Origin of the sequence: Streptomyces sp. NPDC001668 (assembly GCF_042893155.1) — a bacterium.
Taxonomy (GTDB): Bacteria; Actinomycetota; Actinomycetes; order Streptomycetales; family Streptomycetaceae; genus Streptomyces.
In genome coordinates, this window is sequence record NZ_JBIAUQ010000012.1 from 90,913 (window position 1) to 296,348 (window position 205,436).

The 205,436-nt window shown below is 71.2% G+C and carries 173 protein-coding genes, 1 tRNA gene, 1 pseudogene and 2 riboswitches; of the genes and pseudogenes, 68 read left to right on the top strand and 107 right to left on the bottom strand.

The genetic code is table 11. The annotated features are described in order from the left end of the window. Positions 1-223 precede the first annotated feature (223 nt). The gene (polA, locus tag ACFYZ8_RS30835) at positions 224-2,953 is read right to left on the bottom strand and encodes a DNA polymerase I (protein WP_388541785.1); all 2,730 of its coding nucleotides are present in this window, start codon (positions 2,951-2,953) and stop codon (positions 224-226) included. A gap of 167 nt (positions 2,954-3,120) precedes the next feature. On the opposite strand from polA, the gene ACFYZ8_RS30840 reads away from it, so the two are divergent. From ACFYZ8_RS30840 to ACFYZ8_RS30875, 8 genes are all read left to right on the top strand, one after another. After that, positions 3,121-5,400, top strand: coding sequence for an FdhF/YdeP family oxidoreductase (locus ACFYZ8_RS30840; protein WP_388541782.1), 2,280 nt, complete (start codon positions 3,121-3,123; stop codon positions 5,398-5,400). 54 nt (positions 5,401-5,454) lie between these two features. After that, positions 5,455-5,916 (top strand): hotdog fold thioesterase, encoded by a 462-nt coding sequence (locus tag ACFYZ8_RS30845; protein WP_359029542.1) that lies wholly within the window; start codon positions 5,455-5,457, stop codon positions 5,914-5,916. A gap of 219 nt (positions 5,917-6,135) precedes the next feature. Continuing rightward, entirely contained in the window at positions 6,136-6,942 is an 807-nt protein-coding gene (locus ACFYZ8_RS30850) for a hypothetical protein (protein ID WP_359029541.1), read from the top strand. Between the two features lie 106 nt (positions 6,943-7,048). Further along, positions 7,049-8,275, top strand: a complete 1,227-nt coding sequence (locus ACFYZ8_RS30855; protein ID WP_388541791.1) for a branched-chain amino acid ABC transporter substrate-binding protein — start codon at positions 7,049-7,051, stop codon at positions 8,273-8,275. Between the two features lie 131 nt (positions 8,276-8,406). Beyond that, the gene (locus tag ACFYZ8_RS30860; protein WP_359029540.1) at positions 8,407-9,336 is read left to right on the top strand and encodes a branched-chain amino acid ABC transporter permease; all 930 of its coding nucleotides are present in this window, start codon (positions 8,407-8,409) and stop codon (positions 9,334-9,336) included. A gap of 5 nt (positions 9,337-9,341) precedes the next feature. Beyond that, positions 9,342-11,111, top strand: coding sequence for a branched-chain amino acid ABC transporter permease (locus tag ACFYZ8_RS30865; RefSeq protein ID WP_359029539.1), 1,770 nt, complete (start codon positions 9,342-9,344; stop codon positions 11,109-11,111). 5 nt (positions 11,112-11,116) lie between these two features. After that, on the top strand, positions 11,117-11,938 hold the full coding sequence (locus ACFYZ8_RS30870; RefSeq protein ID WP_388541788.1) for an ABC transporter ATP-binding protein: 822 nt from the start codon (positions 11,117-11,119) through the stop codon (positions 11,936-11,938). Next, positions 11,935-12,651 (top strand): ABC transporter ATP-binding protein, encoded by a 717-nt coding sequence (locus ACFYZ8_RS30875; RefSeq protein ID WP_031041935.1) that lies wholly within the window; start codon positions 11,935-11,937, stop codon positions 12,649-12,651. The genes ACFYZ8_RS30870 and ACFYZ8_RS30875 overlap by 4 nt, the downstream gene beginning before the upstream one ends. Positions 12,652-12,734: 83 nt before the next feature. Here ACFYZ8_RS30875 and ACFYZ8_RS30880 read toward each other — a convergent pair whose 3' ends face one another. After that, positions 12,735-13,391, bottom strand: coding sequence for a response regulator (locus ACFYZ8_RS30880; RefSeq protein WP_359029538.1), 657 nt, complete (start codon positions 13,389-13,391; stop codon positions 12,735-12,737). A 100-nt stretch (positions 13,392-13,491) separates the two neighbouring features. On the opposite strand from ACFYZ8_RS30880, the gene ACFYZ8_RS30885 reads away from it, so the two are divergent. Together ACFYZ8_RS30885 and ACFYZ8_RS30890 are read left to right on the top strand one after the other, a co-directional pair. Continuing rightward, positions 13,492-13,566, top strand: a tRNA-Leu gene (locus tag ACFYZ8_RS30885). 105 nt (positions 13,567-13,671) lie between these two features. Next, positions 13,672-14,418 (top strand): helix-turn-helix domain-containing protein, encoded by a 747-nt coding sequence (locus ACFYZ8_RS30890; RefSeq protein ID WP_388541775.1) that lies wholly within the window; start codon positions 13,672-13,674, stop codon positions 14,416-14,418. A gap of 6 nt (positions 14,419-14,424) precedes the next feature. Here ACFYZ8_RS30890 and pyk read toward each other — a convergent pair whose 3' ends face one another. Both pyk and ACFYZ8_RS30900 read right to left on the bottom strand, forming a co-directional pair. After that, entirely contained in the window at positions 14,425-15,861 is a 1,437-nt protein-coding gene (gene pyk / locus ACFYZ8_RS30895) for a pyruvate kinase (protein WP_388541772.1), read from the bottom strand. Between the two features lie 146 nt (positions 15,862-16,007). Further along, complete coding sequence (locus ACFYZ8_RS30900; RefSeq protein WP_388541769.1) at positions 16,008-16,706, bottom strand: SIMPL domain-containing protein; 699 nt, start codon at positions 16,704-16,706, stop codon at positions 16,008-16,010. Positions 16,707-16,833: 127 nt separating this feature from the next. Between ACFYZ8_RS30900 and ACFYZ8_RS30905 the strand changes: the two genes are divergently transcribed. Further along, the gene (locus tag ACFYZ8_RS30905) at positions 16,834-18,633 is read left to right on the top strand and encodes a bifunctional metallophosphatase/5'-nucleotidase (protein ID WP_388541766.1); all 1,800 of its coding nucleotides are present in this window, start codon (positions 16,834-16,836) and stop codon (positions 18,631-18,633) included. A 7-nt stretch (positions 18,634-18,640) separates the two neighbouring features. Here the strand turns inward: ACFYZ8_RS30905 and ACFYZ8_RS30910 are convergent, their stop codons facing one another. The 7 genes from ACFYZ8_RS30910 to ACFYZ8_RS30940 form a co-directional block, all read right to left on the bottom strand. After that, the gene (locus ACFYZ8_RS30910; RefSeq protein ID WP_388541763.1) at positions 18,641-19,789 is read right to left on the bottom strand and encodes a GDSL-type esterase/lipase family protein; all 1,149 of its coding nucleotides are present in this window, start codon (positions 19,787-19,789) and stop codon (positions 18,641-18,643) included. A gap of 79 nt (positions 19,790-19,868) precedes the next feature. After that, positions 19,869-21,293: a lysine N(6)-hydroxylase/L-ornithine N(5)-oxygenase family protein gene (locus tag ACFYZ8_RS30915; RefSeq protein ID WP_388541760.1), complete on the bottom strand. Its 1,425-nt coding sequence runs from the start codon at positions 21,291-21,293 to the stop codon at positions 19,869-19,871. Then, on the bottom strand, positions 21,290-22,684 hold the full coding sequence (locus tag ACFYZ8_RS30920; protein ID WP_388541758.1) for a pyridoxal phosphate-dependent decarboxylase family protein: 1,395 nt from the start codon (positions 22,682-22,684) through the stop codon (positions 21,290-21,292). The genes ACFYZ8_RS30915 and ACFYZ8_RS30920 overlap by 4 nt, the downstream gene beginning before the upstream one ends. Positions 22,685-22,800: 116 nt before the next feature. Then, positions 22,801-25,287, bottom strand: coding sequence for an aminopeptidase N (gene pepN, locus ACFYZ8_RS30925; protein ID WP_388541756.1), 2,487 nt, complete (start codon positions 25,285-25,287; stop codon positions 22,801-22,803). Positions 25,288-25,343: 56 nt separating this feature from the next. Beyond that, a complete protein-coding gene (locus ACFYZ8_RS30930) occupies positions 25,344-25,967 on the bottom strand; it encodes a two-component system response regulator (RefSeq protein WP_388541753.1) in 624 nt (207 codons plus the stop codon). A 138-nt stretch (positions 25,968-26,105) separates the two neighbouring features. Continuing rightward, on the bottom strand, positions 26,106-26,456 hold the full coding sequence (locus tag ACFYZ8_RS30935; RefSeq protein WP_388541750.1) for a chorismate mutase: 351 nt from the start codon (positions 26,454-26,456) through the stop codon (positions 26,106-26,108). A 70-nt stretch (positions 26,457-26,526) separates the two neighbouring features. Further along, the gene (locus ACFYZ8_RS30940) at positions 26,527-27,399 is read right to left on the bottom strand and encodes a helix-turn-helix domain-containing protein (protein WP_388541746.1); all 873 of its coding nucleotides are present in this window, start codon (positions 27,397-27,399) and stop codon (positions 26,527-26,529) included. Between the two features lie 84 nt (positions 27,400-27,483). Between ACFYZ8_RS30940 and ACFYZ8_RS30945 the strand changes: the two genes are divergently transcribed. Beyond that, the gene (locus ACFYZ8_RS30945) at positions 27,484-29,262 is read left to right on the top strand and encodes a beta-galactosidase family protein (RefSeq protein ID WP_388541743.1); all 1,779 of its coding nucleotides are present in this window, start codon (positions 27,484-27,486) and stop codon (positions 29,260-29,262) included. 37 nt (positions 29,263-29,299) lie between these two features. After that, entirely contained in the window at positions 29,300-30,184 is an 885-nt protein-coding gene (locus ACFYZ8_RS30950) for a hypothetical protein (protein ID WP_359029525.1), read from the top strand. Positions 30,185-30,205: 21 nt separating this feature from the next. Here ACFYZ8_RS30950 and ACFYZ8_RS30955 read toward each other — a convergent pair whose 3' ends face one another. After that, entirely contained in the window at positions 30,206-31,129 is a 924-nt protein-coding gene (locus ACFYZ8_RS30955; protein WP_388541740.1) for an SDR family oxidoreductase, read from the bottom strand. Between the two features lies 1 nt (position 31,130). Continuing rightward, positions 31,131-31,880, bottom strand: a complete 750-nt coding sequence (locus tag ACFYZ8_RS30960) for an SDR family oxidoreductase (protein WP_388541737.1) — start codon at positions 31,878-31,880, stop codon at positions 31,131-31,133. A gap of 54 nt (positions 31,881-31,934) precedes the next feature. Between ACFYZ8_RS30960 and ACFYZ8_RS30965 the strand changes: the two genes are divergently transcribed. Genes ACFYZ8_RS30965 through ACFYZ8_RS30980 form a run of 4 tightly spaced genes read left to right on the top strand, consistent with a single transcriptional unit; the run spans position 31,935 to position 35,242 of the window. Beyond that, positions 31,935-32,678: an enoyl-CoA hydratase family protein gene (locus ACFYZ8_RS30965; RefSeq protein ID WP_388541735.1), complete on the top strand. Its 744-nt coding sequence runs from the start codon at positions 31,935-31,937 to the stop codon at positions 32,676-32,678. Then, entirely contained in the window at positions 32,675-33,496 is an 822-nt protein-coding gene (locus ACFYZ8_RS30970; protein ID WP_388541732.1) for a CoA transferase subunit A, read from the top strand. The genes ACFYZ8_RS30965 and ACFYZ8_RS30970 overlap by 4 nt, the downstream gene beginning before the upstream one ends. Next, positions 33,477-34,193, top strand: coding sequence for a CoA-transferase subunit beta (locus ACFYZ8_RS30975; RefSeq protein ID WP_388541729.1), 717 nt, complete (start codon positions 33,477-33,479; stop codon positions 34,191-34,193). Before ACFYZ8_RS30970 ends, ACFYZ8_RS30975 begins: the two co-directional genes overlap by 20 nt. Further along, positions 34,193-35,242 (top strand): NAD(P)H-dependent flavin oxidoreductase, encoded by a 1,050-nt coding sequence (locus ACFYZ8_RS30980; protein ID WP_388541726.1) that lies wholly within the window; start codon positions 34,193-34,195, stop codon positions 35,240-35,242. Before ACFYZ8_RS30975 ends, ACFYZ8_RS30980 begins: the two co-directional genes overlap by 1 nt. Here the strand turns inward: ACFYZ8_RS30980 and ACFYZ8_RS30985 are convergent. From ACFYZ8_RS30985 to ACFYZ8_RS30995, 3 genes are read right to left on the bottom strand one after another with little or no spacing between them, the layout of a single operon-like run. Continuing rightward, positions 35,226-36,383: an acetyl-CoA C-acetyltransferase gene (locus tag ACFYZ8_RS30985; protein WP_388541723.1), complete on the bottom strand. Its 1,158-nt coding sequence runs from the start codon at positions 36,381-36,383 to the stop codon at positions 35,226-35,228. The genes ACFYZ8_RS30980 and ACFYZ8_RS30985 overlap by 17 nt on opposite strands. A gap of 23 nt (positions 36,384-36,406) precedes the next feature. After that, a complete protein-coding gene (locus ACFYZ8_RS30990; protein WP_359029517.1) occupies positions 36,407-37,021 on the bottom strand; it encodes a TetR/AcrR family transcriptional regulator in 615 nt (204 codons plus the stop codon). Between the two features lie 15 nt (positions 37,022-37,036). Further along, positions 37,037-37,819 carry an SDR family oxidoreductase gene (locus ACFYZ8_RS30995; RefSeq protein WP_388541720.1) on the bottom strand — a complete coding sequence of 261 codons (783 nt, stop codon included), beginning with the start codon at positions 37,817-37,819 and terminating at the stop codon, positions 37,037-37,039. Between the two features lie 48 nt (positions 37,820-37,867). On the opposite strand from ACFYZ8_RS30995, the gene ACFYZ8_RS31000 reads away from it, so the two are divergent. Both ACFYZ8_RS31000 and ACFYZ8_RS31005 read left to right on the top strand, forming a co-directional pair. Further along, on the top strand, positions 37,868-38,998 hold the full coding sequence (locus ACFYZ8_RS31000; protein ID WP_388541716.1) for an acyl-CoA dehydrogenase family protein: 1,131 nt from the start codon (positions 37,868-37,870) through the stop codon (positions 38,996-38,998). After that, a complete protein-coding gene (locus ACFYZ8_RS31005; RefSeq protein WP_388541713.1) occupies positions 38,998-39,978 on the top strand; it encodes an acyl-CoA dehydrogenase family protein in 981 nt (326 codons plus the stop codon). The genes ACFYZ8_RS31000 and ACFYZ8_RS31005 overlap by 1 nt, the downstream gene beginning before the upstream one ends. Here the strand turns inward: ACFYZ8_RS31005 and ACFYZ8_RS31010 are convergent. Continuing rightward, positions 39,953-41,593, bottom strand: a complete 1,641-nt coding sequence (locus ACFYZ8_RS31010; protein WP_388541710.1) for a cytochrome bc complex cytochrome b subunit — start codon at positions 41,591-41,593, stop codon at positions 39,953-39,955. The genes ACFYZ8_RS31005 and ACFYZ8_RS31010 overlap by 26 nt on opposite strands. A 175-nt stretch (positions 41,594-41,768) precedes the next feature. Between ACFYZ8_RS31010 and ACFYZ8_RS31015 the strand changes: the two genes are divergently transcribed. Both ACFYZ8_RS31015 and ACFYZ8_RS31020 read left to right on the top strand, forming a co-directional pair. Next, positions 41,769-42,686, top strand: coding sequence for a rhomboid family intramembrane serine protease (locus ACFYZ8_RS31015; protein WP_359029512.1), 918 nt, complete (start codon positions 41,769-41,771; stop codon positions 42,684-42,686). Continuing rightward, complete coding sequence (locus ACFYZ8_RS31020) at positions 42,683-43,681, top strand: chitosanase (protein ID WP_388541707.1); 999 nt, start codon at positions 42,683-42,685, stop codon at positions 43,679-43,681. Before ACFYZ8_RS31015 ends, ACFYZ8_RS31020 begins: the two co-directional genes overlap by 4 nt. Here the strand turns inward: ACFYZ8_RS31020 and ACFYZ8_RS31025 are convergent. Together ACFYZ8_RS31025 and ACFYZ8_RS31030 are read right to left on the bottom strand one after the other, a co-directional pair. Next, positions 43,666-44,736 (bottom strand): glycoside hydrolase family 113, encoded by a 1,071-nt coding sequence (locus ACFYZ8_RS31025; protein ID WP_388541704.1) that lies wholly within the window; start codon positions 44,734-44,736, stop codon positions 43,666-43,668. The genes ACFYZ8_RS31020 and ACFYZ8_RS31025 overlap by 16 nt on opposite strands. 11 nt (positions 44,737-44,747) lie before the next feature. Then, positions 44,748-46,556, bottom strand: a complete 1,809-nt coding sequence (locus tag ACFYZ8_RS31030; protein ID WP_388541701.1) for a DUF2334 domain-containing protein — start codon at positions 46,554-46,556, stop codon at positions 44,748-44,750. 422 nt (positions 46,557-46,978) lie between these two features. On the opposite strand from ACFYZ8_RS31030, the gene ACFYZ8_RS31035 reads away from it, so the two are divergent. The 3 genes from ACFYZ8_RS31035 (at position 46,979) to ACFYZ8_RS31045 (ending at position 50,148) form a co-directional block, all read left to right on the top strand. Next, the gene (locus ACFYZ8_RS31035) at positions 46,979-48,223 is read left to right on the top strand and encodes a glycosyltransferase family 2 protein (RefSeq protein ID WP_359029508.1); all 1,245 of its coding nucleotides are present in this window, start codon (positions 46,979-46,981) and stop codon (positions 48,221-48,223) included. Positions 48,224-48,328: 105 nt separating this feature from the next. Continuing rightward, complete coding sequence (gene wecB, locus ACFYZ8_RS31040; RefSeq protein ID WP_388541698.1) at positions 48,329-49,492, top strand: non-hydrolyzing UDP-N-acetylglucosamine 2-epimerase; 1,164 nt, start codon at positions 48,329-48,331, stop codon at positions 49,490-49,492. Then, complete coding sequence (locus tag ACFYZ8_RS31045) at positions 49,489-50,148, top strand: calcium-binding protein (RefSeq protein ID WP_388541695.1); 660 nt, start codon at positions 49,489-49,491, stop codon at positions 50,146-50,148. Before wecB ends, ACFYZ8_RS31045 begins: the two co-directional genes overlap by 4 nt. A gap of 110 nt (positions 50,149-50,258) precedes the next feature. Here the strand turns inward: ACFYZ8_RS31045 and ACFYZ8_RS31050 are convergent, their stop codons facing one another. The 3 genes from ACFYZ8_RS31050 to ACFYZ8_RS31060 form a co-directional block, all read right to left on the bottom strand. Then, a complete protein-coding gene (locus ACFYZ8_RS31050) occupies positions 50,259-51,719 on the bottom strand; it encodes a glutamate synthase subunit beta (RefSeq protein WP_388541693.1) in 1,461 nt (486 codons plus the stop codon). After that, positions 51,712-56,310: a glutamate synthase large subunit gene (gltB, locus tag ACFYZ8_RS31055; RefSeq protein ID WP_359029504.1), complete on the bottom strand. Its 4,599-nt coding sequence runs from the start codon at positions 56,308-56,310 to the stop codon at positions 51,712-51,714. Before gltB ends, ACFYZ8_RS31050 begins: the two co-directional genes overlap by 8 nt. A gap of 376 nt (positions 56,311-56,686) precedes the next feature. Next, positions 56,687-57,418 (bottom strand): VIT1/CCC1 transporter family protein, encoded by a 732-nt coding sequence (locus tag ACFYZ8_RS31060; protein ID WP_388541690.1) that lies wholly within the window; start codon positions 57,416-57,418, stop codon positions 56,687-56,689. A gap of 275 nt (positions 57,419-57,693) precedes the next feature. Between ACFYZ8_RS31060 and ACFYZ8_RS31065 the strand changes: the two genes are divergently transcribed. The 7 genes from ACFYZ8_RS31065 to ACFYZ8_RS31095 are packed head-to-tail and all read left to right on the top strand — an operon-like array spanning position 57,694 to position 65,531. After that, on the top strand, positions 57,694-58,791 hold the full coding sequence (locus tag ACFYZ8_RS31065) for an ADP-ribosylglycohydrolase family protein (RefSeq protein ID WP_388541688.1): 1,098 nt from the start codon (positions 57,694-57,696) through the stop codon (positions 58,789-58,791). Further along, the gene (locus ACFYZ8_RS31070; protein WP_388541685.1) at positions 58,698-60,107 is read left to right on the top strand and encodes an ADP-ribosylglycohydrolase family protein; all 1,410 of its coding nucleotides are present in this window, start codon (positions 58,698-58,700) and stop codon (positions 60,105-60,107) included. Before ACFYZ8_RS31065 ends, ACFYZ8_RS31070 begins: the two co-directional genes overlap by 94 nt. A 7-nt stretch (positions 60,108-60,114) precedes the next feature. After that, a complete protein-coding gene (locus tag ACFYZ8_RS31075; RefSeq protein ID WP_388541682.1) occupies positions 60,115-61,281 on the top strand; it encodes an ADP-ribosylglycohydrolase family protein in 1,167 nt (388 codons plus the stop codon). After that, positions 61,269-62,627 (top strand): ADP-ribosylglycohydrolase family protein, encoded by a 1,359-nt coding sequence (locus tag ACFYZ8_RS31080; protein WP_388541680.1) that lies wholly within the window; start codon positions 61,269-61,271, stop codon positions 62,625-62,627. The genes ACFYZ8_RS31075 and ACFYZ8_RS31080 overlap by 13 nt, the downstream gene beginning before the upstream one ends. Further along, positions 62,624-63,517 (top strand): ribokinase, encoded by an 894-nt coding sequence (gene rbsK, locus ACFYZ8_RS31085; RefSeq protein WP_388541677.1) that lies wholly within the window; start codon positions 62,624-62,626, stop codon positions 63,515-63,517. The genes ACFYZ8_RS31080 and rbsK overlap by 4 nt, the downstream gene beginning before the upstream one ends. Continuing rightward, positions 63,514-64,704, top strand: coding sequence for a CaiB/BaiF CoA transferase family protein (locus tag ACFYZ8_RS31090; protein ID WP_388541674.1), 1,191 nt, complete (start codon positions 63,514-63,516; stop codon positions 64,702-64,704). Before rbsK ends, ACFYZ8_RS31090 begins: the two co-directional genes overlap by 4 nt. Continuing rightward, positions 64,701-65,531, top strand: a complete 831-nt coding sequence (locus ACFYZ8_RS31095) for an HpcH/HpaI aldolase/citrate lyase family protein (RefSeq protein ID WP_388541671.1) — start codon at positions 64,701-64,703, stop codon at positions 65,529-65,531. The genes ACFYZ8_RS31090 and ACFYZ8_RS31095 overlap by 4 nt, the downstream gene beginning before the upstream one ends. A gap of 57 nt (positions 65,532-65,588) precedes the next feature. Here the strand turns inward: ACFYZ8_RS31095 and lgt are convergent, their stop codons facing one another. The 11 genes from lgt to hisI all read right to left on the bottom strand — a co-directional run bounded on the left by lgt (position 65,589) and on the right by hisI (position 74,332). Beyond that, on the bottom strand, positions 65,589-66,539 hold the full coding sequence (gene lgt, locus ACFYZ8_RS31100) for a prolipoprotein diacylglyceryl transferase (protein WP_388541668.1): 951 nt from the start codon (positions 66,537-66,539) through the stop codon (positions 65,589-65,591). Positions 66,540-66,621: 82 nt separating this feature from the next. After that, entirely contained in the window at positions 66,622-67,395 is a 774-nt protein-coding gene (locus ACFYZ8_RS31105; RefSeq protein WP_388541665.1) for a DsbA family protein, read from the bottom strand. An 84-nt stretch (positions 67,396-67,479) separates the two neighbouring features. Continuing rightward, a complete protein-coding gene (gene trpA / locus ACFYZ8_RS31110; RefSeq protein WP_388541662.1) occupies positions 67,480-68,298 on the bottom strand; it encodes a tryptophan synthase subunit alpha in 819 nt (272 codons plus the stop codon). After that, the gene (trpB, locus tag ACFYZ8_RS31115; RefSeq protein ID WP_388541659.1) at positions 68,295-69,581 is read right to left on the bottom strand and encodes a tryptophan synthase subunit beta; all 1,287 of its coding nucleotides are present in this window, start codon (positions 69,579-69,581) and stop codon (positions 68,295-68,297) included. Before trpB ends, trpA begins: the two co-directional genes overlap by 4 nt. Before the next feature lie 59 nt (positions 69,582-69,640). Then, positions 69,641-69,856, bottom strand: coding sequence for a tryptophan biosynthesis modulator TrpM (gene trpM / locus ACFYZ8_RS31120; RefSeq protein ID WP_388541657.1), 216 nt, complete (start codon positions 69,854-69,856; stop codon positions 69,641-69,643). Positions 69,857-69,877: 21 nt separating this feature from the next. Continuing rightward, entirely contained in the window at positions 69,878-70,687 is an 810-nt protein-coding gene (gene trpC / locus ACFYZ8_RS31125) for an indole-3-glycerol phosphate synthase TrpC (protein ID WP_031048148.1), read from the bottom strand. A gap of 184 nt (positions 70,688-70,871) precedes the next feature. Then, complete coding sequence (locus tag ACFYZ8_RS31130) at positions 70,872-71,312, bottom strand: DUF2752 domain-containing protein (RefSeq protein WP_388541654.1); 441 nt, start codon at positions 71,310-71,312, stop codon at positions 70,872-70,874. Between the two features lie 83 nt (positions 71,313-71,395). Further along, entirely contained in the window at positions 71,396-71,647 is a 252-nt protein-coding gene (locus tag ACFYZ8_RS31135; RefSeq protein ID WP_359029490.1) for an HGxxPAAW family protein, read from the bottom strand. Between the two features lie 103 nt (positions 71,648-71,750). Further along, positions 71,751-72,392, bottom strand: coding sequence for a TIGR02234 family membrane protein (locus ACFYZ8_RS31140; protein WP_388541651.1), 642 nt, complete (start codon positions 72,390-72,392; stop codon positions 71,751-71,753). Between the two features lie 51 nt (positions 72,393-72,443). Continuing rightward, complete coding sequence (locus ACFYZ8_RS31145; RefSeq protein WP_359029488.1) at positions 72,444-73,922, bottom strand: anthranilate synthase component I; 1,479 nt, start codon at positions 73,920-73,922, stop codon at positions 72,444-72,446. 11 nt (positions 73,923-73,933) lie between these two features. Beyond that, positions 73,934-74,332, bottom strand: coding sequence for a phosphoribosyl-AMP cyclohydrolase (gene hisI / locus ACFYZ8_RS31150; protein WP_388541648.1), 399 nt, complete (start codon positions 74,330-74,332; stop codon positions 73,934-73,936). 83 nt (positions 74,333-74,415) lie between these two features. Here hisI and ACFYZ8_RS31155 point away from each other — a divergent pair, with 83 nt between their 5' ends. Next, positions 74,416-75,051: a TIGR03085 family metal-binding protein gene (locus ACFYZ8_RS31155; protein WP_359029486.1), complete on the top strand. Its 636-nt coding sequence runs from the start codon at positions 74,416-74,418 to the stop codon at positions 75,049-75,051. A 45-nt stretch (positions 75,052-75,096) separates the two neighbouring features. On the opposite strand, the gene hisF is transcribed toward ACFYZ8_RS31155, so the two are convergent. Genes hisF through hisD form a run of 8 tightly spaced genes read right to left on the bottom strand, consistent with a single transcriptional unit; the run spans position 75,097 to position 80,792 of the window. Continuing rightward, positions 75,097-75,852 (bottom strand): imidazole glycerol phosphate synthase subunit HisF, encoded by a 756-nt coding sequence (gene hisF / locus ACFYZ8_RS31160; RefSeq protein WP_359029485.1) that lies wholly within the window; start codon positions 75,850-75,852, stop codon positions 75,097-75,099. Next, positions 75,849-76,247, bottom strand: coding sequence for a RidA family protein (locus ACFYZ8_RS31165; RefSeq protein WP_359029484.1), 399 nt, complete (start codon positions 76,245-76,247; stop codon positions 75,849-75,851). Before ACFYZ8_RS31165 ends, hisF begins: the two co-directional genes overlap by 4 nt. Beyond that, a complete protein-coding gene (gene priA / locus ACFYZ8_RS31170) occupies positions 76,244-76,969 on the bottom strand; it encodes a bifunctional 1-(5-phosphoribosyl)-5-((5-phosphoribosylamino)methylideneamino)imidazole-4-carboxamide isomerase/phosphoribosylanthranilate isomerase PriA (protein WP_388541643.1) in 726 nt (241 codons plus the stop codon). The genes ACFYZ8_RS31165 and priA overlap by 4 nt, the downstream gene beginning before the upstream one ends. Further along, a complete protein-coding gene (gene hisH, locus ACFYZ8_RS31175; protein ID WP_359029482.1) occupies positions 76,966-77,607 on the bottom strand; it encodes an imidazole glycerol phosphate synthase subunit HisH in 642 nt (213 codons plus the stop codon). The genes priA and hisH overlap by 4 nt, the downstream gene beginning before the upstream one ends. Beyond that, positions 77,604-77,768, bottom strand: a complete 165-nt coding sequence (locus ACFYZ8_RS31180; RefSeq protein WP_007381382.1) for a hypothetical protein — start codon at positions 77,766-77,768, stop codon at positions 77,604-77,606. Before ACFYZ8_RS31180 ends, hisH begins: the two co-directional genes overlap by 4 nt. Then, complete coding sequence (hisB, locus tag ACFYZ8_RS31185) at positions 77,765-78,358, bottom strand: imidazoleglycerol-phosphate dehydratase HisB (RefSeq protein WP_030932889.1); 594 nt, start codon at positions 78,356-78,358, stop codon at positions 77,765-77,767. Before hisB ends, ACFYZ8_RS31180 begins: the two co-directional genes overlap by 4 nt. Continuing rightward, a complete protein-coding gene (locus ACFYZ8_RS31190; protein ID WP_388541638.1) occupies positions 78,355-79,470 on the bottom strand; it encodes a histidinol-phosphate transaminase in 1,116 nt (371 codons plus the stop codon). Before ACFYZ8_RS31190 ends, hisB begins: the two co-directional genes overlap by 4 nt. Further along, a complete protein-coding gene (gene hisD / locus ACFYZ8_RS31195; RefSeq protein ID WP_388541635.1) occupies positions 79,467-80,792 on the bottom strand; it encodes a histidinol dehydrogenase in 1,326 nt (441 codons plus the stop codon). Before hisD ends, ACFYZ8_RS31190 begins: the two co-directional genes overlap by 4 nt. Positions 80,793-80,949: 157 nt before the next feature. Between hisD and ACFYZ8_RS31200 the strand changes: the two genes are divergently transcribed. The 4 genes from ACFYZ8_RS31200 (at position 80,950) to ybaK (ending at position 84,979) form a co-directional block, all read left to right on the top strand. Further along, a complete protein-coding gene (locus tag ACFYZ8_RS31200) occupies positions 80,950-82,536 on the top strand; it encodes an oxidoreductase (protein ID WP_388541633.1) in 1,587 nt (528 codons plus the stop codon). 163 nt (positions 82,537-82,699) lie between these two features. Continuing rightward, complete coding sequence (locus ACFYZ8_RS31205; RefSeq protein ID WP_388541630.1) at positions 82,700-83,710, top strand: hypothetical protein; 1,011 nt, start codon at positions 82,700-82,702, stop codon at positions 83,708-83,710. 11 nt (positions 83,711-83,721) lie between these two features. Next, on the top strand, positions 83,722-84,462 hold the full coding sequence (locus ACFYZ8_RS31210) for an LON peptidase substrate-binding domain-containing protein (protein WP_388541628.1): 741 nt from the start codon (positions 83,722-83,724) through the stop codon (positions 84,460-84,462). A 16-nt stretch (positions 84,463-84,478) separates the two neighbouring features. Next, positions 84,479-84,979 carry a Cys-tRNA(Pro) deacylase gene (gene ybaK / locus ACFYZ8_RS31215; RefSeq protein ID WP_359029475.1) on the top strand — a complete coding sequence of 167 codons (501 nt, stop codon included), beginning with the start codon at positions 84,479-84,481 and terminating at the stop codon, positions 84,977-84,979. 181 nt (positions 84,980-85,160) lie between these two features. On the opposite strand, the gene ACFYZ8_RS31220 is transcribed toward ybaK, so the two are convergent. From ACFYZ8_RS31220 to ACFYZ8_RS31235, 4 genes are all read right to left on the bottom strand, one after another. Further along, positions 85,161-85,835, bottom strand: coding sequence for an AAA family ATPase (locus ACFYZ8_RS31220; RefSeq protein WP_359029474.1), 675 nt, complete (start codon positions 85,833-85,835; stop codon positions 85,161-85,163). A gap of 34 nt (positions 85,836-85,869) precedes the next feature. Further along, positions 85,870-86,694: an ABC transporter permease gene (locus tag ACFYZ8_RS31225; protein ID WP_359029473.1), complete on the bottom strand. Its 825-nt coding sequence runs from the start codon at positions 86,692-86,694 to the stop codon at positions 85,870-85,872. A gap of 73 nt (positions 86,695-86,767) precedes the next feature. Continuing rightward, positions 86,768-87,742 carry an ABC transporter ATP-binding protein gene (locus ACFYZ8_RS31230; protein ID WP_388541624.1) on the bottom strand — a complete coding sequence of 325 codons (975 nt, stop codon included), beginning with the start codon at positions 87,740-87,742 and terminating at the stop codon, positions 86,768-86,770. 106 nt (positions 87,743-87,848) lie between these two features. Beyond that, positions 87,849-89,066: an NYN domain-containing protein gene (locus tag ACFYZ8_RS31235; protein ID WP_359029471.1), complete on the bottom strand. Its 1,218-nt coding sequence runs from the start codon at positions 89,064-89,066 to the stop codon at positions 87,849-87,851. A 220-nt stretch (positions 89,067-89,286) separates the two neighbouring features. On the opposite strand from ACFYZ8_RS31235, the gene ACFYZ8_RS31240 reads away from it, so the two are divergent. Further along, the gene (locus ACFYZ8_RS31240; RefSeq protein WP_388541621.1) at positions 89,287-89,451 is read left to right on the top strand and encodes a hypothetical protein; all 165 of its coding nucleotides are present in this window, start codon (positions 89,287-89,289) and stop codon (positions 89,449-89,451) included. A 90-nt stretch (positions 89,452-89,541) separates the two neighbouring features. On the opposite strand, the gene dnaE is transcribed toward ACFYZ8_RS31240, so the two are convergent. Further along, on the bottom strand, positions 89,542-93,081 hold the full coding sequence (dnaE, locus tag ACFYZ8_RS31245) for a DNA polymerase III subunit alpha (protein WP_359029469.1): 3,540 nt from the start codon (positions 93,079-93,081) through the stop codon (positions 89,542-89,544). A 202-nt stretch (positions 93,082-93,283) separates the two neighbouring features. On the opposite strand from dnaE, the gene ACFYZ8_RS31250 reads away from it, so the two are divergent. The 4 genes from ACFYZ8_RS31250 (at position 93,284) to ACFYZ8_RS31265 (ending at position 98,035) form a co-directional block, all read left to right on the top strand. Then, positions 93,284-94,609 carry a DUF2252 domain-containing protein gene (locus tag ACFYZ8_RS31250; protein WP_388541618.1) on the top strand — a complete coding sequence of 442 codons (1,326 nt, stop codon included), beginning with the start codon at positions 93,284-93,286 and terminating at the stop codon, positions 94,607-94,609. Positions 94,610-94,700: 91 nt separating this feature from the next. Then, positions 94,701-95,393, top strand: coding sequence for a hypothetical protein (locus ACFYZ8_RS31255; RefSeq protein ID WP_359029467.1), 693 nt, complete (start codon positions 94,701-94,703; stop codon positions 95,391-95,393). Positions 95,394-95,479: 86 nt separating this feature from the next. Next, the gene (locus ACFYZ8_RS31260; RefSeq protein ID WP_359029466.1) at positions 95,480-96,295 is read left to right on the top strand and encodes a thioredoxin domain-containing protein; all 816 of its coding nucleotides are present in this window, start codon (positions 95,480-95,482) and stop codon (positions 96,293-96,295) included. Positions 96,296-96,379: 84 nt separating this feature from the next. Further along, positions 96,380-98,035 (top strand): alkaline phosphatase D family protein, encoded by a 1,656-nt coding sequence (locus ACFYZ8_RS31265; RefSeq protein WP_388541614.1) that lies wholly within the window; start codon positions 96,380-96,382, stop codon positions 98,033-98,035. A 7-nt stretch (positions 98,036-98,042) separates the two neighbouring features. Here the strand turns inward: ACFYZ8_RS31265 and ACFYZ8_RS31270 are convergent, their stop codons facing one another. Then, positions 98,043-98,612, bottom strand: coding sequence for a dienelactone hydrolase family protein (locus ACFYZ8_RS31270; RefSeq protein WP_359029464.1), 570 nt, complete (start codon positions 98,610-98,612; stop codon positions 98,043-98,045). A gap of 119 nt (positions 98,613-98,731) precedes the next feature. Between ACFYZ8_RS31270 and ACFYZ8_RS31275 the strand changes: the two genes are divergently transcribed. Continuing rightward, positions 98,732-99,850: a mechanosensitive ion channel domain-containing protein gene (locus tag ACFYZ8_RS31275; RefSeq protein ID WP_359029463.1), complete on the top strand. Its 1,119-nt coding sequence runs from the start codon at positions 98,732-98,734 to the stop codon at positions 99,848-99,850. Between the two features lie 94 nt (positions 99,851-99,944). Here the strand turns inward: ACFYZ8_RS31275 and ACFYZ8_RS31280 are convergent, their stop codons facing one another. The 6 genes from ACFYZ8_RS31280 to ACFYZ8_RS31305 all read right to left on the bottom strand — a co-directional run bounded on the left by ACFYZ8_RS31280 (position 99,945) and on the right by ACFYZ8_RS31305 (position 105,918). Beyond that, the gene (locus ACFYZ8_RS31280; RefSeq protein WP_359029462.1) at positions 99,945-100,685 is read right to left on the bottom strand and encodes an SDR family oxidoreductase; all 741 of its coding nucleotides are present in this window, start codon (positions 100,683-100,685) and stop codon (positions 99,945-99,947) included. A gap of 64 nt (positions 100,686-100,749) precedes the next feature. Continuing rightward, on the bottom strand, positions 100,750-102,324 hold the full coding sequence (locus tag ACFYZ8_RS31285) for a Na+/H+ antiporter (protein ID WP_388541609.1): 1,575 nt from the start codon (positions 102,322-102,324) through the stop codon (positions 100,750-100,752). Positions 102,325-102,416: 92 nt separating this feature from the next. Continuing rightward, positions 102,417-102,887: a GNAT family N-acetyltransferase gene (locus ACFYZ8_RS31290; protein ID WP_388541606.1), complete on the bottom strand. Its 471-nt coding sequence runs from the start codon at positions 102,885-102,887 to the stop codon at positions 102,417-102,419. Continuing rightward, complete coding sequence (locus tag ACFYZ8_RS31295) at positions 102,884-103,828, bottom strand: RluA family pseudouridine synthase (RefSeq protein WP_037719419.1); 945 nt, start codon at positions 103,826-103,828, stop codon at positions 102,884-102,886. Before ACFYZ8_RS31295 ends, ACFYZ8_RS31290 begins: the two co-directional genes overlap by 4 nt. A gap of 58 nt (positions 103,829-103,886) precedes the next feature. Next, on the bottom strand, positions 103,887-104,462 hold the full coding sequence (lspA, locus tag ACFYZ8_RS31300) for a signal peptidase II (protein ID WP_359029459.1): 576 nt from the start codon (positions 104,460-104,462) through the stop codon (positions 103,887-103,889). Positions 104,463-104,523: 61 nt separating this feature from the next. Continuing rightward, positions 104,524-105,918, bottom strand: a complete 1,395-nt coding sequence (locus ACFYZ8_RS31305) for a TraR/DksA family transcriptional regulator (protein ID WP_388541602.1) — start codon at positions 105,916-105,918, stop codon at positions 104,524-104,526. 590 nt (positions 105,919-106,508) lie between these two features. Here ACFYZ8_RS31305 and ileS point away from each other — a divergent pair. Then, a complete protein-coding gene (ileS, locus tag ACFYZ8_RS31310; protein ID WP_388541599.1) occupies positions 106,509-109,640 on the top strand; it encodes an isoleucine--tRNA ligase in 3,132 nt (1,043 codons plus the stop codon). 158 nt (positions 109,641-109,798) lie between these two features. Here ileS and ACFYZ8_RS31315 read toward each other — a convergent pair whose 3' ends face one another. From ACFYZ8_RS31315 to rsmH, 16 genes are all read right to left on the bottom strand, one after another. After that, entirely contained in the window at positions 109,799-110,992 is a 1,194-nt protein-coding gene (locus tag ACFYZ8_RS31315; RefSeq protein ID WP_359029456.1) for a DivIVA domain-containing protein, read from the bottom strand. Between the two features lie 52 nt (positions 110,993-111,044). Further along, complete coding sequence (locus ACFYZ8_RS31320; RefSeq protein ID WP_356586209.1) at positions 111,045-111,335, bottom strand: YggT family protein; 291 nt, start codon at positions 111,333-111,335, stop codon at positions 111,045-111,047. 50 nt (positions 111,336-111,385) lie between these two features. Then, positions 111,386-112,027, bottom strand: coding sequence for a cell division protein SepF (locus tag ACFYZ8_RS31325; protein ID WP_007381413.1), 642 nt, complete (start codon positions 112,025-112,027; stop codon positions 111,386-111,388). Between the two features lie 129 nt (positions 112,028-112,156). Next, positions 112,157-112,876, bottom strand: a complete 720-nt coding sequence (locus tag ACFYZ8_RS31330) for a YggS family pyridoxal phosphate-dependent enzyme (RefSeq protein WP_359029455.1) — start codon at positions 112,874-112,876, stop codon at positions 112,157-112,159. After that, positions 112,873-113,610, bottom strand: coding sequence for a peptidoglycan editing factor PgeF (gene pgeF, locus ACFYZ8_RS31335; RefSeq protein WP_388541594.1), 738 nt, complete (start codon positions 113,608-113,610; stop codon positions 112,873-112,875). Before pgeF ends, ACFYZ8_RS31330 begins: the two co-directional genes overlap by 4 nt. Then, positions 113,607-114,803: a cell division protein FtsZ gene (ftsZ, locus tag ACFYZ8_RS31340; RefSeq protein ID WP_359029453.1), complete on the bottom strand. Its 1,197-nt coding sequence runs from the start codon at positions 114,801-114,803 to the stop codon at positions 113,607-113,609. Before ftsZ ends, pgeF begins: the two co-directional genes overlap by 4 nt. A 287-nt stretch (positions 114,804-115,090) precedes the next feature. Then, positions 115,091-115,885 (bottom strand): cell division protein FtsQ, encoded by a 795-nt coding sequence (gene ftsQ, locus ACFYZ8_RS31345; RefSeq protein ID WP_388541591.1) that lies wholly within the window; start codon positions 115,883-115,885, stop codon positions 115,091-115,093. Positions 115,886-115,904: 19 nt separating this feature from the next. Next, positions 115,905-116,999, bottom strand: a complete 1,095-nt coding sequence (gene murG / locus ACFYZ8_RS31350) for an undecaprenyldiphospho-muramoylpentapeptide beta-N-acetylglucosaminyltransferase (protein ID WP_359029451.1) — start codon at positions 116,997-116,999, stop codon at positions 115,905-115,907. A gap of 6 nt (positions 117,000-117,005) precedes the next feature. Next, positions 117,006-118,367, bottom strand: coding sequence for a putative lipid II flippase FtsW (gene ftsW / locus ACFYZ8_RS31355; RefSeq protein ID WP_388541588.1), 1,362 nt, complete (start codon positions 118,365-118,367; stop codon positions 117,006-117,008). A 20-nt stretch (positions 118,368-118,387) separates the two neighbouring features. Continuing rightward, positions 118,388-119,821 carry a UDP-N-acetylmuramoyl-L-alanine--D-glutamate ligase gene (gene murD, locus ACFYZ8_RS31360; protein WP_359029449.1) on the bottom strand — a complete coding sequence of 478 codons (1,434 nt, stop codon included), beginning with the start codon at positions 119,819-119,821 and terminating at the stop codon, positions 118,388-118,390. Continuing rightward, the gene (gene mraY / locus ACFYZ8_RS31365; protein ID WP_359029448.1) at positions 119,803-120,876 is read right to left on the bottom strand and encodes a phospho-N-acetylmuramoyl-pentapeptide-transferase; all 1,074 of its coding nucleotides are present in this window, start codon (positions 120,874-120,876) and stop codon (positions 119,803-119,805) included. Before mraY ends, murD begins: the two co-directional genes overlap by 19 nt. Further along, a complete protein-coding gene (murF, locus tag ACFYZ8_RS31370; protein WP_359029447.1) occupies positions 120,873-122,273 on the bottom strand; it encodes a UDP-N-acetylmuramoyl-tripeptide--D-alanyl-D-alanine ligase in 1,401 nt (466 codons plus the stop codon). The genes mraY and murF overlap by 4 nt, the downstream gene beginning before the upstream one ends. 4 nt (positions 122,274-122,277) lie before the next feature. Beyond that, the gene (locus ACFYZ8_RS31375) at positions 122,278-123,798 is read right to left on the bottom strand and encodes a UDP-N-acetylmuramoyl-L-alanyl-D-glutamate--2,6-diaminopimelate ligase (protein ID WP_359029720.1); all 1,521 of its coding nucleotides are present in this window, start codon (positions 123,796-123,798) and stop codon (positions 122,278-122,280) included. 180 nt (positions 123,799-123,978) lie between these two features. Further along, positions 123,979-125,955, bottom strand: coding sequence for a peptidoglycan D,D-transpeptidase FtsI family protein (locus tag ACFYZ8_RS31380; protein WP_388541583.1), 1,977 nt, complete (start codon positions 125,953-125,955; stop codon positions 123,979-123,981). Positions 125,956-125,960: 5 nt separating this feature from the next. Beyond that, the gene (locus ACFYZ8_RS31385; RefSeq protein ID WP_388541580.1) at positions 125,961-126,521 is read right to left on the bottom strand and encodes a hypothetical protein; all 561 of its coding nucleotides are present in this window, start codon (positions 126,519-126,521) and stop codon (positions 125,961-125,963) included. 61 nt (positions 126,522-126,582) lie between these two features. Continuing rightward, positions 126,583-127,539: a 16S rRNA (cytosine(1402)-N(4))-methyltransferase RsmH gene (rsmH, locus tag ACFYZ8_RS31390; protein WP_359029443.1), complete on the bottom strand. Its 957-nt coding sequence runs from the start codon at positions 127,537-127,539 to the stop codon at positions 126,583-126,585. 376 nt (positions 127,540-127,915) lie between these two features. Between rsmH and ACFYZ8_RS31395 the strand changes: the two genes are divergently transcribed. From ACFYZ8_RS31395 to ACFYZ8_RS31410, 4 genes are all read left to right on the top strand, one after another. Continuing rightward, positions 127,916-128,521 (top strand): beta-class carbonic anhydrase, encoded by a 606-nt coding sequence (locus tag ACFYZ8_RS31395; RefSeq protein WP_388541576.1) that lies wholly within the window; start codon positions 127,916-127,918, stop codon positions 128,519-128,521. Between the two features lie 238 nt (positions 128,522-128,759). Continuing rightward, positions 128,760-129,794 (top strand): AAA family ATPase, encoded by a 1,035-nt coding sequence (locus tag ACFYZ8_RS31400; RefSeq protein ID WP_359029441.1) that lies wholly within the window; start codon positions 128,760-128,762, stop codon positions 129,792-129,794. Further along, on the top strand, positions 129,794-131,161 hold the full coding sequence (locus ACFYZ8_RS31405) for a DUF58 domain-containing protein (RefSeq protein WP_388541573.1): 1,368 nt from the start codon (positions 129,794-129,796) through the stop codon (positions 131,159-131,161). Before ACFYZ8_RS31400 ends, ACFYZ8_RS31405 begins: the two co-directional genes overlap by 1 nt. Then, positions 131,161-133,569, top strand: a complete 2,409-nt coding sequence (locus ACFYZ8_RS31410; protein ID WP_388541570.1) for a DUF3488 and DUF4129 domain-containing transglutaminase family protein — start codon at positions 131,161-131,163, stop codon at positions 133,567-133,569. The genes ACFYZ8_RS31405 and ACFYZ8_RS31410 overlap by 1 nt, the downstream gene beginning before the upstream one ends. Before the next feature lie 112 nt (positions 133,570-133,681). Here the strand turns inward: ACFYZ8_RS31410 and ACFYZ8_RS31415 are convergent, their stop codons facing one another. The 3 genes from ACFYZ8_RS31415 to ACFYZ8_RS31425 form a co-directional block, all read right to left on the bottom strand. After that, on the bottom strand, positions 133,682-134,077 hold the full coding sequence (locus ACFYZ8_RS31415; protein WP_053846972.1) for a DUF3040 domain-containing protein: 396 nt from the start codon (positions 134,075-134,077) through the stop codon (positions 133,682-133,684). Positions 134,078-134,354: 277 nt separating this feature from the next. Beyond that, complete coding sequence (locus ACFYZ8_RS31420) at positions 134,355-135,125, bottom strand: methyltransferase (RefSeq protein ID WP_388541567.1); 771 nt, start codon at positions 135,123-135,125, stop codon at positions 134,355-134,357. 154 nt (positions 135,126-135,279) lie between these two features. Further along, positions 135,280-135,849 (bottom strand): SAV_6107 family HEPN domain-containing protein, encoded by a 570-nt coding sequence (locus ACFYZ8_RS31425; protein ID WP_388541564.1) that lies wholly within the window; start codon positions 135,847-135,849, stop codon positions 135,280-135,282. Between the two features lie 181 nt (positions 135,850-136,030). Between ACFYZ8_RS31425 and ACFYZ8_RS31430 the strand changes: the two genes are divergently transcribed. From ACFYZ8_RS31430 to ACFYZ8_RS31450, 5 genes are all read left to right on the top strand, one after another. Then, positions 136,031-136,801 carry an ATP-binding cassette domain-containing protein gene (locus ACFYZ8_RS31430; protein ID WP_388541561.1) on the top strand — a complete coding sequence of 257 codons (771 nt, stop codon included), beginning with the start codon at positions 136,031-136,033 and terminating at the stop codon, positions 136,799-136,801. Beyond that, on the top strand, positions 136,773-138,857 hold the full coding sequence (locus tag ACFYZ8_RS31435; RefSeq protein WP_388541559.1) for a YhgE/Pip family protein: 2,085 nt from the start codon (positions 136,773-136,775) through the stop codon (positions 138,855-138,857). Before ACFYZ8_RS31430 ends, ACFYZ8_RS31435 begins: the two co-directional genes overlap by 29 nt. A 47-nt stretch (positions 138,858-138,904) precedes the next feature. Continuing rightward, positions 138,905-139,537, top strand: a complete 633-nt coding sequence (locus tag ACFYZ8_RS31440) for a TetR/AcrR family transcriptional regulator (RefSeq protein WP_359029434.1) — start codon at positions 138,905-138,907, stop codon at positions 139,535-139,537. 420 nt (positions 139,538-139,957) lie between these two features. Beyond that, on the top strand, positions 139,958-140,572 hold the full coding sequence (locus ACFYZ8_RS31445) for a DUF4126 domain-containing protein (RefSeq protein WP_388541556.1): 615 nt from the start codon (positions 139,958-139,960) through the stop codon (positions 140,570-140,572). 169 nt (positions 140,573-140,741) lie between these two features. Beyond that, positions 140,742-142,244, top strand: a complete 1,503-nt coding sequence (locus tag ACFYZ8_RS31450) for an NAD(P)/FAD-dependent oxidoreductase (protein WP_359029432.1) — start codon at positions 140,742-140,744, stop codon at positions 142,242-142,244. Between the two features lie 32 nt (positions 142,245-142,276). Here the strand turns inward: ACFYZ8_RS31450 and ACFYZ8_RS31455 are convergent, their stop codons facing one another. The 6 genes from ACFYZ8_RS31455 to ACFYZ8_RS31480 all read right to left on the bottom strand — a co-directional run bounded on the left by ACFYZ8_RS31455 (position 142,277) and on the right by ACFYZ8_RS31480 (position 147,609). Next, positions 142,277-143,263, bottom strand: coding sequence for a hypothetical protein (locus tag ACFYZ8_RS31455; protein WP_388541553.1), 987 nt, complete (start codon positions 143,261-143,263; stop codon positions 142,277-142,279). Between the two features lie 56 nt (positions 143,264-143,319). Continuing rightward, positions 143,320-144,243: a methylenetetrahydrofolate reductase [NAD(P)H] gene (gene metF, locus ACFYZ8_RS31460; RefSeq protein ID WP_359029430.1), complete on the bottom strand. Its 924-nt coding sequence runs from the start codon at positions 144,241-144,243 to the stop codon at positions 143,320-143,322. Between the two features lie 124 nt (positions 144,244-144,367). Beyond that, positions 144,368-145,018 carry a thiamine phosphate synthase gene (gene thiE, locus ACFYZ8_RS31465; protein WP_388541550.1) on the bottom strand — a complete coding sequence of 217 codons (651 nt, stop codon included), beginning with the start codon at positions 145,016-145,018 and terminating at the stop codon, positions 144,368-144,370. A gap of 94 nt (positions 145,019-145,112) precedes the next feature. Beyond that, entirely contained in the window at positions 145,113-145,484 is a 372-nt protein-coding gene (locus tag ACFYZ8_RS31470) for an Rv2175c family DNA-binding protein (protein ID WP_329340128.1), read from the bottom strand. A gap of 500 nt (positions 145,485-145,984) precedes the next feature. After that, entirely contained in the window at positions 145,985-147,205 is a 1,221-nt protein-coding gene (locus ACFYZ8_RS31475) for an NAD(P)/FAD-dependent oxidoreductase (RefSeq protein WP_388541547.1), read from the bottom strand. Between the two features lie 32 nt (positions 147,206-147,237). Next, positions 147,238-147,609 (bottom strand): hypothetical protein, encoded by a 372-nt coding sequence (locus ACFYZ8_RS31480; RefSeq protein ID WP_359029427.1) that lies wholly within the window; start codon positions 147,607-147,609, stop codon positions 147,238-147,240. A gap of 52 nt (positions 147,610-147,661) precedes the next feature. Continuing rightward, positions 147,662-147,774, top strand: a riboswitch (TPP riboswitch). Between ACFYZ8_RS31480 and thiO the strand changes: the two genes are divergently transcribed. From thiO to ACFYZ8_RS31510, 6 genes are all read left to right on the top strand, one after another. After that, on the top strand, positions 147,772-148,929 hold the full coding sequence (thiO, locus tag ACFYZ8_RS31485) for a glycine oxidase ThiO (protein WP_388541544.1): 1,158 nt from the start codon (positions 147,772-147,774) through the stop codon (positions 148,927-148,929). Its footprint overlaps the riboswitch before it by 3 nt. Next, on the top strand, positions 148,926-149,126 hold the full coding sequence (gene thiS / locus ACFYZ8_RS31490) for a sulfur carrier protein ThiS (protein ID WP_059197554.1): 201 nt from the start codon (positions 148,926-148,928) through the stop codon (positions 149,124-149,126). Before thiO ends, thiS begins: the two co-directional genes overlap by 4 nt. A gap of 4 nt (positions 149,127-149,130) precedes the next feature. After that, the gene (locus ACFYZ8_RS31495; RefSeq protein WP_359029425.1) at positions 149,131-149,925 is read left to right on the top strand and encodes a thiazole synthase; all 795 of its coding nucleotides are present in this window, start codon (positions 149,131-149,133) and stop codon (positions 149,923-149,925) included. Positions 149,926-150,043: 118 nt separating this feature from the next. Continuing rightward, on the top strand, positions 150,044-151,981 hold the full coding sequence (gene pknB / locus ACFYZ8_RS31500; protein WP_388541540.1) for a Stk1 family PASTA domain-containing Ser/Thr kinase: 1,938 nt from the start codon (positions 150,044-150,046) through the stop codon (positions 151,979-151,981). Positions 151,982-152,429: 448 nt separating this feature from the next. After that, positions 152,430-153,293 (top strand): deoxyribonuclease IV, encoded by an 864-nt coding sequence (locus tag ACFYZ8_RS31505; RefSeq protein ID WP_388542347.1) that lies wholly within the window; start codon positions 152,430-152,432, stop codon positions 153,291-153,293. 83 nt (positions 153,294-153,376) lie between these two features. Next, positions 153,377-153,847 carry a DUF4396 domain-containing protein gene (locus ACFYZ8_RS31510; protein ID WP_388542345.1) on the top strand — a complete coding sequence of 157 codons (471 nt, stop codon included), beginning with the start codon at positions 153,377-153,379 and terminating at the stop codon, positions 153,845-153,847. 3 nt (positions 153,848-153,850) lie between these two features. Here the strand turns inward: ACFYZ8_RS31510 and ACFYZ8_RS31515 are convergent, their stop codons facing one another. Continuing rightward, positions 153,851-154,483 (bottom strand): sulfite oxidase-like oxidoreductase, encoded by a 633-nt coding sequence (locus ACFYZ8_RS31515; RefSeq protein WP_388542343.1) that lies wholly within the window; start codon positions 154,481-154,483, stop codon positions 153,851-153,853. A gap of 177 nt (positions 154,484-154,660) precedes the next feature. Between ACFYZ8_RS31515 and bfr the strand changes: the two genes are divergently transcribed. Then, positions 154,661-155,140 (top strand): bacterioferritin, encoded by a 480-nt coding sequence (gene bfr / locus ACFYZ8_RS31520; RefSeq protein WP_007381448.1) that lies wholly within the window; start codon positions 154,661-154,663, stop codon positions 155,138-155,140. Here bfr and ACFYZ8_RS31525 read toward each other — a convergent pair. After that, a complete protein-coding gene (locus ACFYZ8_RS31525) occupies positions 155,137-155,343 on the bottom strand; it encodes a (2Fe-2S)-binding protein (RefSeq protein ID WP_359029420.1) in 207 nt (68 codons plus the stop codon). The genes bfr and ACFYZ8_RS31525 overlap by 4 nt on opposite strands. Positions 155,344-155,465: 122 nt before the next feature. Further along, complete coding sequence (locus ACFYZ8_RS31530) at positions 155,466-156,818, bottom strand: class II 3-deoxy-7-phosphoheptulonate synthase (RefSeq protein WP_388542341.1); 1,353 nt, start codon at positions 156,816-156,818, stop codon at positions 155,466-155,468. Between the two features lie 96 nt (positions 156,819-156,914). Between ACFYZ8_RS31530 and ACFYZ8_RS31535 the strand changes: the two genes are divergently transcribed. After that, a complete protein-coding gene (locus tag ACFYZ8_RS31535) occupies positions 156,915-156,971 on the top strand; it encodes a trp operon leader peptide (RefSeq protein ID WP_078912442.1) in 57 nt (18 codons plus the stop codon). A 125-nt stretch (positions 156,972-157,096) separates the two neighbouring features. Next, positions 157,097-158,998, top strand: a complete 1,902-nt coding sequence (locus ACFYZ8_RS31540; RefSeq protein WP_388542339.1) for an anthranilate synthase family protein — start codon at positions 157,097-157,099, stop codon at positions 158,996-158,998. On the opposite strand, the gene ACFYZ8_RS31545 is transcribed toward ACFYZ8_RS31540, so the two are convergent. The 5 genes and pseudogenes from ACFYZ8_RS31545 to ACFYZ8_RS31565 all read right to left on the bottom strand — a co-directional run bounded on the left by ACFYZ8_RS31545 (position 158,950) and on the right by ACFYZ8_RS31565 (position 163,813). After that, on the bottom strand, positions 158,950-159,945 hold the full coding sequence (locus tag ACFYZ8_RS31545; protein WP_388542337.1) for a 2-hydroxyacid dehydrogenase: 996 nt from the start codon (positions 159,943-159,945) through the stop codon (positions 158,950-158,952). The genes ACFYZ8_RS31540 and ACFYZ8_RS31545 overlap by 49 nt on opposite strands. A 64-nt stretch (positions 159,946-160,009) precedes the next feature. Beyond that, positions 160,010-161,038: a 6-phosphofructokinase gene (locus tag ACFYZ8_RS31550; protein WP_388542336.1), complete on the bottom strand. Its 1,029-nt coding sequence runs from the start codon at positions 161,036-161,038 to the stop codon at positions 160,010-160,012. 53 nt (positions 161,039-161,091) lie between these two features. Next, entirely contained in the window at positions 161,092-161,766 is a 675-nt protein-coding gene (locus tag ACFYZ8_RS31555; RefSeq protein ID WP_359029415.1) for a response regulator transcription factor, read from the bottom strand. Continuing rightward, the gene (gene macS / locus ACFYZ8_RS31560; RefSeq protein ID WP_388542334.1) at positions 161,763-162,989 is read right to left on the bottom strand and encodes a MacS family sensor histidine kinase; all 1,227 of its coding nucleotides are present in this window, start codon (positions 162,987-162,989) and stop codon (positions 161,763-161,765) included. Before macS ends, ACFYZ8_RS31555 begins: the two co-directional genes overlap by 4 nt. A gap of 44 nt (positions 162,990-163,033) precedes the next feature. Beyond that, positions 163,034-163,813 (bottom strand): annotated as a pseudogene (locus tag ACFYZ8_RS31565) (lysophospholipid acyltransferase family protein). Positions 163,814-163,957: 144 nt separating this feature from the next. Between ACFYZ8_RS31565 and ACFYZ8_RS31570 the strand changes: the two are divergent. After that, entirely contained in the window at positions 163,958-164,737 is a 780-nt protein-coding gene (locus tag ACFYZ8_RS31570; protein WP_388542333.1) for an alpha/beta hydrolase, read from the top strand. After that, on the top strand, positions 164,730-165,338 hold the full coding sequence (locus tag ACFYZ8_RS31575; protein ID WP_359029411.1) for a hypothetical protein: 609 nt from the start codon (positions 164,730-164,732) through the stop codon (positions 165,336-165,338). Before ACFYZ8_RS31570 ends, ACFYZ8_RS31575 begins: the two co-directional genes overlap by 8 nt. 6 nt (positions 165,339-165,344) lie before the next feature. Here the strand turns inward: ACFYZ8_RS31575 and ACFYZ8_RS31580 are convergent, their stop codons facing one another. From ACFYZ8_RS31580 to ACFYZ8_RS31605, 6 genes are all read right to left on the bottom strand, one after another. Continuing rightward, complete coding sequence (locus ACFYZ8_RS31580) at positions 165,345-166,052, bottom strand: endonuclease/exonuclease/phosphatase family protein (RefSeq protein ID WP_359029410.1); 708 nt, start codon at positions 166,050-166,052, stop codon at positions 165,345-165,347. A 67-nt stretch (positions 166,053-166,119) separates the two neighbouring features. Then, positions 166,120-167,073 carry an ROK family glucokinase gene (locus ACFYZ8_RS31585; RefSeq protein WP_007381458.1) on the bottom strand — a complete coding sequence of 318 codons (954 nt, stop codon included), beginning with the start codon at positions 167,071-167,073 and terminating at the stop codon, positions 166,120-166,122. A 67-nt stretch (positions 167,074-167,140) separates the two neighbouring features. Continuing rightward, positions 167,141-167,623 carry a DUF5304 family protein gene (locus ACFYZ8_RS31590; protein ID WP_359029409.1) on the bottom strand — a complete coding sequence of 161 codons (483 nt, stop codon included), beginning with the start codon at positions 167,621-167,623 and terminating at the stop codon, positions 167,141-167,143. A 57-nt stretch (positions 167,624-167,680) separates the two neighbouring features. Continuing rightward, a complete protein-coding gene (locus tag ACFYZ8_RS31595) occupies positions 167,681-168,838 on the bottom strand; it encodes an ArsA family ATPase (protein ID WP_388542330.1) in 1,158 nt (385 codons plus the stop codon). Positions 168,839-169,014: 176 nt separating this feature from the next. Next, on the bottom strand, positions 169,015-169,455 hold the full coding sequence (locus tag ACFYZ8_RS31600) for an SRPBCC family protein (RefSeq protein ID WP_062024808.1): 441 nt from the start codon (positions 169,453-169,455) through the stop codon (positions 169,015-169,017). Between the two features lie 82 nt (positions 169,456-169,537). Further along, positions 169,538-170,293: a metallophosphoesterase gene (locus tag ACFYZ8_RS31605; protein ID WP_359029719.1), complete on the bottom strand. Its 756-nt coding sequence runs from the start codon at positions 170,291-170,293 to the stop codon at positions 169,538-169,540. A 336-nt stretch (positions 170,294-170,629) separates the two neighbouring features. On the opposite strand from ACFYZ8_RS31605, the gene ACFYZ8_RS31610 reads away from it, so the two are divergent. Continuing rightward, entirely contained in the window at positions 170,630-172,426 is a 1,797-nt protein-coding gene (locus ACFYZ8_RS31610) for an AMP-dependent synthetase/ligase (protein ID WP_388542328.1), read from the top strand. Positions 172,427-172,445: 19 nt separating this feature from the next. Here the strand turns inward: ACFYZ8_RS31610 and ACFYZ8_RS31615 are convergent, their stop codons facing one another. Both ACFYZ8_RS31615 and ACFYZ8_RS31620 read right to left on the bottom strand, forming a co-directional pair. Beyond that, entirely contained in the window at positions 172,446-174,026 is a 1,581-nt protein-coding gene (locus tag ACFYZ8_RS31615; RefSeq protein ID WP_388542326.1) for a GMC oxidoreductase, read from the bottom strand. A gap of 83 nt (positions 174,027-174,109) precedes the next feature. Then, a complete protein-coding gene (locus tag ACFYZ8_RS31620; protein WP_359029406.1) occupies positions 174,110-175,252 on the bottom strand; it encodes a glycosyltransferase family 4 protein in 1,143 nt (380 codons plus the stop codon). Between the two features lie 120 nt (positions 175,253-175,372). Here ACFYZ8_RS31620 and ACFYZ8_RS31625 point away from each other — a divergent pair, with 120 nt between their 5' ends. Beyond that, on the top strand, positions 175,373-176,614 hold the full coding sequence (locus ACFYZ8_RS31625; RefSeq protein ID WP_359029405.1) for a glycosyltransferase family 87 protein: 1,242 nt from the start codon (positions 175,373-175,375) through the stop codon (positions 176,612-176,614). Here ACFYZ8_RS31625 and ACFYZ8_RS31630 read toward each other — a convergent pair. Beyond that, positions 176,572-177,885, bottom strand: a complete 1,314-nt coding sequence (locus ACFYZ8_RS31630) for an MATE family efflux transporter (RefSeq protein ID WP_388542324.1) — start codon at positions 177,883-177,885, stop codon at positions 176,572-176,574. The two genes, ACFYZ8_RS31625 and ACFYZ8_RS31630, sit on opposite strands and share 43 nt — an antisense overlap. A 104-nt stretch (positions 177,886-177,989) precedes the next feature. Here ACFYZ8_RS31630 and ACFYZ8_RS31635 point away from each other — a divergent pair, with 104 nt between their 5' ends. Continuing rightward, entirely contained in the window at positions 177,990-178,520 is a 531-nt protein-coding gene (locus ACFYZ8_RS31635; protein WP_359029403.1) for a PadR family transcriptional regulator, read from the top strand. Here ACFYZ8_RS31635 and ACFYZ8_RS31640 read toward each other — a convergent pair. From ACFYZ8_RS31640 to ACFYZ8_RS31660, 5 genes are all read right to left on the bottom strand, one after another. After that, the gene (locus ACFYZ8_RS31640; protein WP_388542322.1) at positions 178,508-179,701 is read right to left on the bottom strand and encodes a hypothetical protein; all 1,194 of its coding nucleotides are present in this window, start codon (positions 179,699-179,701) and stop codon (positions 178,508-178,510) included. The two genes, ACFYZ8_RS31635 and ACFYZ8_RS31640, sit on opposite strands and share 13 nt — an antisense overlap. A 33-nt stretch (positions 179,702-179,734) precedes the next feature. Beyond that, complete coding sequence (locus ACFYZ8_RS31645) at positions 179,735-180,751, bottom strand: NlpC/P60 family protein (protein ID WP_359029401.1); 1,017 nt, start codon at positions 180,749-180,751, stop codon at positions 179,735-179,737. 181 nt (positions 180,752-180,932) lie between these two features. Next, positions 180,933-181,967, bottom strand: a complete 1,035-nt coding sequence (locus tag ACFYZ8_RS31650; RefSeq protein WP_389050156.1) for an NlpC/P60 family protein — start codon at positions 181,965-181,967, stop codon at positions 180,933-180,935. Between the two features lie 209 nt (positions 181,968-182,176). Continuing rightward, positions 182,177-183,520 (bottom strand): NYN domain-containing protein, encoded by a 1,344-nt coding sequence (locus tag ACFYZ8_RS31655; RefSeq protein ID WP_359029399.1) that lies wholly within the window; start codon positions 183,518-183,520, stop codon positions 182,177-182,179. 35 nt (positions 183,521-183,555) lie between these two features. Continuing rightward, entirely contained in the window at positions 183,556-183,795 is a 240-nt protein-coding gene (locus ACFYZ8_RS31660; RefSeq protein ID WP_123988646.1) for a hypothetical protein, read from the bottom strand. Between the two features lie 160 nt (positions 183,796-183,955). Between ACFYZ8_RS31660 and ACFYZ8_RS31665 the strand changes: the two genes are divergently transcribed. After that, positions 183,956-184,696 (top strand): rhomboid family intramembrane serine protease, encoded by a 741-nt coding sequence (locus ACFYZ8_RS31665; protein ID WP_388542319.1) that lies wholly within the window; start codon positions 183,956-183,958, stop codon positions 184,694-184,696. After that, entirely contained in the window at positions 184,693-184,974 is a 282-nt protein-coding gene (locus ACFYZ8_RS31670) for an Lrp/AsnC family transcriptional regulator (protein ID WP_007381475.1), read from the top strand. Before ACFYZ8_RS31665 ends, ACFYZ8_RS31670 begins: the two co-directional genes overlap by 4 nt. 53 nt (positions 184,975-185,027) lie before the next feature. Here ACFYZ8_RS31670 and ACFYZ8_RS31675 read toward each other — a convergent pair whose 3' ends face one another. From ACFYZ8_RS31675 to ACFYZ8_RS31705, 7 genes are all read right to left on the bottom strand, one after another. Then, entirely contained in the window at positions 185,028-186,389 is a 1,362-nt protein-coding gene (locus ACFYZ8_RS31675) for an aminotransferase class V-fold PLP-dependent enzyme (RefSeq protein ID WP_388542317.1), read from the bottom strand. A gap of 127 nt (positions 186,390-186,516) precedes the next feature. Continuing rightward, a riboswitch (SAM riboswitch) is annotated at positions 186,517-186,633 on the bottom strand. A 91-nt stretch (positions 186,634-186,724) separates the two neighbouring features. Beyond that, positions 186,725-187,789, bottom strand: a complete 1,065-nt coding sequence (trpD, locus tag ACFYZ8_RS31680) for an anthranilate phosphoribosyltransferase (RefSeq protein WP_359029396.1) — start codon at positions 187,787-187,789, stop codon at positions 186,725-186,727. A 114-nt stretch (positions 187,790-187,903) separates the two neighbouring features. Next, positions 187,904-189,130 carry a cytochrome P450 gene (locus tag ACFYZ8_RS31685; protein WP_359029395.1) on the bottom strand — a complete coding sequence of 409 codons (1,227 nt, stop codon included), beginning with the start codon at positions 189,128-189,130 and terminating at the stop codon, positions 187,904-187,906. 1 nt (position 189,131) lies between these two features. Further along, positions 189,132-190,367 (bottom strand): cytochrome P450, encoded by a 1,236-nt coding sequence (locus tag ACFYZ8_RS31690; protein WP_388542315.1) that lies wholly within the window; start codon positions 190,365-190,367, stop codon positions 189,132-189,134. Further along, positions 190,364-191,554 (bottom strand): cytochrome P450, encoded by a 1,191-nt coding sequence (locus ACFYZ8_RS31695; protein WP_359029393.1) that lies wholly within the window; start codon positions 191,552-191,554, stop codon positions 190,364-190,366. Before ACFYZ8_RS31695 ends, ACFYZ8_RS31690 begins: the two co-directional genes overlap by 4 nt. Positions 191,555-191,601: 47 nt before the next feature. After that, positions 191,602-202,578 (bottom strand): alpha/beta fold hydrolase, encoded by a 10,977-nt coding sequence (locus tag ACFYZ8_RS31700; protein ID WP_389050158.1) that lies wholly within the window; start codon positions 202,576-202,578, stop codon positions 191,602-191,604. Positions 202,579-202,646: 68 nt separating this feature from the next. Further along, a partial coding sequence (locus tag ACFYZ8_RS31705; protein WP_389050160.1) for an SDR family NAD(P)-dependent oxidoreductase occupies positions 202,647-205,436 on the bottom strand: 2,790 nt, incomplete at its 5' end.

Below are 205,436 nucleotides of genomic sequence, written 5' to 3' on the forward strand. Positions count from 1 at the left end.
CGGGGGTCTTTTATCATTACCTCCACTGTGCCCCGCGCCGCGGCCCCGCGCCCGAACCCCCCCCCCCCCGGCCCCGACCCACCCACCGAACAGAACGCGCTACACACGCCCCCACCGAAGCCGAGCCAGGCCGCCGCAGGCATCCAGGGGCGCGGGGAACTGCGCAAAAACGCCCGCCCCCACCGAACCCGCACCCGAACAAGAACCGCCCAACCGCCGGAGGCTAGTGCGCTGCGGACTCCCAATCCGCCCCCACCCCCACCGACACACCCAACGGCACCCGAAGATCCACCGCGTCCGACATCTCCCGTCGGACGATCTCCTCCGCCGCCTCCCGCTCCCCCGGCGCGACCTCCAGCACGATTTCGTCGTGGACCTGGAGCAGCATCCGCGAGGTGAGGCCCGCGTCCCGCAGCGCGCCGTCCACCTTGAGCATCGCGATCTTGACGATGTCCGCCGCCGTGCCCTGGATCGGCGCGTTGAGAGCCATCCGCTCGGCCGCCTCACGCCGCTGACGGTTGTCGCTGTTGAGGTCGGGCAGATAGCGCCGACGCCCGAAGAGCGTCGCCGTGTACCCCGTGGCCCGCGCCTCGTCGACCGCCCGCCGCAGATAGTCCCGCACCCCGCCGAAGCGCTCGAAGTACGCGTCCATCAACGCACGGGCCTCCCCCGCGTCGATGTTCAGCTGCTGCGAGAGCCCGAACGCGGACAACCCGTACGCCAGCCCGTACGACATCGCCTTGATCTTCCGCCGCATCTCCGCGTCGACCGCCCCGGGCTCGACCGCGAACACCTGCGAGGCGGCGGTCGTGTGCAGGTCCTCGCCGGAGGTGAACGCCTCGATGAGCCCCGCGTCCTCGGACAGGTGGGCCATCACCCGCAGCTCGATCTGGCTGTAGTCCGCGGTCATGAGGGACTCGTAGCCCTCCCCCACCACGAAGCCGCGCCGGATCGCCCGCCCCTCGTCCGTGCGGACCGGGATGTTCTGGAGGTTGGGGTCCGTCGACGACAGACGGCCCGTCGCCGCGACCGTCTGGTTGAACGTCGTGTGGATACGCCCGTCCGCGGCGACCGTCTTGATCAGGCCCTCCACGGTCACCCGCAGCTTGGCCTGCTCACGGTGCCGGAGCATGATCACCGGCAGTTCGTTGTCCGTCTGGGTCGCCAGCCACGCGAGGGCGTCGGCGTCCGTCGTATAGCCGGTCTTCGTCTTCTTCGTCTTCGGCAGACCCAGCTCACCGAAGAGGACTTCCTGGAGCTGCTTGGGCGAGCCGAGGTTGAACTCGTGCCCGGCCGCCGCGTGCGCCTCCTTCACGGCCTGCTGGACCGCGCCGGCGAACATCTGCTCCATGGCCTCCAGGTGGGCCCGGTCGGCCGCGATGCCGTGCCGCTCCATGCGGGCCAGCAGGGCGGAGGTGGGCAGCTCCATGTCCCGCAGCAGGTCCGCGGCCCCGACCTCGGCCAGGCGGCCCTCGAAGGCCGAGCCCAGATCCAGCACGGCCCGCGCCTGGATCATCAGCGCCTCGGCCTCGGCGCCGTCGTCCGTGCCGAAGGCGAGCTGCCCGTCGGCCGCGGCGGCGGGCGCCAGCTCCCGGCCCAGGTACTCCAGGGACAGCGCGTCCAGGTCGAAGGACCGGCGCCCCGGCTTGACGAGGTACGCGGCGAGCGCGGTGTCCATGCCGACTCCGGCGACGGACCAGCCGTGCTCGGCGAAGACCCGCATGGCGCCCTTGGCGTTGTGCAGGATCTTGGGCCGGTCGGCGTCGGCGAGCCAGGTGGTCCAGGCCCGCTCGTCGGCCTCGTCCAGCTCGGACGGGTCGAACCAGGCGGCGGCCCCGCCGGGCGCGGCGAGCGCGACCTCGGCGACCGAGCCGGTGCCCAGAGCCCAGGTGTCGACGGTGGCCAGACCGAGGGCCTGCTGCGCGCCGTGCTCGGCGAGCCAGCCGGCCAGCTCGCCGGTGCCGAGCACCGTGCCGTCCACCGCCACGCCGGGCGCGGCGGCCGGGGCGCCCTCGGCCTCCTCCGCGCCCGGGTCGACGGCCAGCAGCCGCTCCCGCAGGGAGGGGTTCCTGATCTCCAGGGTGTCGAGGATCATCGCGAGCGTCTTGCGGTCGTACGGCAGGCGCTCCAGGTCGGTGACCGTCTTCGGCAGCTCCACCGTGCGCACCATCTCGGTGAGGCGGCGGTTGAGCTTGACGGACTCCAGGTGGTCGCGGAGGTTCTGCCCGGCCTTGCCCTTGACCTCCTCGACGCGCTCGACCAGCTCGGCGAACGAACCGAACTGGTTGATCCACTTCGCGGCGGTCTTCTCCCCGACACCGGGGATGCCGGGGAGGTTGTCGGACGGGTCGCCGCGCAGGGCCGCGAAGTCGGGGTACTGGGCGGGCGTCAGGCCGTACTTCTCGAAGACCTTCTCCGGGGTGAACCGGGTCAGCTCCGAGACGCCCTTGGTCGGGTAGAGCACGGTGGTGTGCTCGGAGACCAGCTGGAAGGAGTCGCGGTCACCGGTGACGATCAGCACTTCGAAGCCCTCGGCCTCGGCCTGTGTGGCGAGTGTGGCGATGACGTCGTCGGCCTCGAAGCCGTCCACCGCGAACCGCGAGACGTGCATCGCGTCGAGGAGCTCACCGATCAGCTCGACCTGGCCCTTGAACTCGTCCGGGGTCTTGGAACGGTTGGCCTTGTACTCCGTGAACTCCTCGGAGCGCCAGGTCTTGCGGGACACGTCGAAGGCCACCGCGAAGTGCGTGGGCGCCTCGTCGCGCAGGGTGTTGGCCAGCATCGACGCGAAGCCGTAGATCGCGTTCGTCGGCTGGCCGGTCGCGGTGGTGAAGTTCTCCGCGGGCAGCGCGAAGAACGCGCGATAGGCCAGCGAGTGCCCGTCCATGAGCATCAGGCGCGGGCGGCTGCCGCCGGGGCTGTTGTCGGTCTTCTTCGCTGCTGTCTCTGCCACGCCCCCGATCCTGCCACGCCCCACTGACAGTCAGACCCGCCCGCCACCGACGGCACGGAAGGGGCCGGCTCTGCCGGCGCTCACCGCAGCCCGGCAAACACCGTTGTCAGCGGCGCGTGCGAGGATCGGAGACGTACCTCACATGCGTGTGCGAAGGAGAGAGTCCGATGGCCACGAAGCCGCCCAAGGGTGATCCGGTTCAGGACGCTCCCCAGGTCACCGAGCCGAAGCACGCGGCGGCGGGACTGCCCGCCATCGGGCACACCCTGCGGATCGCGCAGCAGCAGATGGGCGTGAAGCGCACCGCCCTGACCCTGCTGCGCGTCAACCAGAAGGACGGCTTCGACTGCCCGGGCTGCGCCTGGCCGGAGCCCGAGCACCGGCATTCGGCGGAGTTCTGCGAGAACGGCGCGAAGGCGGTCGCCGAGGAAGCCACCCTGCGCCGCATCACGCCCGAGTTCTTCGCCGCGCACCCCGTCGCCGACCTGGCGAACAGAAGCGGCTACTGGCTGGGCCAGCAGGGGCGGCTCACCCACCCCATGTACGTCCCCGAGGGCGGCACCCACTACGAACCGGTGACCTGGGAGCGCGCCTTCGACATCATCGCCGAGGAGATCGCCGCCCTCGGCTCCCCCGACGAGGCCGTCTTCTACACCTCGGGCCGCACCAGCAACGAGGCCGCGTTCCTCTACCAGCTCTTCGCCCGCGAGCTCGGCACGAACAACCTGCCGGACTGCTCCAACATGTGCCACGAGTCGTCCGGTTCGGCGCTCAGCGAGACCATCGGCATCGGCAAGGGCAGCGTCCTGCTCGACGACCTCTACCAGGCCGACCTGATCATCGTCGCCGGCCAGAACCCGGGCACCAACCACCCCCGCATGCTCTCCGCCCTGGAGAAGGCCAAGGCGAACGGCGCGCGGATCATCAGCGTCAATCCGCTGCCCGAGGCCGGCCTGGAACGCTTCAAGAACCCGCAGACCCCCCAGGGCATGCTCAAGGGCGCCGCGCTCACCGACCTGTTCCTGCAGATCCGCATCGGCGGCGACCAGGCGCTCTTCCGCCTCCTCAACAAGCTGATCCTCCAGACCGAGGGCGCCGTCGACGAGGCCTTCGTCGCCGAACACACCCACGGCTACGAGGAGTTCGCCGAAGCCGCCCGCGCCGCCGACTGGGACGAGACGCTCGCCGCGACCGGTCTCACGCGCGCGGAGATCGAGGAAGCCCTCGCCATGGTGCTCGCCTCCGAGCGGACCATCGTCTGCTGGGCCATGGGCCTCACCCAGCACAAGCACTCCGTGCCGACCATCCGCGAGGTCGTCAACTTCCTCCTGCTGCGCGGCAACATCGGCCGCCCCGGCGCCGGCGTCTGCCCGGTCCGCGGCCACTCCAACGTCCAGGGCGACCGCACCATGGGCATCTTCGAGCGCCCCGCGCCCGCCTTCCTGGACGCCCTGGAGAAGGAGTTCGGCTTCGCCCCGCCGCGCGAGCACGGCTTCGACGTCGTACGCGCCATCCGCGCCCTGCGCGACGGCGAGGCCAAGGTCTTCTTCGCCATGGGCGGCAACTTCGTCTCCGCCTCCCCCGACACCGAGGTCACCGAGGCCGCCATGCGCCGGGCCCGGCTGACCGTGCACGTGTCGACCAAGCTCAACCGCTCGCACGCGGTCACGGGCGCGCGTGCCCTGATCCTGCCCACGCTGGGACGCACCGAGCGCGACCTCCAGGGGAGCGGTGAGCAGTTCGTGACCGTCGAGGACTCCATGGGCATGGTGCACGCCTCCCGGGGCCGTCTGGAGCCCGCGAGCGGACAGCTGCTGTCCGAGCCCGCCATCGTGTGCCGGCTGGCCCGCCGCGTCCTGGGCGAGAACAGCCGCACACCCTGGGAGGAGTTCGAGAAGGACTACGCCACCATCCGCGACCGCATCGCCCGCGTGATCCCCGGCTTCGAGGACTTCAACGCGCGCGTGGCGCGGCCCGGCGGCTTCACCCTGCCGCACGCCCCGCGCGACGAGCGGCGCTTCCCCACCGCCACCGGCAAGGCCAACTTCACGGCCGCGCCCGTCGAGTACCCCGAGCTGCCCGAGGGCCGGCTGCTGCTGCAGACGCTGCGCTCGCACGACCAGTACAACACCACGATCTACGGCCTCGACGACCGCTACCGGGGTATCAAGAACGGCCGCCGGGTCGTCCTGGTCAACCCCGAGGACGCCGACCGGCTCGGGCTCGCCGACGGGTCGTACGTCGACCTGGTCAGCGAGTGGAGGGACGGCGTGGAGCGGCGGGCCCCCGGGTTCCGGGTGGTGCACTACCCGACGGCCCGGGGCTGCGCGGCCGCGTACTACCCCGAGACCAACGTCCTGGTCCCGCTGGACTCCACCGCGGACACCAGCAACACCCCGGCCAGCAAGTCCGTCGTCGTACGTCTGGAACAATCGGCAACCGACTGAGCGTTTGCTCAGCACAGGCAGTCGTAGCGACCAGGACGAACGGAGCCCGGCCCCATGGGTGAGCAGCAGCACGTCACGTTCCCGCAGGAGGTCATCGACGAGTACGCGGCGCTCGGCGTCGACCTCGTCGCCATGTTCTCGGCCGGGTACCTGGGCACCCGCATGGGCGTGCAGATCGTCGAGGCCTCGGCGGAGCGCGTCGTCGGCACCATGCCCGTCGAGGGCAACACCCAGCCGTACGGTCTGCTGCACGGAGGCGCCTCGGCCGTACTCGCCGAGACCCTCGGCTCCGTCGGCTCCATGCTGCACGCCGGCAGCTCCAAGATCGCGGTGGGCGTGGACCTGAACTGCACCCACCACCGCGGGGCCCGCTCGGGCCTGGTCACCGGAGTGGCCACGCCGGTCCACCGGGGGCGGTCCACCGCGACGTACGAGATCGTGATCAGCGACGAGGAGGACCGCCGCGTCTGCACCGCCCGCCTGACCTGCCTCCTGCGAGACGCCCCCGTCCGCTAGGGCCTCCGGCGGACCGGGCCGGCATCGCGGGCACCGGTCCCCCACCCGCTGTGCCGCCGCTCGCCGGCCGACTCCCCCACAACGGTCCGGGACGGCGGCGGGATCGGTACGCGCGGGCGGAGGCGAGCGGGTCCAATCCCCCCGCCGATCCGGACCGCCGGACACCCCCGGGACGCCCCCGACTGGGCACGAACCCCCGGACCGCCCTACCGTTCTCCCATGACCGGTATCGGCCCCGTCGAGCCCGTCGACTCGCCGGAATCCGGGGAGAGTTACGACGTGATCGGCGCCGACGGACCCCGGCTGACGGACCGTTGGAGCGCGCGGTGGCGCGGCATGGCACCGCGCGCCCGCAGGGCCACCCAGGCAGCCGTCGCGACCGCCCTGCTCGCGGCCGGGATCCTCGTCCCGCGCACCCTCACCGAGGACCCTCACCCCGCGCCGGAACCGACCCCCGCACCCTGGCCCGCCAACGTCACCGCCTGGCGCTACCTCGGCTCCGCCGACCTCCCCGAGACCCCCGGCACCCACCCCACCACCGGCCGCTTCCGTTTCGCCGTCGACGTCCACAGCGGGCCCCCCGTCACCCTCCGGGTCACCGGCGCCGCCTTCACCGGCCTCACCGCCCACGCCCTCCCCGCCGCTTTTACCGTGCACGCCGGCACGACACGCCGGGTCACCGTGGAGATATCGGTTTCCGACTGTTCGGGTCTCCCCCTGAATGCCGACCTACCCTTTCTCGACGTAACGCTCCGTAACACGCGCGCAATACAGCATCACAGCTTCATCTTCGGCCGGGCGTACTCGAACGACCTTTTCCGGCTCCTTCGGGGCGCCTGCGCACCGACCAGGGCGCCACAGGCCGGACGGCCAACCGGAAGTGCAGGTTCTCAAAATGCGGACCGGGGGGAAATTCCGCCAAACCGGCTGAGAGCCCCCTTCACGGAAGCCTCCCATCCACCACGTCATAACAAGAAAGTCACAAGCCCGCGCACAGCGATGCCCCTGCCCGCAAACCGGGCTTAGAGTCACGGCCAGTCACCGCTCCATCGGGAGTTCGGTAAAGCGCGGGCACCAGCCGCACCCACGAGGGCGCGCGTGCCTGCGGAAAGGACTGATTGTGCGACGTTCCATGGTGATCCTGACCTCCGTCATGGCGGCGGGGGCTCTCACACTCACCGCCTGCGGCTCCCGAGACGACAAGGGCGGCGACAGTGACAGCGGGGGTGGCACCACCCTCACCATCGGCGTGGACGCCCCGCTCTCCGGCGAGAACTCCACCACCGGTCTCGGCATCCAGTACGGCGCCCAGATCGCCGTCGACGACGCCAACAAGGCCAAGCTCGTCCCCGGCGTGACCTTCAAACTGAAGGCCTACGACGACAAGGCGCAGCCGGCCACCGGCCAGTCCAACGCCACCACCATCACCGGCGACAAGACCGCCGTCGGCGCCGTCGGCCCGCTGAACTCCGGCGTCGCCCAGACGATGCAGCAGGTGTTCGCCTCGGCCAACATGGTCCAGATCTCCCCCTCGAACACCAACCCCGAGCTCACCCAGGGCAAGAACTGGCAGACGGACAAGAAGCGTCCCTACAAGACGTACTTCCGCACCGCCACCACCGACGAGCTCCAGGGCAGCTTCGCCGCCGACTACGCGTACAACGGCCTCAAGAAGAAGAAGGTCTTCGTCGTCGACGACAAGCAGACCTACGGCGCCGGCCTCGCGAAGATCTTCACCGAGCAGTTCAAGAAGCTCGGCGGCACCGTCGTCGGCACCGACCACGTCAACACCGGCGACAAGGACTACGGCTCCCTCGTCACCAAGATCAAGAACGCCAAGGCCGACCTGCTCTACTACGGCGGCCAGTACGACGAGTCCTCGCTGATCACCAAGCAGCTCAAGGGCGCCGGCGTCAAGATCCCGCTGTTCGGCGGCGACGGCATGTTCGCCTCCACCTACATCGAGACCGCGGGCGCGGCCTCCGAGGGCGACCTCGCCACGGCCGTCGGTGTCCCCGCCGACACCCTGCCCGCCGCCAAGACGTTCATCGAGACGTACAAGTCCAAGGGCTACAAGGGTGACTACGGCGCCTACGGCGCGTACTCCTACGACGCCACCACCGCCATCATCAAGGCCGTGAAGGCCGCCGTCGACGCCAACGGCGGCAAGGTCCCCAGCGACATCAACGCCCTGCGCTCCTCCGTCGTCGACGGCGTCCAGAAGTCGGACTTCGAAGGCATCTCCGGCAAGGTCGCCTTCGACCAGTACGGCGACACCACCAACAAGCAGCTCACCGTCTACCAGGTCACCAAGGGTGCCTGGAAGGCCGTGAAGACCGGCACCGCCGACCTCGGCTGATCCAGGCCCCGGCAGCACACAGCACCACCACGGGCCGCGCGGGAGGGGACCCCGACCGCGCGGCCCTTGCCACACCCCACCCCAGCACGCGATACGTGCACACGACCACCAGCGACAATGGAGGCCACGCGGTGAACACCCTGCCGCAGCAGCTGGCCAACGGGCTGCTACTAGGCTCGATGTACGGGCTCATCGCCATCGGCTACACGATGGTGTACGGCATCGTCCAGCTCATCAACTTCGCGCACGGCGAGATCTTCATGACCGGCGCCTTCGGCGCCTTCACGGTCTACTTCTACATCCTGCCCGACGGCACCTCGATGGCCCTCGCAGTGCCCCTGATGCTGATCGGCGGCGGCCTCGTCGCCATCCTCATCGCCGTCGGAGCGGAACGGTTCGCCTACCGGCCCCTGCGCGGAGCCCCACGGCTCGCACCGCTCATCACCGCGATCGGTCTCTCCCTGGCCCTCCAGGAAGTCGTCCGCAACTTCTACCCCCACGCCGACCGCGCCGTCGCCTTCCCCGGCCTCGACGCCACCCACGACATCGGGTCCGTCACCATCAAGGACTCCGACATCTTCCTCGTCGTGGCGGCCATCGTCTGCATGTCCGCGCTCGCCTTCTTCGTGCGCAAGTCCCGCACCGGCCGCGCCATGCAGGCCACCGCCCAGGACCCGGACACCGCACAGCTCATGGGCATCGACACCAACCGCATCATCGTGATCGCCTTCGCCATCGGCGGGTTCTTCGCCGCCGTCGCCGCCGTCGCCTACGGCATGAAATACGGCAGCATCGACTACCGCATGGGCTTCCTGATGGGCCTCAAGGCCTTCACCGCCGCCGTCCTCGGCGGCATCGGCAACATCTACGGCGCCATGCTCGGCGGCCTCGTCCTCGGCGTCGCCGAGACCCTCGCCTCCGCCTACATCGACGACATCCCCGGCATGCACCTCTTCGGCGGCGGCTCCTGGAAGGACGTCTGGGCCTTCTGCCTGCTCATCCTCGTCCTCCTCGTCAGACCACAAGGCCTGCTCGGCGAACGCGTAGCGGACAGGGCGTGATCACCATGACCGACACCACCACCCGCCGCCTGATCCCGCTGCCCCTCGCCGCAGCCCGCGCCCTCCTCCTCGCCGGAGGCATCGCCACCGCCGCCTCCGCCTTCCTCGCCTGGACCTGGACCAGCGAGTTCCCCGGCGACCTCACCATCAGCGGCTACCCCGGCGGCCTCCAGTGGCTGACCCTCATCGCCGGCCTCCTCACCACCCTGTTCGCCCTCGCGGCGTACGACATCCGGTTCCTGCGCGGCCTCATCCCCGCCCGCAACAACGCCCCCCTGGTGCTCACCGCCCTCGGCGGCTTCGGCGTCACCTGGTACACGGTCATCTCGATCGCCGCCGAACTCGGCGGACTCGCCAACCTCGAACCGGGCGGCTGGGTCGCGGCCATCGCCTCCCTCCTCCCGGTCATCGGCGCCCTCGCCCTGCCCGAGCGAAACGTCGCCAACACCGACGCGCTCCTCAAGGCGTACCTCGCCAAGCCCGACAACATCCCCGCCCCCGCGCCCATCAGCCCCTGGCTCGAGCGCGCGATCATCACCCTCGTCACCATCGTCGGCCTGGCCGTCTTCACCTACGGCATCGACACCGAGTACGGCGAACTCTTCGTCGGCTACCTCATCGTCGTCGTCTTCGCCGTCTGGGCCCTGCACACCGCCGGCCTCAACGACCGCTTCTCCCGGATCGTCGCCCGCAACCGCAGCTTCACGCTCGCCATGGGCTTCGCCGCCGCGATCGCGTTCCCCTTCACCCAGACCAACGACCACTACGCCAACATCGGCGTCAACATCCTGATCTTCGGGACCGTCGCCCTGGGCCTCAACATCGTCGTCGGCCTCGCGGGCCTCCTCGACCTCGGATACGTCGCCTTCCTCGGCGTCGGCGCCTACACCGCCGCCCTCGTCTCCGGCTCCGAGTTCTCCCGCTTCTCCGGCGTCCACTTCCCCTTCTGGGCCGCCGCCCTCACCGGCGCCGCCGCCTCGCTCGTCTTCGGTGTCCTCATCGGCGCCCCCACCCTGCGACTGCGCGGCGACTACCTCGCCATCGTCACCCTCGGCTTCGGAGAGATCTTCCGCATCGCCGTCAACAACATGGACGGCGACTCCGGCCCCGACCTCACCAACGGCCCCAACGGCATCCCGGCCATCCCCGACCTCAACCTCCTCGGGTTCAACCTCGGCGAAGCCCACGACATCGCCGGCTTCACCCTCGGCCGCTTCGCCAACTACTACCTGCTCATGGTGCTGATCATGGCCCTCGTGGTCCTGGTCTACACCCGCGCCGCCGACTCCCGCATCGGCCGCTCCTGGATCGCCATCCGCGAGGACGAGACCGCCGCCACCGCCATGGGCATCAACGGCTTCCGCGTCAAGCTCATCGCCTTCGCCCTCGGCGCCACCCTCGCCGGCCTCGCCGGCACCGTCAGCGCCCACGTCACCTACAGCGTCGTCCCGACGCCGTACCAGTTCGCGGGCTCCACACCCCCCAACTCGGCCTTCCTCCTGGCCGCGGTCGTCCTCGGCGGCATGGGCACGGTCGCAGGCCCCCTCCTCGGCGCCGCACTCCTCTACCTGCTGCCCGAGAAGCTGGTCTTCCTCCAGGACAAGTCGCTGCTGGCCTTCGGCATCGCCCTCATCCTGCTGATGCGCTTCCGCCCCGAAGGCATCATCGCCAACCGCCGCCGCCAACTCGAATTCCACGAGACCGGCCAACTCGACGTACCAGAGACCACGACGCTGTCCGGCGAACCGGCCGCCGTCACCAAGGCGGGGGCGTGAGCACCATGACGACACCTGTACTCGAAGCCCGCAACGTCACCATGCGCTTCGGCGGCCTCACCGCCGTCCGCTCGGTCGACTTCACCGTCAACGCAGGCGAGATCGTCGGCCTCATCGGCCCCAACGGCGCCGGCAAGACCACCTTCTTCAACTGCCTCACCGGCCTCTACGTCCCCACCGAAGGCACGGTCTCCTACCAGGGCACCGTCCTGCCCCCCAAGCCCCACCTGGTGACCAAGGCCGGCATCGCCCGCACCTTCCAGAACATCCGCCTCTTCGCCAACATGACGGTCCTCGAGAACGTCCTCGTAGGCCGCCACACCCGCACCAAGGAAGGCCTCTGGTCGGCCCTCCTGCGCGGCCCCGGCTTCAAGAAGGCGGAGAAGGCCAGCGAAGAGCGCGCCATGGAACTCCTGGAGTTCATCGGCCTGGAGGGCAAGCGCGACCACCTGGCCCGCAACCTCCCCTACGGCGAACAGCGCAAGCTGGAAATCGCGCGAGCCCTGGCCTCCGAGCCCGGCCTGCTCCTGCTCGACGAGCCCACCGCCGGCATGAACCCCCAGGAGACCCGGGCCACCGAGGAACTCGTCTTCGCCATCCGCGACAAGGGCATCGCCGTCCTCCTCATCGAGCACGACATGCGCTTCGTCTTCAACCTCTCCGACCGCGTCGCCGTCCTCGTCCAGGGCGAAAAACTCGTCGAAGGCACCTCCGACGTCGTCCAGGCCGACGAACGCGTCATCGCCGCCTACCTCGGCGAACCCTTCGAAGGCGACCCCGGCGCGGCCGAAGCGGGCACCACCAGCACCAAGGGAGAAGGCCAGTGACCGCACTCCTCGAAGTCGAGGACCTCCGGGTCTCCTACGGCAAGATCGAAGCCGTCAAAGGCATCTCCTTCAGCGTCGAAGCAGGCCAGGTCGTCACCCTCATCGGCACCAACGGCGCCGGCAAGACGACCACCCTCAGGACCCTCTCCGGTCTCCTGAAGCCCACGTCCGGCAAGATCCTCTTCGACGGGAAGCCCCTCAGCGGCGTACCCGCCCACAAGATCGTCTCCTTCGGGCTCGCCCACTCCCCCGAAGGCCGGCACATCTTCCCCCGCCTGACCATCTTCGAGAACCTCCAGCTCGGAGCGTTCCTGCGGAAGGACAAGGAAGGGATCGAGAAGGACATACAGCGCGCCTACGAGCTCTTCCCGATCCTGGGAGAACGCCGCAACCAGGCGGCGGGCACCCTGTCCGGCGGTGAGCAGCAGATGCTGGCCATGGGCCGCGCGCTCATGTCCCAGCCGAAGCTCCTGATGCTGGACGAGCCCTCCATGGGCCTGTCCCCCATCATGATGCAGAAGATCATGGCGACCATCGTCGAGCTGAAGTCCCAGGGCACGACGATCCTGCTGGTCGAGCAGAACGCCCAGGCGGCGCTCTCCCTCGCCGACCAGGGCCACGTCATGGAGGTCGGCAACATCGTCCTGTCCGGCACCGGCCAGGACCTGCTGCACGACGAGTCCGTCCGCAAGGCGTACCTCGGCGAGGACTGATCTCCAGCGATCTCCGGCTGTACGACGAGGCCCGCGCCCCCTGCTGGGGACGCGGGCCTCGTTTTTGCTGCCGCCAGGCCGGTTCAGCCCTTGTTGGCCTTCTTCTCGTCGGCGTCCTGAATGACCGCCTCAGCAACCTGCTGCATCGACATACGGCGGTCCATCGACGTCTTCTGGATCCACCGGAACGCGGCGGGCTCCGTCAGCCCGTACGACGTCTGCAGGATCGACTTCGCCCGGTCGACGAGCTTGCGCGTCTCCAGCCGCTGGGTGAGATCCGCGACCTCGTTCTCCAGCTCCTTCAGCTCGGTGAACCGGGACACGGCCATCTCGATCGCCGGCACGACATCGCTCTTGCTGAAGGGCTTGACGAGGTACGCCATGGCACCGGCGTCCCTGGCCCGCTCGACGAGGTCGCGCTGCGAGAAGGCGGTGAGCATGAGGACGGGGGCGATGCGCTCCTCGGCGATCTTCTCGGCCGCGGAGATGCCGTCCAGCTTGGGCATCTTCACGTCGAGGATGACGAGGTCGGGCTTGTGCTCACGGGCGAGTTCGACGGCCTGCTCACCGTCACCGGCCTCGCCTACGACGCTGTAGCCCTCTTCCTCCAGCATCTCTTTGAGGTCGAGCCGGATCAGGGCCTCGTCCTCGGCGATGACGACACGGGTCGTCAGCGGAGGCACGTGCGACTTGTCGTCGTCGGGCGCGTCTACGGGCTGGGGCGACTCGGGGGCGGTCACGGGGGCTCCTCGTTCAGGGCAGGGGTACTGCTGACAAGAGCGTACCTAGCTGCGGTAAGGTGGGTGCGCGCAGGGTCACAGGAAACCTTTGATTCAGCGGGCCCCGGTAGCCCAATTGGCAGCAGGCAACGGATTCAAAACCCGTACAGTGTCGGTTCGAGTCCGACCCGGGGCACTTTTCCTTCAATTCGAAGGTCGCCATTTAAAGCGGATGTCCACGTTCTCGTGAACATCCGCTTTTTGCTGCGTGTCTTCGCGATCACTCACACAGAGTGGTCACATGTACGACGTCAGCACACGCAAGCGAGCCCTCGCGCTGGTCGCACAGGGGCGCAGCCTCAACTCGGTCAGTCGGCAAACCGGGATCTCACGAGCCGCGATCCGCTCGTGGCTGCAACGCCTGGAGCCGTTACCGCGCATGACATCCCCCGACCCCGGACCGCCCGCCGACAACCAGGCCTACGCCTACCTCCTGGGCCTCTGCTTGGGCGACGGCTGCATCAGCGCGCACCCGCGTGGCGGCGGCTACTACCTCCGTATCGCGTGCGCCGACGCCTGGCCCGGCCTCATCCAGGAGTGCCGCGAAGCGATCACCAAAGTGCGCCCGGGCGTCGGCGTCCACGCCCTACAAAAAGAGGGCTACAAGATGGTGACCAGCTACTCCCGGCACTGGCCCAGCCTCTTCCCCCAGCACGGCCCCGGCAAGAAGCACGAGCGCACCATCGCCCTGGATCCCTGGCAGCAGGACATCGTCCACGCCCACCCTTGGGAGTTCATCCGGGGCCTCATCCACTCCGACGGTTGCCGCATCACCAACTGGACGACCCGCCTCGTAGCCGGTGAGCGGAAGCGCTACGAATACCCCCGCTACTTTTTCACCAACCTGTCGGGGGACATCATCCGGCTCTTCACGGACACCCTTGACTGCGTCGGCGTCGACTGGAGACAAGCGAACCGCCACAACATCTCGATCGCCCGCAAAGCCTCGGTAGCCCTGATGGACACCCACGTAGGCCCCAAGCACTGACCACCCCTACTTCGGGCTGTCGTCCTCGCCCACGTGATGCACCCGGACCAGGTTCGTCGAGCCGGAGACGCCGGGCGGGGAGCCGGCCGTGATCACGACCACGTCGCCCTTCTCGCAGCGGCCGTACCGCAGCAGCGCCTCGTCCACCTGGTCCACCATCGCGTCCGTGGAGTCGACCTGCGGGCCGAGGAAGGTCTCCACGCCCCAGGTCAGACTGAGCTGGGAGCGAGTCGCCGGTTCCGGGGTGAAGGCGAGCAGCGGGATGGGTGAGCGGTACCGCGACAGCCGGCGAACCGTGTCGCCCGACTGGGTGAAGGCCACCAGGAACTTCGCGCCGAGGAAGTCGCCCATCTCCGCCGCCGCCCGGGCGACCGCCCCTCCCTGGGTGCGCGGTTTGTTCCGTTCCGTCAGCGGGGGCAGCCCCTTCGCCAGGATGTCCTCCTCCGCCGCCTCCACGATCTTCGCCATCGTCCGGACGGTCTCGACGGCGTACTTGCCCACGCTCGTCTCGCCGGACAGCATCACCGCGTCCGTGCCGTCGATGACCGCGTTGGCGACGTCCGAGGCCTCGGCCCTCGTGGGCCGGGAGTTCTCGATCATGGAGTCCAGCATCTGCGTCGCGACGATCACCGGCTTGGCGTTCCGCTTGGCCAGTTTGATGGCGCGCTTCTGGACGATCGGCACCTGTTCGAGGGGCATCTCCACGCCCAGGTCACCGCGCGCGACCATGATCCCGTCGAAGGCGGCCACGATGTCGTCGATCGCGTCGACCGCCTGCGGTTTCTCCACCTTGGCGATGACGGGGAGCCGGCGGCCGGCCGAGTCCATGATCCGGTGGACGTCCTCGATGTCCCGCCCGCTGCGGACGAAGGACAGCGCGATCACGTCGAAGCCCATGCGCAGGGCCCAGCGGAGGTCCTCTTCGTCCTTCTCCGACAGTGCCGGCACCGATACCGCCACGCCCGGCAGGTTCAGTCCCTTGTGGTCCGACACCATGCCGCCTTCGACCACCCTGGTGTGGACGCGGGGGCCGTCGACCGACGTGACTTCGAGACAGACCTTGCCGTCGTCGACGAGGATGCGCTCACCCACGGTGACATCCTCGGCGAGGCCGTCGTACGTCGTCCCGCAGGACCGCTGGTCGCCTTCCGCGCCCTCTTCCACGGTGATCGTGAAGGTGTCGCCGCGTTCAAGGAGTACGGGGCCTTCGGTGAAGTGGCCGAGGCGGATCTTCGGGCCCTGAAGGTCGGCGAGGAGGCCGACGCTGCGGCCGGTCTCGTCGGAGGCCTTGCGGACGTGGTGGTACCGCTCCTCGTGCTCGGCGTAGCTGCCGTGGCTGAGGTTGAAGCGGGCTACGTCCATTCCGGCGTCGACCAGGGCTTTGATCTGGTCGTAGGAGTGGGTGGCGGGGCCCAGGGTGCAGACGATCTTTGCTCGGCGCATGTTTCCGACCCTAGACCTTACCGACGGGTAGGGAATTGGGTGGGCATGACGACTCAACAACCTTTGAGTGAAAGGCTGTTGACAAGGGTTGAAGTGTGCGCCACCCCGCTCCGATGAGCATTTCGGATGCAAATATCAGCGACGGTTCACAGCCTGGGTGGTGCCATCGTGAAGCGTGCGTTGACCTGGGCGTGGACGTGCTGGCGTTGGGGTTCGAGGTCGAGGGGGGCGGTCCCGGTGTCGGCGGCCTGGGCTTCGTAGGCCATGGAGCGGGCGCGGCTGGCCTTGCCGACGAAGCGGGGTTCGGGGTCCTCGGCGCCGATGTCCGCCAGTTCGACCAGAGAGGCGAGCGAGGTGCCCAGGGCCTCCGCGTACTCCTTCGCCCGCTGGACCGCTTCTCGTACGGCCTGCTGACGGGCTTCCCGGTGGGCGGGCGAGTCGCGGCGCAGGGCCCACCACGGTCCGTCGACCGTCGTCAGTTCCTGGTCGGCCAGTCGGGTCGTCAGTTCCCCCAGTGCCCTGAAGTCGGTCAGCTCCGCGGTGATGTGGACGCGGCCGTGGTAGGCGTGGACGCGTTCGCCGCGGCCGTGTTCCTTGAGTTCGGGTGTGACGGAGAAGGAGCCGGTTTCGAGGCGTTCGACGGCGTCTCCGTAGGACTTGAGCAGGTCCAGGACGCTTGTGTTGCGGCGGGTGAGGTCGTCGAGGGCGGTGCGGCGGTCCTTGCCGCGGGCGGCGACGGTGACGCCGATGCGGGCGATCTCGGGGTCGACTTCGAGGTGGGCTTCACCGCGGACGGCGATGCGGGGCGCGTCGGGGGTGCCGTAGGGAACGGAGTCGGTGGCCATAACGCCCCACTGTGTCAGTTTTCACGGGTGGGGTCACCAGATCGAAACCTGTGGGACCTGTTGCCGTTGGGCATGAGCGGGTCAGAATCTACGCGCGTCGTTGACCGTTCCCCGAGGAGATCAAGACATGGCCTTGAACCGCAGAAAGTTCCTGGAGAAGTCCGCCGTGACCGGTGCGGGTGTCGCTCTGGCAGGTGCCGTGGGTGCTCCGGCCGCCCAGGCCGCGGAGGCCGGGAAGGGGCGCGGCAAGCGGTACTCCCTGACGGTGATGGGCACGACCGACCTGCACGGTCATGTCTTCAACTGGGACTACTTCAAGGACGCGGAGTACAAGGACACCGCGGGCAACGCGCAGGGTCTGTCGCGGATCTCGACGCTGGTGAACCAGGTCCGTGCGGAGAAGGGCCGCTGCAACACGCTGCTGCTGGACGCGGGCGACACGATCCAGGGCACGCCGCTGACGTACTACTACGCGAAGGTGGACCCGATCACCGCGAAGGGTGGTCCGGTGCACCCGATGGCGGCGGCGATGAACGCGATCGGGTACGACGCGGTGGCGCTCGGGAACCACGAGTTCAACTACGGCATCGAGACGCTGCGGAAGTTCGAGGAGCAGTGCGACTTCCCGCTCCTCGGCGCGAACGCGCTGGACGCGAAGACGCTGAAGCCCGCCTTCCCGCCGTACTTCATCAAGAAGTTCCATGTGAAGGGCGCGCCCCCGGTGAAGGTGGCGGTGCTGGGTCTGACGAACCCGGGTATCGCGATCTGGGACAAGGCGTATGTGCAGGGCAGGTTGACGTTCCCGGGTCTTGAGGAGCAGGCGGCGAAGTGGGTGCCGAAGCTGCGGTCGATGGGCGCCGACGTGGTGGTCGTGTCGGCGCACTCGGGTTCGTCGGGGACGTCGTCGTACGGTGATCAGCTGCCGTACGTCGAGAACTCGGCGGCGCTGGTGGCGCAGCAGGTGCCGGGGATCGACGCGATCCTGGTCGGGCACGCGCATGTGGAGATTCCGGAGCTGAAGGTCACCAACGCGCAGACCGGGAAGACGGTCGTGCTGTCGGAGCCGTTGGCGTACGCGGAGCGGTTGTCGCTGTTCGACATCGAGCTGGTGCTGGAGAAGGGCCGCTGGTCGGTCGAGTCCGTGTCGTCCAAGGTGCTGAACTCGAATTCGGTCGCGGACGACCCGAAGATCACCAAGCTGCTGAAGGCCGACCATGACGTGGTCGTGAAGTACGTGAACCAGGTGGTCGGTACGGCGACGGAGACGTTGACGACGGTCGAGGCGCGCTACAAGGACGCGCCGATCATCGACCTGATCACGAAGGTCCAGGAGGACGTGGTCCGGGCGGCGCTGGCGTCGACCGAGTACGCCTCGCTGCCCGTCATCGCGCAGGCCTCCCCCTTCTCCCGTACGTCGGAGATCCCGGCGGGCGAGGTGACGATCCGGGATCTGTCGAGTCTGTACGTGTACGACAACACGCTGGTGGCGAAGCTGCTGACGGGTGCGCAGGTCAGGGCGTACCTGGAGTACTCGGCGGAGTACTTCGTGCGGACGGCGGCGGGCGCGGTCGTGGACGTGGAGAAGCTGACGAACGCCAACAACCGGCCGGACTACAACTACGACTACGTGTCGGGGCTGTCGTACGAGATCGACATCGCGCAGGCGGCCGGGTCGCGGATCAAGAACCTTACCTACAACGGTGCCGCGCTGGACGACGCGCAGAAGTTCGTGTTCGCGGTGAACAACTACCGGGCGAACGGCGGCGGTGCGTTCCCGCACGTGGCCTCCGCCACCGAGCTGTGGTCGGAGTCGACGGAGATCCGGACGCGGATCGCGGAGTGGGTGACCGCGAAGGGCGTACTGGACCCGAAGGACTTCGCGTCGGTGGACTGGAAGCTCACGCGCGAGGGAACGCCGGTGTTCTAGCGGTTCTTCAGAGGTCCAAGAGGGTTACGTCCACGGCGTCGGCGATGGCTTTGGCGCCGGCGTCGTTGACGTGGAGGCCGTCGCCGGCGTTGAAGTCGGGGTGGATCCGGTCGGGGTCGGCCGGGTCCGCGACGGCGGCGGCCACGTCCACGATGCCGTCGAAGGGGTGGGCGTCGCCGAGCAGCCAGGCGTTGACCTCCGCGCGCACGGCTTGGCCGCGCTCGGTGTCGTAGCCCTCGTGGACGGTGCCCCTGTAGGGGCCGATGGTGGAGCCGATGACGGTGAGTCCGGCGGCGTGGAGGCGGTCGGCGAGGGTGGTGAGGCCGGCCTTGAACTCGGCTGCGGTGGGGCCCTCGGCGGGTTCCGGGTGGGCGAAGTGGCCGGGCAGGCCGAGGTCGTTGAGCCCGATGTGGATGAGGACGTGGCTGACGCCGGGGACGGCGAGGACGTCGTGGTCGACGCGGGCGAGGAGGTGTTCTCCGATGGCGTCGGTGAGGAGCCGGTTGCCGGAGATGCCCGCGTTGACGATCCAGCCGTGTTCGAGGCGGCGGCTGAGCTGTCCGGGGAAGCTGTTGTCGGTGCCGGGGGTGGTGGCGGCGCCCTCGATCCAGGAGTCTCCGAAGGCGACGGCGACGCGGGTGCCGGCCGGGGCGAGGACGTCGGCGCCGGCGAGGAGGTGGCCGGTGCCGAACTCCTCGGGGTCTTCGAGGAGTTGCGCGGACAGTTGGTTGCCGGGGACGGCGTGTCCGGTGTCGTAGGGGATGACGGTGAAGGTGGTGGGGCCGGTGTCGCCGGGCAGGTAGAGGCTCACCGAGAGCTCTTCGCCCGCGTTCACCGGCAGGTCGACGGGATCGCTGACGGTCTCCTCGCCGGCGGGGATGGTGACGGTGGGGGCGCCGGAGAAGCGGAGTGGGGTGTCGCTGCCCGGGTCGATGCCGCTGCCCTTGGTGCGCAGGGCGAGGTGGGCGCCGCCGATCTCCAGGGGTTCCTGGCCGTAGCGGTTGGTGAGACGGATGCGGACGGCCTCGCCGCCGCCCGCCAGGCGCAGGCTCTGGCGGACGGTCTGGTCGGTGAACCCGCGGGACTCGAAGAGGGCGAGGCTCTCGTGGGGGCTGATGGCGGCGGCGCGGTGGGCGGCGGTCCAGGTGGTGGTCATGTGGGGGCCAACCGGGCCGGTTCCCCGGTTCTTCCGCCGCCGCCGGTTTTTTACCGTCTCTCGGCTGCCGTCCCCGGGTTCACCGTCCCTCGACGAGGGGGGTCAGGACGGGGGCGGTGCGGGCGGGCGGGATCTGTGGGACGCGGTCTTCGAGCCCGAAGGTGGTGAAGGCGGTGCGGGCGGGGAGGGGGTAGGCGTCCTTGCCGGTGAGGGTGTTGAGGATGGTGGCGCTGCGCCAGGCGGCGAGGCCGAGGTCGGGAGCGCCGACGCCGTGGGTGTGCCGTTCGGCGTTCTGGACATAGATGTGGCAGTCGGCGCCGGTGACGGACGGGTCGAGGACGAGGCGGAAGTGTTCGTCGACGCGGGGGCGTTCGCGGCTGTCGCGGCGCAGGTAGGGGTCGAGTCCGGCGAGGATGCGGCCGAGGGGGCGTTCGCGGTGGCCGGTGGCGAGGACGACGGCGTCGGTGGTGAGGCGGGAGCGGGTGCCCTGCTGGACGTGTTCGAGATGGAGTTCGATCTTCGTGGTGGCGATCCTTCCGGCGGTGCGGACGCGGACGCCGGGGGTGAGGACGGCGTCGGGCCAGCCGCCGTGCAGGGTGCGGCGGTAGAGCTCGTCGTGGATGGCGGCGATGGTGTCGGCGTCGATGCCGCGGTGGAGCTGCCACTGGGTGGTGCCGAGGCGGTCGCGGACGCTTTCGGACAGGGCGTGGAAGTAGCGGGTGTAGTCGGGGGTGAAGTGTTCGAGGCCGAGTTTGGAGTACTCCATGGGGGCGAAGGCCTCGGTGCGGCCGAGCCAGTGGAGTTTCTCGCGGCCGGTGGGGCGGTGGCGGAGGAGGTCGAGGAAGACCTCGGCGCCGGACTGCCCTGAGCCGACGACGGTGACGTGGTCGGCGGCGAGGAGGGTGTCGCGGTGGGCGAGGTAGTCGGTGGCGTGGATGACGGGCACGCCGGGGGCCTCGACGAGGGGCTTGAGGGGTTCGGGTACGTACGGTTCGGTGCCGATGCCGAGGACGATGTTCTTGGTGTAGGTGCGGCCCAGGGCTTCGGCTTCGCCGTCGGTGTCGAGCTGGGTGAAGTCGACCTCGAAGACGTCGCGCTCGGGGTTGAAGCGGACGGCGTCGACCTGGTGGCGGAAGTGGAGTCCGGGGAGGTTCTCGGCGACCCAGCGGCAGTAGGCGTCGTATTCGGCGCGCTGGATGTGGAAGCGCTCGGCGAAGTAGAAGGGGAAGAGGCGCTCGCGGGTCTTGAGGTAGTTGAGGAAGGTCCAGTGGCTGGCGGGGTCGGCGAGGGTCACCAGGTCGGCGAGGAACGGGACTTGGATGGTGGCGCCGTCGATGAGCAGGCCGGGGTGCCAGTCGAAGGTGGGGCGTTGTTCGTAGAAGACGGCGTCGAGGGCAGTGAGGGGCTGGGCGAGGGCGGCGAGGGAGAGGTTGAAGGGGCCGATGCCGATGCCGACGAGGTCGCGGGGGGCGTCGGGCTCGTGGTGTGGGGGGTGGGGGTTCATCGGGGGGTGGTTCCTTCCACGAGGTGCAGGAGTCCGGCGAGGTCGGCCGGCCGGGTGGTGGGGTTGAGGAGGGTGGCCTTGAGCCAGAGCCGGTTCGCCGCGCGGGCTCGGCCGAGGACGGCGCGGCCGTCGGTGAGGAGTTTTCGGCGTACGGCGGCTACGGCGTCGTCGGTGGCGCTCGCCGGCCGGAACAGGACCGTGCTGATGGTGGGGGGTTCGTGGAGTTCGAAGCCGGGGTGGTCGTGGACGAGCTGCGCGAACTCCCGTGCCCGGTCGCAGACTTGGTCGACGAGGGTGCCGAGTCCTTGGCGTCCCAGGGTCTTCAGCGTGACGGCGATCTTGAGGACGTCGGGGCGGCGGGTGGTGCGCAGGGAGCGGCCGAGGAGGTCGGGGAGGCCGGCTTCGGTGTCGTCGTCGGCGTTGAGGTAGTCGGCACGGTGGTCGAGGGCGGCGAGGTCGTCTCCGTCGCGGACGGCGAGGAGTCCCGCGGCGACTGGCTGCCAGCCGAGTTTGTGGAGGTCGAGGGTCACGCTGTCGGCGGCGCTCAGGCCGGTGAGCTTGGTTCTGTGCCGTGCGCTGAACAGGAGCCCTCCGCCGTAGGCCGCGTCGATGTGCAGGCGGGCGCCGCGTTGTGCGCACAGGGCAGCGATCTCGGGCAGTGGGTCGATCAGGCCGGCGTCGGTGGTGCCCGCGGTGGCGGCGATGAGCAGCGGACCGTGCGGAATCGTTTCGAGCGCGGCGGGGTCGAGGGTGCCGTGGGGGGTGGGGACGATGAGCGGTACGGGCAGGCCCAGGAGCCAGGCGGACCTGGGGAGGGAGTGATGGGCGTTCTGGCCGCAGACCAGGCGGACGTCCGGGCCCAGTGCCTCTCTGGCCAGGAGGAGGGCGAGTTGGTTTGATTCCGTGCCACCCGTGGTGATCAAAGCGTCGGGCCGGTGGGGGCCGGTCGCGCAGTTCCCCGCGCCCCCAGGTGTCCTGAGGTACACCTCTTCAGCAAGTCGCCGTGTCGCCAGTGACTCCAGCTCCGAGGCCGCCGGGGCCTGGTCCCAGGAGTCGAGGGAGGGATTCAGGACTGAAACGGATAGGTCGGCTGCTGCCGCCACCGCCAGCGGCGGACAGTGGAGGTGGGCCGCGCAGAAGGGGTCCGCCGGGTCCGCCGCGCCTTCCGCCAAGGCACGCACCAGGTGCCGTAGGGCCTCCGGATCGCCCTCCTCGGGGAGTACGTCCCCCACCGCGGCCCGCACCCGCTCCGCCACCTCCGACGGGCCACCGGCCGGAAGTGGCCCGCCCCTCAGGCGGGCCCCCTCCCCCAGTGCGTCGAGGACCGTGTCGAGCAGCGGGCGCAGGGCTTCACGGCCTTCGGGGCCCGAGGCCAGGGGCGGCGTGTTCATCGTCGACCTCCGGGGGCGCTGGTGACTTCCAGCTTGGACGCGGTTGCCTGGGCGCGCCCGGAGAGTTCAACGATTCTGACCCGAAAGGGGGTACTCCCGTACGGGGAAAATCCGCTCTACGGCTGCCTCACCCGCAACGCCCGTCCCAGGTCGTCGAGTTGGTCGATCAGCTTGCGGCGCAGGGCGGGGATGGGGTCGGCGTCGCGCAGGCAGGCCTGGCCGAGGGACTGGTTGTCCTCGTCGATGGCGTGGGCGGGGAACGCCCAGCGGCCGGCGGCGTCGGCGATCGCGGGGCCTCGGCGGGTGGCGAGGGCGACGGCGTCCTCGTAGTAGCGGGGCACGTACTGCCGTACGAGGTCGGTCTGTTCGGGTTGCCAGAAGCCCTGGGCGGTGGCGGTGAACAGGTAGTTGGAGAGGTCGTCGCGGGTGAACATCGCTTCCCAGGCCCGCTCCTTGGCCTCTTCGGTGGGCAGGGCGGCGCGGCAGCGGGCGGCGCCTTCCTGGCCGGTGGCGGAGGGGTCGCGTTCGAGTTCGGCGGCGATGGCGCTCTCGTCGGTGGCGCCGAGGACGGCGAGGCGGGTGAGGACGCGCCAGCGCAGTTCGGGGTCGAGTTCGGGGCCGCCGGGGACGGTGCCGTCGGCGAGCCAGGCGGCGATGGTGTCGGGGTGGGCGGCGGCGTCGATGCAGTGGCGGACGGCGATCAGGCGCAGGCCGGGGTTGTCGCCGTCCTCGGTGCGGCGGATGAGGTCGCGGCAGAGGGAGGCGAGGGTGGTGAGGGCGGCGGGGCGCTGGTCGGGGGTGACGTAGCGGTCGGCGACGTAGGTGGAGGCGAAGGCGAGGACGCCCTGGACGAGGGCGAGGTCGGTCTCGTGCGGGAGGTGGGCGCGGGCCGCGTCCAGGTAGGCGGTGGGGGCGAGTTCGCCGTCGCGCACGGCGTCGCGCAGGGCGTTCCAGACGACGGCGCGGGTCAGGGGCGTGGGCAGGCCGGAGAGGCTCTCGGTGACCGCTTTGAAGGACTCGTTGTCGAAGCGGACCTTGGTGTAGGTGAGGTCGCCGTCGTTGAGGAGCAGCAGGGCCGGACGCTTGCCGATGGGCAGCGGGGTGCTCTGCGGGATGTCGAGGTCGAGGCGGTCGCGCAGGACGAGGTGGCGGCCCTCGTCGGCGACGTCCTGGTCGTAGAGGCCGACGGCGATGCGGTGCGGGCGGCTGCCCTTGTGCTCGACCTGGAGGGTGTACGTGCCTTCGTCGCCGCGGGTGACGACGGGCCGCAGGGTGTCGACGCCGGTGGTGCGCAGCCAGGTGTCGGCCCAGGCGTGGACGTCGCGTTCGGTGGCGGAGGCGAGGGAGTCGATGAAGTCGGCGAGGGTGGCGTTGGCGAACCGGTGGCGGGTGAAGTGGGTGTTGATGCCGGCCAGGAAGTCCTTCTCGCCGAGCCAGTGGACCAGTTGGCGGAGCGCGGAGGCGCCCTTGGCGTAGGAGATGCCGTCGAAGTTGAGGAGGGCGGAGGCGGTGTCCTCGACGGCCTCGGGGGCGACGGGGTGGGTGGAGGGCCGCTGGTCCGCGTCGTAGCCCCAGCCCTTGCGCATGACGCCGAAGTCGACCCAGGTGTCGGTGAAGCGGGTGGCTTCGGTGAGGGTCTGGTAGCCCATGTACTCGGCGAAGGACTCGTTGAGCCAGATGTCGTCCCACCAGCGCAGGGTGACGAGGTCGCCGAACCACATGTGGGCCATCTCGTGGGCGATGACCATGGCGCGGGTCTGGCGTTCGGTGTCGGTGACGGCGGAGCGGTAGACGAAGTCGTCGCGGAAGGTGACGAGTCCGGGGTTCTCCATGGCGCCGGCGTTGAACTCGGGGACGAACGCCTGGTCGTAGGAGTCGAAGGGGTAGGGCTCCTCGAACTTCTCGTGGTAGCGGTCGTAGCACTGCTTGGTGATCTCGAAGATCTCGTCGGCGTCCGGGTCCAGGTAGGGCGCCAGCGAGCGGCGGCAGTGGATGCCGAAGGGCAGGCCGCGGTGTTCGGTGCGCACGGAGTGCCAGGGTCCTGCGGCGACGGCGACGAGGTAGGTGGCGATCAGGGGGGTGGGGGCGGCCTGCCAGGTGCCGTCGCCGAGGTCGGTGGTGATGCCGTTGGCGAGGACGGTCCAGTTCTCGGGGGCCTTGACGGTGAGGTCGAAGACGGCCTTGAGGTCGGGCTGGTCGAAGGCGGCGAAGACGCGCTGGACGTCGTCCATGAACAGCTGGGTGTAGACGTAGGTCTCGCCGTCGGTGGGGTCGGTGAAGCGGTGCATGCCCTCGCCGGTGCGGGAGTACCGCATGACGGCGTCGATGCGCAGTTCGTGCTCGCCGGCGGTCAGGCCCTTGAGGGGCAGCCGGTTGTCCTCGAGGGTCTCCGGGTCGAGGGGGCGGCCGTCGAGGGTGGCCTCCCGCAGTTCGGCCGGCTTGAGCTCGACGAAGGTGTCCGCGTCCGTGCGCGCGGTGAACCGGACGACGGTCCGGGACGCGAAGGTCTCGTCGCCGGTGGTGAGGTCCAGCGCGATGGTGTAGCGGTGGACGTCGAGGAGCTTGGCACGGGTCTGCGCTTCGTCGCGCGTCAGTACGGACATGCAGGACATGCTGCCTGATGGCACCGGCAACTCCCAGAGGCGGATCGGTACACGCCTTATGTCCGGTCCTGTTCGAGCTCCCCGGTGTGCGCCCCTTCGGCACGCTGCAACGGAACGCGGGCGTCCGGGTGGGACAGGGCGCGGCGGGCGGCGGCCTCCGCGTCGTCGCGGCCCTCGTCCTCGATGTGGTCCTTGTCCTCGATGTGCTCTTTGTTCTCGATGTGGCCCTCCTCGATGGGGTCCTTGTCCTTGACGAGGGCCCGCAGCTCCCGCACCTCGTGTGCGAGGGCGAGGTGGCGGCGGTGGGTGTCGTAGAGGTAGCGGACCTTGGTGCGCAGGGCCCAGGGGTCGATGGGTTTCATCACGAGGTCGGCGACGCCGAGGGCGAAGGCGGCGGAGGTCAGTTCGTGGTCCGGGCCGAAGCCGGTGAGCAGGATGACGGGGATGTGCTGGGTCTGCTCCAGGCGCCGCATGTAGCGGACCACGTCGATGCCGCTGACGCCGGGCATCCGTACGTCGAGGAGCAGGAGGCCGACCTGCCCCCGGAGCACCTGCTTGAGCGCCTCGTCACCGCTGGTGGCGCGGCCGAGCCGGTAGCCCAGCGGGGCCAGGGCGCTCTCCAGGGCGTAGAGCGTGTCCTCGTGGTCGTCGACGATGAGGATCTTGGCATCCGAAGGCATGGCCCGACGTCCCTCCCTCGCGGACAGCCAGCCTACGCCCGTGCACTGACACGGTGTGCTCGCGGGCTGACAAGGAGTGCACAGCGCAGCATGCCGGGTGCGGGCGGCCCTGTCACCTGTCCAGGGCGTCGGCCGAGGTCAATCGGCCAGTGGCGGGGCGCCGTTGACCGCGTCCTCGGCGATGCGCTCGTGGTGCCTGATCACCTCGGCGATGATGAAATTCAGGAACTTCTCAGCGAAGGCCGGGTCGAGTTTGGCGTTCTCGGCGAGGGTGCGCAGCCGCTCGATCTGGCGGGCCTCGCGGGCCGGGTCGGCGGGCGGCAGCTGGTGGCGGGCCTTGAGGTGGCCGACCTGCTGGGTGGCCTTGAAGCGCTCGGCGAGCATGTGGACGACGGCCGCGTCGATGTTGTCGATACTGTCCCGCAGCCGGGCGAGCTCTTCGCGGACGGCGGGATCGACGTCACCGGTTCCGGTGTTGCTGGTGGTCATGAGCGACCACCCTACGGGGCGCGGGGTCGGCGGACCGCAGGCGGATCGGCCCGATCGGGGGCACGGGCGATCAGATCCTCGGCGGATCGTCCGGATCGGGAACCTGGTTGCTCCAGCCGCCCGGCACGGTCCGGCTCTCCTGGGCGCGGAAGCGGACGGGGGCCATGCCGACGCGGCGGGTGAAGAGGCGGGAGAAGTAGGCGGGGTCGTCGTAGCCGACGCGGCGGGCGATGGAGGCGACGGGGAGTTCGGTGGCGGCGAGGAGTTCCTTGGCGCGGCCGAGGCGGATGCCGAGGAGGTAGTCCTTGGGGCTGCACCCGGCGCCGCGCCGGACGGCGGTGCGAAGTTCGGCGAGGGTCATGCCGTGCCGGGCGGCGTGGTCGGCGACCGACAGCGGCAGACAGGCGTCGCGGGCGAGCGCCTTGAGGACCACGTCGCCGTCGGGCGCGAGGTCGGCGCGGGCGCGGCGCAGGGCGACCAGCAGTTCGTGGACGGCGGCGCCGGTCTCCACCTCCAGGAGGGGGTTGTCGCGGCGGGCGGCCCGGGCGATGCGGGCGATCACCGCGCGCGGCCCGGTGGCGTCGGACAGGGGCACGACGGGGCGGTCGGGTTCGATGTAGCCGAGTTCGGTGTAGGTGGCGGTCGCGGGTCCGGTGAAGCCGACGAAACCCTCGTCCCAGCCGGTCTCCGGGTCGGGCGCGTAGTGGTGCGGGATGCCGGGGGTGAGCCAGAGCAGCGCGGGCGCGGTGACCGTCGTACGCCGGCCGTCGGGGCCCTCGTACCACCCGGAACCGGTGCTGATGACGACGGCGACGTGGCTGTCGAGGGTGCGGGGACCGACGGTGGGCAGCGGGCCGTACTGGAGTCCGACGCCGAGGCAGACCAGGCCGAGGCGGTGGTGGACGGGGCTGGGCGTGAGGAACCGCATCCAGGTGTGGTACATCGCGCTCCTTGCCTGCGCTTCGGTCCAAGCAGCGCCGATCTTTGTCCATGGACCTGATCGCCGCCAGTGGCGAGGGTGGAGCCTATGAGCGAGTTCACGGTGGGTGAAACCGATTTCCTGCTGGACGGCCGGCCGGTGCGGCTGCTGTCCGGCGCGCTGCACTACTTCCGGGTGCACGAGGCGCAGTGGGGGCACCGGCTGGCGATGCTGCGGGCGATGGGTCTCAACTGCGTGGAGACGTACGTGCCGTGGAACCTCCACGAGCCGCACCCGGGCGGGTTCCGGGACGTGGAGGCGCTGGGCCGGTTCCTGGACGCGGCCCGGGAGGCCGGGTTGTGGGCGGTCGTCCGCCCCGGGCCCTACATCTGCGCGGAGTGGGAGAACGGCGGTCTGCCGCACTGGCTCCCCGGGCATGCGCGCACCAGCGACGAGCGGTATCTGAGCCGGGTCGAGCGCTGGTTCGGGCGGTTGCTGCCGCAGGTCGTGGAGCGGCAGATCGACCGCGGTGGCCCGGTGGTCATGGTGCAGGTGGAGAACGAGTACGGGAGCTACGGTTCGGACGCCGCGTATCTGCTTCGGCTGACCGAGCTGCTGCGCGCGCAGGGCGTCACGGTCCCGCTGTTCACCTCGGACGGCCCCGAGGACCACATGCTCACCGGCGGTTCGGTCCCCGGTGTCCTCGCCACGGTCAACTTCGGCTCCGACGCCCGCACGGCCTTCGGGACGCTGCGCCGGTACCGGCCGGACGGCCCGTTGATGTGCATGGAGTTCTGGTGCGGCTGGTTCGAGCACTGGGGCGGCGAGCCCGTCGTACGGGACGCGCGGGACGCGGCCGCGACCCTGCGGGAGATCCTGGAGTGCGGGGCCTCGGTGAACCTGTACATGGCACACGGAGGCACGAACTTCGCGGGCTGGGCGGGCGCCAACCGGGGCGGGGGCGCGCTGCACGACGGTCCGCTGGAGCCGGACGTGACGTCGTACGACTACGACGCGCCGATCGACGAGTACGGGCGGCCGACGGAGAAGTTCTGGCGCTTCAGGGAGGTGCTGGCTGAGTACGGCCCGGTGGCGGACCTGCCGCCCGCGCCCGGGGTCCTCGCGGCAGGCGGTGACGTGCACCTGCCCGAGTGGGCGGCCCTGTCCGCCGTACTGGAGGAGCGCGGCGGACCGCTCGTCGAGGGGCCCGTCCCGCCGGCGTTCGAGGAGCTGGACGTCGACCGGGGTCTGGTGCGGTACGAGGTGACCGTGCCGGGGCCGCGGCAGCCGTACCCGCTGACCGTGCGGGGCCTGCGGGATCTCGCGGTGGTGTACGTCGACGGGGAGCGGGCCGGGGTGCTCACCGAGGACGACGTGCAGCTCAAGGAGCCGGTCGCCGGGCACGCGCGCGTGGAGCTGTGGGTGGAGTCGCTGGGGCGGGTCAACTACGGGCCCCGCAGCGGGGAGGCCAAGGGGATCACCGGGGGGCTGCTGCACGAGCGGCAGTTCCTGCACGGCGTGCGGGGGCGGGGGCTGCGCCTTGACGCGCTGGACTCGCCGGACGCGGTGGCGGGGATCGGCTTCGGGGCGGCCCCCGGGGACGGCTCGCCGGGGCTGTACCGGGGTGAGGTGAGTGTGCGGGGCGCCGGGGACGCGGTCCTCGAGCTGCCGGGGTGGACGCGGGGGTTCGTGTGGGTCAACGGCTTCAACCTCGGCCGGTACTGGTCGGTGGGCCCGCAGCGGACCCTGTACGTGCCCGGCCCTGTGCTGCGGGAGGGCGGCAACGAGGTGTGGGTGCTGGAGCTGGAGGAGTCACCGGCCCACGCACCCGTGCTCCGGCTCCGCGCCCCGGATCCGGCCCACGAGAATCCGCCCACGACCTCGTAGAGTGGAATCGGGTTCAGGGCGTCTTGGGGGTACGGGCGTGACGAACGACGGACCGGTCCAGCACGGCTACCCGCACCTGGAGACGGTGCGGGCGTCGATCACCGCGCTCTACAGGCGGCTCTCCTACGACACCGTCCAGACGTTCGCGACGAGCCTGGCCCCGGTGGACGTGGCGTTCTGCGACACCGACGACCTCTATCTCGGCGCGCAGCGGGTGGCGCGGGAGCTGGTGCGGCACTACCGGCTGCCGGACGCCCGGTTCGTGGTCTCCTTTCGGGAGATGACCCATGCGGCGAACGTCGAACTCACCGCGGGCCCCGAGTACTTCGTCGAGCTGAACGACCGTTTCCGCACGCACCGGCGGGACATCGGGGCGGCGCTGGCCCACGAGGTCATGCACGTGTACCTGCACCGGCTGGACCTCTCCTTCCCGGGGGTGCGGGAGAACGAGATCCTCACGGACACGGCGACGACGTATCTGGGGGCGGGGTGGCTGCTCCTTGACGCGTACCGGGAGGACGCGGCGTCGTCGCAGAAGCTGGGGTACCTCACGCCGGAGGAGTTCGGGTACGTGCTGGCGAAGCGGTCGCTGGTGTTCGGGGAGGATCCCTCGGTGTGGTTCACCAGCGCGCAGGCGTACACGGCGTACGTGAAGGGGATGGCCAGGGCCCGGGAGGACGAGCAGCAGCCTCCGCTCACCGCTGCCGGGTGGGCGGGGAGGCGCCGGTACGCCCGTGACCGGCGGCACGCGGGTCCGGGGCCGCAGCCCGGGGTGCCCTATGCGTTCACGCCGGACGGGGGCGGGCGGCTGCGGGTGTCGTTCCCCTGTCCTACCTGTCACCAGCGGATCCGGGTGCCGGTGCGGGGGCGGGTGCGGGCGCGGTGTGCGTTGTGCCGGACGGTGCTGGAGTGCGACACGTAGGGCTGTGGTGCCGTTCCCCGGTCACGCCCCGTACACCGGCCGGGGTGCCTCGGCCTCCCCCACCAGCTTCCGTGCCGCCTCCCCTGCCTCCGCCGGGGTCCACCTCGCGGCCCGGTCGGCGGTCGGGCCCTGCCGCCAGCCCTCCATCACCGTGATCCGGCCGCCCTCCGCCTCGAAGACCCTGCCCGTCACTCCCGCGCTCGCCTCCGAGCCCAGCCAGACCACCAGCGGGGACACGTTCTCCGGGGCCATCGCGTCGAAGCCGTCGGGCGGGGCCGCCATCGTGTCGGCGAAGGTGCGTTCCGTCATCCTCGTCCGTGCCGCCGGGGCGATCGCGTTGACCTGGACGCCGTAGCGGGCGAGTTCGGCGGCGGCGACGAGGGTCAGGGCCACGATGCCCGCTTTCGCCGCGCTGTAGTTGCCCTGTCCTACCGAGCCCGACAGACCGGCCCCGCTGGATGTGTTGACGATCCTGGCCACAGGGGTACGTCCCGCCTTCGCCTCCCCCCGCCAGTGCGCCGCCGCGTGCTTCAGCGGCAGGAAGTGGCCCTTCAGATGGACCCGCATCACCGCGTCCCAGTCGTCCTCCTCGAGATTCACCAGCATCCGGTCGCGCAGGAAACCGGCGTTGTTGACGAGGGTGTCGAGGCGGCCGAAGGTATCCAGGGCCGTCCGGACGAGGGAGGCGGCACCGTCGGGTGTCGCGATGTCGCCGCCGTGGGCGACCGCCTCGCCGCCCGCCGCGCGGATCTCCGCGGCGACGAGGGAGGCGGGGCTCTCGGGGCCCGGGGTGCCGTCGAGGCCGACACCGAGGTCGTTGACGACGAGCCGTGCCCCCTCGGCGGCGAAGGCGAGCGCGTGGGCGCGGCCGAGACCGCGGCCCGCGCCGGTGACGGCGACGACCCGGCCGCCGCAGATTCCGGTCGACTCACTTCTCCTTGCCAACTCACTTCTCCTTGCCGACGGTTGCCGCGTTGGAGGCGTCGAGGAAGGCCGGCCGCTCCCCGCCGCCGTGCACCGGCAGCGAGGCCCCACTGATGTACGCGGCGGCGTCGGAGGCGAGGAACACGGCGGCCGCGCCCACGTCCGAGGGCTCGGCCAGGCGGCCGAGCGGGACGGTGCGGGAGACAGCGGCGAGGCCCTCCTCGTCGCCGTAGTGCAGATGCGACCGCTCGGTGCGGACCATGCCGACGACCAGCGTGTTCACGCGGACGTCCGGCGCCCACTCCACGGCCATCGAGCGGGCCAGGTTCTCCAGACCCGCCTTGGCCGCCCCGTACGCGGCCGTGCCGGGTGAGGGCCGGCCGCCGCTGACGCTGCCGATCATGACGATCGATCCCCGGGCCCGCTTCAGGTGCTCGTACGCGGCCAGGGACACCGTCAGCGGGGCGAGCAGGTTCAACTCCAGTACCCGTGCGTGCCGTTCGGGGCTTGCGTCGGCGAGCAGCCGGCAGGGCGCTCCGCCCGCGTTGTTGACCAGCACGTCCAGGCGCGGCAGTCCGGCGAGGAAGTGCCGTACGGCGTCGCCGTCCCGGACATCCAGGGAGGCGAACCGCGTGTCCGGCACCGGGACTTCGGGCGGCCTGCGCGCGCAGACGACGACCTCGGCGCCCGTCTCCGCGAAGGAGCGGGCGATCCCGGCGCCGACTCCCCGCGTCCCGCCGGTGACGACCACGACCCTCCCGCTCGGCTCCATTCACCGCTACCCTTCACCTAACAAACGTTTGGTGGAAAGGTAGCTGATGCGGCCATGGGTGTCTCCACCTCGTCCCCGGAAAAGGGGATCGTCCTGGTCGGGGTCGACTTCCCGCCGGTGAACGCCCTTCCGGTGGACGGCTGGTTCGCCCTGGCCGACGCCGTGCGCGCGGCGGGCCGCGATCCGCAGGTCAGATGTGTGGTCCTGGCGGCCGAGGGGCGCGGCTTCAACGCGGGCGTGGACATCAAGGAGATCCAGAGGCGCGGCCCGGCCGCCCTCGTCGGCGCCAACCGCGGTTGTTTCGAGGCCTTTTCGGCTGTGTACGACTGCGAGGTGCCCGTGGTGGCGGCGGTGCAGGGGTTCTGCCTGGGCGGCGGCGTCGGCCTGGTGGGCAACGCGGACGTGGTCGTGGCGAGCGAGGACGCCACCTTCGGTCTGCCCGAGCTGGACCGCGGGGCCCTCGGCGCGGCCACCCACCTGTCCCGTCTGGTGCCCCAGCACCTCATGCGCGCCCTGTACTTCACCTCCCGCACGGTCACCGCCGCCGAACTGCACCGGCACGGATCGGTGTGGAAGGTCGTCCCGAGGGAGGAACTCGCCGCCGCGGCCCTGGAGTCGGCCCGCGAGATCGCCGCGAAGGACGGTGAGCTGCTGCGCCTCGCCAAGGCCGCCATCAACGGCATCGACCCGGTCGACGTCCGCCGCGGCTACCGCTACGAGCAGGGCTTCACCTACGAGGCGAGCGTCAGCGGGGTCGCCGACCGGGTCCGTGACAGGTTCGGCAGGGAGGCCGAGTGAGCGACAAGACCATGACGGCCGACGAGGTCGTCTCCCGGCTGCGCAGCGGCATGACCCTCGGCATCGGCGGCTGGGGTTCGCGCCGCAAGCCGATGGCACTGGTGCGCGCGCTGCTGCGCTCCGACGTCACCGACCTGACGATCGTCTCGTACGGCGGCCCGGACGTCGGCATGCTCGCCGCCGCCGGACGCATCCGCAAACTGGTCGCCGCCTTCGTCACCCTCGACTCGATCCCCCTGGAACCGCACTACCGGGCGGCCCGCGAGGCCGGTGCCTTCGAACTGATGGAGATCGACGAGGCGATGTTCATGTGGGGCCTGCGCGCGGCCGCGCACCGGCTGCCGTTCCTGCCGGTCCGCGCCGGGCTCGGCTCGGACGTCATGCGGGTCAACCCGGGCCTGCGGGCGGTGACTTCGCCGTACGACGACCAGGAGACGTTCGTGGCGATGCCCGCGCTCACCTTGGATGCCGCCCTCGTGCACCTGAACCGCGCCGACCGGCTCGGCAACGGCCAGTACCTCGGCCCCGACCCGTACTTCGACGACCTGTTCTGCGAGGCGGCCGAAGCCGCTTACGTCTCCTGCGAACGGATCGTGGACACCGCGGAGTTGACCAAGGAGGCGCCACCGCAGTCGCTGCTGGTCAAGCGGCACACGGTGACCGGTGTGGTCGAGGCTCCGGGCGGCGCGCACTTCACCTCCTGCGCCCCCGACTACGGCCGGGACGAGACCGCGCAGCGGGAGTACGCGAGCACGCCCTGGCCGGAGTTCGCCGCACGGTATCTCGGGGGAGGACCTCATGACCGCGACCCGGAGTGAGTACTGCGTGATCGCCTGCGCCGAGGCGTGGCGGGACGCCGGCGAGATCCTGGCGAGCCCGATGGGCCTGATCCCCTCGATCGGGGCCCGGCTCGCCCGTCTCACCTTCTCCCCCGACCTGCTGCTGACCGACGGAGAGGCCCTGCTGGTCCGCCCGGACGGCACGCCCGAGGGCTGGCTGCCCTACCGCCGGCACCTCGACCTCGTCACCAGCGGGCGGCGGCACGTGATGATGGGCGCGAGCCAGATCGACCGCCACGGCAACCAGAACATCTCGTGCATCGGCGACTGGGCGAGGCCGAGACGGCAGCTGCTCGGGGTGCGCGGCGCGCCGGTCAACACCCTGAACAACCCGACCAGTTACTGGGTCCCGAAACACTCCCGCCGGGTCTTCGTCGAGAAGGTCGACATGGTCTGCGGGGTGGGGTACGACCACGCGGACGGCGTGCGGTATCACCGTGTCCCGCGGGTCGTCTCCGACCTGGGCGTCTTCGACTTCGACACCCCGGACCACTCGATGCGGCTGGCCTCGCTGCATCCGGGGGTCACCGTGGAGCAGGTCGAGGAGGCCACCGGCTTCGATCTCGTGGTCCCGGACGAGGTGCCGTACAGCCGCGAACCGACCGCCCACGAACTGGAGTTGATCCGCGAGGTGCTCGACCCGGCCTGCACGCGCGCACGGGAGGTCGGTGCCTGATGGAGACCGCGTTCACCCGGCTGGTCGGGGTCAGGCATCCGATCGTGCAGACCGGGATGGGGTGGGTGGCGGGGCCCCGGCTGGTCTCCGCCACGGCCGACGCGGGCGCGCTCGGCATCCTGGCCTCGGCGACCATGACGATCGACCAGCTCCGGGAGGCCGTACGGGAGGTCAGGTCCCGTACGGCCGCCCCCTTCGGGGTCAATCTCCGGGCCGACGCGGCGGACGCCGGTGACCGGGTGCGCGTGATCATCGACGAGGGTGTGCGGGTGGCGTCCTTCGCCCTCGCGCCCTCCGCCGAGCTGATCGCCGGGCTGAAGGAGGCGGGGGTGGTCGTCGTCCCGTCCGTCGGGGCCCGGCGGCATGCCGAGAAGGTCGCGGCCTGGGGCGCGGACGCGGTGATCGTGCAGGGCGGGGAGGGCGGCGGGCACACCGGGGAGGTGGCGACGACGGTCCTGCTGCCGCAGGTGGTGGACGCGGTGGACATCCCGGTCGTGGCGGCCGGGGGCTTCTTCGACGGGCGGGGTCTGGTCGCGGCGCTGGCGTACGGGGCGGCGGGCGTCGCCATGGGCACCCGCTTCCTGCTGACCTCCGACTCCACGGTGCCGGACGCGGTGAAGGCGCGCTATCTCGCGGCGACGGTCAGGGACGTGACGGTCACCCGGGCGGTGGACGGTCTTCCGCACCGCATGCTCCGCACCGGCCTGGTGGACTCCCTGGAGAGCGCGGGCCGTACGCGCACCCTGCTGCGGGCCGCCCGGCACGCGGCCGGCTTCCGCAGACTGTCAGGCCTGACCTGGCGACGGCTCCTGCGCGACGGCCTCGCCCTGCGCCGCGGCAAGGACCTCACCTGGAGCCAGGTCCTCCTCGCCGCCAACACCCCCATGCTGCTCAAGTCGGCGATGGTGGACGGCCGTACGGACCTCGGGGTCATGGCATCGGGGCAGGTCGCCGGGGTGATCGACGACCTGCCGTCGTGCGCGGAGCTGGTGGAGCGGATCATGAAGGAGGCTGAGGGGGTCCTTCAGGGCCTCAAAGGCGTTCGATGACCGTCACGTTCGCCTGCCCCCCGCCCTCACACATGGTCTGAAGGCCGAACCGGCCGCCCGTGCGCTCCAGTTCGTGCAGCAGGGTCGTCATCAACTTCACGCCCGTCGCACCCAGCGGATGCCCGAGGGCGATCGCGCCGCCGTTGACGTTGACCTTGTCGGGGTCCGCGCCAGTCTCCTTCAGCCAGGCCAGCACGACCGGGGCGAAGGCCTCGTTGATCTCGACGAGGTCGATGTCGTCGATGGTCAGGCCGGTCTTCTTCAGGGCGTGCGCGGTGGCCGGGATGGGGGCGGTGAGCATACGGATGGGGTCCTCGCCGCGGACGGAGAGGTGGTGCACGCGGGCGCGCGGGGTGAGACCGTGTTCGCGCACCGCCCGCTCCGAGGCCAGCAGCATGGCCGCCGCGCCGTCGGAGACCTGCGAGGAGCAGGCGGCGGTGACGGTGCCGCCCTCGATCACCGGCTTCAGGCCGGCCATCTTCTCCAGGGAGGTGTCCCGGCGCGGGCCCTCGTCGACCGAGACCGGGCCGTAGGCCACCGTCTCGCGCTCGAAGCGGCCCTCGTCGATGGCCCGCAGCGCCCGCCGGTGGGACCGGAGTGCGAACTCCTCCTGGTCCTCGCGGCTGATGCCCCACTTCCCGGCGATCATCTCGGCGCCGACGAACTGGTTCACCGCCCGGTCCCCGTACCGCGCCCGCCACCCCTCACTGCCCGCGAACGGCCCCTGGGTCAGCCCGAGCGGCTCGGCGGCCTGCCGGGTCGCGAAGGCGATCGGGATCATCGACATGTTCTGCACCCCGCCGGCGACCACCAGGTCCTGCGTCCCGGACAGCACGCCCTGCGCGGCGAAGTGCACGGCCTGCTGCGAGGACCCGCACTGCCGGTCCACGGTCACCCCGGGCACCTCCTCGGGCAGCCCGGCCGCCAGCCACGCGGTCCGCGCGATGTCCCCGGCCTGCGGCCCGACCGCGTCCAGGCAGCCGAAGACGACATCCTCGACGGCCGCCGGATCGACCCCGGCCCGCTCGACCAGCGCGCGCAGCACATGCGCGCCCAGATCGGCCGGGTGGACCCCGCTCAGTCCTCCCCCGCGCCGCCCGACGGGCGTACGGACCGCTTCGACGATGTAGGCCTCGGCCATGGCAACTCCCTCGCGTAAAAGGGCTATTCGCGTACGGCGATCCCGTCCAGCACCATCGACAGGTACTGCCGGGCGATCTCCTCCGGGCTGTGCTGTCCGCCGGGCCGGTACCAGGACGCGGCGACCCACACGGTGTCGCGCACGAACCGGTAGGTCAGCCGGACGTCGAGGTCGGCCCGGAACACCTCGGCCGCGACCCCGCGCTCCAGCGTGGACAGCCAGGCCTTCTCGAACCTGCGCTGCGACTCGGCGAGGAACGCGAACCGCTCCTGCGCCACCAGCTGCTTGCTCTCCTTCTGGTAGATCGCGACGGCGGCGCGGTGCCGGTCGATCTCCCGGAACGACTCGGTGACCAGGGCCTCCAGCGTCTCGCGCGGGCCGAGCTCGGCGCCCAGGACGGCGTCGTAGCCGTCCCAGAGCTCGTCGAGGAAGGTCCGCAGGATCTCCTCCAGCATCGATTCCTTGGAGTCGAAGTGGTAGTAGAGGCTGCCCGCGAGCATGCCCGCGTGGTCCGCGATCTTGCGTACGGTCGTGGCGTTGTAGCCCTGCTCGGCGAAGACCTCGGCCGCGGTGTCGAGGAGTTCACGGCGGCGCGCGGGCGCGGCGGCGCTCACCTGGGGCTTCTTCTTGGTCGGCACACGGTCATTGTCGTCCTATGCGTGCTGGCTGCTGACGGCGACGACCTCGCCTGTCATGTACGAGGAGTAGCCGGACGCCAGGAACACGATCACGTTGGCCACCTCCCAGGGCTCGGCGTACCGCCCGAAGGCCTCGCGCGCGGTCAGTTCCTCCAGCACCTCGACCGAGGTCACCTTCACCAGGTGCGGGTGCATGGCGAGGCTCGGCGACACGGCGTTGACGCGGACGCCGTACTCGGCCGCCTCCAGGGCCGCGCACCGGGTCAGCGCCATCACACCCGCCTTCGCGGCGGCGTAGTGCGCCTGCCCGGACTGGGCGCGCCAGCCGACGACGGAGGCGTTGTTGACGATGACACCGCCTGTCGCGCGCATACGGCGCAGGGCCGCCCGGGTGCACCGGAACGTGCCGTTCAAGGTGACGTCCAGGACGCGGGTCCACTGCTCGTCGGTCATCTCGACGAGCTCCGAAGTCCCGCCCAGGCCCGCGTTGTTGACGACTATGTCCAGTCGCCCGTGCTCCCGTACGGCCGCGTCGAACAGTGCTCCGACCTGTGCCTCGTCGGTGACGTCGCACGGCACGGACGTCACCGCGCCCCGGAACTCCCGGGCCAGAGCCGTCTCGCACTCCTTCAGCCGCCGTGCGTGCGCGTCGCTGATCAGTACGCGCGCGCCCTCCTCCAGGAAGCGGCGCGCGGTCGCCCCGCCGATGCCCGCGCCGGCCGCGGCGGTGATGACGGCGGTGCGTCCCTTCAGCAGCCCGTGCCCCGGCTCGTACACCGGGCTCTCGACGCCTGTCATGGCGTCACGCTAACCTACCAAACACTTGTTAGGGAAGGACGGGTGTCCATGGATCTGGCGTTCACGCGGGAGGAAGAGGCCTTCCGCGCCGAGGCCCGCGCGTGGCTGCGCGCGCATGTGCCCGCCTCCCCGCTGCCCTCCCTGGAGACCGGGGAGGGCTTCGCGGCCCATCGCGCGTGGGAGGCGGAACTCGCCGCGGACCGCTGGTCGGTGGTCAACTGGCCGTCCGAGTACGGCGGCCGGGACGCGGGGATCGTGAACTGGCTGGTCTTCGAGGAGGAGTACTACGCGGCCGGGGCGCCGGGACGTGTCGGCCAGAACGGCGTCAGCCTCCTCGCCCCGACCCTGTTCGACCACGGCACACCGGCGCAACGCGCGCGCGTGCTGCCGTCGATGGCCACCGGTGAGGTGATCTGGGCACAGGCCTGGTCGGAGCCGGAGGCGGGCTCGGACCTTGCCTCCCTGAGGTCCAAGGGGGTACGCACACAGGGGGGTTGGCTGCTCAGCGGTCAGAAGACCTGGTCCTCCCGGGCCGCCTTCGCGGACCGCGCCTTCGGGCTCTTCCGCACCGACCCGGACACCCCGGGACCCCACCAGGGCCTGACCTACCTGATGTTCGACCTGCGGGCCCCCGGTGTCACCGTCCGCCCGATCCGCCGCCTCGACGGGAAGCCGGCCTTCGCCGAACTGTTCCTGGACGAGGTGTTCGTGCCGGACGAGGACGTCATCGGCGAGCCCGGGCAGGGCTGGCGGATCGCGATGTCGACGGCGGGCAACGAACGGGGCCTGATGCTGCGCTCGCCGGGCCGCTTCCTGGCCGCCGCCGACCGCCTGTACGCCCTCTGGCAGGCCCAGGGCAGTCCCGCGCCCGCCCGCACCCGTGTGGCCGACGCCCTGATCGGCGCCCGCGCGTACCAGCTCTTCACCTTCGCCGCCGCCTCCCGCTTCCTGAGCGGGGAGTCGATCGGCCCGGAGTCCAGCCTCAACAAGGTCTTCTGGTCCGAGTACGACATCGCGCTCACCGAGACGGCCCTGGATCTCCTCGGCGAGGAGGAGGACCCGGACTGGTCCGAGCGCTATGTCTTCGCCCTCGCCGGACCGATCTACGCCGGCACGAACGAGATCCAGCGCGACATCATCGCCGAACGCCTGCTGGGCCTGCCGAAAGGGCGCCGCTGATGCGCTTCCTCCTCGACGCCGGGCAGCGCGACTTCGCCGCCTCCCTGCACGCGATGCTGACGTCCGCGGACACCCCGTCGGCCGTACGGGACTGGAGCCGCGGCGACCACGCCAGGGGCCGCGCGCTGTGGCGCCGTATCGCCGAGGCGGGGGTGTTCGCGCTGGCAGTACCGGAGGCCTACGAGGGCCTGGGCCCACGCCCACTCGAACTCGCGGTGGCCTTCGTGGAGTTGGGACGCCACGCGGTACCGGGGCCCTTGGTGGAGACGGTGACGGCGGCGACACTGCTCGCGTCGCTGGACGACACCGGCCCGGCGAAACGCCTGCTGCCGTCGCTGGCCTCGGGTGAGTCGACGGCGACGCTGTCGATGGGGACGTATGCGCTGGACGCCGACATGGCAGACCTACGGCTGGCATCCCGCCGGGTGCGCACCCGCACCGAGCTCCGCCTCGCACCCCCACCCACCACCGCCCCCCGCCCCTGCCTGGACCCCGCCCGCCGCCTCTTCGAAACCCCCCACGGCGGCGAGCTCCTCGCCACCGACCCACCCCTGGCCCCGGCCCTCCTCATGGCCCGCCTCACCACAGCCGCCCAAGCCCTCGGCACCGGCCTGGCCCTCCTGGACAAGACCGTCTCCTACGTCAAGCAGCGCACCCAGTTCGGCACCCCCATAGGCGCCTTCCAAGCGGTCAAACACCAACTCGCCGACGTGAAGATCGCGCTGGAGTTCGCCCGCCCCCTCCTCCTCGGCGCCGCCCTGACGATGACCGAGGCAGACATCGCCGCCGCCAAGGTCACGGCCTGCGAGGCGGCGTACCGGAGCGCCCGTACCGCGCTCCAGCTGCACGGCGCGATCGGGTACACCGCGGAGTACGACTTGTCCCTGTGGCTCACCAAGGCCCGCGCCCTGCGCACCGCCTGGGGCAGCCCCGACGACTGCCGCGACACCGTCCTCAATGGTGGTGGTCGCCGCTGGTGACCTCCCGGTACTCCTCCACCGTCGGCTTCTCGATCCGCGTCCCGGGCCCGAACATCGCCCGCGCGAGCCCCGCCCGCATCCGCTGAGAGCGCCTGACCGGCCGCCGCACCCCATTGGCGTCGACCAGCGGCCCGATCTCGTACGGCGGATCCTGCTCATGCTGCGTGAGAGCGTGCAGCTGCGCCTGCCCGAGCGGCTCGTGGACCTCGACGAACTCGCCGTGCGCGAGGCGTTTGACGGTGCCGGTCTCCCGGCCGTGCAGCACCTTGTCCCGGTCCCTGCGCTGCAGCCCGAGACAGACCCGCTTGGTCACGACGAAGGCCAGCACCGGCACCACGAACACGGAGACCCGCACGAACCAGGTGATCGCGTTGATCGACAGGTGCAGATGCGTGGCCACGATGTCGTTGCCGCCGCCGATCAGCAGGACCACGTACAGGCTCAGCCAGGCGACGCCGAGACCGGTGCGGACGGGCACGTTGCGCGGCCGGTCCAGGATGTGGTGCTCGCGTTTGTCGCCGGTGATCCACGCCTCGACGAACGGATAGACGCCGAGCGCGAGCAGGATCAGCGGGAACAGCGAGAAGGGGATGAAGACGCCCAGCTGGAGGGTGTGGCCCCAGGCGTTGATCTCCCATCCCGGCATCACCCGGATCAGGCCCTCGGAGAAGCCGAGATACCAGTCGGGCTGGGCGCCGGTGGTCACCAGGTCCGGCCGGTAGGGGCCGAACGCCCACACGGGGTTGATCTGGGCGAGCCCGCCCATGAGCGCCAGCACGCCGAAGGTCAGGAAGAAGAAGCCGCCCGCCTTGGCCATGTAGACCGGCAGGAACGGCATGCCGACCACGGACCTGTTGTCGCGGCCTGCTCCCGGGAACTGGGTGTGCTTGTGGTAGAAGACCAGGATCAGATGGGCGACCACCAGGCCGAGCATGATCCCGGGCAGCAGCAGCACATGGACCGGGAAGAGCCTCGAGATGATGTCGTGGCCCGGGAACTCCCCGCCGAACAGGAAGAACGACAGATACGTCCCGACGATCGGCACGGACAGGATCGCGCCCTGCGCGAAGCGGATGCCGGTGCCGGACAGCAGGTCGTCGGGGAGGGAGTAACCGGTCAGGCCGGTGATGATGCCGAGGAACAACAGGGTCCAGCCGAACACCCAGTTGAGCTCGCGCGGCTTGCGGAAGGCGCCGGTGAAGAACACCCGCATCATGTGCACGAGCATGCCGGTGACGAAGACCAGCGCCGCCCAGTGGTGGATCTGCCGGATCAGCAGCCCGCCGCGCACGTCGAAGCTGATGTCGAGCGTGGACTCGTAGGCCCGGGTCATCACCACGCCGTTGAGGGGCTCGTAGGAGCCGTGGTAGACGACCTCGACCCCGCTGGGCTCGAAGAACAGCGTGAGATAGACGCCCGTGATGATCAGGATGAGGAAGCTGTAGAGACAGACCTCGCCCAGCATGAACGACCAGTGGTCCGGAAAGACCTTGCGCATGTTGGCCTTGGCCAGCGCGTACAGGCCGAGCCGCCCGTCCGCCCAGTCGGCGAGCCGCTCGCCCTTGCCGGCCTCTCCCCGGCCGGCCGTCCGCTTCACCGATCGTGCGCCGTCCATACGTCGTCGCCTCCCCGTCGGATCACTTTCAGGGTGGCACGGCCGTACGGCGAAGCCAACGGGACGGACAGCCGACCCGGCCCTGCGCGCTCTCCCCGCACCTGGGTTCGCTATTTTGTTCGCCGCCGTCCCCACCGGCTCAAGATCAGCCCTGTCACTCCGAGGAGAGCCGGCCGTGGAACCCGAATCCGCCGTCACCACCTGCTACCGCCACCCCAGGGTGGAGTCCCACGTCCGCTGCACCCGCTGCGAGCGGTACATCTGCCCGGACTGCATGCGGGAGGCGGCCGTCGGCCACCAGTGCCCGGAGTGCGTGCGCGAGGGGGCGCGGTCGGTGCGGCAGGCCCGGACCGCCTTCGGCGGGCGGATCACGGCCGTCCCCCTGGTGACGTACGTCCTCATCGGGCTCAATGTGCTCGCCTACCTCGGTGAGCTGGTGCGCCCGGCGATCGTGGACCGCTTCGAGATGCTGGGTCTCGGCCTGGTGGGCCCGGACGGCGGCCACTACGAGTGGCAGGCCCATTACCCCGCCGGCTTCCATGCCGAGGGGGTGGCCGACGGCGAGTGGTACCGCATGCTGACCGGCGCGTTCCTCCATCTGCCGCCCACCGGGGGCACGTTCGGGATCCTGCACATCGTGATGAACATGGTGTCGCTGTGGAACATCGGCCGTGTGGTCGAGACCCAGCTCGGCCGGGTCCGCTACCTCGCCCTGTATCTGCTGTCGGCGTTCGGCGGCTCGGTCCTGGTCCTGCTGATCGCGCCCACCACACCCACCCTCGGCGCGTCCGGCGCGATCTTCGGCCTCGGCGCCGCCTACTACGTGATGGCCCGCCGGGTCGGCGCCGACATGGCCCAGGTCAACCGGTTCATGGCGGGGCTGCTGCTGTGGCTGCTGATCTCCGCGGGGCTGACGTCCTGGCAGGGCCACCTCGGCGGGCTGCTCACCGGAGCCGTCGTCACCCTCGCCTACGCCTACGCGCCCCGGGACGGCCGTCGCACCCTGGTGCAGGCGGGGGTGTGCGCGGTCCTGCTGGTGGTATTGCTGGTGTCTGCCTGGGCCAAGGTCACCGAACTGACGGGAACCGCATGAGACGCGCCCGCCTGCTGCTCCTCGCGGCCGTCCCGGCGCTGGTCACGGCGTCGGTCTACTTCCTGGCGCCCGAGGACCCCGGCGCGGGCGGGGCGGGCCCCGACCTCTCCTCCGCGTACCGGTCGCAGGCGGCCCAGGACGCCAAGGGCGCCGAGGGTGCCAAGGCCTGGGCCGAGCGATCCGCGGGCGCGGAGGGCACGGAGGGCGAGGGCACGGAGGGCGCGAAGGGCACGGAGGGCGAGCGCACGGAGGGCACGGGGGCCGACGACGTCCTCGCCGGCCTGCCGCCGGGCCTTGCCGCCCCCGCCGAGAAGGAGCTGGCCCAGCAGCTCGTGGCGAGCGCCGAGAACTCCACCCTCGACTGGCGCAGCGCCTACGCCTACATCGAGGACATCGGCGACGGACAGGGCTACACGGCCGGCATCATCGGCTTCTGCACCGGCACCAACGACCTGCTCACCCTCGTCGAGGACTACACCGAGGCCCACCCCGGCAACGGCCTCGCGACGTACCTCCCCGCCCTGCGCGCGGTCGACGGCACGGACTCCCACGAGGGCCTGGATCCGGGCTTCACGGCCGCCTGGAAGGCGGAGGCCCGGGTCCCGGCCTTCCAGCGGGCCCAGGACTCGGCGCGCGACCGCGTCTACTTCGACCCCGCGGTCCGCCTCGCCAAGCTCGACGGGCTGGGCCCCCTCGGCCAGTTCGTCTACTACGACGCCATGGTCTTCCACGGCCCCGGCACCGACCCGACCGGCTTCTACGGCCTGCGCGAACGCGCCCTGCGGAAGTCCGACAGCCCGACCGAGGGCGGCTCGGAGAAGGCCTACCTGGACACCTTCCTCGACATCCGCAGGGCGGCCATGAAGACCCGCGACGCGGACATCGACACCACCCGCGTCGACACCGCGCAACGACGCTTCCTGGACGAGGGCAACCTGGACCTGAGGAGGCCACTGGAGTGGCGAGTGTACGGGGAGACCTACCGGGTGCCCTGAGCGGCGCCCCACTTCTCCCTCAGCACCTGTTCCGCGGGCTTGCCGTGCGGGGTGTAGGCGAGCCGGGCCGGTGTCTCACCGCTGTCGGGCCAGTCGTCCCACATCCACCAGCACACCCCGGCCCACCAGTCACGGCCCGTGAAGGAGTCCAGCAACGCCCGGTAGGCGGCGGCCTGTTCACCGGGGGCGGACCGGCCGCTGACGGTCCAGGAGTACGGGGCGGTCGTGGCCCCGTACTGACTCACGTACCCGGCCTCGGTGAACAGGATGCGGCGGCCCTGTTCGCGGGCGAAGGCGGCGAGTTCGGCACGGATCGGCCGCCACGAACGACGCAGCCGGCCGGTGTCCCGGGTGGGCGCCCCGGACAGCGGCCAGTAGGCGTCGACGCCGATGACGTCGAGGTCCTTCCAGAAGCGGACCTTTTGGTACTCGTCGTAGTTGGCCGCGTAGGTGAGGGGCCCGTCGTAGTGGTCGCGGACCGCCGCGACGACCTCCTGCCAGGCGGCCAGGTCGCCGGACACCCCGGCCAGTTCGGTGCCCACGGCGAGCTGCTCGGTTCCGGTGCCGGCGGCGAGGTCGGCGTAGTGGGTGATGAAGCGCCGGTACGCGGCGAACCACGCCTCGCGGTCCCGCGGTCTGATCTCGGCGCGGTCCTGGTCGCCGGGCAGGTCGACGTGCGGCTTGATCATCACCTTGAGGCCGAGGGCGTGGGCCCGGTGCACGATCCGGCGCACGCTCCCGTCGCTCGCCGTCTCCTCGGTGGTGTGCATGCCGGGGTCGGTGACGCGGTTCTGGTACCAGGTCGGGGTGAGCGTGATCCAGCGGGCGCCGGTGGCCCGGATGCCGCGCAGATAGCGGTCGGCGGCCGGGCTGTCGTAGTCGGTGCGGTTCCAGGAGGGGAGGGTGATGCCCCGCAGGGCCGCCCCGCTGTCCCTGCCGGAGGTCGCCGGTCCGTCCTTGCCCGTGTCCGGGGTGCCGCCGCCGGTGGTGGTCGTGCAGCCGGAGACGACGGCGAGGAGGACCGCCACCGCTGCGGTGACGGTCCTCCCCCTCACAAGCCGTGCCCTCACAGGCTCGTGGGGCTGACGAAGGTGTAGCCGAGGGCCTTGATGCCGTCGACCGTGTCCTTGAGCGGCTGGGTCGGGTAGTAGGGGTGGTAGAAGAAGCTGGCGAAGCCGTCCCGGACGGCGAGGTTGGCCCTGGCCGAGGCGATGAGGTCCGCGGGCAGACGTGCCGGGTGGTTGTTGTAGGCCTCCGGCTCGTAATTGCCGATGTTCTCGGGCAGCACCTTGGTGCCGTACACGTCCTTCACGACGTACGGGAAGAACTGCCCGATGAAGGAGTTGGGCCCGGCGGAGTTGCCGCTGAGCGTGCCGGAGAAGTACAGCGAACGCTCCAGGCGGGCCGAGAAGTTGGAGCTGATCGCCTTGTAGTCGGCGGCCGAGGCCGCGTAGTGCGGGGTGGTCCACAGCGCCGGCTTCGGCAGCCCGGCGAGGGTGAACTGGGTCAGCGCACTGGTCACCCGGCCCTGCGCCCAGAGGGCGGAGTCCTCGGCGACCGGGCCGTCGTAGACCACGCTGTCCGCGGAGTCGACGTGGGCGCGGTAGAACTCGAAGTCGTCGCCGGTGACGCCGTTGTAGGGGTTGGCGACGTTGCCGTACTGGTGGGTGTAGCCGTGGTCCATGAGGACGGCGCCCCGGGCCAGCATGTACTTGAGGGCGCTGACGACCTGCGGGCGCTGCACCAGCGTGATCGTCTGCGCGGTGCCGTTGTTGTAGGTGCCCTTGGGGTCCTTGTAGACCGGGATGACGTTGATGCCGTAGGGGATGTTCTGCGCGTACAGGTAGTCGGCCATGGCCCGCAGTTCGGCGGGGTCGGAGGCGGGGCTGATGTCCTCCAGGCGCAGCAGCGCGCGGTGGCGTTCGGCGGTGGCCGGGGCGAGGGCGTCGAAGAGGAGGTCCTCGGCGGCGATGACCCGGTCGCTCTCGGAGACGTAGGCGAAGGGGATCTCGCCGACGTAGGTGAGGTTGGCCGAGCGGACCGCCCAGCCGAAGGTGTGCCCGTTGGAGGAGTCCAGGCCCTCGGCGAGCCGGGTGACCTCGGGATGGCCGGCGCCGGTGAGGACGTTGGGGCGCAGCACTCCGCCGTCCTGGCCTGCCGGGATCCTCCGGGTGAGGGTCTGGTTCCGGTAGGTCACCTGGGTGACGGTGCCGACGGAGCCGCCGTCCTCGTAGTACGAGGTCGTCGGGTCCCAGCCGTACCGCTGGGTGAACTGGGCGGTGCCCACCGAGTTGGCCATGTTCCAGATGTTGGCACCCATCCAGATGACCGGCTTGGTGCTGGTGGAGACGTCCTGGTAGAAGGCGGCCGGGATGGCGTCCGGGACGTCGCAGCAGTAGTAGGTCGAGCCGATGTAGATCACGGCGGTGTAGGAGCCGATCATTCCGGCGGTGTACTGCTGGACCGGTTTGGCGGTCACCGTGCCGAAGTGGCCCGCGAGGTTGGCGGCGGCCATGGCGTACAGCTCGCCGAGCTTTCCGTAGGGGCCGGCGGTGTCGTAGAGCACGAGCGTGGTGGGGTCGGCCGCGGCGGCCGCCCGGACGAAGCCGGCCTGGCGGACCGCGGGGACGGCAGCGGGCTTGGCCGGCGTGGGTGAGACCGCCGTCCTGGCCCGCGGCTGTGCGCGCCGTTCCTTGTCCGAGGCGATCTGTTCCTTCGCCCACCCCGTGAGGTCGACGCTGCCCAGCCCTGACCGCCCGCCGACGGCCTCATGTCCGTGCCGCTGGCCGCGCGGTCCCGCGCCACCGCTCCCGGCCTGTGCGCTCCAGGCGAGGAACGTCCCCCCGAGCACGGCGGCGACCAGCAGCAGGATCACGGGGAACTTCGCTGTTCCCCGTCTCCTGTGTGAAATCAGTGGTCCCACATTCATCCCCCCGCCCTGCCGATATTGGCAAGGTCTTTACCGATACGAAGGCACTGATTTTCATGACGAGCATGAAGCGTGTCAAATGCGGGACCGAGGGGACCGGAAACCTGCTACGTTCCACTTCGCGCGTTGGGGACGCGCATCAGAACGTGGGGGGAAAATGTACGGACGACCTGCCCTGGGGTCTTTGCTGCCTCTAGCTGGGGCGATGACCGTCCCAGAGGCAATACCGGGGCTACCTCTGGCCAGAGCATTGCAGGAAACCGCGGGAATAGGATTTCTGTTCTACTGCCTGACGGCCTGCGTCATATTGCTGGCCCGGGCACGGCTGCGAAGCCAGGCACAAAGGGCGCGCGCCGCCGGGAGCGCCAATGATCACTGAAGTTTTCCTGTGGTCGAGCATCTCCCTGATCGTGCTGGCCGCCTGCTACAACACGACACTTTTCGTGCTGTCCAGGAGAAGAATTCGGCGCTCCCGGACCGACCGGAGAGAGCGCTTCTACATATTCCTCCTCGCCTGTCTCAACGAGGAGAAAGTGCTCTCCGAAAGCCTGGAGCGCATCACCTCGCTCCCGACCGCCAACTACATGGCACTGGTCATCGACGACGGCTCCGACGACCGCACCTCCGAGATCGCCCTGGCCGCCGACCCGGCCGTGGTCCAGCTGCACCGGCGCAACCCGCCGAACGCGCGCAAGGGCAAGGGCGCCGCCCTCAACGACGGGGTGCGCCACCTCAGGGAGTCCGGTCTGCTGCTCGGCCGCGACCCCGAGGACGTGATCGTGTGCGTGCTCGACGCGGACGGCCGGCTCGACCCGCACGTCCTGCAGTCCGTCGACCCGTTCTTCGACGACCCGGGCACGGGCGCGGTGCAGGTCTGCGTCCGGATGTACAACCGGCACCTCGGACTGCTGGCCCGCATGCAGGACATGGAGTTCGTCGTCTACGGCGACGTCTTCCAGAGCGCCCGCCGCTTCATCGGCAGTGTCGGCATGGGCGGCAACGGCCAGTTCATGCGGCTCGCCGCGCTCAACACCCTGGACGGGGACGGTCCGTGGAGCGACAGCCTCACCGAGGACCTCGACCTCGGGGTGCGGCTGATCGCCAAGGGCTGGACCAACATGCACTGCACCACCGCCGCCGTCTCCCAGCAGGCCGTGCTCAGCCTGCGGCGCCTGATCCGCCAGCGCTCGCGCTGGTTCCAGGGCCACCTCCAGTCGGCCGGACTGGTCCCGCTGATCCTGCGGGACGTGCCGACCCGGCCCGCGCTCGACCTGCTGTACCACCTCTCCAGCCCGGTGCTCATCCTGCTCACCTCGCTGCTGCCGCTGTCCTTCCTCGTCGCCGTGTGCGCCACCACCGTGGCCTCCGTGCAGGTCGGACACCCGCTCGTGTCGCCCATGTGGCTGCTCGGCCCGTACCTGCTCTCGTTCACCACGTCCTACGCGTACGGCTTCGTGTACGCCAGACGGGAGCGCGAGCTCGGGCTGGTGCGCTCGGTGCTTCTCGCCCATGTCTTCGTCTTCTACGGCTACATCTGGTTCGCGGCCGGCTGGTGGGGGTTCTGGCGGATGCTCACCGGTCAGCGGACCTGGCTGAAGACCGCGCGCACCTGAGGACGTTCAGGCCGCGCCCCCACCCGGGCCGCGGGTCCTCACTTCTTCTCTCTCATCACCTTTCACGCGGTCGCCGTGTCGACCGCGCACGCCCGAGGGGGGCTCATGTCCACACCCACGTCCGTCGTGCCCGTACGCGCCATGCTGGTGCTCGGCACGAGACCGGAAGCGATCAAACTGGCGCCCGTGGCACGGGCGATGGCGACCGGCGCGCAGTTCGAGCCGATCGTCGTCACCACCGGCCAGCACCGCGAGATGCTCCACCAGATGCTCGGCCTGCTGTACGTCGACGTGCGGATCGCCCTCGACGTGATGCGCCGCCGGCAGCAGCTGTCCGACCTCACCGCCCGCCTGGTGCGCGAACTCGGCGCCGTCATGCGCGAGCAGCGGCCCGACCTGGTCGTGGTGCAGGGGGACACCACGACCGCGCTGGCCGGCGCGCTGGCCGCCTTCTACGAGAAGATCCCGGTCGCCCACGTGGAGGCGGGACTGCGCACCGGTGTCATCGACAACCCGTTCCCGGAGGAGCTCAACCGCAGCCTGATCGGACGCATCGCCCGCTGGCACTTCGCGCCGACCCCCGCCGCCGCCCGCCATCTGACCGGCGAGGGCGTCGCCGGGGAGCAGGTGTTCGTCACCGGCAACACGGTCATCGACAACCTGATGTGGGTGCTGGCCGAGGGCACCGGCACCTCCGCCTTCCGCACCGGGTCCAAACGGCTCCTGGTCACGCTGCACCGGCGGGAGAACCAGGGCGAGCGGATGCGTGGCATGGGCCGGGCGCTGACCCGGCTGGCCGAGCGCGGTGACGTGGAGATCGTGCTGCCGCTGCACAAGAGTCCGGCCGTACGGGACGTGCTGCTGCCCGAACTCGAGGGCCAGACGGGCATCTCTCTGGTCGAGCCGCTCGACTACCTCGACTTCGCGGCCACGCTGGCCGAGTGCGACCTGGTCCTGACCGACTCCGGCGGCATCCAGGAGGAGGCGCCCAGCCTGAGCAAGCCGGCGCTCGTCCTGCGTACCACCACCGAACGGCCCGAGGCGGTCGAGGCGGGCGCGGCCCGGCTGATCGGCACCGATCCGGAGTCCATCGTGACCTGGGCGAACAGACTGCTCGACGACCCGGCGGAGTACAAGCGGATGGCAAGCGCGGGCAATCCGTTCGGCGACGGGCTGGCGAGTGAGCGCATCCTGTCCCAGCTGGCCGAGGACTTCGCCGCCGATGTCCCGGCCGGGCTCACGGCGTCCGGGCCGTACTCGGCGGCATGACGCTCCGGGGTCGTACCGTCTCCAGGCTGGCACTGGCGTTCACGCTGGCCGCGCTCCTCGCGCTCGCCGTGAGCCGGTGCCAGGCCGACGGCCCGCCGCCGAAGCCGTGGATCGACGGTACGACCCACGGCCGCTGGCTGTCGGTGTTCAACGGCATGGGCACCAACCACGGTGACGACAGGTCGCTGCGGCTCTCCCCGATGGCCGCCGAGGACCCCGGCACCACCCACGCCGGGCTGGTGGTGAGCACCGCCTCCTACACCGATGTGCGGTACCAGGCGCGGATGCGGACCCTGAAGCAGCTGCGCTCCCCCAGGCCGAACCCGTGGGAGGTGCCGTGGCTGGTCTGGGCGTACACCGACCCGGAGCACTTCTACTACGTCACCCTCAAGCCGAACGGCTGGGAGCTGGGCAAACGCGACCCCGCCTATCCGGGGGGCCAGCGTTTCCTGGCGACGGGCCGGACACCGTACCCCGTCGGCGAGTGGTACGAGGTGACGGTCGTCCAGCGGGGCGCGGTGCTGTCCGTCGCGGTGGGCGGGAAGCCGCTGGTGACGTTCACCGACGCCGAACTCCCCTACACGCGGGGCCGGGTGGGGGCGTACAGCGAGGACGCGACCGTGGAGTTCGAGGACCTGGAGGCCGCTTCGGGGTGAGCCCTCCGCCGCAAAGGCGACGGTGCCCGCTCCCAGTCCGGTCGGGGACTTCGGGGGCGGACACCGTCAGCGTTCCGTACGCCTTTGTACGGGACGTTCTTGAGGGACCGTCAGACCATCAGGGAACGGTCCGTCGGCCGGATCGGCGCGGGCAGTTCGCTCGCGCCGGTCAGGAAGCGGTCGCAGCCGCGGGCGGCCGAGCGGCCCTCCGCGATCGCCCACACGATGAGCGACTGGCCGCGGCCGGCGTCACCGGCGACGAAGATGCCGGGCACATTGGTCTGGAAGTCGGCGTCGCGGGCGATGTTGCCGCGCTCGTCGAGCTCCAGGCCGAACTGCTCGACCAGGCCGTTCTCGCGGTCGGTGCCGGTGAAGCCCATCGCGAGGGTGACCAGCTGGGCGGGGATCTTGCGCTCCGTGCCCGGCTTCGGGGTCAGCTTGCCGTCGATGAACTCGACCTCGCTGAGGTGCAGCCACTGGACGTTGCCGTCCTCGTCGCCCTCGAAGTGGGTGGTGGAGACGGAGTAGACCCGCTCGCCGCCCTCCTCGTGCGCGGAGGTGACCTTGTACAGCATCGGGAAGGTCGGCCACGGCTGGTGCGGGGCCCGGTCCTCGCCCGGACGGGGCATGATCTCCAGCTGCGTCACCGAGGCCGCGCCCTGGCGGTGGGCGGTGCCCACGCAGTCGGCGCCGGTGTCGCCACCGCCGATGACCACGACGTGCTTGCCCTCGGCCGAGATCGGGGAGGTGACGTAGTCGCCCTCCTGGACCTTGTTGGCCAGCGGCAGGTACTCCATCGCCTGGTGGATGCCCTTCAACTCCCGCCCGGGGACGGGGAGATCACGGGCGGTCGTGGCACCGGCGGCGATCACGACGGCGTCGTACCGCTTCTTCAGGTCGGTCGCCTTGAGGTCGCGGCCGATCTCGATACCGGTACGGAAGCGGGTGCCCTCCGCGCGCATCTGCTCGATACGGCGGTTGATGTGCCGCTTCTCCATCTTGAACTCGGGGATGCCGTACCGGAGGAGGCCTCCGACGCGGTCCGCGCGCTCGTAGACGGCGACGGTGTGACCGGCCCGCGTGAGCTGCTGCGCGGCGGCGAGACCGGCGGGCCCGGACCCGATGACCGCGACGGTCTTGCCGGACAGGCGCTCCGGGGCCTGGGGAGCGACATCGCCGCTGTCCCACGCCTTGTCGATGATCGAGACCTCGACGTTCTTGATGGTGACCGGCGGCTGGTTGATGCCGAGCACACACGCCGACTCGCAGGGAGCCGGGCACAGACGACCGGTGAACTCCGGGAAGTTGTTGGTCGCGTGCAGCCGCTCGGAGGCGGCTGACCAGTCCTCGCGGTAGGCGAAGTCGTTCCACTCGGGGATGAGGTTCCCGAGCGGACAGCCGTTGTGACAGAACGGGATGCCGCAGTCCATGCAGCGGCTGGCCTGCTTGCTGATGATCGGCAGCAGGGAGCCGGGGACGTAGACCTCGTTCCAGTCCTTCAGGCGTACGTCGACGGGGCGGGACTTGGCGACCTCGCGCCCGTGGTTCAGGAAGCCCTTCGGGTCAGCCATTGATCGCCGCCTCCATCATCTTCTCGGTGATCTCGGACTCGGAGAGTCCCGCCTGCTCGGCGGCGTCCTTGGCGGCGAGCACTGCCTTGTACGTGCTGGGGATGATCTTGCTGAAGCGCTCGACGGCGGTGTCCCACTCGGCGAGCAGCTTCTCGGCGACCGTGGATCCGGTCTCCTCCTGGTGGCGGCGCACCACGTCGTGCAGCCACTGCTTGTCGGTGTCGTCCAGCGCCTCCACGGCGTTCACGTTGCCGACGTTGACGTTGTCCCGGTTCAGGTCGATCACGTAGGCGATACCGCCGGACATGCCGGCCGCGAAGTTGCGGCCCGTCTCGCCGAGGACCACCGCGTGACCGCCGGTCATGTACTCGCAGCCGTGGTCGCCCACGCCCTCCGAGACGACCGTCGCGCCGGAGTTGCGGACACAGAACCGCTCACCGGTACGACCGCGCAGGAACAGCTCGCCGCCGGTCGCGCCGTAGGCGATGGTGTTGCCGGCGATCGTCGAGAACTCGGCGAGGTGGTCTGCGCCCCGGTCCGGGCGGACGATCACGCGGCCGCCGGAGAGGCCCTTGCCGACGTAGTCGTTGGCGTCGCCCTCCAGGCGCAGCGTGACACCGCGCGGCAGGAAGGCGCCGAAGGACTGGCCGGCGGAGCCGGTGAAGGTGATGTCGATGGTGTCGTCGGGCAGGCCCGCGCCACCGAACTTCTTCGTCACCTCGTGGCCGAGCATGGTGCCGACCGTGCGGTTGATGTTGCGGATCGCGACCTGGGCGCGCACCGGCTGGGCCTCGGTCGCCGAGTCGGCGGCCAGGGCGTCGGCGGCGAGCTTGATGAGCTCGTTGTCGAGCGCCTTCTCCAGACCGTGGTCCTGCTCGATGACCTGGTGCAGCGGGGTGCCCTCGGGCAGCTCGGGCACGTAGAAGAGCGGGGACAGGTCCAGGCCCTGCGCCTTCCAGTGGTTGACGGCCCGCTCGACGTCGAGCGTCTCGGCGTGGCCGACGGCCTCCTCGATGGAGCGGAAGCCCAGCTCGGCGAGGATCTCGCGGACCTCCTCGGCGATGAACTTGAAGAAGTTCACGACGTACTCGGCCTTGCCGGTGAACCGGTCGCGGAGCACCGGGTTCTGGGTGGCGATGCCGACCGGGCAGGTGTCCAGGTGGCAGACGCGCATCATGACGCAGCCGGAGACGACGAGCGGCGCGGTCGCGAAACCGAACTCCTCGGCGCCGAGCAGCGCGGCGATGACGACGTCACGGCCGGTCTTGAGCTGACCGTCGGTCTGGACGACGATCCGGTCGCGCAGGCCGTTGAGCAGCAGGGTCTGCTGGGTCTCGGCGAGACCGAGCTCCCAGGGACCGCCCGCGTGCTTGAGGGAGGTCAGCGGGGAGGCACCGGTGCCACCGTCGTGACCGGAGATCAGGACGACGTCCGCGTGCGCCTTGGACACACCCGCCGCGACCGTGCCGACGCCGACCTCGGAGACCAGCTTCACGTGAATCCGCGCCTGCGGGTTCGCGTTCTTCAGGTCGTGGATCAGCTGGGCCAGGTCCTCGATGGAGTAGATGTCGTGGTGCGGCGGCGGGGAGATCAGACCGACACCCGGGGTCGAGTGCCGGGTCTTGGCGACCCACGGGTACACCTTGTGGCCGGGCAGCTGGCCGCCCTCGCCGGGCTTGGCGCCCTGGGCCATCTTGATCTGGATGTCGTCCGCGTTGACCAGGTACTCGGAGGTCACGCCGAAGCGGCCGGAGGCGACCTGCTTGATCGACGAACGCCGCGCCGGGTCGTACAGCCGGTCCGCGTCCTCGCCGCCCTCACCGGTGTTGGACTTGCCGCCCAGCTGGTTCATGGCGATGGCGAGGGTCTCGTGCGCCTCCTTGGAGATGGAGCCGTACGACATGGCGCCGGTGGAGAAGCGCTTGACGATCTCGGAGACGGGCTCGACCTCGTCGATCGGGATCGGCTGGCGGTCCGACTTGAAGCCGAACAGGCCGCGCAGCGTCATCAGGCGCTCGGACTGCTCGTTCACGCGGTCCGTGTACTTCTTGAAGATGTCGTAGCGGCCCGCGCGCGTCGAGTGCTGGAGGCGGAAGACCGTCTCCGGGTCGAACAGGTGCGGCTCGCCCTCGCGGCGCCACTGGTACTCGCCGCCTATCTCGAGCGCGCGGTGCGCGGGCGCGATGCCGGAGGCGGGGTAGGCCTTGGCGTGCCGGGCGGCGACCTCCTTGGCGATGACGTCGATGCCGACGCCGCCGATCTTGGAGGCGGTACCGCTGAAGTACTTCTGGACGAAGCCCTCTTCGAGACCGACGGCCTCGAAGACCTGGGCACCGCGGTAGGAGGCGACGGTCGAGATGCCCATCTTCGACATGACCTTGAGCACGCCCTTGCCGAGGGCGTAGATCAGGTTCCGGATGGCCTGCTCGGGCTCCAGGCCGTTGAGGAAGGTGCCCGCGCGCAGGAGGTCCTCGACGGACTCCATGGCGAGGTACGGGTTCACGGCCGCGGCGCCGAAGCCGATCAGCAGGGCGACGTGGTGGACCTCGCGGACGTCACCGGCCTCGACCAGCAGGCCCACCTGGGTGCGCTGCTTGGTGCGGATGAGGTGGTGGTGGACGGCCGCGGTGAGCAGCAGCGACGGGATCGGCGCGTGCTCGGCGTCGGAGTGCCGGTCGGAGAGGACGATCAGCCGGGCGCCGTTGTCGATGGCGGCGTCGGCCTCGGCGCAGATCTCCTCGAGGCGGGCGGCGAGGGCGTCGCCGCCGCCGGAGACCCGGTACAGGCCGGAGAGGGTCGCGGCCTTGAAGCCGGGCATGTCGCCGTCGGCGTTGATGTGGATGAGCTTGGCCAGCTCGTCGTTGTCGATCACCGGGAAGGGCAGCACGACGGAGCGGCAGGAGGCGGCGCTCGGGTCGAGCAGGTTGCCCTGCGGGCCCAGCGAGGAGCGCAGCGAGGTCACGAGCTCCTCGCGGATCGCGTCCAGCGGCGGGTTGGTGACCTGGGCGAACAGCTGGGTGAAGTAGTCGAAGAGCAGCCGCGGACGCTCGCTCAGTGCGGCGATCGGCGAGTCGGTGCCCATCGAACCGATCGGCTCGGCACCGGCCTTGGCCATCGGCGCGAGCAGGACGCGCAGCTCCTCCTCGGTGTAGCCGAAGGTCTGCTGGCGGCGGGTGACCGAGGCGTGGGTGTGCACGATGTGCTCGCGCTCGGGCAGGTCGCCGAGCTCGATCTCGCCGGCCTCCAGCCACTCCGCGTACGGCTGCTCGGAGGCGAGGCCGGCCTTGATCTCGTCGTCCTCGATGATGCGGTGCTCGACGGTGTCGACGAGGAACATCCGGCCGGGCTGGAGGCGGCCCTTGCGGACGACCTTGGCGGGGTCGATGTCGAGGACACCGACCTCGGAGCCGAGGACGACGAGGCCGTCGTCGGTGACCCAGTAGCGGCCGGGGCGAAGGCCGTTGCGGTCGAGGACCGCGCCGACCTGCTTGCCGTCGGTGAAGGTGACACAGGCCGGGCCGTCCCAGGGCTCCATCAGGTTGGAGTGGAACTGGTAGAAGGCGCGGCGGGCCGGCTCCATGGAGTCGTGGTTCTCCCACGCCTCCGGGATCATCATCAGCACGGAGTGCGGCAGCGAACGGCCGCCCAGGTGCAGGAGTTCGAGCACCTCGTCGAAGGACGCCGAGTCGGAGGCCTCCGGCGTACAGATCGGGAAGACGCGTTCGATGGCCTTGTCGTCGTTGCCGAACAGGTCGGAGACCAGCTGCGACTCGCGGGCCGCCATCCAGTTGCGGTTGCCCTTGACGGTGTTGATCTCACCGTTGTGCGCGACGAAGCGGTACGGGTGCGCGAGCGGCCACGACGGGAAGGTGTTCGTGGAGAACCGGGAGTGCACGAGCGCGATCGCGGAGGCGAAGCGGCGGTCGGACAGGTCCGGGAAGAAGGGCTCCAGCTGGCCGGTGGTCAGCATGCCCTTGTAGACGATGGTCCGCGCGGACAGCGAGGGGAAGTAGACGTCGACCTCGCGCTCGGCGCGCTTGCGCAGCACGAAGGCCTTGCGGTCGAGGGCGATGCCCTCCGACGAGCCGTCGGTCACGAAGATCTGGCGGAACGCGGGCATCGTGGACCGGGCGGTGGCGCCGAGCAGCTCGGGGGCGACGGGAACCTCACGCCAGCCCAGGACCGTCAGGCCCTCGTCCGCGGCGATCGTCTCGATCTTCGAGACGGCGTCCTCGATACCGTCCTCCGGCAGGAAGGCGATACCGACGGCGTACGCACCGGCCGCGGGCAGCTCGAAGCCGGCCACCTCGCGGAAGAAGGCGTCCGGAACCTGGGACAGGATGCCGGCGCCGTCACCCGAGTCGGGCTCGGAGCCGGTGGCACCGCGGTGCTCCAGGTTGCGCAGAACCGTGAGCGCCTGCTCGACCAGCGCATGGCTCGCCTCGCCGGTGAGGGTGGCCACGAAGCCGACGCCACAGGCGTCGCGCTCGTTGCGGGGGTCGTACATACCCTGCGCAGCAGGGCGAGCATCCATGAACGACCACTTCTGGCCACTCGTGGAGTGCTGGGACGGCTGGCGCGGCGTACGCATCGGCTCTCCCGTCGTCGTCATTGGCATATTCAGATTGCCGAGGGACGACGTTGGCCCTCTGCGTTGTGCAAAATTTCGTGCAGGTTACATGATGGAGCGGATCTCGGGAACCGGATACTCCGTTCCAGCATGCGGACGCCACGCGGTGCGAGAAGGATGTCGCACACGTGGCTGGAAGTATGTGGGGGCCGAGCCGGACTGATCGGTCAGATCAGTGTCCGTCGGCCCAGGGGCGGCGAAGGCGTCGTCGCCGACCCCGCGAGTGCGCCGCAAGCGTCATTGCCCGCGGCGCTTACGACTCATGCCCAGTGGTTAAGCATTCGAAACCAGCGAGTAACGGCTACTTATGCGGCCCAACGCATAAGTAGCGGTCGACCTATCCTACGGCCATTCCGAACAAACTGCCCAGGGCGTACGTCACACCGGCCGCCGCGCCTCCCAGGACGAGCTGCCGCAGCCCGCTGTACCACCAGGTCCGCGCGGTCACCCTGGCCACGACGGCACCGCACGCGAACAGCCCGAGCAGGGCGAGCAGCAGGGCGGGCCACAGCGCGGTCGCGCCGAGCAGATACGGCAGTACGGGCAGCAGGGCGCCCAGCGCGAAGGACCCGAAGCTGGAGACGGCGGCGACGAGCGGCGAGGGCAGGTCACCCGGGTCGATCCCCAGCTCCTCGCGGGCGTGGATCTCCAGGGCCTGCTCGGGATCCTTCGACAACTGCCGTGCGACCTCGCGGGCCAGCTCGGGCTCGACACCGCGCCCCTCGTACAGGGCGGCGAGCTCGGCCTCCTCGTCCTGCGGGTGCTTGCGCAACTCCCGGCGCTCCACGTCCAGCTCCGCCTCGACGAGCTCGCGCTGGGAGGCGACGGAGGTGTACTCGCCGGCGGCCATGGAGAAGGCACCGGCGGCGAGCCCGGCGAGTCCGGTCAGCACGATGGTGTGCTGACCGACGGCCCCACCGGCGACCCCGGTCATCAGCGCGAGGTTGGAGACCAGCCCGTCCATGGCACCGAACACGGCGGGCCTGAGCCAGCCGCCGTTCACGTCCCGGTGCGTGTGGTTGTCCCGGTGCGCCTCGTGCAGCGGTGCCTCGACGTCGATGATGGCCATCCGGTGGTCCCCCAGGGAAGCTAAGCCAAAGCTAAGTTTGGACACGTTCTAATTCTTAACAACGCTCACAGTACGACGGGTCATTCCCGCCCGCCAGCAAGGAAAGGCTGGGCTAACCAGCACCTTTACCTTCGAATGCACAGACGATCGGGCTTCCGCTCAGCTGTCGACCGGGTGACGTTGCCGGTGGGGACGCTCAGGTCAACCGCCGATGGTGGGACACATACGCAAAGGGTTCCGCGCCCCTGGAGGAACCCCCTCTGGAGAGGCCGCGTATGCCATCGATCGCCTGCATCCCCTCGGTCCCGGCACCCCAGGACGCCGCCGCACTGCGCGAGCGGGCCCGCGGCGCCCTGCTGGGCCTGGCGGTCGGGGACGCCCTCGGAGCCCCCGCCGAGAACATGAAGCCGTCGCAGATCCGCGCCCGCTGGGGCCGTATCGAGGGGTACGTGGTGGACGAGCCGGCCGGCACGGACGACACGGAGTACGCGATCCTCTCGGGCCTGCTCCTCGCCCGCCACGGCTCGGCGCTCACCCCCGCCCACGTGGAGGCGGCCTGGCACGAGTGGATCGCGGACCGCGACGAGGGCCCGTTCCGGGGCGCCGGCTTCAGCGAGCGGGGCACGCTGGAGAACCTGCGCCGCGGCCTCGCGGCCCCCATCTCGGCCCAGCACCGCCACGCCTGGAGCGACGGCCTGGCCATGCGCGCGGCCCCCTTCGGCGTCTTCGCGGCGGGCCGCCCCGCGGAGGCGGCCCGCCTGGTGGCCGTCGACGGCTCGGTGAGTCACGACGGCGAGGGCATCTACGGCGGCCAGGCGGTCGCGGCGGGAGTGGCCGCGGCGATGACCGGCGCCCCGACGATCGCCGTCGTCGCGTCCGCCCTGGCGGTGATCCCGGACGACAGCTGGACGGCGAGGTCCCTGCGGAGGGCGGTCGCGGTGGCCCACCGCGGCGAACGAGCGGTCCGCTCCTGCGTCGTCATCGGCGGCTACCCGTGGACCGACCTGGCCCCGGAGGCGGTGGCCCTCGCCTTCGGCGCGTACGCGGTGGCCGACGGCGACTTCCGCGAGGCCGTACTGACGGCGGTGAACATGGGGAGGGACGCGGACACGACGGCGGCGGTGGCGGGGGCCCTGGCGGGCGCGACGAGGGGAGCGTCGGCGATCCCGGCGGCGTGGGCCGCGGCGATCGGCCCCGCGCGCGGCAGCTGCCTGCCCTCCATGGCGGGCCATCACGTGCTGGACGTGGCGGAGTTGCTGGTCGCGGGCGAGGACGGGAAATGGGGGACGACCGGCCTCACGCAGGAGTGGCCCCCACCCGACCCGGACGCCTTCACCCTGGCGGCAGGCACCGAGCCGGGGACGGACCGGTGAGGCCGCCGAGCCCGTGGGACGGGGTTCCAACGAACGATCCGGGCCCTGCTGATCCCGCCTCCACGGCGAACCCGAGTGCTCCCGCAGCCGCCGACGGCGAGTCCGCCCCACAGGGGCCACCCGCACCCGACGACGAAAGCGAGACGGGTGGTGCGGCTGGGAACGAACAGGCCGAAGGCGAAGCCGAGGCCGAGGCCGAGGCCGCGAGACGTACCGAAGGTCTCCTGCTCGGCCTCGCCGCAGGCGACGCCGCCGGCTGGCCCGCCGCCCGCCACCGAGCCGCCCGCATGCCCACCTGGACCCGCCGCCTCACCCGCGAACTGGACACCTTCGCCGAAGAGAACGCCACCACCACCCTCCCCGTCCCCATCGCCCTCAACCAACCCCCCGAACCCCTCCGCCTGGGCCCCTCCGACGACGCCGAATGGGCCGCCTTCACCGCGGAGGCCCTCCTCAGGGCAGGCGACGACACCGCCCTCGGCGACCTTCCGAGGGAACGCCGTACGAGAGCCGCCATCGACCTCGCCTGGAACACCCTCGCCGCCGAAGTGGCCGCCGCGGCGAACCGCGCCCCCGAGATCGAGTCCGCCGTCCTCCCCCTCCGCGCCCGCATCTCCGTGCGCGCGGGACTCGGCAACCTCGCCACCGGCCTGCGCCCACCCGCCACCGGCCACGACAACCCCCACTACTTCGACGACGCGGCCTGCGTCAGGGCCTGCGTCCTCGCGGTCGCCCACCCCGGCGCCCCCCGACCGGCGGCGGAACTGGCCGAGTTCGACGCCCGCTACACCCAGGACGGCGACGGGGTACACGGAGCGCGAGCGATGGCCGCGGCCGTCTCCCTGGCCCTGACCGGCACCCCCGTAGAAGCCTGCGTGGCCGCCGCTCTCGCCGAACTCCCCGAGGAGACGGAGATCGGCCGCAACACCCGCCACGCCCTGCGCCTCGCCCGGACCGCGGGCAGCGCCTTCGCCCTGGTCCCCGCCCTGGAACACGAGATCGTCGACCACGTCTACAGCTACGGCGTCGCGGCCGCCGAAACCGTCCCCGTGGCCCTGGCGCTGGCCACCGCGGCCCAGGGCCGTATCGCCGAGGCGGTCCCCGCGGCCGCCTGTCTCTCCCGGGTTGCCGACTCGGCCCCGGCCCTGGTGGGCGCCCTGACCGGCGCACTCGGCGGCGCCACCGCGATCCCCGCCACGTGGCGGGACTCCTGCCGCACCCTCTCCGGCTGCGCCCTCCCCCGCCTCACCGGCACGGACCTCGTGGAACTCGCCGGACTCCTGGAAGCCGCACAACCGCCCCTCCCAGGAGGATGATTCGGGCATGACGCCCAAAAACCAAGAAAGCAGCCTCGAAGACCGCATCACCGGAGCCCTCGTCGGCGCGGCGGTGGGCGACGCCCTCGGCGGCCCCGTCGAGGGCTACTCCCCCGACCAGATCCTCGAACGCCACGCCTGCCGCGTCCACGGCATCGTCGGCCCCTGGAACGGCGACGCCTGGCGCACCGCCCGCCCCATCGCGCCGTACCACAAGGGCGACGGCCACGTCACCGACGACACCTTGATGACCCACGCGTTGATCAGGGTCTACGACCGGGTCCGAGACCACCTCGACGCCTACGCGATCGCCGACCACCTGGTCCCCGACCTGATGACGAACCCGCGCTGGATCCCGGAACTGGAGTCGGAGGCCCTCCCCCTGCACCGCGTCTTCCTCGCGGAGAAGTGGCTGGTCACGCGCCTCCACTACGGCCATGTCGACCCCCGGGAAGCGGGCGTCGGCAATATCGTCAACTGCGGTGCGGCGATGTACATGGCCCCGGTCGGCCTGGTCAACGCGGCCGATCCGCGGGCCGCCTACGCCGAGGCGCTGGACATCGCGGGCGCCCACCAGTCGTCGTACGGCCGCGAGGCGGCAGGAGTCCTCGCGGCGGCGGTGGCGGCGGCCTGCGAGCCGGACGCGACCCCGGACTCGGTCGTGACGGCCTGTCTGCGGCTGGCGAAGGACGGCACCAGGACGGCGATCGAGAAGGTCTGCGAAGTGGCCGCCCGCCACACGGACTTCGAATCGGCCCTACGACCCCTGCGGGACGCCGTGGCGCCCTACGACACCGTCGGCCCGGACTACCGCGCCCCGTCCCTCGGCGCCCGCCGCCCCTCCCGCCTCCACACGATCGAGGAACTCCCCATCGCCCTGGCCATGTTGCTCGTGGCCGGGGGCGACTACCGCCAGGCGGTCCTCGGCGCGGTGAACTACGGCAGGGACTGCGACTCGATCGCCACGATGGCCGGCGCCCTGGCGGGTGCCCTGGGCTCCCCGGTCCCGGACGACTGGTCGAAGGCGGTCTCGGAGGCGAGCCGTCTGGACCTGTGGGAACCGGCGGCGACGCTGACCACCGTCACCCGGGAGATCTTCGCGCGGGACGTGGCCCGGCGCCGCGCCCACGAGGCGGCCGTCAGGGAGCTCGGGGGTTCGAGATGCTCCGACTGACCTGGGTCCAGCCGGAGGACCTCATCGGCCACGAACTCCGCCAGGCCGCCCAGGACGGCAGGGAGCCGTCGGCGATCGCGGCGAGGTGGCGGGCGGCGGGAGGCAGACAGGCGCCGACCCGGGCGGGCGCCTCGGCAGAGCCCGCGTCCCGGTATCTGCGGCAGCTCGCGGAAGACCTGCTGGACGAACTGGCGGATCTGCCCAGCACGTTGGAGGACGACGAACCCACCGACCTCGCGAGAATCAAGGCCTGCTGCCGGAGGTGGCCGCCACCCGCCTCCGCGGCACCCCCCACCCGAACCGCCCTGGAAGCGGCCTGGCTGGGCAGGGCAGTCGGCTGCCTCCTGGGCAAACCCGTGGAGAAGCTCCCCCTCGAAGCCATCCGCGAACTCGCCGCGGCTACCGGCAATTGGCCCCTGCACACCTACTTCACAGCGAAGGGCGTCCCCGCCGAACTCCTCGCCGCCCATCCCTGGAACCGCCGCTCCGCAACGACCTCCCTCGCCGAGAACATCGACGGCATGCCCGAGGACGACGACCTCAACTACCCCCTGCTGAACCTTCTGTTGCTGCAACGCCGCGGCAGGCACTTCACCACCGCGGACGTGGCGGAGCTCTGGCTCGCCGAACTTCCCGCAGGCCGCACCTTCACCGCCGAACGGATCGCCTACCGCAACCTCCTCCAGGGCCTTGAGCCCCCCAGGACCGCCCGCCACCGCAACCCCTTCCGCGAATGGATCGGCGCCCTGATCCGCGCGGACGTCCACGGCTGGACCAACCCCGGCGACCCGGCGGCCGCGGCCGAACAGGCCCACCGGGACGCCACCCTCACCCACACGGCGAACGGCGTCTACGCGGCGATGTTCACTGCGGCCGTGATCGCCCAGGCCGCGACGACCCCCGACATCCACACCTGCCTGCGCACCGGCCTCACCGTGATCCCCCCGCGCTCCCGCCTGGCGGCGGCCATCACACACGCGATCCAACTGGCCCAGCGGCACGCCGACTTCGACGAGGTCGTGGACGAACTCCACGCCACCTACGCCGCGACCCACCACTGGGTCCACGCGATCCCCAACACCGCCCTCATCGCCGCCGCCCTCACCCACGCCGACGGCGACTTCACCGGCTCCATCTGCAAGGCGGTCGGCGGAGGCTGGGACACCGACTCCAACGGCGCCACCGCGGGAAGCATCGCCGGCCTTCTCGCCGGCAGCCCCGACAAGCTCCCCGACCGCTGGACCGCCCCGCTCAAGAACCGCCTCGCCACCTCCGTCGCCGATCTCAACGGCACCGGCTTCGACACCCTGGCCCACCTCACCCACCGGGAGGCTGCCCGCCCATGACCCACATCGCCGTGCTCGGCAGCACGAACATGGACCTGGTCACCTACGTCGAGAGGGCGCCCCGGCGCGGAGAGACCGTCACCGGCAGGGAGTTCCGTACGATCCCCGGCGGCAAGGGCGCCAACCAGGCGATCGCCGCGGCCCGCGCCGGTGCCACCGTCTCGATGATCGGCGCGGTCGGCAACGACGCCTTCGGCACCCGGCTGCGCTCCACCCTGGAGCACTCGGGTGTGACCACCGACCATCTGCGCACCATCGAGGGCCCCTCGGGCACCGCGCACATCGTCGTGGACGACGAGGGCGGCAACGCGATCGTCGTCGTCCCCGGCGCGAACGGCACCGTCGACCATCTCGCCCCCGGCGACGAGGGCCTGATCGCCTCGGCCGACGCCCTGCTCCTCCAGTTGGAGATCCCCCTGGCGGCGGTCCTCGCGGGTGCGCGGACGGCCCGCGCGCACGGCGTCCGGACGATCCTCACCCCCGCCCCGGTGCAACCCCTTCCGCCCGAACTCCTCGCCACCATCGACCTGTTGGTCCCCAACGAGCACGAGGCGGCCACCCTCACCGGCCGCGCCGACCCCTTCGGCGCCGGCGCCGTCCTCCTCGACCGGGTCCCGCGCGTGGTGATCACCTTGGGCGAGGCGGGCAGCCTGTATCTGACCCGGGACGCCGAACCCCTCGTGGTCCCCGCCCCGCAGGTCACCGCGGTGGACTCCACCGGCGCGGGCGACACCTACGTGGGCGCGCTCGCCGTCGCCCTCGGCGAGGAACGGCCCATCCGGGAGGCGATGTCCTGGGCCGCCGCGGCGGCCGCACTCTCCGTCCAGCGGGAAGGCGCCTCGGCGTCGATGCCGTACCGCTCCGAGATCGAGGCCGGGTACACCTCATGACCCCTGCACCCCTCACCGGCCTGCGCGTCCTCGACCTGGCCACCCTGTTCGCGGGCCCGATGGCGGCCACCCTGCTCGGCGACTTCGGCGCCGAGGTCGTCAAGATCGAGCACCCCAGGAAGCCGGACCCCTCCCGCGGCCACGGCCCCTCGAAGGACGGCATCGGCCTGTGGTGGAAGGTCCTGGGCCGCAACAAGCGCACGATCACACTGGACCTCTCGACACCGGGCGGCCGTACCACCTTCCTCCGGCTCGCCGGGACGGCGGACGTGGTCATCGAGAACTTCCGCCCCGGCACCCTGGAGAAGTGGGACCTGGGCTGGCCCGAGCTCTCCGAGGCCAACCCCCGCCTGGTCCTCACCCGCGTCACCGGCTTCGGCCAGTTCGGCCCCTACTCCCGCCGCCCCGGCTTCGGCACCCTCGCCGAGGCGATGAGCGGCTTCGCGGCGATCACCGGCGAACCGGACGCGCCCCCGGTCCTGCCGCCCTTCGGCCTGGCCGACTCCATCGCGGGCCTGGCCACGGCGTACGCGGTGATGACGGCCCTCGCGGCCCGCGACCACACCGGCGAGGGGCAGGTCGTCGACATGGCCCTGATCGAGCCGATCCTGAGCGTCCTCGGCCCCCAGCCGACCTGGTACGACCAACTCGGTCACGTCCAGGAACGCACCGGCAACCGCTCCGCCAACAACGCCCCGCGCAACACCTACCGCACGGCCGACGGCACCTGGGTCGCCGTCTCCACCTCGGCCCAGTCGATCGCGGAACGTGTGATGTGCCTGGTCGGCCGCCCGGAGCTGATCGACGAGCCGTGGTTCGCGACCGGCGCCCAGCGGGCCGCGCACGCCGACGTCCTCGACGCGGCGGTCGGCTCCTGGATCGCCGCACGCACCCGCACCGACGTCCTCGCGGCCTTCGAGAAGGCGGAGGCCGCGATCGCCCCCATCCAGGACATCCGGGACGTGATGGCCGACCCGCAGTACCAGGCGCTCGACACCGTCACCACGGTCGACGACCCCGACCTGGGCCCCCTGCGCATGCAGAACGTGCTCTTCCGGCTCTCCGCGACCCCCGGCGCGATCCGCTGGGCGGGCCGCCCGCACGGCGCGGACACGGACGAGGTCCTGACCGAACTGGGCTTGACGGAGGCCGAGTTGACGGCCCTGCGCACGGAGGGCGCGCTATGAGACCGTACCCTCTGACCTGGCTCTACGTGCCGGGCGACCGCCCGGCGACCGTCACCAAGGCCCTCGCCGCCGGCGCCGACGTCGTGGTCGTCGACCTGGAGGACGCGGTCGCCCCCGACCGCAAGCGGTACGCCCGCGAGGCGACCGCCGAACGCCTCGCCGACCCCCAGCCGATCCCGGTCCACGTCCGGGTCAACGCCCTGGACGGCCCCCTGGCGGCAGCGGACCTGGCGGCGATCGCCCCTCTCCGGGGCGTCTCGGGCCTGCGCCTGCCCAAGGTCACCGCGCCCGCACAGATCACCCGCGTCGCGCGGACGACGGCCGGCGACGCAGGAGGCGCCCCACCCCTGTACGCCCTCCTGGAGTCGGCTCTCGGCATCGAGCGTGCTTACGCCATCGCCACCGCCCATCCGCACCTGCGGGGCATCGCCCTCGGCGAGGCGGACCTGCGAGCCGACCTGGGTGTACGACACGACCGGGGCCTGGACTGGTCCCGCTCCCGGGTGATCGTGGCGGCGCGGGCGGCGGCCCTGCCTCCCCCGGCCCAGTCGGTGCACCCCGACATCCGGGACCTGGAGGGGCTGAGAGCCTCCTGCGCCCACGGCCGCGCGCTGGGCTTCCTGGGCCGGGCAGCCGTCCACCCCCGCCAACTCCCGGTGATCGAGCGGGCCTACCTCCCCACGGAGGAGGAGATCGAGCACGCCGAGGCCATCCTCAAGGCGGCGGAGGCCCACCAGGGGGCCCAGGCGCTCCCGAACGGCACCTTCATCGACGCGGCGGTGGTGACCCAGGCCCACCGGACCCTCTCCCTGGCCCACCGACGCTGACACACGACGAGGGCGCCCCGGCGATCCGGGACGCCCTCGTCGACGTACAACCGGCCGTCAGGTCTTCTTCGCCGACTCGGCCTCGGGCTCGGTCTCGTCCGCCGGCTCGGCGGAGTCGGCCCCGGCCTTGTCCTCGCGGTCGGCCTTCTCGCCCTCCGCGGCGCCTTCTTCGGCCTCACCGTCGGCGCCGTCCGCACCCGGCTCGACGACTTCCTCGCGTCCGGGCCGCTTCCACGCCGAGAGCACGAAGTACGTCACCGCGAGCAGGAAGACGATGATCGCGGTCCAGACGTTGAGCCGGACGCCGAGGATGTGGTGGGCGTCGTCGATGCGCATGTACTCGATCCAGCCGCGACCCGTGCAGTACGCGGCGACGTACAGCGCGAACGCCCGTCCGTGCCCCAGCTTGAAGCGGCGGTCGGCCCAGATGACGAGGAGCGCGACACCGACGCACCACAGCGACTCGTACAGGAACGTCGGGTGGTAGTAGCCCGGCACCCGGCCGTCGGTGGAGGACGTGATGTGCAGGGCCCACGGCAGGTCGGTCGGCTTGCCGTACAGCTCCTGGTTGAACCAGTTGCCCCAGCGGCCGATGGCCTGCGCGAGGGCGATGCCGGGCGCGATGGCGTCGGCGTAGGCGGGCAGCGGGATGCCGCGCCGGCGGCAGCCGATCCACGCGCCGACGGCGCCGAGCGCGATCGCGCCCCAGATGCCGAGACCGCCCTCCCAGATCTTGAAGGAGTCCACCCAGTCGCGGCCCTCGCTGAAGTACAGCTCGTAGTCCGTGATCACGTGGTAGAGGCGGCCGCCGAGCAGTCCGAACGGCACGGCCCAGACCGCGATGTCGGCCACCGTGCCGGCCCGCCCGCCACGGGCGATCCAGCGCTTGTTGCCGAGCCAGACGGCAACGAAGACGCCGATGATGATGCAGAACGCGTAGCCACGCAGCGGGATGGGACCGAGGTGGATGACCCCGCGCGACGGGCTGGGAATGTAGGCAAGTTCCATGGCAGGGTCGACGCTACCCTGCCGGGCCGGGCCCACGGCAGGCGGCCCGGCAACGGGTCCATAACAGGCAGGCCTGAAATCCTTACCCCTTGGCCGCTTCCCGCACCTGCTGCTTCAGCTTCGCCGGGGTCATCGTCTGGTCCTGGTAGATGTTCTTGCCGTCGAGCAGGACGGTCGGCGTACCGGAGAACCCGCCGTTGCGGAAGGCGGCCGCGGACTTGTCCACCCAGCTGTTGTGCGTGCCCTTCTCGGCACACGCACGGAACGCGGGGGTGTCGAGACCGTCGACCTTCTTCGCCAGTTCGAGGAGCTTCTCGGTCTTCGCGTAGTCGTCGCTGGTCTCCACCGGCTGGTTCTCGTAGAGCACGTCGTGGTACCCCGGGAATTTCCCGGCGTCCTGGGCGCAGGCCGCGGCGTTGGCCGCGTTGCGGGAGCCGGTGCCGCCCATGTTGCCGTCGATGATCGTCGCCAGGTGGTACTCGACCCTGAGCGCGCCGGACCCGGTGAGCTCGTGGATCACCGGGCGGTACGCGGTCTCGAAGGCCTTGCAGGCCGGGCAGCGGAAGTCCTCCCAGACGACGAGCGTGGACTTGGCGCCCTCCTTGCCGACCGGGATGGCGAGGCCGTCCTGGCCCTTGGCCCCCGAGGGCGCCACGACCGGGCCCGCGGAGCTGTCCTTGTCCTTGCCGGAGTTGGCCGCGACGACGCCGATCACCGCCGCGAGCCCGAGGACGCAGACGACACTCGCGCCCACGATCAGCACCCGGCGCCGCTTCTCCGCGGACTTCTGCTTCGCGCGCTCCTCCGCCAGCCGCTCCCGGGCGGTGCGCTTTCCCTCACGGTTCTTCTCGCTCACACCCGCAGAACGAACCGGGGAGGCGCACCGCGCCTCCCCGGCCCCAGGTCCACCCGTTCGAGTGAGCGAACTCGACCCGCGGTCCTACGCCTGTCGGCGCACGCCCTTCGCCAGTTCGGCGGCGAGCGCGCGGACGCCCTCGACGCCGGCCTTGTCGTCCGGCGCGTCCAGCATCCGCTTGACGAACGCCGAGCCGACGATCACGCCGTCGGCGAAGCCGGCCACCTCGGCGGCCTGCGTCGCGTTGGAGACCCCGAGTCCGACACAGACGGGCAGGCCGGTGCCGGTGGCCCGGGTCCGCTCGACCAGGTCCTGGGCCTGCGCCCCGACCGACTCACGGGTGCCCGTGACGCCCATCAGCGAGGCGGCGTAGACGAACCCGCTGCCGGCCGCGGTGATCTCGGCGAGCCGCGCGTCCTTGCTGCTGGGGGCGACGACGAAGACCGTGGCGAGCCCGTGCTTCTCGGCGTGCTCCCTCCACAGCGCCGACTCCTGCACCGGCAGGTCGGGCAGGATGCAGCCCGCGCCGCCCGCCTCGGCGAGCTCGGCGGTGAAGCGCTCGACGCCGTAGCGGTCGATGGGGTTCCAGTACGTCATCACGAGCACCGGCTTCCCGCTGGCCTCGTAGGTCTCCTTGACCGTCCGCATGACGTCGGCGATCTTGACGCCGCCGCGCAGGGCGATGTCGTCGGCGGTCTGGATGACCGGGCCGTCGAGGACGGGGTCGCTGTGCGGCAGACCCACCTCGACGACGTCGGCGCCACCGTCGAAGGCGGCCTTGATCGCCTCGATGCCGCCGTCCACGGTCGGGAACCCGGCCGGGAGGTAGGCGATGAGCGCGGACCGGCCCTCGGCCTTGGCGGCGGCGAGGGTGTCCGACAGAAGCTGAATGTTCCCGCTCACTTGGCGTCCCCCTCGATCTCCGCGCCGGTACCGGCCTCGTCCGCGGCGACGGCCGCGTCGGTGTCGTACAGGCCGAAGTAGCGTGCGGCCGTGTCCATGTCCTTGTCGCCGCGGCCGGACAGGTTGACGACGATCAGCCCGTCCTTGCCGAGCTCCCTGCCGACCTCCAGGGCGCCGGCCAGCGCGTGGGCGCTCTCGATGGCCGGGATGATGCCCTCGGTGCGGGACAGCAGACGCAGCGCCTGCATGGCCGCGTCGTCGGTGACCGCGCGGTACTCGCCGCGGCCGGAGTCCTTGAGGTAGGAGTGCTCGGGGCCGATGCCCGGGTAGTCCAGACCGGCCGAGATCGAGTACGGCTCGGTGATCTGGCCCTCCTCGTCCTGGAGGACGTAGGAGCGGGAGCCGTGCAGGATCCCGGGCTCGCCCGCGGTGAGGGTCGCCGCGTGCTCGCCGGTCTCCACACCGTGCCCGGCGGGCTCGCAGCCGATGAGGCGTACGTCGGCGTCCGGGATGAAGGCGTGGAACAGGCCGATGGCGTTCGAGCCGCCGCCGACGCAGGCGACGGCCGCGTCGGGAAGACGGCCCGCGCGCTCCAGGAGCTGGCGGCGGGCCTCGACGCCGATGACCCGGTGGAAGTCGCGGACCATGGCCGGGAAGGGGTGCGGTCCCGCGACCGTGCCGAAGAGGTAGTGGGTGCGGTCGACGTTGGCGACCCAGTCGCGGAATGCCTCGTTGATGGCGTCCTTCAGCGTGCGGCTGCCGGACTTCACGGCGATGACCTCGGCGCCGAGCATGCGCATCCGGGCCACGTTGAGGGCCTGGCGCTGGGTGTCGATCTCGCCCATGTAGATCGTGCACTCGAGGCCGAAGAGCGCGCAGGCGGTGGCCGTGGCCACGCCGTGCTGGCCGGCGCCGGTCTCCGCGATCACCCTGGTCTTGCCCATGCGCTTGGTGAGCAGGGCCTGGCCGAGCACGTTGTTGATCTTGTGGGAGCCGGTGTGGTTGAGGTCCTCCCGCTTGAGGAAGACCGTCGCGCCGCCGGCGTGCTCGGCGAACCTCGGCACCTCGGTGAGCGCCGAGGGACGGCCCGTGTAGTTCACGAGCAGGTCGTCGAGCTCGCGGGCGAACTCGGGGTCGTGCTTGGCCTTGTCGTACTCGACGGCGACCTCGTCCACGGCGGCGACGAGGGCCTCCGGGATGAACTTGCCGCCGAAGGTGCCGAAGTAGCCTTCGGGGCTGGGGATTTGACCGTCGGGGTCGGGGATGAAGAACTCGCTGGGCATGGCAATACCTCACGGTGAGTGCAATGAAAAGACACTAATCGCCGTGGGGGCGGAGACAGTCAGACGGCTGCGGGACCGTTGTGGCTGGTCGCGCAGTTCCCCGCGCCCCTGAAGGGGCGCTGCCATCGACGGCCGTTCACCTGGCCGGGTTCGTCACCGATCACATACCGGACCCGACGACCGTGCACCCTGCGTGCGGGCGCGCGGCAACCACGGGGGCGGCAGCCGCGCGCGAGGCGGGCGTACCTGTCCGTGGTTGTCGTCGTGAGGTTCATCGGGGCCAGCCTAGCGAAAGATCAGCCGCGCCCGTGACGCAGAGCCGGATGCTCGCCCGCCGCCACCAGGTCGGAGACCGCCGTCTTCGGGTCCTTGCCCGTCACCAGGGACTCGCCGACCAGGACCGCGTCGGCGCCGGCGTTGGCGTAGGCGATCAGGTCGTGCGGACCGCGGACGCCGGACTCGGCGACCTTGACCAGGTGGGCGGGGATCTCGGGGGCGATGCGCTCGAACGTGCCGCGGTCGACCTCGAGGGTCTTGAGGTTACGCGCGTTGACGCCGATGATCTTCGCTCCGGCGTCCACCGCGCGCTCGACCTCGTCCTCGTCGTGGACCTCGACGAGCGGGGTGAGCCCGATGGACTCGGCGCGCTCGATCAGGGACTCCAGGGCGGGCTGCTCCAGGGCCGCGACGATGAGCAGCGCGAGGTCGGCGCCGTAGGCCCGGGCCTCCCAGAGCTGGTACGACGTGACGATGAAGTCCTTGCGCAGGACCGGGATGTCCACGCGCGCGCGGACGGCCTCCAGGTCGGCCAGCGAGCCGCCGAAGCGGCGCTGTTCGGTGAGGACGGAGATGACGGCCGCGCCGCCCGCCTCGTAGTCGGCCGCGAGGCCCGCCGGGTCGGCGATGGCGGCCAGCGCGCCCTTGGAGGGGCTGGAGCGCTTGACCTCGCAGATGACCTTGACGCCGTCGCCGCGCAGTGCGGCCACACCGTCCTTGGCCGCGGGAGCCTTCGCCGCGCGCTCCTTGAGCTCGTCGAGGCTGACGCGCGCCTGCCGTTCCGCGAGGTCGGCACGGACTCCGTCGATGATCTCGTCGAGCACACTCACGCGAGCGGCCCCCTTCCAGACGGTCGGCAGTTCCAGCGACTGATGGAAACAAGTGGTCACTGCGATGGTATCCGCAGGAGGGCGTAGGCCTCGCATCCGGTTGACGCCGGTCCCTCCCCCGCCCTCGAACAAGCTTCGCATGCTCGGGCGGGAGGTGCCCCCATACTGGACGTTCGCCGGTTGATCAAGGGTGAAGCCAGCCACCGAACGGCAGGTTCCGGACAACCGTGAAGACCAGCAGCAATGCCCCCGCCGTCCACAGCTGCACCGGCCCGAGACCGAGGTCCAGCGGCCGGCCGCGAGCCGCGCGGACCACCCAGACGGTCCACAGCACGGCGAAGCCCAGATAGCCCACGACAGCCATCGCGTTGTCCTGGAGGGCGCCCAGGAAGTCGCCGTGAATGAACGCGTGCGCGCTGCGCAGTCCGCCGCAGCCGGGGCAGTACAGGCCGGTGATCCGGTAGAGCGGACAGACGGGGTAGTGGCCGGGCTGGTTGGGGTCCACGGTCCCCACGTACGCGAAGGCCCCGGCGACGGTGGCGAGGATCCCGGCCGGGACGGCCAGGCGTCCGGCCAGGCCGGTCCTTGGCAGGACGCGCTGAGTGTCTGCGTTCACGTTTGGCATTGTCCCCCGCCCTTGTGCCGAACGCGTGAGGGGCGGCCCCGGCTCTTTCGCCGGGCCGCCCCTTCACGAGGGTCGGGTGCGTGTCAGCTCTTGGCTTCGGCCGCCTCGCGCTGCTGCGTGGTGACGAGCGCCTTGTGGGCGTCCTTGGGCTGGCCCATCCCCATCGCGCTCATGATCCAGCCGATGATGCCGCCGATGGCCACGATCGCCAGACCGGCCCAGAAGCCCGCCGGCTGGGCCATCACCATGAAGGCGCCCGAGACGCAGAAACCGATGAAGGCGATAGTGACACCGGTCCAGGCGGCCGGGGTGTGACCGTGGCTGCTGCCCGCCATTGCTTGCTCCTAGGTGCTGAAGTACGTGTCTGAGCCGGACGCTCGCGGCCCATTGTTCCGTACGCGGGGCAACGACGTGTTCGGGGGTCCGGCAGGAGGGCCGTCACGCGCCCGTCGGGTCTTCCCCGCGGTCGAGCGCCTTCCAGATGTCCTCGGGCCGGTCGGGATCCACGACAGGGGCCTTGCGGCGCACCTTGGGCGCCCCGTCCCGCTCGTAGCGCCCGGACATCGCGGGCCACAGCCTCCCGTACCGAAGGGCGAGAAGCCCGGCCAGAAGGATCAGGGCACCTCCCACGACGGCGACGTAGGGCCAGGCGGTGTGGGAGAGGGAGGCGACCGTCGCCGAGGTGTCGCCGGAGGCCTTGGCCGCCTGCTCGTCCAGCGCGGACGAGTCGCTCGCGCCGATCAGCGCCGCGGTGACGATTCCCGCGCCGGAGAGCGCGAGCAGCGCGGCGACCAGGAGGCGTCCCGCCTTGCGGACGGCGAAGACGGCGACGAGCGCGGCGAGGCCGACTATCGCCAGGGCGGCGGGGACGCCCGTGACGTCACTGCCCTTGGCGGTCAGGGGGAAGGCGCCGCCGGCCACGGTCGCGGTGCCCTCGGCCCACTGCTGGCGGGTGGCCAGCAGCGCCACGGCGGCGCCGAGCGCGCCGCACAGCAGGGCGACGGCGAGACTCAGACGTCCGGCCCTGGTGGGTCCGGCGGCTTCGGAACGGGGGTGGGGTACGGCAGTCACGTACCCCACTATCACCCGAACCCCGGGCGAACGGTGACCCGGGGCTCCGTGAGAATCGCCCTATTCGCCCAAGCGGTTCGCCGTGTGGACCGCCCGCAGGACGGCCGCCGCCTTGTTCCGGCACTCCGTGTCCTCGGCGACCGGGTCGGAGTCGGCGACGATGCCGGCGCCGGCCTGGACGTAGGCGGTGCCGTCCCTCAGCAGCGCGGTACGGATGGCGATCGCGGTGTCGGAGTCGCCCGCGAAGTCGAGGTAGCCGACGCAGCCGCCGTACAACCCGCGCCGGGACGGCTCGAGTTCGTCGATGATCTGCATCGCCCGGGGCTTCGGCGCCCCGGAGAGCGTGCCGGCCGGAAAACAGGCCGTCAGCACGTCGAAGGCGGTACGGCCCTGCGCGACCTTGCCGGTGACGGTCGACACGATGTGCATCACGTGGGAGTACCGCTCGACGGACATGAAGTCGACGACCTCCACGGAACCCGGCTCGCAGACGCGCCCCAGGTCGTTGCGCCCGAGGTCCACCAGCATCAGGTGCTCGGCGCGCTCCTTCGGGTCGGCGAGCAGCTCGTCGGCGAGGGCCTGGTCCTCCTGCGGGGTGGCCCCGCGCCAGCGGGTGCCGGCGATGGGGTGCACCATGGCGTGTCCGTCCTCGACCTTGACCAGGGCCTCGGGGGACGAGCCCACGACGTCGAAGCCGTCGAAGCGGAACAGGTACATGTACGGGGAGGGGTTCGTGGCCCTGAGGACCCGGTAGACGTCCAGCGCGCTCGCCGTGCACGGCGTCTCGAAGCGCTGCGAGGGGACGACCTGGAAGGCCTCGCCGGCCCGGATGCGCTCCTTGATGTCCTCGACGGCCTCCTGGAAGTCGGGGCCGCCCCAGAGCGCGGTGTACTCGGGCAGCTCGGAGGGCGGGAGGACCGCCGGGGGCTGGGCCACCGCGCGGGACAGGTCCGCCTCCATGGCGTCCAGGCGGGCCACCGCGTCCGCGTGGGCCTCGTCGACGCCGGTGTCCAGGTCGTTGTGGTTGATCGCGTTGGCGATCAGCAGGACCGAGCCCTCCCAGTGGTCCATGACGGCGAGGTCGCTGGTGAGCAGCATGGTCAGCTCGGGCAGCTTGAGGTCGTCCCGCTCCCCCGGGCCGATCTTCTCCAGGCGGCGGACGATGTCGTAGCCGAGGTAGCCGACCATGCCGCCGGTGAAGGGCGGCAGGCCCTCCTGGTGCGGGGTGTGCAGGGCCTCGATGGTGGCGCGCAGGGCGGCCAGCGGGTCGCCGTCGACGGGGACGCCGACCGGTGGGGTGCCGAGCCAGTGCGCCTGGCCGTCGCGGGCGGTCAGGGTCGCGGCGGAGCGCACGCCCACGAAGGAGTAGCGGGACCACGAGCGGCCGTTCTCCGCGGACTCCAGCAGGAAGGTGCCGGGGCGCTCGGCGGCGAGCTTGCGGTAGAGGGCGACCGGGGTGTCGCCGTCGGCCAGGAGCTTGCGCGTGACGGGGATGACACGGCGGTCGGTGGCCAGCTTGCGGAAGGTCTCGAGGTCCATGGCGGCTGACCTTACTGATCCGAGGCGGTGGCACCGGAATCGGCGCCGTCCTTGAGGAGCACGTCCTCGTCGAAGCAGGTCCGCGCGCCGGTGTGGCAGGCGGCACCGACCTGGTCCACCTTGACCAGCACGGTGTCGGCGTCGCAGTCCAGGGCGACGGACTTGACCCACTGGAAGTGGCCGGAGGTGTCGCCCTTGACCCAGTACTCCCGGCGGCTGCGCGACCAGTAGGTGCAGCGGCCGGTGGTCAGGGTGCGGTGCAGCGCCTCGTCGTCCATCCAGCCGAGCATGAGCACCTCACCGGTGTCGTACTGCTGGGCGATGGCGGGGACGAGCCCGTCGGCGCTGCGCTTGAGGCGCGCGGCGATCTCCGGGTCGAGGCTGCTGCTGGGCGGGGGCGTGCTGGTCATGCATGCCATTGTGCCGCGCGCCACTGACAGTGACGGTGGGGTGTCCACTGTGCGGACCCGACAGGCGGTCGTAGGCTGACTGCATGTCGACTTTCGCCAAGCGTGAACGACTTCTCCTCGCCGACCTGTTGGAGGCCGAGGGCCCGGAGGCCCCGACCCTCTGCGAGGGCTGGCTCACCCGTGATCTCGCGGCGCACGTGGTGGTGCGCGAGCGCCGTCCCGACGCCGCCGGCGGTCTGCTGATCAAGCAGCTCGCGTCCCGCCTGGACCGGGTGATGACCGAGTTCTCCGAGAAGCCCTACGAAGAACTGATCCAGCTCATCCGCACGGGCCCACCGCGCTTCTCGCCGTTCCAGCTCAAGCAGGTCGAGGAGCTGTCGAACACGGTGGAGTTCTACGTCCACACCGAGGACGTCCGCCGGGCCCGCCCCGACTGGACGCCGCGCGAGCTGGACTCCGTCTTCCAGGACGCCCTGTGGTCCCGTCTGGAGCGCACCGCCCGGCTGATGGGGCGCGGTGTCCCCACCGGTCTGGTGCTGCGCCGCCCGGACGGCCAGACGGCGGTCGCCCACCGCGGCACACCGGTCGTGACCGTGACCGGTGAGCCCTCGGAGCTGCTGCTGTTCCTCTACGGCCGGCAGAGCGCGGCCAAGGTGGAGCTGGACGGCGACAAGGAGGCGATCGCCAAGCTGCACGAGGCGAAGGAACTCGGGATCTGAGAAACCCCGGTCACCGGTGCCGGTGACCGGGGCTCGGGAGCCGCACTACCGCACGGGGTGGCCCGCCGCCCGCAGCGTCTCCTTCACCTCGCCGATCCGCAGATCGCCGAAGTGGAACACCGAGGCGGCGAGGACCGCGTCCGCGCCCGCGCCGATGGCCGGCGGGAAGTGGTCCAGCCTGCCCGCGCCGCCGGAGGCGATCAGCGGGACGCTCACGTGCTTGCGGACGGCCTCGATCATCTCCAGGTCGTAGCCGTCCTTGGTGCCGTCCGCGTCCATCGAGTTGAGCAGGATCTCACCGGCGCCCAGCTCGGCGGCCCGGTGCGCCCACTCGACGGCGTCGATGCCGGTGCCCTTGCGGCCGCCGTGCGTGGTCACCTCGAAGGAGCCTTCAGGAGTGCGGCGCGCGTCCACCGACAGCACCAGCACCTGCCGGCCGAACCGCTCGGCGATCTCGCGGATCAGGTCGGGGCGGGCGATGGCCGCGGTGTTCACACCCACCTTGTCCGCACCGGCCCGCAGCAGCTTGTCGACGTCCTCGGCGGTGCGGACCCCGCCGCCGACCGTCAGCGGGATGAAGACCTGCTCGGCGGTGCGGCGCACCACGTCGTAGGTCGTCTCGCGGTTGCCGGAGGAGGCGGTGATGTCCAGGAACGTCAGCTCGTCGGCGCCCTCGGCGTCGTAGACCTTGGCCATTTCGACGGGGTCGCCCGCGTCGCGCAGGTTCTGGAAGTTGACGCCCTTGACGACCCGGCCGTTGTCCACGTCCAGGCAGGGGATGACTCGTACGGCGAGGGTCATGCTGCGGACACTCCTCGGAACGCCTCCACCTCGACCTCGACGACCAGGCTGGGGTCCACGAAGCCGGAGACGATGATCATGGACGCGGCGGGCCGGACGGCGTCGAACAGCTCCTTGTGGGCGCGGCCAACATCGTCCACATCGCGGGCATGAGTGATGTACATACGGGTGCGCACCACATCCTCCCGGCCGAGCCCCAGCTCCTTCAGCGCGGCGAAGGCGACGTTGAAGGAGTTGACGGTCTGCTCGTACGGGTCGCCCGCGACGATCTCGCCGTCCACCACAGAGGTGCAGCCGGAGACCAGCACCAGGCCGTTGGGGAGTTCCACCGCGCGGGAGTACCCGAAGGTCTCCTCCCAGGGCGCACCGGTCGTGACGCGTCGTACGTCGCTCACTGAGCCACCGCCTCCAGGGCCTCTTCCAGGGTGAACGCCTTCGCGTACAGCGCCTTCCCGACGATGGAACCCTCGACACCGAGCGGCACCAGCTCGGCGATGGCCCGCAGGTCGTCCAGCGAGGACACCCCGCCGGAGGCCACCACCGGGCGGTCGGTCGCCGCGCAGACGTTCCTCAGCAGCTCCAGGTTCGGGCCCTGGAGCGTGCCGTCCTTGGCGATGTCGGTGACGACGTACCGCGCGCAGCCCTCCTTGTCGAGCCGTGCCAGCGCCTCGTAGAGGTCGCCGCCCTCGCTGGTCCAGCCGCGGCCCTTGAGGGTCGTACCGCGGACGTCGAGACCGACCGCGATCTTGTCGCCGTGCTCGGCGATGACCTTGGCGACCCACTCGGGGCTCTCCAGGGCGGCGGTGCCGAGGTTCACCCGGGTGCAGCCGGTGGCGAGGGCGGCGGCCAGGGAGGCGTCGTCGCGGATGCCGCCGGACAGCTCGACCTTGATGTCCATCGCCTCGGTGACCTGCCGGACCAGCTCGCGGTTGTCGCCGGTGCCGAACGCCGCGTCCAGGTCGACCAGGTGCAGCCACTCGGCGCCCGACCGCTGCCAGGACAGGGCGGCCTCCAGCGGGGAGCCGTACGAGGTCTCGGTGCCGGACTCGCCGTGCACGAGGCGGACGGCCTGGCCGTCGCGGACGTCGACGGCGGGAAGGAGTTCGAGCTTGCTCACAGTGTTCCGATCCAGTTGGTGAGGAGCTGCGCACCGGCGTCGCCGGACTTCTCGGGGTGGAACTGCGTGGCCCACAGGGCGCCGTTCTCCACGGCGGCCACGAAGGGCTTGCCGTGGGTCGACCAGGTCACGCGCGGTGCCTGCATCGACGGGTTGTGCGTCTCCAGGGACCAGTCGTGGACGGCGTAGGAGTGCACGAAGTAGAAGCGGGCGTCGGCGTCCAGGCCGGCGAACAGCTGGGAGTCGTCGGGCGCGTCGACGGTGTTCCAGCCCATGTGGGGCACGATCTCGGCCTTCAGCGGCTCGACCGAGCCGGGCCACTCGTCTAGGCCGTCGGTCTCCACGCCGTGCTCGATGCCGCGCGCGAAGAGGATCTGCATGCCGACGCAGATGCCCATCACCGGACGGCCGCCGGACAGCCTGCGGTCGATGATCCAGTCACCGCGGGCCTCGTGCAGGCCCTTCATGCAGGCGGCGAAGGCGCCGACGCCCGGCACCAGCAGGCCGTCGGCGTTCATGGCCTTGTCGTAGTCGCGCGTTATCTCGACCTCGGCTCCCGCGCGCGCGAGGGCGCGCTCGGCGGAGCGCACGTTGCCGAAGCCGTAGTCGAAGACGACCACTCGCTTGGACGGGCTCAATTCCACACCTCCAGCCTCATGACACCGGCGACGAGACACATCCCGGCGGCGATGGAGAGCAGCACGATGAGGCCCTTGGGCATCTGCTGCTTGACGAAGGAGTAGATGCCGCCGGCCAGGAAGAGGCCGACGACGATCAGGAGGGTCGACAGGCCGGTCACAGCGCGCCCTTCGTGGAGGGGAGGATGCCGGCCGCGCGCGGGTCGCGCTCGGAGGCGTAGCGCAGGGCCCGGGCGAGCGCCTTGAACTGGCACTCCACGATGTGGTGGGCGTTGCGCCCGTACGGCACGTGCACGTGCAGGGCGATCTGCGCCTGGGCCACGAAGGACTCCAGGATGTGCCGGGTCATCGTGGTGTCGTACTCGCCGATCATCGGCGCCATGTTCTCGGGCTCGGTGTGCACGAGGTAGGGGCGGCCGGACAGGTCCACGGTCACCTGGGCGAGTGACTCGTCCAGGGGGACCGTGCAGTTGCCGAAGCGGTAGATGCCCACCTTGTCGCCGAGCGCCTGCTTGAAGGCGGCACCGAGGGCGAGGGCGGTGTCCTCGATGGTGTGGTGGGAGTCGATGTGCAGGTCGCCCTCGGTCTTCACGGTGAGGTCGAACAGACCGTGCCGGCCGAGCTGGTCGAGCATGTGGTCGTAGAAGCCGACGCCTGTCGACACGTCGACCTTTCCGCTGCCGTCGAGATCGATCTCGACGAGCACCGAGGTCTCCTTGGTGACTCGCTCCACGCGTCCTACGCGGCTCATGCGTTCAGCTCCTTCTTCAACTCACGGACCGCGTCGAGGAACGCGTCGTTCTCTTCGGGGGTTCCGGCGGACACCCGCAGCCACCCCGGAATGCCGTTGTCCCGGACCAGGACACCCCGGTCGAGGATCTTCTGCCAGGCCGCGTGCGAGCCGCCGGGGCCGTCGAACCGCCCGAACTGCACGAAGTTCGCGTCCGACTCCACGACCTCGAAGCCGATCGCCCGCAGCTCGCTCACCAGCCGGTCCCGCTCGGCCTTCAGCTGCTCGACGTACTTGAGCAGCGTGTCGGTGTGCTCCAGGGCCGCGAGGGCGGTCGCCTGGGTGACGGCCGACAGGTGGTAAGGGAGTCGTACGAGCTGTACGGCGTCCACGACCGCCGGGTGCGCGGCGAGGTAGCCGAGGCGCAGGCCCGCCGCGCCGAACGCCTTCGACATCGTCCGGGAGATGACGAGATTCGGCCGGCCCTCGATGAGGGGCAGCAGCGAGTGCCCGTGGCTGAACTCGATGTACGCCTCGTCGACCACGACCATGGACGGCTTCGCCGCCTGCGCGGCCTCGTACAGGGCGAGGACCGTCTCGGGCGGGACCGCGTTGCCGGTGGGGTTGTTGGGGGTGGTGATGAAGACGACGTCCGGCTGGTGCGAGGCGATCGCCTGCACCGCCGCCTCGACGTCGACGGTGAAGTCCGCGTTCCGGGGACCGGAGATCCAGCCGGTGCCGGTGCCGCGCGCGATGAGCGCGTGCATCGAGTACGACGGCTCGAAGCCGATCGCCGTACGGCCGGGTCCGCCGAAGGTCTGGAGCAGCTGCTGGATGACCTCGTTGGAGCCGTTGGCCGCCCAGACGTTGGCGAGGCCCACCTCGTGGCCCGAGGTGTCCGTCAGGTACTCGGCGAGCCGGGTGCGCAGCTCGACCGCGTCCCGGTCCGGGTAGCGGTTGAGGTCGCGGGCGGCCTCGCGGACGCGCTCGGTGATGCGCTCGACCAGCGGCTCGGGCAGCCGGTAGGGGTTCTCGTTGGTGTTCAGCCGTACGGGGACGTCCAACTGGGGCGCGCCGTAGGGGGACTTGCCGCGCAGCTCGTCCCGTACGGGAAGATCGTCGATGCCGGTCACTTGCTCTCGGGAACCTTCCAGTCGAACCGTGCCTTGATCGCCGCCCCGTGGGCCGGCAAGTCCTCCGCCTCCGCCAGCGTCACCACGTGGTGCGCCACGTCCGCGAGCGCGTCCTTCGTGTAGTCGACGATGTGGATGCCCCGGAGGAAGGACTGCACGGACAGACCGGAGGAGTGGCAGGCGCAACCGCCGGTCGGGAGCACGTGGTTGGAGCCGGCGGCGTAGTCGCCCAGCGACACGGGCGCCCACGGGCCGACGAAGATCGCCCCGGCGTTGCGCACCCGGTCGGCCACCGCGGCGGCGTCGGCCGTCTGGATCTCCAGGTGCTCGGCGCCGTACGCGTCGACGACCCGGAGTCCTTCGTCGATGCCGTCGACGAGGACGATCGCGGACTGCCTGCCCCCCAGGGCGGGCACGATCCGGTCCTCGATGTGCTTGGTGGCCGCGACCTGCGGTTCCAGCTCCTTCTCGACCGCGTCCGCCAGCTCGACGGAGTCGGTGACCAGGACGGCCGCGGCCAGCGGGTCGTGCTCGGCCTGGCTGATCAGGTCGGAGGCCACGTGCACCGGGTCGGCGGAGGAGTCCGCGAGGACCGCGATCTCGGTCGGGCCGGCCTCGGCGTCGATGCCGATCCTGCCGGTGAAGTAGCGCTTGGCGGCGGCGACCCAGATGTTGCCGGGCCCGGTGACCATGTTCGCGGGCGGGCAGGACTCGGTGCCGTACGCGAACATCGCGACGGCGGTCGCGCCACCGGCGGCGTAGACCTCGTCGACGCCGAGCAGCGCGCAGGCGGCGAGGATCGTCGGGTGCGGGAGTCCGCCGAACTCGGCCTGGGCGGGGGACGCGAGGGCGATCGACTCGACGCCGGCCTCCTGCGCGGGCACCACGTTCATGATCACGGAGGAGGGGTAGACGGACCGGCCGCCCGGCGCGTACAGCCCGACCCGGTCGACCGGCACCCATTTCTCGGTCACGCTGCCGCCGGGCACGACCTGGGTCGTGTGGGTGCTGCGGCGCTGTTCGCGGTGGACGAGGCGGGCCCGGCGGATGGACTCCTCCAGGGCCGCACGCACGGCGGGGTCGAGCTCTTCGAGCGCCTTTTCGAGCGCCGCCGCGGGCACCCGCACCCGCTCCAGCTTCACCCCGTCGAACTTCTCCGCGAAGTCGATCAGCGCCGCGTCGCCCCGATGATGCACGGCCTCGCAGATCGGACGCACCTTCTCCAGGGCGGCCGAGACGTCGAAGTCGGCTCGGGGCAGCAGGTCGCGCAGGGCGGGGCCCTCGGGGAGGGCGTCGCCGCGCAGATCGATTCGGGAGATCACTCGTCAATTCTCTCAGACCCGCATCAGGGCCCGTCCGCGCATTCCAATGGCTGATACGCAACCCGGAAGATCCCCTTCACGTCTAGCGTTCGGGGGGTTACTCAGCGGGCATGAACGGTTTTACGAATCCCACGAGCCGCAAGGAGCTGGAAGAACCGTGACCGAGGGGGCCGGCATCCGGGACATCCACGACGGAGACCTGCCGGACGATCTGACCGCCGCCGAGGCCGGCATGTGGCAGGCCTTCCGCAACGGCAGCGTGTACGACCTGAGCAGCGGCGACACCGTCGTCGACGATCCGCACGGCGGGCATCCGTGGGGGCCCGAGCGGACGGTACGCGCGCGGATCGTGTGCTGGCTGCTCCTGGACGGTCCGCCCGCGCTCGCCGGCCGGGTGTCGTCCCTGAAGCTCACCGGCGTGCAGATCAGCGGCACTCTGGACCTCGCGGGCGGCACGGTGGTGCCGTACGTCGAGATGAAGGGCTGCCGGTTCGAGCGGGAGATCCTGCTGCCGGAGGCCCGCTTCACCACCGCGCGGTTCGTGAACTGCTCGGTGCCGCGTCTGGAGGCCGCCCGGGTGCACACCGAGGGCGATCTGCATCTGCCGCGCTGCCGCTTCCACAACGGCGTACGGCTGACCGACGCGCACATCGGCACGGACCTGCTGATGAACCAGGCGATCGTCTACCGCGACCGCAGCGGCCGCTCCCTCGCCGCTGACGGCATGACGGTGGGCCAGGACCTCCAGGCCGAGCTGCTGGAGTCGCACGGCGAGCTGAGCCTGCGCAGCGCCACCATCGGGGTCTCGCTGAGCCTGCGCGGCGCCCGGCTGAACAACCCGTACACGCGGCTCGCGCTGAACGCCCCCCAGCTGACCGTCGAGCGCACGCTGTACATGACCCCGGCGGGCGTCGGCGCGTCCATGCTGAGCGGGGCGACCCCCGCGCGCGGGACGCGGATCCAGCGCTTCGAGTGCCAGGGCGGGGTACGGCTGGACGACGGACGGTTCGGGGACGCCGTGGACCTGGAGCGGGCCCGGTTCACCTTCACCGACGAGCAGGAGCTGTCGCTGCGCCGCATCCAGGCGCCCGAACTGCGCTTTCTCGGCGAGAAGCCGCAACGCGGCAAGGTGGTCCTGTCGGGCGCCCGGGTCGGCAACCTCGTGGACCGGGCGACCGCGTGGCCGGGGCCCGGCAATCTGCACATGGGCGGCTTCGCCTACGAGAACCTCGTGCCGCACGGCCCGTTCCCGCTGGCCGAGCGGCTGGAGTGGGTGGCGGCCGCGACCGCCGAGTACAACCCGGAGCCGTACGAGCGGCTCGCCGCCGTGCTGCGGGCCGGCGGCGAGGACGAGGACGCGCGCGAGGTGCTGCTCGCCAAGCAGCGCCGGCGCCGCGAGAGCCTGCCGCCGGCCGCCAAGCTGTGGGGATACGTGCAGGACTGGACGGTCGCCTACGGGTACCGGCCCGGGCGGGCCGCCGTATGGATGGCGGTGCTGTGGGCGGCGGGCTCCGTGGCGTTCGCACACGCGAGCCATCCACCGCTCAAGAGCGGCGACCATCCGGCCTGGAATCCCGCCCTCTTCGCTCTCGACCTGCTGCTTCCGGTGATCGACCTGGGGCAGGTCGGCTTCTGGCAGCTGCGCGGCGGCTGGCAGTGGCTGGCGGCGGCGATGGTCCTCCTCGGCTGGGTCCTGGCGACCACGGTGGCGGCGGGGGCCACGAGGCTGCTGCGGCGGAGCTGACGCGATCTGTGAAGAAATCGGCAGGACACCGGGAGGGACTGGTGAGACCGCTGGTCAGAGAGTTGTTGAACGGTCACCTTTTTAACTCCCCTTGACTCGGCGGCGTACAACTTTCCACGAATTGCACGTGCGCACTGGCGCTGTCCCGAACTGCCGACTTTCAATGGTCGACACCATGGCTCTGCTGCCCCCCTTCATCCGCGCGTCACGGATGCCCCCGTACCTCGCCGGCGGACTGCCCGCCGATGACGAGGTGCTGCTCGACGCGCCCGACGACCGGCTCGGACCCGCGCTGGTCGCCGCCGGGCAGGGCACGTACGGCCCCGCGGCCGAGCTGCTCGCCGTGACCCGCGAGAGCGCCGCCTGGGAGCTGCGCGACCGGTACGTCCGGCGCCTCTCCGCCTTCGCCCGCTCGCGCCCCGAGTGGTACGACGCCTGGCGCGCCGAAGCCCCGTACGACCCGGACCAGCTGCTGCTCGGCGCCCAGCTCGCGGTGGACCGCGTCTGGGAGTCACCGGCCCGGGCGGAGCTGCTGCGTGAGGTGAGCCCGCTGATCACGGCCGCGGCGCGCGGCGAGGACCGCGACCCGGTGCCGTGGCGGATCGCGCTGGACCACGCGCGCGGCTCGCAGGCCGGGCACACCTACTTCGGGGAGCTGTGGGAGGCGGCCCTCAGGCGGGCCCCGCTCCACTACGGCTGCCATGTCGCCGCCCTGCGCTATCTGGCCACCTCCTGGCGCGGCTCGTACCGCGAGTGCTTCGACTTCGCCGACCGGGCCGCGCAGGACGCCCCGCCCGGCTCCCTCATCCAGGCGCTGCCCGCGCGGGCGGCCCTCGCCTGTCTGACCGAGGCCGGCGGCGACGCGGTGCCGCGCGAGCGGCTGGACGCGGCGGCCGACCGGGCCATCGAGCTGTCCGCCGCGTTCACGGCCGCCGACCCCTGGCCGGCCGAGATCCGCAACAAGCTGGTCTTCGTCCTGGTGCGCCTCGGCCGCTGGACGGACGCCCTGGAGCAGCTGCGGATGCTCGGCCCGTACGCGACCTCGTTCCCCTGGGGCCGGGAGTCGGAGGACCCGCTGGGACGCTTCCTGGAGGTCCGCGAGGAGGTCCGGCAGCGCGCCCTGATCCATCCAGGGAGTGGGCACGGGGGGCGTGTCCGCTCCTGGGGCCATTAGGCTTTGGCGCCGTGACCACCGTGCGGCTCCCGCTCTTCCCCCTGAACACCGTGCTGTTCCCGGGGCTCGTGCTTCCTCTCAACGTCTTCGAGGAGCGCTATCGCGCCATGATGCGCGAACTGCTGAAGACCCCCGAGGAGGAACCGCGCCGGTTCGCCGTCGTGGCGATCCGCGACGGCCACGAGGTGGCGCCCAGCGCCACCGGCCTGCCGGACCGGACGGCCGTGCCGGACAGCGGCCCCGCGGCCGGCTTCGGCGACGACCCGGTCAAGGCGTTCCACGCGGTCGGCTGCGTGGCGGACGCGGCGACGGTACGGGAGCGTCCCGACGGCACCTTCGAGGTCCTGGCCACGGGGACGACCCGGGTCCGTCTCCTGTCCGTCGACGCCTCGGGCCCCTATCTGACGGCCGAGCTGGAGGAGCTGCCGGAGGAGGCGGGCGACGAGTCGGGGGCTCTCGCGGAGGGAGTCCTGCGGGCCTTCCGCCAGTACCAGAAGCGCCTGGCGGGAGCGAGGGAACGCTCGCTGTCGTCCGACACGGACCTGCCGGACGAACCGTCGGTGGTCTCGTACCTGGTGGCGGCCGCGATGATGCTGGACACCTCCACGAAGCAGCGCCTGCTCCAGGCCCCCGACACCGCCTCCCGCCTCCGCGACGAACTGAAACTCCTGCGCGCGGAGACCGCGATCATCCGTAATCTGCCGTCGTTGCCGGCGTCGGAACTGACGCTGGGCCCGACGAGTCTGAACTGAGGCCGGAACCCGTCAGATGGCGAAGAAGTCGAAGAAACAGCAGTCCGGGGGCACCCCCGCGACGGTGGCGCTGACCACGGCGGGCGTGCCCTTCACGGTGCACGCCTACGACCACGACCCCTCCCACCCCTCCTACGGCGAGGAGGCCGCCGAGGCGATGGGCGTCTCCCCCGACCGCGTCTTCAAGACCCTGGTGGCGGACGTGGACGGCGCCCTCACGGTGGCCGTGGTCCCGGTGGCAGGCTCACTGGACCTGAAGGCCCTGGCGACGGCGGTGGGCGGGAAGCGGGCGGCGATGGCCGACCCGGCCCTCGCGGAACGCACCACGGGCTATGTCCGGGGCGGCATCTCCCCGCTGGGCCAGCGCAAGCGGCTCCCCACGGTCCTCGACGCCTCGGCCTCCGCCCACGACACCATCTGCGTCTCGGCCGGCCGCCGGGGCCTGGAGGTGGAACTCGCGCCGAAGGACCTGGCCGGCCTCACGAACGCGGTCCTGGCGCCCATCGGCCGCGCGTGACCCCTCGACGAGTGCCCCTTCCTGGACTAAGCAGAAGGGGCATGTCGAAGAGAACACGCAAGCGCAGGTGGCGCACGAAGAAGGGCCGCTCGAACCACGGCAGCCGCCCGGCGTAGGGCGCATTCCCGGCGGGGGTCCGGGGTCCGTCCGGGGGCGGCAGCCCCCCGTGCGGGGGCTGAAACTACTGCACAGGCGCCCCGTACCCGTCCCCCGGAACCCCCGCCCCGTACACCGGCTCAGGATCCCGGGGCCCGAACAACGCCGTCAGCCCCAGATGCACGACGAGTCCGGCCAGCGACCAGGCCAGCAACGCCCCCTTCGCCCCCAGCTTCAGCGGCGCGGAGAACGTCACCCCCTTGCCCACGGCCTTCGCGTGGGCGATCACATCGGACGTCGGCCCGAGCCACATCCCCACCCGCCACGCGAGCAGCGACGCCAGCACTCCCCCGACGGCGAGGCCCACCACCAGCGGCACCCCGCCCCGCCGCCGCCACAGGAACACGGCGAGCGCGCTCACGAACCCGAAGGCCAGGGCCAGCAGAGTGAGCGTCCCGTCCACTCCCACCGCCTGCTCCCCCTCGGTGTCCTTGAGGTAGACGACCCAGTTCCCCTGCTCGTCCACATCCCCGACGAGCGGCACATGCGGCGCCAGCCACCACCACAGCACCCCGAGCAGCACCCCGCCGAGCGCCACGGCGACCGTGATCACCGCGCCCTCGATCAGTTCGGTCTTCATCCCGGGCCCGCCCTGCCCGTACCGGGCTTCGGCAGGGGCCGCGTACCCGGCGGGAGCCTGCCACGCATCGTGCGGGGACGGTTCGTGCGGCGGCGGAGGAGGTGTCAACGGAGCGGTCACCCTGACATCGTGCCAGGCCCGCCTGTGCGGCGCGTCACCGGACGGCCGCCCGACGGTAGGCCCAGGTGGCGACGGCCAGCGAGACCACGCCCACGCACCCGCACACGGCGAGGTCACCGAGCACGAAGGCCCAGTCGGGGTGCGGCCCGAAGGTCCGGGCGAAGGCTTCGACGCCGTAGGTCGACGGCAGCAGGTCCCGGGCGAACCGCACCGCCTCGGGCATCCGGTCGGCGGGCAGCACCCCGAGCAGCAGCGCGGCGGACATGCCGAGCTGCCCCAGCAGGGTGGCCAGTTCCGGCCGGGGCGCGAGCAGTCCGAGCGCCGCGCCGAGGCCCGCCAGGGCGGCACCGGCCAGCGGAATCACCGCCGCCAGCACCCACAGATGCGCCAGCGGCAGCCCGAACAGCACACACCCGAAGACCGCGGTCACCACGGTCCCGGGCACGGTGAAGGAGGCGTACGCGCCCGCGGCGCCGAGCACCACGGCGGCGGGCGGCACCGGCAGGGTGGCGTAGTGGTCGAGGCCGCCGCTCGCCCGCAGCTGCCCGAAGTACTGCGCGAGCAGGTTGAGCGCGACGAAGGCGACGACCAGCACGGACGCCCCGGCGACCACGGACTGCGCCTCGCCCCCGCCGTCCACGACACCGCGCATCAGGATCATGATCCCGATCGACTGGAAGGTCGCCACGAACAGCAGCGGGATGCGCGCGACCCGCGCGCGGGACAACTGCGCCCGGTACACGGCCGCCAGCGACGGCCACAGCCGCGCGCGCGGCCCGAGCTCGGCGGCCGCGTCCCGGCCCGTCTCCGCGACGGCCGGCGCGCCGCCCGGCAGAGCCTCGGCGGGTACGACACTCACGTGGCTCTGCTCCTCTTCGCTCCGGCGGTCGCCCCGTGACGTACGGATACGGCCGTCCCCGTGCTCAACCGGCTCACGCCTTCACCAGCCCCTGCTGCGCGGCCCCGCCCAGCGCGAGGTACACGTCCTCCAGGCTGGGGGTGGCGAGCGTGAAGTCGTCCAGGGCGGCGAACGCGGCCCCGCCGGTGACGGTGGCCACGACCGCGCGGGCCTCCTCGGGGGCGAGCCGCAGCGTCCAGCGGCGCCCGGCGGCCACGGCCCGGTCCTGGAGGGCGGCGACCTCGGGGACGTGCAGCGGGGCCGCGTCGCGCCACACCAGGTCCACGCGGACCTCTCCGGCGACCTGTTCCTTGAGCCCGGAAGGCGTGTCGCAGGCGATCACACGGCCCTGGTCGAGGACGGCGACCCGGTCCAGGACCGTCTCCGCCTCGATGACGTTGTGGGTGACGAGAAGGACGGTGGTCCCCCGCTCGGCCCGCCGCCGGTCCACGGCGGACCACACCGCGCGCCGTGCCACCGGGTCCATCGCGGTGGTCGGCTCGTCGAGCACGAGCAGCGGCCGCTCCCCGACCAGCGCCGACGCGAAGCACGCGAGCCGCCGCTGCCCGCCGGACAGCTTCTTCAGCGGCCGTCCGGCGATCGGTGTGAGCCCCAGTTCGTCGAGTACGGCGTCCCGCTCGGCCCGCGCCCGCCTGGCCTCCAGGCCGCGCAGCCGGCCGGTGGTCTCGGCGGCGAGGGAGACGGTGAGCTCGTCGAGGGCGCTGGACTCCTGCCCGAGGTAGGCGAGGATCCGCGAGGCCCGGTCCGGGTGGCGCACGATGTCGTGCCCGAGGATCTCGACGCTGCCGCTGTCGGGCCGCATCAGCCCGGTGAGCTGCCGTACCAGCGTGGTCTTCCCGGCGCCGTTCGGCCCGAGCAGCCCGAAGATCTCACCGCGCCGGATGTCCAGCCGTACGTCGTCGGTGGCCCGCACCTCGGGCGTCGCCGGCGTCCCGCGCCGCCCGCGCACCGCGGGATAGGTCTTGGTCAGCCCGCGCACCGCACACACGACATCCCCACTGTGTCGAAGTGCCGGTGCAGCGCGCGTACTCACAAGGGACGAGACTACGGGGTCGGGCCGCTTTACTCGCCCTTGGGGCGGTGTATGTGCCGTTTCACTCCCCGGCGGGAGCGTGCTCCGCCGCGGTCCGCACATCGATCTCCCGCCAGAACCCGGCGCGGATCGCGTAACGGTCGTGCTCGTCGATCTGGTCGTCCTTGTGCGCGAGCAGCCCGAACCGGGCCGCGTACCTGAGCAGTTCCCCGTCGATCCGGTGCGGCACCCGCGGGTACATCCCGGACAGCCGCTGCAGGTGCGTCTGGTCCCCGAGCCGCTCCATCCACCGCCGCGCGAAGACCTGCCCCACCTCGAACGGGTCGCCGCCGACCGTGGTGATGTCCTCCTCCCGGTCGGCCCACCGCTGCTCGGCCGTGGTGAGCTGCGCGAGGGTCGGCATGGAGGCGACCTCGGGCGGCTCGGCGGCACCGCTGGGCCGGTCCACCCAGCCCTTGTCGGAGGACCAGCGCAGGGTCGCGCTCGCGGGGTGCTGGGCGGGCTGGGCACCGGGCGCCCGCAGCGCGGCGAGGTCCTTGGGCGTCGGTACGCCCTTGGGGGCGGGCACCCTTTCCTGTGTGCCGTTCTCCGAGGTGGCCGCCGGGGCGTGCTCACTGTCCTCGGCGGTCCGCTCGGGCGCCTGCGAGAGCGCGGACTCGGGCAGCGGCGCCGAGAGGATCGCGGCGATCTCGGGACGCGGCACGGGCGGCGGCGCGCAGACCCCGCCGAGATCCTTCGCGCGGACGGCCTTGGTGATCCACGCCCGGTCCAGCACCCGCCGCTCGTCCGCCTCGGCGACCAGGTCCTCCGACTGGTTGTAGTCCCCGTCGGCGGCCTGCACGGCCCACAGGTGTACGGCGACCCCGTGCTCCTTGGCGGCCATCATGCCCGGCAGCAGATCCCCGTCGCCGGTGACGAGGACGACGTCGGAGCAGGCGCGGTTGCGGGCCAGCTCGGTGAGCTCGGCGTGCATGGCGGCGTCCACGCCCTTCTGGGCCCAGCGTCCGTCGCTGCGGGTCAGGGCGCCGAGCCGGACGGTCACCCGGGGCATCACGCGCAGTCTGCGGTGCTCGGGCTGCGGGACGCGGTCGGGGGCGCCGTCGAACCAGTAGATGCGCAGCAGGGGCCGTTCCGTGTCGGACTCGGCCCGGTCGCGCAGCCCTTGGACCAGGGCGGCGTGGTCGACGGTGATGCGGGAACGGGAGGGCTCCCCGGCGAGGAGACTGGCGGCGGCCCCCAGCAGATACCCGGCGTCCACCAGGACGATGCAGCGGTCCACGGGTCCACCCTCTTTCCGGGAGGTTTGCTTCGGGCTTCCTTCGAGTCTGCCCGACCGCGCGGGGGTTAACGGCCGGAACTCGATCTTCGGCGTGGCGTTTCGGGGCATCGGCCGGCGACTTTCCCTGTCACGCACGGTAATTATCCGAAATGCACCTCTTGCCAGCCTATGTGAATCTGGTTCCGGCCCTGGCCCCTAGAACCCCACAGGAGGCACCACCATGGCCAAGAACAAGAAGCAGAACCGTAAGCCGTCGCAGACCGAGCGCGCCGGGCAGGAGCCCCAGCACTCCTCGATGGACTCGCAGACCGAGCAGCATGCCCCGCAGGTGACCCCCGGCGACGTGGCCCGCAAGGGGCGGCAGAAAAGCTTCGGCCACAACTGACATCTGCATAAAGGGTTGTTGAGACCCAGTACACAGAAGGGCGCACCCCGTCAGGAGTGCGCCCCTCTGCGTGTCCGGAGCCCAGGTGGGTCAGCCCGCCAGGCAGGACGGTCCGAGCAGCACCTTCAGGTCGCCGAAGAGCGCCGGGTCGGGTTTCACCCGGTGCCGGTCAAGGCGCAGGACCGTGGTCTTGCTGGGCCCCTGGAGCCGGATGCGGACCTCGCTCTCGCCCTTGTGGTGGCTGAGGATCTCACCGAGGCGGCTGACCATCGGCGGGGTGACCTTGAGCGCCGGGATGGTGAGGATCACCGGCGCGTTGGTGCCCGCGTTGGACAGGTCGGGGACCTGGAGCTCCATCGCGACCAGGCGGGGCACGTCCTCGCGCTTGTCGAGGCGGCCCTTGACGAAGACCACGGCGTCCTCGACGAGTTGGGTCGAGACCAGCTGGTAGGTGGCCGGGAAGAACATGCACTCGATGGATCCGGCGAGGTCCTCGACGGTGGCGATCGCCCAGGCGTTGCCCTGCTTGGTCATCTTGCGCTGGAGGCCGGAGATGATGCCGCCGATGGTGACGACCGCGCCGTCCGCGTGCTCACCGCCGGTGAGCTGGGCGATGCCCGCGTCGGCCTTGTCGGACAGCACGTGCTCCAGGCCGAAGAGCGGGTGGTCGGAGACGTAGAGACCGAGCATCTCCCGCTCCTGGGCGAGCAGATAGGTCTTGTCCCACTCCTCGGTGGTGAACTCCACGTCCAGCCCGAAGCCGGGCTCGCTGGTGTCCTCCTCACCCATCCCGCCGAAGAGGTCGAACTGGCCCTCGGCCTCCTTGCGCTTGACCGCGACCACGTTGTCGATCATCGGTTCGTACTGCGCGGTGAGGCCCTTGCGGGTGTGTCCGAGGGTGTCGAAGGCGCCCGCCTTGATCAGCGACTCCGTGGTGCGCTTGTTGCAGGCGACCGCCTCGACCTTGTCGAGGTAGTCGGGGAAGGAGGCGTACTTCCCCTTGGCCTTGCGGCTCTTGATGATCGACTCGACCACGTTGGTGCCGACGTTGCGCACGGCCTCCAGGCCGAAGAGGATCACGTCGTCGCCCTGCGCGGCGAAGTTGTGCACCGACTCGTTGACGTTGGGCGGGAGCACCTTGATGCCCATGCGGCGGCACTCGTTGAGGTAGACCGCCGACTTGTCCTTGTCGTCCTTGACCGAGGTCAGCAGGGCGGCCATGTACTCGGCCGGGTAGTTGGCCTTCAGGTAGGCGGTCCAGTACGACACCAGTCCGTACGCGGCGGAGTGCGCCTTGTTGAAGGCGTATCCGGCGAAGGGGACCAGCACGTCCCACAGGGCCTTGATGGCCTCTTCGCTGTAGCCGTTCTTCTGGGCACCGGCCTGGAAGATGGTGAAGTTCTTCGCCAGTTCGTCGGGCTTCTTCTTGCCCATCACGCGGCGCAGGATGTCGGCCTCGCCGAGCGAGTAACCGGCGATGATCTGGGCGGCCTTCTGCACCTGCTCCTGGTACACGATCAGGCCGTAGGTGACGTCCAGGACCTCCCTGAGGGGCTCTTCGAGCTCCGGGTGGATGGGGGTGATCTCCTGGAGCTTGTTCTTGCGCAGCGCGTAGTTGGTGTGCGAGTCCATGCCCATCGGGCCGGGACGGTAGAGCGCGGAGACGGCGGAGATGTCCTCGAAGTTGTCGGGCTTCATCAGGCGCAGCAGCGAGCGCATGGGGCCGCCGTCGAACTGGAAGACGCCGAGGGTCTCACCGCGCTGGAGCAGTTCGAAGGTCGTCGGGTCGTCCAGCGGGAGGCTCAGCAGCTCCAGGTCGATGCCCTTGTTGGACTTCACCATCTTGACGGCGTCGTCCATGATCGTCAGGTTGCGCAGGCCGAGGAAGTCCATCTTCAGCAGGCCGAGCGACTCGCAGCTCGGGTAGTCCCACTGCGTGATGGTCACGCCGTCGGTGTGCCGGACCCAGACGGGCACGTGCTCGGTGATGGTCTCGCTGGACATGATCACGCCGGCGGCGTGCACGCCCATCTGCCGGACCAGGCCCTCGACGCCCTTGGCGGTGTCGATGACCTTCTTCACGTCCGGTTCGTTCTCGTACATCCCGCGGACCTCGCCCGCCTCCGAGTAACGGGGGTGCGAGGGGTCGGTGATGCCGTTGAGGTCGATGCCCTTGCCGAGGACGTCGGCGGGCATGGCCTTGGTGATGCGGTCGCCCATCGCGTACGGGTAGCCCAGCACGCGCGCGGAGTCCTTGATCGCGTTCTTGGCCTTGATCTTGCCGTAGGTGCCGATCATGGCGACCTTGTCGGCGCCGTACTTCTCGGTCACGTACCGGATCACCTCGACGCGCCGACGCTCGTCGAAGTCGATGTCGACATCGGGCATGGAGACGCGCTCGGGGTTGAGGAACCGCTCGAAGATCAGGCCGTGCGGGATCGGGTCGAGGTCGGTGATGCCCATGGCGTAGGCGACGATCGAACCGGCCGCGGAGCCTCGGCCGGGGCCGACCGCGATGCCGTTGTTCTTGGCCCACATGATGAAGTCGGCGACCACGAGGAAGTAGCCCGGGAACCCCATCTGGATGATGACGTCCATCTCGTACTCGACCTGCCGCTGGCGGTCCTCGGGGATGCCGCCCGGGAAGCGGCGCTCCATGCCGCGGCGGACCTCCTCCTTGAACCAGGTGACCTCGGTGTAGCCGTCCGGGATGTCGAACTTCGGCATGAGGTTCTTGGCCTCGAACATGCCGGTGGTGTCGACCATCTCGGCGATCAGGAGGGTGTTGGCGCAGCCCTCCTGCCAGGCGTCCGAGGAGTCGATGGCGTACATCTCCTCCGTGGACTTCAGGTAGTAGCCGGTGCCGTCGAACTTGAAGCGGTCCGGGTCGGAGAGGTTCTTGCCGGTCTGGATGCACAGCAGGGCGTCGTGGGCGGTCGCCTCGTGCGCGTACGTGTAGTGCGAGTCGTTGGTGACCAGCGGGGGGATGCCGAGCTTCTTGCCGATCTCCAGCAGGCCGTCGCGGACCCGGTGCTCGATCTCGATGCCGTGGTCCATCAGCTCCAGGAAGTAGCGGTCCTTGCCGAAGATGTCCTGGTAGTCGGCGGCCGCCTTCAGTGCCTCGTCGTACTGGCCGAGGCGCAGCCGGGTCTGGAGCTCGCCGGAGGGGCAGCCGGTGGAGGCGACGATCCCCTCGGACCACTGGGAGATCGTCTCCTTGTCCATCCGGGGCCACTTCTGCAGCCAGCCCTCGGCGTAGGCGTCGGAGGAGAGCCGGAAGAGGTTGTGCAGGCCGGTCGAGTTCACGGCCCACATCGTCTTGTGGGTGTAACCACCCGAACCGGAGACGTCGTCCCGCTTCTGGTGCGGCTGGCCCCACTGGATCTTGCGCTTGTTGCGCCGGGACTCGGGCGCGACATACGCCTCGATCCCGATGATCGGGGTGACCCCGGCCTTCTTCGCCGAGTGGAAGAAGTCGTACGCCCCGTGGAGGTTGCCGTGGTCGGACATGGCGATATGGGTCATGCCCATCTCGTTGCACGCGTTGAACATGTCCTTGAGCCGCGCGGCACCGTCCAGCAGGGAGTACTGGGTGTGGACGTGCAGGTGCGTGAACGGCGGCTTTGACACGGCATGGCCTCCATGGAAAACACTCGACGACAGACGGGCGGACAGTGGGGGGACAGCGACGAAGTCTATGCCTCGGCACTGACACTCAGGGGGCCGCCCCGCGTACCTTCACAACGAGGGTCGCGGGCACTTTCACCCGGGCCCGCCCGTTGGAGAGACGACAGAAACGCTGTCGTACAGATGTACCAGGAGGCACCCCGCGATGTCGGTTCCGCAGCTCAACGACGAGCACCGCGGCGAGGAGATCCTCGCTGTCTTCGACACCGCCTTCGGCGAGCTCCTGGCCGCCGATCCGGCAGCGTTCCGCGTGAAGTTCCGGAAGATGGCGGCCTCGGCGTTCGCGTTCTACCGCGGGACGGCGTGCCTCTTCTACCACGACCTGGACGCTGAGACGAGGGGCGGCCCGTACCTGGACGAGCGCACCTCGCGCGTATGGATCCACGGCGATCTGCACGCGGAGAACTTCGGCACGTACCTGGACGCCAACGGCCGGCTGATCTTCAACGTCAACGACTTCGACGAGGCCTACGTCGGCCCCTTCACCTGGGACCTCAAGCGCTTCGGCGCCTCCGTCGCGCTGATCGGGTACGCCAAGGCGCTCAGTGACGAGCAGATCACCGAGCTGGTGGAGGTGTACGCGGGCGCGTACCGCGAGCGGATCCACGCCCTGGCCACCGGCGCCAAGAGCGACGAGGTGCCGCCCTTCACCCTGGACACCGCCCAGGGCCCCCTCCTGGACGCGCTGCGCGACGCCCGCTCGCTGACCCGCTTCGGCCTCCTGGAGTCGATGACGGAGATCCGCGACTTCGAGCGCCGCTTCGCGCCGGGCGGCGGCTCCATCGAGCTGGACGCGGCCACCCGCTACAAGGTGCTCGCGGCCTTCGACGGCTATCTGGAGACCCTCCCGGAGGCCTCCCTGGCCCGCCCGGACTCCTACCGCGTCAAGGACGTCGTCGGCCGCCGCGGGATCGGCATCGGTTCGGCGGGGCTGCCGTCGTACAACATCCTTCTCGAGGGGCACACCGACGCCCTGGAGAACGACGTGGTGATCTACATCAAGCAGGCCCAGACCCCGGCCGTCTCCCGGCACATCACCGACCCGGCGATCCGCGACTACTTCCAGCACGAGGGCCACCGCACGGTGATCTCCCAGCGCGCTCTCCAGCAGCACGCCGACCCGTGGCTGGGCTGGACCGAACTGGGCGGCGCGGGCCAGCTGGTCGCGGAGATCTCGCCGTACGCGGTGGACCTGGACTGGGGCGACATCGACGACCCGGAGGAGATCGCGGGGGTCGTCGCCGACCTCGGCCGGGCCACGGCCACCATGCACGCGGCGGCCGACGACACCTCGGGCGAGTCCCTGGTGCCCTTCTCGACGGAGCGGGCCATCGACGCGGCGATCGCGGCCGACGAGGACGGCTTCGCGGGCCTCCTGGTCGACTTCGCGCACAGCTACGGCGCACGCGCGCGTGCCGACCACCAGACCTTCGTCGACCTGTTCCGCAACGGCCGTATCCCCGGCCTGTGACAGGCCCCATACCACTGTCGATAACGATAGGGCCGCTCACAGGGACTCTTTAGGGGTCCCTTACAGGCCCGCGTGTCACACTCTCCACGCTATGGACATATCCGGGACCCAGCTACGAGCGCTCCGCGCGGCGCTGTTCACGGCACTCGTCGTGACGCTCAGCACCGCGTCGCACGTGCTGCTGTCCCGGGCTCCCCTGCCGCTCAACACGGTGGCGGTGGTCGCCGTCGCCGTGTTCGCGCTCTCCTACGCGCTGGCCGGCCGGGAGCGCGGCTACGGGCGGATCGCCGCCGTGCTGATCCCGCTGGAGCTCGCCGCCGACACCGTCTTCACCACCGGCCAGCACGTCTGTTACGGCGCCGCGGGCGGCCCGGTGGCCGGCCCGCTGCGCTCGGTCGGCTGGGACGTGTTCTGCGGTGACGGCACCAGCGTCGGCTCACCGCTGGCCCGGATGACCGGGACCGACCCCGGCCGGCTCGGCGGCCTGCTCGCCCACGCCGACCCGCGGACCGCGTGGCTGCTGCTGGCCGCCCACGTCTGCGTCGGCATGATCGCGGCCGCCTGGCTGCGCCGCGGCGAGCGGGCCCTGGCCCAGCTGCTGCGGGCCGTCGCCGCCACGACCTTCCGGCCGCTGCTCCTCGCGGCCGCCGCGCTGACCGTGCGGTCGGCGCCGGAACCGGCCCGCCCGGCGCGCCCCGGCCGCCGTACGGCCGTCGCTCTCGACGAGATCCTCGTGCACTCCCTGGGACGGCGTGGACCGCCGTGCTCGCCCGCTGCCGCCTGAACCCGCCGCAGCGTCCGAGCACTCCAGTCCCCACCCACGTATCCCCGCACACCACGTGTGCGCGTCCCCCGATGGAGATCACCGAAATGAGCAAGCGGAACAGCCAGGCCTCGAAGACCGCCGCCCGTGAGCGGTTGCGGCAGGAGCGTGAGCGCCAGGCCAAGCGCGACAAGGTCAAGCGCCAGGTCATCGTCGCCTGCTCCGCCGTCGGCGTCCTGGCGATAGCCGGCGGCATCGGCTACGCGGTCGTCCAGAGCAACAAGCCCAGTTACTGGGAAGAGGCCAAGAACGACAAGCTCGTCAAGCCGGCCAACAGCACGGGCGCCAACGGCACGACCGTCGTCATCGGCAAGAGCACCGCCAAGAAGACCCTGGTCATGTACGAGGACCCGCGCTGCCCCGTGTGCGCCCAGTTCGAGCAGACGGTCGGCTCGACCGTCGACAAGGACGTCGCGGACGGCAAGTTCAAGCTCCAGTACGTCGGCGCCACCTTCCTCGACGGCAACCTCGGCGGCGAGGGCTCCAAGAACGGCCTCAGCGCCCTCGGCGCGGCACTGAACGTCAGCCCCGAGGCGTTCCTGAAGTACAAGACCGCGATGTACTCCACGAAGTGGCATCCCGACGAGAGCGGCCCGGACAAGTTCAAGGACGACTCCTACCTCATCAAGATCGCGCAGACCGTCCCGGAGCTGAAGGACAACAAGACCTTCCAGAACGCCGTGAAGAACGGCACCTACGACAAGTGGGCCCTGGACATGTCCGAGAAGTTCAACAAGGACGGCGCGACCGGCACCCCGACCCTGAGGATGGACGGCAAGAACCTGACCGGCCCCGACGGCAAGAGCGCGCCGATGACGGTCGCCGACTTCAACACGGCGCTCCAGGCGGCCCTGAAGGGCTGATCCCCGCACCCTTCAGGCAAAGAGCGGGCGAACTTTCACGAGTTCGCCCGCTCCCGTTAATACCGATCAGTAACCTGATCGGCCGTGACTAGTAGACAGAGAACAGCCGACAGCAACTCCCTGTCCCCGCGCCGCCGTACGGTCGTCAAGGCCGCGGCGGCCACCGCTGTCCTGGCCGCCCCGCTGGCCGCCGCCTGGCCGGCCGGTGCCGTTGAAGCCCCCGTCTTCCTGCACGGCGTGGCCTCCGGCGACCCGCTCCCGGACGGCATCCTGCTGTGGACCCGGGTGACCCCGACGCCCGAGGCCGTGCCCGGTTCCGGACTCGGTCCGGACACCGAGGTCGGCTGGGTCGTCGCCAGGGACAAGGCCTTCACGAACGTCGTCGCCAAGGGTTCCGTCACCGCGACCGCCGCCTCCGACCACACCGTCAAGGCGGACGTACGCGGCCTCGCGCCCGCGACCGACTACTGGTTCCGTTTCTCGGCGGGCGGCACCGACTCCCCGGCGGCGCGCACCCGCACCGCGCCGGCGGCGGACGCGGCCGTCGCGAACCTCCGCTTCGGCGTGGTCTCCTGCGCCAACTGGGAGGCCGGCTACTTCTCCTCGTACCGCCACCTCGCGGCCCGCGGCGACCTGGACGCCTGGCTGCACCTGGGCGACTACATCTACGAGTACGGCACCGGCGAGTACGGCACCCGCGACACCGTCGTACGGCAGCACGCGCCGACGCACGAGATCCTGACCCTCGCCGACTACCGGACCCGGCACGGCAAGTACAAGACCGACCCGGACCTCCAGGCCCTGCACGCGGTCGCCCCGGTCGTCGCGATCTGGGACGACCACGAGTTCGCCAACGACGCCTGGTCGGGCGGTGCCGAGAACCACACCGAGGGCGCGGAGGGTGCCTGGTCGGCCCGTCAGGCCGCCGCCAAGCAGGCCTACTTCGAGTGGATGCCGGTCCGTCCGGCCCTCGCGGGCACCACCTACCGCCGACTGCGTTTCGGCAAGCTCGCCGACCTCTCGCTGCTCGACCTGCGGTCCTTCCGCTCCCAGCAGGCCGCCGTGGGCAACGGCTCGGTCGACGACCCGGACCGCACGATCACCGGCCGCGCCCAGCTGGACTGGCTCAAGGCGGGGCTGAAGTCCTCCGACACGACCTGGCGGCTGGTCGGCAACTCCGTGATGATCTCGCCGTTCGCGATCGGCTCGCTCTCCGCCGATCTGCTCAGGCCCCTCGCCGAGCTGCTGGGGCTGCCGAAGGAGGGCCTCGCCCTCAACCCCGACCAGTGGGACGGCTACACGGACGACCGCCGTGAACTCCTCGCCCACCTGCGCTCCAACGCCATCCGCAACACCGTCTTCCTGACCGGGGACATCCACATGGCGTGGGCCAACGACGTGCCGGTGGACGCCGGAACCTACCCGCTGTCGGCCTCGGCCGCCACGGAGTTCGTCGTCACCTCGGTGACCTCCGACAACCTCGACGACCTCCTGAAGGTCCCCGAGGGCACGGTCACCGCGCTCGCCGCGCCGGTCATCCAGGTCGCCAACCGGCACGTCCACTGGGTCGACACCGACCGCCACGGCTACGGCGTCCTGGACATCACCGCCGAGCGGGCGCAGATGGACTACTACGTGCTCTCCGACAAGACCAAGGCCGACGCGACCTCGTCCTGGGCGCGTTCGTACCGCACCCGGACCGGCACGCAGAAGGTCGAGCGGACGTACACCCCGGTCTAGGCCGGCGCTAGAGCGTCTCCAGGAAGCCGAGGGCCACCCGCCAGGTGGCCTCGGCTGCCTCCTCGTCGTAGTCCGGCAGGTCTGGGTCGGTGTAGAGGTGACCGGCCCCGGCGTATCTGTAGACCTCCACGTCGGCGCCGGTGCGGCCCATCTGGAGATACCAGGCGCTCAGCCAGTCGTCGGTCTCGAAGGGGTCCGGCTCGGCAACGTGCAACTGGACCGGCAGCTCGTCCGCGGTCGCGTTCGGCGCGATGTCGGAGGTGCCGTGCAGGAGCAGCAGTCCGCGGGCCTTGTCGTCGCCGAGGGCGAGGGTCTGCGCGATCGAGGCACCGAGCGAGAACCCGGCGTAGACGAGGCCGCGCTCGGAGTAGGGCGCGGCGGCCAGGACGGCCCGCTTGAGCAGTTCGTCCTTGCCGATCTCCTCGTTGAAGGCCATGCCCTCCTCGACCGTCTCGAACGTGCGCCCCTCGAAGAGGTCCGGCGTCCACACCTCGTGCCCGGCCTCCCGCAGCCGGTCGGCGGCCTGACGGACGGCGGGCCTGAGGCCGTAGGTCGAGTGAAAGAGCATGATGTTCATGAGGCCATGGTGCCAGCCCGCACCGACAGTGCCGTTCCGCGGGCGCGACGCCCGCCGTACCCACTTCGCGGCGGAAGTCACATGTTCATGACTCGGCCGGGCCGGTTAGGTTCGGGGTCATGGAGAACGTACTCCGCCCACTGATCGTGGTCGGCGGCTCGGTGCTGCTCACGCTGGTGATCGGCTGGGCCACCGACCTTCTGCTGCGCAAGGCCGACGAACGCCACAGCGAGACCCCGATGTGGGGTCTGCTGCGCCGTGGCCGCATCCCCTACATGCTCGTGCTGTGCGCGGCGATGCTGAGAGGAGCGTATGACGAGGCGCGGCTGGCGCAGCGGCACAGCGCCGGTATCGGGCAGACCCTGACGCTGATCCTCATCGGGGCGACCGCCTGGCTGGTGATCCGGATCGCCGCGGCCATAGTGGAGACGACGTACACCCGTTACGCGCGTGCCCACCACGACGCCGCCCGGGTCAGGCGGGTGCGCACCCAGGTCACGCTGATCATGCGGGTGGTCGCCGCGACCGTCGGCGTGGTGGCGGTGGCCGCGATGCTGCTGACCTTCCCGGCGATGCGCGCGGCCGGTGCCTCACTGCTGGCCTCGGCCGGAATCCTCGGCATCGTCGCCGGTGTGGCCGCCCAGTCGACGCTCAGCAACATGTTCGCCGGGCTGCAGATCGCCTTCGGCGACATGGTCCGCATCGGCGACACCGTCGTGGTGGACGGCGAGTGGGGCACCGTCGAGGAGATCACGCTGACCTTCCTGACCGTACGGACCTGGGACGAACGCCGGATCACCATGCCGGTGTCGTACTTCACCTCGAAGCCGTTCGAGAACTGGTCGCGCGGCACCCCGCAGATGACCGGCATCGTCTACTGGCACGTCGATCACACCGCCCCGGTGGAGCTGATGCGCGAGCGCCTGCGGGACATCCTGCGCGAGTGCCCGGCCTGGGACGGCCGTGACTACGGCCTCGCCGTCACCGACACCACCCCGAACACCATGCAGGTGCGCGCCCTGGTGACGGCCAAGGACGCCGACGACATCTGGACGGTGCGGGTCACGGTCCGCGAGCAGATGATCCGCTGGCTGACCGACAACCACCCGTACGCCCTGCCGCGCGTGAACACGGCGGACGCGACGTTGGCGCCGGGGTTCCGGCGGCTGAACGGCAACGGCAGGGACGGCGAGGCACCGCGCCGAGCCCACGAGTCCCCGCGAACGGGCCGAGGCTGACGGTCCATGGTCGCGCAGGCCACCCGAGCCCAACCAGCGGCGCGGGGAACTGCGCGACCAGCCACGACGGACCCGCACCTGCCCACCGACGCCCTCAATGCCCCCGCTCAGCCCCGCCATTGACCTGCACCACCTGCGACGTCACATGCCCGGCCCCAGGCGACGCCAGCCAATGAAGCGTCGCCGCGACATCCCCCGGCGTCCCCGCCCGCCCGTTCAACGTGTCACCGACAAGCCGCTCCCGCCGCGCGGGATCGATGGCCGCACCGAAGAACTCGGTGTCCTCGATGTAGCCCGGCGCGACCACGTTCGCCGTGATCCCCCGCGGCCCCAACTCCCTGGCCAGATCATGGGCGTACGGATGCAGCCCCGCCTTCGCCGCCCCGTACGCCCCGCTCCCGGACCCCCGGTACGCGGCGATGGAGCTGACGAACAGCACCCGCCCGCCCGGTGCGGCGAGCCGGTCCTTCAGCCCCTCGGTGAGCAGGGCCGCGGTCAGCAGATTGAGCCGGAAGTTCACGGTCCAGTTGTGGGCGACGGCGTCCAGCGGATCGGTGCTCCCGGCGGGCGGTTCGAGCTGTCCGGTGCCCCCGGCGCTGTGGATCAGCACGTCCACGGTCCCGAGCTCACGCGCCACGAACCCGACGACCCCGCGCACCTGGTCGACGTCACCGAGATCGGCGGCGTACGTGAGCGCGCCGGGTACCCCGGCCTTCTCCAGCACCTCGGCGCGCCGCCCGAGCAGCAGCACCCGGTCCCCTTCCGCGGCGAACACCTGCGCCGCCGCGAGCCCGATTCCCGTACCGCCACCGCTGATCACCACGTTGCGAGCCATACCTGGACCCTACGAGCACACCGCCGGTCGGCTCACCCCGGTTTACGTGACCTTCGCACACCGGTCACCGCAGACTGCGGACGTCCAGGTGCCGCAGCACCCGGTCCACGACCTCGGGATCGGCCCCCGGTTCGCTCCGCGCCGCCAGCACCTCGTGCCGCGCCGCGCTCAGCATCTCGCCGTGGATGCGCCGCACCCGCTTGAGCCGCCGCCGGGCCTCGCGGCGCTCCTCGTCCCCCGTCTCGGGATGGATCCGCACACCGATCTCGAACGCCCGCCGCTGCATCTGCTCGGACAGCTCCTCCGGCAGCTCCTCCACGGCCTCGATCTCCCGCAGCCGCCGTTTGGCCGCCTTGGCCGCCCGGACGGCGAGGGCCTTCTCGAACTCCTTCTCCCGCTCGGTGTCGGCCTGTACCCCCAGCCGCCTCACCAGCCACGGCAGGGTCAGCCCCTGGAGCACCAGTGTGGCCATGATCACACCGAACGCGATGAAGACGATCTCGTCCCGGTCGGGAAAACCCGCCCCCGAGTCGGTCTCCAGCGGAATGGCCAACGCCAGCGCCACCGACGCCACACCCCGCATCCCGGACCACCACATGATGACGGTCTCCCGCCAACTGGTCGGGATCTCCTCGCTGTAGTCCCGTTTCGCGTGCATCCGCTTGGTGAGCCAGGTGGCCGGCATCAGCCAGGCCAGCCGGACGAGGACGACCACGGCCACGATCGCCGCGGCCCAGCCGAGCATCTCGCCCCAGCGTCCGGACGCGGTCCGGATCGCGTTGTGCAGTTCGAGCCCGATGAGACCGAAGGCCACGCCGGTGACGAGGGTGTCGACGATGTCCCAGAAGGTGTGGCCGGCCAGCCGCGTCATCACGTCGTCGGCGTCGGTGCCGTACTCGGCGAGGAACAGGGCGGTGGTCAGCACCGCGAGCACTCCGGAGCCGTGCAGCTCCTCGGCGAGCACGTAGGAGGCGTACGGCACGAGGACCGTCAGTCCGATCTGGAGGGTGGCGTCGCCCAGCAGATCCATCAGCTTGTTGGCGCCCCAGCCCAGCACGAGCCCCACGGCGACGGCGACGACAGCGGAGAGCACCAGCTCGAAGACCGCCTTGCCGGGCGTGAACGAGCCGCTGACAGCCGCGGCGACGGCCACGTGGTACAGCACGATCGCCGTCACGTCGTTGAAGAGGCCCTCGCCCTCCAGGATGGACACCAGCCTGCGGGGCAGCCCGAGTTGGCCGGCCACGGCGGTCGCGGCGACCGGGTCGGGCGGGGCGACCAGCGCGCCGAGCGCGACGGCGGCGGCGATCGGCAGCCCCGGCACGATCGCGTGGGCGACGGCGGCGACGCACAGGGTCGTCACGAACACGAGCGCGACGGCCAGCAGGAAGATCGGCCGCTTGTTGGCCGCGAACTGGCGCCAGGAAGTGCGCCGCACCGCCGCGTAGAGCAGGGGCGGCAACAGAATGGGCAGGATCAGCTCGGGCGGGATGTCGACATTCGGCACGAAGTCCAGCACCGCCAGCACTATGCCGAGCAGTGTCATCAGCACCGGCGCCGGCAGCCCGAACCGGTCTCCCGCCGGGACACTGATCAGAGCCCCCAGCAACAACACGAACAACAGGGCCAACTGATCCACGGTCAGAACTCCGGGCAGATCGACAAATCATCGGTCACTTCAGTCTGCCCGCAAAACGCCCGAACCCTCCCGACCGCCGCTCCCGCCGACCGTCAGAGAACGCGCCGCATGGCCCGGTGCGGTATCCCCGCGTCCAGGAACTCCGGCCCGTACGCCACGTACCCCAGCCACTCGTAGAACCCCAGCGCGTGCGTCTGGGCGTGCAGATCCACGGCCGCCAGCCCACGCGCGCGTGCCGCCTCCTCGACGGCCCGTACGAGCGCGGCCCCCACGCCGAGCCCGCGCGCCTCCCGGGTCACCGCGAGCCGCCCCAGCGACCCCACCGACGCGTCACCGCCGGTCTTCCCGGCCGCCGCCTCGCCGAACAGCAGCCGCCCGGTCCCGAGCGGCACCCCGTCCTCCCGCACGGCCAGCACATGCACCGCCACGGCGTCGTAGGCGTCGTACTCGATGTCCTCGGGCACACCCTGCTCGCCGACGAAGACCTCCTTGCGCACCGTGAAGCAGGCCTCACGGTCGGCGGGATCCTCGGCGACCCGCACCTCGTACGCGCGGGTGCTCACCCGTAGGTCTCCTCACGCACCAGGTCCAGAGCCTGCTGAAGGTCCTCCGGGTAGTCGCTGGCGAACTCCACCCACTCCCCGTCCCCGGGGTGCTCGAAGCCGAGCCGTACCGCGTGCAGCCACTGCCGGGTCAGCCGCAGCCGCTTGGCGAGCGTCGGGTCGGCGCCGTAGGTCAGGTCGCCGACGCAGGGGTGGCGGTGGGCGGCCATGTGGACGCGGATCTGGTGGGTGCGCCCGGTCTCCAGCTTCACGTCGAGCAGGGAGGCCGCGCGGAACGCCTCGATGAGATCGTAGTGCGTGACGGAGGGCTTGCCCTCGGCGGTGACCGCCCACTTGTAGTCGTGGTTGGGGTGCCGGCCGATGGGCGCGTCGATGGTGCCGCTGGTCGGGTCCGGGTGGCCCTGGACGAGCGTGTGGTACCGCTTGTCGACCGTGCGCTCCTTGAACTGCCGCTTGAGCGAGGTGTACGCCCGCTCCGACTTGGCCACGACCATCAGCCCCGAGGTGCCCACGTCGAGCCGGTGCACGATGCCCTGGCGCTCGGCGGCACCGGAGGTGGAGATGCGGTACCCGGCGGCGGCGAGCCCGCCGATCACGGTGGTGCCGGTCCAGCCGGGGCTGGGATGCGCGGCGACCCCGACCGGCTTGACGATCACGACCACGTCGTCGTCGTCATGGACGATCTCCATGCCCTCGACCGGCTCGGCGACGATCTGCACCGGCGCGGGCGCCTGCGGCATCTCGACCTCCAGCCAGGCCCCGCCGTGCACCCGCTCGGACTTCCCGACCACCGACCCGTCGACCGTGACCTTCCCCGAGGCGGCGAGCTCGGCCGCCTTGGTGCGGGAGAAGCCGAACATGCGGGAGATGGCGGCGTCGACGCGCTCGCCCTCCAGGCCGTCGGGCACGGGCAGGGTGCGGATCTCGGGAATGGTGCTCACCCGTCGAGTATGCCGGACCTCCGCGACCGGCCCGAACGGGCCTGTGGAAAACCGGCCCTCAGTCCTTGTGGACCGTGCCGTCCGGGTCGAGCCCCTTGAACGACAGCAGCACGATCAGGATCCCGCCGCACACGATCGCCGAGTCGGCGAGGTTGAAGACGGCGAAGTGCTTGGGCGCGATGAAGTCGACGACCGCCCCCTCGAACACGCCCGGCGAGCGGAAGAGCCGGTCGGTGAGGTTGCCGAGCGCGCCGCCGAGCAGCAGCCCGAGGGCGATCGCCCAGGGCAGGCTGTAGAGCTTGCGGGCGAGCCGGGCGATCACCACGATCACGGCGGCCGCGATCACCGTGAAGATCACGGTGAAGGCCTCGCCGAAGCCGAAGGCCGCGCCCGCGTTGCGGATCGCCTCGAACTTCAGCCAGTCCCCGATGATCTCGATCGGCTCGTGGTGCTCCAGCTTCGCGACCACGATCATCTTGCTGACCAGGTCGAGGGCGTACGCGAAGGCGGCCACCGTGAACAGCACGGCGATGCGGCGCCGGCCCCTGGGCCGCGCCGCCTGGTCCTGCTCCGGCTCGGCCCCCGCCGCCTCTGGGGTATCCGGCGTACCGATGATGCGCTCCGCCTCTGCCACGTGAGTCCCTCGACCTAGGTACCTGACTGAGGACGAGGGTACGACACGCCTCCATGGACCTTCAGTACCGGCGTTCCTGCTTCTGCTTGCACTCCACGCACAGGGTCGCCCGCGGGAAGGCCTGCATGCGTGCCTTGCCGATGGGGTTGCCGCAGTTCTCGCACAGGCCGTAGGTGCCGGCGTCGAGGCGTCCGAGGGCGCGCTCGGTCTGGGTGAGCATCTCGCGCGCGTTGGCCGCGAGGGCCATCTCGCTCTCGCGCGTGATGTTCTTGGTCCCGGTGTCGGCCTGATCGTCGCCGGCGCCGTCCCCGGAGTCCCGCATGAGCCCGACCAGGGACTCCTCGGACGTGGAGATCTCGGTGCGCAGCCGCAGCACCTCGGCCGTCAGCTCCGAGCGGGCCTCCTCCACCTCCTCGGGGGTCCACGGGTCCTCACCGGGGCGCACCGCGAGCTCGCCGGGCTCCACCGCCGCGACACGCGCGTTGGGTAGGGCGGTCTTCGCCGCCGTGGCCGTGCCAGGGGTCTTCTTCGCAACCACCGTCGTGGCTCCCGTCTTCTTCGCGGCCTCGGCCGCGCCCGCTTTCTTGGCCGTGCTCTTTCTCGTCGCCGTCTTCGTGGGGGTGTTCTTCCCGGAGGTGCCCTGCCCGGCGTCCCCCTGTGGGACACCGGCCTCCGCGGCGACCGTCTCCTCGACCGCGGTGTCCTTCACGGCCGTCTTCCTCCCCGCGGCCTTCGTCGCGGTCCTGCTCCGTGCGGTGGCCTTCTTGGTGACCGCCTTCTTCTTCGTGGCCGAGGCCTTCTCCGAGACCACGGCCTCCTCGGCGCCCGCCTCTCGCGGGACCGGGGATTTCTCACCGACCGCCTTTTCGGGGACCGCGGGCTCCTTGCTCACCGCGCTGTCGGCAACCCCGGGTTTCTTCGTGCCCGCAGCCCTCTTCGTGCCCGCGGCCTTCTTGGCGACCGCCTTCTTGGTACCCGCGGCCTTCTTGGCGACCGCCTTCTCGGCGACCGCCTTCTTGGCACCCGCAGCCGTCTTGGCGACCGCGGACTTCTTGGTGACCGACGCCTTCCCGACGCCCTTGGTGGCCTCCCCCGCCCCACCGACGGTCTCGTCCTCCGGTCTCCCGGCCGAGGCCTCCGCCTCCGCCTCCGCGGCCGGCTGCCCGCCGCGGGCGGCCGTGGTCTTCTCGGCGCCGCTCGCCCTCCGGGGCGCCGCCTTCTTCGCCGCGGCCTTCCCGGCACCCGCGCGCGTGCTCTTGACGGCGGCCTTCTTCGCGACGCTCTTCGCCGCCGCCCCGACCGCCTTCACGGCCTTGACAGCACCCTTGGCGGACGACGCGGGCGCACCCTGCACGCTCTTCTTCCCGCCCGCGTCCTTGGCCTCGCCGCCGGAGGCACGGGCATGGGTGGACCGGCCCGACGCCGACTGCTGTACGGCGGTCTTCTTCGCCACCATGCCGCGGCCCCTTCACATATTGTGATCTTGCTCGCGAATCGTGCTGGGACGATAAATCGACTTGAGTCCCGCGGCAACGGGGCACGCCGCCCGATCCGCCCGCCCCACGCGCGCGGGGCGGGAAGCATGCATGCGTTGTGCCCAGCTCCCCGCCGGGTAATCCGCCGGACCGTCCGTCCTGGAATCCGAACAGCCGTGCCGCTCCATTCGGGTCACTCCGCGCCCTGCGGCGGCCTCCGCACCCCGCCCCGGAAAACCGGTCGGCCGCTGTCCCCGGAGCGCCGTACACTGGGCGGAGCGAAAGGCGTGGATGGGGACGAGTAGCGGCGTACGCAGCCCAGAGCGACCCGGGGACGGTGGAAGCCCGGGGGCGAGCGCGACGCGAAGATCACCCCGGAGCCGCCGGAAGAACCCCCGGCAGGGGGCGTAGACCCGGCATCGCGACCCCAATGAGGGGGCTCACCGACGCACACCAGGCGTCGGCGGGCCAAGGAGGGTGGTACCGCGGGAGCGCGCCGAAACCGGCGTACGGAAAGACACGGCTCTCGTCCCTCCGGACGGAAGGCAGCACATCCGCCGGAGGAAGACTGATGACGCAGTACCGCCAGGTGCCCGCCCAGGTCGACCTGCCCGCGCTCGAGCACGCGGTGCTCGACTTCTGGCGCGAGCAGAAGATCTTCGCCAAGACCCTGGAGCAGTCCGAGGGCCGCCCCGAGTGGGTGTTCTACGAGGGCCCGCCCACCGCCAACGGCATGCCGGGCGCCCACCACATCGAGGCCCGCGTCTTCAAGGACGTCTTCCCCCGCTTCCGCACCATGCGCGGCTACCACGTGGCCCGCAAGGCCGGCTGGGACTGCCACGGCCTCCCGGTGGAGCTGGCGGTCGAGAAGGAGCTCGGCTTCAGCGGCAAGAAGGACATCGAGGCGTACGGCATCGCCGAGTTCAACGCCAAGTGCCGCGAGTCCGTGACTCGCCACACCGACGCCTTCGAGGCGCTCACGACGCGCATGGGCTACTGGACCGACCTCCAGGACCCGTACCGCACGATGGACCCGGAGTACATCGAGTCCGTCTGGTGGTCGCTGAAGGAGATCTTCAACAAGGGCCTGCTGGTCCAGGACCACCGCGTCGCCCCCTGGTGTCCGCGCTGCGGCACCGGCCTGTCCGACCACGAGCTGGCGCAGGGCTACGAGACGGTCGTGGACCCGTCCGTGTACGTCCGTTTCCCGCTCACCTCCGGTCCGCTCGCCGGCCAGGCAGCGCTCCTGGTGTGGACGACGACCCCCTGGACCCTGGTGTCCAACACGGCGGTCGCCGCGCACCCGGAGGTCACCTACGTCGTCGCGACCGACGGCGAGGAGAAGCTCGTCGTCGCCGAGCCGCTGCTCGCCAAGGCCCTCGGCGAGGGCTGGGAGACCACCGGCCAGTCCTTCACCGGCGCCGAGATGGAGCGCTGGACCTATCAACGTCCGTTCGAGCTCGTGGAGTTCCCGGCGCCGGCCCATTACGTGGTCAACGCCGAGTACGTCACGACCGAGGACGGTACGGGCCTGGTCCACCAGTCCCCCGCCTTCGGTGAGGACGACCTCAAGGTCTGCCGCGCCTACGGCCTGCCCGTGGTGAACCCCGTCCGCCCCGACGGCACCTTCGAGGAGGACGTCCCCCTCGTCGGCGGCGTCTTCTTCAAGAAGGCGGACGAACAGCTCACCGAGGACCTCCAGCAGCGCGGCCTCCTCTTCAAGCACATCCCGTACGAGCACAGCTACCCGCACTGCTGGCGCTGCCACACCGCGCTCCTCTACTACGCGCAGCCGTCCTGGTACATCCGCACCACGGCCATCAAGGACCGCCTCCTCCAGGAGAACGAGAACACCAACTGGTTCCCGGAGACGGTCAAGCACGGCCGGTACGGCGACTGGCTGCACAACAACATCGACTGGGCGCTGTCCCGCAACCGCTACTGGGGCACCCCGCTGCCGATCTGGCGCTGTGAGGACGACCACCTCACCGTCGTCGGCTCGCGCGCGGAGCTCACCGAGCTGACCGGCACGGACCACTCCGAACTGGACCCGCACCGCCCGTTCATCGACGGCGTCACCTTCGCGTGCCCCCAGTGCCAGAAGACGGCCACGCGCGTGCCGGAGGTCATCGACGCCTGGTACGACTCGGGTTCGATGCCGTTCGCGCAGTGGGGCTACCCGTACAAGAACAAGGAACTCTTCGAGTCCCGCTACCCGGCCCAGTTCATCAGCGAGGCCATCGACCAGACCCGCGGCTGGTTCTACACGATGATGGCCGTCGGCACCCTGGTCTTCGACAAGTCCTCGTACGAGAACGTCGTGTGCCTCGGCCACATCCTCGCCGAGGACGGCCGCAAGATGTCCAAGCACCTGGGCAACACCCTGGAGCCGATTCCGCTGATGGACCGGCACGGCGCGGACGCGGTGCGCTGGTTCATGGCGGCCGGCGGATCCCCGTGGGCGGCACGCCGCGTGGGCCACGGCACCATCCAGGAGGTGGTGCGGAAGACCCTCCTCACCTACTGGAACACGGTCGCCTTCCAGGCCCTGTACGCCCGTACGTCGAACTGGGCGCCCAGCGAGGCGGACCCGGCCCCGGCCGACCGCCCGGTCCTGGACCGCTGGCTGCTGTCCGAACTGCACGCGCTGACCGACCAGGTGACCCAGTCCCTGGAGTCCTACGACACCCAGCGCGCCGGCAAGCTCCTGTCGGCGTTCGTCGACGACCTGTCCAACTGGTACGTCCGCCGCTCGCGGCGCCGCTTCTGGCAGGGCGACAAGGCCGCGCTGCGCACCCTGCACGAGGTCGTCGAGACGGTCACCAAGCTGATGGCCCCGCTGACCCCGTTCATCGCCGAGCGGGTCTGGCAGGACCTGGTGGTGCCGGTCACCCCGGGCGCCCCGGAGTCGGTGCACCTGGCCTCCTGGCCGGAGGCGGACCTGAAGGCCATCGACCCGGAGCTGTCGAAGCAGATGGTCCTGGTGCGCCGGCTCGTCGAGCTGGGCCGGGCCACGCGTGCGGAGTCGGGCGTGAAGACCCGCCAGCCGCTGTCCCGGGCACTCATCGCCGCGACCGGCTTCGACGCGCTGGACCGTGAGCTGCACGCGCAGATCACGGACGAGCTGAACGTGAGCGCGCTCGCCTCCCTCAGCGAGGTCGGCGGCAGCCTGGTCGACACCACGGCGAAGGCGAACTTCCGCGCGCTCGGCAAGCGGTTCGGCAAGCGCGTCCAGGACGTGGCCAAGGCGGTCGCGAACGCCGACGCGGCCGCGCTCTCCCTCGCCCTGCGCGAGGGCACGGCGTCGGTGGAGGTCGACGGCGAGACGATCACGCTCGCCCCCGACGAGGTGATCATCACGGAGACCCCGCGCGAGGGCTGGTCGGTGGCGTCCGACTCCGGTGCCACGGTGGCCCTCGACCTGGAGATCACCGAGGAGCTCCGCCGGGCGGGCCTGGCTCGTGACGCGATCCGTCTGATCCAGGAGGCCCGCAAGAACAGCGGCCTCGATGTGGCCGACCGCATCGCGCTGCGCTGGACCTCCACGGATCCGGCCGTGCTCGCGGCCCTGTCCGAGCACGCCGCCCTGATCGCCGACGAGGTCCTCGCGACCGACTTCGCGCAGGGCGAGGCGGACGACAGCTACGGCACCCCGTTCACCGACGAGGGCCTGTCGCTGACGTTCCGACTGCGCAAGGCGTAAGCCCGGGAAGAAGGGCCCGGCCCCCCGTCGCGGGGCCGGGCCCTTCTTCGTGCCTGCGGGCGGCACCGTGATCAACACGCGTAAAAGGGCGGGGCCCCGGATCGAAATCCGGGGCCCCGCCCTGAACGCTGCCGACGCCTAAGGCGTACTAGAGGCCGTCAGTTGTCGTCCTCGTCGATGAGGAAGCCACGCATGGGCGAGGGAGCCTGTCCCATCGGACCGGGACCCTGCGGCCGCACCGGCGCCATCGGCTGGGTCATGGCCGGCGACATCTGCTGCTGGCCGCCGTAGGACGGAGCGGCCGGCGAAGGACCGCCGCCCATACCGCCCGGGTTGCCGCCGTACGACGGGGCACTGGCACCGGCCGGAGCCATCGAAGGCGCCGGGGACGGCGGCAGCGACGCGGTCGCCGGAGTGCGCGGCGGAGCCAGCGAGTCGTCGGCCTGGGTCTCCAGCTGGCGCAGCTGCGACTCGAGGTACGACTTCAGACGCGTGCGGTACTCGCGCTCGAAGCCGCGCAGGTCCTCGACCTTGCGCTCCAGCGTGGCGCGGGCGGACTCCAGGGAGCCCATCGCGACGCGGTGCTTCTCCTGCGCGTCCCGCTCCAGGGCGTCGGCCTTGGCACGGGCGTCACGCTCGAGACCCTCGGCACGCGAACGCGCCTCGCCGACGATCTTGTTGGCCTCGGAACGGGCCTCGGCGATCGCCTGGTCGGCGGTCTGCTGGGCCAGCGAGAGGACACGGGCGGCGCTGTCGCCACCGGGGCCCTGACCGGGGCCGCCCATCGGACCACCCATGGGGCCACCCATCGGGCCGCCCATCTGCTGCTGCATGGGCGGCTGACCGCCCATGGTGCCCTGGCCCATCTGACCCTGGCCCATCTGGCCCTGGCCCATCGGACCCTGGCCCATGGGGCCCTGGCCCATCGGACCGGGACCCTGCGGACCGCCCTGGCCGCCGGGACCGGCGGGCAGCTGCGGCGCACCGCTCGGCAGCTGGGGCGGGCCACCCATGGGGCCGCCCATCTGCTGCGGCGGACCGGATATGCCGGCCGGGACGGGGGCGCCGGGACCGGGCCCACGCATACCCTGCTGCGGCATCCCCTGTCCGGGCATGCCACCCTGCTGCTGGTCCTGCTGCTCGGGAGGCTTGCGCATGTTCTGCTGGTTCTGGGCAGCAGCACGCGTCGCCGCGGCCAGCTTGGCGCGCAGGTCCTCGTTCTCGCGCAGCAGGCGCGTCAGTTCGGCTTCGACCTCGTCGAGGAAGGCATCGACCTCGTCCTCGTCATAGCCTTCTCGGAGGCGGACGGTCGTGAACTGCTTGTTCCGCACGTCCTCGGGGGTCAACGGCATCTCTTCACCTCAACGTAGTCATCGGCAGTCGGCAAGACCGTATCGTCCACAGTCACCTCGCCAGGTTTCCCGTGACGGTGATGAGGATGTAGACGATGATCATCAGCACGAAGAAGGACAGGTCGAGCGCCACGCCCCCGAGACGCAGCGGCGGGATGAACCGCCGCAGAAGCTTCAACGGTGGATCGGTGACAGTGTAGGTGGCCTCCAGAACGACCACCATCGCCTTGCCGGGTTGCCACGAGCGGGCGAACTGGAAGACGTAGTCCATGACCAACCGGAAGATGAGCACGATGAGGAACACCATCAGCGCGATGTAGAGCACCTGTGCGAACACGCTCATGGACTGTCTTTCCCTCTCCCCTGTTCGTACTTCGTTCCGGTTGTTGCTTCTCAGCTCTGGTTGAAGAACCCGCCCTCTGCGATGCGGGCCTTGTCCTCCGCCGTGACATCGACGTTAGCAGGCGACAACAGGAACACCTTCTGCGTCACCCGCTCGATGCTGCCGTGAAGACCAAACACCAAACCGGCCGCAAAGTCGACAAGTCGCTTGGCGTCTGTGTCATCCATCTCAGTCAGATTCATGATCACCGGAGTGCCCTCACGGAAGTGTTCCCCGATGGTACGGGCCTCGTTGTAGGTCCGGGGGTGAAGTGTGGTGATCCGGTAAGGCTCTCGTTCCGACACGACCTTGGGCATGATCACCGGTGCGTTCTTCTCCAGGCTGGCGCGCTCTTGTGTGATGGATGCCACGGGCGCGATGCGCGCGGGACGCACCGATTCCGCGGCGAGCGAAGAGGATCGAGGCACCGGGTCGCGCGGTACCGAGGACTGCACAACTCTGACCGATTCGTCCCTTTCAGGCTGAAGTGCCTGATGTGACTGGTGAGACGGCTCGTGCCGTCGGCGGTCCCGCTCGGGCTCCGGGTCGAGTTCCGGTTCGAAGTCGTCGTCGGGGTCGAAACCGCGGCCGTCGTACCCATCGTCCTCCACGAGGCCGAGGTAGACCGCCATCTTGCGCATCGCGCCGGCCATTCTCTGAGTCCTCCGCTCTGTGGTGGATCGGCTGACGACTGCCAAGTGCCCGCGATCCACGAGGTCGTTATGACCGCCTTTCGGCGGTAATGACCATATTTTCTGCTGTGGTCCGACTTCCTGGCGACGTTACCCGAGCCTGGGGCGGACTCCGAGTACCGCGGTGCCGACGCGTACATGTGTCGCTCCGGCGGCCACGGCCTGTTCGAGGTCCGCACTCATCCCTGCCGAGACCATGTTCGCAGCCGGATGGGCTCTGCGCAGGTCGGTCGACAAATCCATCAACCGCTCGAACGCCGCCTGTTCGCGTCCCGCGTACTCCCCGGTGAGCGGAGCGACGGTCATCAGCCCGTCGAGCCGCAGACCCGGAGCCCCGGACACGAGACCGGCCAACTCCCCGATCCCGCCCGGCGCCACGCCACCCCGCTCCCCTCGCTCGCTCGAACCGGCGTCGAGGGCGACCTGGATCAGGCAGCCCACCTCACGCCCGGCCTTCACGGCCTCCTTGGAGAGAGCCGTCACCAGCTTCGAACGATCGACGGACTGCACGAGATCCGCGTAACCCACAACAGATCGCACCTTGTTGGTCTGCAACTGACCAACAAAGTGCCAAGTAAGGGGCAGATCCGAGCATTCGGCGGCCTTGGGTGCCGCGTCCTGGTCCTTGTTCTCGGCGACATGGCGCACCCCGAGCTCGGAGAGGATCCGCACATCGCTCGCGGGATAGGTCTTGGTGACCACGATGAGGGTCACCTCTTCCCGTCCGCGCCCGGCGGCCGCGCACGCGGCGGCGATGCGCTCCTCCACCTTCGCCAGATTCGCGGCGAGTTCGTCCTTACGGTCCGTCATGCCCCATCGCCCAGCCAGACATATCCCGCGAGTCGCCCCGTGGTGCGATCGCGGCGGTACGAGAAATGGTCGCCCGACTCGCGCGTGCACACCGGCGACTGCTGCCGGTCGCGCACCCCGAGCCGGTCGAGCTGCGCGTGCACTCCGGCGGTCACGTCGACCGCGGGAGTGCCCCAGCTCGTCTCGGCGTGCGCCGCGGGTTCGACGGCGGCGACGTCGGCGCGCATCTCCTCGGGCACTTCGTAGCACCGTCCGCAGACGGCGGGCCCGGTGCGGGCGACGATCCGGGCGGGATCGGCGCCGAGTCCGGTCATCGCGCGTAGCGCGGCCGGGACGACACCGGCGACCATGCCGGGACGGCCCGCGTGGGCCGCCGCGACAATCCCGGCGACCGGGTCGGCGAGCAGCACCGGAGTGCAGTCGGCGGTGAGGACGGCGAGCGCGAGACCGCGTTCGGCGGTGACGACCGCGTCGACCCGGGGCACCGGCTTCTCGCCCCACGGCTCCGAGACCACCGCGACGTCCGCCCCGTGCACCTGGTTCATCCAGACCACCCGGGCCGGGTCGAGGCCGAGCGACTTGGCGGCCAGTTCGCGATTGGTCCGTACTGCCTCGGGGTCGTCTCCGACCGCGCCGCCGAGGTTGAGCTCCTCATACGGAGCGGCGCTCACCCCGCCCCACCGGTCGGTGAAGGCGAAGTGCGCGCCGCTCCCGCTCTCGCGCTGCCCTATCACTTCAGGAAGTCCGGCACGTCCAGTTCCTCGGCCGCGCTGTCGGAGTAGGTCCGCGACGGCGGGACCGGCGGGGCGACGGGGAGGTCGGCGGCCGGCTCGGGAGCCGGCTCCGGGTCCTCCTTCGGCGTGACGCTGCCGAGCGAACCGAAGGACGGGCGGCTCTCGGCCTGCCGTACCGGAGTCGGCTCCTCGCGGCGGGCGGTGGTCGAGGAGGATCCCATGACCGTCTCGCGGCGGGCGGGCGGCTGGCCCCCGTCGAAGCCGGCGGCGATCACGGTGACGCGGACCTCGTCGCCGAGGGCGTCGTCGATGACGGCGCCGAAGATGATGTTGGCCTCGGGGTGGGCGGCCTCGCTGACCAGCTGGGCCGCTTCGTTGATCTCGAACAGGCCGAGGTCGGAACCGCCGGAGATGGAGAGCAGTACGCCCCGGGCGCCGTCGATGGACGCCTCCAGGAGCGGCGAGGAGATCGCCATCTCGGCGGCGGCCACCGCGCGGTCGTCGCCGCGGGCCGAGCCGATGCCCATGAGCGCCGAACCGGCCTCGGACATGACCGACTTGACGTCGGCGAAGTCGAGGTTGATCAGACCGGGCGTGGTGATGAGGTCGGTGATGCCCTGGACACCGGAGAGCAGGACCTGGTCGGCCGACTTGAAGGCGTCGAGGACCGAGACCTGGCGGTCCGAGATGGACAGCAGCCGGTCGTTGGGGATGACGATGAGGGTGTCGACCTCTTCGCGGAGTTCCGCGATGCCGTCCTCGGCCTGGTTGGCGCGGCGCCGTCCCTCGAAGGTGAACGGGCGGGTGACCACGCCGATGGTGAGGGCGCCGAGCGAGCGGGCGATGTTGGCCACGACGGGCGCGCCGCCGGTGCCGGTGCCGCCGCCCTCACCGGCCGTCACGAAGACCATGTCGGCCCCCTTGAGGACCTCCTCGATCTCCTCGCGGTGGTCCTCGGCGGCCTTGCGGCCGACGGCCGGGTTGGCGCCGGCGCCGAGTCCGCGGGTGAGTTCGCGGCCGACGTCGAGCTTGACGTCGGCGTCGCTCATCAACAGCGCCTGCGCGTCGGTGTTGATGGCGATGAACTCGACGCCCTTGAGACCGACCTCGATCATCCGGTTGATGGCATTGACACCACCGCCGCCGACACCGATGACTTTGATGACTGCGAGGTAGTTCTGCGGTGCTGCCACGTCGAAGGCCTCTCGCCTCGAGTTACGTGTCGTCGGACCGGCGAAGCACTGCTGCCTCGCGATCCTCCGACTGATGCCGAATGGGACGGTCCGTAGCGCCGACCCGAACCCTAACGCTGAAGTTTAGGGTTACCAGTGTGTCTGTTCCCTGGAGTCTTCTGAACAGGACACTAAGTCGACAAGTGGCGCACGTTCAACGAACACGCCGAACCTCCCGTTTTTCTTTTCACCCTATGTGATCAGCCGTAGCAGTGCCCAACCAGGGTGCTGGCCTGCGCTGATGTGCGTCAACTCCCCGATGACGCGGGGGCGGTGGGAACGCTGACGTCGAAGTGCCGCGCATCGGGGGCGGCTTTCATGAGAGCGGTGAGCGTACGGGCCTTCTCGGCGCCGTTCTCGCCGCTCCCCCAGGCGACGGTGCGGCCGCCCCTCAACTCCAGCGAGATGTCGTCGTACGAACTCACCTTGACGGAACGGGTCGCGCGCGCGACGGCGGCCTGAATGTCACCCGCCACCCGCACCGCCTCGCGCACGAGCCGGGCCTCGCCGAAACGGCGCAGGCTCGCGGCGCGGGAGTCCGGCCGGGAGAGTGCCAATTCCAGTGCGGGGACGCCTTTCGGGGCCTCGGAAACCGTGGCGAACCGGACACCTTCCTCGTCCACTTCGACAAAGTTTCGGCCCTTTTGGACAAGCAGAACCGGAGTACGCTCGGTCACTTTCAGCCCGATTCCGTGAGGCCAGGATCGAGCGACATCAACCGAGTCAATTCGGGGCAATTTCCGGCGCAGTCGTGCCTCGATCGCATCGGTGTCGACGGAAATCAACGGCGATCCGACGGGCACGTCCGCGGCCTCGCGCACCTGCCCAGGCGTCAGCACGTCGGTCCCCGAGACCGACACCCGTTCGACGCGGAGCCACTGGGAGCCGTACAACAGCCAGACGGTGCCCGCGGAGAGAAGAACCAGCGCCACGGCGAGGATGATGATCGTACGAAGCCGACGCACCCTCAACCGCCGGGCGGGAGGCGGGCCGGACGACTCCTGCTGGCGTTCACCGCGCTCGGCGGTCGTCGATCCGGCCACGCGCACTCCCTTTTCCTGGCTACTGGCGTCGGTGCGAGGCGATCGCCTCGTACACCATGGCGACGAGCAGGTCGTCGGCGTCCCGGCGGCCGAACTCGGCGGCGGCGCGGGACATCTCGTACAGCCGGTGCGGATCGGCGAGCACGGGCAGGACGTTGGCACGAACCCAGTCCGGCGTCAGTTCCGCGTCGTCGACCAGCAGTCCGCCGCCGGCCTTGACCACCGGCTGGGCGTTGAGCCGCTGTTCGCCGTTGCCGATGGGCAGCGGGACGTAGGCGGCCGGGAGCCCGACGGCGGAGAGTTCGGCGACGGTCATCGCGCCCGCGCGGCAGAGCATCATGTCGGCCGCGGCGTACGCGAGGTCCATCCGGTCCAGGTAACTTACCGGGATGTACGGGGGCATTCCCGGCATCTGCTGCACATGCGGCAGTTCGTTCTTCGGGCCGACCGCGTGCAGGATCTGGATCCCGGCCTGCTGGAGCCAGGGCGCGACCTGCTGGACGACCTCGTTGAGGCGCCGGGCACCCTGCGAACCGCCGGAGACCAGCAGCGTGGGCAGATTCGGGTCGAGGCCGAACATGTGCCGGGCCTCGGGACGGGCGGCAGCCCGGTCCAGGGTGGCGATGGTGTGGCGCAGCGGGATGCCGATGTACCGGGAGTTGCGCAGCTTGCTGTCCGGCGTGGCGACGGCCACCTGGGCGGCGTACCGGGAGCCGATCTTGTTGGCGAGGCCGGGGCGGGCGTTGGCCTCGTGGATCACGATCGGCACGCCGAGCCGCTTGGCGGCGAGGTAGGCGGGCAGCGCCACATAGCCGCCGAAGCCGACGACGGCGTCGGCCTTGGTGCGCTCCAGGATCTGCTCGGTGGCCTTGATCGTGCCCCGCAGCCGGCCCGGCACGGTGATCAGCTCGGGCGTGGGCTTACGGGGCAGCGGCACGGCCGGGATGAGCGCGAGCTCGTAGCCGCGCTGCGGGACGAGCTTGGTCTCCAGGCCCCGTTCCGTGCCCAGGGCTGTGATCCCCACGGTCGGGTCCTGCCTGCGCAGGGCGTCCGCGAGGGCGAGCGCGGGCTCGATGTGGCCGGCGGTCCCCCCACCGGCGAGTACGACATGCACCGAAATTCACCGCTCTCCGGACGAACGCGCCGAGGGGGCGCGCCGTCGCATCGTGTTCCATCTCCGAGGCGCCCGTGCCGGCACGGCGCCTCCCGCCCGCTTTCTACCAAAGCGGGGTTGCCGCATCGAAAGCGCCATCCGCGCGGCGGGATCGTCACGCGCGAACGCGATCAGCAGCCCGATGGCGAACATGGTCGGCAGCAGGGCGGACCCTCCGTAGGAGAACAGCGGGAGCGGGACGCCGGCGATCGGCAGCAGACCGAGCACCGCACCGATGTTGATCACTGCCTGAGCGGTGATCCAGGTGGTCACGCCTCCCGCGGCATACCTCACGAAGGGGTCCTCCGTGCGTCCGGCCACGCGGATACCCGCATAGCCTAGAGCCGCGAAGAGGGCGAGTACCGACAGCGTCCCCGCGAGGCCCAGTTCCTCACCGGTGACGGCGAAGATGAAGTCGGTGTGGGCTTCGGGGAGTTGGCCCCATTTCTCCACACTCGCACCGAGCCCGGAGCCGAAGATTCCGCCGGAGGCGAGGGCGTAGATCCCGTGCACGGCCTGCCAGCAGTCGGCGCCCCCCGACTTGGGCTCGGTGGCGCCGATGCAGGCGAGCCGGGCCATTCGGTTGGGGCTGGTCTTGATGAGGATCATCCCGATCAGCCCGGCGATCGACAGCACCCCGACGAACAGCCGGGTCGGGGCCCCCGCGAGCCACAGCAGGCCGAACAGGATGGCGGTCAGGATGATCGCCGTACCCATGTCACCGCCGAGCATGATCAGCCCGAGCAGCAGGAAGGCGACCGGGACGAGCGGCACCAGCATGTGCTTCCACTGGGTCAGCAGCTTCTTGTCCTGCTTGCGGGCGAGCAGGTCGGCCGCCCACAGCACGAGCGCGAGCTTGCCGAACTCGCTGGGCTGGATCTGGAAGGAGCCGCCGAGCGAGATCCAGTTCTGGTTGCCGTTGACCGCCATCCCTATCCCCGGCACCTGCACCAGGGCCATCAGGAAGACCGCGCCCGCCAGGATCGGGTAGGCCAGCGCCCGGTGCAGCTTGACCGGCATCCGGGAGGCGACCAGCAGCAGTACGGCGCCGATGACGGCGGCCAGGAACTGCTTGCGGAAGAAGAAGGATCCCGGCAACGACATCTGCAGGGCCGTGATCTGGGAGGCCGAGTAGACCATCACCAGACCGAGCACGGTGATCAGCAGGCTGCCGCCGAGGATCAGGTAGTAGGCGGTCAGCGGCCGGTCCCAGGCCTTTCGCGCGCGCGTGTAGAGCCGTTGTACGGGGTTCTCGCGCGCGGGCCGGGAAACGGCGGGACGCCGGGACGCCCGCTGCACGGGCGGCCTGCCGGTACGGCTGGTGGGCATCATCGCCTCCGCTACGTCGGTCAGGAGCCGAGTTCGCGAACCGCCTCCGCGAACGCGTCACCGCGCTTGTTGTAGTTGGCGAACATGTCCATCGAGGCGCAGGCCGGAGCCAGCAGCACCGTGTCACCTGCGACGGCGAGGCGGGAGGCCTCCTGGACAGCCGCGAGCATCGCCCCAGTGTCGGTCCGGTCGAGGTCCACCACGGGTACTTCCGGGGCGTGTCGCGCAAGGGCTTCACGGATCAGGGCCCGGTCCTGGCCGATGAGCACGACCCCGCGAAGTCGCTGTGCCGACTTGGCGACCAGCTCGTCGAAGGTCGCGCCCTTGGCGAGCCCGCCCGCGATCCACACGATCGACTCGTAGGCCGCCAACGAGGCCTCTGCCGCATGGGTGTTGGTGGCCTTGGAGTCGTCGACGTACGCGACCGAGTCCACATCGGCCACGTGGGCGATGCGGTGGGCGTCCGGGGTGAAGTCCCGCAGCCCGTCCCGTACGGCCCTGGCGGGCACCCCGAAGGCGCGTGCGAGGGCCGCCGCCGCGAGGGCGTTGGCGATGTTGTGCGGGGCCGGCGGGTTGACGTCGGAGATCTCGGCGAGTTCCTGGGCGTTCTTGTGCCGGTCCTCGACGAAGGCCCGGTCGACCAGGATGCCCTCGACGACGCCGAGTTGGGACGGGCCGGGGGTGCCGAGGGTGAAGCCGACGGCCCGGCAGCCCTCCTCGACGTCCGCCTCGCGCACCAGGTCCTCGGTGGCCTTGTCGGCGACGTTGTAGACGCAGGCGACCCGATTGCCCTCGTAGATACGGCCCTTGTCGGCGGCGTACGCCTCCATGGAGCCGTGCCAGTCGAGATGGTCGGGAGCGAGGTTCAGCACGGCGGCGGAGTGGGCGCGCACGGAGGGCGCCCAGTGGAGCTGATAGCTCGACAACTCCACGGCGAGCACGTCGTACTGCTCCTCGCCGAGCACCGCGTCGAGCACGGAGATGCCGATGTTGCCGACGGCCGCGGTGCGCAGGCCCGCGGCCTTCAGGATCGACGCCAGCATCTGGGTGGTGGTCGTCTTGCCGTTGGTGCCGGTGATCGCGAGCCAGGGGGCCGCGTCGGGGCCGCGGAGCCGCCAGGCGAGCTCCACGTCCCCCCAGATCTCCAGACCGGCCGCACGGGCCGCGGTGAAGAGCGGCTTGTCCGGCTTCCAGCCGGGCGCGGTGACGACGAGTTCGCTGCCCTCGGGCAGGGTCGCGCCGTCGCCGAGGCGCACGGTGATCCCGAGCGCCTCCAACTGCGCGGCCTGCTCACGCGCGCGTGCGTCGTCGCCGTCGTTGACGACCGTGACGTGTGCCCCGCGCGCGTGCAGCGCCTTGGCCGCCGGGATGCCGGAGACACCGAGCCCGGCGACGGTGACGTGCTTCCCCTGCCAGTCGATGTGCTCCGAGGAGGTCACTTTTCTGCTGCCCATCCCGCGTAGAAGAGACCCAGGCCGACGATCACGCAGATGCCCTGGATGATCCAGAAACGGACCACCACGAGGACCTCGGACCAGCCCTTGAGTTCGAAGTGGTGCTGGAGCGGCGCCATGCGGAAGACTCGTTTCCCGGTGAGCTTGAAGGAGCCGACCTGGATGACCACCGACATGGTGATGAGGACGAAGAGGCCGCCCATGATGGCGACGAGCAGCTCGGTGCGGGAGAGGATCGCCAGACCGGTGAGGACACCCCCGAGGGCCAGCGAACCGGTGTCCCCCATGAAGATCTTGGCCGGCGAGGTGTTCCACCACAGGAAGCCCAGGCAGGCACCCATCAGCGCCGAGGCGATGACCGCCAGGTCCAGCGGATCGCGGACCTCGTAACAGGCGTTCGGGTTGGTCAGGGTCGTCGCGTTGGCGCAGGACTCCTGGAACTGCCAGACGCCGATGAAGGTGTAGGCGCCGAAGACGAGGACGGAGGCGCCGGTGGCGAGGCCGTCCAGACCGTCGGTCAGGTTCACGCCGTTCGACATGGCGAGGATCATGAACAGCGCCCAGACCACGAACAGGATCGGGCCGATCTTCCAGCCGAAGTCCGTGATGAACGACAGCTTCGTGGAGGCCGGGGTGTTGCCGCGGACGTCCGGGAACATCAGCGCGAGCACCGCGAAGCTGATGCCGACGATCAGCTGGCCCGCCATCTTCGCCTTGGCCCGAAGACCCAGCGAACGCCTCTTGACGATCTTGATGTAGTCGTCGAGGAAGCCGACCAGGCCCATGCCGCACATCAGGCCGAGCACCAACAGGCCCGAGTAGGTGGGCGGGTAGCCGGTGATGACCTTGGACAGGAAGTAGGCGACGACGGTCGCCAGGATGAAGGCGATTCCACCCATGGTCGGCGTACCGCGCTTGCTGGCGTGCTCGCGCGGGCCGTCGTCGCGGATGTACTGGCCGTAACCCTTGCGCGCGAGCAGCTTGATCAGCAGCGGGGTGCCGACCAGGGTCAGGAACAGGCCGATGACTCCTGAGAACAGGATCTGCTTCATCATCGGGCGGCAACCTCGCCCTCGGCGTCGAGCAGCGCCTGGGCGACGCTCTCCAGACCGACCGAACGGGACGCCTTCACGAGGACGACGTCTCCCGGGCGCAACTCACTGCGCAGCAGGTCGACCGCCGCCTGTGCGTCGGACACGTGCACCGACTCCTCACCCCACGAACCCTCGTTATATGCGCCCAGTTGCAGCCAGGACGCTTCCCTGCCCCCGACCGCGACGAGCTTGCCGACATTGAGCCGGACGGCGAGCCGTCCGACCGCGTCGTGCTCGGCGAGCGCCTCGTCCCCGAGCTCGGCCATCTTGCCGAGCACCGCCCAGGTCCGGCGTCCCTTGCCCATGGCGGCCAGCGCACGCAGGGCGGCCTTCATGGACTCGGGGTTCGCGTTGTAGGCGTCGTTGACGATGGTCACGCCGTCCGGGCGCTCGGTGACCTCCATACGCCAGCGGGAGAGGGAGCCCGCCTCGGAGAGCGCGGTGGCGATCTCGGTTGCGGACATGCCCAGCTCATGGGCGACGGCGGCCGCGGCGAGCGCGTTCGACACGTGGTGCTCACCGTACAGGCGCATGGTCACTTCGCTTGCACCGGAGGGTGTGTGGAGCATGAAGGCGGGCTGTCCGCTGTCCATGAGTCGCACGTTCTCGGCGCGTACGTCCGCTTCGCCGGACTCTCCGAAAAGGATCACCTTCGCCTTCGTACGGGACGCCATGGCCCGTACGAGAGGATCGTCGGCGTTGAGGATCGCGGCGCCGTCCTCCGGAAGGGCCTCCACGAGTTCGCCCTTGGCCTGTGCGATCTGCTCACGGCCGCCGAACTCGCCGATGTGGGCGGAGCCGACGTTCAGGACGAGACCGATCTTCGGGGGCGTCAGATCCGTGAGGTAGGCGATGTGGCCGATGCCGCGGGCGCCCATCTCCAGGACGAGGAACCGGGTCTCCTCGGTGGCGGTGAGGGCGGTGAGCGGCAGCCCGATCTCGTTGTTGAGGGAGCCCGGCGTGAACACCGTCGGCGCCTTGCTCCGCAGCACCTGTGCGATCAGGTCCTTGGTGCTGGTCTTGCCGGCCGAGCCGGTGAGGCCGACGAGGGTCGCGCCGAGCCGTCGTACGACATGACGCGCGAGGGCGCCGAGGGCCGTCTGGACGTCCGCTACGACGATCGCGGGGACGCCGACCGGGCGCTGGGCCAGCACGGCCACCGCGCCCGCCCGGACGGCCTGGTCGGCGTAGTCGTGGCCGTCGACGCGCTCCCCCACGAAGGCGGCGAACAGTGCGCCGTCCTTCACCTGCCGGGAGTCGATGACGACGGGCCCGCGCACCTGCACCGACGGATCCGGTATGTCAGACGTCTGCCCGCCGACGACTGAGGCGATCTCGGCGAGAGAGAGGGCGATCACAAGTTCATCCCTGGGTCTTCTGGATGGCTTCTCGAAGCACCTGGCGGTCGTCGAAGGGACGGACCACCCCGGCGATGTCCTGGCCCTGCTCGTGGCCCTTCCCGGCGACCAGCACGGTGTCGCCCGGCCGCGCGCGGGCGACGGCTGCGGTGATCGCGGCGGCCCGGTCCTCGAAGACCTGGACCTCGCCGCGTTCGTGTGCAGGTACGGACGCCGCGCCTTCGAGCATGGTTGCAAGAATCGCGAGCGGGTCCTCGGAGCGGGGGTTGTCGGAGGTGAGTACGGCGGTGTCGGCGAGGCGGGCCGCGGCCGCGCCCATGGGCCCGCGCTTGGTCCTGTCGCGGTCGCCCCCGCAGCCGAGCACGATGTGGAGCCTGCCCTCGGTGACCTTGCGGAGCGCCTTGAGCACCGACTCGACGGCGTCCGTCTTGTGGGCGTAGTCCACCACCGCGAGGTAGGGCTGTCCGGCGTCCACGCGCTCCAGCCGGCCCGGCACTCCCGGTACGGCGGCAACGCCGTCGGCGGCGGTCTGCGGGTCGAGGCCGGCCGCGGCCAGGGCGACGATCGCGGCGAGGGTGTTCGCCACGTTGAAGGGGCCCGCGAGCGGCGACCTGGCGGCGATCCGCTCGCCCTTGGGGCCGATCACGGTGAACGTCGAGTCCATGGGGCCGACTTCGACGTCCTCGGCACGCCAGTCGGCGTCGGGGTGGCCCTCGGCGGAGAAGGTGACGACCGGGACCGTGGCTTCCTTGACGAGCCTGCGGCCGTACTCGTCGTCGAGGTTCACGACGCCGAGACGGCTGCGTTTCGGCGTGAAGAGCTGCGCCTTCGCCTGGAAGTAGTCCTCCATGTCGGAGTGGAACTCCATGTGCTCCGGGCTCAGGTTGGTGAAGACCCCGATGTCGAAGACACAGCCGTCGACCCGGCCGAGGACCAGCGCGTGACTGGAGACCTCCATGGCGACCGCCTCGACCCCGCGCTCGCGCATGACCGCGAACAGGGCCTGGAGGTCGGTGGCCTCGGGCGTGGTGCGCTCGGACTTGATGCGCTCGTCGCCGATGCGCATCTCGACGGTGCCGATCAGGCCGGTGGACCTGACCCCCTTGAGACCGCCCTCGACGAGGTAGGCGGTGGTGGTCTTGCCGGAGGTCCCGGTGATCCCGATCTGGAGCAGGTCTTGGCCGGGGTCGCCGTAGATCGTGGTGGCCAGTTCGCCCATCCGCGCGCGCGGGTCCTCGACGACCAGCACCGGAAGCCCGGTCGCGGTGGCCCGCTCGGCGCCCGTCGGGTCGGTCAGCACCGCGACCGCGCCGAGGCCGAGGGCCTGGGTGACGAAGTCGGCGCCGTGCAGACGGGCTCCGGGGAGGGCGGCGTAGAGGTCGCCGGGGCGGACGGCACGCGAGTCATGGGTGATACCCGTGATCTCGGCACCGCTCTTCGGTGCGTCGGCACCCAGCTGATCGGCGAGCTCCGCGAGGGGTGTGGCGGAGACCCGGACCGGCCGGGGCGGTCCCGGATAGGTCACGGGTGCGCCCTTCTGGGTGGTTTGGGACTGATCAGCGTGTGGCACGGCGGTGAGCGTACCGGGCGTACCCGCCTCGGAGCGAAGTGAGGGGCGGGGCGTGCCCTGGTTGCCGGAATCGGAGGTGATCGTCGTCACGAGGTGGTTCCTGGTGGCCTTTCCGAGGTGCTGATGCCCTGTATGTCAGGGCGTGTAGGTGACGGGCAGCTTCGCGGCCTTCGCGCCCGTGGGCGGGACCTGCAGGGTCTTCAGGGCGAACTCCATGACCTGCTTGTAGACGGGCCCGCAGATCTGGCCGCCGAAGTAGCTGCCGCTGGTGGCGTTCTGGATGGCGCAGTAGACGGTGATCCGGGGCTGGTCGGCGGGCGCGAAGCCGGCGAACGACGAGGTGTAGCCCTTGTACTTGCCGGTGGCCGGATCCACGCGGTTGGCGGTGCCCGTCTTGCCCGCGACCCGGTAGCCGGGGATGCGCGCCTTGGTGCCGGTGCCCTCCTCGTCGTCCACCACCGACTCCAGCATCTGGGCCAGCGTCTTGGCCGTCCTGGCGCTGACGACCCTTGTCTCCTTGGGCTTCGCGGCGGGCGTGAAGCGTCCGTCGGGTCCCTTGGTGCCGCGTACGAGCGTGGGTTCGACGCGGACGCCGCCGTTGGCGATCGTCGAGTAGACGGACGCGGCCTGCATCGCGTTGAGGGAGACACCCTGGCCGAAAGGAATCGTGTACTGCTGCGAGGTCGACCAGTCGGCGGGCTTGGCGAGGATGCCCGGGGTCTCGCCGGGGAAGTCGAGCCCGGAGTAGCGGCCGAGGCCGAACTTGCGCAGGTAGGAGTAGAGGACCTGGTTGGCCTGCGCCTGGGTCTTGCCGAGCTGGCCGGTCGCCAGGATGGTGCCGATGTTGCTGGACTTGGCGAGCACGCCGTTGAGCGTGAGGTACCAGGTCTCGTGGTCGATGTCGTCCTTGAAGAGGCGGTCGCCGCGGTGCAGCCGGTTGGGCACGATCACATGGGTGAGCGGGGTGGCGACGCCCTGCTCCAGCACGGCGGCCATCGACATGACCTTGGCGGTGGAACCGGGCTCGTAGGCGTCCTGGAGGGCCGCGTTGCCCATGTTGACCGAGCTCGCCCTGGACAGGTCGTTCGGGTCGAAGCCGGGCGAGTTGGCCATGGCGAGGACCTGGCCGGTCCGGGTGTCCTGCACTATCACGTACCCGCGGTCCGCCTTGGACTTGCGCACCTGGTCGGTGATGGCCTGCTGGGCGGCCCACTGGATGTCGCGGTCGATGGTGAGCTCGACGTCACTGCCGGGCACGGCCGGGGTCTCGGTGGAGCCCACGGTGGGCACCTGGCGGCCGCCGGACTGGGCGTAGCGGATCTTGCCGTCCTTGCCGGCCAGCAGGGAGTTCAGCTGCTGCTCGACACCGCCGCCGCCCTTGCCGTCGGCGTTGACCCAGCCCAGTATCCCGGCGGCGAGATCGCCGTTCGGGTACACGCGCTTGGTGGTCGGCACCGACAGGACGCCCGCGAGCACGTTGGCCGTGCCCGGGTCGGTCTCGCTCTTGGTGGCGAGCGCGGTCCTCAGGTCCTTGATCTGCTTCCAGACCTGCGGGGTCTGCCGGTTGGCGAGCAGGACGTAGCGGAGCTTCTTGTCCTTGGGCCGCAGCTTGCTGACGATCGTCTCCTGCTCCTGCCCGAGGATCGGGGCGAGCAGGGCGGCGGCCTGCTCGGGACCGTCGTCGATCTTCAGCTGCTTGCGGGTGAACAGCGTGGGGTCGGCCGTGATGTCGTACGCGTCCTCGCTGGTCGCGAGGGACACGCCGTCCCGGTCGGTGATCCCGCCGCGCTCGGCGGCCAGCGTGTAGCCGACGTACCGGTTCTGCTCGGCCTTGGCGGCGTACGTGCTCGCGTCGACGGCCTGCACCTGGAGCAGCCGTACGACGAAGGCGGCGAGCACCAGTGTCAGCGCGAGGCCGACCAGGCGCAGCCGGGGGCGGGGACTGCCCAGGCGGATGGTCTTGGGTGCCGTGGCGCGGGGCGGCGCGGGGCGGCGGGCCGGGCGGGCGCCCGGACCCGGGCGTGGCCGGCCGGAGGGGCGGGCGGAGCGCTCGGGGCGGGCGGGTCCCGGCACGCGGCGGCGCGGCGGTTGCCTGCCGAAGTCGTCGGACACTTCCGTCACCTGCCGGGGGTCGGGGTCGTGGGGGGCGTGATGTCCGTAGGGACGGCCTCGGGGGTCTGGACGACGGTCTCCGCGGGAAGGGGGCTTGCCGTCGGGGTGGGGCTGGCGGTCGGCGTCGGCACGGCGGGGTTCTCGAACGCCTCGGGTGCGAGGACGAGCGGCATCCGCAGGGCGGCCTGTTCGGCGCCGGAGGCGGGGGACGGGACGCCCTTGACGGTGCCGTCGGGGTCGAGGAAGGCCGGGTCCCCGCCGGGCACCATGCCGAGCTCATGGGCCCGGCGCACCAGGGCGTCGGGTGCGGAGTAGGCGTCGATGTCCCGCTGCAGGGCCTGCTGCTCGTCGGTGAGGCTCTTGGTGTCCTTCTGGAGGTCGGTCAGCTTGAACGACCCTTCGCTGAGCGCGGAGTTCAGCACCAGCAGCCCGATGAGGCCGCCGCCGAGGAGGAGGACCACGAGGAGCACGAAGGGGGTGCGGGCCGCCTGTCCGGGGCTCGCCGTGCCGGGGAGGAGCCGCGCGAGACGAGCCGCCCTCCCCCTGAGTTCGGGTTTCCTGCTCACACACCCTCCAGTGAGTTCGGTTTCCCAACCCACCCACGAGGCTCACGCGCCTCACGCCACTTCACTCGATGTCCTCCCTGATGCGCTCGGCGCCCCTGCAACGCGCCGGTGCGGCCCGCCGGTTCTCGGCGATCTCTTCCTCGGTGGGAAGTTCGGCACCGCGCGTGAGCAGCTTGAGCCGGGGCTGGTAGCGCTCGGGGACGACGGGCAGCCCGGGTGGGGCGGTGTTGGCGGCGCCGGCCGCGAAGACCTGCTTGACCAGCCGGTCCTCCAGCGAGTGGTACGACAGCACGGCGATCCGGCCGCCCACCGCGAGCGCCTTCACCGCGGCCGGGATCGCCCGCTCCAGGACGGCGAGTTCACCGTTGACCTCGATGCGCAGGGCCTGGAAGGTGCGCTTGGCCGGGTTGCCACCGGTGCGCTTGGCGGCCTGCGGCAGAGAGTCCCGGATCAGCTCGACGAGCCGCGCGCTGTTGGTGAACGGCTCCTTGTCGCGCTCGCGCACGATCGCGGACACGATCCGCTTGGCCTGCTTCTCCTCGCCGTACGCCCTGAGGATCCGGACGAGTTCGCCCGGCGGGTAGGTGTTGAGGACCTCGGCGGCACTCATACCGGTCGTCTGGTCCATGCGCATGTCGAGCGGGGCGTCCTGGGCGTAGGCGAAGCCGCGGTCGGCCTCGTCGAGCTGCATGGAGGAGACCCCGAGGTCGAAGAGGACGCCCTGCACGCGCGCGATGCCGAGCCGGTCGAGGACGTCGGGGAGTTCGTCGTAGACGGCGTGCACGAGGGTGGCGCGCTCACCGAAGGGCGCGAGCCGCTCGCCGGACAGGCGCAGGGCCTCCTTGTCGCGGTCCAGGGCGACCAGCCGGGCCTCGGGGAACCGCTGGAGCAGGGCCTCGCTGTGGCCGCCGAGACCGAGCGTGCAGTCGACGACCACCGACCCGGGCCGCTCGAGAGCGGGGGCCAACAGGTCCAGGCACCGCTGGAGCATCACCGGGACGTGTCGACTCTGGCTCAAGGGGCCCTCTCAGGTCCGGCGCGGGCCGTACGCACCGCCGGGTCCCCGCGCCCTCCCCCAGCTTCACTGGAGGCCCCGGTGACGGGGAGGCCTGCCGGCGCCGGAAGCGTCAGCCGACCGGGAGCGGGAGGAGGCCGAGCCGTACGTACGCGCCGCGCACGTGGGAAGATCTCCGGAAAATCGCCGGGGTCTCCGGGGAAAGTCCAGCAGGGAGGCCTGGCCTCCCGCTTCGCGTCACTTTAGTCCACGGTGTCTCGCGGTCAATCAACCGGCCTGCGCGTCGCGCACCGGCGCGGACCCGATGCCACGAAAGACCGGAAAACACCCGTTCGGGTGCACCCGATCCTCTTGTGGGGTACCTCACACAGAAGGCGTGATGACGCTCTTTTTCCCTTCTCACCGCAGGACCGCGAGGACGGTGACCAGTAACGTCATGGTTATGACGACTTCCGCATCCGTACCCACCGAAGGCGCCATATCCCGCGACGGCGCCGTGACCGACCGCCTGGTCGACGCCAACCAGCGGTACGCCGCCGCGTTCACCGACCCCGGGATGGACGCCCGCCCGGTCCTGCACGTCGCCGTCGTGGCGTGCATGGACGCCCGCCTCGACCTGCACGCCGCGCTCGGCCTGGAGCTCGGCGACTGCCACACCATCCGCAACGCGGGCGGTGTGGTCACCGACGACGTGATCCGCTCGCTGACCATCAGCCAGCGCAAGCTCGGCACCCGCAGCATCGTGCTCATCCACCACACCGGCTGCGGCCTGGAGGCGATCACCGAGGACTTCCGCTCCGAACTGGAGATGGAGGTGGGCCAGCGTCCCGCGTGGGCCGTGGAGGCCTTCCGGGACGTCGACCAGGACGTACGGCAGTCCATGCAGCGGGTGCGCACCTCGCCGTTCCTGCTGCACACCGACGACGTGCGCGGGTTCGTGTTCGACGTGAAGACGGGTCTGCTGCGCGAGATCGACCCCGCGTAACCGGCTGCCGCAGCTGTCGTTTCGCTGTTGATTTCGGCCCCGAGGGTACTCGGAACACCGTAAACCCGACATAGTGCAGCCAGTTGTCCACAGTCGAGTGACACGAATCGGTAACGGCAGCAAGAATGCGGGTGGGGCGTCGCGCGGAACCTTTCCCGCGTGGTGTCCGTGATTCGGGGTGGGCCGGTTACGCATCACAGAGCGTCGGCCCGGAAAGTTTCGGGCCGAGGAGGGCCGGGTGACCACCTATGACGATCGATCGAGCCTCACTGATCTGACCGCCGTCGTCGAGCGGGTTCGCAGTTCGGTGGAGGGCGTGATCGAGGGGAAGCCCGAGGTCGTACGGCTTTCACTGACCGTGCTGCTCGCCGAGGGACATCTTCTGATCGAGGATGTCCCCGGCGTCGGCAAGACCATGCTGGCCAAGGCGCTCGCGCGGTCCATCGACTGCTCGGTGCGCCGCATCCAGTTCACCCCCGACCTGCTGCCCTCGGACATCACGGGCGTGTCCATCTGGGACCAGCAGCGCCGGGACTTCGAGTTCAAGCCGGGTGCGATCTTCGCCCAGATCGTGATCGGCGACGAGATCAACCGTGCCTCGCCCAAGACCCAGTCCGCGCTCCTGGAGTCGATGGAGGAGCGCCAGGTCACCATCGACGGGCAGACCTACGAACTGCCCAGCCCCTTCATGGTGGTCGCCACGCAGAACCCGGTCGAGATGGAGGGCACCTACCCGCTGCCCGAGGCCCAGCGCGACCGTTTCATGGCCCGGGTCTCGGTCGGCTACCCGAGCGTGGAGGCCGAGCTGCAGATGCTCGACATCCACGGCGGTGTGAGCCCCCTGGAGGACCTCCAGCCGGTGGCGCACGCCCACGACATCGTGAAGCTCATCGAGGCCGTCCGCGGTGTGCACGTCGCCGAAACGGTCCGGCGGTACGCCGTCGACCTGGTCTCCGCCACGCGCACCCACCCCGATCTCAGACTCGGCGCCTCCCCGCGCGCGACGCTGCACCTGCTGCGCGCCGCCAAGGCCGCCGCCGCCCTCAGCGGCCGGGAGTTCGCGCTGCCGGACGACGTGCAGGCGCTCGCCGTGGCCGTCCTCGCCCACCGTCTGCTGCCCACCGCCCAGGCCCAGCTGAACCGGCGCACCGCGGAGCAGGTCGTGCAGGAGATCCTCCAGCGCACCCCGGTCCCCGCCGCGCCCCAGCAGGGCGGCCTCGGGATCGGTCGCCCGGCGCCCGCGTATCCGCAGCAGCCGCCGCGGAGCCTGTGATGTCCACCGGGGTGCCCTCGGCCGGCGGCCCCGAGGCCGACCGGGGCGACAAGGGCGGGGTCCGCACGGCACTGGCCGGTCTGACCACCCGGGGCCGCTCCTTCTTCGCCGCCGGAATAGCCGCGGCCATCTGCGCGTACGTCCTCGGCCAGAGCGACCTGCTGCGGGTCGGCCTGCTCCTTGCCGTACTGCCCCTGGTGTGCGCCGGCGTGCTCTACCGCACCCGCTACCGGGTCGCGGGCAGCCGCAGGCTCTCCCCCGCGCGCGTGCCGGCCGGCAGCGAGGCCCGCGTCCATCTGCGGATGGACAACGTCTCACGGCTGCCCACCGGCCTGCTGATGCTCCAGGACCGGGTCCCCTACGTCCTCGGCCCGCGCCCCCGCTTCGTGCTCGACCGCGTCGAGCCGGGCGGCCGCCGCGAGGTCTCCTACCGCGTCCGCTCCGACCTGCGCGGCCGCTATCCGCTGGGCCCGCTCCAGCTGCGCCTGACCGACCCGTTCGGGATGTGCGAACTGACCCGCTCCTTCTCGACGTACGACACCCTGACCGTCATCCCGCGCGTGGAGGCGCTGCCGCCGGTGCGGCTGAGCGGCGAGGCCAAGGGGTACGGCGACGGACGGCAGCGCTCGCTCGCGCTGGCCGGCGAGGACGACGTGATCCCGCGCGGTTACCGCTACGGCGACGACCTGCGCCGGGTGCACTGGCGCTCCACCGCCCGCTACGGCGAGCTGATGGTCCGCCGCGAGGAGCAGCCCCAGCGCGCCCGCTGCACGGTGCTCCTGGACACCCGGGGTCTCGCCTTCGCGGGCGCGGGCCCGGACTCGGCCTTCGAGTGGGCCGTCTCGGGCGCCGCCTCCGTCCTGGTCCACATGCTCGAACGGGGCTTCTCGGTAAGGCTGTTGACGGACACCGGCAACGCGGTGCCCGGTGAGGGCGCCGACGGATTCGCTGGCGCGAGCCAGGGGACCGCGGACGCGGCCGGGCTGATGATGGACACGCTCGCGGTGATCGACCACTCCGACGGCACGGGCCTGTCGCGCGCGTACGACGTGCTGCGCAGCGGGAACGAGGGGCTGCTGGTGGCGTTCTTCGGCGACCTCGACGAGCAGCAGGCCGCGGTGGTCGCCAAGATGCGCCGGCGCAGCGGGGGCGCGCTCGCGTTCGTGCTCGACAGCGAGAGCTGGGTGCGGGAGCCGACCGATGTGCCCGGACCGTCGCAGGAGCCCGAGGAGCGGCTGCGGATGCTGCGCGAGGCGGGCTGGACGGCTCTGGGGGTGCCCCGGGGCGCCTCGCTGGAGGAGCTGTGGCGGCTCGCGGACCGTGAGCGCATGGGCGTCGGTGCGGCCGGCGCCGGGGAGGCGTCGTGATGAGCGGGCGGGCGCGACTGGCGCTGTGCGCGTGGGCGGCCACGCTGATGGCCGCGTGTGCCCTGCTGCCGCTGGTCGAGCCGGTCACCTGGATCGTGCAGGCCGCCTTCCTGCTCGGGGTGCAGACGGTCGTGGGCGCGGTGGCGCGGCGCATCCCGCTGGCCCGTCCGCTGACGGTCGCGGCCCAGGCGCTCGTCACGCTGGTCATGCTCACCCTGATCTTCGCCCGTGACCACGCCTTCCTGGGGCTGATCCCCGGGCCGGGCGCCTTCGTGCACTTCGGGGACCTGCTCCGGCAGGGCGGTGACGACATCGCGCGGTACGCGATCCCGGCGCCGCTGGAGTCCGACGGCATCAAGCTGATGGTCCTCGGCGGTGTCCTGATCGTCGGGCTCGTGGTGGACACCCTCGCGGTGACCTTCCGCAGCGCGGCCCCGGCGGGTCTGCCGCTGCTCGCGCTGTACTCCGTCGCCGCGGGGCTGTCCAACGGCCACAGCGACTGGCTCTGGTTCCTGGTCGCGGCGATCGGCTACCTCATGCTCCTGCTGGCCGAGGGACGCGAGCGGCTCTCGCAGTGGGGCCGCGTCTTCGGCGGGGCGCCACGCTCCCCGGGCATCGACTCCGGGCCGGTGGCACCGGTGCGCACCGGCCGGCGGATCGGCGTGGCGAGCCTCGGCATCGCCCTCGTGGTGTCGGCCACCCTGCCCTCGATGAACGGCGGCCTCCTGGACGCCGCCGGGGCGGGCGTGGGCGCCGGGAACGGCAATGGGGGCACGATCTCCGCGGTGAACCCGCTGCTCTCGCTGCGCGACAGCCTGAACGTGGACGAGGACCGCCAGGTCCTGTCCGTGCGGACCCAGAGCAACGACACCTCCGACCTGTACCTGCGGATCGTCTCCCTGGACGACTTCGACGGCCGGACCTGGAAGCCGTCCAAGCGGTCCATCGGCGCCGTCCCCAAGGACTTCCCCACCCCGATCGGCCTCGGCTCCGACGTCAAGCGCACGGAGGTCGAGACGACCATCTCGGCGGCGAGATGGTACGAGCAGAGCTATCTGCCGATGCCCTACCCGCCCAGCGGTGTGAAGGTCGGCGGCAACTGGCGCTACGAGCCCGAGGGCATGGCGCTCGTCGGCGACCACGGGCAGAACACGCGCGGGCTGACGTACGACGTGAAGAGCCTGGACGTGGAGCCGACGGCCGAGCAGCTCGCCGCGGCGCCGGCCCCGCCTCCGGCCATCGAGCGCGAGTACACCGACCTGCCCGACTCGGTGCCGGCGGTGGTGGCCAAGACCGCGCGCGAGGTCACCGCGGGCTCGAAGAACCACTACGAGCAGGCGGTCGCGCTCCAGGACTACTTCGCGGTCACCGGGGGGTTCGAGTACGACACCCAGGTGGAGGTCGGCGACGGGCCCAACGCGATCGCCAACTTCCTGCGGGACAAGCAGGGCTTCTGCGTCCACTTCTCCTTCGCCATGGCGGCGATGGCCCGCTCCCTGGGCATCCCGGCCCGGGTCGCGGTGGGATTCGCGCCCGGCACCCCGCAGGCGGACGGCTCGGTGTCGGTGGGTCTCAAGGACGCCCATGCCTGGCCCGAGCTGTACTTCGAGGGCGTGGGCTGGACCCGCTTCGAGCCGACCCCGACCCGGGGCACGGTGCCCTCGTACACCGTCCCGGACGCCACCGGCAGCGTGGACCCCGGTGTGGCGCGGCCGTCCGCGGGGTCGTCCACGGCACCGTCGGCCTCGGCCTCCGCGAGCGAGAACTGCTCGCCCCAGCTGCGGAAGCTGGAGGCCTGCGACAGCGCGTCCCCGGCGGCCGCGGCGGCCAAGGGCGGTGGCGGCCCCTGGTGGGCGGTACAGGGCCAGTGGTGGTACCTGAAGCTGCTGTTCTGGGTGTTCGTCGGGCTGGTCGTGCTGTTGATCCCCCTGGCGCCGATGCTGTGGCGGCTGCGCACCCGCTCGGTGCGTCTGGGCGGGCACGGCCGCAGTGACGCGGGTGCCGCCGCGCACACCCTGGCGGCCTGGCAGGAGCTGACCGACACGGCGTGGGACTTCGGGATCCCGCCGGACGACTCGCAGACGCCGCGCAAGGCGGCGGCGCGGATCGTACGGCTCGGGCATCTCGATCCGACGGCGGCGGCCTCGGTGCACCGGGTGGCGGACGCCGTGGAGCAGGTGCTCTACGCCCCGCACCCGCGGCCGACGGCCGGCCTCGCCCGGGACGTGTACCGGGTGATCGGCGGGCTGCGCGGCTCGGTCAGCCGGGGCACGCAGGCGCGTGCGCTGCTCGCCCCGCGTTCCGTCGCGAGGGCGGCGTGGGCGGTCTCGCAGTGGTGGGCCGGGACGAGGGCGCGCGTGGTGGCGGCCCGGCCGACCCTGCGCAAACCGTCCGGTCAGGAAGGCTGAAAGAAGCCCCACCGGGGTGAGGACATGGATGAGGGGGTGAGCACCCGGCTGGGTGCTCACCCCCTCAGAACATCTGCGAGAGCTGCTGGTGACGACCGCGGTGCCGGGCCTGCTACTGGCCGCCCTGCTCGTCACGGCGCTTCTGCCAGCGCTGCTCGATCCGGTCCATCATCGAGCGCTTCTGGCGTCCCTGGCGACGGGCGTGCGGTGCGCCCGCGGCGGGCTGCTCGCCCGGCTTGGGGGCCTTGCGCCAGCCGGTCACGGCGAGAACCGCGCACCCCAGCATGACGAGGAAGCCCACCACGCTGAGCCACACCTGCTTGGCGACCATACCGGCCATGAGGAGCGCGATACCCACGAGGAAGCCGGCGACCGCCTGGTAGACCCGCCGCCGGGTGTACGTACGCAGCCCGCTTCCCTCGAGCGCCGACGCGAACTTGGGATCTTCGGCGTACAGCGCTCGCTCCATCTGCTCGAGCATGCGCTGCTCGTGCTCCGAGAGCGGCACGGAGTCCTCCTCATCGTGCAGTCGCCGGGGCGACTCGGGGGGTCCCTTCAGGATAGGCAGGGAATCGCCCCCGTGAAACCCGCCCCTCTGCGCCAATTGGCCAACCGGATTCCGCCATGAACGCTCCGGCTGCTGAATCTTGTCATTCCCCAGCGGCCGTCCCGTCATGCCGGGCGGTCTCCCTCGATCATACGGCGCTGAGGACGCGATCGGGGGGCCTGTGGCGCACTCCATGTGCCGGCAAGTACCTGATCAGCACTACGGCGCATGAGGCGGCTCAGGCCCCGGTGGCCTCTCGCGTCTCACCGAGCACGTGAAGCTGTGTGGCCACGGAGTGGAAGGCGGACAGCTCGGCCGCCGCCTCCTCCAGCTTCAGCAGGGCTTCCAGGGCACCGGGCTCGGTGTCCACGAGCGCGCCGGGGACGAGGTCGGCGAAGACCCTCACACCGTGCACGGCGCCCACGGCGAGGCCCGCGCCCTCGACGAGCGCGGTGAGCTGGTCGGCGGTGAAGCGACGCGGCACGGGGTCGCCGTCGCCCCAGCGGCCGTTCGGGTCGTCGAGCGCCTGCCGGGCCTCCTTGAAGTGGCCGGCCAGGGCCCGCGCGAGCACGGCGCCGCCGAGTCCGGCCGCGAGCAGGCTGAGGACGCCCTCGGGGCGCAGGGCGGCCACCACGTTGCGCACGCCCTCGGCCGGGTCGTCCACGTACTCCAGGACGCCGTGGCACAGGACCACGTCGTAACCGCCGCGCTCGACCACGTCGAAGAGGCCGTGGGCGTCGCCCTGGACCCCCCGCACCCGGTCGGCGACGCCCGCCTCGGCGGCGCGGCGCTCCAGGGCGAACAGCGCGTTGGGGCTGGGGTCGACGACGGTGACCTGATGGCCGAGGCGGGCCACGGGCACCGCGAAGTTGCCGCTGCCGCCTCCGGTGTCGAGGACGTCCAGCGCCTGGCGTCCCATGGCCTTGACCCGGCGGTCGAGGGTGTCCTGGAGGACCTCCCAGACCACGGCGGTACGGAGAGCGGCGCGGGGTCGCAGCGGGTCCGACACGGCAGTTGACTCCTCGGCGCGGATGGGAAGGCTTCAGGCGCCCTCCACCCTATTGCCTCCGGTACCCCACCTGGTCACTCCGGTGCCGTGGCCGGCCGCTCGTCTCGTACGGCGGACCTCAAGGCTCCCGGCGGTCCGGAGCGCGGCACGCCGGTCACCCGGCGTCCGGAAAGTCGCGGTCGGTGCCGTGGCCGCTCTCCGCCGGCCCCTCCGCGTCCTGGCGGGGCTGGGGGAGGACCGGCTGGAGCACCAGCATCCGCTCGACAAGACGCAGGAACATCGCCACGTCACGTATGAGGTCGTCGGCGTCCCTGCGGCTGGCCGCGCCCTGGATGCCGGCCTCGGCCCGGGCGCGGCGCCGGGCCCCGGAGGCGAACAGCGCGCTCCACTCGGTGAGCTCCGGCGCTATCTCGGGGAGCACTTCCCAGGCGCTCCGGATCTTGGCGCGGCGTCGGGGGGTGGGCTCCGGACGCCCCCGGGCGGCGAGCACGGCGGCCGCGGTGCGCAGGGCGGCGAGGTGGGCCGTGGCATAGCGCTCGTTCGGCGTCCCCAGCGCCGAGGCCTCGTCGAGGCCCGCGCGGGCCTGGGCGAGCAGGTCGAGGGCGGCGGGCGGGGCCGTCGCCCGGCGCAGCACGGGGTGTACGTCGCTCGCCGGGCCGGTCAGTGAGGGGGCAGGGCCGGTGGCGCGGCGCCGACGGGCGGCGGCTGCGTGGTAGCTGGCCATGACGAACCTCCTGTCGTCTGGTTGACGGCATCTCCCGCTACGGAGTGCCGTATGTGCCCATCGTGAGGTATGCCACTGACAATCCGTTCTGACCTGGGCTTTTGCTTCGATCGAAGGTTCGGGTTAGTTTTTGCACTGACCAGTCAGTTCAAATAAGTTCGCGATTCAAGAGGATCAGGGGGTGGCCGTGGACGGAGTCGCTGTCTCGGCCGAGGGATTCGGTCTGAAGGGGCCACGCGGCTGGGCGTTCCGCGGGATCGGCCTCGCCGCGGAGCCCGGCCAGCTCATCGCCGTGGAGGGGCCCTCGGGGTCCGGCCGTACCAGCCTGCTACTCGCGCTCACCGGGCGGATGAAGGCCACCGAGGGGACGGCGACGGTGGGCGGGGCACGGCTGCCGAAGCAGCTCGCGGCGGTGCGCCGGTTCAGCGCCCCGGCGAACGTGGCCGGGGTCACCGACCTCGACCCGGCCCTGACCGTCGGGGAGCACCTGCGCGAACGGGCGCTGCTGCAGCGCCGGTTCGGCGACTCGGTGCGCGCCCTGCTGCGGCCGCGCGAGGAGCGCAGGGCCGAGGCGAAGCTGCGGATCGACACCGTGCTGACGGCCGCCGGCCTCGACCTGGAGTCGCTGCCCAAGGGCGCCCGGACCGCCGTACGCGATCTGGAGCGTCTGGAGGCCCTGCGGCTGTCGATCGCGCTGGCCCTGATCGGCCGGCCGCGGCTGCTCGCCGTCGACGACCTGGACCTGAAGCTGTCGGACACCGAACGCGCCGAGGCCTGGGCGCTGCTGAGGTCCCTCGCCGCAGCCGGGACGACGGTCCTGGCGGCGTGCAGCGAGGCCCCGGAGGACGCCGTGACGGTGTCCACGCGACCGGAGCCCGAGGACACCCGGCCCGAGAACCGGAAGGACCGGAAGGAGGAGACCGATGCGCTCACCGAGACTGGCCGCGCTTGAGCTGCGCCGCTTCGGCAGGGGGAAGCTGCCGCGCGCCGCCCTGGTGGCCCTCCTGGTGCTGCCCCTGCTGTACGGCGCCTTGTACCTGTGGTCCTTCTGGGACCCCTACGGCCGCCTGGACCGTATCCCCGTCGCCCTCGTGAACGACGACAAGGGCGCCACCGCCGACGGGAAGAAGCTGACCGCGGGCGACGACCTCACCAAGGGGCTGCGCGAGAGCGACACCTTCGACTGGCACGAGGTCGACGCCGCCGAGGCCCGCAGGGGCGTCGAGAACGGCACCTATTACCTGTCGCTCACCATGCCGGCCGACCTCAGCCGGCGGATCGCCTCCAGTGCGGGGGACTCCCCCGAGACGGGCGCTCTCCAGGTCCGTACGAACGACTCGAACAACTACATCGTCGGGCAGATCTCGCGGACGGTCTTCGCCGAGGTGCGCCAGGCCGCGTCCACCAAGGCCTCGCGGTCCTTCCTGGACCGGATCTTCATCTCCTTCTCCGACATCCACGGCGCCACGGTGAAGGCCGCGAACGGGGCCGACGACCTGGAAGGCGGCATCGGCAAGGCGGAGAAGGGATCCCAGGATCTCGCCGCAGGGCTTCAGCAGGCCGAGGCGGGCAGCGGGAAGCTCTCCGACGGGCTCGCGAAGCTCGACACGGGCTCGGGGGATCTCGCGGACGGCGCGCAACAGGTCGCCGACGGCACCCAGAGCCTCGCCGACAAGGTCAACGGGATCGCGGACAAGGCGGGCCCCTTCCTCAAGGACAACGAGAAGACCATCGGCGACACCGCGCGGCTCGTCGCCGACTCGGCCTCCGCCGTACGCCACAACCTTGACACCCTGGTGCGGACCACCCCCGCGGCCGCCCAGGGAGCACACAAGGCCGCCGACACACTGAACGCCGTCTACAAGGCGCGCTGCACGGACCCGCTCCTGCCGGACGCGGCCTGCGCCGATCTCAAGAAGGCACGGCAGGCCGCCGCCGACGTGGCCAAGGTCGCCGACGACGTCAACGCGCTCGTCGCCGACCAGCACGGCGACCTGAAGAAGCTCGACGGCCAACTCGCCACCCTCCAGCAGCAGGCCCGGGCCCTCGCCGACCGGGCGCCCCACCTGTCCGAGGACCTCGACGACGCCGTAGCGAAGATCAACAAGCTGAACCAGGGCGCGGGCAAGGTCGCAGCAGGAGCCAGGACGCTCCACTCCGGCCTCGGCACCGCGCGGAGCGGCGCCCAGGACCTGGACGAGGGCATCGGCAGGCTCAGGACCGGCGCCGACACCCTGAGCGGCGGCATGTACAAGCTCGCCGACGGCTCCGGGAAACTCTCCGACGGACTGCACGACGGTGCCTCGCAGATCCCCGACTACGACAAGAAGGACCGCGACCGGCGCACCGACGTGATGTCCGACCCGGTCCAGCTCGTCTCCAAGGACCTGCACAAGGCGCCGAACTACGGCACCGGATTCGCCCCGTACTTCATCCCGCTGTCCCTGTGGGTGGGCGCGATGGTGGCGTACATGCTGATCGCGCCGATGAACCGGCGTGCGCTCGCCGCCGGTGCCGCGGCCTGGCGGATCGCGCTGGCGGGGTGGCTGCCCGTGGTGGCGATCGGGGTGCTGCAGGTCGTGGCCCTGATGTCGGTGCTGCACTGGGCGATCGGTCTCCAGATGGCCCGGGCGGCCGGGACGGTGGGCTTCCTGTTCCTGGTGACGGCCTGCTTCGCGGCGATCGTCCAGTGGCTGAACGCACGCTTCGGAGCGGCGGGCCGGATCCTCGTCCTGGCTCTGCTCATGCTCCAGCTGACCTCCGCGGGCGGCACCTACCCCGTGCAGACCAGCCCGGGCTTCTTCAACGCGATCCACCCCTTCCTGCCGATGAGCTACGTCGTCGAGGCCCTCAGGAGGCTCATCACGGGCGGCGGTCTCACTCCGGTGTGGCACGCGTGCGTGGTGCTCCTCGCCTTCACCGCGGGCGCCCTGGCACTGACCGCCGTCTCCGCCCGCCGCCGGCAGGTGTGGACGCTGGACAGACTGCACCCGGAGCTGACCCTGTGAGCCCTTCAGCCCCCTCGAGGGAGGCCTCACCTGGGAGAATCAGGACCATGGAAAGCAGCAGCACGACGGCGGGCGTCAGCACACGCCGCGAGGCCACCCGGCAGAAGCTCTACGAGGCGGCCGTCACGCTCATCGCCGAGCAGGGCTTCTCCGCCACCACGGTCGACGAGATCGCCGAGCGGGCCGGAGTCGCGAAGGGCACGGTCTACTACAACTTCGCGAGCAAGTCCGGCCTCTTCGAGGAGCTGCTGCGGCACGGCGTCGGTCTGCTCACCGCCTCCTTGCGGGAGGCGGCCGAAGCCACGGCCCGCGCGGGCGGCGGCAAGGTGGACGCCCTGGACGCGATGATCCGCGCGGGCCTCGTCTTCATCGACCGCTACCCGGCCTTCACCCAGCTGTACGTGGCCGAGCTGTGGCGCACCAACAGGGCCTGGCAGTCCACGCTCATGGTGGTCCGCCAGCAGGCCGTGGCGGTCGTGGAGGGCGTGCTGCGCGAGGGTGTGGAGAACGGCGAGTTCAGCGACGAGATCGACGTGTCGCTGACCGCCTCCGCCCTGGTCGGCATGGTCCTGGTGGCCGCCCTGGACTGGCAGTCCTTCCAGCCCGAGCGCTCGTTGGACGACGTGCACGCGGCGCTGTCGCGGCTGCTGCAGGGGCGGGTGAGCGGGCGCAGGGGGTGACGCGGGGCCGGTACGGGCCGTCGCCGGCCGGCAGGTGAAAGCGCCGGTCCGGTGTGGCCGCGTCCCCCGCGGGCCACCTCGAACCGGCGCCTTACTTGCTCCCCCGGTTTCCCCGTTTCCCCCCGTTTCCCCCGTCCCCCCGTTGGGCCCCCGTTGGGTCGTTCCCCCGCTTTCCGGGTTCCCCCGTGCCTCGCTCCCGCCGACCTCGGCCGGCGGAAGGAGCGGGTCCGGGGCGGCTCCGTTCCGGCGCCCCGTGTCGCCGGTGCCGGAGCCGTTCCCCTTCGCCGTGGCTCCACTCTCTCGTTCACCCAGGTCGGGGCCCATCCGCGCGCGTACTCATCTCAGCCCCTAGGTACGGATACTCAGTTCTGCGCGCTCATCCCCAGGACGGCCTGTGGCCGACTGGTTACGATCGCGTCCGTGTCCGTACTCCCCTTGGTGTTCACCAGCGGCTGGGCCAGCGGCGTCAACGCGTACGCGGTGGTGCTGCTGCTCGGCGTGTTCGGCGCGACGGGGCTGAGCGACGACGTCCCCGAGACCCTTCAGCGCCCCGAGGTCCTCGTGGCGGCGGGCGTGCTGTTCCTGTGCGAGGCGGTGGCCGACAAGATCCCGTACGTCGACTCGGCGTGGGACTCCGTCCACACGGTGGTCCGTCCCGTCGCCGGTGCCTGGGTCGGTGCGCTGCTCGCCGGTCAGAGCGGGTCGCTCTCCGATGTCGCGGCGGGCCTGATCGGCGGTTCCACGGCCCTGGCCAGCCACACGGTCAAGGCGGGCACCCGCATGGCGGTGAACGCCTCCCCCGAGCCCTTCAGCAACATCGTCCTGAGCCTGGCGGAGGATCTCGGGGTCGCCGGCATCGTCACCTTCGCGATGTTCCATCCGCAGGCGGCCGCGATCATCGCGGGCGTCCTGCTGCTGGCCGGCCTGCTGACGCTCTTCTTCCTGATCTCCCGTATCCGCAGATTCCGCCGCCGCAGGGCTCAGCGCCGGGAGGAGAAACGCCTCGCTGCGCCATTGCACCGACCCCCGGGCTGACGCCTGCGACGGAGGGACCGGCTCGGGGCGTCGTCTTGCGATCCGCGGACGGAACCGGCCCGAGCGCCGTCGGCAGACCACCTGCGGGCCACAGGCGGCACCCCCTGGCCCACCCCGCCGGGGGCGGCCCGCGGACGGAGTGTCAGTCGTGGCCGATAAAGTCGCAGGCATGGCACGGATTGCGGTGATCGGCGCTGGGATGGGCGCGATGGCGGCCGCTGCCCGGCTGGCCGTCGCGGGCCACCGGGTGGCGGTGTACGAGCGGGGGGAGACGTACGGCGGGGCGGTGCGCCGGTTCGAGCGGGACGGGTTCGGGTTCGACACCGGTCCGGGACTGCTCACGCTCCCCGCGGTCTACCGCGATCTGTTCGTCAAGACCGGCAAGGAGCCGCTGGAGTCGGTCGTCGAGCTGGTCCAGGTCGACCCGTCGTCGCGGCATGTGTTCACGGACGGCACCGAGGTGTCCCTGCCGAACGCGTCCCGCGCGGGCGTGGTCGCCGCACTGGACGCGGCGCTCGGTGAGGGCGCGGGCGCACGCTGGGGCGACTTCCTCATCCGGGCCCGCGAGGCCTGGGACCGCACCCGCAGGCCGCTCCTGGAGGAGCCGCTGTGGCCCAACTGGTCGGTGCTGACGCGCGAGCCCTACCCCGCTGTGCCGCACAAGCGGCGGCTGCGCACCCGGCGGGCCTGCACCCTGCACGAGATCGGCGCTTGGGAGCTGCGCGACCCCCGTCTCGCGGCCCTGCTGGACGGCCACGCGCTCGCGTACGGCGTCGACCCCGGCACCGCTCCGGCGAGCGCCGCGATCCTCCCATACATGGAGCACGCCTTCGGGACCTGGTATGTCCGGGGCGGTGTACGGGAGTTGGCGCGGGCGGTGTACGAGCGGTGCGTCCAGCGCAAGGTCGAGTTCCACTTCGGCGCCGAGGTGACGGGCGTCCTGGAGAAGGACGGTCGCGCGGCGGGGGTGGAGTTCGCCGACGGGACCGTCGTCGAGGCGGACACCGTCGTCGGCACCGGGCCCTGGCGGCTGCGCGGACTCGTACCGGGTCGTGCGCTCTACGGCGCGCAGGACGTCCCTCCCGACGCCGAGGACCTGCACCCGGGCCGGGTGGTGGTGTGCCTCGCCCTGCGCGGCGCGCGGCAGCCGGACGCCGTGCACCGCACGGTGGTGTACGGCCCCGCTCCGGGGGACGAGCTGGCCCTGTTCTGGCAGGGGAAGACGCCGGAGCCCACCGTGCGGGTGGACCGGCCGGACGACCCCGCCCTGCGCCCCGACGCGGACCACGAGTCCGTGGTGCTGACGGCGACCGTGCCCTCCGGCCTCGGGCACGACTGGGTCGCACCGGGTGCCGCCGACGCCTTCGCGGACAAGATGGTCGCCGCCGCCGAGCGCGCGATGCCGGGGCTGCGCGAGCGGGTGCTGTGGCGCGAGGTGCGCACGCCCGTGCACACCGAGCGGGAGACAGGGGCGCAGGGCGGTGCCGTTCCCCCGCCGTCACTGGCGGGCGGCGAAGGCACCCTGCACCCGTCCAACAGCACGGCGATACCGGGCCTGTTCACGGCCGGTGGCTGGTCGCACCCCGGCGGCGGCCTCGCCCACGCGGGGATGTCGGGCGCGCTGGTGGCGGGACTGATCGTGGAGGGACCGGAGTTCCGCGGCTCCCAGTGACGGAGCCGCCCGGCGCCGAAAGCGGTACTGCGTCAGAAGCGGTACTGCTCGTCGTACCCCTGGCCGTGGCCCTGGTTCTGCTGCTGCGCCTGGCCGCCGTTGTCCTGGTAGTACTGCTGCTCCTGCGGGAGTTCGCCGCCGTAGGTCTCGTCGGTGCGCTGCTGGGGCACCCACACCCCGCCGGCCGGGGTCTCGCCGCCGTACGTCCCGCCGTACTGGTCGTAGCCCTGCTGGACGAACTGCTGCTGGCCGCCGTAGGAGCCGTCGTACGAGCCCGCGCCGTAGGTCTGGGTGCCGATGTACGGGTCGGAATAGGCGGCGTACTGCTGCTGTCCGGCCTGGTCGTAGCCGTACTGCTGCTGGTCGTAGCCGGTGTAGCCGTCGTAGCCGTAGCTCTGGTCGGCGGCGGCCGTCGCGTACTGGTCCTGGGTCTGGTCCGCGGCCGCGTAGGACTGGTCGCCGGCGTAGGCGGAGTCGTTGTACACGCCGTAGGAGCCGGTGTCGTCGGGCAGCGGCTGGGGCTCGTAGACCGAGGTGGTCTCGGCGGCTGTGGGAGCGGCGGAGCGCGCGGGCGTGAAGACGTCGTCGCGGTCGTAGTCGTCGTCGTGGCCGTAGCCGGCGGTGTCCGGCCGGGCCTGGTCGTACCCGGTCTCGTCGCCGTAGGCCGCCTCACCCGTCTCCCGGTCGGAGACATCGAGGGCGGGTTCGTCACGGCCGCGCTCCCGGCGGCTCTTCTTGCCGCCGGTCAGACCGCCGAGCGCGGCCGGCGGATTGACCGCCCAGCCCTGTTCGAAGCCGCGGCGGAAGGACAGGGTGACGTAGGTCTGGCCGACCGCGAAGGCGATCGCGCCCAGGCCGATGACGATCACCGACGGGATCAGCACGCCGAAAACCACGCCGAGGAAGCCGACGAAGGCGAGCAGCCGCCAGCGCAGTCGCGCCTTGTACTGCAGCAGCACCTCGCCGAGCAGCCACAGCGCGACGAATCCGAACGCGATGTAGAGGACCGTCCAGCCCATGTACGCCCCTCTCCCAGTGACCGCTACGCAGTGTGTCGTATGTCCGTGCGGCCGGTCTAGGCCTGCGGTGGATGGTGCAGACCCAGGTTCTCGTAGATTTCCAGCGATGCCGTGGAGTTGTTGAGCGTGATGAAGTGCAGTCCGGGCACTCCCTCGGACAGCAGCCGTGCGCAGAACTCCGTGGCGAACTCGATCCCGATCGAGCGTACAGCGGCCGGATCGTCCTTTGCTGTGAGGATCCGCTCTTCCAGGGCGGAGGGGATGATCGCGTTGCTGAGCTGCGGAAGCCGCTCCAGCATCCGCACGCTGGTCACGGGCATGATCTCCGGGATCACGGGAGTCGCGCAGCCCGCGGCGTCGACTCGGTCACGCAGCCGCAGATAGGACTCCGGCTGGAAGAACATCTGGGTGATGGCGTAGTCGGCGCCGGCGCGGCACTTGTCGACGAAGTGGGCGACGTCGGTGTCCCAGTCGGCGGAGCGCGGGTGCATCTCCGGGAACGCCGCGACACCTACACAGAAGTCGCCCGACTCCTTGATGAGCCGGACGAGTTCGGCGGCGTAGGTCAGTCCCTGCGGGTGGGCGAGCCAGTCGCCCATGGGGTCGCCGGGCGGGTCGCCGCGCACGGCGAGCATGTTGCGGATCCCGGCGTCGGCGTACTGGCCGATGATGTTGCGCAGTTCCGCGATGGAGTGGTTGACCGCGGTGAGGTGGGCGACCGGGGTGAGGGTGGTGTCCGCGACGATCTGCTGGGTCTCCTTGACGGTGCCCGCGCGGGTGGAGCCGCCGGCGCCGTAGGTGACGGAGACGAAGTCCGGGGCGACCGCCTCGACTCTCCGGAGCGCGCTCCACAGGTTCCGCTCACCCTTGGGGGTCTTCGGCGCCGAGAACTCGAAGGAGTACGTCGTCTTGCCGGCGGCGAGCATGTCGCGCACCGTGCGTGCGCGGTCAGTCCTGGTGGATGCGGTTCCTAGGGCCATACCGGCAGGTTAGCCAGGGGGCAGCGGTCACCCAACCAGATCACGGAAATTTGCCCGCTTTGTCGACTTGTTGTCCACCCCTCGGACACCGGGCCGATCATGCGACCGGCCATCGACGGGCCCCTCACTCTGTGTCACGCAGCCGCTTCGCGAACTCCGCGGCGGCGGCGCCCGGGTCGTCCGCGTCGGTGATCGCCCGGACGACCACGACCCGGCGGGCCCCGGCTTCCAGGACCTCGTCGAGGTTGCCGAGGCCGATGCCGCCGATGGCGAACCAGGGGCGGTCGGTGCCGAGGGCGGCGGTGTACCGGACCAGGTCGAGGCCGGGGGCGTGCCGGCCGGGCTTGGTGGGGGTCGGCCAGCAGGGGCCGGTGCAGAAGTAGTCCACGCCGTCCTGCACCGCGGCCGCGGCGGCCTCCGCCTCGGCGTGGGTGGAGCGGCCGACGAGGATGTCGTCGCCGAGGATCGAGCGGGCGGCCGGGACGGGCAGATCGCCCTGGCCGAGGTGCAGTACGTCGGCACCGGCCGCGTGGGCGACGTCGGCCCGGTCGTTGACCGCGAGGAGTCTGCCGTGCCGCGCGCAGGCCTCGGCGAGGACCTGGAGGTGCTCCAGCTCCTCGGCCGCCTCCATGCCCTTGTCCCGCAGTTGCACGATGTCGACGCCGCCTGCCAGGACCGCGTCCAGGAACTCGGCGAGGTCGCCCTGGCGCCTGCGGGCGTCCGTGCAGAGGTAGAGACGGGCGTCGGCGAGCTGGGTGCGGGCGGTGTCGGGCATGCGTGTGTCTCCCCCGGGTTCGGTGGCGTACGGGCCGCACTGGTCCGTGGCCGTGGCCCCGGCGGTCACGGCCCGTACGCCGATGCTGTTCGGTTCAGACGGCGAGCGCCTGGGCCCGGCGCTTCACCTCCGTGCCGCGATTCTCGCTCAGGGCCTGCGCGGGGGTGCCGGGCAGGCTGTCATCGGGGGTGAAGAGCCACTCCAGCATCTCTTCGTCGGAGAAACCGTCGTCCCTCAGGAGCGTCAAGGTCCCGGTCAGGCCCTTGACGACCTTCTGCTCGGCTCCGTCGATGAAGGCGGCGGGGACGTGCAGCGCGCGGTTCTCACCACGGCGTACGGCGATGAGCTGGCCCTCCTTGACCAGCTGCCGCACACGCGTCACCTCGACATCGAGCATCTCTGCGATGTCGGGGAGGGTGAGCCAGGCGGGGACGAGAGCATCGATCTTTGCGTCAATCTCGGTCACGGGATTAAGCGTGCCATCCCGCACTGACAGTCGGAAGCCGGGGCGCCTCCGGCGGGGGAACGGGGGGTGTGATCGCCGGGTACGGGCTGCTGCTGGTTCAGGTGAATCAGACGGTTTCGGGGTCTCGGGCCCCGGCGGATTCGGCCCCCGCCGGTGGGTGGTGCTCCGGGACTCGGCGGGCTCTTGTAGGCGGCGGGGGCGGGTGGCTCGGGCTGCCCTCGCCCACGCGAAACCGGCTCCGGGGGCCTCGCCGAGTCCCGGCCACCGAGCACCGACAGACACCGCCCGCCAGGTCGCAGCAGGCAACTCAAGCCCAGCCGCCGCCTGCGTCACAGCCACCTGCAGAAGCCCCACCCAACCCCGGCCACCGAGCACCGAGCACCGAGCACCGACGGACACCGCCCCGAACGCCGCAGTCGGCAGTCGGCAGTGGGCAGCCCGAGCCGCCCACCACCCGTCCCCGCCACCTGTCCCCGCCGAGTCCGGGCCGTCACCCGCCCTTATGCCGTCGCCGCCTTCAGAGGCCTCGCCGGGTCCACCAGCAGCTCCGGGGCCATCGTCGTGCCCGCCTCGATGAGCCGTCGTCCCTGGGCCAGGTCGCGGGGGCGGCCCACCGCGAGGAGGGCCACCAGGCGGTGTTCGCGCAGCCAGCACACCGTCCAGGCGGGTCCCGACGGCTCACCGCGCCACAGGGTCGTGTCGGCGGACGCGTGGTGGCCGGCGTACTGGACGAAGCGGCCGAACTGCTCGGACCAGAAGTACGGGACCGGGTCGTAGACCGTGGGGGTCTCGCCCAGGATGTCGGCGGCCACCGTGCGGGGGCCCTGGAGGGCGTTGTCCCAGTGGTGGACCAGCAGGCGCTCGCCGTACCTGCCCGAGGGGAAGGAGGCGCAGTCGCCGACCGCGTAGACGTCCGGCACGGAGGTGCGCAGCCGCTCGTCGGCGACGACCTCGCGGTGGGCGCCGAGTTCGATGCCGGAGCCGGCGAGCCAGGCCGTGGCGGGCCGGGCGCCGATGCCGACCACGACCGCGCCCGCGGGCACCCGGGAGCCGTCGTCCAGGACGACCGCGCCGGGCTCGACGCGCTGCACGCGCGCGTGTGTGCGCAGCACGGCGCCCGCGTCGGCGTACCAGGAGGTCATCGGCGCGGCCACCTCGGCGGGCAGCGCGCCCGCCAGCGGCCGGTCGGCGGCCTCCACGACCGTCACCGCGCAGCCCGCCTCGCGCGCGGCGGTGGCGAACTCGGCGCCGATCCAGCCCGCGCCGACGACCACGACGTCGTGCTGCCGGGCGAGCACGGGGCGCAGCCGCTCGGCGTCGTCCAGGGTGCGCAGCAGATGCACCCCGGGCACGCCCTCGGTGCCGGGCAGCCGGATCGGTTCGGCGCCGGTGGCGAGGACCAGGATGTCGTACGGGACGGGCCCGGCCTCGGTGTCCAGTTGGTGCGCTTCGGGGCGCACGCCCAGCACCTCGCGGCCGAGCAGCAGTTCGATGCCGAGGGCGTCGAAGTCCACGTCGAAGGCGGAGCCCTCGGCCTTGCCGAGCAGTACGGCCTTGGAGAGCGGCGGACGGTCGTACGGCTGGTGGGGCTCCGCGCCGATGAGCGTGACGGTTCCGGAGAAGCCCTGTTCGCGCAGGGCGACCGCGGTCTGCACCCCGGCCATGCCCGCCCCGACCACGACCACCCGCCGCTGCGCCCGCGCCTGCGTCTGCTCGCTCATTTGATCACCATAGTCAACTGACAATCAGTCAGTCAGGAGTCGTGCGCCGTGACCTGCTGCACAGCCTCGCCGACCTGTTCCACCACGCTCGTCCCGCTGCCTGTCTGCGACTCCCACTCCCACGTCTCCTCCAGCCGCACCCGGCCGTCGGCGAGCTCCACGACGGTCGAGACGCAGTGCCCGGAGGAGGTCGTCCCGTCGTGCTTGAGCTGGACGTACCGGAAGTCGAGGCGGTCCCCCGCGCGCGTGCCGACGAGGTGCCCGCGCACGACGTCACCGCCCGCGTACTCGGCCCAGATCTGCCCGTCCTTCTCGTGGTAGGTGAACCGGGTCCGTGTACCCACCTGACCGGGGGACTGATCGGCCACCGGGGCGAGGACGAGGCCGTCGAGCGAGCGGGGCATGGGGCGAGGCTCCCTTACAGAGGCGTGGAACGAACGGCTAGGGTGGCCAACGTAGAGCACTCGCGGGAGCCCGGACGCACCGGGCTGAGAGGGAGGCTGGGCGGCCTCCGACCGTACGAACCTGATCCGGGTCATGCCGGCGAAGGGAGGGGCTGGACGCCCATGTCCTCACGTACGTCTGACGTCCTCGTCATCGGGGGCGGCATCATCGGCCTGGTCACGGCCTGGCGGGCCGCGCAGCGCGGTCTCACCGCGACCGTCGTGGACCCCGAACCGGGCGGCGGGGCCGCCCAGGTGGCCGCCGGGATGCTGGCCGCGGTCACCGAACTGCACTACGGCGAGCAGACCCTGCTGGGCCTGAACCTCGCCTCGGCCCACCGCTATCCCGACTTCGCGGCCGAACTCACCGAGCTGACCGGGCACGACCTCGGCTACCGCCGGTGCGGCACGCTCGCCGTCGCCCTGGACGCCGACGACCGCGCCCATCTGCGTGAACTGCACGCGCTCCAGCGGCAGTCGGGGCTGGAGTCGGAGTGGCTGTCCGGCCGGGAGTGCCGGCGCCTGGAACCGATGCTGGCACCCGGGGTACGAGGCGGACTGCGGGTGGACGGGGACCACCAGATCGATCCGCGCCGGCTCACGCGCGCGTTGCTGGCCGCCTGTGAGCGGGCGGGCGTGGTGTTCCACCGCGCATGGGCCCAGCGTCTGCTCGTCGTACGGGAGCGGGCCGCCGGGGTCGCCACCACGGACGGCGAGGAACTGGGGGCGGACCAGGTGGTGCTCGCCGCCGGAAGCCTCAGCGGCCGCCTGGAAGGGGTCCCACAGGCCCTCCTGCCTCCCGTACGGCCCGTGAAGGGCCAGGTGCTGCGCCTGACCGTGCCGCCGCGCCACGCGCCCTTCCTGAGCCGTACCGTGCGGGCCGTCGTGCGCGGCAGCCAGGTCTACCTGGTCCCGCGCGAGAGCGGCGAGCTGGTGATCGGCGCGACCAGCGAGGAGCTGGGCTGGGACACGACGGTGACCGCGGGCGGGGTGTACGAACTGCTGCGGGACGCGCACGAACTGGTCCCCGGCATCACCGAGCTGCCGCTGACGGAGACCCGCGCGGGACTGCGCCCGGGCTCCCCGGACAACGCCCCGCTGCTCGGCCCCACCGACCTTCCCGGTCTGCTGCTGGCCACCGGCCACTACCGCAACGGCGTGCTGCTGACGCCGGTCACCGGGGACGCGTTGGCGCACGCGCTGACGACCGGTGAACTGCCGGAGGTGGCCCGCCCGTTCACCCCGAGGCGGTTCCTGGAGTCCGTGGAGCAGCCGGCATGAACATCTCCGTCAACGGGGAGCCGCGCCAGTTCGCGCCCGGCACGGCTCTCGACACCGTCGTACGGGCCCTGACGCCGGCGCCCTCCGGAGTGGCCGCCGCACTCAACGAGACCGTCGTCCCGCGCGCGCAGTGGCCTTCGACGCCCCTGGCCGAGGGAGACCGCGTGGAAGTCCTCACCGCCGTCCAAGGAGGCTGACCCCATGGCCGACGATCCCTTTGTCATCGCCGGTACGTCCTTCTCGTCCCGGCTGATCATGGGCACGGGCGGGGCGCCCAGCCTGGAGGTGCTGGAGCGGGCGCTGGTCGCCTCCGGCACCGAGCTGACGACGGTCGCGATGCGGCGCGTGAACCCCTCGGTGCACGGCTCGGTGCTGTCCGTGCTGGAGAAGCTCGGCATCCGGGTCCTCCCTAACACTGCGGGCTGCTACACGGCGGGAGAGGCCGTCCTGACGGCCCGCCTCGCGCGCGAGGCGCTCGGCACCGACCTGGTCAAGCTGGAGGTCATCGCCGACGAGCGCACCCTGCTGCCGGACCCGGTCGAGCTGCTGGACGCGGCGGAGACCCTGGTGGACGACGGCTTCACGGTGCTGCCGTACACCAACGACGACCCCGTGCTGGCCCGCAGGCTGGAGGACGTGGGCTGCGCGGCGATCATGCCGCTGGGCTCCCCGATCGGATCCGGGCTCGGCATCCGCAACCCGCACAACTTCCAGCTGATCGTCGAGCACGCGCGCGTACCGGTGATCCTGGACGCGGGGGCGGGCACGGCGTCCGACGCGGCGCTGGCGATGGAGCTGGGGTGCGCGGGTGTGATGCTCGCCTCGGCGGTGACGCGGGCCCAGGAACCGGAACTGATGGCGCACGCGATGCGGCACGCGGTGGAGGCGGGGCGGCTGGCGTACCGGGCGGGGCGCATCCCCCGGCGGCATTTCGCCGAGGCGTCGTCCCCCGTGGAGGGCAGGGCCGTACTGGATCCGGAACGCCCGGCATTCTGAACACGCGTTCGACTTTGGACACGGGCAGGTGCGACCTCCGTCACAGGTCAGCTGCAGTACAGCCGCCAAATCCGCCGAACCGGAGGGACTGTCGGCGGCGGCTCGTACACTCGCCTGCGTGGATACGACCCTTCAGGACCCGCTGGTCGGGCAGGTGCTCGACGGCCGCTATCGCGTGGACGCGCGCATCGCGGTCGGCGGGATGGCCACGGTCTACCGGGCCCTGGACACCCGTCTGGACCGCGTGCTCGCGCTCAAGGTGATGCACCCCGCGCTGGCGGCGGACGGGACCTTCGTCGAGCGGTTCATCCGGGAGGCCAAGTCCGTCGCCCGGCTCGCCCACCCCAACGTCGTGCAGGTCTTCGACCAGGGCACCGACGGGTCGTACGTCTACCTCGCCATGGAGTACGTCGCCGGCTGCACCCTGCGCGACGTGCTGCGCGAGCGCGGGGCGCTGCAGCCGCGCGCCGCCCTGGACATCCTGGAGCCGGTCCTCGCCGCGCTCGGCGCCGCGCACCGCGCCGGTTTCGTGCACCGGGACATGAAGCCGGAGAACGTCCTGATAGGGGACGACGGCCGGGTCAAGGTCGCCGACTTCGGGCTCGTGCGGTCCGTGAACAACGTGACCAGCACCACCGGAGCCGTCCTCGGCACGGTCTCCTACCTCTCGCCCGAGCAGATGGACCAGCCCGGCGCCGCGGACGCCCGCGTCGACGTGTACGCGTGCGGTGTCGTCCTGTACGAGATGCTGACCGGCAGCCAGCCGCACGAGGGCGACTCCCCCGCGATCGTCCTCTACAAGCACCTCCACGAGGACGTCCCGCCACCGTCGGCCGTGGTCCCGGGGCTGGCGTACGCACTGGACGAGCTGGTCGCCTCGGCCACCGCCCGGACCCCGGACCTGCGTCCGTACGACGCCGTGGCGCTGCTCGCGCAGACCCGCGAGGCGCGTGCCGGGCTGACCGCCGACCAACTCGACGCGGTGCCGCCGCAGGCGCTCCCCGCGGAGTACGCGGGCGCCGAGAACCGTACGAGCGTGATCCCGCGCACCCTGACGGTGCCGCGCCCGCTGCCGGTCAACGAGGACGAGCCCGAGCGGGGATACCACCACACCAGCGTCCTGGAGAGCCCTCCGCCCCCACCGCCCCGGCGTGGCCGCTCCTCCGGCGACCCCCGGCGCGGCCCGCTCCTGATCGTCGCCGCGGTCCTGCTGGCCCTCGGGCTCGGGGCGGGCGTCTGGTACATCAACTCCGGCCAGTTCACCCAGGTCCCGGCCCTCCTGGCGAAGACCGAGACACAGGCGCGAGACCGGCTGGACGAGGCCGGTCTGGAGACCGGCAAGGTCACGTACGCCTACAGCGACACCGTGAAGCGCGGCACCGTCATCAGCACGGACCCGGAGGTCGGCGCCCGCATACGGAACCACGACTCGGTGTCGATCACCCTGTCCAAGGGCCCCCAGACGGTGAAGGTGCCCGACGTGGACGGGTGGTCGCTGGCCAAGGCGAGAGCGCGGCTGAAGACGGACGGGCTGGAGCCGGGCATGGTGACCCGGGAGTTCAGCGACGACGTCCCCAAGGGGTTCGTGATCAGCACCGATCCCGAGAGCGGCGCCACCCTGCACACCGGCTCGGCCGTCGCGCTCACCGTCAGCAAGGGCGCCCCGGTCGACGTCCCGGACGTCACCGGAGAGGACCTGGCCGACGCCAGGGCCGATCTGGCCGAGGCCGGCCTGAAGGTCAAGGTCGCCGTCACCCGGGTCAACTCCGAGTACGACGCGGGCCAGGTCGCCAAGCAGACCCCGGCCCCCGACACCCAGGCGGCCGACGGCGACATCGTCACGCTGACGATCTCCAAGGGCCCCGAGATGATCGAGGTCCCGGACGTCACGGGCGACAGCGTCGACGACGCCAAGTCCGAACTGGAGGGCGCGGGCTTCCAGGTCGAGGAGGACCGGGGCCTGCTCGGCCTGTTCGGCGACACGGTCAAGAAGCAGTCGGTGGAGGGCGGGGACACGGCCCCCAAGGGCTCGACGATCACCATCACGATCCGCTAATGCGCGTGGCGGGGGGCCGGTTCCGGTTGTCGGGCGAGTGCGGGTGCGTGGGGGCTGGTCGCGCAGTTCCCCGCGCCCCTGAGGAGTTGCGGTCACCCTGCGTCGGAATGGACCGCGGGCCGTTGGCCGCGTACGGCGGGAAGGGGACGGGGTGGGGGGTGTCCGCCCGCAGCGGCCGGCGTCCGTTATCCAGTACTGCTCAAGAGACCGAGCCGCCGGACCGAGGACGGATACCCCCCACCCCGGCCCCGACCCACAACCCACCGCACGCGCTACACAAGCCCCCGCCGAACCGCAGCAGGCCGCCGCAGGTATCTCAGGGGCGCGGGACTGTGTCCATATGCGGCTCCGCCGCGTGGGCGCAAAACGCCCGCCCCCACCCACCCGCACCCGCACCCGCACCCGCACCCGCACCCGCACACAACCGCCCAACCGCCGGAGGTGACCCGTGACAACACAGCGCAACCCCATCGGCGGCCACATCCCCGTAGCCGGTGGTCTCCACTCCGTGGGGCTCTCCTACGCCCGTGACCTGAACGCCGAGACCGTGCAGGTCTTCGTCGCCAACCCGCGCGGCTGGGCCACCCCCGTCGGCAACCCCCGGCAGGACGAGGCGTTCCTGGAGGCCTGCGCCGAGGACGCGATCCCGGCGTATGTGCACGCCCCGTACCTGATCAACTTCGGCTCGCACACCGAGGCGACCGTGGAGAGGTCCGTCGACTCGCTCCGGCACTCCCTCAGGCGCGGGCGGGAGATCGGCGCGCGCGGTGTCGTCGTGCACACCGGCAGCGCGACCGGCGGCCGGGACCGTTCCATGGCCCTGAAGCAGGTGCGGGAGTACATGCTGCCGCTCCTCGACGAGCTCACCCACGACGACGACCCGTACCTGCTCCTGGAGTCGACGGCCGGCCAGGGCTCCTCGCTCTGCTCGCGCACCTGGGACTTCGGCCCGTACTTCGAGGCCCTGGACGCCCACCCGAAGCTGGGCGTCTGCCTGGACACCTGCCACATCTTCGCGGCCGGCCACGACCTGACCGGGCCGAGCGGCATGCACCAGACGCTCGACCTGCTGGTGGACACGGTCGGTGAGGGCCGCCTGAAGCTGATCCACGCCAACGACTCCAAGGACGTGGTCGGCGCCCACAAGGACCGCCACGAGAACATCGGCTCCGGCCACATCGGCGAGGATCCGTTCCGCGCCCTGATGACCCACCCGGCCACCGAGGGCGTCCCCCTGATCATCGAGACCCCCGGCGGCAAGGAGGGGCACGCGGCGGACGTGGAGCGGCTGAAGAAACTCCGGGACGGTTGACCCGGCAGGAGTGAGGGAATACCCCCAGGGGGTATACGGTTCGTGTTGAGCACAGGAACCGTCACCTGACATTGGGGGCACTCATGCAGCACCAGCCGAACGGATGGTCCACCGCAGTCCAGGCCACCCTCCACTGCCTCACCGGCTGCGCCATCGGTGAAGTGCTCGGCATGGTCATCGGTACCGCGCTGGGCTGGGGCAATCTGCCGACCACCGTGCTGGCGATCGTCCTGGCGTTCTTCTTCGGCTACTCGCTCACCCTGCGCGGCGCCCTGAAGGCAGGTCTGGACTTCCGGGCCGCGCTCCGGGTGGCGCTGGCCGCCGACACCCTGTCCATCGCCGTGATGGAGCTGATCGACAACGGCGTGATCACCCTGTGGCCGGACGCCATGGACGCGGAACTCGCCGATCTGCTCTTCTGGGCCTCACTGGCGATCTCGCTGGCCATCGCGTTCGTCGTCACCGTGCCGGTCAACAAGTGGATGATCGGCCGCGGCAAGGGACACGCCGTGGTCCACCAGCACCACCAGCACCACCAGGACCACGCGCACTGAGCGTCACAGCTCGGGGCCGTCCCCCGGCTCCTCCTGGTAGGAGTAGCGCTGCTCCTTCCAGGGGTCGCCGACGTTGTGGTAGCCGCGCTCCTCCCAGAACCCGCGCCGGTCGGCGGTCATGTACTCCACACCACGGACCCACTTGGGACCCTTCCAGGCGTAGAGATGGGGGATGACCAGCCGGAGCGGGAACCCGTGCTCCGCGGTCAGCAGCTCCCCGTCCTTGTGGGTGGCGAAGATCGTGCGCTCGGAGGCGAAGTCCGCGAGGCGCAGGTTGGCGCTGAAGCCGTACTCGGCCCAGACCATCACATGAGTGACTGCCGGGGCGGGCGGGGCGATCTCCAGGATGGCGCGGGCGGGAATGCCGCCCCACTCGGCGCCGAGCATGCTGAACTTGGTCACGCAGTGCAGGTCGCCCACGACGGTGGCGTACGGCAGGGCCGTGAACTGCTCGTGGTTCCAGCAGTGCTTCTCGCCGTCCGCGGTGGCCCCGAAGACCCGGAACTCCCAGCGCTCGGGCCGGAACCTGGGCACCGGCCCGTAGTGCGTGACGGGCCAGCCGCGCTGCAGCCGCTGGCCCGGCGGAAGCTCGGAGTGCGCCGCTTCTCCACTCTCACGCTCCACCGGCTGCCCCATGCCTTCCATCCTGACAGACCCGAGTGGATGCACCTGACCAGGCTCCACCCAATACCTGCCAAATTGGACTAAGCATGCCCTTACTTACTAAGTGAAGACTTACTGGACGATCTTCTTCCCCGGTGCGAGGATGCGGCGCAACCTGCCAGTTCCCCACGGTTGGAAGGAGCCTCTGCGATGCAGGGCGACCCCGAGGTCATCGAATTCCTCAACGAGCAGCTCACGGGCGAGCTCACCGCGATCAACCAGTACTTCCTGCACGCGAAGATGCAGGAGAACTTCGGCTGGACGAAGCTCGCGAAGTACACGCGGCACGAGTCGTTCGACGAGATGAAGCACGCCGAGGTGCTGACCGACCGCATTCTCTTCCTGGAGGGGCTGCCGAACTACCAGCGGCTGTTCCATGTGCGCGTGGGCCAGACCGTCAAGGAGATGTTCGAGGCCGACCGGCAGGTCGAGGTGGAAGCGATCGACCGCCTCAAGCGGGGTATCGAGGTGATGCGCGCCAAGGGCGACATCACGTCGGCGAACATCTTCGAGTCGATCCTCGCGGACGAGGAGCACCACATCGACTACCTCGACACACAGCTGGAGCTTCTGGAGAAGCTCGGCGAGGCGCTCTACATCGCACAGCTGATCGAGCAGCCGGAGAGCTAGGCCGCCTCGTCCAGTTCGACTTCGACGACCGCGGGACGCGGGCACGCCCCCCGGCCCAGGATGGCCTGGATGCGCCGTACACAGGAACCGCAGTCGGTGCCCGCCTTGCAGGCGGAGGCTATCTGGCGCGGGGTGCAGGCGCCGTTATCCGCGTGTTGCTTGACCTGCGTCTCGGTCACACCGAAGCAGCTGCAGACGTACACGCGGATTCACCTCCCGCCGAGATCGATAAGGCTAACCTAACCTTACCCGGCGCCGGGTGAGCGCAAAAGTGGCGTGGGGCGCGGATCGTATGTGATCCGCGCCCCACATCCGTCTCACGGACTCACTGGTCCCGGTACATCTCCGCGACGAGGAACGCCAGGTCGAGGGACTGGCTGCGGTTGAGCCGCGGGTCGCAGGCCGTCTCGTAGCGCTGGTGCAGGTCGTCGACGAAGATCTCGTCGCCGCCGCCCACGCACTCGGTGACATCGTCACCGGTGAGCTCGACGTGGATGCCGCCCGGGTGGGTGCCGAGGCCCTTGTGGACCTCGAAGAAGCCCTTGACCTCGTCGAGCACGTCGTCGAAGCGGCGGGTCTTGTGGCCGGAGGCCGCCTCGTAGGTGTTGCCGTGCATCGGGTCGGTGATCCAGGCGACGGTCGCGCCGGAGGCGGTGACCTTCTCGACCAGCTCGGGCAGCTTGTCGCGGACCTTGTCTGCGCCCATGCGCACGATGAAGGTCAGCCGGCCGGGCTCGCGGTCCGGGTCCAGGCGCTCGATGTACTGCAGCGCCTCCTCGGCCGTGGTCGTCGGGCCGAGCTTGACGCCGATCGGGTTGCGGATCTGCGAGGCGAACTCGATGTGCGCGTGGTCCAGCTGCCGGGTGCGCTCACCGATCCACACCATGTGCGCGGAGACGTCGTACAGCCGCCCGGTGCGCGAGTCCACGCGGGTGAGCGCCGACTCGTAGTCCAGCAGCAGCGCCTCGTGCGAGGAGTAGAACTCGACGGTCTTGAACTCCTCCGGGTCGGTCCCGCAGGCCCGCATGAAGTTCAGCGCCTGGTCGATCTCCCGGGCGAGCTGCTCGTAGCGCTGGCCGGAGGGGGACGACTTCACGAAGTCCTGGTTCCAGGCGTGCACCTGGCGCAGGTCGGCGTAGCCGCCGGTGGTGAAGGCGCGCACCAGGTTGAGCGTGGAGGCGGACGCGTTGTACATCCGCTTCAGGCGCTCGGGGTCCGGGATCCGGGCGGCCTCGGTGAAGTCGAAGCCGTTGACGGAGTCGCCGCGGTAGGTCGGCAGCGTCACGCCGTCGCGGGTCTCGGTCGGCTTGGAGCGCGGCTTGGAGTACTGGCCGGCGATGCGGCCGACCTTCACGACCGGCACCGAGGCGGCGTACGTCAGCACGGCGCCCATCTGGAGCAGGGTCTTGAGCTTGTTGCGGATGTGGTCCGCGGACACGGCGTCGAAGGCCTCGGCGCAGTCGCCGCCCTGGAGGAGGAACGCCTCTCCCTTGGCGACGGCCGCCATCCGGGCGCGCAGCTGGTCGCACTCGCCCGCGAAGACGAGCGGCGGATACGACTCGAGGTCCGCGATCACTGCGCGCAGAGCCTCGGTGTCGGGGTACTCGGGCTGCTGCGCCGCGGGCAGGTCTCGCCAGGTGTTGCCAGCGCTCGCGCTGGTCTTAGCGTTCACGGTCACGACGTCAACATTACGGGGTCGTGTCATGGCTCCAGCGTCGTGCCCAGCAAATGAGACACACGGGACGCGGGCCGGACGTGGGGTAGGGTGCGTCGCATGTTCGCGCTTTCGACCCAGAACTGGTGGTGGACCGCTCATCCGGCGGCCCACTGACTGCGCGTACGCAAGACTTCGCGAAGGCCGCCCGAGGGGCGGCCTTCGGCGTTTCCGGGGTCGTTCCTCACCGACATCGAGTCATCGACAGCTACATCGACAGCTATATCGACAGCTGAGGAACCATGGACCTGACACAGCTCGTGCACGACGACCGTCCGTTCGCCCTGCTGCGCCGCCGCACCCCCGGGCACGACGAGAACACCGTGGAGGTGCTGCTCGGCCCGGTCAGCACCTACGACCGTCTCGCCGATCTCCCCGACGAGGGCCTGGCGCTCGTCCCCTTCCGCCAGATCCGCGAGCGCGGTTTCGACGTGCGGGACGACGGGACGCCGCTCGCCGTGCTGACGCCCGAGGAGACCCACACGCTCTCCCTCTCCGACGCCCTCGCGCAGCTTCCCGCCCACGACGTCCGCGTCCAGAACGGCGGCTTCGACGTGCCCGACGAGGAGTACGCCGGGATCGTCGGGCGGGTCCTGCGCGAGGAGATCGGGCGCGGCGAGGGCGCCAACTTCGTGATCCGGCGGACCTACGAGGGCGAGATCCCGGGGTTCTCCCGCGCGGACGCCCTCGCGCTGTTCCGGCGGCTCCTGGTGGGCGAGCGGGGCGCGTACTGGACCTTCGTCGTGCACACCGGTGAGCGCACCCTGGTCGGCGCGAGCCCCGAGGTGCACGTCCGGATGAGCGGCGGGACCGTCGTCATGAACCCGATCAGCGGGACGTACCGCTATCCCGCCGAGGGCCCCACCCCCGAGCACCTGCTGGACTTCCTCGCCGACGGCAAGGAGATCGAGGAGCTGTCGATGGTCGTCGACGAGGAGCTCAAGATGATGTGCACGGTCGGTGACATGGGCGGGGTGGTGATCGGGCCCCGGCTGAAGGAGATGGCCCATCTCGCGCACACCGAGTACGAACTGCGCGGCAAGTCCTCGCTGGACGTGCGGGAGGTCCTGAAGGAGACCATGTTCGCGGCCACCGTCACCGGCTCGCCCGTGCAGAACGCCTGCCGGGTCATCGAGCGGCACGAGGCCGGCGGGCGCGGCTACTACGCGGGCGCGCTGGCGCTGCTCGGCCGGTACGCGGGTGGCGGGCGGGAAGGATCTGGCGGGGCGCAGACCCTGGACTCCCCCATCCTCATCCGCACGGCGGACATCTCCGCCGAGGGGCGGCTGAAGGTCCCGGTCGGCGCGACCCTCGTGCGCGGTTCGGACCCGGTGAGCGAGGTCGCGGAGACCCACGCGAAGGCGGCGGGAGTGCTGGCGGCTCTCGGCGTACGGCCGTCCCGGCCCCGTGCGGAGCACGCGCGTGTGAGTCTCGCCGAGGACCCACGCGTGCGTGCCGCGCTCGACGGGCGCCGCGCGCACCTCGCCCCGTTCTGGCTGCGGATGCAGGAGCCCCTGAAGGAGCTGACCGGGCACGCCCTGGTCGTCGACGGGGAGGACACCTTCACGGCGATGCTCGCGCACGTGCTGCGGTCGGGCGGCCTGGAGGTGACCGTGCGCCGCTATGACGAGCCCGGTCTCAGGGAGGCGGTGCTCGCGCACGAGGGCCCGGTCGTCCTGGGCCCCGGCCCGGGGGACCCCTCCGACGAGACCGACCCGAAGATGCGGTTCCTGCGGGCCCTGACCGCCGAGGTGATCGGGAACCACCGGCACGGCGTGCTCGGCGTCTGCCTCGGGCACGAGCTGATCGCGGCCGAGCTGGGGCTGGAGATCGTCCGCAAGGAGGTGCCGTACCAGGGGGCGCAGACGACCCTCGACCTGTTCGGGCGGGCGGAGACGGTCGGCTTCTACAACAGCTTCGTGGCGCGCTGCGACGACGAGGCCGCCCGGGAGCTTGCCGCGCAGGACGTCGAGGTGAGCCGGAGCGGCACGCACGAGGTCCATGCCCTGCGCGGGCCGGGCTTCGCCGGCGTGCAGTTCCACCCCGAGTCGGTCCTGACGCTGAACGGCGCCGCCGTCGTACGGGAGCTGATGGCTCAGCTGCGGGGCACCAGCACGTTCTCGGAGCGGCGGCCCGCCTTGTAGTCGAGGACGTTGTTCACCGTGGCGTCGATGATCTGGCCGACGGCGTCCTCGGTGTAGTACGCCTGGTGGGAGGTGACCAGGACGTTGGGGAAGGTGACCAGGCGGGCCAGGGTGTCGTCCTCGATGGCCTCCAGGGACCGGTCGACGTAGAACAGGCCCGCCTCCGCCTCGTACACGTCCAGGCCGACGCCGGCGAAGCGGCCCTCGCGCAGTTCGGCGACGAGGGCCGCGGTGTCGATGAGGCCGCCGCGGCTGGAGTTGACCAGGATCGCGTCGTCCTTCATCGCCTTGAGGGCGGCGGCGTCGAGGAGGTGGGTGGTCTCCGGCATCAGCGGGACGTGCAGGGTGATCAGGTCGGACTCGGCGAGGAGCTGTTCCTTGGGGACGTACTCCATGCCGAGTTCCCGGCAGACGGGGTTCTCGGCGACGTCCCAGCCGAGCAGGCGCATGCCGAAGCCGTGGGCGATCCGGGTGAAGGCCTCGCCGATCTTGCCGGTGCCGAGGACGCCCGCGGTGCGGCCGTGCATGTCGCGGCCCATCAGCCCGTCGAGCCGGAAGTCGAAGTCACGCGTGCGCGTGGAGGCGCGCACGACATGGCGGTTGACGGCCATGGCGAGGGTCCAGGCGAACTCGGCGACCGAGTACGGCGAGTAGTACGAGACCCGGGCGACCGTCAGGCCGAGGCGCTCGGCCGCCGTGAGGTCGATGTTGTTGTAGCCGGTGGAGCGCTGGGCGATCATCCGGGTGCCGCCCGCCGCGAGGACCTCCAGGACGCGGGCGCCGAGCTCGGCGTTGACGCTGGTGGAGACGGTCTCGTAGCCGGTCGCGATGGGGGCGGTGTCCTCGTTGAGGAAGACGTCCAGGCAGCGGACCTCGTGGTGACCTTTGAACGCCCGTTCGATCAAGGGCTTCTCGTCCGCCTGGACCCCGAAGGCAAGAATCTCCACGAACCGGCTCCCGTTCTGGTGGGTTATGGGCCGAATATACGGCCCACAACCCCGGGTTGCCGGTTCAGCCGAAGAACACCCCGACCTCGTCGTACAGCTTCGGATCCACCGTCTTCAGCCGTGCCGTGGCCTCCGCGATCGGCACCCGCACGATGTCGGTGCCGCGCAGGGCGACCATCGTGCCGAAGTCGCCGTCGCGCACGGCGTCGATGGCGTGCAGCCCGAAGCGGGTGGCGAGCCAGCGGTCGAAGGCGCTGGGGGTGCCGCCGCGCTGGATGTGGCCGAGAACGGTCGTGCGGGCCTCCTTGCCGGTGCGCTTCTCTATCTGCTTGGCCAGCCACTCGCCGACCCCGGACAGCCGCACATGCCCGAAGGAGTCGAGTGACTCGTCCTTGAGGACCACGTCGCCGTCCTTCGGCATGGCGCCCTCGGCGACGACCACGATCGGGGCGTACGACGCCCTGAAGCGGGAGGTGATCCAGGCGCACACCTGCTCGATGTCGAAGCGCTGCTCGGGGATGAGGATGACGTTGGCGCCGCCCGCCAGGCCGGAGTGCAGGGCGATCCAGCCGGCGTGACGGCCCATCACCTCGCAGACCAGGACCCGCATATGGGACTCGGCGGTGGTGTGCAGGCGGTCGATGGCCTCCGTGGCGATGCCGACCGCGGTGTCGAAGCCGAAGGTGTAGTCGGTGGCGGAGAGGTCGTTGTCGATGGTCTTCGGTACGCCGACGCAGGGCACACCGTGCCGTTCGGAAAGCTCCGCGGCGACACCGAGCGTGTCCTCGCCGCCGATCACGATGAGCGCCTCGACCTCCCGCGCGGCCAGGTTCTCCTGGATCCGCCGGATGCCGTCCTCCCGCTTCAGCGGGTTGGTGCGGGAGGAGCCGAGGATGGTGCCGCCGCGGGGCAGGATGCCGCGCACGGCCGGGATGTCGAGGGGGACGGCGGCGTCCTCCAGCGGCCCCCGCCAGCCGTCCCGGAAGCCGGTGAAGTCATAGCCGTACTCCTGAACGCCCTTGCGGACGATGGCCCGGATGACGGCGTTGAGGCCGGGGCAGTCGCCGCCTCCGGTCAGTACTCCGACGCGCATGGACAGTTCCCTTCGCCGCAGGTGCCTGACGAAGGGTCAGTGTGACGCCCGTCTCACTCGTCGTCGAGGCCTCGTTCTATGGCGTACCGAACCAGTTCCACCCTGTTGTGGAGTTGCAGCTTTCCGAGGGTGTTCTGGACGTGGTTCTGGACCGTGCGGTGGGAGATGACCAGGCGTTCGGCGATCTGCTTGTAGCTCAGGCCCTTGGCGACCAGGCGCAGCACCTCGGTCTCGCGCTCGGTGAGCTGCGGGGCCTTCGGCTGGTCGGGGTCGGTGGTGGGCGCGGGGTCGGAGGCGAGGCGGCGGTACTCGCCGAGGACCAGTCCGGCGAGGCCGGGGGTGAAGACGGGGTCACCGACGGCCGTGCGGCGGACCGCGTCCAGGAGTTCCGCGGTCGACGCCGACTTCAGCAGATAGCCGGTGGCGCCCGACTTCACGGCTTCCAGGACGTCGGCGTGCTCCCCGCTCGCCGACAGCACGAGGACGCGCAACGCCGGGTTGTGGCCGACGAGTTCCTTGCAGACCTGGACGCCCGGCTTCACCGGCAGGTTCAGGTCGAGGACCAGTACGTCGGGCCCGGCGGCCTTGGCCCGGCGTACGGCCTGGTCGCCGTCGCCCGCGGTGGCGACCACGTCGAGCCCGGCCTCCGCCAGGTCCCGGGCCACCGCGTCACGCCACATCGGGTGGTCGTCGACCACCATGACCTTGATCGGGTCCTTGTCACTCATCGCTGTCCTGCCTTCCCCCGTGAGACCTTCGGTACCTTCAGTTCGACCTCCGTGCCCTGCCCCGGAGGCGAGATCAGCTCGGCGCTGCCGCCGAGGTCGCGCAGCCGGCCCCGGATCGACTGGGCCACTCCGAGCCGCCCCTCGCCCTCGGCCTGCACGAGCCGCCCCTCCGGGATGCCGGGTCCGTCGTCCCGTACGGTCACGATCACCTCGTCGGGTTCGTCCTCGACGAGGATCCACGCGCGCGCCTGCTCACCGGCGTGCCGGTGCACGTTGTCCAGGGCGGCCCCCACGGCCGCGGCCAGCTCTCGGGCGGCGGGCGGCGGCAGCGGGACGGGGGCGCCGGGCTCGACGAGCGAGACCTTCGCCGAGGCGTACGGGGTGAGCAGCGCCCGCAGGTCGAGCGGCCCGTCGACCGACCCGCCGTCCGGCTCGTCGTCGACGACGTGGACGACGGCTCCCTGGGTCACGTCGTCGGACACCCGGGACACCGATGTCAGGCCGCCGGAGACCAGGGTGCGCAGCGCGACCTCCTGCTCGCCGGCCATGCGGCCCAGCTCGGCCGCCTCGCCGCCCAGGACCGCGCCCCGGCGCTGCACCATGGCGAGCACCTGGAGGACGCTGTCGTGGATGTCCCGGGCCAGCCGCTCCCGCTCCCGGGTCGCCGCCTCGATCTCCAGGGCGCGGGCGAGGGTGCGCTCGGAGGCGCGGGCGACCTCGACGACGTAGCCGATGGCGATGGAGGCGACCCAGACCAGGATCACGTTGTGGACCGTGTCGCGGGCCGGGTGGCCGCGCTCGATCAGGTTGGCGACGGCGACCGGCGTGGAGGCGAGCGCGGCCCAGCGCCAGCCGCCCTTGATGGCGAACGCCAGGACGGAACCGGCGGTCCATATCGACGGCAGGGTGGAGCCGCCGCTGTCGATGTGGTGGTCGGTGACGACCAGCGGGGTCAGCACGATCCCGGTGACCGCGATGGCGAGGTCCACGGCGAGGAAGCGCTTGGTGCACGCGGCCGCGTTCTGGACGCGGGGCAGCGTGGCGAGCGTCCACACGCACAGGACGACGTAGTAGGCGATGGCGATGCCGGGCCGGTCGTACTCGTCGTAGGCGGTGGCGAAGAGCCCGACCGCGTAGAGCATGGTGAGCACGCGGTACCCGGTCAGGGCACGCCACAGCGGCTGCTCGACCGACATGCGCATGACGCGTACCTGCTTGGCCATGGCCCTCTCCCCCACCCCGCCCCGGACTGCCGTGTCCCAGGATCCTAGGACGCGGAGCCGCCGGGCTTGTCCTCCTCGGCCTTCGCGACAGCGGCGTCGGCCTTCGCGGCAGCCGCCCTGGCCGCCTTCTCGGCCTTGGCCGCCTCCGAGATCCGCCGCTTGGCCGCGGTCGCGTAGATGTCGACGTACTCCTGGCCGGAGAGCTTCATGATCTCGTACATGACCTCGTCGGTCACCGCGCGCAGCACGAAGCGGTCGTGCTCCATGCCCTGGTAGCGGCTGAAGTCCAGGGGCTCGCCGATGCGGATGCCCGGGCGCATCAGCTTGGGCATCACCTTGCCGGGCGGCTGGATCTTCTCGGTGTCGATCATGGCGACCGGGATCACCGGGGCGCCGCTGGCGAGCGCCACGCGCGCGAGACCGCCGGGCTTGCCGCGGTAGAGGCGGCCGTCGGGCGAGCGGGTGCCCTCGGGGTAGATGCCGAACAGCTCACCGCGCTCCAGGACGTCGAGGCCGCTCTTGATGGCCGCCTCGCCCGCGCCGCGCGCCCCGGAGCGGTCCACCGGGAGCTGGCCGACGCCCTTGAAGAAGGCGGCCGTGAGGCGGCCCTTCACGCCGGGCGTGGTGAAGTACTCGGCCTTCGCGATGAAGGTGACCTTGCGGTCGAGGACCGCGGGCAGGAAGAAGGAGTCGGAGAACGACAGGTGGTTGCTCGCCAGGATGGCGGGGCCCTAGGCGGGAATGTTCTCGAGGCCTTCCACCCAGGGCCTGAAGGCGACCTTCAGCGGCCCGCCGATGGCGACCTTCATCGTGCCGTACAACAACCGAGTGCCTCCTGAGTCCGTGGATCAGACCTTAACCCGGAGCCCTGTCAAACAGTCCGACGGCCCTGGTCGGTGTCAGTGCGGTCGCGTACGGTGAACCTCACCTGGACTTGCTCACGCTTCTTTCATGAACAGGAGACCTAGGTGCCGGTCCTCCCCGGAGCCGAGCCGTTCCGCCATGAGGGCGGGGAGGCCGGTGTCCTTCTCTGCCACGGCTTCACCGGTTCCCCCCAGTCGCTGCGTCCCTGGGCCCAGTACCTCGCCGAGCACGGCCTGACGGTCTCCCTGCCGCTGCTGCCCGGGCACGGGACCCGCTGGCAGGACATGGCCCTGACGGGCTGGCAGGACTGGTACGCCGAGGTGGACCGCGAGCTGCGCGCCCTCAGCGAGCGCTGCACCTCCGTGTTCGTGGCCGGCCTCTCCATGGGCGGCACCCTGGCCCTGCGCCTGGCCGCCAAGCACGGGGACGCGGTGAGCGGTGTCGTCGTCGTCAACCCGGCGAACCGCATGCACGGCCTCGCGCCGTACGCCCTTCCGGTGGCCCGCCACTTCGTCCGTACGGCGCCCGGGATCGCCAGTGACATCAAGAAGGAGGGCAGCGTCGAGCTCGGGTACGACAGGGTGCCGCTGCACGCGGCGCACTCCCTGCGGACCTTCTTCCGGCAGGTCGACGGCGAGCTGCCGCAGGTCACCCAGCCGCTCCTCGTGCTGCGCAGCACGCAGGACCATGTGGTGCCGGCGGCCGACTCCGCGCGCGTGCTGAGCCGGGTGTCCTCCACGGACGTAACTGAGATCGTGCTGGAACAGAGCTACCACGTGGCGACGTTGGACCATGACGCGGAGCGGATTTTCGACGAGAGCCTCGCGTTCATCGGCCGGCACACCACCGGCATCGGCAGTGAAGGGACGGCCGCCCGTGGCTGAGCACGACTCCGACCGTGAGGGCCGCGAGGGCCACGAGGGTCACGAGCCGGACGAACAGGGCGTCCCGTTCGACGAGGAGGCCGCGTGGGCGGCCATCGTCGCCGGGTACGGCGAGGAGCCGCCGGACCCGCCGGGCACCAAGCCGTTCAAGTCCGTCGAGGATCTCGCGCTGCTGGAGACCGAGACGAACGACGAGCCGGCGGTCACCGAGACCCAGCCCAAGAAGGACGCGCCGAAGAAGGACGAGAAGCCCGCGAAGCCGCTGGGCGGCTCCGTCGCCTTCGCGCCCGGCGTCGGGCCGCGTGACTACAGCTCCCCCGAGCCCTCCGAGGACGACTTCGAGGAGGACGACGAGGGGCACTTCGTGCCGCCGGAGCCGCCGCCGCTGCCCGCCGCCGACACCACCGCGAAGTTCGCCTGGCTGGGGGTGCTGGGCGGTCCGCTCCTGCTGCTGCTCTCGGTGCTGCTGGGCTGGGAGATGACGTGGTGGCTGGCCACGGTGGGGATCGGCGGGTTCCTCGGCGGCTTCGTCACCCTGGTGACGCGGATGCGGACGGACGACGAGGACACCGACGACCCCGGCCGGGGTGCCGTGGTCTAGTCCGGCTCAGTTCGCTGGGACTCCGAGGGTGGCCAGGACCGGGAGATGGTCGGAGGCCGCCCTCAGGTCTGCCTCGGTGATGCCGGGAAGGCCGAGGGGGACTCCGCAGCCGACCACCTCGATGCCCTTGCCGGCGAAGATCGCGTCGATGCGCCGGTGGGGTTCGGTGCGGGTCCAGGTGAGTTCGCCGCCGGTGGGACTGGTCGCCCAGCAGTCCTGAAGGCTGTCCGCGATGCGCGAGAAGGCGGGGCCCGTGGGGCGTTCGTTGAGGTCGCCGCCCGCGACGACGTGGTCCACACCCATCCCGGCGAGGCGGTCGAGGAGCAGGCCCGCCTGGTCGTACCGCTCGTCCTTCCGCAAGGACAGGTGACAGCTCAGGACACCGAGCCTGGCGCCGCCGAACCGTACGACGGCGGTGGCGAAGCCCCGGCGGTGCTCGCCTGGGGTGAGGGGGAGCAGGACGTCCTCGGTGCGCTCCACGGTGGCGCGGAGGTCGCAGAGGATCGCGGGGCCCGCCGCGGTGCCGCCGCCGGTGAGGATGACCAGTCCGGAGGCCGACGCCAGCCTCGCCAGCTTCTTGCGCCAGCGGAAGAAGCGGGGGGCCTCCTGGATCAGTACGAGGTCGGGTGCGCAGGCGCTGATGACCCGGGCGAGAGCGTCGGTGTCGTCGCGCATGGAGCGGATGTTGTAGCTCAGGACCTTGACCGGAACCATGTGGATCAATGTACGCCCAAGACGGAGGGGCGCGGTTCCCCGCGCCCCTCCGAAGGAAAAGTGACCGTCACATGATCGGGTCGGGCTCTCTCGCCAGGTCCGCCGCGCCCACCAGGCCCGCCTTGTTGCCCAGCTGGGCCGCGATGACGTCGGCGACCGGGCGCCAGTTGCCGCCGACCAGCCAGCGCTTGTACGACTTGCGGATCGGGTCCAGGACCAGTTCGCCCTCGTCGGACAGGCCGCCTCCGACGATGAAGGCGGAGGGGTCGAAGAGGGAGGCCAGGTCGGCCAGGCCCGCGCCGGCCCAGCGGGCGAGTTCGCGGTAGGAGTCGACGGCGACCGGGTCGCCCTGCCGGGCGGCCATGGAGATGTGCTTGCCCTCGATGCCGTCGGGGCTGCCGTCGCCGAGGCCGAGAAGGATCTCGGCGTTCTCCGGGGTGGCGTTGGCGCGCTGCTTGGCGTACCTCACCAGGGCGCGCCCGGAGGCGTACTGCTCCCAGCAGCCCTGCGAGCCGCAGCCGCACAGGAGGCCGTCCGGGACCATCCGGATGTGGCCGAACTCGGCCGCCACGCCGAAGTGTCCGCGGCGCAGCTTGTTGCCGATGATGATGCCGCCGCCGAGGCCGGTGCCGAGCGTGATGCAGATGACGTTGCGGTGGCCCTTGCCCGCGCCGAACTTGTACTCGCCCCACGCGGCCGCGTTGGCGTCGTTCTCCACGACGACCGGAAGGCCGACACGGGTCTCGACCTTCTCCTTCAGCGGCTCGTTGCGCCAGTGGATGTTGGGGGCGAAGTAGACCTCCGAGCGCTGGCGGTTGACGTATCCGGCCGCACCGATACCCACGCCCACGATGTCGTGCCCGGCGCGCGCGCCCTCCACCGCCGAGGCGATCGCGTCCACGATGCCTTCGGCCGTGCCCGGGGTCGGCACCTTGTGGGTCGAGAGGATGTTGCCTTCCTCATCGACCACGCCGGCCGCGATCTTCGTGCCGCCGATGTCGACGCCGATGGTGAGTCCCATGAATCCCTCAGTTTCGGTCGAGCCCCGCTACGGCCAACCGTACCCGAGGCCCTGCCGTCAGGGGGTTTCAGTCCAAGTCGATGCGTTCGGGACCGGGGTCCTCGCCCTTGTCGCGCAGGGTGTCGTCCCGCCGGCTCCAGCGCTGTTCCTGCGCCTGGACCGCGGAGCGGTACGCGGCGAGGAGTTCGCCACCGGCGGCGGCGAGGTGGTCGAAGACGTCCGGGTTGCGCTCGATGACCGGCTCGACCGCTGCCTTGGCCTGCTGGACGACCTGCTTGACCACCTGCTGGGCGGCTGGTCCGGCGATGCCCCCGAGCAGCGGGGACTGGAGACCGGACAGTTTCTCGGCGACGTTGTCGACGAGCTTGCGCAGTTCCTCGGCGGCCGAGCCCGGGGGCGGGCCGTACTGGGTGCGGCGGCGGGCCTTCTCCGCCGCGAGGTCCTCCGCGACCGCCGTCGCCCACGCGTCGGCGTCGGTCGCCCGTACCTCGTCCACGGCGTCCACGGGCTCGCGGTCCGCGGCGTCGGACGGGGGGAGCTCTTCGCTCATGACGACCTCCTGACTACGGTTCGTCTCTACGACGTTACCCGAATGGGCGTACGCGGTTCACGGGGTCCGGGGCCACAGATCCGGGTCCGGCGCGAACCGGATCCGCAGCTCGCCCTCGCGCAGTGCCGCGCCGGCGACGGCACAGCGGCGCAGGGCGGAGGGCAGCGGGACGATCCGGCGGAACTGCCCCGCGCTGACGAGGAGTTCGTCGCCGCGCCGGATCAGGTCCAGTTCGTCGCGCAGGGCACCGGGCAGCGGGATGTGCCACACGAGGACGCCGTCCTCGGCGAGGCGGTCCGCGATCGGCCACTCGACGGTGGAGGTGGTGTCGTTGACGTCGGGGACGGCGAGCGCGGTGAGATCGTCGGTGCCGCGCGGGTCGCGGCCGAGATGCGGGACGGCATGGACGGCGTACGACTCCTGCCACTCCTCCAGGGCCTTGCGCTGCTGGGCGACGAGTCCCGCGGGCCAGTCCTCCGGTACGACGCGGTTGGCGACCAGGATGTCGGGGCGCAGGCCGCGCAGGGCGAGGGCGAGGCTCGCGGCCTGTACGGCGTCGGTGCCGGCGGGGCCGGGTTCGGCGACCAGTCGCAGCACGGCCTGCCGGTCGGCGAGGACGGCCTGGACCGCGCCGAGTTCGGTGTCCCAGCGGGCGGCGGTCTCGTACAGCCACTCCGAGGGCATGGGGATGCCGGCGAGCCGTCCGAGGACGGGGCGCAGGCCGGCGGCCGCCTGGCGCTCGGCGGGCAGGAGCCGGCGCAGGTAGCGGCGCAGTTCCTCGGGGAGGGAGAGGAGGGCGAGGGCCTGCGGGGTGGGCGGCAGATCCACGACCAGCAGCTCATGGCGCTCGGAGAGGGCCGCGTCGCGCAGGGCGCGCAGGAGGGTGAGTTCCTCGGCGCCGGGGAGAGGGGTGACCTCCTCGGGGTCGAGGCGGGAGGCGCCGAGCAGGTCGAGCACGTGGGAGGCACGGTCCTGGAAGGCGGCGAGGTCGTCCCGGAATCCGGCGGTGGCGTCGGGGCGCCAGGCGGTGAGGTTCTCGGAGACCTCGACGGGGTTCGCGCCCGTCGGTGCGCCGAGGATCACGCCGAGGGTGTCGGTGCGGTCGGCGCTGAGGAGGAGGGTGCGGGTTCCCTCGCGGGCGGCGGCGAGCGCGGTGGCGGCGGCGATGGTGGTACGGCCACTGCCGCCAGGGCCCGTGATCAGGATGGTGCGCATAGGGGTGAACCGTAACGGACTCGGCTGCGGGTGCGTCGTGGCTGGTCGCGCAGTTCCCCGCGCCCCTGGGTGGGTGCGGTTGCCGCTTGCCTGGCCGGCACCCACCTTCTTGGGGGCGCGGGGAACTGTGCGATCAGCCCCCACCGGCCCGCCGCCGACAGCGAACCGGTGAACCCCTACTGCCCCGACTCCACCCGCTTCTTGAGCCCCGCCAGCGCCCGGTCGATGATGACCTTCTCCGCCTTGCGCTTGATCATGCCGAGCATCGGGATCTTGACGTCGACCGTCAGCAGGTACGTGACCTCCGTCGAACCGGCACCGGCCGGCTTCAGCACGTACGACCCGTCGAGCTGACGCAGCATCTGGGACTTGACCAGCGTCCAGGAGACCTCGTTGTCGCCGGTCCACGTGTAGCCGAGGACCTGGTCGTCCTTGATCGCGCCCGCGTCCATGACCAGCCGGACCTGCTCGGCGCGGCCGGACGCGTCCGTCGAGAGGACCTCCGCCTGCTTCACCTCACCCGTCCAGTCCGGGTAGCGGGCGAAGTCGGCGATCACGGCCATGACGTCGGCCGGCGCAGCTTCGATCGTGATGCTCGAACTGGTGTGTTCCGCCATCGCCGTGGCTCCTCCAGATAATCCGGTGAGGAAGGGGTGGTACGCACGTCTGTGCAGCGTGAAGGCTACCGCGCGGACGGACTCACCATTCCAGCGCCCACGGCTTCCCGCTCCCGGCGAAGTGCCCCACGTTCACGCACTCCGTCGAACCGATCCGCATCCGCCGGGCCAGCGGCTGGTGGACATGACCGAACAGGGAGTACCGCGGCCGGGTGCGCCGGATCGCGGCCAGCAGCGCCCGGCTGCCCCGCTCGAACCGCCGGGCGACGGTGTCGTAGACGAGCTCCGGCACCTCCGGCGGGATGTGGGTGCACAGCACGTCCACCTCGCCGACCGCCTCGATCTTCGCCGCGTACTCCTCGTCGCTGATCTCGTACGGCGTCCGCATGGGCGTCCTGAGGCCGCCGCCGACGAAGCCGAACGTCCAGCCGCCGATCTCCACCCGCTCACCGTCGAGCACGGTCGTACCGGGTCCGGCGTACTCCGGCCACAGAAGCGGCATGTCGACATTGCCGTAGGTCGCGTACGTCGGTGTCGGGAACGCGGCGAACATCTCGGCGTACTGCTTGCGTACGGCCTTCTCGATCACGGAGCCCCGGTCGGCGCCGATCCCGCCCCACAGCCGGGCGCCGAGCTCCCGCGCCTCCTCGAAACGCCGGGCGGTGCGCAGTTCCACGATGCGGTCCGCGTTCTCCACTCCGAACAGGTCGGGGAAGATCCCGCGCGAGTGGTCGGCGTAGTCCAGGAACAGCACCAGGTCACCGAGGCAGATCAGGGCGTCGGCACCCTCGCCGGCCCTGGCCAGGTCACGGGCGTTGCCGTGCACATCGCTGACCACATGTACGCGTGTCTTCCGGTTTCCGGCCGGTGTGGGTGCCATGACGATCAAGAGTAAGCCTGTGCGGCATACGTGAACAGTGCCGCCCGGGCCTGCGGTTACTGGCCAGTCAGTCAGCAGGTGGACTACTGTGCGCGAAGAACCCCAAATTTCGTGTGACGCAGCGAACATCTCGCCGGGACCCCCTGTCGAAGAAGCCATACCGGCGGGTAACGTCCGGGCAGTCCAGTCGTGCTCAGCGTTCAACCACTGAAAACCTGAGCACTGCCCGAGCCTTGGACCGACCGTCGCATCACACAACGTCGTGGCGCCGGCGCCCTATGAGGAGCAGCAGTCTTGCGCGAGTTCAGCCTTCCGGCTTTGTACGAGGTCCCTGCGGACGGCAATCTCACCGACATCGTCCGTAGAAACGCCGCGCAGCATCCCGACGTCGCCGTCATCGCCCGCAAGGTGGGCGGTCAGTGGCAGGACGTGACGGCCACGGCCTTCCTGGCCGAGGTGCACGCCGCCGCCAAGGGGCTCATCGCCTCCGGCGTCCAGCCGGGCGACCGGGTCGGCCTGATGTCCCGTACCCGCTACGAGTGGACGCTGCTCGACTTCGCGATCTGGAGCGCGGGCGCGATCACCGTGCCGGTGTACGAGACCAGTTCGCCGGAGCAGATCCAGTGGATCCTCTCCGACTCGGGCGCGACCGCGTGTGTCGTGGAGCTGGACGCTCACAGCGCGGCCGTGGAGTCGGTGCGCGAGCAGCTGCCCGCGCTCAAGCACGTCTGGCAGATCGAGGGCGGCGGGGTCGAGGAACTGGTTCGCGCGGGCAAGGACATCAGCGACGCGGCCGTCGAGGAGCGCAGCTCGCTGGCGAAGGCCGACGACCCGGCGACCATCGTGTACACCTCCGGCACCACCGGCCGCCCCAAGGGCTGTGTGCTGACCCACCGCAGCTTCTTCGCGGAGTGCGGCAACATCGTGGAGCGGCTGCGCCCGCTGTTCCGCACCGGCGAGTGCTCGGTCCTGCTCTTCCTGCCGCTGGCGCACGTCTTCGGCCGGCTGGTGCAGATCGCGCCGATGATGGCGCCCATCAAGCTGGGCATGGTCCCGGACATCAAGCAGCTCACCGACGAACTGGCGGCCTTCCGGCCGACGCTGATCCTCGGTGTCCCGCGCGTCTTCGAGAAGGTCTACAACTCGGCGCGCGCCAAGGCGCAGGCGGACGGCAAGGGCAAGATCTTCGACAAGGCCGCCGACACGGCGATCGCCTACAGCAAGGCGCTGGACACCCCGTCGGGTCCGTCACTCGGTCTGAAGATCAAGTACAAGACCTTCGACAAGCTGGTCTACAGCAAGCTGCGGGCCGTGCTGGGCGGTCGCGGCGAGTACGCGATCTCCGGTGGCGCCCCGCTGGGCGAGCGCCTCGGGCACTTCTTCCGCGGTATCGGCTTCACGGTCCTGGAGGGCTACGGCCTGACCGAGTCGTGCGCCGCGACCGCGTTCAACCCCTGGGACCGCACGAAGATCGGCACCGTCGGGCAGCCGCTGCCGGGCTCGGTGATCCGGATCGCGGACGACGGCGAGGTGCTGCTGCACGGGGAGCACCTGTTCAAGGGCTACTGGAACAACGAGGCCGCGACCGCCGAGGCGCTGATGGACGGCTGGTTCCACACCGGTGACATCGGCACCCTCGACGAGGACGGCTACCTCAGGATCACCGGCCGCAAGAAGGAGATCATCGTCACCGCGGGCGGCAAGAACGTCGCTCCGGCCGTGATCGAGGACCGCATCCGGGCGCACGCGCTGGTCGCGGAGTGCATGGTGGTGGGCGACGGGCGGCCGTTCGTGGGCGCGCTGGTCACCATCGACGAGGAGTTCCTGGGCCGTTGGGCCGAGGAGCACGGCAAGCCGGCGGGTTCCACCGCGGCGTCGCTGGCCGGGGACGCGGACCTGAACGCGGCGATCCAGGCCGCGATCGACGACGGCAACGCCGCGGTGTCGAAGGCGGAATCGGTGCGGAAGTTCCGCATTCTGTCCTCCCAGTTCACGGAGGAGACGGGCCACCTCACGCCGTCGCTGAAGCTGAAGCGCAATGTGGTGGCGAAGGACTACGCGGCCGAGATCGAGGCGATCTACGCGAAGTAGTACGCCTTCTGACGAGGTGTCATGGCGCGGTGTCCTCCACGAGGACCCGCGCCATCGTGCGTTCGGCGAGCGCGGTGATGGTGACGAACGGGTTCACCCCGATGTTGCCGGGGATCAGCGAGCCGTCGGTGACGTACAGCCGCGAATAGCCCTTCACCCGGCCGTAGTTGTCGGTGGCCCTGCCCAGCACGCAGCCGCCCAGGGGGTGGTAGGTGAAGTCGTCGGCGAAGACCTTGTCGGACGAGCCGAAGAGGTCGTACCGGTAGATGGTCGAGTTGGCGGAGTTGATCCGGTCGAAGAGCTTCTTGGCCATGCCGGAGGAGACCGCGCTCTGTGCGGCGCTCCAGTCGAGGCTCAACCCCCCGCTGCCGTACGAGAATCTGGCGCGCTGCGGGTTCTTGGTGATCGCCAGGTACAGGCTGACCCAGTGCTCGAGGCCCGTGGGTAAAGGCGCGATCTCGGCGAAGACGGGGTTGTCGGCGTTGGCCCAGTCGTCGATGCCCATGACCGGCATGGTCGACTGGTTGGCGCCCACCGTGTCCCACAGGTGGTTGGCCCGGCCGAGCATCGTGTTGCCGTTGGGCCCCCAGCCCGCCCCGACGCTCGCGTCCAGCGCCGGGAGCGTCCCCGACTGCCTTGACCGGAGCAGGAGTTCACTCGTCCCCAGGCTGCCGCCGCCGAGGAACAGATAGGTGCAGCCGTACTGCTTGGTCTCGACGACCGCGCCGGTGTAGTCGATGCGCTCGGCGGTCAGCACCCAACTGCCGTCGCTCGCCCGGCTGATCCCGGTGACCTTCTCCAGGGTGTGGATGGTGACGTTGCCGGTGCCGAGCGCGGAGGCGAGGTAGGACTTGTCGAGGCTCTTCTTGCCGTAGTTGTTGCCGTAGATGACCTCCTGGCCGAGGGCGGACTTGGTGGCGGTGCCGGCGGCCTCGCGCTGCATGTAGCCGAAGTCGTAGACGCTGGGTACGAAGGTGGTCTTCAGGCCGGTGTTCTGGGCGTGCTTGCGGGAGACCCGGCTGAACTTGTACCACTCGGTGGACTCGAACCAGGCCGGGTCGATGGTGTTGACGCCGAGCATGGCGCGGGCGCGCGGGAAGTACGTGCCGTACATCTCCGCGGTGTCGACGGTCGGGAACTGCTCGGCGAAGTACGACTGGAGCGGGGTGACCGCCATCGAGCCGTTGACCAGGGAGCCGCCGCCGACTCCGCGGCCCACGAAGACGGACATGTGGTCGAAGTGCACCCGGTCCAGGACGCCGGGGTAGGGGCTGACGTCCTTGTTGACGACGTCCAGCCACAGGAAGGTGGCCAGCGGGGCCTCGGTGCGGTTGCGGAACCACATGGAGCGCTGGTCGGGGTTGGCGGTGTTGCAGAAGACCTTTCCGTCGGGCCCCGCGGTGTTCCAGAGCCGGCCCATCTCCAGGACGAGGGTGCGGATGCCGGCCTGGCCGAGACGGAGGGCGGCGACGGAGGCGCCGTAGCCCGAGCCGACGACGATCGCGGGGGCGGACTCGACCGCGGCGGGCTCGTCCGCGTGGGCCGACTGGAGCCCGACGCGGGTGAAGCCGAGAGTGGCCGCCGTCTGGAGGGCGGCCATACCAAGGATCTGACGTCTAGTCAGCTGACGCTGCATCAGTTTTACTGTCATGCGCGCAGCATCGGCGGATTATCGGCCTCCGGCTAGAGCAACGTCTTCAACTTCTCCGCCAACAAATCCCAGCGCCACTTCTCCTCGACCCACTCCCGTCCCCGCTCCCCCATGCGGCTCCGCAGTTCCGCGTCACCGAGGAGGACGGTGATCCGCTCGGCGGCCTCCTCGACGGAACCGCCGCGCACGACCCAGCCGGTCTCGCCGTCGAGCACGGCGTCGGGGGCGCCGCCCGAGTCCCCGGCGACGACGGGCAGTCCGGTGGCCGAGGCCTCCAGGTAGACGATCCCGAGCCCCTCCACGTCGAGCCCGCCCCGGCGAGTCCGGCACGGCATCGCGAAGACGTCCCCGGCGCCGTAGTGCGCGGGCAGCTCCGCCCAGGGCACGGCCCCGGTGAAGCGGACCGAGGCGGCGACCCCCGTCTCGTGGGCGAGCCTGCGCAGGTCCTTCTCGTAAGGGCCGCCGCCGACGATCAGCAGCACGGCGTCGGGCTCCTTCGCGAGGATCCGCGGCAGGGCGAGGATCAGCGTGTCCTGCCCCTTGCGCGGCACGAGCCGGGACACGCACACGACGACCGGCCGGTCCGTCAGCCCCAGCCGCGCCCGCACGGCGTCGCCGCCCGAACCCGGATGGAAGGTCTTCTCGTCGACCCCCGGCGGCAGTTGCGCCATCCGTGCGGCGGCCTGCGGGCTCAGCGCGGTGGCGATCCTCGACCGGGTGTACTCACCGAGATAGGTGATCGTGTCGGTCGACTCCCCGATCCGCCCCAACAGCTGCCGCGCGGCGGGCAGTTGGGCCCACCCGGCCTCGTGCCCGTGGGTCGTGGCGACCAGCCGCCGGGCACCCGCCCTCCGGAGCGCCGGCGCCATCAGCCCGAGCGGCGCGGCCGCCCCGAACCACACCGACGTGCAGCCGTGCTCCCGCAGCAGCCCCACGGCCCTGCGGGTCGCCCCGGGTGTCGGCAGCAGCATGGTCGTGGAGTCCCGTACGACGGTGAAGGGCTGCTCGGCGTCGAAGGCGGCGGTGGCCTCGACGCCCTCCCGGCTCCGCTTCCAGGTGGAGGCGTAGACGACCAGGCGCTCGGGGTCGAGGCGCAGCGCCATGTTGTGCAGGAACGCCTGGATGCCGCCGGGGCGGGGCGGGAAGTCGTTCGTCACGATCAGGGTCTTGTGCATCGCGGCCGACCCTACCGAACCGGCTGCTCAGAGCCGGGCGCGGCCACGTTTATGGCACCCTCACAGGAGAGCGGGACATCATGTTCCCCTCAAGGTCCGAAGAGAACGGCAGGGGATCACGTGGAGACGAAGGCCGGGCGGCGATCCCTGACCGGACTGCTGCTGACCTGGGGCGTGACCAGGCTGTTGCTGCTGCTCTGGGTCTACAAGGTGTACGTCTTCCCGGGCCCGGACGTCACCAGTGACGTGTCGGTCATCTACCAGGGCTGGTACGACGTCCTGCGCACCGGAACGTTCCCTCAGTCCGACGTGACCTGGCAGTATCCGCCGGCCGCGGCCCTCGCGATCCTCTCCCCCGCGCTGCTGCCGTTCCTGGAGTACACACAGGCGTTCTTCCTCATGGCCTTCGCCGCGGACCTGGTCGTCCTCCTCCTGCTGGTGTACGCGGGCCTGCGTGACGGGCGGCGGCTGCGGGGGGCCTGGGTGTGGGTGGCGGGCGTACCTCTGCTCGGCCCGACCGTCTACTCCCGCTACGACGTGATGGTGACCGCGGTGGCGGTCGCCGCGGTCCTCGCGGCCGCCCGGCATCCGAAGGCGGCGGGGGCGCTGGTGGGCTTCGGGGCCATGCTGAAGGTGTGGCCGGCGCTGATCCTGGTCGGCATCCGCAGGCGGAGCGTGTGGGCCTCGGCGGCGGTGACGGCCCTGGTGGTCGCCGGAGTGTTCGCGGTGGCGATGCCGGGGGCCTTCTCCTTCCTGACCTTCCAGCGGGAGCGGGGCACCGAGGTGGAGTCGCTGGGCTCCCTGGTCTTCCACATCGCCCGGCACCACGGCTGGAACGGCTCGGTCTCGCTCAACTACGGCTCGGTCGAGTTCCTCGGACCGTGGGTGCCCCTCGTCAGCACGGCCGCCATCACGCTGACCGGCATGGCCTTCGGACTGCTGCTGCTGTGGCGGCTGACGGCCACCCGGTTCGAGGCGCACACGGCGGCCGACGCGGCACTGGTGGCGGTGCTGATGTTCACCACCACCAGCCGGGTGATCAGCCCGCAGTACATGGTGTGGCTGGTCGGTCTCGCGGCGGCCTGTCTGTGCTTCCGCGCGAGCCGGATGGGCTTGCCGGCCGTCCTGGTGCTGGTGGCGTGCTTCGTGACGGTCCTGGAGTTCCCGATCTGGTTCGCGGACGTCGTCGCCAGCAGCCCGCGCGGCATCGGCCTCCTCCTCGTCCGCAACGGCCTGCTGGTCCTCGCCACGGTCATCGGGATGCGTGAGCTGTGGCGCGCGACGGTCCCGAAGCAGACCCCGCCGCCCCCGGCCCCGGATCAGGCCCCCGCCCCGGCCCAGGAGGCCCCGGCCTCCTCCTGAACCCGGGCCCGCGCCCGCCGGAACAGCACCATCACGGCCCCGCACTGCAGCGCCATGGCCAGCGCCATCGCCAGACACACCCCGGGCAGGCCGAGGCCGGTGCAGACGTCCGCCAGCCCGAGCTGGACCGCCGTACCGAGCAGCGTCACCCTCAGCAGCGCCGGCGCTCCCCCGCTGCCCTCGAAGACCCCGCCGAGCGCGATGAAGCAGGCCGTCAGCAGCAGGTAGGGGCCGATACAGCGCAGGAACAGCACGCCGGTGTGGGCGACTTCGGGTCCCGCGCCGAAGGCGGCCATGATCCGGGGCGCGGTCACGAAGAGCAGCACGGCCGCCGTGAGCCCCACCACCCCGGACACGACCACCGCCTCCCGCCCGACCGCCCGGCGCGCGTCCTGCCCGGCGCCCCGCAGGTGCGCGGTGTGGATCGAGGCGGCCTGCCGCACGGCGTAGAAGGCCATGGTGGCCACGTACATGACCTTGTAGGCGATGGAGTAGGCGGCCACCGCCGTCACCCCGAGCCGCGCCACGATCGCGACGAGGACGAGCGCACCGCCCTGGCGGACGGTGAAGTCGGCCGCCATGGGCAGCCCGGTGGTCAGCGTGGCGCGCAGGGAGACCCCGGCCGGGACCCCCTGACAGGACCGCAGCAGCCTGTTGCGGCGCAGGGCGAGCAGCCCCGCCCCGAGGGCCGCGCCCCGGCACAGCACGGTCGAGACGGCGGCTCCCCGGACGCCGTACGCGTGGATCAGGAACGGGTCGCACACCAGGATCAGCCCGTTCGCGAGAAGGGCGAGCCGCATCGGCGTCCTCGTGTCGCCGGTGCCTTTGAGGACGCCGTCGACGAGTTGCTGGGCGAAGAAGACGGCGATTCCGGGCAGGGAGACCGCGAAGTAGGCGGTCGCCAGGGAGACGGCCGGACCGCCGTCGAGCACCAGCCGGGCCAGCGGCTCCCGCAGCAGGAAGCCGCCCGCCGCGACCAGCGGGGTGACCAGCGCCCACAGCGCCACTCCCCCGCGCACGGCCGCCCGCACGCCGGCGGGATCCCGGGCGCCCCGGGCGTGCGCCACCAGCACGGTCGTACCGGAGCCGAAGACCAGCGCGACGCCGAGCAGCACATTCTCGGTGTTGGTCGCCACGGCGACGGCGGCGACGGCCGGGCCGCCGAGCCGGGAGACCCACACCGTGTTGATGATCCCGGCGGCGACGGAGGCCAGCAGGCCGAAGTAGACGGGGCGGGCGAGCGAGACGAGCTGTTCGCGATGACGGTCCACGACGATTCCCCTCGATACCTGCTACCTCTATCCGAGCTACCTCGATTCGAGGTAGCTCGGATAGAGGTAGCATGACCCCACGATCCCTCGCAAGGAGGAATGCGGTGCTGGAGCTGTCGATCCTGGGCTTTCTCGCGGAGGGGCCGCTGCACGGCTACGAGCTCAAGGAGCGCATCAAGGCGCTCACCGGGCATGTCCGCCCGGTGAGTGACGGGGCGCTCTATCCGGCGATCAGCCGTCTCGTCACGGCGGGCAAGCTCGACGAACGCGCGGAGCCGGGCGCGAGCGCCGCCCCGCGTCGGACGCTGTCGCTGACGGAGAAGGGCCGCGAGGAACTCCTCCAGCGGCTGCGGCATCCCAAACAGGTCGAGATCACCGATCAGGTCCGCTTCAACACCGTCCTCGCGTTCCTGCGGCACCTTCCCGACCGTCGCGAGCAGGCGGCCGTACTGCGGCGGCGGCTGGAGTTCCTGGAAACGCCGACGAGCTTCTTCTACGACGGCGGCGAACCGGTGGGCGCGGAGGAGACGGACGACCTGTTCCGGCAGGGCATGCTGCGGGTGGCGCGGGCTACGGGCCGGGCCGAGCGGGCATGGCTCGCGGAGGCCGTGGAAACGCTGGATCAGCCGAGCTGAGCCCGCAGGTACTGCCGCCACTCGGCCGTGAAGGTCTTCAGGTCGGTGTCGAGTACGTCCGCCATGGCCTCCTCCACCGCCCCGGGCCGTTTCCTGTGGGTGCCCACGGACCGGTAGAACGCGTCCAGCTTCGTCTCGCCCCACCGGTCGGCGATCATCCGGCAGGCCATCCAGCCGCTCTCGTACGACTGCGCGAGCCCGGTCGCGCTGCCCGCGAAGCCGAAGTCGGCGTCGGACGGCAGCGCCTTCGGCACCCGGCCCGCGGAGACCGCCTCCGCCAGCTCCGGCGCGGCCTCGGCCGGGGTGCGCCCGGTGCCCCGGTAGCCGACCCAGTCGGCGAACCCCTCCGACAGCCACAGCGGTGTCGCCGCGGTGGTGTCGGCGCGGGTGGCGACATGGGTGGTCTCGTGGGTGAGCACGACCTGGCGGCCCAGGGTGCCGAGAAGGGCGTACGCGTCGGGGTTGACGATGATCCGGTCGGCGGGCGCCTGCGCCGGGGCGCCCGTCTCGCCGGTGGTGACGGCCGCGATCCCGCGGTACGAGGACGCCGGCGAGCCGAGCAGCCCCGCCATCCCGTCAAGGGACTTCGGTACGAGCACGACGACGTGCCCGGACCACCCGGTGCCCCAGGCGTCCGACACCGCGGGCACCGCCCGGTCGGCCAGGTCCGCGAAGGAGTGCAGCTTCTCGCCGGAGTGGCCGACGCCGAGAACCATGCTGTGCTTCCCCCGGACGACGGTCACCTCGCCCTGGTCCCACAGCTGCTGCGGGGCCTTCTTGGCGGGCTTCTCACTGATGACGTACCACTGGTCGGCCGCGTCCAGGGAGAGGTTCATGGTGCGGGCGACGGTGACGGGTGCCTGGTCGTACCCCTGGACCTGGTAGCGGAGTTCGGCGTCGGCGGTGGCGGTGGAACCGCTGCGGTGCACTGCCGTGACCTTGTAGGACCAGGAGGCGAGGGGGACGGCGCTGACGTCCTTGAACCAGTTCGCGGAGCCCGTTCTCGCCACCGCCGCCCTGTCCCGGTCGAGTACGGCCGCGGCCCGCCGGTCGAGGACGCGCTGGACGTCGGCCCTGGCGGTGTCGGCGGCCGTGGGCCTGCCGCCGCAGGCCACCAGGGAGGCCAGCAGCAGGCACACCACCACGACACCGTGTTTCGACGCCCGCCTTCGACCAGCCATGTTTCCCGATCGTACGGGTATCGGCGCCCTCGGTCAGGGCCGCGTGACCGTCGCCCCCGGCATCATGCCCACCGGGTCGTAGCGCACCGGCGCGCCGGGGTAAGGGGCGTGGACGACCTGGCCGTTGCCGACGTACATGCCGACATGGCTGGCGTCGCCCCGGTAGGTGACCAGGTCGCCGGGCCGGGCCTGGGAGAGCGGGACCTGGCGGCCGGCGTAGCGCTGGGCCTGGGAGGTGCGCGGCAGGGAGACGCCAGCCTGGGCGTACGACCACTGCATCAGGCCCGAACAGTCGAAGGCGCCGGGCCCGTTGGCGCCCCACACGTAGGGCTTGCCGATCGCGGACTGCGCGGCGGCCACAGCGGCGGCCGCCCGGCCCGAGGGCGCCGCGGCACCCGAGAGGTCGGGCATCTCGGAACGCCCGGAGCGCGAGGCCCGGTCGTAGGCGGCGCGCTCGTCGGACGGCAGGGAGTTGAGCAGCTCACGCGCCCTCGCGAGCTTCTTCTCGACGGTCCGCTTGTGGGAGGCGACGGCCTTGCGGCTCTGCTCCAGTTCGCCGAGCTTCAGGGCCGCCTCGCTGCGCTCCTGGGCGAGTTCACGCATGGCCTCCTGGAGGTCCCTGAGCTCGCCCGCCTGACGGGCGTTGACGCGGTCCAGGACGGCGGCCTTGTCGAGGTAGTCGTCCGGGTCGTCGGAGAACAGCAGCGCGAGCGACGGGTCGAGGCCGCCGGAGCGGTACTGGGCACCCGCCAGCGAACCGAGCGCCTCCCGCATGGAGTTGATGCGCTCCTGCTGCCGCGCGATCCCGTCCTGTGCGGTGGAGACCTCCTCGCGCAGCGCGTCGGCGCGCTCGTCGGCCTTGTTGAAGGCCTCGGTGGCCTGCTCGGCCTGCTCGTAGAGGCGGTCCACCTCGGCCTTGGTGTCGGCGGACGGGGCGGCTACGGCCGGTACGGCGCCGAGCGCGGCGGCCGCCGCGGACAGCACCCCCAGGGCGGTGCCGGCGCCCCGGTTGAACCCGGACGTCTGGGCAAGGCGGCGATGGGACCCCACGGAGGCCGCGCTCCTTCCACTGGCGGACGAGAACGCGGCAGACAGTAGCCCCGGGAGGAGGGCTCGGCCAAAGACCTCGAAGGGTGCACAACGGGACACCCCGCCTCAGACGCAGGTCATGGGCGGGGCGTGGAGTCAGATGAAGTTGTCGCGATTCGCCCGAACGGGGGGCCGCCGAGTGTCAGATCCGCACGCCGAACTGGAACGGCATGTTGTTGATCGACTCGTACCGGACGACCGTGCCGGTGCGCGGGGCATGGAGAACCTGGCCGTTGCCCGCGTACAGGCCGACGTGGTGCAGGTCGCCGTAGAAGATGACCAGGTCGCCGACCTTGAGGTCGCTCATGCTGTAGATGCGGGTACCGGCGTTGGCCTGGGCCTGCGAGGTGCGCGGGATGGTGATGCCGGCCTGCGCGTAGGCCCAGGAGGTCAGGCCCGAGCAGTCGTAGGAGGCGGTGCCGGTGGCGCCGTAGACGTACGGCTTGCCGAGCTGGGTCTGGGCGGCCTGGAAGGCGGCCTCGGCCCGGGCGGAGGCGGCGGGGGCGTCGCCGAGGTCCACGCGCGCGCTCGCGGAGCGGCTGGCGCGGGCGTCGGCGGCGGCGAGGGCGGCCTTCTCGGCGGCGGTCAGCGTGTTGAGGAGCTTCTGCGCCTCGGCGAGCTTGCCCTGAACGGACTTCTTCTGCTTGGCCAGTTCGGTGCGGGTGCTCGCCAGGTCCTTGAGCTTCTCGGAGGCCTCGGCGCGGTCCTGGGCCAGCTCGCGCTGCTTCTCCTGGATCTTCTTCAGCGCCTCGACCTGCTGGGAGCTGAGCTGGTCCGCGGTGGACGCCCGGTCCAGGTAGTCGTCCGGGTTCGACGACAGGAAGAGCTGGAGCGAGGAGTCGATGGTCCCGATGCGGTACTGCGCGGCGGCCGCGAGGCCTATGGAGTCCCGCAGTTCGTTCAGGTCGTCCTGGCCGCGGGCCACGTTGTCCTGGATGGTGGAGATCTCCTTCTGGAGCTTCTCCTGCTTCTCCTTGGCGCCGTTGAGCTTCTCGGTGGCCTGCTCGGCCTGCTCGTACAGGGCGTCGACCTTCGCCTTGACCTCGTCCTTGCTCGGCTTCTCGCTCGGCGCGGCGTTGGCGGCATTGGCACTGAGGGCCACGGCGGCAGCGGCTGCGGTCGTGAGCACGGTCACGCGCGTACGGCTCGGCTGCTTGGGTCGACGGTGGGACGCCACGGAGGTGAACTCCTTCTTTTGAGTGATCACCCGCTCGGAGGTTCGAGAGCAGACCCTAGTGACCTTCCCGTGATCATTCAAATCCTCAGGAGCAAAATCTCGTCACGCCCTGCATTCTTTGCACATAACTCACGTGCAGTGAGGCGGCCTTGACACTACGTTGCGTGACGATACGCCCAATTCGGGCGCTAAACCCCTAACTTCGAGATTTAGGACAGCCGCTTCAGAAGCACCGCGGAAGCCACCGGCCGCGCCCCCGCCTTGGCGATGCCGTCGGCGACCTCGCGGTCGGTCGAGGCGACGATCACCGGCCGTCCGGGCGGCTCGGCGCGCACCAGCTGGCGGATCAGCTCGTCGGCGGTGACGCCCGCCTTGGAGAACAGCACCCGCACCCCGCGCGGCGGCGCGAGCAGCACCGGCGCGGCCAGCTCGGCCCCGTCGAAGACGCAGGTCACCTCGGCCCCGGTCTGCGCGGCGAGCTGCGAGAGCTGGCCGAGGAGCCGGAGGCGCTGCTTCTCCAGCGGCATCTGGGGATAGCCGGTCTTGGTGACGTTGTAGCCGTCGACCACCAGGTGCGCCTGGGGCAGGGCGAGCAGCTGGTCCAGGATCGCCGGGTCGTTGTCGGACAGCGCCCGCGCGGCGATGTCCTTCGGGGTCATCCGTCCCGGTTCGACCGCGTCCACGGTCTCGGCGGGCCGGACGGAGACCGGCGGCAACGCCAGTTCCCGGCGCAGCCCCTGGGCCGCGTCCAGAACGGTGTCCAGAAGCAGACGCACGCGCATGTCCTCGACACTGCGCCCCTCCCGTGCCGCTCTGCGCGTGGCCTCCAGGGCGGCCTCCGCCTCCCCGAGGCGCGCCTTCAGGCGCCGGGACTCGCTCTCGGCGGCGGACACCTGGGTCTGGCCCTCGGTGCGTACGGTCTCCATCTCGGCCTGGAGCTTGCGCAGGGCCGCCTCACCGCGCTTGACGTCACTGAGTGCCGCGCGCAGCTTGCGGTGAAGCGATTCGGCTTCCTTCTTGGCGGACTCCAGGTCGGTGCGCAGCCGCTCGGTCTCGGCGCGCGTCTGGTCGCGGGCGGCCGCGAGCTCCTCGCGCAGCCGCTCCAGCTCGGCGCGGCTCTCCTCGTCGGCCCGCTCGGCGTCCGCCCGCAGGGCCTCCTCGCCGGCCGCGGTGACCAGCTTGACCCAGCCGGTGGGACGCAGCACATAGGCCGCGGCCGCCACGTCGAGCGGGTCCGCGGCCGGGGGCGGGGCACCGGAGTCGAGGGCGCCGCAGAGTTCCGGCTGGGCCTCTCTGAACTTCTCCCCGATGCGCTGGCGGAACAGCGGATCCGTCTCCAGCGCGGCCGCCATCGCGTTGCCGGCGAACTTGGCCCGCCGGTTCGGCGCGAAGCGCGCGTACTGCCTCAGCTGTGCGGGCAGTTCACCGACGGTCAGCCCGCCGAAGCCCTCCGAGACGATGTGCACGACCCGGCGCCGCACACCGTCGGGCAGCGGACGGTCGAGCACCTCGGCGGCGCCGTCGCCCGGCCCCCCGCCTTGTGTCTCCACCATCCGTCACACCCCATCGCCGTGCGGGGCCGGCCCTGTCAGGAGCCGGCGCCCGGCCTGTCCACGAGTTCCACCTGATCCACCGCGTTGCACCAGCGGCACCGCACCGACTCGATGGTCTCACTGACCACCTCGCGCTCCTCGACGTTCGGCTCACCCGCGAGGTCGAGGTGGACGTACTCGACCACCTTCGACGAGCGGGTCACATCGAAGCGCGTGAGGTTGCCGCAGAGGGTGCAGCGCCACCGCGTCGAGGCAGTCGGGAGGGGAACCGTCATCGTGACTGTGCTCTTTCCTGCTAGCCATTGTCAGTGACACACCGGCGTCCCGGTGCGTGTGGCTCGTAACCCTACGGCCTGGCGGGTACTCGCCGCTCGGGCGTCCACAGCGGCGAGGCGGTCTGTTCCGTTGCGCCCCGTTACGTCATGCTCTGTGTTCATGATCCGCAACTGGAGGGTGACGGTCGGTGGAGCAGGCAGGGCGCTGCGGGGGCCGGCTCCGGTCACCTACGGCCTGATCGCCCTGTGCTGTCTGGTCTTCGTGATCGGCCCCGCCTCGGGCCTGGATCCGGCCTACGGCTCCGGGAACGCCGTCCTGGCCGCCCAGCGGGCCTACTTCCACCGCTGGGGCGTGGTCCCCGCCGAGCTCTTCGAGGACGCGCCCGGTGCCGCGCTCACCCCGGCCACCGCGCTGTTCGTGCACGGCAGCTGGGTGCACCTGCTGGGCAACATGCTCTTCCTCTATGTGTTCGGCGTGATGACCGAGGAACGGATGGGCCGGCTGCAGTTCCTCCTCTTCTACGTCGGCTGCGGCTACCTCGCCCTGCTGGGCTACGCGGCCGCCAACGCCGGCTCCGAGCAGTCCCTGGTCGGTGCCTCCGGGGCGATCTCGGCGGTCCTCGGCGCGTTTCTGTTCCTGTTCCCCGGGGCCCGGGTGACCAGTCTCCTGCCGTTCCTCTTCTTCCTGCCGCTGCGCTTCCCCGCCTGGGTCGTGCTGCCCTTCTGGGCGGCACTGCAATGGCTCGCGGCGGGCCGGGCCTCCGACGGCCCCGGGGTGGCCTATCTGGCCCACCTGGTGGGCTTCGGGCTCGGCCTGGCATTCGCCTGGGTGCGTTTCGGCCGTACGACTAGAGTGAGGGCCGCCCCAGCGACCGCCCCCGAGGGAGAGAACCAGCCGTGATCACCGCGATCGTCCTCATCAAGACCAGCGTGGACCGGATCCCCGAGATCGCGGAGCGGATCGCCGCGCTGGAGTCCGTGAGCGAGGTCTTCTCCGTGACGGGCACGTACGACCTGATCGCCATGGTCCGGGTCAAGCGGCACGAGGACCTCGCCGAGGTCATCCCCGGCAGCATCAGCAAGATCCCGGGCGTCGAGGCGACGGACACCCACGTCGCCTTCCGCACCTACTCCCAGCACGACCTGGAGGCCGCGTTCGCGATCGGCCTCGACAGCTGATGTGAGGCTGCCGGCCCTTGGAGGGGCATGAACCGTCTGACGACGTCGGTACGTCAGACGGCCGGGACGCAGCGGCCGTCCTCCGTGCGGTACGTCCACTTCGCACCGTCGGCGACCAGTTCCTTCACGGCGTTCACGAACCGCTCCACGTGCTCGTCCGGGGTGCCCGCGCCGAAGCTCACCCGGATCGCGTTGAGGGACTTCTCGCCGGGCGCGGCCTCGGGGGCACCGCACTCGCCCTGGGACTGCGGGTCGCCGCCGAGGAGGGTGCGCACGAGGGGGTGGGCGCAGAAGAGGCCGTCGCGCACGCCGATGCCGTACTCGGCGGAGAGCGCGGCGGCGAAGTGGGAGCTGTTCCAGCCCTCGACGACGAAGGAGATCACGCCGACCCGGGGGGCGTCGTCGCCGAAGAGGGACAGGACGCGGACCTCGGGGACCTCGGCGAGGCCCTGGCGGACCTTCTCGATCAGGTGCTGCTCGCGGGCCACGAGGGTGTCGAAGCCGGCCTCGGTCAGCGCCTTGCAGGCGGAGGCGATGGAGTAGGCGCCGATGACGTTGGGCGAGCCCGCCTCGTGCCGTGCGGCGCTGTCGTGCCACTCCACGTCCACTCCCCCGTCCTCGCGCCGGGTGACCTTGCGGCTGGCGCCGCCGCCCGCGAGGTAGGGGTCGGCGGCCTGGAGCCAGTCGGCACGCCCTGCGAGGACTCCGGAGCCGAAGGGGGCGTAGAGCTTGTGGCCGGAGAAGGCGACCCAGTCGACGTCGAGGTCGCGGACGCTGACCGGGTGGTGCGGGGCGAGCTGGGCGGCGTCGAGGACGATCCGGGCGCCGTGCGCGTGGGCGGCGGCGGCCAGCTCGCGGACCGGCCACAGCTCACCGGTGACGTTGGAGGCGCCGGTGACGCAGACCAGGGCCGGGCCCCGGGAGTCGCGGTCGGCGAGGGCCTTCTCCAGGGTCTCCACGGCCTGGCGCGGGCTGCGCGGGGCGTCGAGGTAGGTGACCCGGGCGTCCTGCCAGGGCAGCAGGCTCGCGTGGTGCTCGGTCTCGAAGACGAAGACCTGGCAGCCGGCGGGGAGGGCGGCGGCGAGGAGGTTGAGCGAGTCGGTGGTCGACCGGGTGAAGACCAGCTGGTCGTCGTCGCGGCAGTCGAGGAACTCGGTGACGGTCTTACGGGCGTTCTCGAACAGGTCGGTCGACAGCTGGGAGAGGTAGCCGGCGCCGCGGTGGACGCTGCCGTAGTAGGGCGCGTAGGCCGCCACGTCGTCCCAGACGCGCTGGAGGGCCGGGGCGCTGGCCGCGTAGTCGAGGGCCGCGTAGGTGACCTCGCCGCCGGTGACGAGCGGGACGGTGACATACCGGCCCAGAACGGGCAGCTGGGCACAAATGGTCCGGGCGGAGGCAGCGGTGAGGACAGACATGGGGACTCCCGTGAAAAGAGAGAGGTGAAGGTGAAATGGGTGCGCGGAGGCGGGGCTCGGCGGCCCTATCGCATTCGCTTGCTCACGGAAGACTCCCTCGACGACCAGGACCCCTGGTTTCGAGAGGGGCCCGCGCTTGCCGTAGACCTCACTGCCTACGGCCTGGTCTTCACCCGGGGCACCCCGCCACGGACGGAGGGTTGCCGGACAGTCGGCCGGGGCCTCATGACTGTCACTCATGACCTGGTCAAAGAACGTACGCGAAATGATCGTCGTCCCGCAACCCGTGTCCGGATCGCGGGACGACACCCTGGTGGACGCCGCGCGTCGCCCGCCTACGCGTTGCTCGCGGCCACCCAGCGCTCCAGCGTCCGCTTCGCCGAGCCGGAGTCGATGGACTCCGCGGCCTTGTCCATCCCGGCCCGCAGCTGCTCGGCCAGCGTCCCGGTACCCGGGTCGAGGGCCACCAGCGCGGCCGCCGAGTTCAGGAGTACGGCGTCGCGGACCGGGCCCCTCTCGCCGTCCAGGAGCTTCCTCGCGACCTCCGCGTTGTACGCCGGGTCACCGCCGCGCAGGGCCTCCACGGGGACCAGGTCGATGCCGACGTCCCGGGGGTCGAAGCTCTCCTCGGTGACCTTGCCGTCGCGGACGATCCAGACGTGCGAGGTCGACGTGGTCGTCAGCTCGTCCAGGCCGTCGTCGCCGCGGAAGACCAGGGCGGAGTTGCCGCGCTCGGCGAAGACGCCCGCGACGACCGGTGCCATGCGCGGGTCCGCGACGCCGACCGCCTGGGACCGCACCCGGGCCGGGTTGGTCAGCGGGCCGAGGATGTTGAACACCGTGCGGATGCCCAACTGGCCGCGCGCGGCGCCCGCGTGACGCAGCGCCGGATGGAACTTGATCGCGAAGCAGAAGGTGATCCCGGCCTCCTCCGCCACCTCGGCCACCCGCTGCGGGGTCAGCTCCAGGTTGACGCCGAGCTTCTCCAGGACGTCGGAGGCGCCGGACGCGGAGGACGCCGCCCGGTTGCCGTGCTTGACGACCGTGGCGCCGGCTCCGGCCACGACGATCGCTGACATGGTGGAGATGTTGACCGTCTTGGCGCCGTCGCCGCCGGTGCCGACGATGTCCACGGTCCGCCCGGGCACCTCGATCACATTGGCGTGCGCGTACATCGTCCGCACCAGCCCGTTGATCTCCTCGACCGTCTCGCCCTTGGCCCTGAGGGCGACCACGAAACCGGCGATCTGCGCGTCGGTCGCCTCACCCTGCATGATCCGGTCCATCGCCCACGCCGTCGCGTCGGCGCTCTGGTCGCGGCCGTACAGCAGGGCGTTCAGCACCTCGGGCCAGGAACGGCCCGCCGCGGTGTCGCCTCCAGCGGGGGTCACAGCGCTCATGGGGCCGCTCCTGGGTGTCGTACGAGAGTGGAGTCCTCGTCGGAGAACGTGACCCACCCTATCCAGGCCGGACCCTGGCCGAAGGCCGCTGTCCGCACATCGGACGGCGCCGCGTCAGCCGAGGACGACCGGGAGCCGGTGCAGTCCGCGCAGCATCAGGCTCGGGCGCCAGGCGAGGGCGGTCGGGTCGGTGTCCAGGGCGAGGCCGGGGCAGCGTTCCAGCAGCGTGCGGAAGGCGATCGCGCCCTGCATCCGGGCCAGCGGGGCGCCCAGGCAGTGGTGGATGCCGTAGCCGAACGCCATGTGGCCACGGGCGTCGCGGCGGATGTCGAAGCCGTCGGGTGCGGCGAAACGCCGGGGGTCGCGCGAGGCCGCCGCCAGCACCACGGCCACCGACTCGCCGCGGTCGATGCGGGTTCCGCCGATCTCCAGCGGCTCCTTCGTGTAGCGGAACGCGGTGGTCTCCACCGGGCCCTCGTAACGGAGCATCTCCTCGACCGCGTTCTCCAGCAGCGACCAGTCGGCGCGCAGGGCCGCCAGCTGGTCGGGGTGCCGGAGCAGGGCGAGAGTGCCGCTGGAGAGGAGGTTGGCGGCCGTCTCGTACCCGGCGACCAGGAGGAGGAAGGCCATGCCCAGCATCTCCTGCGGTGAGAGCCGGTCCTCGTCGTCCGGTGCGGTGCCGGCCAGGGCGCTCAGCAGGTCCGGGCCCGGCTCCTGGCGTTTCGCGGCGATCAGGTCGGCCAGGTAGCCCGTCATCGCCTGGGCGGCGGCGGCCGCCGCCCCGGGGCGGGTGAAGTCGGTGCTCTCCAGGTACCAGTGGTGGAACGCCTTGCGGTCGGTCTCGGGGACACCGAGCAGTTCGCAGATCACCGCCAGGGGCAGCGGCAGCGCGAACGCCTCGACCAGATCGGCTCGGCCGAGCGGCAGCATGGCGTCGACGAGTTCGTCGGCGATCCGCTGGACGCGGGGGCGCAGGGCCTCGATCCTGCCGGTCGTGAAGTCCTTGGCGACGAGCCGGCGCAGCCGGGTGTGGTCCGGCGGATCCGTCTGCACCATGTTCAGGCCGATGGAGTTGCCACCGTCGTCCTGCCAGGCGGCCGAGTGCCGGATGTCGTTGGACAGCCGCGGGTCGGCGAGGGCGGCGCGGGCCTCCGCGTGCCCCACGACCAGCCAGAACTCGCCGGAAGCGGCCGTCCGCACCCGGTGCACCGGGCCCTGGGCCCGCATGCGCTCGTAGACGGGGTAGGGGTTGTCGACGAAGCCCTGGCCGTGGGCGGACAGGTCCTCGGGGTGGGGCACGGACACCGCTTCTACCTCACTGGTGACTCGGGAGTCGGGCATGTCAGGGACGCCAGGTGACGGGGAGGGCCATGAGGCCGTGGAGGACGAGTCCGCCGGGGATGCGGCGCGGCTCGAAGCCGGGAGCCAGGTCCAGGCCGGGAAGGACGGCGGTCAGGGTCTCCAGGGCGATACGGCTCTGCAGCCGGGCCAGGTGCGCGCCCGGGCAGGTGTGCGGGCCGTGGCCGAACGCCAGGTGGCGCGCCGGGCCGCGGCGGTCGAGGCGGAAGCTCTCCGGGTCGGGGTCGGCGGCTACGGTGTCCCGGCCCGGCGCGGCGACCATCACCTGCACCTTCGCCCCGGCCGGGATGCGTACGCCGCCGACCGCCGTGTCCCGCGTGGCCGTGCGGGACACGCCCTGGAGCGACGTGCTGTGCCGGAGCCCTTCCTCCACCGCGGCCGGGATCAGACGGGGGTCGGCGACGACCGCCTGCCATTGCTCCCGGTCCGCCAGCAGCCGGTGGACGGTGTTGGTGATCAGGTGGCTCGTGGTCTCGTGAGCGGACGGGAGCAGGGTGAGGACGGCGGCCACGCAGTCGTCGGCCGGCCGGCCCGCGGCGGCGAGGGAGCTGAGCAGGTCGTCGGCCGGATGCCGCCGCCGCTCCTCCCACAGGGCCCGGACATAGGCCTCGAACTCCAGCACACTCTTCGCGCAGCGCAGTTGGTCCGCCTCGGGCAGCGGGAGGACCTGCATGAGCAGCCAGTCGTCGTTCCACGCCTTGACGGTGGTGCGGTCAGCCGGCGGTACGCCGATGAGGTCCCCGATCACCGCGAGGGACAGCGGGTAGGCGAAGCGGGCGAACAGATCGGCCCCGCCGTCCTCCCGTGCGTCCCGCATGTCCTGGACGAGCGTCTCGGCGAGGGCGCGGACCGCCGGTTCACGGGGGCGCAGGGCCGCCGGGGTGAACGCCTCGTCCACCAGGGCGCGGAACCTGCCGTGCCCGGGCGGGTCCGCGTGGAAGGGCGGGACGCGGTAGTACACGGAGTCGGCCAGGAGTTCGCGGCAGGCGGCGGTGAACTCGTGGCCGCCACGGGTGTTGTCCCGGCTGGTGAAGCGGAGCGGGTCGTCGAGCACCTCGGTCGTCTCCGCGCGGCCCGTGACGACCCAGGGGCCGTCCGGGCTCAGCGGGCAGACCGGTGCGCTGTCGCGGGCCACGCGGTAGGTGTCGTACGGACTGTCCGTGTACCCGGGGTCCGAGAGGTCGAACAGCGGGGTCCCGGGTGTGCCCGGTTCGCTCATGGGGTCCACCTCACCGGCAGTCGGAGGACTCCGCGCATCATGCTGGGCCGCCAGGCGACGGCGTCCGGATCGCTGTCGAGGGTGAGGTCCGGGCAGCGCTCCAGGAGGGCGTGCAGGGCGACGGTGGTCTCCAGGCGGGCGAGCGGGGCGCCCAGGCAGTGGTGGACGCCGTGGCCGAAGCCGAGGTGGCCGCGGGCGTCGCGGCCGATGTCGAAGCGGGTGGGGTCCGCGAAGCGCTCGGGGTCCCGGCTGCCCGCGCCGAGGAGGACGAGCACGGGGTCGCCCGCGGGGATCACCTGGCCCGCGATCTCCACGTCCTCGGCGGCGAAGCGGTGGGCCGTGGACTGGGAGGGGCCTTCGTAGCGGAGCATCTCCTCCACGGCGCTGTCGAGGAGCGTGAAGTCGGCGCGCAGGGCGGCGAGTTGTCCGGGGTGCCTGAGCAGGGCCCAGGTGCCGTTGGCGATCAGGTTGACGGTGGTCTCGTGGCCCGCGACGAGCAGCAGGAAGGCCATGCCGAGCATCTCCTGCGGGGAGAGCCGGTCGCCGTCCTCGTCCATGGTGCGTACCAGGGCGGCGAGCAGGCGGCCGTCGTCCGTGCGGCGCTTGGCCTCGATCAGGTCGGCCAGGTAGCCGGCCATGGCCTGGGCGGCCGCGCCGGCGGCCTCGGCGCTGCTGGGGAAGACGAGTTCCCCGGACCATGCGCCGAACCGCTCCCGGTCGGTGTCCGGGACGCCGAGAAGTTCGCAGATGACGGCCATGGGCAGGGGTTTCGCGAAGGCCTCGACGAGGTCGGCGCGGCCGAGCGGCAGCACGGTGTCGAGGAGTTCGTCGGCGATGCGCCGGATGCGGGGGCGCAGGGCCTCGATCCGGCGAGCGGTGAACTCCCGGGCCACCAGGCGCCGTAGCCGGGTGTGGTCCGGGGGATCGAGCTGGAGCATGTTCAGGCCGATGGCGTGACCGCCGTCGTCCTGCCAGCCGGCCGAGTGCCGGATGTCGTTGCGCAGCCGCGGGTCGGTCAGGGCGGTCCGGGCCTCCTCGTGGCCCACGACCACCCAGACCTCGCCGGCGTCGTGGGTGGGCACGCGGTGCACCGGGCCCTTCTCGCGCAGGAGGGCGTAGACCGCGTACGGGTCGGCGACGGGGTCGGTGCCGGGCGGGGCCAGCTTCTCGAAGGCGGGCGTGGTCATGGGGGGCGTGTCCTTTCGCGGCGGGGCGGGAGTGGGCCGGGCGCGGGTCACAGGCCGCGTTCGGCCAGCCAGTCCTCGATGGCGGCGGTGGTCAGCGGCAGGTTGTGCTCCATGATCGTGAAATGGTCACCGGGGGTGGCCCGCGCGGTGTGCGGGAAGGGCCAGGTCGCTCGCCAGCCCTCGTCCTCGAAGCCCTCGTCCTGGTGGGGCATGGGGTCGGCGGCGCTCAGGAAGAGCGTCGGGGCCTGGATCGGGCCGAGTCGGCACTCCCGCATGAACAGGGCGTTGTAGCGGCCCATCGCGGTCAGTTTCACCCCGTTCAGGGCGAGCGGACCGAGGAGCCGTTCACGGGAGTCCAGGCCCTCGTTCATCGCGATGGTGGTCTTCTCGGAGAACTGGTGGGTGGCCTGGAAGGTGTCGAGCAGCACGACCGCGTCCGGCCCGAGCCCCTCCTGTTCGGCCCGCATCGCCAGGGCATGGGCGATCAGCCCGCCCATGGAGTGGCCCAGCAGCACGAACGGCGCGTCACCGACGGTCTCGCGCAGCTTCGCGAGGTGGGTCTCGACGAGGGCGGCGAAGGTGTCCGCGACCAGTTCCCCTTCGCCGTATCCGGGGTTGACCAGGGAGACGACGTCCCGCTTGCCCTCGAAGTGCTGCGCCATCATGCCGTACTGGATCGGGCCGGCGGTCGCGGTGATCGCGGGCAGGCACACCAGCATGGTCCGGCTGCCGTCGCCGGTGGCCATGCGGACGGTGGGCAGCGCGTGGTCGGGGGCTTCCTCGGCGCTGAAGGAGGGCCGCAGCCAACCGGCGGCCTGGATGAGGTCCATGCCGACGGATCCGGTGCGGCCGACGGCGTACGCCTGGTGGTAGAGGGCGGTGATGCTGTCCAGGGGGTCGGCCGTGGGTGCGGCGGTCGTCCCGGCCTCGCTCGCGTCCGGTTGCGGTTCCGCGGAAGGCTCGAGGAGTGCGGCGAGGTGGGCGGCGAGCCGGGCCGTGGTCGAGTGCTCGAAGGTCGTGGTCGACGGGAGTCGCAGGTCGAGCAGGGTTCCGAGCCGGTCCCGCAGGGCGATGCCCGCGATCGAGTCCATCCCGAGGTCCAGGAACTCCGCGTCCTCGGCGAGGTCCGTGGCGTCCTGGCGCAGTACGGCGGTCAGCTGGTCGCGGACGAGCCGGGCCAGCAGCTCCGGCCGCCGCTCGGGTGGGGCCTCCCTGACCAGGCGGGCGGCGGCGCTGTCCAGGGGCGCGGAGGGGCGCCGGGGACTCTCGGACGGTACGGCGGGCTGTTCCACGGCCCTGCGGAAGCGGTCGGCCGACACCGTGCGCAGGGCCAGCTCTTCGACGGAAGCGACCGGTTGGCCGATGCTGCCCGCGACGAGGAGCCGCAGGGTGCCGCTGTCGGGGGCGGTGAGCCGCACGCGGAGCGTGGTGGTGGGCTCCGAGTGGAGCCGGACGCCGGACCAGGAGAACGGCATGTCGACCTGGTCCTTGGCCAAGGGGCCGCCCGGGACGCCCGCCGCGTGCAGGCACGCGTCCAGCAGTGCGGGGTGCAGGGCGAAGCCGGTGGTGGCGGTCTCGCCCAGCGACACCTCGGCGAAGACCTCGTCGCCGCGCCGCCAGGCGGCCCGCAGACCGCGGAAGGCGGGCCCGTACGCGTATCCGCGCGCGGCGAGACCGTCGTAGAACCCCTCCAGGGAAAGGGAGTCGGCGCCCGGCGGCGGCCATGCTCCGGAGAGGGCCGAGAAGTCGGGGTCCTCGGCGGCGGGGGCCAGGAGTGCCCGCGCGTGGCGGGTCCACCCGGTCGTGGTGTCCGCGGCGGCGGTCTCGGCGCGGGAGTGCACGGTCAGGGTGCGCCGCCCGTCGGGGTCCGGCTCGGTCACCTGCACCTGGACATGGACCGGGTCGCCGAGGAACAGCGGTTCCTCAAGGGTGAGTTCGGCGATGCGGGGGCAGCCGGCGGCGCGGCCCGCGTACAGCGCCCAGTCGACGAGGACGCTGCCGGGGACGACCACAGTGTCCAGCACCGTGTGGTCGACGAGCCAGGGGTGGGTCGTACGGGAGAGCCTCCCGGTGTAGACGACGCTGTCGCCGCCCACCGGGGCGAGCGCGCCGGTCAGCAGCGGGTGCCCGGGGGGTGTGAGGCCGAGGCCGGTGGCGTCGTGGGAGCGCTCGGGCGCGTCCAGCCAGTACCGCTGCCTGCGGAAGGCGTAGGTCGGCAGGTCCACCGGCCGGCCGCCGCGGAAGGTCCGTGTCCAGTCGACGGGAGCACCGCGGACGAAGGCCGCGGCGAGCGCGGCGAGGAGCTCGGTGCGGCTGTCCTCGGCGCGGCGCAGGGTGCCGGTGACCGCGGCCCGGCCGCCGTTGTCCTCCACGGTGTGCTCGATCGCGCCGGTCAGCACCGGATGCGGGCTGACCTCGACGAACAGGTCGTGCCCTGCGAGGGCGCGGATCGTCTGGTCGAACCGTACGGTCTCGCGCAGGTTGCGGTACCAGTACTCCGCGTCCAGCGACTCCCCGGCGACCGGGCCGGCGGTGACGGTGGAGTACAGGGGCAGCTCGCCGGGGCGGGGGACGACCGGTGCGGCGAGCGCGAGGAGCGGTTCGCGCAGCCGGTCGACGTGCGGGGTGTGCGAGGCGTAGTCGACCGGGACACGCCGGGCTCGCACCCCGTCCCGCGCGCATATGTCCATCAGCTCGTCCAGCGCGTCCGCCGCCCCGGCGACCACGGTGGCCGCCGGCCCGTTCACGGTGGCCACGCAGATCCGCCCGCCCCACGGTTCCAGCAGCCCGGCCGCCCGGTCGGCGGACAGGGCGAGGGAGACCATGCCGCCGTGGCCTGCCAGTTCACGGCCGATGAGGCTGCTGCGCAGGGCGACGATCCGGGCGGCGTCCTCGAGGGACAGCATGCCCGCCACGCAGGCCGCCGCCAGTTCGCCCTGCGAGTGGCCGACGACGGCGGCGGGCTCGACACCCGCCGAGCGCCACACCTCGGCGAGCGAGACCATCACCGCCCACAGGGCGGGCTGCACCACGTCCACCCGTTCCAGCGCGGCGCCACCGCGCAGGACGTCCGGCAGATCCCAGTCGACGTGCGGCGCCAGCGCCCGGCCGCACTTCTCGATCGACGCGGCGAACACCGGTGAGCTGTCGAGGAGTTCGGCGGCCATGCCGGCCCACTGCGAGCCCTGCCCCGGGAACACGAACACCGTACGGGGACTGCGGCCGCCCGGCGCCGCGCGGACCACTCCGGTCGCCGGTTCGCCGCGGCCCAGCGCCGCCAGCCGGTCCAGCAGCTCGGCACGGGTGCGGCCGACCACCACGGCACGGTGCTCGAACAGCGGCCTGGACAGCAGTGTGCGGGCCACGTCGGCGGGGTGCGGATCCGGGTCGCCGCTCAGCCGCTCGTACAGCCGGCGGGCCTGCTCGGCCAGGCTGTCGGGGTGCTTCGCCGAGAGCACCCAGGGCACCGGGCCGTCCTCGGGCTCGACGGCGGTGGGTGCGGGCTCGGCCGGCGGCTCCTCGAGGATCACATGGGCGTTGGTTCCGCTGATGCCGAAGGACGACACGGCACCCCGGCGCGGCCGGTCCGACTCGGGCCAGGGCAGATGCTCGTCGGCCAGGCGCAGCGCACCGGAGCTCCAGTCGATGTGCGTGGCGGGCCGTTCGACGTGCAGGGTGCGCGGGAGGGAGCCGTGGCGCATCGCCATGACCGTCTTGATCACACCGGCGACACCGGCGGCGGCCTGGGTGTGACCGATGTTCGACTTCACCGAGCCGAGCAGTACCGGCCGGTCGGCGGGGCGCCCCTGTCCGTACGTCGCCAGCAGCGCACCCGCCTCGATCGGATCCCCCAGCGAGGTCCCCGTGCCGTGCGCCTCCACCACGTCCACCTCGGAGGCCACGAGCCCGGCGTTCGCCAACGCCTGCCGGATCACCCGCTCCTGTGCCGGACCGCTGGGCGCGGTCAGACCGTTGGAGGCACCGTCCTGGTTCAGGGCGGAACCCCGGATCACCGCCAGCACCTGGTGCCCGTTGCGCCGGGCGTCGGACAGCCGCTCCACCACGAGCATGCCGACGCCCTCGGCGAAGCCCATGCCGTCGGCCTCGGCGGAGAACGCCTTGGAGCGGCCGTCGGGAGCGAGTCCCCCGACGCGGCTGAACTCGACCATCGGCCGGGGTGTCGACATCACGGTCGCCCCGCCCGCGACGGCGAGCGTGCACTCGCCCTGCCGTAGCGCCTGCGCGGCCAGGTGCAGTGCGACCAGCGAGGACGAGCAGGCCGTGTCCACCGTGATGGCGGGCCCTTCGAGACCGAGCGTGTACGCGATGCGCCCGGAGGCCACGCTGTTGGCACTGCCGTTGCCCAGGTGTCCCTCGAACCCGTCGAGCAGGTCGGGAAAGCGTGCGGCGTAGTCGTTGTAGATCAGGCCGGTGAAGACGCCGGTCGGGGTGGAGCGCAGGGAGCCCGGGTCGATGCCCGCGCGTTCGAGGGCCTCCCAGGTGGTTTCCAGGAGCAGTCGCTGCTGCGGGTCCGTCGCCAGTGCTTCCCGGGAGGAGATCCCGAAGAACTCGGGGTCGAAGTCGGCCATGTCGTGCAGGAAGCCGCCGACCCGCTGGAAGTCCTGCCCGTCCGCGCCGGGGGCGCCCAGCTCGGCCCGCCAGCCGCGGTCGTCGGGGTAGGCGCCCATCGCGTCCCGCCCTTCGGCGAGCAGCTGCCACAGGTCCTCGGGGGAACGGACCCCGCCGGGGAAGCGGCAGCTCATGCCGACGACGACGATCGGGTCGTCGGCGGCCGGGACGTCCGTGGCGCGGGGCGCGGCCGGTACGGCGACGGGGGCCCGCTCCGGTGCCAGCCGGGTGCCGAGCGCCGTCGCCAGCGCGGCCGGGGTCGGGTGGTCGAAGACGAGGGTCACCGGAAGCCGCAGCCCGGTCGCGGTGCCCAGCCGGTTGCGCAGTTCGACGGCGGTCAGGGAGTCGAGGCCGAGGTCCTTGAAGGACCGGTCGGCGGCGACGGCGTCACGGTCGTCGTGTCCCAGGACCGCGGCGGCCTGGGCGCGTACGAGGTCGGTGAGCTCACGGTCCCGGTCGGCGGGCGTCATCGCGGCCAGGCGCGCACCGGGCGCACCGCCCTCGGAGGCCGTGTTCACCGCGGCGCGCCTGGCCGGTGTGCGTATCAGTCCGCGCAGCGGCGCCACCGGGTTCTCCTGGCGACGCGTGTCGAGGGCGACGGGCACACTCAGCGCGCGGGGCGAGCGCAGCGCGGCGTCGAAGAGGGCGAGGCCCTCGGCGGTGGTGAGCGGGCGGATACCGTAACGACGCATCCGCTCCAGATCGGTGGCGGTCAACTCTCCGGTGAGGGCGCTGCGTTCGGCCCACAGCCCCCAGGCGAGCGAGTGCGCGGGCAGCCCCTGGGCGCGGCGGCGGTGGGCCAGCGCGTCCAGGAAGGCGTTGGCGGCGGCGTAGTTGCCCTGGCCGGCCGCGCCGAGCACGCCGGCCGCGGAGGAGAACATCACGAAGAAGGAGAGGTCACGGTCCCGGGTCAGCTCGTGCAGGTGCCAGGCCGCGTCCGCCTTGGCCCGCAGCACGGTGTCCAGCCGTTCGGGGGTGAGCGCGGTGACGACGCCGTCGTCCACGGTGGCGGCCGCGTGCACCACGCCCCGCAGACCGGGGAGCCCGTCGAGCAGCGCGCGCAGCGCGTTCCGGTCGGAGACATCGCAGGCCACCACGCGGGTGGTGGCGCCCGCCTCCTCCAGTTCCGCTCGGAGTTCGGCGGCTCCTGGCGCCTTGTCGCCCCGCCGGGAGACCAGGACCAGGTCGGTGACCTGGTGCGTCCGCACCAGATGCCTGGCGACCGCCGATCCGACGACACCGGTCCCCCCGGTGATCAGGACCGTGCCCTCGACCGCTGTCACGGGCGTGACCAGCACCGCCTTGCCGCCGATCCGGGCCCGGCTCAGCTGACGGAAGGCCTCGGGCGCCTGCCGGGTGTCCCAGGCGGTGAGCGGCGGCGGGGACAGCACGCCCTGCTCGAAGAGCCCGGCGAGGTGCGCGAGCATCTCCCCGAGCCGCTCCGCCCCTGCCTCCTTGAGGTCGAACGCCCGGTACCGCACGCCGTCCTGTCGCGCGGCCACCTCCGCCGGCTCGCGTACGTCCGTCTTGCCCATCTCGACGAAACGCCCGCCCCGGGGCAGCAACCGCAGCGAGGCGTCCACGAACTCCCCGGCCAGACAGTTCAGTACGACGTCGACGCCCCGGCCGCCGCTCTCCGCGAGGAACGTGTCCGCGAAGTCCAGGGTGCGCGAGGACGCGATCCGCGCGGCCGGGACCCCGGCCCCCCGCACCGCGGGCCACTTGGGCTCGCTGGCGGTCGCGTACACCTCGACGCCGAGATGCCGGGCCAGCTGCACCGCGGCCGTGCCCACTCCCCCGGCGGCGGCATGCACGAGCAACGACTCACCGGCCCGTATCCCGGCGAGGTCCACCAGCGCGTAGTAGGCGGTGAGGAAGACCGCGGGCACGGAGGCCGCCTCCGCGAAGGTCCAGCCGCGCGGCACCGGCACGAGCAGCCGGCGGTCGGCCACCGCGACCGGTCCGCCGTACGCCCCGGACAACAGTCCCATGACCCGGTCGCCCACCGCGAACCCGTCCACCCCGGGTCCGGTCTCCACGACCACTCCGGCGCCCTCACTGTCGAAGAGGGCCCCGCCGGCCGGTACGACGCCCAACGCCACCATGACGTCACGGAAGTTGACGCCGGTCGCGCGTACGGCGACCCGCACCTGGCCGGGCTCCAGAGGGGGCTCGGGGCACGAGGTGAGACGCAGCCCGTCGAGGGTGCCTCCGGTGTCCAGGTCGAGCGTCCAGGGGGTGCGCGCGGGGAGGGGGAGGGTCTTCGCGGGGCGGCGCAGACGGGGTGCGAGAAGGCGGCCGTCGCGAACGGCGAGCTCGGGCTCGTCGGTGACCGGCACCGGTGCCGGGACGTCCATGTCCACCTGGGCGAACCGGTCCGGGTGTTCCGAGCACAGGGAGCGCCACAGCCCCCGCACCGCGGCTGTCGCCGTGTCACCCCGCTCGCCGGGGAGCACCGGTGCGGCCCGCCGGGTCACCAGGACGAGCCTCGCCGTCTCCAGCTCGGCACAGCCCAGCCACTCCCGGAGTGTGCCGAGGACCGCGGACAGCCGCTGGCGGAGTGCCCGCGGCATGTCGTCGTCGACGACCGCGGGGCAGGGCAGCAGCACCGTCTCCGGCACCGGCTCGCCCGCGCGCACGGCGGCGGCCAGAGCGTCGACGTCGGCGTGCGCGGGGACGGCGAGGCCGGGAAGGGCCGTACCGAGTACCGCGGTCCGGGCCGGGGCGGAAGCACTGCCGGACACCGGAACCCAGTCCACTTCGAACATCGAGTCCGGCGGTACGGCGGTCCTGGCCTCCTCGGCCGGCGGGCGCACCGCGATGCCGTCGAGGGTGGCCACCGGCAGGCCGGCCAGATCGGTCATCCGCAACGAAAAGGTGTCGGGGCCGGTACGCGTCGACCGCACCCGCGCGACGGTCGCTCCGGTGGCGTGGATCCGCGCCCCGGTGAACGAGAACGGCACCATCCGTTCCGCGGCTCCGTCGAGCAGTTCCACCAGCCGGATCTGCAAGGCCGCGTCCAGCAGCGCCGGGTGGAGGCCGAACCGTCCGGCGGCGTCGGGTGCCGGGAGCTCGACCTCGGCGAAGAGGTCGTCACCGCGCCGCCATACGGCACGTACGCCCTGGAAGGCGGGTCCGTACCCGTAGCCCTGGTCGGCCAGCCGCTCGTAGAAGCCCTCGGTGTCGACGAGCTCGGCGTCCGGCGGAGGCCATGCGCCGGCGCCGGGCAGCTCTTCGGCGACGGACGCTTCGTCATCGGCCCGCGGGACGCTCAGGGTCCCGGTGGCGTGGCAGGTCCAGTCGTGCGCGTCCTCGGGCTGACCGGCCCGGGACGGCCGGCTGTGCAGCCGTATCGCCCGCGCTCCCCGCTCGTCGGCCGCTTCGACGCTCACTTGGAGGTCGACGGCGGATCCGTCGGCCGGCAGCACCAGCGGGGTCCGCAGCACGAGTTCGTCCAGGTGTTCCGCGTCGGCGTACTGGCCCGCGCGCAGGGCGAGTTCGACCAGGGCCGCGCCCGGCACCAGGGTCCGGTCCAGCACGGTGTGGTCGGCCAGCCAGGGGTGCGAGCCGGTGGACAGCCTGCCGGTGAACAGGAACCCGCCGTCCTCGGCCACGCTCACCCCGGCCGCGAGGAGGGGGTGCCGGAGAGCGGCGAGACCGGCGCCTCGGAGGTCACCGGTGGTGTCGGCCCCGGTCAGCCAGTAGTGCTTGCGCTGGAAGGCGTAGGTGGGGAGGTCTGCGGGGGTGGTGGTGGCGGACAGGACGGTGGCCCAGTCGGGGGTGACGCCATGGACCCACAGCTGGGACAGCGCGGTCAGGAACTGCCGGGTCCCGCCGTGGTCACGGCGCAGGGTGCCGGTCGCGGTGACCTGCTCACCGCTCTCCTCGATCGCACCGGTCAGCACGGGGTGTGGGCTGACCTCCAGGAAGAGGCGGCTGCCGTCGGCGACCAGGGTTTGGACGGTGTCGTGGAAGCGGACCTGTTCGCGCAGGTTGCGATACCAGTAGCCCGCATCCAGCGCCTCCCCCTCAACAACCGAAGCGGTGACAGTCGAGTACATGGGCACGTCCGTGGCCCGCGGCGTGATCGGGGCCGCCAGCTCCATCAGCGCCTCACGGATCTGCTCCACGTGCGGGGTGTGCGAGGCATAGTCCACCGCGATCACACGCGTACGGATCTCCGGGACGGCCTGCTGCAACTCCGCCAACGCCCGCGGGCTGCCCGCGACCACCGTGGACTGCGGCCCATTCACCGTCGCGATCCACACATCATCACGACCCGCCAGCAGCCCGGCCACCTGCTCGGCAGACGCCGCGACCGACAACATCCCGCCCCGGCCCGCCAGTTCACCGGCAATCACCCGGCTGCGCAACGCCACCAGACGGGCGCCGTCCTCCAACGACAACCCGCCCGCCACACACGCCGCGGCGATCTCCCCCTGCGAGTGACCGATGACCGCGGCTGGTGAGATGCCCACCGAGCGCCACACCTCGGCAAGCGAGACCATCACCGCCCACAACGCCGGCTGCACCACATCAACCCGGCCAAGGTCCCCGCCCCGCAGGACCTCCACCAGATCCCACTCCACAAACGGCGACAGAGCCCGCGCACACCGCTCCACCGACTCGGCGAACACCGGCGAACTCTCCAACAGCTCAGCCGCCATCCCCACCCACTGCGAGCCCTGACCCGGAAACACAAACACCACACCGGCGTCGGTCTCCCCCGCGCCGGTGACGACGTTGGCGGCGGGTTCACCGGCGGCGACCGCGTCGAGTCCGGCCAGGAACCCCTCCCGGTCCTCCGCCAGTACGACGGCCCGATGCTCCAACGCTGCCCGTCGCGTCGCCAACGACCACGCCACAGCAGCGGAGTTGGTGTCGGTGTGCGTCCCGGCGAACTCCCTCAGGCGCCCCGCCTGCGCCCGCAGCCCAGCCGCAGACCGCCCTGACACCACCCACGGCACCACCCCACCCGGCACAGCACCCTCGACCTCCGGCGCCTCGACCCCCGGAGCCTCCTCCACGATCACATGCGCATTCGTCCCGCTCACGCCGAAGGACGACACCGCAGCACGCCGAGCCCGATCGGTGGCAGGCCAGGCGGTGTGCTCGGTCACCAGGCGCACCGCACCGGAGGTCCAGTCCACGTGCGGCGAGGGCTCGTCGGCGTGGAGGGTCGCGGGGACGACTCCCTTCTGTAGCGCCATCACCGTCTTGATCACACCGGCCACGCCCGCAGCGGCCTGCGTATGCCCGATGTTCGACTTCAACGACCCCAGCAGTACCGGCCGTTCGGCGGGGCGCCCCTGTCCGTACGTCGCCAGCAGCGCACCCGCCTCGATCGGATCCCCCAGCGAGGTCCCCGTGCCGTGCGCCTCCACCACATCCACCTCGGAGGCCGCCAGCCCCGCGTTCGCCAACGCCTGCCGGATCACCCGCTCCTGTGCCGGACCGCTGGGCGCGGTCAGACCGTTGGAGGCACCGTCCTGGTTGACGGCGGAACCCCGGATCACCGCCAGCACCTGATGCCCATTGCGCCGGGCATCGGACAGCCGCTCCACCAGCAGCAGGCCCACGCCCTCGGCCGCACCCATACCGTCGGCCTCGGCGGAGAACGCCCTGCAACGGCCGTCGCGGGAGAGTCCGCCCTGACGGCTGAACTCGGTGAAGAGATCCGGTGTGGACATCACGGCGACTCCGCCGACCACACCCAGGGTGCAGTCGCCCTGACGCAGCGACTGCACGGCCAGGTGCAGCGCGACCAGCGACGACGAACACGCCGTGTCCACCGTCACGGCCGGACCGGTCAGGCCGTAGGTGTAGGCGATGCGGCCGGACGCCACGCTGCCGGCGACGCCGGTCATGGTGTGGCCCTCGACCTCCTCCGGGATCGCGGGCAGCCTGCTGCCGTAGTCGTGGAAGCTGGCGCCGATGAAGACGCCGGTGCGGGTGGAGCGCAGGGACTCGGGGTCGATGCCCGCGCGTTCGAAGAGCTCCCAGGAGGTCTCCAGAAGCAACCGCTGCTGCGGATCCATCGCCAGCGCCTCACGCGGCGAGATCCCGAAGAAGCCCGCGTCGAACTCCCCCGCGTCGTGCAGGAATCCGCCCTGGCCGGTGTAGGAGGTCCCGGGTCGGTCACCCTCCGGGTCCACGAGTGAGCCCAGGTCCCAGCCGCGGTCCGTGGGGAAGCCCGAGATGCCCTCCCCTCCGGACGCCACCAGCTCCCACAGTGCCTCGGGCGATGTCACCGCGCCGGGGTAGCGGCAGCTCATGCCGACGATCGCCACCGGCTCGCCGGCCGCCGACTCCACCTCGTGCAGCCGCGCCCGGGTCTCCTGGAGTTCCGCGGTGACCCGCGTCAGGAAGTGGCGGAGCTTCTTGACGTCGTCCATTACATGCTCCATGCGGTGTGTAAGCAGTGGGGGTGCGAGAGGGGAAGAAGGAGGGTGGGACGCGGAGCTCAGGAGATCCCGAACTCCTTCTCGATCAAGGCGAAGAGCTCGTCGTCGGTGGCGGCTTCGAGCCGCTCGGTGTCCGGTCCGGTCGCCTGCTCGGGGGGCTCCTCCTCGAAGAGCTGCGCGGCGAGATGGTCGACGAGCTCGGTCACCGTCGGATGATCGAAGATCACGGTGACCGGCAGCTTGATCCCGGTGACGCCGGTGAGCCGGTTGCGCAGTTCCACAGCGGTGACCGAGTCGAGGCCGAGTTCCCTGAGCGGCCGCCTCGTGCTCACGGCACCGGCGGAGCCGTGTCCGAGTACGGCGGCCACCTGACCGCGTACGGCGTCGAGGAGCCGCCGCCGGTCGGTGACCTTCTGACCGGCCCGTCGCGCTCCGGGCCCGGCGTCAGCCTCGGCACCAGCACCAGCACCGGCACCGGCACCGGCACCGGCGAGCGCCTGCCGGGCCTCGGGAATCTCGTCGAGGAGACGGCTCGGCCGTACTGCGGTGCAGGCGTGGGCGAACCGCTCCCAGTCGATGTCGGCCACGACGGCCGTCGACTCGCCGTGCGCCAGCTCCGCCTCCAGGGCGAGCACCGCCGCGTCGGGTTCCAGCAGCGGCAGACCATGCCGTTTGCGCAGCTCGGCCACCGCGTCGTCGTCGGCCATGCCGCCCTGCGCCCACGGCCCCCAGGCCACGGAGGTCGCCGTGAGCCCGTGTGCGTGGCGGTATCGGGCGAGCGCGTCCAAGTAGGCGTTCGCCGGGGCGTAGTTGCCCTGCCCGGCCATGCCCACACCGCCGGCCACGGAGGAGAACAGGACGAACGCGGACAGCTCCTGGCCGAGGGTGAGCTCGTGCAGCTGTCGCGCGGCTCCGGCCTTGATCCGCAGTACGGCCTCCATCCGCTCCGGGGTGAGGGACTCGACAGCGGCGTCGTCCAGCACGGCGGCGGTGTGGAACACCGAGGTCAGCGGGTACTCGTCGGGGATCGACGCCAGCAGTTCGCGCAACGCGTCCCCGTCCGAGACGTCACACGCCGCCACCGTCACCCGGGCCCCGGTCGCCGCCAGCTCGGCCACCAGTCCGGCGGCCCCCGGCGCGGTCTCCCCACGTCGGCTGACGAGCAGCAGGTGCTCAGCGCCCCGCTCGGCCAGCCTGCGGGCGATCCGCGCGCCGAGGGCGCCGGTACCTCCGGTGATCAGGACCGTACCGCTGCCCGGCCGCCAGTCGTCGGCCTCCGGCACACCGGCCGGGTGCGCGGCCCGGACCAGCCGTCGTCCGTAGGTGCCGGTGTCGCGCACAGCGACCTGGTCCTCCTGAGCGTCCGCGGCCAACACCGCGCACAACCGGTGCATGCTCCGCCGGACCGCCGTTTCCTGTGCACCTGGTGTTCCCGGTGTCTCCGACACCTCGGACGTCTCCGGCACCTCGGGCGTCTCTGGTGCCCCGGGCGTCTCCTGGGTCCCCGTCGGCTTCGGGGTCCCCGCCGGCTTCGGCAGGTCGATCAACCCGCCCCACTGAGCCGGGAGTTCCTGCGCCGCGACCCGTCCCAGTCCCCAGAGGGCGGCCTGCTCCGGACGGGCCAGCGGATCGTGTTCCCCGATGGACACCGCGCCCTGGGTGACGCACCACAGCGGCACGTCCCGGCCCGTCACCGCCTGGATCAGCGGCAGGGTCGGACGGAGCCCGAACCTGTCGTCGATCGCCAGCAGTGACACGAGACCGGCCGCCGAGGGGTGCTCGGCCAGCAGAGCGGCCCAGCGCCCCGGATCGTCGGGGGCCACCAGCGTCTCCGCTACGGCTCCCTGCTCGCGCAGAGCTTCTACCAACGCCCGATGCAGCTCACCGTCCACCTGGGCCGGTCCAACGGCCACGAGCCAGGTGCCGGACAGCCCGGTGGGAGCGCCGTCGGCCAACGGGACCCAACTCTCCTTGTACCGCCAGGAATCCAGCGCCGTCCTGGCGTTCCGCCGTCGATGCCAGGTCGACAGCGCGGGCAGCACATGGGCCAACTCGCCCTGGTTGTGATCCAGTCCGAGGATCTCCGCCAGCCCCTTGGAGTCCTCGCGCTCCACGACGGCCCAGAAGTCGGCATGAGGGTCGGACGACGCGATGGCCTTGTCCTTGGGCCTGTCCGGTACGAGCCAGTAGTGGTCGTGCTGGAAGGCGTAGGTGGGGAGGTCTGCGGGGGTGGTGGCGGGCAGGACGGTGCTCCAGTCAGGGGCGACGCCATGGACCCACAGCTGGGACAGCGCGGTCAGGAACTGCCGGGTCCCGCCGTGGTCGCGGCGCAGGGTGCCGGTCGCGGTGACCTGCTCACCGCTCTCCTCGATCGCACCGGTCAGCACCGGGTGTGGGCTGACCTCCAGGAAGAGGCGGCTGCCGTCGGCGACCAGCGCCTGGACCGTGTCGTGGAAACGGACCTGCTCACGCAGGTTGCGATACCAGTAGCCCGCATCCAGCGCCTCCCCCTCAACAACCGAAGCGGTGACAGTCGAGTACATGGGCACGTCCGTGGCCCGCGGCGTGATCGGGGCCGCCAGCTCCATCAGCGCCTCACGGATCTGCTCCACGTGCGGGGTGTGCGAGGCATAGTCCACCGCGATCACACGCGTACGGATCTCCGGGACGGCCTGCTGCAACTCCGCCAACGCCCGCGGGCTGCCCGCGACCACCGTGGACTGCGGCCCATTCACCGTCGCGATCCACACATCATCACGACCCGCCAGCAGCCCCGCCACCTGCTCGGCAGACGCCGCAACCGACAACATCCCGCCCAGGCCCGCCAGTTCACCGGCAATCACCCGGCT

What these genes read in the sequence shown, in the direction of transcription:
- ACFYZ8_RS31325 (WP_007381413.1), bottom strand. Translation starts at nt 112,027, where the DNA reads ATGGCCGGCGCGATGCGCAAGATGGCGGTCTACCTCGGCCTCGTGGAG.
- ACFYZ8_RS31425 (WP_388541564.1), bottom strand. Translation starts at nt 135,849, where the DNA reads ATGGCCAGCTACCACGCAGCCGCCGCCCGTCGGCGCCGCGCCACCGGC.
- ACFYZ8_RS31540 (WP_388542339.1), top strand. Translation starts at nt 157,097, where the DNA reads ATGGACCTGACACAGCTCGTGCACGACGACCGTCCGTTCGCCCTGCTG.
- ACFYZ8_RS31685 (WP_359029395.1), bottom strand. Translation starts at nt 189,130, where the DNA reads ATGCCCGACTCCCGAGTCACCAGTGAGGTAGAAGCGGTGTCCGTGCCC.
- ACFYZ8_RS30980 (WP_388541726.1), top strand. Translation starts at nt 34,193, where the DNA reads ATGGAGACCGCGTTCACCCGGCTGGTCGGGGTCAGGCATCCGATCGTG.
- mraY (WP_359029448.1), bottom strand. Translation starts at nt 120,876, where the DNA reads ATGATGAAGCAGATCCTGTTCTCAGGAGTCATCGGCCTGTTCCTGACC.
- ACFYZ8_RS30965 (WP_388541735.1), top strand. Translation starts at nt 31,935, where the DNA reads ATGGGTGTCTCCACCTCGTCCCCGGAAAAGGGGATCGTCCTGGTCGGG.
- ftsW (WP_388541588.1), bottom strand. Translation starts at nt 118,367, where the DNA reads ATGCCCACCAGCCGTACCGGCAGGCCGCCCGTGCAGCGGGCGTCCCGG.
- ACFYZ8_RS31395 (WP_388541576.1), top strand. Translation starts at nt 127,916, where the DNA reads ATGACGCTCTTTTTCCCTTCTCACCGCAGGACCGCGAGGACGGTGACC.
- ACFYZ8_RS31640 (WP_388542322.1), bottom strand. Translation starts at nt 179,701, where the DNA reads ATGGCTGGTCGAAGGCGGGCGTCGAAACACGGTGTCGTGGTGGTGTGC.
- ACFYZ8_RS31090 (WP_388541674.1), top strand. Translation starts at nt 63,514, where the DNA reads ATGACCCCTGCACCCCTCACCGGCCTGCGCGTCCTCGACCTGGCCACC.
- thiS (WP_059197554.1), top strand. Translation starts at nt 148,926, where the DNA reads ATGAACATCTCCGTCAACGGGGAGCCGCGCCAGTTCGCGCCCGGCACG.
- ACFYZ8_RS31660 (WP_123988646.1), bottom strand. Translation starts at nt 183,795, where the DNA reads ATGACGGTTCCCCTCCCGACTGCCTCGACGCGGTGGCGCTGCACCCTC.
- lgt (WP_388541668.1), bottom strand. Translation starts at nt 66,539, where the DNA reads ATGGAACTTGCCTACATTCCCAGCCCGTCGCGCGGGGTCATCCACCTC.
- gltB (WP_359029504.1), bottom strand. Translation starts at nt 56,310, where the DNA reads ATGCGTACGCCGCGCCAGCCGTCCCAGCACTCCACGAGTGGCCAGAAG.
- ACFYZ8_RS31510 (WP_388542345.1), top strand. Translation starts at nt 153,377, where the DNA reads ATGCAGCACCAGCCGAACGGATGGTCCACCGCAGTCCAGGCCACCCTC.
- thiE (WP_388541550.1), bottom strand. Translation starts at nt 145,018, where the DNA reads ATGCCCGACACCGCCCGCACCCAGCTCGCCGACGCCCGTCTCTACCTC.
- ACFYZ8_RS31410 (WP_388541570.1), top strand. Translation starts at nt 131,161, where the DNA reads ATGAGCGGGCGGGCGCGACTGGCGCTGTGCGCGTGGGCGGCCACGCTG.
- ACFYZ8_RS30890 (WP_388541775.1), top strand. Translation starts at nt 13,672, where the DNA reads ATGTACGACGTCAGCACACGCAAGCGAGCCCTCGCGCTGGTCGCACAG.
- ACFYZ8_RS31130 (WP_388541654.1), bottom strand. Translation starts at nt 71,312, where the DNA reads ATGCCAAACGTGAACGCAGACACTCAGCGCGTCCTGCCAAGGACCGGC.
- ileS (WP_388541599.1), top strand. Translation starts at nt 106,509, where the DNA reads ATGACGCAGTACCGCCAGGTGCCCGCCCAGGTCGACCTGCCCGCGCTC.
- ACFYZ8_RS31695 (WP_359029393.1), bottom strand. Translation starts at nt 191,554, where the DNA reads ATGACCACGCCCGCCTTCGAGAAGCTGGCCCCGCCCGGCACCGACCCC.
- ACFYZ8_RS31060 (WP_388541690.1), bottom strand. Translation starts at nt 57,418, where the DNA reads ATGGCCATCATCGACGTCGAGGCACCGCTGCACGAGGCGCACCGGGAC.
- ACFYZ8_RS31045 (WP_388541695.1), top strand. Translation starts at nt 49,489, where the DNA reads ATGACGCTCCGGGGTCGTACCGTCTCCAGGCTGGCACTGGCGTTCACG.
- ACFYZ8_RS31440 (WP_359029434.1), top strand. Translation starts at nt 138,905, where the DNA reads ATGGAAAGCAGCAGCACGACGGCGGGCGTCAGCACACGCCGCGAGGCC.
- ACFYZ8_RS30870 (WP_388541788.1), top strand. Translation starts at nt 11,117, where the DNA reads ATGACGACACCTGTACTCGAAGCCCGCAACGTCACCATGCGCTTCGGC.
- ACFYZ8_RS31320 (WP_356586209.1), bottom strand. Translation starts at nt 111,335, where the DNA reads ATGAGCGTGTTCGCACAGGTGCTCTACATCGCGCTGATGGTGTTCCTC.
- ACFYZ8_RS31475 (WP_388541547.1), bottom strand. Translation starts at nt 147,205, where the DNA reads ATGAGCGAGCAGACGCAGGCGCGGGCGCAGCGGCGGGTGGTCGTGGTC.
- ACFYZ8_RS31480 (WP_359029427.1), bottom strand. Translation starts at nt 147,609, where the DNA reads ATGCCCCGCTCGCTCGACGGCCTCGTCCTCGCCCCGGTGGCCGATCAG.
- ACFYZ8_RS30915 (WP_388541760.1), bottom strand. Translation starts at nt 21,293, where the DNA reads ATGAACCCCCACCCCCCACACCACGAGCCCGACGCCCCCCGCGACCTC.
- murD (WP_359029449.1), bottom strand. Translation starts at nt 119,821, where the DNA reads ATGGGCAGCAGAAAAGTGACCTCCTCGGAGCACATCGACTGGCAGGGG.
- ACFYZ8_RS31255 (WP_359029467.1), top strand. Translation starts at nt 94,701, where the DNA reads ATGGACATATCCGGGACCCAGCTACGAGCGCTCCGCGCGGCGCTGTTC.
- ACFYZ8_RS31020 (WP_388541707.1), top strand. Translation starts at nt 42,683, where the DNA reads ATGAGACGCGCCCGCCTGCTGCTCCTCGCGGCCGTCCCGGCGCTGGTC.
- ACFYZ8_RS31145 (WP_359029488.1), bottom strand. Translation starts at nt 73,922, where the DNA reads ATGGACCTCGAGACCTTCCGCAAGCTGGCCACCGACCGCCGTGTCATC.
- ACFYZ8_RS31000 (WP_388541716.1), top strand. Translation starts at nt 37,868, where the DNA reads ATGGATCTGGCGTTCACGCGGGAGGAAGAGGCCTTCCGCGCCGAGGCC.
- hisF (WP_359029485.1), bottom strand. Translation starts at nt 75,852, where the DNA reads ATGACCCTCGCCGTACGAGTCATCCCCTGCCTGGACGTGGACAACGGC.
- ACFYZ8_RS31035 (WP_359029508.1), top strand. Translation starts at nt 46,979, where the DNA reads ATGATCACTGAAGTTTTCCTGTGGTCGAGCATCTCCCTGATCGTGCTG.
- ACFYZ8_RS31010 (WP_388541710.1), bottom strand. Translation starts at nt 41,593, where the DNA reads ATGGACGGCGCACGATCGGTGAAGCGGACGGCCGGCCGGGGAGAGGCC.
- ACFYZ8_RS31580 (WP_359029410.1), bottom strand. Translation starts at nt 166,052, where the DNA reads ATGGTTCCGGTCAAGGTCCTGAGCTACAACATCCGCTCCATGCGCGAC.
- ACFYZ8_RS30865 (WP_359029539.1), top strand. Translation starts at nt 9,342, where the DNA reads ATGACCGACACCACCACCCGCCGCCTGATCCCGCTGCCCCTCGCCGCA.
- ACFYZ8_RS30840 (WP_388541782.1), top strand. Translation starts at nt 3,121, where the DNA reads ATGGCCACGAAGCCGCCCAAGGGTGATCCGGTTCAGGACGCTCCCCAG.
- trpM (WP_388541657.1), bottom strand. Translation starts at nt 69,856, where the DNA reads ATGAACCTCACGACGACAACCACGGACAGGTACGCCCGCCTCGCGCGC.
- ACFYZ8_RS30855 (WP_388541791.1), top strand. Translation starts at nt 7,049, where the DNA reads ATGGTGATCCTGACCTCCGTCATGGCGGCGGGGGCTCTCACACTCACC.
- thiO (WP_388541544.1), top strand. Translation starts at nt 147,772, where the DNA reads ATGTCCTCACGTACGTCTGACGTCCTCGTCATCGGGGGCGGCATCATC.
- ACFYZ8_RS31205 (WP_388541630.1), top strand. Translation starts at nt 82,700, where the DNA reads ATGGTCGACACCATGGCTCTGCTGCCCCCCTTCATCCGCGCGTCACGG.
- ACFYZ8_RS30920 (WP_388541758.1), bottom strand. Translation starts at nt 22,684, where the DNA reads ATGAACACGCCGCCCCTGGCCTCGGGCCCCGAAGGCCGTGAAGCCCTG.
- ACFYZ8_RS31155 (WP_359029486.1), top strand. Translation starts at nt 74,416, where the DNA reads ATGTCGACTTTCGCCAAGCGTGAACGACTTCTCCTCGCCGACCTGTTG.
- ACFYZ8_RS31270 (WP_359029464.1), bottom strand. Translation starts at nt 98,612, where the DNA reads ATGAACATCATGCTCTTTCACTCGACCTACGGCCTCAGGCCCGCCGTC.
- trpB (WP_388541659.1), bottom strand. Translation starts at nt 69,581, where the DNA reads ATGCCCAGCGAGTTCTTCATCCCCGACCCCGACGGTCAAATCCCCAGC.
- ACFYZ8_RS31050 (WP_388541693.1), bottom strand. Translation starts at nt 51,719, where the DNA reads ATGGCTGACCCGAAGGGCTTCCTGAACCACGGGCGCGAGGTCGCCAAG.
- ACFYZ8_RS31620 (WP_359029406.1), bottom strand. Translation starts at nt 175,252, where the DNA reads ATGCACAAGACCCTGATCGTGACGAACGACTTCCCGCCCCGCCCCGGC.
- ACFYZ8_RS31080 (WP_388541680.1), top strand. Translation starts at nt 61,269, where the DNA reads ATGCTCCGACTGACCTGGGTCCAGCCGGAGGACCTCATCGGCCACGAA.
- metF (WP_359029430.1), bottom strand. Translation starts at nt 144,243, where the DNA reads ATGGCCCTAGGAACCGCATCCACCAGGACTGACCGCGCACGCACGGTG.
- ACFYZ8_RS31495 (WP_359029425.1), top strand. Translation starts at nt 149,131, where the DNA reads ATGGCCGACGATCCCTTTGTCATCGCCGGTACGTCCTTCTCGTCCCGG.
- ACFYZ8_RS31240 (WP_388541621.1), top strand. Translation starts at nt 89,287, where the DNA reads ATGGCCAAGAACAAGAAGCAGAACCGTAAGCCGTCGCAGACCGAGCGC.
- ACFYZ8_RS31595 (WP_388542330.1), bottom strand. Translation starts at nt 168,838, where the DNA reads ATGCGCACCATCCTGATCACGGGCCCTGGCGGCAGTGGCCGTACCACC.
- ACFYZ8_RS31280 (WP_359029462.1), bottom strand. Translation starts at nt 100,685, where the DNA reads ATGGCTCGCAACGTGGTGATCAGCGGTGGCGGTACGGGAATCGGGCTC.
- ACFYZ8_RS31330 (WP_359029455.1), bottom strand. Translation starts at nt 112,876, where the DNA reads ATGACGGACCGTAAGGACGAACTCGCCGCGAATCTGGCGAAGGTGGAG.
- ACFYZ8_RS31600 (WP_062024808.1), bottom strand. Translation starts at nt 169,455, where the DNA reads ATGGCGGAACACACCAGTTCGAGCATCACGATCGAAGCTGCGCCGGCC.
- ACFYZ8_RS30930 (WP_388541753.1), bottom strand. Translation starts at nt 25,967, where the DNA reads ATGCCTTCGGATGCCAAGATCCTCATCGTCGACGACCACGAGGACACG.
- bfr (WP_007381448.1), top strand. Translation starts at nt 154,661, where the DNA reads ATGCAGGGCGACCCCGAGGTCATCGAATTCCTCAACGAGCAGCTCACG.
- ACFYZ8_RS31655 (WP_359029399.1), bottom strand. Translation starts at nt 183,520, where the DNA reads ATGGTGGAGACACAAGGCGGGGGGCCGGGCGACGGCGCCGCCGAGGTG.
- ACFYZ8_RS30935 (WP_388541750.1), bottom strand. Translation starts at nt 26,456, where the DNA reads ATGACCACCAGCAACACCGGAACCGGTGACGTCGATCCCGCCGTCCGC.
- ybaK (WP_359029475.1), top strand. Translation starts at nt 84,479, where the DNA reads ATGGCGAAGAAGTCGAAGAAACAGCAGTCCGGGGGCACCCCCGCGACG.
- ACFYZ8_RS31095 (WP_388541671.1), top strand. Translation starts at nt 64,701, where the DNA reads ATGAGACCGTACCCTCTGACCTGGCTCTACGTGCCGGGCGACCGCCCG.
- rbsK (WP_388541677.1), top strand. Translation starts at nt 62,624, where the DNA reads ATGACCCACATCGCCGTGCTCGGCAGCACGAACATGGACCTGGTCACC.
- ACFYZ8_RS31260 (WP_359029466.1), top strand. Translation starts at nt 95,480, where the DNA reads ATGAGCAAGCGGAACAGCCAGGCCTCGAAGACCGCCGCCCGTGAGCGG.
- ACFYZ8_RS30845 (WP_359029542.1), top strand. Translation starts at nt 5,455, where the DNA reads ATGGGTGAGCAGCAGCACGTCACGTTCCCGCAGGAGGTCATCGACGAG.
- ACFYZ8_RS30905 (WP_388541766.1), top strand. Translation starts at nt 16,834, where the DNA reads ATGGCCTTGAACCGCAGAAAGTTCCTGGAGAAGTCCGCCGTGACCGGT.
- ACFYZ8_RS30940 (WP_388541746.1), bottom strand. Translation starts at nt 27,399, where the DNA reads ATGTACCACACCTGGATGCGGTTCCTCACGCCCAGCCCCGTCCACCAC.
- ACFYZ8_RS31405 (WP_388541573.1), top strand. Translation starts at nt 129,794, where the DNA reads ATGTCCACCGGGGTGCCCTCGGCCGGCGGCCCCGAGGCCGACCGGGGC.
- ACFYZ8_RS30910 (WP_388541763.1), bottom strand. Translation starts at nt 19,789, where the DNA reads ATGACCACCACCTGGACCGCCGCCCACCGCGCCGCCGCCATCAGCCCC.
- ACFYZ8_RS31275 (WP_359029463.1), top strand. Translation starts at nt 98,732, where the DNA reads ATGGAGAACGTACTCCGCCCACTGATCGTGGTCGGCGGCTCGGTGCTG.
- ACFYZ8_RS31585 (WP_007381458.1), bottom strand. Translation starts at nt 167,073, where the DNA reads ATGGGACTCACCATCGGCGTCGACATCGGCGGCACGAAGATCGCGGCC.
- hisI (WP_388541648.1), bottom strand. Translation starts at nt 74,332, where the DNA reads ATGACCAGCACGCCCCCGCCCAGCAGCAGCCTCGACCCGGAGATCGCC.
- ACFYZ8_RS31675 (WP_388542317.1), bottom strand. Translation starts at nt 186,389, where the DNA reads ATGTCTGTCCTCACCGCTGCCTCCGCCCGGACCATTTGTGCCCAGCTG.
- ACFYZ8_RS31315 (WP_359029456.1), bottom strand. Translation starts at nt 110,992, where the DNA reads ATGCCGTTGACCCCCGAGGACGTGCGGAACAAGCAGTTCACGACCGTC.
- ACFYZ8_RS30850 (WP_359029541.1), top strand. Translation starts at nt 6,136, where the DNA reads ATGACCGGTATCGGCCCCGTCGAGCCCGTCGACTCGCCGGAATCCGGG.
- ACFYZ8_RS30900 (WP_388541769.1), bottom strand. Translation starts at nt 16,706, where the DNA reads ATGGCCACCGACTCCGTTCCCTACGGCACCCCCGACGCGCCCCGCATC.
- ACFYZ8_RS31135 (WP_359029490.1), bottom strand. Translation starts at nt 71,647, where the DNA reads ATGGCGGGCAGCAGCCACGGTCACACCCCGGCCGCCTGGACCGGTGTC.
- ACFYZ8_RS30945 (WP_388541743.1), top strand. Translation starts at nt 27,484, where the DNA reads ATGAGCGAGTTCACGGTGGGTGAAACCGATTTCCTGCTGGACGGCCGG.
- ACFYZ8_RS30995 (WP_388541720.1), bottom strand. Translation starts at nt 37,819, where the DNA reads ATGACAGGCGTCGAGAGCCCGGTGTACGAGCCGGGGCACGGGCTGCTG.
- pyk (WP_388541772.1), bottom strand. Translation starts at nt 15,861, where the DNA reads ATGCGCCGAGCAAAGATCGTCTGCACCCTGGGCCCCGCCACCCACTCC.
- macS (WP_388542334.1), bottom strand. Translation starts at nt 162,989, where the DNA reads ATGGCCAAGCAGGTACGCGTCATGCGCATGTCGGTCGAGCAGCCGCTG.
- ACFYZ8_RS31615 (WP_388542326.1), bottom strand. Translation starts at nt 174,026, where the DNA reads ATGGCCGCCCTCCAGACGGCGGCCACTCTCGGCTTCACCCGCGTCGGG.
- ACFYZ8_RS31250 (WP_388541618.1), top strand. Translation starts at nt 93,284, where the DNA reads ATGTCGGTTCCGCAGCTCAACGACGAGCACCGCGGCGAGGAGATCCTC.
- ACFYZ8_RS31555 (WP_359029415.1), bottom strand. Translation starts at nt 161,766, where the DNA reads ATGAGTGACAAGGACCCGATCAAGGTCATGGTGGTCGACGACCACCCG.
- hisB (WP_030932889.1), bottom strand. Translation starts at nt 78,358, where the DNA reads ATGAGCCGCGTAGGACGCGTGGAGCGAGTCACCAAGGAGACCTCGGTG.
- ACFYZ8_RS31690 (WP_388542315.1), bottom strand. Translation starts at nt 190,367, where the DNA reads ATGAGCGAACCGGGCACACCCGGGACCCCGCTGTTCGACCTCTCGGAC.
- ACFYZ8_RS31005 (WP_388541713.1), top strand. Translation starts at nt 38,998, where the DNA reads ATGCGCTTCCTCCTCGACGCCGGGCAGCGCGACTTCGCCGCCTCCCTG.
- ACFYZ8_RS30975 (WP_388541729.1), top strand. Translation starts at nt 33,477, where the DNA reads ATGACCGCGACCCGGAGTGAGTACTGCGTGATCGCCTGCGCCGAGGCG.
- ACFYZ8_RS31075 (WP_388541682.1), top strand. Translation starts at nt 60,115, where the DNA reads ATGACGCCCAAAAACCAAGAAAGCAGCCTCGAAGACCGCATCACCGGA.
- ACFYZ8_RS31070 (WP_388541685.1), top strand. Translation starts at nt 58,698, where the DNA reads ATGGGGGACGACCGGCCTCACGCAGGAGTGGCCCCCACCCGACCCGGA.
- ACFYZ8_RS31700 (WP_389050158.1), bottom strand. Translation starts at nt 202,578, where the DNA reads ATGGACGACGTCAAGAAGCTCCGCCACTTCCTGACGCGGGTCACCGCG.
- ACFYZ8_RS30985 (WP_388541723.1), bottom strand. Translation starts at nt 36,383, where the DNA reads ATGGCCGAGGCCTACATCGTCGAAGCGGTCCGTACGCCCGTCGGGCGG.
- ACFYZ8_RS31665 (WP_388542319.1), top strand. Translation starts at nt 183,956, where the DNA reads ATGATCCGCAACTGGAGGGTGACGGTCGGTGGAGCAGGCAGGGCGCTG.
- trpD (WP_359029396.1), bottom strand. Translation starts at nt 187,789, where the DNA reads ATGAGCGCTGTGACCCCCGCTGGAGGCGACACCGCGGCGGGCCGTTCC.
- wecB (WP_388541698.1), top strand. Translation starts at nt 48,329, where the DNA reads ATGTCCACACCCACGTCCGTCGTGCCCGTACGCGCCATGCTGGTGCTC.
- ACFYZ8_RS31435 (WP_388541559.1), top strand. Translation starts at nt 136,773, where the DNA reads ATGCGCTCACCGAGACTGGCCGCGCTTGAGCTGCGCCGCTTCGGCAGG.
- ACFYZ8_RS31065 (WP_388541688.1), top strand. Translation starts at nt 57,694, where the DNA reads ATGCCATCGATCGCCTGCATCCCCTCGGTCCCGGCACCCCAGGACGCC.
- ACFYZ8_RS31515 (WP_388542343.1), bottom strand. Translation starts at nt 154,483, where the DNA reads ATGGGGCAGCCGGTGGAGCGTGAGAGTGGAGAAGCGGCGCACTCCGAG.
- ACFYZ8_RS30960 (WP_388541737.1), bottom strand. Translation starts at nt 31,880, where the DNA reads ATGGAGCCGAGCGGGAGGGTCGTGGTCGTCACCGGCGGGACGCGGGGA.
- pepN (WP_388541756.1), bottom strand. Translation starts at nt 25,287, where the DNA reads ATGTCCGTACTGACGCGCGACGAAGCGCAGACCCGTGCCAAGCTCCTC.
- ACFYZ8_RS31590 (WP_359029409.1), bottom strand. Translation starts at nt 167,623, where the DNA reads ATGAGCGAAGAGCTCCCCCCGTCCGACGCCGCGGACCGCGAGCCCGTG.
- ACFYZ8_RS31450 (WP_359029432.1), top strand. Translation starts at nt 140,742, where the DNA reads ATGGCACGGATTGCGGTGATCGGCGCTGGGATGGGCGCGATGGCGGCC.
- ACFYZ8_RS31455 (WP_388541553.1), bottom strand. Translation starts at nt 143,263, where the DNA reads ATGGGCTGGACGGTCCTCTACATCGCGTTCGGATTCGTCGCGCTGTGG.
- ACFYZ8_RS31305 (WP_388541602.1), bottom strand. Translation starts at nt 105,918, where the DNA reads ATGGTGGCGAAGAAGACCGCCGTACAGCAGTCGGCGTCGGGCCGGTCC.
- ACFYZ8_RS31550 (WP_388542336.1), bottom strand. Translation starts at nt 161,038, where the DNA reads ATGCGCGTCGGAGTACTGACCGGAGGCGGCGACTGCCCCGGCCTCAAC.